We start from the raw sequence: 177,106 nt of genomic DNA on the forward strand, positions 1-177,106 counted from the left end.
CGTCGCAGGCCACCAGCAGCACGACCCGCCGCGCGTCGGGTGGCAGGGCGCGGTAGCGCCGGCGGTGGGAGGCGCGCAGGCGGCTGTGGACGGGCAGCGCCGCCGGCGGCGGCGCCACGCCGGCCAGCTGGTCCGGCGTCAGGGCGGCGGCGAGCTCGGACAGGGCCAGGGGGTTGCCGGCGGCCAGGTCGGCGAGGTCCGCCGTCAGGTCCGCGCCCGGCCCGGTGCCGAGGAGGTCCTCCAGCACGGCCCGGGCCGCCCGGTCACCCAGCGGACCGAGCCGCAGCGACGGGACGCCGGCCAAGGGGGCCGGCGCGGCGGGCGCCTCCGGGACCGCGGTGAGCAGCATGGCGAGCGGGTGGTCACCGGGCCGGCGCGCGGCGAAGGCCAGGGCGTTCAGGGAGACGCGGTCCAGGAGGTGGGCGTCGTCCACCCAGCACAGCACCGGGCCGTCGCCCGCGGCGTCCGTCAGCAGCCGGTGCACCGCCGTGCCCAGGACGAACGGCTCGGCCGCCGGAGCCGCGTCCTCCCCGGTGACCGGGGCCAGCGCGGCCGCCTGGGCCGGTGGCAGCCCGCCGATCCGGCCGGAGATCGGCCACAGCAGCTTGTGCAGACCCGCGTACGGTAACGCCGTCTCCTGCTCGAAACCGGACGTACCCAGGGTCCGGAACGACGCCGAGGCCCGGCCGAGCACGTGCTCGAGCAGGGCCGTCCGCCCCGTCCCGGCCTCCCCGACGATCACCAGCGCCGCGCTCTTCCCATCGCGTACGCGGCTCAGGGTCTCCTCCACGACCGCGAGCTCACGTTCCCGCCCATGCAACACGAGGGTTCCTCCCGGAAAAGGGACGTTCGCGCCTTAACGGCAGCAGGCTTCCGGCGATACGTCCAGTGCGGCTTCCGTAACGAGGGCGACGGCACAACGCGCGGGCGGCCCGCCTGTGCCCGGCCACAGAGCAGACCGCCGGGGCGGCGGGACGCTGGCGGCCGTGCGCCCGCGGTGGGACCATGAGCGATCACCGGCCCCGGAGGTGACGTGTGGACGCCCGTGCCGTCACGACCGGCCGTACGGCGGGCGCGCCGGCGCGCAGAGCGGCGTCGCGGCTCGTCGAGCGGCTGCCCGACCTCGCCGACCGGCTGACCGCCGAGATCCTCAGCGGCGACGGCGCGCTGCGGCCCGCCGGCCTGACCGACGACCTGTGGGACGCCTGCCACACCGGCCTGCGGCACGGCATCGAGGCGATCCTCGACCCGGGCCGGCGGCCCGACCTGCACTGGGCCCGCGAACTCGGCCGGCGCCGGGCCGAGCAGGGACTGCCCCTCGACCAGCTCCTGCGCTCCTACCGGCTGGCGGGCCGGGTCTTCTGGGAGTCGCTCGTCGAGGTCGCCGCGCAGCACGACCCCGACCAGCTACCCGCCCTGGCCCACCACGCCGTACGGGTCTGGCAGACGATCGACCAGCAGTCGAGCGTCGCCGCGGAGGCGTACCGCCGCACCGAGTTCGAACTGCTGCGGCGCGACGAGGAGCAGGTGCAGGCGGTCGTCGACGCGCTGCTGGAGGGCCGTGGCGCGGACGGACGGCTGCTCGCGGCCGCCACGACCGTCCTCGGCCTGCCGGCGCGCGGCCGGTTCGCCGTGGCGGTGCTCCGGCAGGACGACGCGCTGAGCCGCCCCGTCGCCGGCCGCCCCGAGACGGCCGGCGGGATCCGGTTCCTGTGGCGCCTGCGCGCCGATGCCCGGATCGCCGTGGCCGACCTCGGCGACGCGGACCTGGACGACCTGGCCGAGGTGCTGCGCGCGCACGCCTGCCACCACGTCGGCCTGAGCCCGGTCGTCGACTCGCCCGCCGACCTGGGCCACGCCCGCTGGCTCGCCGAGCTCGCGCTGCGCACCTGCCGGTCACCGCGCCAGGAGGTGGCCCGCCTCGATCGGCGGCTGCCGGCGGCGCTCGTGGTCTCCCAGCCGGAGCTGGCCGAGCACCTCCGGCGTTCGGTCCTCGACGGCCTGACCGCGCTCGACCCGGCCAAGCGCGGGCTGTTGCTGGAGACGCTGGACGCCTGGCTGGAGTGCGGCGGGTCGGCCACCGAGGCGGCACGGCGCCTGTACTGCCACCCCAACACGGTGCTCAACCGGCTGCGCCACCTCGAACGGATCTCCGGCCGTTCGACCTCCCGGCCCCTCGACCTCGTCGAGATCGTCCTCGCCCGCCACGCCCTGCACGAGGACGGCGGGAACCCGGCCTGACGCGCACCCTGTCTGCGTACTCTGGAACTGTCAAGATTCCAGGAGGACATGGCCATCTCGCCGCCCAGGCTTTCCTGGCTCGGCCACCGTATCCGCGGTCAGTACCTCGCTTCGCCGGACGGTCAGCCTGATTCGAGTGGAATGAGCATATGAGTAAGCTGCATCCAGTAGAACTTACCGTCACAGAGTGCAACACTCTAGTCGGTCATTTGGACAATGCGGGGCAATCTCTACGCGAAAACGGTCACCAATCGGAGGCCGACGAGTGCGACGCCATGATGGACGAGCTCTGGAGAGCGATCAGCGTCCCCGGCGTCGACGTCCCGGGCGAAACCCTGACCACGGTGTCCATGACGCCGGAGCGCTGGTCCCTGCTCTTCGGCTCGCTGGACGTTTGGGCTTTCCAGTTCGAAGATCGACACCCGAAGGATTCCCGCCGTACGCGGCGGCTTCGCGATCACATCAGCGCGAATGTCGGCGACGCCTTCCCCGCGCCTGCGCAGCCATCGGCTCCGGAACGCCGCGACGTCAGGGTCGAAGTCGGCGCGCTGGGGTGTTACTGGCTGTTCGGCGCGATGAACACGAAAATCCCGGACTCGACCCCGGTTCTGGGAAACCGGCTCGACTACGACGCCTGGATCGACGAAGGCAACGGGCTCGCCGTGCGCTCGCTCATCCTCACCGGCACCCGTGAGGGCACCATCAGCCTGACCGCTGAACTGCTGCGCGGATGTCCGCCGCTGGACACCGGCCCGTGGGACGACGTCGCCGAATACTCATGGGTCTTCTGGACCACCGACCCCGTTGGGGAAGATCCGCCCCTTGGCCGCACGCTCCGCGCCGCAGCGCCCGAACGCGAGGCCGTCATCCTGTTCGAGTTCGACCCGGTGCAACCGTCCACGTGCATGTACCGAGTCCGGGTGAGCGTCCGAGGCAGGGACGCCGGTACCGGAGAGGAGCACCTGATCCAGGTGTGGCGGGCACCATCGGCTCCGGCAAGCCTGATCAAGGCGACCGACAGGACCGGTCACCGCCGCCGCACAGGACCCTAGTGTCATGCGCCTGAAATTCGTCAGCTAAGTCTGGACTTCGGCTCGGTCACGGGGCCTCGAGATTGGTCACGGTCAGCGCCTTGTCCCACCGAGCGGCGGCGAGGTCGTCGCGGCGGATGCCCAGGTCAAGCGCTACCCGACGAAATTCTCCCTGATGATCAATGTCCGAGAAGGTAGACCCTCGATTCCAGTGGTGGTCGGAACGCGGCAGCCCGCGCTTGGATCGAGAGCCCGGCCTGACGGGCGGTCCGCGCGGGTCCGCCACACTGGTGGGGTGCGTTCGCCCGACCTGCCCGTCGCCACCGCCCTGCCGGAATTGCGCGCCGCCCTCGACTCCGCCGGGACGGCGGTGCTGGCCGCGCCGCCGGGGACCGGGAAGACCACCTTCATCCCGCTCGCGCTGGCGGAGACGGGTCGCCGGGTCATCGTGGCCGAGCCCCGCCGGCTCGCCGCGCGCGCCGCCGCCCGCCGCATGGCCTGGATGCTCGGCGAGCCGGTCGGCGAACGGGTCGGGTACGCCATCCGCGGCGAGCGCAGGCCGGGCAGTGCGGTCGAGGTCGTCACGACCGGTGTGCTGCTGCGCCGCCTGCAGCACGACCCCGACGTGCGCGCCGACGTCGTCATCCTCGACGAGTGTCACGAGCGGCACCTCGACGCCGACACCGCGTTCGCGTTCCTCCTCGACGTCCGCGCGACGCTGCGCCCCGACCTCGGGCTCGTCGCGGCGTCCGCGACCGCCGACACCGGGCCGTGGGCGGAGCTCATGGGCGGCGCCCCGGTGGTCGCCGCGGACGGCGCCGCGCACCCGGTCGAGGTGGTCTGGGCGCCGCCGCCCCGCCCCGTACGCCCGCCGCACGGCCTGTCCGTCGACCCCGCGCTGCTCGACCACGTCGCGGCCACGGTCCGCCGGGCGCTGGCCGAGCGGGACGGCGACGTCCTGTGCTTCCTGCCCGGCGCCGCCGAGATCGACCGGGTCGCACGCGCACTCGGCGACCAGCGCGTGCTGCGGCTGCACGGCCGCGCCCCCGCCGACGTGCAGGACGAGGTCCTGCGCGGCCCGGACGGCGGGCGGCGCGTCGTCCTGGCCACGTCGATCGCCGAGTCGAGCCTGACCGTGCCGGGCGTCCGCGTCGTCGTGGACGCCGGCCTCTCCCGGGAGCCCCGCACCGACCACGCGCGCGGGCTCGGCGCGCTGACCACCGTACGGGCGTCGCGGGCCGCCGCCGACCAGCGCGCCGGGCGCGCCGGGCGGGAGGCGCCGGGAACGGTGTACCGCTGCTGGTCGCAGGCCGAGCACCACCGGCTGCCCGAGCGCCCGCGGCCGGAGATCGCGCTCGCCGACCTGACCGGGTTCGCGCTGGAGGCGGCCTGCTGGGGCGACCCGGGCGCGACCGGCCTGGCGCTGCTGGACGCCCCGCCGCCCGCCGCGATGCGCGCCGCCCGCGAGACGCTGCGCGCGATCGGCGCCGTCGGCGACGACGGCCGGGTCACCGGACGGGGCCGGAGGATGGCCCGCGCCGGCGTCCACCCCCGCCTGGCCCGCGCCCTCCTCGACGGGGCCGAGCACGTCGGCGCGCGGGCCGCCGAGGTGGTCGCGGTGCTGTCCGACCAGCAGCGCGCGGACGAGGACCTCGTCCGGCAGTGGCGCGGCCTGCGGGGTGACCCGCGGTGGCGGGACGAGGCGCGCCGGCTGCGGCGCGCCGTCCCCGGCGCCGCCGACTCCGGGCCGGACGACGAGACGACCGCGGGCGTCGTGGTCGCCCTCGCCTTCCCCGAGCGGGTCGCCCGCGCCCGTACGGGCGGCGGGTACCTGATGGCGTCCGGGACCGCCGCCGAACCCGCCCGGGGCTCCGCGCTCGGCGGCGCCGAGTGGCTGGCCATCGCCGTCGCCGACCGGCCCGCGGGCGCCCCGGCCGCGCGGATCCGCCAGGCGGTGCCCATCGACGAGGAGACGGCCCGCCTGGCGGTCGGCGCGGTGGTGGAAGAGGAGGTCGCCTGGCGCGGCGACGTCGTCGCGCGCCGCGTCGAACGGCTCGGCGCGATCGAACTGTCGGCCGTACCCCTGCCGGATCCGGACCCCGGCCTCGTACGTGCGGCGCTGCGCGAGGGCCTCCGCCGCGAGGGACTCGGCCTGCTGACGTGGACCCGCGAGGCGGAGGACCTGCGCGCCCGGCTGGCGTTCTGCCACCGCGTGCTCGGCCCGCCGTGGCCGGCCGTGGACGACGACGCGCTGCGCGGCTCCCTCGACCTCGCCGCGAGCGGCGCTCGAAGCCGCGCCGACCTGGCGCGCGTCGACGTGACCGCGCTCCTGCGCGGCCTGCTGCCGTGGGAGTGCGCCGCCCGGCTCGACGAGGTCGCCCCCGAGCGCGTCACCGTGCCGAGCGGATCGCGGATCCGGATCGACTACTCCGGCGAGCGGCCGGTGCTGGCCGCGAAGCTGCAGGAGCTGTTCGGATGGACCGAGACGCCGCGCGTCGCCGGGGTGCCGCTGCTCGTCCACCTGCTGTCGCCCGCAGGCCGTCCCGCAGCCGTCACCGCCGACCTGGCCTCCTTCTGGCGTGAGGGCTACCGCGCCGTCCGCGCCGAACTGCGCGGCCGCTACCCCCGCCACCCCTGGCCCGAGGATCCGTCAACGGCGGAGCCGACGAGGAAGGCCAACCCCCGCCGCCGCTGACGCATCAGGCGGCCGCCGCCGAGGATCCTCGTTGCCGGGGCGACGGAGACCCTCGGCGCGGAACTGCGAGCGGCGGCCGCCGCCACGGGGCGCTAAAGTGGCGGCATGATCGTTCCCCGTGTCTAGACACCGCTCTCGGCCGCGCGTCGTCGCGCGGTCCTCCGGTGTCTCTGACGCTCCCGGCGCCGACTCCCACGCGCGCCGGTCTTCTCGAGGAACGTTCCCGTGTCTTCTCCCTCCCTCTCGTACGCCGCCGTCCTGCGCGCCCCGCACGCTCGGCGCACCTTCGGCGCCGCGCTGCTGGGCCGCCTCTCGTACGGCATGGTCTCGCTGTCCCTGACGCTGGCGGTGGCCGGCGCGACCGGTTCGTACGCCATGGCCGGCGCGGCGGTCGCGCTGTTCGGGCTCGCCGTCTCGGTGCTGTCCCCGGTGCGTGCCCGGCTGATCGACCGGTACGGGCCCCGGCGTGCCCTGCCGCCGATGGCGGTCGCCTACGCGTTGCTGCTGGCGGCCCTCGCCCTCGTCACCGCGCGGCATGACGTGCCCGCCGCCGCGGTCGCCGTCCTGGCCTTCGCGGCGGGCGGGTTCCCGCCGCCGCTCGGCCCGGTCATGCGCACGCTGTGGAGCGACCTGCTGCCCGACCGGCGGCTGCTGCAGCGCGCGTACAGCCTGGACACCGTCGCGGAGGAGCTGCTGTTCGTGACGGGGCCGCTGCTGGCGGGCCTGTTCGCCGCGCTCCTCGACCCGGCCGTGGGCGTCGCCGTCAGCGCGGGGCTCGTCCTCACCGGGACCCTCGCCCTCGTCTCCTCTCCGGTGGCCCGGTCCCGGACCCGCGAAGCCGCGGCGGCCGGGGACGATCCCGTGCCGCGGCCCCGGGCGGGCTCCTTCGGCGGGCTCGGGCGGCCCGTCGTCCTGGCGGCGGGGATCGGCATGTGCCTGGGCGCGCTCGGCCTGCTCGTGGTCGCCTTCGCCGCCCGTCGCCACGAGGCCGCCGGCGCCGCGTGGGCCGAGGCGGCGCTCTCCGTCGGCAGCGCGGCCGGCGGCCTGGCCTACGGGTCGCTGTCCTGGCGGGTGCCGGCGCGGGTGCGGCTTCCGCTGCTGACCGCCGCCGTCGCGGCGCCGCTCGCGGTCGCCGGCGCGGCGCCGGACCTGTACGTCCTGTCGGCGGTCGCCGGGGTGGCGGGGCTGTTCGTCGCGCCCGCGCTGACGACGGCGTACCTGCTCGCGGAGGAGTCCGCGGCACCCGGCGGCCGTACGCGGGCGGGCACCTGGGTCAACACCGCGTTCAACACGGGCTCCTCGGCCGGTGCGGCGGCGGTCGGCCAGCTGGTCGGCCGGTTGCCGCTCGGGTGGTGCTTCGCCGCGGCGGCGGCTCCGGCGCTGCTCCTCGCGCTGACCGCGCTGGCGCGCCGTGGCCGGCCGGCCCGCTCCTGAATGCGGGGCTCCCCGGTGGTCCTCGCCGGGGAGCCCGATTTTTCCCCGGACGAATATCTGCGAAGTGGTGAATGTGACGTGGGCTGGTCTGATCTCATAGCGCAGTGGGAGGACCGCGTACGGTCACGGTCGAGTAGAGAGGGGCGCCTGGTGGTCACCGGGTCACGGCCATCGCCGCGTCGCAGCACGAATCCGCGAGATCGCGCCCGATTTGTGGCGATAAGGCATGATGAAAGGTTCGCCATTCTGAAAGGGAGATTCCGCAGGTTAGCGCTCATTGTGCTCTTGACGTTCCTCGGGTGGTACCTGCTCTACGTCCTCGCCGCGGCCTTCGCCCGTGACGTCATGGCGTACCGGCTGTTCGGGAACATCAACGTCGCGCTCGTGGCCGGAGTGCTGCAGTTCGTCGCGGCGTTCGTGCTCGCCTGGCGCTACACCCGCTACGCCCGCGCGGCCCTCGACCCGCTGGCCGCGCAGATCCTCGCCGACGCCGAGGAGCGCGTCGACGAGGCGCTCCGCCGTGCGGCGGGCTCGGCCATCCCGCCGTACGGCACCGGGTCCGGCGACGAGCGGCCTTACCTGGGCCCCACGCCGCCGGACGGGACGGTGTCGTACGCGGCGGCGGAACCCCGGGGCGGGACCACGCCGTACCTCGGGCCGACACCTCCGGACGGGATGCCGCTGCCCGCCGATCCGGGCCCGCCGCCCTCGTGGCATCGGTCGGCGGGAGGGACGCGATGACGCTCGCCGGCGCGGCCTCTCTCGCCGGGAACGGCCGGACCATCACGTTCGGCCTGTTCCTCGCGCTCGTCTGCGTGACCCTGGCCATCACGGTCTGGGCCCGGATGCACACCGACGGGGCGGACGACTTCTACGCGGGCGGCCGGGTGTTCTCCGGCCCGCAGAACGGCCTGGCGCTCGCGGGCGACTACATGTCCGCGGCGTCCTTCCTCGGCATCGCCGGGATCATCTCGCTGTCCGGCTACGACGGCTTCCTGTACTCCATCGGGTTCCTCGTCGCCTGGCTGCCGGCGCTGCTGATCGTGGAGTTGATGCGCAACACCGGCCGCTTCACGATGGCCGACGTGCTCGCCCAGCGGGTCCGCCGGCAGTCCTCCGTGCGGATCGCCGCGGCCGTGTCCACGGTCACGGTGTCGGTCTTCTACCTCATCGCGCAGATGGTCGGGGCAGGCGCGCTCATCGCCCTCCTCCTCGGCGTGCGGCCGGGGGCCACGTTCCTCGGCATGTCCGCGAACACCGCCGAGGTCATGACGATCGTCGTGGTCGGCGCGCTGATGATCTGCTACGTCACCTTCGGGGGGATGAAGGGCACGACCTGGGTGCAGATCGTCAAGGCGGCGCTGCTGATGTTCGGCGCGACGCTGATGACGGTGCTCGTCCTCGGCCGGTTCGGCTTCGACCTCAGCCGGCTGCTCGGCGCGGCCGCCGGGGCGAGCGGCAAGGGGCACGCCTTCCTCGAACCCGGCCTGAAGTACGGCAGGGAGGTCACCGGGCACTCGTCGCGGACGCTGTTCAACAAGCTCGACTTCGTGAGCCTGGCACTCGCCCTCGTCCTTGGCACGGCCGGTCTGCCGCACGTCGTCACGCGCTTCTACACCGTCAAGGACGCCCGGGCCGCGCGCACCTCCGTGAACTGGGCGATCGGCCTGGTCGGCGCGTTCTACCTGATGACGATCGCGCTGGGCTTCGGCGCCACCGCGCTGGTCGGGCGGCGGGAGATCCTCGCCCACGATCCGGCGGGCAACACGGCCGCGCCACTGCTGGCCCGCGAGCTCGGCCGGCACGTCGCGGGGCGGATCGGCGGGGACGTCATGCTCGCGTTCGTCGCCTCGGTGGCGTTCGCGACGATCCTGGCGGTGGTCGCCGGACTGGTCATGGCCTCGGCCACGTCCCTGGCGCACGACTACTTCGGCAACGTGCTGATGCTGGGGCGGCCGCGCGAGCGGCAGGAGGTGGCGGTGGCGCGGTTCGCCGCGTTCCTCATCGGCTCGGTCGCCATCGTGCTGGCCGTCTTCGCCAAGCACCTGAACGTCGCGTTCCTGGTCGCGCTCGCCTTCGCGATGGCCGCGTCGGCGAACCTCCCGGCGATCGTCTTCGCCCTCTTCTGGCGCCGGTTCAACGCCGCGGGGACGGTGGCCGGGATCTACGGCGGGCTGGCGGCCTCGATCGTGCTCGTCGCCTTCTCTCCGGTGGTGTCGGGGAAGGTCGACCCGGTCACCGGGCAGAGCCTGTCGCTGTTCCCGAGAGGCGTCGACTTCCACTGGTTCCCGCTCGACAACCCCGGCCTGGTCTCCATCCCGTTCGGGTTCCTGTGCGCGGTTGCCGGCACATTCCTCGGCCGGGACGGAACGGATCCGGAGCGCTACACCGAGCTGTCCGTACGCTCACTGACCGGGGCGGGCGCGCGGTAGGTCACGGACCGCCGCCGTCTCGCCCGGCTCGCGTCACGGGAGGAGACCGCGTTCGTAGGCCTTGGCGACGGCGGCGGCGCGGTCCCTGACGCCGAGCTTGTCGTAGATGTGCAGCAGGTGGGTCTTGATGGTCGCCTCGCTGACGAAGAGCCGGCGCGCCACTTCCCGGTTGGTGGTGCCGTCGGCGACGAGGGCGAGCACCTCGCGTTCCCGCTTGCTGAGCGCGCCGGGGGAGGGGCCTCGCACCCGTCCCATCAGGCGGCCCGCGACGGACGGGGACAGCACCGATTCGCCGCGGTGCGCCGCGCGGACGGCTCGGATCAGGTCCTCGCGCGGGGCGTCCTTCAGCAGGTAGCCGGTGGCCCCCGCCTCGATGGCGGGCAGCACGTCGCTGTCGGTGTCGAAGGTGGTGAGGACGAGGACCCGCACGCCGGGATGGGTCTCGCGGAGCCGGGTGATCGCCTCGACGCCACTCATCTCCGGCATGCGCAGGTCCATGAGGACGACGTCGGCGCCGTCGGCCAGCGCGAGCGCCTCGGCTCCGTTGGCCGCCTCGCCGGTCACCGTGAAGTCCGGGTCGCCGGCGAACACCCCGCGCAGGCCGTCCCGGACGATCGGGTGGTCATCGACGATCAGCAGGCGGATCACAGGTGCGCTCCCGCGGCCAGGGCGGGGACGGTCGCGTTGATCGCGGTGCCCTCGCCGGGACTGCTCTCGACCTCCAGCCGGCCGGCCACCCGGAGCAGCCGCTGCCGCATCGAGGTCAGCCCGAAGCCCGGCCCGCCGGCCGCCGGGTCGAAGCCGACGCCGTCGTCGCGGACGTCCAGCAGCACGACGTCGTCGAGGTAGGACAGGGTCAGGCCGACCCGCGACGCGCCGGCGTGCTTGGCGACGTTGGTGAGCGCCTCCTGCGCGACGCGGAACAGCGCGACCTCCACATCGGGGAGCATGGGCCGGGCCTCCCCGGTGACCTCGACGCCGACGGGGACACCGGAGGTGGTCGCCCAGCGTTCGCTCAGCCCCGTGATGGCCTCCGGCAGCCGGGCGTTCTCCAGGTGCGGCGAGCGGAGGGCCTGGACCGAGCGGCGCGCCTCCGCGAGGTTCTCCCGGGCCAGCGCCTGCGCCTGGTCCGCGTACCGCCGCCACTCGGTGGGGTTCTGCCGGGCGGCCTCCAGCTGAGCGACGATCCCGGTGAGGCCCTGGGCGAGGGTGTCGTGGATCTCGCGGGCCATGCGCTGGCGCTCGTCCAGCACGCCGGCCTCGCGCGCCTGGATCAGCAGCTGGGCGTGCAGCCCGGCGTTCTCCTCCAGCGCCACCTTGAGCGAGGCGTTGGCCTCGGCCAGCCGATCGAGGATCGCCCGGCGTCTCATCTCGAGGACCGTGAACAGCATGCCGACGGCACCCGTGGCCACGGCGAGGATCAGGTAGACCGGGACGGTCGCGGCGCGGAATGACTGGAAGCCGCCGATGTAGGTGACGGAGACGATCAGCGCCGTCGCCACCACACCGGCCTGCTTCCAGCGCCCCCGCAGGTAGACCACCTGCACGTAGCCCGTCCAGCCGAACAGGCCGAACAGCGGACTTCGCAGGATCAGCAGCGCGAACAGCACGAGCTGGCCGGCGTAGTAGAAGCCGCCCAGCCGCGGCCCCGGACCGGACGTGCCGGGCAGGGCGACGATCAGCATCCACGCGGCGGCGGCCGCCGCCAGGCCCAGCGTCGCCCAGACCTGGGCGGGCGTCTTCGCGTCGGCGAGCAGCACGAGGACCGTGGAGACGGCGAGTGCCCCGTACGGGATGACCCGGAGCAGGATCGCCTCGCGTCGGTCGAGGCCGCCCGAGGGCCGGTCGAGGCCGTCCGAGAGCACTGCCATCGTCTACTCCCAGCGGAAGGTCTTGGCGGCCACGAGCCCGGCGGCGGGCGCGTACGCGGCCATTATGGCGAGTTGGACGAGGCGGGGCTCACTGCCCATCCAGGCGTCCCGCATCGTCTTGAGCGTCGCGCCCAGCGGCGTGTAGTCACCGACGGCGCGAAGGGCGCCGGGCATCTGCTCGCGGGGGATGTACACGCCGCCCAGGAAGAGGCTCGGGAAGAACAGCAGCATGCCGATTCCGGTGCCCGCCTTGGAACTCGGCGCGACGGCGGCGATGACCAGCCCGATCCCGAACAGCGCGCCCATCCCGAGGACGAACGCCGCGAGGAACGCGGGGAACCGCTCGGGCACGGGAGTGCCGAACAGGATTCGGGCGGTGACGATCAGTATGGTGACGGCGGCGATCGCCATGGCGACGTAGATGAGGAGCTGGACCATCAGCAGGTACGCGGGACGAACCGGGGTCGTCGCCATCCGGCGCAGCACCCCCTTCTCCCGGTATCCGGCGAGCGTGGTGGGCAGGATGGACAGGCCGAGGATCGTCACCGCGATCCCCACGCCCAGCGCGGCCATGTACTCGGGGGCCGTCTGGCCGCCGAGGTCGTGCTGGGCCTTGTTCGCGCCGGGCTGGAACCCGAATCCGAGCAGCAGCGCGAGCGGCAGCAGCAGGACCACCGCGGGCACGATGATCTCGCGGGCGAGGAGCTTCAGCTCCAGGTAGGTGAGCTTGGCGAGCATGGGGGTCTCCCAGGTGAGCCGGTCGGTCGAGGGTGTGGCGGGTCGGTCGAGGGTGTGGCGGGTCGGTCGAGGGTGCGGCCGGTCAGTCGAGGGTGCGGCCGGTCAGCGCGACGAACGCGTCGTCGAGGCTGCTCTGCTCGACGCGCAGGTCGGCGGCGATGATGTGGTTGCGGGCCAGGACCGAGGTGAGCGCCTGCAGGAGGCCGTCAGTGCCGGTGACCACCACTTGCCCGCCCGTCCTGGTCACGGTCCGTACCTCGGGCAGGTCCCGCAGCAGGTGGTCGTCCAGCGGCGCGGAGGGCCGGAACCGTACCCGCTGCTCGGGGCTGACCCGTGCCACCAGGCCCGAGGGCGTGTCGATGGCGACCACCCGGCCGGCGTCGATGATGGCGAGCCGGTCGCAGAGGCGCTCGGCCTCCTCCATGAAGTGGGTGACGAGCACGATCGTGACGCCCCGGTCGCGTACGTCCTCGATCAGCCGCCAGGTGTCGCGGCGCGCCTGCGGGTCCAGGCCGGTGGTCAGCTCGTCCAGGACCGCGATCCGCGGGTCGCCGACCAGCGCGAGCGCGATCGACACCCGCTGCTGCTGGCCGCCCGACAGCCGGCCGAAGCGCGTGTCCCGCTGGTCGGCGAGGCCGAGCTCCTCGATCAGCCGTCCGGGGGCGGCGGGCCGGTCGTAGAAGGAGGCGTACAGCTCCACGGCCTCGCGGACCTTCATCTTGTCCGGCAGCCGGCTCGCCTGGAGCTGGACGCCGAGCCGGCGGGTCAGCTCGGCGCGGTCCCGGCGGGGGTCGAGCCCGAGCACCGAGACGGTGCCCCGGTCGGCGGCGCGCAGCCCCGCGAGGCACTCGACCGTGGTGGTCTTGCCCGCGCCGTTGGGCCCGAGGACGCCGAAGATCTCCCCTTCCTCCACGGCGAAGGACACGTCCTCGACCGCGACCTTCGCTCCGTACCGCTTGTGCAGATTCCTGACGTCGATGACCGGCATGGCCTCTCATTCCTCGTTTCCGTGGTGACGGACTCCGAGGATGGCCCGCGGCGGGGTGCCCGCGGATCGACCGGTCGGGTACGGCTCCGGTGGATCCCGGACATCAACCGATCGGTCGATGTCCCCGGGTGAGGGTCACGTAGGAGAGGAACGCGGCGGCGGTCAGGGCCGCGATGACCGCGCCCATCGGGACGGCGGTGCCGGAGCCGGCGACGCCGACGAGCGGCGCCGCGACCCCGCCGATCACGAACTGCCCGAGACCGACCAGCGCGGAGGCGCTGCCCGCTACGGCGGGCGGGCGGCCGGTCAGGGCGAGGGCGGTGGCGTTCGGCGTGATGAGCCCGATCGCGGACACGACGAGGAACAGCGCGGGCAGCACGCCCGGCAGGCCGAGGCCGGCCTCGATCGCCACGACGAGGGCCAGGCCGCCCGCCAGGGACATGACCAGTCCCGCGGTGAGCAGGGTTCGCAGCCGCACCCGGCCGACCAGCCGCCCGCTGACCTGGCCGGCCGCCACGATGCCCAGGGCGTTCACCGCGAAGATCAGGCTGAACGCCTGGGGGGACAGGCCGTAGATGTCCTGGACGACGAACGGCGACCCGGAGATGTAGGCGAACATCGCGGCGAAGGCCAGGCCGCCCGACAGGGCGTAGCCGACGAAGACGCGATCCCCGAACAGCCCCGCGAACGTCCGGAGCGTCGAACCCGGCCCGCCGGTGTGGCGCGCGCCCGGCGGGAGGGTCTCGCGCAGCCCGCCCCACGTGGCGGCGACCATGAGCGCGCCGATGACCGCGATGAGCACGAACACCCCGCGCCACGACGTCAGGCGCAGCAGTTGCCCGCCGATGACGGGCGCCGCGATCGGCGCGACACCGTTGACCAGCATCAGCAGGGAGAAGAACCGGGCGGCCTCCGCCCCGTCGTACAGGTCGCGGACGATGGCGCGGGCGATCACGATGGCCGCGGCGCCCGCCGCGCCCTGGACCAGGCGCAGCGCGATCAGCATCGGCACGCTGGGGGCGACCGCGCAGAGCAGCGAGGCGAGCGTGTACAGGACCACGCCGGCGAGGAGCGGCCGGCGCCGCCCCCAGGCGTCGCTGAGCGGCCCGGCGACGACCTGACCGACGGCGAGGCCCACCAGGCAGGCGGTCAGGGTGAGCTGGACGAGCGACGGCCCGGCCGACAGGTCGTGGGTCAGCTTCGGCAGGGCCGGCAGGTACATGTCGATCGACAGGGGGCCGATGGCGCTGAGCGCCCCGAGGATGAGGGCCAGCCGGAGCCGGCCGGCCTGAGCCGGCGCGGCCTCGATGGTCTCGCTCGCCGTCGCGGGCATGGCACCTCTCTCCGTCGGCGCGCCGCGGCGGGCGCGGATCCGATTGGAGGCAACCGGCTCGCAAGCCGGGGGAATTCCCACAGGGAGCCCGATATGCCGTGGATCACTCCGTGTCGGGCCCCGGCAGCGGCACGGACGGTGAGACGGGTCAGGGGCGGGGGCGCAGGCCGTCCATGATGAAGGAGAGCAGCAGCTCGGTGTCCTCCGGAGCCCGTTCGCTCGCCACGGAGAGGGCATGGGCCAGGCGCAGTACGTCGCGTGGGCGGAGGTCTGGCCGGGCGGTGCCCGCCTCCTGGGCGCGGGTCAGGACCGTCCCGGCGGCCCGCTCGATGTCCTCGTGACAGCGGATGAACGTCTCCGAGTGCAGGTCGATGACGGCCTTCAGGGTCTGGGTGAGCCCGCGCTTCCGGCAGGCGTACTCCGAGATGGTCAGGATCCAGGCCGCCAGCCCCTCCTCGGGGGGAGCGGTCTCGGCGAGCTCGTACGCCTTGGCCGCGAGCTGGTCCATCTCGTCGCGGTAGACGGCCTCCTGGAGGGCCAGCCGGGTGGGGAAGTGGCGGTAGAGCGTGCCGATCCCGACGCCCGCGCGCCGGGCGATCTCCTCCAGTGACGCGTCCGCGCCGTGCTCGCGGAAGGAGACCTTGGCCTCGGCGAGCAGCCGCTCGTAGTTGCGGCGCGCGTCGGCCCGCATCGGACGCTGCCCGGTGGTCGTCGACATCGCCCCTCCAAAAGCGCGGTTGCCAACCGGAGGCTACCTCCGTATTGTTGCGGAGGCACCCTCCGGTTAGACGCGGCCGATCCCGACAGCCACTTCGGGGGACGGCCGTAACCCTTCCTGCACGAGGAGTCTACGACCCATGTCCCAGCAGACCGTCCAGATGGGTGACCCGCCGCTCGACCCCGAGCGGCGGCGAACACACCACCCCGGACTGTCGCTCGCCGTCATCGTGGCCTGCCAGTTGATGGTGGTCCTCGACGCGAGCGTCATGTTCGTCGCCCTTCCGAAGATCCAGCACAGCCTCCACTTCTCCGCGACCGGCCTGTCGTGGGTGACCAACGCCTACTCGCTCGCGTTCGGCGGGCTGCTCCTCCTCGGAGGCCGGGCCGGTGACATCCTCGGGCGACGGCGGACGTTCATCGCCGGCATCGCGCTGTTCACCCTCGCATCCCTGCTCGGCGGGTTCTCCGGATCCGCCGCGTGGCTGCTCGCCACCCGTACCGCCCAGGGCGTCGGCGCCGCCCTGGCCGCGCCCAGCGCGCTCGCGCTCATCGCCACGAACTTCCAGGAGGGACCGGAGCGCAACCGGGCGCTCGGGGTGTTCTCGGCGACCTCATCGGCCGGCGCCTCCATCGGCCTCGTCCTGGGCGGCCTGCTCACCGACTGGGCGTCGTGGCGCTGGGTGCTGTTCATCAACGTCCCGGTCGGCGCCGTCGTCCTGTTCCTCGCCCCGCGGATCCTCCGGGAGACCGAGCGGCACCGCGGACGCCTCGACGTCGCGGGCGCCGTGACGGTCGTCACCGGCATGGTCGCGCTGGTGTACGGCTTCATCCGCGCGGCCGACGCGGGCTGGGGCGACGGCGTGACCCTGGCGGCCTTCACCGGCGGCGTCCTGCTCCTCGGCGCGTTCGTCGTCGTGGAGACGCGGGCGGAGCAGCCGGTCATCCCCCTGCGGCTGTTCGCCGACGGGCCGCGCGCCGGTTCCTACCTGATCATGCTCCTGCTGGCCGCGGCGATGTTCGGGATGTTCTTCTTCATCGTCCAGTTCCTGCAGAACGTCCTGGGCTTCAGTCCGCTGAAGGCGGGCGTGGCGTTCCTGCCGATGTCGGGGCTGCTGTTCGTCATGGCGCGGACCACGCCGCGGTTGATGCCACGGGTCGGCCCGCGGCGGCTCCTGTTCGCCGGCCTGCCACTCATCGCGGTGGGGCTGGTGTGGCTCACCCGGCTGTCCGCGCACAGCGGGTACGCGCCGGGGGTGCTCGGGCCGATGCTCCTCTTCGGGCTGGGCGCCGGCCTGGTCTTCCTGCCGATCACCGCGACCGTCCTGGCGGGAGTGCGGCGCGAGGACTCCGGCGCGGCGTCCGGCACGCTGCAGACCGCGCAGCAGGTCGGCGGCGCGCTGGGGATGGCCGTGCTGGTCGCGGTGTACGGGCCGGCGCTCCGGCACGGCGGCCTGACCCACGGCGTGAACGTCGCGTTCACGGTCGGCACGGTCTTCGTGCTGGTCGCCCTGGCGGTCACCGTGGTCCTCCTCCGGCCGCGCGCCGCCTGACCCGGCCGTGCCCGGCCCGGCCGACGCGACGTCCGCCCGGCCCGGCGGGCGTGGCGTCCGTCTGGCCCGGCCGGCGCCCGTCCGCCGGGCCTGGGGCCCCGGCCGTCCGGCCGGGGCGGCACCGTGACATCCCGCCGGACCCCGGGCGACCGGGGCCCGGCGGGTCGGTCCGGCTACAGCCGGACGATCATCTTGCCGGTGTTCCGGCCACGGAGCATGGCCAGGAACGCATCGACGGCGTGGTCGAGGCCCTCGAACACCGTCTCGTCGAACTCGATCCGCCCCTCCGCCAGCCAGCCGCCGACCTCGCGGACGAAGTCCCCGAACCTGGCGGAGTGGTCGCTGACGATGAAGCCCCGCAGGGTGAGACGCTTGCCGATCACAAGGGCCAGGTTGCGCGGTGTGGCCTGTGGCTCGGTGGCGTTGTACTGCGAGATCGCGCCGCAGATGGCCGCCCGCCCGTGGTCGTTGAACGCCTCGATCGCCGCCTCGAGGTGGTCGCCTCCGACATTGTCGAAGTAGACGTCGATGCCGTCGGGCGCGGCCTCGGCCAGCAACCGGCGCACCGGGCCGGACCGGTAGTTGACGGCGTCGAAGCCGAGCCGGTCGGTGAGGTAGGCGACCTTCTCGTCCGATCCGGCGCTGCCGATGACGCGGGCGGCCCCGCGGAGCCGGGCGATCTGGCCGACGAGGGAGCCGACGGCCCCGGCCGCGCCGGACACGAAGACGGTGTCGCCCTCCTTGAGGCCGGCGATGTCGAGCAGCCCGACGTACGCCGTCAGTCCCGGCATGCCGAGGACGCCGAGGTAGGCCGACGGTGGCACGCCGTCGATCGGCCGCACCGCGCGGAACCGTTTCGCGGGTGCCACCGCGTGCTCCCGCCAGCCCAGGTCGTGCAGGACGAGGTCGCCCGGCTCCAGGCCGGGGGAGCGGGACTCGACGACCTCGCCGATCGCGCCGCCGGTCATGGCCTCGTTCAGGCCGAACGGCGGGACGTAGGACTTCACGTCGTTCATCCGCCCGCGCATGTACGGGTCGACGGACATGAAGCGGTTGCGTACCAGCACCTCGCCGTCGCCGGGAGCCGGCAGCTCCCGCTCCACCAGCGCGAAGTCCGCCGGCTCCGGCCAGCCGCGGGGGCGGGACACGAGGTGCACCTCACGCGTCTTCATGGCTTACGTCTCCTCTGCGGGTGAAGGAAGGGCTCGCCCCGCCTACGTTACTCACGGGTAGCCGTGGGTGGTCGGAGCGGGTCGGCCGCAGCGGGAACGACGTCGACTTTCGGATCGGTCTAAATCGGGCGTTAATGGCACATCGTCGCGGGTAAGCAGGGCGCACCGAGGCACTGACCGGTCGTCGAGACAGGAGGCTCGAACCATGACCGCCACCCGATGGGCGAGCGAACGAAGGCCGCACCGATGCGTTCCGGCGCGGGAAGGGTGAGGATCATGGCCGCGCTGCTCGTCATGCCCGCGGTGGCCTTCGCCGTGCTGGTGACCATTCTGTACGAGGACCGTCTCCTGCCCCAGTCCGGCTCCGCTCCGGAGCCGCTCGCCGACGGCGAACCGGCGGTGGGAACGGCATCCGCGGTCGCCGCCGTCGCCGCGACGGAGGAGACGGCCACCATCCCGCCGCCTGCCACCTCCGGCGTTCGTCTCAAGGGCGCCGTCTCGCTCCCACGGCGCTGACCCGCCGCCGTTCGGCGGCGGCCTCCGGAACCGGGCGCGTTCCCGTTCCGCCGCAGCACGACTCGTCAGGCGAGTCGTGCCGCGGCGTGTGTGCCGCCGGCCCGCGCCGGGAGAGGTGACCTCCGCTTCGGCCGCGGCCGCTCTCCCTCTTCAGCCCCGCAGTCTTCCCGGCTCAACCGTCGTCCTCCTGGTTCGGCCGCCGTCCCGTTCAGCCACATCCCTCGAACTGCGGGACCGTCGTCGTGACGTTCAGCCCCGTCGAGCCGAACCACCGTTTGAGCAGCCGCGCGGCCGTGCCGTCCTGGTACATCTCGGTGATCGCCTTGTTGACGTCCTCGCAGCCGCGGACGTCCCCGGGACGGAGCCCGATGCCGTACCGCTCGTCCGAGAACGGCGCGTTGACGAACCGCACCTGGTTCCCGCGCTGCGCGGCGAAGCCCGCGAGGATCAGGTCGTCGGTGGAGATGGCGTCGACCGTGCCGGAGACGAGGTCGTCCAGGCACTGGCCGTACGTCGAGGCCGGCACGAGCCGGGCGTCGATCTTGCGCTCTTCGGTCACGCGGCGCCAGGAGACCGACCCGGCGACCTGGCACAGCCGCTTGCCGCGCAGGTCACGGACGTTCCGCACCGCGGTCTCCCCGCCGCGTACGAGGATGTCCTGATGGGCGACGTAGTACGGCCCGGCGAAGGCCACCTGCGTCTTGCGCTGCTGCGTGATCGAGTAGCTCGACACGACCATGTCGACGTCCCCGCCGCGCAGCGCCGCCTCCCGCTCGCCGCTGGTCAGCGGCTTGAACGTCAGGTGCGTGGCGCCGATCCGGCGCGCGACGTCGCGGGCCACGTCGACGTCGAAGCCCTTGTAGGCGCCGTTCGAGTCGCGGAAGCCGAGGCCCGGCTGGTCCTTGCCGACGCCGACGACCAGGCGGTCCCGGCCGCTGACCGACGCGGTCGCTCCGCCCGCCACCCCACATCCGGCGGACGCCAGCAACAGCGTGACCGCGATGCCGATTCGACGTAGTCGCATCTGCGTGCTCCCTTACCGGTACTCGGACAGCCGCGGCCGGACCCCGGCGAGGATGAGGATGATGAGGACGATCGCGGCGCCGGGCAGGATGACGTTCCACCCGCGGAGCCCGTGGTCGCCGGAGGCGATCGCCTGGTCGAAGGCGCGGCCGTGCAGGTCCTTCAGGGCGACCAGCGCCTTGTCGTAGGCGTCGAAGTCCTCCGTCCCGCCGCCGAGCTTGGCGGTGAGCGCCCTGCGGCGGTCGCCGGCGGTGGCGACCAGCCGGATCGTCCGGTCGTCGTTCTGAAATTTCTGGTATCCGGACAGCACCTTCCGCAGCGCCGCCTGCTGCCCGGGCAGCGTGATGTGGTGCGCCTCGGTTCCGTAGAAGCCGAGGAAGTCGCTGCCGCCGATCTTCTCGTCGACCAGCGAGTAGTAGGTGTCGAGGTTGCCCGCGGGGACGTAGAGGATCGTCTGGGACTTGTCCAGGTAGACCTGCTCGTACGTGTCGGCGCGCCCGGGGTCGAGCAGGTAGCGGCTCTCGTCCGCGTGGGCGCTGTTGCTGATCGCCCGGGCCCGCGACAGCGCCAGCACCGAGTCGAACCCGTCCTCCTTCGCGGTCCGCAGGCGCCCGGCCTCGGTGCTCAGGAGTGCCACGCTCACCACGGCGAGCACGAGGGCGCCCACCGTCGCCAGGGCGAGCGCCGGGTTGAGCATCCGGCGGAAGCGCGTGGCGAAGTAGATCTGCATGCCGACGAGGACGACGACGAGCAGCAGACCCGTGAGCGCCACCCAGACGCGGCCGTGCAGCACCGCCGACCGCTTCGCCTCGTACGTGCGGCGCACCTTCGTGCCGTTGTCCAGCGTCAGGTTGTACGCCTTCGGCAGGATGTCCAGCTTCATCAGGTCGGTCGCCTGCCGGTACAGCGCGGTGACGGCGGCCGGCGGCGGTCCCGCGGCGTGTCTCGACTGCTCGTCGGCGAGCAGCGCCTGGCCCGCCAGGCGTTCGTACCGGCCGAGCGCGTCCAGCATCGCCTGCGCGTCGCGCTGCTCGGTCGGGTCGGTGCCCGCCAGTCGCGAACCCTGCAGCAGCGCGCCGTTCGCCTCGGACCGGCGCTGCTCGTACAGTTTCAGCGCCGCGGCACGCCGGCCGGCCAGCCCGGCGTCGCCGCCGATCAGCAGCGCGTCGGCGAGCTGGGCGTCCATGTCGCTCAGCGCGAAGTACAGGTCGCCGGTGGCGACCACCTGCGGGCCGGCGTCGTGACCGATGACCCGCAGGCCGTCACGGGCGTTCCGTACGGTCAGCGTGGTGACGAGGAGCACGACGAGCACCGCGAGGGCCGCGAGCGCGGCCAGCGCGCGGATCCGGCCGGGCATCGTGCGGATCCGCAGCCGCCCGGTCACCCGTCCTCCCCGCCGAGCCGGGGTGGACGGGGGAGTCGTCGTGATCGTCACCGCAGCCTCCGCAGCGTGATGGTGGTCCAGACGCCCACGTGCACGCGGTCGCCGTCGCGCAGCGGCACCTCCACGTTGACGGGGATGGGCGTATCGCCCTCGTTGACGGTCGTGCCGTTCGTGGAGCCGGGGTCGACCAGCGTCCAGCTGCCGTCGGGCTTGGCCAGCAGGACGGCGTGGGTGTGCGAGACGCCGGGGTCGGCGGGCGGCTCGCTCAGGTCGATCTCCGGGGTGATGCCGCGCGACGCGCTCCGCCGCCCGATCAGCACCTGTTCGCCGGAGAGCGGGATGCGCCGGGACGGGGAGTACGGCGGGAACGTGAAGTCCTCGTCCTCGGTCACGACGCGGTCGTAGTACTCCCGGTCCGCGATGACGACGGCCGCCCAGTCGGTCGCCGGCGGTTCGGGCGGGGGCGCCTTCGGCGGCGCCCAGTCGCGCGTGACCGGATCCTCCTCGTCCGGGTCCCCGGCCGCCGGGGGCGGAGGTGGCGCGGGCGCGGAAGGCGGGGGCGCGGCCTCCGGGGGGCGCGGGGTGGGCCGGCCGCCGCCGACCGCGTAGTCGTACCCGCAGTCCTCGCAGAAGCGCCCGGTGCGGGGCGCGCCGCAGTCAGGGCAGGCCTCGCCGGCCGCGCGCACGCCGGAGGCGGGCGTCCCGGGCGCGGGCGTCCCGAGGTGCGAGGTGACCGGGGCGGATCCGGAGGGGACGGACGCGGAAGGGGCGGACGCCGCGCCGTCGATGCGGGCGCCGCACACATCGCAGTAGTCGGTGGCCGTCGAGCTGTGCCCGGCCGGACAGATCGCCATGCTCAGCCCTCGCCCCGCCGCGTGCGCACGGTCTTGGTGGAACGGGTGTCGAGGGACATCTCGTCGGCCTTGTCGACGTCCTTCCTGAGGCGTACCCGGCCGGTCGCCGGGTCGTCGACGTCGACGACCTTGCCGAGGAGCGAGGCGATCGCCTCGTTGCCCGACTGGTGGGCCAGCGCGACGGCCCGCCCCAGCCGCGCCGTCGCGGTGTCCAGGTCGCCGTCCTTGCGGGCCTGCAGGCCGACCTGGATGTTCTCGGCGAGCTCGGCCTGGCCGGTGTAGTGGGCGACCTTCGGGTTGATCCGGGTCGACTGCGCCTCGTCGTCGGTCCACTCGGCCAGCACGTTGCCGCTGGCCACCACCTGGTCGCCGAGCATCAGCTTGACCCACGCCGCCCGCATCTCCCGGCCCACCTCGCCGGCCGGCACCTCGACGCAGATGTGGTAGTCGCGGCTCTCGCTGCCCCACGCGCCGAGCGGGTAGTCGCCGGACCGCTCGTCGACGTCGGCCCGCCGCCCGGTGAGGTCCTCCACGCTCGGCAGCACCTGCTTGACGAACCGCAGCTTGGCGTACTGCGGCGTCCACACCCGCAGCGCCACGTCCGCGACGGCCTTGCCCATCGCGGCCTCGGTCATCGCGCGGAAATCGGCCTCCAGGGCCTCCGGGCTCGCCACCATGTCCAGGCTGCCGAGCAGCGCGGAGGCGACCTTCCGCAGCTCGGCGACCTCCCAGTCGGTGCCGACGCCGCGGCAGTCGCAGACGAAACGGCCGACCGCCTGGGCCACCGCCGCGTCGAGCTGCTCCGGCGACTCGTGCTGGTTCTTCCCGTCGGTGAGCAGGATCGCGTGCCGGATGCCGTCCGGGTGCCGGGCGAACAGCCGCCCGGCGAGGGTCAGCCACGCGCCCATCGCGGTGCCGCCCGTCGCCGTGAGCCGGCTCAGGGCGGCCTTGGCCTCCGCGCGGGTGTGCGCGTCGGCGGGGATGAGCTCCTCGGCGCGCGGGTACACCATCGTGGCGCGGCTCGACCCGGACACGATGGCGAAGTTCACCCCGTCGCGCAGCGTGTCCACCGCCGCCTGCGCCGCCTTGATCGCCGAGGTCATCTTGTTCCGCGGGTAGTCCATCGACCCGGAGGTATCGATGATGATGACCTCGGCCGCGGACGTCCCCGTGCCCGTGGCGGCGACCGGCGCCCCGGCCGACTCCACCGTGACGATCGCGTGGACCTCATGGCCGCCCTGCGGCAGGAACTTGTTCTGGTCGATCCGGATGCTGAAGTCCGGCTGTTCACTCATGTTGCGCGTGCTCCTGTGTCGTCAAGGGGATCACCACGACGGTGATGTTGTCGCGACCTCCGGCGTCCAGCGCGAGGCGTACGAGATGGCGGGCCGCGGTGAGCGGGTCCGCGTCCGGCAGGACGGCGGCCAGGTCCGCCGCCTCCGGGTAGTAGTTCCACAGCCCGTCGCTGCACAGCAGCAGCGTGCCGGGCCCCTCCGGGACGAACGTCGTGACGTGCGGCTCGACCTCGCCCGCGTCCGCGCCGAGCCAGGCGACGATGGCGTGGGCGTTCGGGTGGACCCGCGCCTCCGCCTCGGTCAGCGCGCCGTGCGCCACCATCTCGGCGGCCCAGGAGTCGTCGGTGGTGAGCCGCCGCCGCGCCTCCCGGCCGAGCCAGTACGCGCGGCTGTCCCCGACCCAGCCCAGGGTGACGCCGGCCGGCCCGGCGTACGCCGAGACGTAGGTGCAGGCGGGCGCGTCGTGCGGTGACCCGGCGAGCGCCGTGACCGCCTCGATGGCGCCCGCCAGCGCGGCGCGCGTGGCCTTCTCGGGGTCGTCGCCCGCACCGAGGCGCTCGGTGAGCACCGCCAGGCCCGCGTCGGCGGCGGTCTGGGAGGCGACCTGCGGCAGGGGAGAGCTCGACACACCGTCGCAGACGACCGCCGCGACGCCCCCGCCGACCGCCGCCAGCGCCATCGCGTCCTCGTTGCGGCTGTGCCGCAGGCCCCGGTCGGTCACCCCGGCGGCGCCGCCCGCCTCCGTCTCGACGTGGTCCCGGTCACCGGGCCGCAACAGGCCGCACCGCTCGCAGTACCCGTCCTCGCTGAACGCCGTCGAACCGCACTCCGCGCAGGCCCCGGCGGCGGGCGCCGCCTCCGGGGACGGGCCGTGCCCGGCGGCGGGGACCTCGGTCAGGGACCGGCCGCACGCCTCGCAGAACGCCTCACCGGCGAACACCTCGCTGCCGCACCACGGGCAGCTCTCCTGGACGCTCATGCTCAGATCACCGTCATCGGGCGTACGGCGTTGGCCTGGTCGATCAGCCGGTGCCGCTCGGCACGGGTGGTGGCCAGCCGGGCGAGGGACCGGTAGGTCTCCTCCAGCTTGCGGCGCAGACCCGACTCGGTCAGGGGCGTGCCGAGCACCGACCCGGTGCCGTCGCCGGCGCGGCGCACGCGTTCGAGCGCCGCCTCCAGCACGCCGAGGGCGAGCAGCCCGTGGCGGCCGGGGTCGAGGCCGAGGGCGGACAGCCGGGCGCCGGCGCCGACGAGGTCGGCCTCGGTGATCTCGGCGGGGTCCCGGTCGCGTACGGCCGTGTTCACCGCGGAGATCTGCGCCGCGATGTGGTGACTGGAGATCCTCGGCACCGAGTCCAGCGCCTGCAGCGCGCCCGCGCGGTCGCCCACGGCGAGCCGCGACCGGGCCAGCCCGTAGCACGCCGTGACGAACGCCCGGTCGGTGCGCCATACGGCCTCGTGCAGGCCCGCCGCGCCGGCGGGGTCGCCGAGCAGCTCACGGCAGTACGCCAGGCCCAGCTTCGGCGCCGCCTCGCCCGGCATCAGCGTGTACAGCTCGTCGAACAGGCCGGCCGCCTCCGTGACGTTCCCGGCCGCCAGCACCGCGACCGCGCGGTACCAGCCGACCCGCCAGTCCTCCTGCGGCAGGGCGTCGAGCACCGCCTGCGCACCCGCCGTGTCGCCCAGCTCGACGCGCACCCGGGCCAGCGTCAGGTCGACCTCGGGCGTCCGCGTGGGGGCGCTCGTCAGGGCGTCGGCGAGTCGCTCGGGCTCGAGCGCGGTCAGCCCGGCGAGGAATCCGGCGGCCGGGTCGGCCGCGTCCACCAGCGGCGCCGGAAGCGTCGCGGCGGCGTCCGCCGGCAGCAGGAGGTCGAACACGTCCCCCGCCGTGAACCGCTCCGGCCCGAACCGCGTCGAGGCGGCCGGGCGGGCCTTGCCGTCCCCGGCGGACAACACCTCGCGCAGCACGCCGGTGAGCTGGTCCGCCATGTCGGAGGCGTCCTGGAACCGGAAGTCCGGGTCGGGGTGGGTGGCGCGGCGCAGCAGCCGGTCGTAGGACTCGTGCCGCGCGAGGACGGGCACCTCCTCGCGCGGCGGCAGGCTCGCCGCCCACTTACCGGTGTAGCCCTTGAACGGGAAGCTGAGCACCGCCAGTGTCCGGCCCACCGTGTACAGGTCGGAGCTCACCGACGGGCCGACGTCGGCGATCTCGGGCGCCTGGTAGCCGACCGTGCCGTAGATCGCGCCGTCCACGTCGTCCACGCGGCGGACGCCGCCGAGGTCGATCAGCTTGAGCTGCTCCTCGGACTGGATGGCGTTGTCCGGTTTGAAATCGCAGTACAGCACGCCGAGACCGTGCAGGTAGTCGAAGGCGCGCAGCACCTCGATGCCGTACGCGATCACCTGGGGGAGCGGCAGCGCGGCGTCCGGGCCCTCCTGCGCGCGGCGGTCCTTGAGGATGTCCTTGAGCGGCCGGCCGCCGACGTACTCCATGACGATGTACCCGGAGCCGCCGTGCTGCACGAAGTTGTAGATCTTGACGATGTTGGGGTGCTCGACCTCCGCGAGGAACGCGCGTTCGGCCGTCGCGGCGGCCAGCGCGTCGGCGTCGCCGGTGTCGAGCAGGCCCTTGAGCACGACCCACCGGTCGCTGACGTTCCGGTCGCGGGCGAGGTAGATCCAGCCCAGGCCGCCGTGCGCGAGACAGCCGAGGACCTCGTACTGCCCGCCGACCAGGTCGCCCGCCTTCAGCTTCGGCGTGAAGGAGAACCCGGTGCCGCACTTGGGGCAGAACCCCTCCGCGCGGCCCGGCCGGTCGCCGCGCGACCGTCCCACCGGCTCGCCGCAGTTGCTGCAGAAGCGCTTGTTCTCCGCGACGACGGGGTCGGACATGATCGCCGAGGCGGGGTCGCGGTACGGCACGCGCGGCACCTCGACCAGGCCCGCCCCGAGCATTCCGCGCCGGCGGGAGGAGGACCGTGACGAGCCGGTGCGGACGCTGCGGCTCGACGTGCTGCCCGTGATCCCGGTCGGCCCGGTGACGCCGGTCCCGCGGCCGGTGGACCCGGTGACGCCCGTCCCGCGGCCGGCGGTGCCGGCCGACGCGGATCGCGCCGCCGCGGACCCGCCCGCCGTCTGGGCCGGCGTCGCCCCGGCGGCCGGAGCCAGCCCGCAGACGTCGCAGTACCCGTCCACGATCGTGCCGCCGCATCCCGGCCGCGCGCAGCGGTCGTCGGGCGCCGCGGCGGGAGGCGGCACGGCCGCCGCCCGCGACGCGGCCGGGGCGGCCGCCGGGGCCGGCGCGGCGGCGGCCATGCCGCAGACGTCGCAGTAGCCGTCCTGAATCGTCCCGGAGCAGCCGGGCTGGGCGCACCGGTCGTTCCCCGGCGCGGCGGCGGTGGGTGCCATACCGCATACGACGCAGTAGCCGTCCTCGACGGTTCCGGCGCAGCCGGGCTGAGTGCAGTTCACTTTCTGTCTCCGATCGCGCGCTGGTACTCGGCCAGCGCCGCCGTGGATGCCCGCAGGTCGCAGGGGGAGGTCCAGAGCAGGTCGTGGGCCCGCTGGTAGAGCGCCGTCAGCTCGGGGTCCTCCAGGCCGCCGAGCCGCCCGGCCTTCGCCCGGTACGCGTCGAGCCGGCCGCGCAGTTCGTCCCGCCGTTCGAGGAGCCCGGCGATCGTCGCCACGGTCGTCCGCGTCTGGTCGAGGGCGCTCGCGGCGGCCTCCTCCAGCTGCGCGACCCGGCCCGCGATCTCGGTCCACCGGCCGCGTACGGCGCCCAGCGCGGCCAGCCGGTCGGCCAGGGCCGCCGACGAGTCCGGCAGGTCCGGCAGCATCGGTGCGGCGATCTTCGCGAGGACCCGGTCGCGTACGACCGCCGCCTCGTCCTCGGCCGCGCGGATCAGGCCGATCGTCTCCTCGACGCGCCGCAGCCGCCCGTCGTACTCGGCCCGGACGCGGGCGGCCTCCTCCAGCCGGGAGCGCAGCGCGGCGAGGGCGGCGTCGACGCCGTCGAAGGCGGCCGGGCCGATCGACAGCGGATCCGTCCGGACGGTCTCGCGGAGGCCGTCGAGCTCGCCCTTCACGCGGTCGTAGTCCGGGTCGGGGCCGAGCGTGTCCAGCATCCCCTCCACGGCCCGCGCCGTCTCGGCCGCCCGGTCCAGCCGGGTCAGCAGCGCCGACCAGGCGGTGTCCACCTCGGCGATGTCCCGCGCCGCCTCCTCGTACAGCGCGGTCATCCGGGTCACCACGTCGTCCAGGGAGAGGCGTTCGGCGGACGGGCCGAGCAGCGTCCGCTTCTCGAGGGGGATCGGGGTGGCCAGCTCGATCGACGGACCGCGCAGCAGGTGTTCCAGCTCGGCGAGTTCGCCCTGGTCCAGCCGGCCGCGCCGGGCCCGGATCTCCTCGGCCCGGCCGAGCACGCCGCCGTACGCCTCGAACAGCCGCCAGAGCGACGCCATCCGGTCGCCGATCCCGGCCCAGCGGCCCGCGGTGACCCCGGTCAGCGGCGCGCCCTTGAGGAGCTTGTAGCCCTGCTGCGCCTCGAGATCGAGCAGCCCGGTGGTGATGCGGTCCCGCTCGTCGCGCAGGCGGCCGAGGACGCGGTCGACCTCATCCCGGTTCACCGGCCCCCGCCCCATTTCCAGCCCGCATACGTCGACCCCCCGGAAAGGACGCCATGCGGACGAGTTTGTGCTGTTATCGCCTTTTGTCGGCTGCCTAGTTTTCCCCAAAGCCGGGACCGTCACAACCGGTCCCGCGCCACCACCGGCCGCGGTCGCGCGGGCCCGCCGCACCCGAGGCGATGTCACACTCCCGCGCCGGTGTCGCTCTCAGGTGGTGACCCGAGACGCACGGCAGGAGGAATCCACGATGTCCCATGGCCCACCCGATCCCACCCCGGTCACGCGGGTCTTCGTCGAGCACCGCGAGCTGCTGTTCTCCGTCGTCTACACGATGCTCGGCAGCGTCGCCGACACCGATGACGTCCTGCAGGAGACCTGGCTGGCGTGGGACGCCCGCTGCCGCGCGTCCGGCGGTGAGCCGATCGCGAACCCGCGCGCCTACCTCGTCCGGATCGCGGTCAACCGGGCGCTGGCCCGGCAGGCCCGATCGGCATGCTGAAGGTCGCGGGCGCCGCGGGCCTCCTGCTGGGCCTCGCCGGCGTCCCCCTCGTCGGAACCGCCGCCGCGATCGGGCTGATCCTCTACTTCGTCTGCGCCCTCTACACCCACATCCGCGCGCACGACTACTCGGTCCAGTTCGGCCTGGCCGGCGGCTTCCTGGCGCTGGCGGTCACCGCTCTGGCCCTGGACCTCGCGACCTGACGAACGCGTGACCGAGGCCGCGGGGACGCTCACAGCTCGATCACCGTCCTGTCGGGGGCGACCTCGATACCCAGGGCCGCCAGTGAGGCGTGCGCCGGTGCGGTCGGGTCGACCAGCGGGTTGGTGTTGTTCAGGTGGGTGTACAGGCGGCGCCGGGCCCGCAGCCGCGACAGCGGGCCGGCGGTCCACGTGATCGGCAGATGCCCCATCTGGGTCGCGGTCCGCTCCGAGATCCCCATGCGGCGGGGCTCGTCGTCGTCCCAGAAGGTCCCGTCGACGATCACGCAGTCCGCCGACCCGAGGGCCTCGTCGAGGGCGGGCGACCAGTCGGCCACGCAGGGCGCGTAGACCGCGGTCCGGTCGCCGTCGGCGAGGACGAGGGCCACTGACCAGGCGCCGTCGGCGGAGGCGTCGGCGGCGTAGCGCGGCCGTTTGCCCGACACGCGCACGGCCCGCACCGTGACGTTGCCGCCGAGCCGTACCGGGCGGTCCTCGGGGAGATCGTGCCAGGACAGGCGGGTGTACGGGGTCAGGACGTCGTTCAGGCGGAGCCGGTCGCACAGCGCGCCGGTGACCGCGGGCGTCGCGATGACATCGACGGAATCGGCCTCGCGCAGCCGCGCGAGGCCGAGGGTGTGGTCCAGTTCGGCGTCGGTCAGGATCACCCCCGCGATCGGGGTGGCCCGGGAACCGGGGACCGGCGTGCCGCAGAACTCGACCTGGTCGGCGATGTCCGGCGTGGCGTTGATGACGAACCATCGGTCGCCGGCGCGGACCGCCGCCGAAGCGTGCCGGCGCCGCCGCTCCGGGTGGGAGCGGGCACCGGCGCACCCCGGGCACGCGCAGTTCCACTGGGGCAGGCCACCGCCGGCGGCCGTGCCGAGGATCTGCAGCAGCAACGGTGTTACCGGGTGGAGAGGAAGTACGCGGTCGCCTCCATCGACGTCTCGACGATCTCGTAGTCCGGCTTCCTCCATGTGGTCTGCTCGCCACCCCTGCGCTTCCCCTTGCCGTGGATGTCTGCCATCGTCACCATCCCTTTCGCTCGCTCGGCGCCCCCGGCGGAGATCGTTACCTGCCCTTGTAGGCCCGGTAATCCGACAAGTCAAGACATTCCCGATCGCGTTGTGGCCGAGCACGCCCGGGTCTATCGTTGATCGTTCCCGACCGTCCGGAGAACCCCCCACCATGGCCTTTCCCGGAACGCGCGGCAGGACGAACGCACGGACCTGGTCGCGGGCGCTGCGCCCGGTGACCGATGCCGACGAAGAGGAGATCATCGCTCGGCTGTACGAGGAGTACCGCGAGCCGCTGCTCGGGTTCGTGATCCGGCTGACCGGCGGTGACCGGCAGTGGGCGGAGGACATCGTGCAGGAGACGATGATCCGCGCCTGGCGCAGCCTCGACCAGCTGGACACGGAGGCGGACAGCCTGATGCCTTGGCTGGCGACGGTCGCCCGCCGTATCGTCATCGACGAGAGGCGCCGCCGGGGAGCACGGCCCCAAGAGGCGGGCGAGGGCCCTCTGGAGAGGCTCCAGACCCCGGACGGGATGGAGGATCTGCTGCGCGGCGTGGTCGTATCCGAGGCGTTGAAGGCACTCAGCCCCGCGCACCGCGAGGTGCTCACCGAGACGGTGCTGCGTGATCGTACGGTCAATGAGGCGGCGGAGGCGCTGGGCATCCCCGTCGGCACGGTCAAGTCCCGCGTCTACTACGCGCTGCGGGCGCTGCGTGTCGTGCTCGAGGAGAGGGGGGTGACGCCGTGAGCGAGGATGGGCCCGTTCAGCACACCGATGTCGGAGCGTACGCCCTCGGGCTGCTCGAGGAGGACGACCGGCGGGCCTTCGAAGTCCACCTGGCAGACTGCCCCGCGTGCTCGGCCGAGATGGCCGACCTGTCCGGCCTGCGGGACCTGCTGGTCGGCGCCCGGCCGGCAGCCGGCATGACCGGTTCCGGAACGACCGCGCCCGGCACGGCCGCCGGGTGCGGCTCGGCCGGGGCGGTCGACGGTGAGGGCGGCGGCGAGGGCGGCGGCGAGGGTACGGCCGACCTCGCGAGCCTGCTCCGCCGGCGCAGAGTGGCGGCGCGACGCCGGCGCCGGGGCACGGTGATCCTGGGCGCGGCGGCCGGGCTGGCGCTGCTGGCGGGCGGGGCCACCCTCGGCGCCGCCCTGTCCGGGCACGGCGACGGAAGGGTCATGGCGCACGGCCACGCGAACATGCCCGCGGACCTCCTCGGCTGGGGCGAGACGCACCGGGCGGTGAATCCGCGTACGGGGGCGAGCGGGATCGTGGCGATGGAGCCCAAGGCCTGGGGCACGCACGTCGCCCTCGACCTCGGCGGCATCAGGGGTCCGCTGACGTGCCGGCTCGTCGCGGTCACCCGGTCCGGGCAGCGGCACGTTGTGACGGAGTGGGCCGTGCCGCCCAGGGGCTACGGCGTCGCGGACTCGCCCGACCACCTGCAGGTCCACGGCGGGACCGCCGTCCAGCGCCGGGACCTGGAGAGGTTCGACGTGGAGGTGGAGGGCGGCGGCGTCCTCCTCAGCGTCCCCGTGTGACCGCGCGCCGCGCACCGGACCGGACCGGACCGGACCGGGGCGGACCGGTGCGGGGCGTTTCACGCCGAGGCGGGCCCGCGCCACCGCCCCGATGCCGACGGCGCGGGCCTATACCTCGACGGGACGCTTCTCCCGCCGCGTCTTCCTGGCGTGCTGGACGAGCGTCACCAGGACGTTCTTGCAGGACTCCTTGTCCCGTGCGTCGCACAGCACGATCGGCACGTGCTCGCCGAGGTTGAGTGCCATCTCCACCTCGTCCAGCTCGAACCGCCGGGATCCTTCGAAGCAGTTCACCGCGACGATGAACGGCGTGCCGCGCCGTTCGAAGTAGTCGACCGCGGGGAAGCAGTCGGCCAGCCGCCGGGTGTCGGCGAGGACGACCGCGCCGAGCGCCCCGAGCGTGATCTCGTCCCACATGAACCAGAATCTCTCCTGGCCGGGAGTGCCGAAGAGGTAGAGCACGAACTCGTCCTTGAGCGTGATACGCCCGAAGTCCATGGCCACCGTGGTGGTCGACTTGGCCTCCACGCCCTCGACGTCGTCGACGCCCACGCTCTTGTCGGTGAGGAGCTCCTCCGTCCGGAGGGGCTTGGTCTCGGAGACGGTTCCGACCAGGGTCGTCTTCCCCACCCCGAAGCCGCCGGCGACCACTATCTTGGTCGCCTTCGGGAGCCTCCGGCCCCGTCGGTCAAAGCGCCTTGAGTCCATCGATCACCGCCAGGTACAGGTCGTCGTCGTCCGCCAGTTCGTCCTCCGTCTGCGGGTCCTCGACCGTGATGAGGCCCTTGGAGAGCAGGTCGCCGAGCAGGACGCGGACGGTGACGGTCGGAAGGTTCAGTTGTCCGGCGATCTCGGCCACCGACATCGGCTCCTCGCAGAGCCGGACGACGGCCTGATGCTCGGGGTCCATGCCGAGTTCCGGGGCCGCGGGCAGCCCCGTCGCCACGACCATCGTGATCAGGTCGAACGTGCCGCGGACCGGTTCCGTACGGCCACGGGTCATGACGTACGGGCGGACGAGCGGACCGGCCTGCTCGTCGAGCCACCGTTCGTGTGACTCGTCCCCGTCCACGATCGCTCCCTCCGGCTCGGCGTCGGGCAGACCCTTCGACGCCTCCTCCTGCTCCGGATCGCTCATGGTCACGGCACCGAGTCCGCGGTGCGGGAGGCGGCCGTCAGGTGATGGCCGAGTCCGGTGACGAGCATCTCCATCTCGTAGGCGATCAGGCCGATGTCGGCCTGCTCACTGCTGAGGACGGCGAGACAGGCGCCCTGGCCGGCGACGGTCACGAGGAGGTACGCCGATCGCATCTCCACGATGGTCTGCAGCACGGGGCCGCCGTCGAAGCGCTCTCCCACCCCCTTGGCCAGGGACTGAATGCCTGCCGCGACCGCGGACAGGTGCTCGGCGTCATCCTGGTCGAAGTCCTTCGACGCGGCCATCAGCAGGCCGTCGGCGGACAGGACGATCGCGTGCCTGGCCTCCTTGACACGCCCCACGAGGTCGTCGAGCAACCAGGCCAGCTCGGCGGGAGGTTCTGTCTTCTGCGCCACTACCAGTCCTTCTACGCTTCTTCGTCTACGGTCGGGTCGGTCTCGAGGCCGGTTTCCCCGGGGGACCTGGCCGCCTCGGCTCTGCCGCGCCGGGTGCCGGCCTGCAGGCCGCTGATGGACCTGCGGACGTTGTCGGGCGACCGGCCGCCGCCGACGGTCCTGTCCCTGTCTTCCTCCGGTGCGACGGCGGGCCGCTTGCCCGTCCGCAGGGGAGCGGCGATGCTCGCCTGGGGCACGCGGATCGGCAGTCCCGACGGTGTGGTCGACGCCTCGGCGGCGTGCGTCGCCTCCTCGTTCTCCTCTCCCGCCACCGTCTCGGGGCTGTTCCGCGGTGGCGGCGTGAGCGCCGTCACGGGCGCCACCGCGCGTCCCGGCGACCTGTCGGCCGGCCGGCGGATCGGGCTCTTACGGCGTCTTCTCGGGAATCCCTCGGGAGTGCGTTCCCGGGGTTCGTCTCCGGACGTGGCACTGGACTCGTCATCGGCATCGGGAAATTCGTCAGGGGATCGGGACGAGGAGACGACGGCCGCCACGGCGGTGGCGGTGGTCGTGGGCGCGGCGGCGATCGCGACGGGCCGGCTCTCGGCGAGCGTCCTGGTGCTCTTTCTCGGCGCGGCGTCCTCGGGCGAGGTCTCGCTGATCAGCTCCCGGGGGATCAGGACGACCGCGGTCGTCCCGCCGTAGGACGAATGCTTCAGTGAGACCCCGACGTCGTAGCGCTCGGCCAGCCGGCCGACGACGTAGAGCCCGAGGTGGACCGAGCTGGACAGGTTGAACTCGGGAGGGTCGCTGATCCGCTCGTTGAGGGACGCGAGCAGCTCGTCGGTCATGCCGAGGCCGTGGTCCTCGATCTCGATGACGTATCCCTTGGCGACCTTGCGGCCGCTGACCTCGACCTGGGTGTAGGGCGGGGAGAACGAAAGGGCGTTCTCGATCAGCTCGGCGAGCAGGTGGACGATGTCGCCGACGGACCGGCCGGCCAGTGAGACGTCGCCGATGGTCGAGGCGACGGTCACCCGGGTGTAGTCCTCGACCTCGGCCACGGCGGACCGTACGACGTCGATCATGGGGACCGGACGCCGCCAGCCACGGGCCGGTGTGGAGCCGGACAGGACGATGAGGTTCTCCGCGTTGCGCCGCATCCGGGTCGCGAGGTGATCGACGCGGAAGATCTCCTCCAGGTCTTTCGGGTCGTCGTTCCGGCGCTCGATATCGTCGAGGAGGGTGAGCTGCCGGTGGACGAGGGTCTGGGACCGGCGGGCGAGGCTGAGCAGGATGTCGCGGAACCCGCGCCGCAGCTCGGCCTGTTCGACCGCGGTACGGATCGCGGTCTCTTGTACCGAGTTGAACGCGTGGCCGACCTGGCCGATCTCGTCGTTACCGAAGGCCAGGGGTGGGGCCTCCGCGGCGACGTCCACGTTCTCGCCGTGGCCGAGCCGTTCCACGACGCTGGGAAGACGCCGGTCGGCCAGTTCGAGCGCGGCGTTGCGCAGCTTCTCCAGCTGCCGGAGGAGGGCACGGGTCGTGGTGATGGACACGACGACGGACGCGATGACCGCGATGAGGCCGAGGCCGCCCGCCAGGACGAGCCGTACGATGACGCCGATGGCGACAGGGGCGGCGCGGTCCACCAGCTCGTCGCCGGCGTCCAGCGTCAGTTTCTCCAGCTGGGTCATGATCGGCTGCACGGTCGTCTGCCACTGCGCGGCGGAGACGGGCGGGCGCGCGCCTGTCCGTCCCTTCTCCACCAGACGGTCCTCCATCTGGCGGAATCGCACGAATTCGGCGCCCTTGGTCAGTCGGTCGTACCGGGCGCGGTCGGCCGCCGGCAGTTCCGCCGCGGCCTGCTCGTGGAGCAGCCGCTGTGCGCCGACCAGCTCGGCGAACTGCGCGTGCTCGGTGCCGGTGAAATGGCCCGCCGCGAGGGATCCGGCGAGGAGCGCGTCCTCCCGGGCGAGGACTTCCTTCGCCCACGTCATCGAGACCAGCGTGCGGCTGTCGGCGGCGACTCGCTGGTCGCTGAGGCCGCCCGCCGCGCGGTAGATCCGGAAGGTGGCGTCGATGATGTCGTCGAACGCCGCGGTCGCCCGGTCGCGCTTCACCAGCCGTGTGTCGATGGCCTGCCGGCCCGTCCGGAGGTCATCGAGCCTGGTGAAGGACTCCTTGATCCGCGCCTTGAGCTCGGCGCTGGCGAAGCGGGAGACGTCCCCGCCGGCGGCCAGGGACCGGAATCGCCCGACGGCGGCGTCGGTTCGGGGCCGCTGGGCGTCTAGTGCCTGCCGCTCTGAAGCCCTGGGACGCCCGAGGTACACCATGGACAGCCGACGCTCCTGCTGGAGCGCGGTGACCAAGGTCACGCCGGGCCGGCTGACCTTCTGGTCGATGGTGTTGACGCCCAGGAGGTTCAGACCGTCCCGGAGCGTGACCCAGGCGGCGAAGGCCCAGAGCGCGGCGAGCGACACGAGAAGTGCGGTGATCTTCGTGCGAAGACGCGAGTTACGAAAGCGCATCCACCAGTTCCAAACCAGATCCTCAGGGATCCGCAGCCCGTCACGAAGGTATGGACGGTGCCGCCACCCGATGTCGAAACGCCTCAGGGCGCCATCGCGCCGATCAACGCTCGTCGCACTTTAGCAATGAACAACTCACAGGCTGCAATTATGGAGACTGTTCAACGTTTGACCGTTTAAGTGGAGTTTGTCCACTGATGTCGGAACTATTTGCCGTGAGACGGGGATGCCGTCATCTGCCGATTGGCGCGTCATCCCCGGCCCGCACCATCACTCCAGACTCGAGCCGTGCCAGCCGCACCGCGGCCAGGACGGCCGCCCGCACGATCGCCGCCGGCCGGTAGAGGTCCTTGTCGTGCCAGAGGGCCGGACCGTCCTCTCCCGAACTCGCGGACCGGGCCAGGTAGGCGTATCCGCGCGCCCCCGCGGCCTGGCAGGCACCGTCGCCCGGTCCGACCAGGAGCAGGACCTGCATCGCGTAGGCGGTCTCCTCCGGAGTGCCCTCCCATCGGCCCCACGAACCGTCCGCGCGCTGGGTCGTGAGCAGCCACCGCACGGCGCGCCGGACCGCCGGCCGCCCACGGCCGCCGCCGAACCGGCCGAGGGCGAGCGCGCAGCACGCGGTGGCGTAGTACGGCGAGGCGTGCCACCGGTCGTGCCAGCTCCCGTCGTCCCGCTGATGGTCGAGCAGCAGTGCCGCGAGCCCGGGGACGACCTCCGTGATCCGCGGCGGAGAGTCCGGGTGCCGGACGAGGTACTGCCCGAACGCCTCCAGGACGTGGGCGTTGGTGCTGACGGAGAAGCCGTCCTCACCTTGCCACGTGCAGAAATGCTCTTCCCTCCGGTACGGCTCCAGACCGTCCAGGCGGAACGGAAGGCCGAGCAGGCCGAGCGCGTACAACGCTCCCGCCGTCGTGTCCGCGTCGGCCGGCAGTCCTTCTCCGGCGGGCGTTCCGGCAGGGTTCAGGGCCTGCCGCAGGCTCGAGAGGACGGTGGGCGGCACGGTAACGTCGATTCCGGCCCGGACGAGGGTGGAGATCACCCAGGCACGCTCGAACACCGTGATCGGCAGCCCGCAGGGCACCGGACCGCCGTACTGCTCGACCACCGTCTCCAGGAACCGCCGGGCGGGGTCCTCGGGATCGGGCGCCTTCTCGCCGAGCCAGGCCGCGGTCGCGGCCGGCGAGGCGCCGACGATTCCCGTCGGGCCCGGGCGCGCCGCCGGGACGCCGCGCGCGTCCCCGCCCACCGCCTCCAGGGCGTGGAGGAGCTTCTCCGGCGGTGCGGTTCCCGCGCCGAGCATCGCGCGCACGGCGGCGAGTCGTCCGGCGCCGTCCAGCCCGCGCGGCGTGCGCGGGCGACCGCCGCCCGCGACGCCCGGGACGGGAGCCGCAAGGGACCGGTCGATGGACTCGACGAGTGCGGCCGCGATGAGGTCGGCTGCGGGCATGTCCGGAATCGCCCGATCGTCCAGTTCGTCGGCCAGCAGGGACAGCGCCGCCAGCCCTCGGTCGGCGGCCCGGGCCAGGTCCGTACGGGCGTGGCCGCCGCCGGACCGGCGGAGTTCGGCCAGCAACGCGTCGGTCGCGCTCAGCGTGGGGACGACGGCGTAGCCGTCCGGCCCGCCCCAGCCCCCGTCCGGCCGTTGCGCCGCCACGAGGAAGTCGAGCCGCCGGGCATGACCGGCGAGCCAGGGCGCCAGGGCCACGAGCCGTCCCGTCTCGTACACCGACGGGGAGACCTGGCCCCAGGGCGTCGTCGCCAGCCCGGCCATCAGGTCGGCGGCCGCCGCCGTGACGTCCGGCTCCGCCGGGCCGATCCGCTCGACCGCGCGTGCGGTCGGGTCCCCGCCGACCGTCACAGGGTCCCCCAGTAGTCGGTGAGCTCCTGGAATCCCTCGCAGAAGTCGACCTGGCGTTCCATGTAGGCGGCCAGGCGCGGGTGAGCGGCGCGCAGCGGTTCGAGGAGCGTCCGGAACCGCGTGCCGATCACGGCGAGGTGTTCGCGTACATCTCTCTCCGTGACCCCGAGCATGAGCGCGTTCAGGTCGCCCCAGGACAGGTCCCGTTCGTACGTGCCCAGATCGTTGATCAGGCGCATGGTTCGCTGGGCCTCCCGGCTCGCCGCCAGGATGGCGGGGACGTCCTCGGCCGGGGGCGGTTCGGCGGTGGCCGCCCAGTGCGAGACGAAGGCGAACGAGAAGCCGAGGTTGTCGGTGTTGTTCAGGTAGTCCGCGAACGCGGGCGCGGGGCCGTCCCCGCGGGCCGCGTTCCAGTCCCACTCCACCGCCATCGCGGTGAGGAAGCGGTGTAGCTCCTCGCGCCAGACGTCCCGCAGCGCGGGGAACGCGGCAGACGACGCCAGGTCGTCGCGGATGCCGGCGAGAGCACGTGCCAGGTCGTCACCGTCCGGGGCCGGCGCGCCGTCGGCGACCGCCAGGCACCGCGCCACCACGTCCCGTACCTCGGCCCGTGAGGTCGCGACATAGTCGATGAGCCAGTCGGCGCCGAAGCTCCAGACCGCGACGCGGTTCGTCATCCGCAGTTCGGCCGCGTCCAGCCACGGCGCGCTGAACGCCGTACAGAGGCAGACGGTGTTGAACAGAGTGGCGTCGAACGGCTTGGCGCCGAACAGGCCCTCGTAGCGCGCGGCCCACTCGCGTGCCTCACGCTGGGCGCGGCCGGCCACGGCGCAGACCCGCCCGATCGCGACGGCGGGCAGGGTCGTGCCACTGGTGTCGGGAAGGGACATGGGCGTTCCTCAGGCGTTCGAGGCGACGCGGTCGCGAGGACGCAGCAGGAACCGGATCCGCTCACTCGGCTTCAGCGTCAGGCCGAGCCGGGGCTCCATCGACGGTGAGCCGTGGATAACCGGTTCGAACCGGCTCAGCAGCGCCGCAATGATGAGCTGTGCCTCGATGGTGAAGAAGAAGCTGCCGACACACTGGTGCGGTCCGCCGCCGAAGGTGAGGAACGCGAACCGGTGCCGTGACCGTCCGGGCGCGAACCGCTCGGGGTCGAAGACCCGCGGATCGGGCCATACGTCGTCCAGCCGGTGTGTGAGGTAGGGACTGATGACGACGATCGATCCCTTCCGGATGCGGACGCCGTCGATGACATCGTCCGCGACGACGGTTCGGGGGATGATCCACCCCGGGCTGTAGAGCCGCAGCACCTCTTGGGCGACCATCTTGGCGTACGACAGTTCGGGCAGGTGGGCGCGCGTCGGATGGTCCGTCCCGACCACCCGGTCGACCTCCGCGTAGAGCTTGGCGGCGATGTCCGGCCGGGAGTGGAGCACCATCCATAGGAAGGTCAGGATGCTCACCGAGGTCTCCGTCGCGGCAACGAAGATGGCGACGACCCCGTCGCGGATGTTCTGCTCGTCGAGGCCCTGACCGTTCTCGTCGCGCGCCCGGATGAGCCGGGAGACGATGTCACCGCCGTCCGCCCCCCGCCGCCGGGAGTCGCGGACGATCGGGAAGATGAGGTCGTCGACCGCCTGGACGGCGCGCTGGAAGGCCCGGTCGCCAGGGAGCGGCACCCAGAACGGCATGAAGGGCAGCAGCATCCGCGAGCGGAACGAGGACGTCGTCGCGGCCGCCAGCACCCGGCCGAGCTCGTCGGCCTGGTCGAGGGTTATCTTGTCGCCGACGATGACGCGCGTGATCGCTCGATAGACCAGCCGGGTCATCTCGTCGGCGGCGTCGACCGGGCGGCCGACCGCTCGCCCCGCGAGCTCGTCGACGGCCTCGACGATGGCCCTGGCCACGTCGTCGGTGAAGGACGCGATGTTCGGACCGGAGAACAGGGCCTGGAAGGCTCCTTTTTTGAGCGGCCAGGCGGGGTCCGCGCCCGAGGGCTCGCCGACCAGCCGGCTCAGTGGCTTCCACAGCAGACCCTCGCGACGGTAGTTGTCGGCGTGGTCGCGGAGGACGTGCTGGACGTGGTCGGGACGGGTCACGAGGTACGGGCGGAACGGTCCGACGACGCCCAGGCGCACGATGTCGCCGCCGGAGATCCTGCCGACCTCGTCGGTCGCCTGAACGGGATCGCGCAGCAGTGCGGGGAGAAAACGGAACGAGGAAATGGTCTTCGGGTCCCGTGGTCCGGGCATGCCAACGTCGGTCGACGTCACGGTCGTCCCAATCTGGAAAGTCGGTGGCGGCGTCCGCGAACGGCGGACCGGCGCCGGGGATTTTCTTCCTCGTGATCGACGGAAGGAGTGTGGCGGACGAGTTTCGTCTGGTCAGATGGCGGTCAACCCGGGTGAGGAGATGAGAACCGGGCCGCCTGTGCGGCCGATAACTCGTTTAGCACGCCAATCCTTTCCCCTTTGTGGTCGGCGATCCGAAATGTCACATGAGTCGTACATCTAATGCTACTTACGGAAAGGTAAGGTTACGCTTCCCCCCTGTCCGGCCGGCGGCCTGGCGAGGAGGCGGACATCGACCGGGGTGCCCGGTCTCCGTGGCGCTCGGAGCACCTGGGGGGACCGGCCGGCTCCGCGAAACAGGACCTGGCGGCGTCGCGGAACCGGTGCGGCGCAGCCCCCTTTGAGCGGCGCGAACGCGTCTCCGAGAGGAGTGGGTCGCCAGGTGCGGCCGGAGGCGGGATGGCGGCGCCGGCGGGAGCGCGCGGGGCGCCGCAGGACCGCCGTGCGACACTGCCCGCGCTCGCCGCAGCGCGGAGTGTGATCTTCTTCTCAATGGAACCGGGGTTTGGAACGGGCCATATGTCGGGAATGCGTCGTTCGGCGCTCTTCCACCTGGCCGCGGAACGGACACCCGTATGCCCCTCGATGTCTCCCCGTACGCGGGAACCGGCGATGCCGCGACCGCGATCCTGTCCCGTTGGAACTCATTGACCGCTCCGGCGCTGCGGGCGGCGGTGGAGACGTTGCATCCCTGGCCGGCCCGGATGGCGGCGTACGCCTTCGGCTGGGCCGACCGCGACGGACGGCCCTCGGGCCGGGGCATGGCGGCCGGCGGCAAGGGACTCCGGCCCGCCCTCGTGCTGCTGTGCGCCGGGGCGGCCGGGGCGCCCGCCGAGTCGGCGCTGGCGGGTGCGGTCGCGGTCGAGCTCGTGCACGCCTTTTCTCTCGTGCACGACGACATCATGGACGGCGACGAACGCCGTCGGCACCGCGCGTCGGTGTGGCACGCCTTCGGTGTCGGCCCGGCCGTCCTGACCGGTGACGCGCTCCTCGCCCTGGCGATGGCGACGCTGGCCCGGGTGCCCCGACCCGGCGCGGCGGTCGCCATGGAGCGGTTGTCGGCCACGCTCATCGAGCTGGTGCACGGTCAGGCCGAGGACCTCGCGTTCGAGGATCGGCCCTGGGCCGGGCGGGACGCGGTCACGGTCGAGGAGTACGTCGCGATGGCGGAGGCCAAGACGGGTGCGCTGCTCGGTTGCGCCGCGGCCTTGGGGTGCCTGCTCGGTGGAGGCTCGCCGGAGAGGGCCGACAGGATCGCGGTCATGGGGCGGCAACTCGGTCTGGCCTTCCAGATGACCGACGACCTTCTCGGCATCTGGGGTGATCCCTCCGTCACCGGCAAGCTGGCGTCGAGTGACCTGCGGCGCGGCAAGAAGACCCTGCCGGTCCTCGCCGCTCTAGAGGCCGGTACGCCGGCCGCGCGGCGGCTGGGCGAGCTCCTCACGGCGCCGCTCACCGCTGAGGGGGATCTCGAACTGGTCCGCGACCTGATCGAGGACGCCGGGGGACGGCAGCGGACCCGGGAGCGGGCCACCGCATGCCTGCGCCGGGCGCTGGACGTCCTCGACGCCGAAGGCGCGAGCGGCCCGGCCGCCGAGGACCTCGCGGTGCTCTCCCGCTTCCTCGTCGAGCGGGCCTCCTGACGGCCACCCCCATGATCTACAACGTAAAGGTGGCGATCTCGGTCGGACGACCGGACGTCACCGCAGGCCACCGTCGGAGATCAGTCACCGGCGCGCCGGGCGGAGAACTCGAGGCGGACGTAGTCGACCACCGGCTCGGGCAGTTCGGCCGCGACCGCGCGCACGAAGTCCCGGTGCTCGGCGGCCGGCAGCCGGTCGAGCTGCGCCCCGAGGACCACGGTGGCCAGGTAGCTCTCGAACTGCTCGCCGGTCTCGAGCCGGGCGGGGTCCGGCACCAGGGCGACTTCGACCGCGGTGAAGCCGGCCGCTTCCAGGCGCCGCCGCGTCTCCTCCGCGCCGGCGAAGTGCCACGGCTCGGGCTCCTCCCCGGTGACCTTCGCCAGGGCGGCGCGCACCCGCGCGATGTTGCCCTGTCCGCCGCAGTCGGCGACGAACGGCGCTCCCGGCCGCAGCGCCCGCGCGATGTTCGCGAACAGTGCGTGGTGGTCGTGGATCCAGTGGAAGGTCGCCACGCTGAACGCAGCGTCGGCGTCCGTGACCGGCAACGGTCCGGTGAGGTCGGCCTGGATCGCGTCGACCCGGTCGAGGCGATCCGCGAGCTTGGCGCGAAGCCGATCGAGCATCCGGGCGGAGCCGTCCACCGCGATGACGCGCCCCTGTGGCAGCCGGTCGAGCAGCTCCGCGGTGTCGCGCCCGGTGCCACAGCCGGCCTCCAGCACCGTCTCGGCGCCGGAGAGCGGCAGCCGCTCGAGAGTGCGCCGGCCCCAGCGCAGATGCGGTAGCGGCAGGGCGTCGTACGTGGTGGCGTCCCATTCTCTGATCACGGTGATCACCTCTCCTCGTTGGTCACCCTAGCGGCCATCTCACATTACAAGAAGAATCGTCTCGCATATTGAACTCCGGGGAGTTCAAGGCTTGCCTGCACTTGGAGTAACGAGTTGACTACGAAACGTGCATTATTGGTATTCCTCGCGCTCCCGGGCTCGGCGCGCATGAACGACGACCTCGCCCGCGCGCTGCAGGAGTTCCGCAAGGTCCTGGCGTTGCCTACCGTCGGGCGGGCCAACCGTGGCGTGGACCTGGCGGAGCTGCGGCGGCTGATCGAGACCTACCCCGACGAGGCGCGAGCGATCCTGTGGGAGGTCGCCGGGGACTCGCCGGCCCGGTGACCCCGGCGGTCAGGACCCGGCGGGCCCGCGGAACTCCACGCGCCGGCGGCGTACGGGCGGGTCCTCGTCGTCGAAGAGATCCTCGATCCGTACGGCGGGCAGGGGGAACGACTCGATCTCGGCGCGGGTCAGCGGCCAGGGCATCCGGCCCGGGTCGTCGCCCGCGGCGATCGACTCGGCCGCCAGCCGCCGCGCGTACGCCCGCTGCTCCTCAACGTTCATCTCGGTGACCTCGTCAGGACCCGGTGCAGGCGGGGAATAGTCCGCGCGTGCCGGAGGGATAGGCGGTCGCGTCGGTGAACCGGCAGCCGAAACCGGGGCGCGCGACCTTCGCCGGGTCGGTCACCGGGTCGCCGGCCGGGCGGGGGCCGCCGTGCACCCAGCGGGCCAGGTCGTCCCAGGCCTGCCCGGCCTCGGCCGCCGAGAACTCACAGTGCTGCGCGGTACGGATGGCGCGCTGCACGACCAGGCCGGACCGGTGGGCGCGGGCGGCCTCCGACCCGTAGATCTCCTCCATCGAGAACGGCACGAACATGTCGCCCAGTCCGTGCAGGGTCACGACCTTGGCGGTGGGCAGCCCGAAGATCCGGGGGATCTGGGACAGCCGCGCGGAGTGCCGGTCGGCCGGGTCGGCGGGACGGACCCGCTGCACGGTGGCGTTCACGTCGACCGGAGTGTTCGGCGTGTACGGCGTGGCGGCGTTGCCAGCGAGCCGCGCGGGGTCCTGCGCCAGGCTCGTACCGGCCGCCGGAGCGCCCAGGCTGAACAGGAAGTCCTTCCAGAGGGGGAAGGCGGCCTCGGCACCGGGCCGGGGGCCGCCGGAACGGTTGATCGTGATGGCCCGCAGCTGCTTGCCGAGGTCGTTGGCGGTGTCCGGGCCGCCCGGCTTCAGCCCGCCGAGCCCGAGCGCCTGCTCGATCCGGGGCACGGCGTCGGTCAGGTAGTCGGCCGGTGGGGGATAGGCGCGCACGCCGGCCAGGTCCTGGGCCACCAGGTTGTAGTCCAGGAAGAAGTCGAACAGCCGGTTGTCGCCGAGTACCCCGCACATCGGCAGCGCGCCGGAGTAGAGGCCCGGGTACTGCTCGATCGACCGGCCGATCACGTGGCCGCCCATGGACACGCCCGCGAGGTAGGTGCGGCGCGGGCGGCGCTGCAGCCGGGTGAACAGGCCGGCGAGGTCACGGGTCTCCACCACTCCGGATCGCACGTCGTAGTCGTTGTCGGCGTATGAAGACGCGGCCCAGGCGTACCCCTCGCCGATCAGCTTCTGCCGCAGTCCGAAGGCGGGCGGATCGACGGTCAGCGTCGTCGACGCGCCACGGTAACCGTGCGCCCACATCACCAGCTCGCCGTTCCAGTTCGGCGGGACCTCGATGTCGTACGCGGCGTGGTGGAACACGCCCTGGCGCACGGTCGTGGTCCGGCCGCCCACCGTCAGCGGCGGCAGCGCCGGGTTGCTGATCGTGTACGGCGGCAGGGGCCGGTCGTCGGGGACCGTCGCCGCGCCCGCGGGCGGCGCGGTGCCGAGCGACACGGCGACGGCGGCGACGGAGATGAGGGAGGCGAGCCGGCGGAGGCGCAAGGACGATCTCCTTGAAGGAAGCCGTCGTGACCCGGGGTCACCGGGTCACCGGGAACGGCCGGCGCGCCGTTGTCGGCGGTCGTTCACCGGTCGATCTTCCGCACCCTAGAGCCGCGGCCGGGGCCACGGCAAGATCATCGTTCCCTCTCGCGCGCTTCGCGGCCTCGGGCGCCTCGTACCGGGGGTCAGCGCATGCCGCTCATCATCATGACGATGAGGATGGCGACGTGGGTGACGATGACGAACCCGATGATGAACATGAATACGAACTTGGCCGGGCCGTGCTCGAAGACCTTGCCCTCTTTGAGGGGCTTGCGCCCGGCCTGGCGCTTGGCGAGACGCTCCGCGAACTTCTCCTCATAGGACTTCTTACGCGCAGGGGGCTGGTCGCCGGTGGTGAGCTGGTCGCCCGTCATCAATGGAACCCCAATCGTCTGCTGCCCAAGAGGTTAACAACCACAGGTAGTGGAGGATTCCGTCACGTGCCCCGTCCGCCCTGCTCAGACGCCGGGGGACCGCACGGACGCGGCCGGGAGCCGGGCGGCCGGGTGGCGGCGGCCGGGTCATGGGCCGGGCCGCCGCCCGGGCGGACCGTCGATCGGTGCGGAAGCACCCGGACGAGACTGGATAATCGGCGGCACAAGATCGTGATTCCGGTTCGGTGAGAAGGGAATCCATGAGCAGCCACGTCGTCATCGCACCCGACAAGTTCAAGGGGTCGCTGACCGCTCCCGAGGTGGCCGCGCACGTCGCAGCCGGGCTGCGTCGCGTCCATCCGGAGATTCTGCTGATGACCATGCCGGTCGCGGACGGCGGTGACGGGACGGTGGACGCCGCGGTCGCCGCCGGATTCGGCCGGCGCCGGGTGGTCGTCAGCGGGCCGACCGGTGAGCCCGTCACGGCGTCGTACGCGGTCCGTGGTGAGACCGCGGTCGTCGAACTGGCCGAGGCGTCCGGGTTGCGCGTGCTCCCCGGTGGTGTGCCTGCGCCGCTGACGGCCTCCAGCCACGGCACCGGCGAGTTGATCGCCGCGGCGGTGGCGGACGGCGCGCGTCAGATCGTCCTCGGCCTGGGCGGCAGCGCCTGCACCGACGGCGGCGCGGGCATGGCCGCCGCGCTGGGCGCCCGTCTCCTCGACTCCCAGGGCCGGGACCTCCCGCCGGGTGGAGCCGCGCTGCGGGACCTCGACGCCGTCGACACCTCCGCGCTGACCGATCGGCTGAGCGGGGTCACGGTCGTGGTGGCGGGCGACGTCGACAGCCCGTTGCTCGGGCCGGACGGCGCTGCCCGCGTGTACGCGCCGCAGAAGGGGGCGGGCCCGGACCAGGTCGAGATCCTCGAGGCGGGACTGGCCCGCCTCGACGCGGTCGTCCGCCGCGACCTCGGCCTGGTGATGGCCGGCCTCCCCGGGGCCGGCGCGGCCGGTGGGGTGGGGTTCGGCGCGCTGACGTTCTTGTCCGCCCGGATGGAGCCGGGCATCGCCTACCTGCTCGACCTGCTGGGATTCGCCGCGCGGCTCGATGGCGCGCGGCTCGTGGTGACGGGGGAGGGCTCCCTGGACGCTCAGAGCCTGCGCGGCAAGGCGCCGGTGGGCGTGGCGCAGGCGGCCCGGCGGGCGGGGGTGCCGGTCGTCGCCGTGTCCGGGCGGCGGGCACTGAGCGAGGAGCAACTCCGCGGCGCGGGGTTCGCCGGCGCCTACGCGCTCACCGACCTCGAACCCGACCCGGTGCGCTGCATGGAGGACGCGGGCCCCCTCCTCGAACGGCTCGCCGAGGAGATCGCCCGGTCCGTACTGGACGAGCCGTTGAGCAGCAGGGAACCGGCCCCCTGAGCGCGCCCGCCCGGCCGGCCGCGGAGAGGCACTCGGCCGCGCCGCGGGGAACGCCCAGCCGACCGGGACCGCAGGTGAGCGCGCTCAGCACAGGTCACGATGCTTCAGCCCGCCGCGGGTGACGTCGTGAGCCGGCCGACGCCGGCCAGCAGCCGGCCTTTGGTCTCCGGGCCGTCGGCCCGCCACTTGGCGACGTGTACGAGACCGGGGTCGACGAGGTCGAAGCCGGTGAACAGGCGCTCGATCTCCGCCCGGGAACGGATCACGGCGGGGGCGCTGGCCTTGGCGTAGGCGTTCTCTATGCGTTCGCGCTGCTCCGGGGTGAGCCCTTCGGACGTGCCGGTGGACAGGGCCAGGAAGCTGCCGGGCGCCATGACCTCCTTCAACGTCGTGATCACCTCTTCGCCCTCCGGGACGAAGTGGAGGACGGCGACGGCGAGCAGGGCGACCGGCCGGTCGAAGTCGATCAGCCGCTTGAGGGCCGGGTCGCCCAGGACCTCGTGGGGGCGGCGGATGTCGGCCTGCACGGTGGCGACGCGGTCGTCGGTGACGCGGAAGGCCTGGTTGTGCGCGAAGACGATCGGGTCGTTGTCGACGTAGACGACGCGGGCGGCCGGGCGGATCTCACGGGCGACCTCGTGCACGTTCGGCGAGGTCGGGATACCCGTGCCGAGGTCGAGGAACTGGTCGATCCCCTGCTCGGCGAGGTGGCGCACGGCGCGGACGAGGAAGGCACGGTTGGCGCGGACGAGCTCCCGCTGCTCGGGGTGGGCGGCGATGACCTTCTCGGCCGCCTCCCGGTCGGCGGCGAAGTTGTCCTTGCCGCCCAGCCAGTAGTCGTACATGCGAGCGGGGGACGGTGTGTGGACGTCGATGACGTCGGGCATCCGTTCCTCCATGATCGCCAAGCCTAGAGGGTGACCCGACAAGCTGTAATGATCACGGTAAATCATGGCCACCTTAGGCCACCTCAAGAATCCTCAAGACCGTGTGTGGCGCCGGCCTCTAGGCGATCAGCCCGTCGCGGGCCGCGCGGCGACCTCGCGCGGGGTCATGAGGCATCCCCGGACAGGGCCGCGGTGAGGGCCGGGAGGCCGCCGGTGGCGCGGGCGATGGTGAGGTGGTCGTGGTAGTCGCGCGTCTCGACGATCAGGCCGTCGCGGACGCGCAGCACCTGGACGTTGGCCGCGGTCAGGACCTCGTCGGCGGCGGGGATGTCGTAGTCGAACTCCGCGATGACCACCTCGGGGTCCGCCGTCTCGTGGACGACGACGTTGCGGACGCCGAACCGCAGGCCCATCCGGGCCGCGCCGGCGAATCGCGCCCGGATCGCCTCCCTGCCCTCCAGGCGGCGGGGCGCGTCCTGTCCCGAGGGGGCGAACGGCTGGTGGGCCACGGCGTCCTCGGCGTACAGGTCGGCGAGGTCGTTCCAGCGTCCCTCCGCGATGCCGCGGCTGAGGCGCTCGAACACGGCGCGCGGACCGGTGGATTCGGGCATGCGAGACTCCTGACGAGATCGTCGAACGATTCGGAGTGATCACTCCGAATCGGATTATCCGGAGTGGCGACTCCGTACGTCAATGAGGAAGGTGTACATGACGGCACCGCGGCGTGCGTCCGCCACGGGCGGAGGACGGCCGGTCCGCGCCGACGCGTTGCGCAACCGCGCGCGGGTCCTGGAGGCAGCCGAGGCGGTCTTCGCCGAGCACGGAACCACCGCCTCCACCGAGCAGGTGGCCCGGCGGGCCGGCGTCGGCGTCGGCACCGTCTTCCGCCACTTCCCGACGAAGGAGGCACTGCTCGAGGCGGTGTTCGTCGCCCGCCTGGACCGGCTCGCCACCGAGGCCGACGCGCTGATGAGCGCGGAGGACCCGGGCGCGGCCTTCTTCGGCTTCTTCGCCCGCGTCGTCGATCATGCCGCGACCAAGAACGCCCTGTCCGCCGCGCTGGCCGAGGCGGGGGTCGACGTACGGGCGAGCACGGCCGGGACGGGCCGGGAGCTCAGGCGCGCGCTCGGCGCGCTCCTGGGACGCGCGCAGGAGGCGGGGGCGGTGCGGTCGGACGTCGGCCTGCCCGAGATCCTGACCCTGCTGGTCGGCGCGTCCCAGGCGGCCGAGCACGTCGGCGGCGACGCCGGGGTACGGGCGCGCGCCCTCGCCGTCGTCTTCGACGGGCTGCGCGCCGCCCCGGATCCGTCTCCCTGAGGCCGAGCCGCCGCCGGCTCGGTCCGGCCGGGCGCCGGGCCGCCTCCCGCTTGACCGGCCGGGTGCCGGGCCGCCTCCGGCTCGGCCGTCTGGCCGAGGCCGGGCCGCCCCGCCCGGGCCGCCTGAGGAGCCGACGCCGGCGGCCGGCGGGAGGTCAGGACGTGAGGGCCAGCCCGGCGAGGTGACGGGCGATGCCGTTGACGTCGGTGTTCTGCACGTTGCTGAGCACGGCGACGGCGATGTCGTCGTCGGGCAGGTAGACGTTGCTGGCGTGGAACCCCTCGAGCAGGCCCGGATGGTAGAGGTACCGGTGCCCGTTCAGCCGGTCGACGAGCCAGCCGAAGGCGTAACCGGTGGAGGGGGAGTCGAGGCAGCCGCCGGACGGGCAGTCGGCCTGGGAGGTGAAGGCCAGCTTCACGGTGGCCGCCGGTGCGACGAGGTGCGCGCCGAACGACCGGTCCCAGCGTGTCAGGTCGTCGGCGGTGGTGTAGACGCCGCCGGCGGCGTACGCCTCCGACCCGATGATGTGGCCCGCCGGCTTGCCGACGGACAGGTAGCCCCTGGCCCAGCCGTCCGGCGGGTCGCCGTCGGTGTAGCCGGTGTGCCGCAGGTCCAGCGGCGCGGTGATCTGCTCGCTGAGTACGTCGCCGAGCTTCTTGCCGGTGACCTTCTCGATGATCGCGCCGGCGAGGATGTAGCCCGAGTTGCTGTACTTCCAGCCCGTCCCCGGCTTGAAATCAAGGGGCTTGTTGACGAACCGGCTGATGATCTCCTTGGGCGTGGTCGGCTTGTCCAGCTTCGGGAAGAAATCCGGCATCTCTGAGATGTCGGGGATGCCGGAGGTGTGGACGAGGATCTGGCGGATCGTGATCCGCTTCCACGCGCTCGGGCAGCCCTTGATGTAGGTCGGGACGAGGTACGGGCACACCGGGTCGTCCAGCTTCAGCTTGCCCTGGTCGCGCAGCTTGAGCACGAGCATGGCGGTGAACTGCTTGCTCACCGAGGCGATCCGGAAGATGGTGTCCGGACGGTTGGGGATGTTCTTGGCCTCATCGGCCTTGCCGGCGGCGAAACGGGCCAGCACCTGGCCGCGCCGCACGACCGTCACCGCGCCCGTGAGCTTCCCCTTCCGGGCCAGCCCCCGGAGGTAGGAGTCGATGGCGGCCGCGCTCGGGTCGCCGGGTGGCGCCGGTGACGTGGCCAGCGGGCTCGGCGCGGGACTGGCGGCCCGGGACGCGGAGGTCGCGGCCGCGCGCGGCGGATGCGCCTCCCCTCCGCCGGGATCGCTGCTGCACCCCGTGACCGTCGCGGCGAGCAGCGCCAGCGCGGCGCCGGTACGGGCCGGATGAAGACGTGCCATGGTCGCTCCACGGCGTGTCGGTCGCACTTGTCGAACCTGCCAATGATCCCCAGGGGCACGGACCCCTGCAGGCTATCCGCCGTGGGCGGCAAGATCGCCCATCTCGCGTCACGACGAATGAGCCTTGACTACTCAGGGTAGTGCTCGTGGCGGACGGTGAATTCCGGGGGGACCAATGCGAGCCATTACGGTGTCCGAATTCGGGGCCGAGCCGGAGCTGACCGAGCAGCCGGTACCCGAGCCGGGCCCCGGCGAGGTTCTCGTCCGGATGAACGCCGCCGGGCTCAACCCGTTCGACTGGAAGGTCATCGACGGAGCGATCCCGGACGCGGTGTTCCCCCTGATCGTGGGCACCGACGGGGCGGGCACCGTCGAGCGGGCCGGACCTGACGTCACCGGCGTACGCCCCGGTGATCCGGTCTTCGGCCAGTTCGGCGATCCACGGCGCGGACGCGGGTCGTACGCCGAGTGGGCCATCGCCCCGGAAGGTGCCGTCGCGCCGCCCCCGCAGACGATCGCGCTGAGTGAGGCCGCGGCTGTTCCGACCGCCGGGACGACGGCGCTCAACCTCGTCGACCGGATCGGTGACGCACACCGCCTGCTCATCGTCGGCGCGACGGGAGGCGTCGGCACCTTCGCCACGCAGCTGGCCGCCGCCCGCGGGATCACGGTCGTCGCCACCGCGACCGCCGACAAGGCCGACCTGATGCTGGCGCTGGGCGCGGCCGAGATCGTCGACCACACCGCCGGGCCCCTCGCGGGGCAGCCGGCCGCCCCCGTCGACGCCGTGATCGACCTGGTCAGCGACACCGAGGGCCTCCGTGGGCTGCTGCCGGTCGTCCGTCCCGGCGGCACGGTGCTCAGCCCGGTCTTCGCAGTGCCGGAGGAGGGCCTCCCCGGCGTCGACGCCGCCAACCTCCTGAACGAGGCGGGCGCCGAACGGCTCGAGCGCATCGCCCGGGAGATCGACGCGGGCCGGGTCCGCGTCCTCATCGGCGACACCGTCACCCTGCCCCAGGCACCGGTGGCGCTCGCCCGCAGCAGGGCCGGGCGGGCCCGGGGAAAGACCGTCATCGTCATCTGACCGGGGGCGTGAGCTCGCGGACGCCCGCCCGCCGCCCGCGGTGCACGGCGGGCGGCGGCGGTGCGCGGCAAGCGGCGGTGCGCGGCCGGCCGCGGTGCCCGCTCGGCCGTGGTGCCCGGTCGTCCCCCCGCTCGGCTGCGGCGCCCGGCCGGCAGCCGGCGCACGGCAGACTGGGCGCATGCGCGCGAGCCGCCTGGTGTCCCTCCTGCTCCTCCTGCAGTCACGGGGCCGCATGACCGCACAGGAACTGGCGGACGAGCTCGAAGTGTCCCTGCGCACCATCTACCGCGACGTGGAGTCCCTGTCGGCGGCGGGCGTTCCGGTGTACGCCGACCGCGGCCCGGCCGGCGGGTACCGGCTCCTCGACGGCTACCGGACGCGCCTGACCGGGCTCACCGCCGAGGAGGCCGAGTCGCTGTTCCTCACCGGCCTGCCCGGGCCTGCGGCCCAGCTCGGCCTCGGCACGGTCCTCGCCGCGGCCGAGCTGAAACTCATGGCGGCGCTGCCCCGGCAGTTGGCCGAGCGCGCCGCCCGCATCCGCGAGCGCTTCCACCTCGACGCTCCGGGCTGGTTCCACGACGGCGAGCCCACGCCGTACCTGAACACCGTCGCCGACGCCGTCTGGCGGCAGCAGCGCCTGCACATGCGCTACCGCCGGTGGAAGACGCCCACGCCTGTCACCCGCACCGTCGACCCCCTCGGCCTGGTGCTGAAGGCGGGCAGCTGGTACCTCGTCGGCCGCTCGGAGGGAGGGGAGCGCACCTACCGCGTCGACCGGATCCTCGCGCTGCAGCCGCTGGAGGAGGAGTTCGAGCGGCCGGCGGACTTCGATCTCGGCGAGTTCTGGCGGTCCTACCTCGCCCGGTTCCGTGACGCGATGTTCAACGGTGAGGCGGTCGTCCGGTTCTCCCCGGCAGGGCTGCGGATCCTCCGCCACCTGGTCACGCCGGAGGTGATCCGCGCGGCGCAGCGCAACGCCGGCCCCCCGGACGAGGAGGGCTGGGTGCGCACCGTCATCCCCATCGAGTCGGTCCGTCACGCCCACACCGAGCTGCTGAAGTTCGGCGCCGAGGCGGAGGTCCTCGAACCCCCGGAGCTGCGCGAGCTCGTCATCGCGTCCGCGCGCGCCATGCTCGACCGCTACGACGCCGCCCGGACGTGACACGTCCCGCCGGGGAGGGTTCGCGCCCTGCCCGGCGGGACGGTTCGCGGATCAGGCGTTCTCGCCCGGTCGCCCGAACGGGCCGGTGTCCTCCGCCTGGTCACCGGCGACCCGGCGGTCGTTCGGCTCGGGTGCCCGCGGCGCGGTCCGCCCGGCCGGAGCGGTCCGCCCGGCCGGCGGGGTCGCGATCGGCTGGGGCGTGGCCTGCCTGGGTTCGGCGTGCTCCGGCGGGGTCACCGGGGGACGCCCGGTGCGGCGCGGCAGCGGCTGCGTCGCCTGGATGGGGCCGGGCCGGTCCTCGCGCACCGGCCGGGGCTCCTCCACCGTCGGAGCCTCCTCGGTGTACGCCGCCTCACGCTCGGCGAGGCGGGCGTCCTTGACGCCGACCACGGCGAGACGGCCGAGCGCCACCGCGGCGAAGAACAAGGCCACGGCGCCCAGGCCGGACAGCAGCGCGACCTGCTCCACCACCTGGCGCGTCGTCCCGCCGACGGGGACGCCGAGCCGGTCGGAGGCGGACCACAGCGTGCTGAGCGGGCCGCCGACGATGAACCAGGCACCGCCGAGCGCGGCGATCCACGCGCCGGCGGCGGCCGTGGCCCGGTTGGCGCTCACCAGCAGGATCAGGCCGCCCACCAGCAGGGCGCAGGCCGGCAGGATCTCCAGCCAGACCCGCCCGGCCGTGAACGACCACGCCTTGTCCGGAGCGAACGCGAAGTGGAAGTACGGGCCGACGAGCGCGGCCAGCCCGCCCCACAGGCCGAGCAGCACGAGGATGACGCCGCTGAGCGCACCCCTGCTGCGAGGTACTCGTAGCATCCCGGTCATTGGAAATCAGCTCCCTGAAGTCTCGGGCGCCTACGGATTACCCGGAGATGACCCTTTCAAGCGCGTCCTTGCCCTGTGCTTCGCGGGCATCTGGGCCGGTATAACGGGCGGAGTCGTCGTCATGAGAGGGGACCGGTGACAGAGGAAGGCGTGGTGATCCCACGCGACCGTGACCTCGCGCTGCTGCGGCGGTACGAGCCGATCCTTACCTACACGAGGGGTGAGCGGTTCTTCCCCGTCGACGCCGAGGACTACATCCGCTGCTGCAGTCTGTGGCAGGGCGACCAACGGCTCGTGGAGGCGGGTGAGCTCACCGCGGACCGCCTCGTCGCCGCGGCCGCCGACCGCGCCGGCGCCGAGCTGTCGCTGCTGCTCGTCCAGCGGCCGTTCGACCGGCGGGAGGTCCGCGCCCACCGCGCCCACGCCAAGCCGCCCATCGCCCGCTCCGGCCGCCTGGCCGCCGTCGGCCTCATCGGGCGGGTCTTCGACGTGCTGCTGCGCGCCTCGCTGTTCCTGCGTGGCTCGGTGCCCGGCGGGGTCGCGGCGGCGGCCGCCGACCTCGGCGAGCGGCATCTGAGCCGTGACCAGGCCACCTACTACGGCCGGGTGGTCCGCGAGGGCGGCTACATCGTGCTGCAGTACTGGTACCTGTACGCCATGAACGACTGGCGGACGACGTTCGCCGGGGTCAACGACCACGAGGCCGACTGGGAGTCGGTGACCGTCTACCTCACCGACACCGAGGACGGCCCGCGCCCGGCCTGGGTGGCGGTCTCCGCGCACGACGAGCGCGGCGACGACCTGCGCCGCCGGTGGGACGACCCCGATCTGCGCAAGGAGGGCGACCACCCCGTCGTGTTCGTCGGGGCCGGCTCGCACTCCGGCGCGTTCCTGCCCGGCCAGTACCTCGTCACCGTCAACCCCGCGCGGCTGCGGCGCTACGTCCGCTGGGCGCAGCGCCTGATGGGCCTGGCCTTCCCCTGGTCGCGGGAGGAACGGCGGCACGGCGTCGGCATCCCCTTCATCGACTACGCGCTCGGCGACGGGGAGCGCATCGGCCCCGGCCGGGACCGTACGTGGCGGGCGGTGCTCATCTCCGACGAGACGCCATGGGTCCGGGGGTTCCGCGGGCTGTGGGGCCGGGACACCCGCGACTGGGTCGGCGGCGAGCGCGCCCCCGCCGGTCCGCGCTACGAACGGGACGGCCGCGTACGGACCCTGTGGGCCGACCCCCTCGGCTGGGCCGGCCTGCAGAAGATCCCGCCGAGCCCCGAGGAGGAACGACGGGACCTGCGAGCCCGGATCGCGGCCCTCGACGAGGAGATCAAGGCCGCCGATGCCGCCATCGAGCGCGACCGCGAGGAGTTGCGCCGGCTCCGCGCGACGGCGACCTCCCTCGCGGGGCACCGGAACACCAGGAACCTCGCCCGCCGGCGGGCCGCCGAGGTCGCCAGGGCCGAGGCCGCCCTGGCCGTGCTCGTCCGCGACCGCACCGAACTGGCCGAGGAGCGCGCCGCGCACGAGGCGACACTGACCCGCCCGTTCGCTCCGGAGACCCCGAACGCGCACCTGCGCGAGCCGCACCTGCCGTACACGCCGTTCCGGGGGCCGCGCACGCGGTTCCTGCACACGTGGGCGGCGCTGAGCACGCCGCTGTTCCTCCTGGCGGTGGTCGGCGTCTTCGTCGTCCCGCACGAGCCGGTCGCGATCCTCCTCGCCGCCGTCGTGCTGCTGTTCGTCACGATGGAGGCGTGGGTCCGGCGCAAACTGCTGTCCTTCGCCACCGGGCTGCTGACGCTCGCCGGCGGCCTGGCCGTCGCGGTGGGGCTCGGGCTGGCGGTGAAGTACGGCGGCCGGTACGTCCTGCTGGCGCCCCTCGTGGTCGTCGCCGGGGTGCTCCTGGTCGTCAACCTCCGTGAACTGTTCCATCGCTGAAGAACGCCGCGTCGACCTGGTCGGCGAGCGGCCGTGCCCCGGACCGGTTGTCCACCACGGTGTGGGGGACGACCGGAGGCTCGTCGAACCGTACGCCCGCGAGGAACCGCTCGAAGCCCTCCAGCTTCCCTGCGTCCCGCTCCAGCCCGCGGCCGAGCAGCCGGGCACGCAGCGTCTCGGCGTCGGAGCGGACCCAGAGGAGGTGGACCGGCGGGCCGCCCAGCTCCTCTACCCAGGCCTGCCAGCGCCCCGCGTCATGGACCTGGCCGGTGAACGGGCCGCTCAGCAGCACCGGGCAGCCGTACGACCGGATCTCCCGCGCCGTCGCGGTCATCCCCGCGTACTCGTGGGCCTTCACGTGCTCGTCGTACCAGGGGCCCTCACGTTCGCCGTCCGGCCGTCCCGCCGCCCGCAGCGTGGCGGCGACGAACGGCCCGTACATCGTGTCCTTGTCCAGCAGGGCGGGCACCGGCCGCAGCCGGGACAGCAGGAGCCGCGCCACGGTCGACTTACCGGCGGCGGGCGGCCCGGAGACGATCCAGAGGTCGGCGGGATTCAGATCGCGCATGGCCTGATCCTGCCCGGCCGCGTTCTCCGGCCCGCGCCCAGGTCCCATCGCGAGCACTTCCGCGCGTGCTCCCGCTCGACGTCCTCAGGGGGCGAAGTACAACCGTGACGGCGATACCGTCGTAGCCGGGAGATGGGATCATGGGGTCTCACCACCCGGCCCTGCGGACCTCGAGGAGACGTGGCGAATGGCGCCCAGCGATGCCGGTGACGACCCGCTGACCTGCACGTTCTGTGGAAAGAGCCAACAGCGCGTGCGGAGGCTGATCGCGGGTCCGGCCGGGGTCTGCATCTGCGACGAGTGCGTCGCGATCTGCAACGAGCTCATCGATGACGACGAGGACGACCGGGCCGCCGTCGGCGCGCCGCCGAAGCCCCGCGAGATCCACGCGTTCCTCGACCAGTACGTCGTCGGCCAGGACGAGGCCAAGAAGACCCTCGCGGTGGCCGTCTACAACCACTACAAGCGCCTTCGGGCCCGCCGCCGGGCGGACCACCGGGACGCCGTCGAGCCGGGCAAGTCCAACATCCTGATGATCGGGCCGACCGGCTCCGGCAAGACGCACCTGGCCCAGACCCTGGCCCGGATCCTCGACGTGCCGTTCGCGATCGCCGACGCGACCTCGCTCACCGAGGCCGGCTACGTCGGGGAGGACGTCGAGAACATCCTGGTGGCGCTGCTGCGCGCCGCCGACCACGACGTCCGCCGGGCCGAGACCGGGATCGTCTACATCGACGAGATCGACAAGCTCGCCCGCAAGGCCGACAACCCCTCCCTGACGCGGGACGTCTCGGGGGAGGGAGTGCAGCAGGCCCTGCTGAAGATCCTCGAAGGCACGGTCGCGAGCGTTCCGCCGGAGGGTGGCCGCAAGCATCCTCAGCAGGAGTTCGTCCAGATCGACACCACCGATGTGCTGTTCATCTGCGGCGGCGCGTTCGCCGGCCTGGAGCGGTTCGTCGAGCGGCGGTCCGGGCGCCGGGAGGTCGGCTTCGGCGCCGTCGCCGGCGCGGAGACCGGCCGGGAGGAGCCCGCCGCCCGGGTGATGCCCGAGGATCTGCGGGAGTTCGGGCTGATCCCGGAGTTCGTCGGCCGGCTCCCCGTGCTGTCGGTCGTCGAGCCCCTGGACCGCGCGGCGCTCGTCCGCATCCTGACCGAACCGCGCAACGCGCTGCTCAAGCAGTACCGCGAGCTGTTCGCGATGGACGGCGTCGAGCTGGAGTTCACCGGCGACGCCGTCGACGCGATCGCCGACCAGGCGCTCCTGCGCCGCACCGGGGCCCGGGCGCTGCGCGCCATCTGCGAGGAGGTCCTGCTCAACGTGATGTACGAGGTGCCGGGGCGGGACGACATCGCCAAGGTCGTGGTCACCCGGGAGACGGTGCTGCGGAACGTCAACCCGACCCTGGTGCCGCGCGAGCGCCCGTACGACGGACAGGAGCGCCCCGAGAAGTCGGCTTAGCGGGCCCCCGCCCAGCGCCAGGACGGGTCCCGCGTAGCGGCCGCGACGCCTGCCGGCGCGGTGGCCGCCCGGCCGATCAGAGTGACATAGGTCGCGCCCGGGGACCCCGGAAACGGTGTTCTCGCAGGTCAGTGGATCAATGTGGCGGGGTATCGTCGATTTGACGCTATCCCGGGCGAATGTGCAGGATTAACGGTATGAACAGCTACCTCGTGACGCGCAGGCACATCGACCTGCTCCGCGTCACGTCGATGAGCTGTCGGCCGAGCTCCGGCCGCCCCGTCACACACTGACCGGGCGCCTTCCTCGAGTCTGCACCGATCCTGAGCCGACCCCTCGGCCGGTCCCCGCAGACGCCTTCTCGCCGCTTCCGCGTCGCGGCATCCCATCGACGCGGGCACATACGCGCATACTGCCCGGAGGAGAACCCCCATGCGTCCGTTGCGAGCCCTCGCAACCACCGCCGTCGCCATCGCCGCCGCCGGCGCCCTGTCGGCGTGCGGCGGAGGCGATTCGAAGGCGTCCGCCGACAACCCGTACAAGCTGCTCCAGCCCGGCGTCCTGCGCACGGCCACGCTGACCGACGCCCCGCCGAACGTCTACCTGAAGAACGGCAAGTTCACCGGCTTCGACAACGACCTGCTGACCGCGGTCGCAGCCAAGATCGGGCTGAAGGTGCAGTTCGCCGGCACCGACTTCTCGGCCCTCCTGTCGCAGGTGGCCACCCACAAGTACGACGTCGGCAGCTCCTCGATCACCATCACCGAGGCCCGCAAGAAGACGGTGGCGTTCACCAACGGCTACGACTTCGGCTACTTCGGCCTCGACGTGCCGGCCGGTTCGCCCCTCACGGGCTTCGACCAGCTCAAGGGCAAGCGCGTCGTCGTCGTCCAGGGAACGGTCCAGGACGACTACGCGACCAAGCAGGGCCTCAACCCGGTCCGGGTCCCCGACTACAACGGCGCGCTCAACCAGCTGAAGTCCAAGACCGCCGACGCCTGGATCGCCCCGGCCGAGATCGGCGAGAAGACCGCCAAGGACAGCGGCGGCAAGGTCGTCGCCGCCGCGAAGATGCTCGGCTCGACGCCGATGGCGTTCGCGGTCGCCAAGGACAACCCCAAGCTGCGCGAGGCGCTCGACAAGGGACTCGACGAGGTCATCAAGGACGGCACCTGGACCAAGCTGCAGGAGGAGTACTACCCCGGGCGTCAGGTGCCCAAGGAGTTCAAGCCGGGCAGCGGCACGGTGACCTTCCCGCCGGTCCAGGCCTCGGGCGCGCCCGCCGCGTCCCCGTCGTCCTGACCGGCCGACCGAACACTGACGCGCGCGGGCCGATGGGAGAAGTCCGATGGACCAGCTGAGCACGTTGTGGGACACCTTCTTCAACTGGCAATCCATGCGGCAGGCCCTGCCCGACATGCTCAAGACGGGCCTGCCGAACACGCTGATCCTCTCGGCCATCTCGGCGCTGATCGGCACGGTGCTCGGGATGCTGCTGGCCATGGCCGGCATCTCCCGGCACCGCTGGCTCCGCTGGCCCGCGCGCGTCTACACCGACATCTTCCGCGGCCTGCCCGCCGTGGTCACCATCCTGCTGATCGGCGTCGGCCTGTCGCAGATCGGGATGAAGATGTGGGGACCTAACCCGTACCCCCTTGGCATCCTGGCCCTCTCGCTGATCGCCACCGCCTACATCGGCGAGATCTTCCGGTCCGGGATCCAGAGCGTCGACCCCGGCCAGTTCGAGGGGGCGCGGGCCCTGGGCTTCTCCCACTCGGCGGCCCTCCTGCTAGTGATCATCCCGCAGGGCATCCGCCGGGTGCTGCCCGCCTGGGTCAACCAGCTGATCGCGTTGATCAAGGACTCCAGCCTCGTCTACTTCCTCGGCCTGGCCGCCGGCCAGCGCGAGCTGTTCCGCATCGGGCAGGACGCCGCCGCGAACACCGGCAACGAGTCGGCGCTGCTGCTGGCCGGCCTCGTCTACCTGGTGCTCACGGTGCCGCTGACCCACTTCGTGAACTACGTCGACCACCGGCTGCGCCAGGGACGCCGTACGAGGACCGGCCCGCCGGACGCCGACGAGACGCTCCTGACGGCCGGCGAGACGCCGCTTCCCGTGACGAGTGAGGGCCTGAAGTGACCGAAGAACAGCAGGAGACGTTCTCCTCCGTCAGCCTGGCCACCCGCGACATCCACCTGGCCTTCGGGACGAACCGGGTGCTGCGCGGCGTCGACCTCGACGTCGGCAAGGGCGAGACCGCGTGCGTGATCGGCCCGTCCGGCTCGGGCAAGTCGACGTTCCTGCGGACCATCAACCGGCTCATCGAGCCGGACAAGGGCGACGTCCTCCTCGACGGCGTCAGCGTCCTGGACCGCGACCCCGACCGGCTGCGGCAGCAGATCGGCATGGTGTTCCAGCAGTTCAACCTGTTCCCGCACATGAACGTCCTGCGCAACCTCATGCTGCCGCTGCGCCGCATCCGCAAGCTGTCCGCCGACGAGGCCGAACAGGTCGCCCGCCACCAGCTGGAGCTCGTCGGGCTCGCCGACAAGGCCGGCTCCCGGCCGGGCCACCTGTCCGGCGGGCAGCAGCAGCGGGTGGCGATCGCCCGCGCGCTCGCGATGCGGCCCGAGGTGATGCTCTTCGACGAGGCGACCTCGGCCCTCGACCCCGAGCTGGTCAAGGGCGTACTGAGCCTGATGGCCGACCTGTCGCGGCAGGGCATGACGATGGTCGTCGTCACCCACGAGATGGGTTTCGCCCGCGAGGCCTCCGACGTCGTCGTCTTCCTCGACCAGGGCGTCGCCGTCGAGACGGGCCCGCCCGAGAAGATCTTCGACTCCCCGGACAGCCCGAGACTCCGCCAGTTCCTCAGCGACGTCCTCTGAGCCCCACCCGGCTCATCCGGGCCGCGCGGCGGCGTGGGGGGCCGGATCGATCAGCCACTTCGACATCGGTACGGACGTGGCAGGCCGGGCGAACCGGTCATCCCTCCGTCATCGCCGACGGCAATGAGTCTGCGGCGGCGGCGATGTGACCACGGCGGCGGCGAAGGGGCGCAGGCGGGCGGGCCGCTGGTCGGTCAGGCGGGGATGCGGAGGGTGTTACGGGACAGGCGGGTGACCAGGGCGGAGTCGATGTCGTGGCCGAGGCCCGGCTGGGTGAGGGGGACGGCGACGACACCGCCGTTGGCGCGGACCGGCGGGGAGACCACGGCGGTTTGGGACGGGGTCTCGCTGACGTCGCTGGGCAGGTCGCAGCCGGGCAGCGCGGCCAGCGCGACGGCCGCCGCCTGGCCGATGCCGAAGCCCGCCGCGCCCCCGCACCAGGCGTCCCAGCCGGACGCGAGGGCGCGGTCGTGGGCGCCGCGCGCGGCCGTGAGGCCACCGAGGCGTGAGATCCGCAGGCCGAGCATCCGGCCCGCGCCGATCGCGATCGCCGCGTCGACCGTGTCCAGGTCCGCGGGGTCCAGGCACACGGGCGTCTCGATCGCGCGCTGCAGCCGGGCGTGGGCGGCGAGGTCGGCGCCGGTGAACGGCCGCTCGATCGCGAGGAGCCCGTACGCGTCCAGGGCCTCCAGAGCGGACAGGTGCGCCGCCTCCTCGGTGTACGCCTCGCCGGCGTCGGCCTGCAGGGCCAGCGCGGGGAACGCCTGGCGCACGGCCCGTACGGGCTCGATGTCCCAGCCGGGCTGCACGGCCAGCGTGACACGGGCATAACCGGCGCTGACCAGACGGTTCACGCGGGTGAGCAGCACGTCGAGCATGGGCTCGGCGGTGAGGCGGGCGCCGGCCACGATCGAGGTGCGGGTGCCGCCGAGGGCGTGCGCGAGCGGGGTGCCCTGACGGCGGCACCACAGGTCCCAGCAGGCGATGTCGATGGCCGAGGCGGCCGGGTGGCCGCCGAGTCCGCCGACGTCCACGACCTCCTCCGGCAGCTCCCAGTCGAGGTCGAGGAGCGCCGGGCCGACGCGCTCCTCGATGTCGGCCCAGCAGGCGTCGGACGCCGCGACCTCGCCCCAGCCGACGGCGCCGTCCTGGTCGCAGACCCGCACCACGATGCTCTCCGGCCGCCGGCCGTGGGGCATCGTCATGCGGTAGGCCTCGAACCCCTCGATGCGGGGCATGTCACCGTCCTCGCCTAGACATCACCTCTATGATCCACCCATCACGGACGTGCCCTGACGGCGGAGGCCGATGCGGGGCCCGGCCCGCGGATCGGGGATCTACCAGCTGGCGTGCAGTGGCTTGCCCTCCGCGTAGCCCGACGGGCTCTGCACGCCGACCAGGGCGTACTCGTGCAGCTCCTCCAGCGTCCGCGCGCCCGCGTACGTGCAGGCGCTGCGCAGCCCGGCGATGATCGTGTCGAGCAGATCCTCGACGCCGGGGGACTGCGGGTCGATGTACATCCGCGACGTCGAGATGCCCTCTTCGAACAGCGCCTTGCGGGCGCGGTCGAACGGGGAGTCCTCGGACGTGCGGAGCCGGACGGCGCGGGCGGAGGCCATGCCGAAACTCTCCTTGTACAGCCGGCCGTCGGCGGCGCGCTGAACGTCGCCGGGGGACTCGTACGTCCCGGCGAACCACGAGCCGATCATGACGTTGGCGGCTCCGGCAGCGAGCGCGAGGGCCACGTCGCGCGGGTGACGGACACCGCCGTCGGCCCAGATGTGCCGGCCCAGCCGGCGGGCCTCGGCCGCGCACTCCACGATCGCGGAGAACTGCGGGCGGCCGACACCCGTCATCATCCGCGTCGTGCACATCGCCCCGGGACCGACGCCGACCTTGACGATGTCGGCGCCCGCCTCGACCAGGTCGCGTACGCCCTCGGCGGTCACCACGTTGCCCGCTACGATCGGGACGCGCGGATCGAGCGCGCGGACCCGCCGCAGCGCGCTGAGCATCTTCTCCTGGTGCCCGTGCGCGGTGTCGATGACCAGTACGTCCGCGCCGGCGTCGAGCAGCGCGCCGGCCTTCTCCTCCACGTCGCCGTTGACGCCGAGGGCGGCGGCGACGCGCAGGCGGCCGTCCGCGTCGACGGCGGGCTGGTAGAGCGTGGCGCGCAGCGCGCCGGTACGGGTCAGCACGCCGACGAGCCGGCCCTGCCCGTCGATCACCGGGGCGAGCCGGTGGCCGCGGCCGTGCAGGATTTCGAACGCCTTCTGCGGGTCGATGTCGTCGGGGAGCGTGAGGACGTCCCGCGACATCACCTCGCGGAGCTGGGTGAACCGGTCGACGCCCATGCAGTCGCCCTCGGTGACGACCCCGGCGGGGCGGTCGTCCTCGACGACCACGACCGCGCCGTGTGCCCGCTTGTGCAGCAGGCCGAGCGCGGCGCCGATCGTGTCGCCGGGACCGAGCTTGATGGCCGTGTCGACGATGAGGTGCCGGGTCTTCACCCAGCGGATGACGTCGGAGACCACGTCGAGGGGGATGTCCTGGGGGATGACCGCCAGGCCGCCGCGCCGGGCGATCGTCTCGGCCATGCGCCGGCCGGAGACCGCCGTCATGTTCGCGACGACGATGGGGATGGTGGTACCGCTGCCGTCCGCGGTCGACAGGTCGACGTCGAGACGGGACCCGACGTCCGAACGCCGGGGAACCATGAAAACGTCGTTGTAGGTCAGGTCATGGGCCGGTCGCTCACCGTTCAGCAGGCGCACGTTGTTCTACACCATCCGGAACTCGGGGATCATCGGCACGAGGAAGGCCGCCGTCCATTGTCGGGGATACCCCAGAGTGCCCGGTTCAATGGGATGGCCGGAAGGTCCGGCGGCCCTGGATCGGTCCGCCGGCCGGCGGGTGGGCGACCGGCGGCCGGCCGGTCAGTGGGTGGCCGGTCGGTGGGCGGAGCGGGTGGCCGCCCGGATGATCGGGGGGTGGGCGGCGCCGGCGGGCCACGGTCGGCGACCATGAGTGGAAGCGGTGCGTCAAGAGCTCCCCATCCCGTCGGATCGGAGTGGTCCGGCCGCCGGGCTCCGGCCCGTTCCTGGGCAGGAAACTTTCCTGCCAGGGGCATTGACCCCCCGTCATTTCCCCATGGAACACTTGACCTCTGAGCTGTCCCACCGCACTTTGCGGATCCGGCGCCGCCTCCGGCCCGGTTGGCCGGGTGCGGGGGGCGCATTCCCTCGCTGAGAGGCATTCATGCAGTTCAGAGTCCTGCGTGTCACGCCGCCCCGGGCCCTGGCCGATGAGCGGACGCTCCCATCACCCCGCGCACGGGATGACGCCGTCGCTTGCCGAGCGCGACCGCCCGGCGCGCATGTGACGAGCGTCGCGCGAATACGGCGGGAACTGGTTCGCGACTACCGACGAGATGATCGTGGACGTTGCCATGCCGACGGATCGTGCCACGCGCCGATTTCGGCACCCACGTCCCCCCTCGCCGACACATTCGTGGTCCTTCAGCGAACAAACACGAACAACGCTTCGTTTTCGCGACGAACACGTCACTAATGAAATGATCATGCAAACAACTGCAGGACCATACATCCCCAGGAGGAACCCCGTGCTCGATGCGGTCGACGCCGTGCTCGTACGCGAGCTGCAGCGGGATGGGAGGGCCACCTTCCAGGCGCTCGCCGACCGTGTAGGGCTGTCCCGCACGGCCGTGCGCACGCGCGTACAGCACCTCCTCGATTCGGGGATCGTGCGCGTGGTGGGAATCGTGCACGCGTCGGTGGTCGGGACCGGAGCGATCGGTCACCTGGCGGTCGACGTCGACGGTCCGGCGCGCCAGGTCGCCGAGGCGGTCTCCCGCCGGGCCGCGACGTGGTTCGCCGCCCTGGCGGCGGGAGCGCACCCCGTGGTCGCGGAGCTGCGCGTACGCGATGACGCGGCGCTCGTCGAGGAGGTCGACGCGGTGCGCGCGCTGCCCGGAGTCCGCGGTATCGAGGTGTTCCGCGTGACGACGGTCGTCAAGGACGCGCACTCGGTCGTGACCGAGCTGCCCGACGTGTCGCTGGACGAGATCGACTGGCGGCTGCTGCGCGAGCTGACCCGGGACGGCCGCACCCCGTACACGAGGCTGGCCGAGGTCGTGGGTCTCTCGCAGGCGGCGACGCGGGCCCGCGCCGTACGCCTGATGCGCTCCGGGATCATCCACGTGACGGGCATCGTCGACTCCCAGGCGCTCGGCTCCGGTGAGCTGGCCGGGCTGGGGGTCCGGGTGTCCTCCGACATCGGCGCGGCCGCGTCGCGGATCGCCGCGCTGCCCGGCGTCAACTATGTGGTGACCGGATTCGGCCGTCATGATCTGCTCTGCGGGATCGACGCGACCTCCCGGGACGTGCTGCTGAGCACGCTCGAGGCGGTCCGCGCGGTCCCCGGCGTATGGGTCGGGGAGACGTGGCAGCACCTCGACGTCGTCAAGCGCGTCTACGGGGCGGAGCTGCCGTAGCGGCCGGAGTGAAATCCGCCGGTCATTGAAATGATCATCTGACCGGCTCGAGAAAACTTCGGCAACACCGGAAGTCCAGGCCAATTCCGGCTATGTCAACGACCAATCCGGCGCCTTGTCATACCGTCGTGGCATGAATCTGCGGCAGCTGCGCTATGTCGTCGCGACCGCCGACCACGGGACGATGACCGCGGCGGCGCAGGCCCTGTTCGTCGCGCAGCCCGCACTGTCGCGGGCGATCCGCGACCTGGAGCGTGAGCTCGGCGTCGAGCTGTTCGCGCGCGCCGGCCGTGGCGTCGCGCTGACGGACACCGGCGAGGAGATCGTCCGCTACGCCCGCGACGCCCTGCGTGCCGTGGACGCGATCACCGCGGTCTGCTCCGCGCCGGCCGGCGGCCGCCCGGGCGGCCGGACGGGGGAGCTGCGGGTCGCCTCGACCCTGACCCTCGAGCCGGAGCTGACCGCCCGCCTCCTGCCGGAGTTCGCGCGCGACCAGCAGGCCGTACGGGTCCGGGTCATCCGCTGTGACGGCCGCGACGCGGTCGGCGCGGTGATCCGGGACGGCCGGGCGGATCTGGCCCTGACCGACCTGCCGGTCCCCGGTGACCTCGCCGCCCATCCGCTCGAACAGCGGGAGATCGTCCTGATCTGCCCGTCCACCCTGCGGATCCGCGATCCCGCCCCGGTGGCCGTGCTCGACGGCATGCGGCTGATCATGCCCGCCCCGGGCGGTGCGCGGCGAGCCGAGCTGGACGCGCTGCTGACCCGCCTCGGCGTCGCGCCGGTCGCCGCGGTCGAGTCCGACGACCGCGGCTCGTGGCTGCCGTCGGTACGCGCGGGCCGGGGCTCCCTTCTCTGGTACCGCAACCAGGTCGAGGCCGCCGACGGTGTCACGGTGCGTTCCTTCGCCCCGCCCATCATGGCGACCATCGGCCTGGTCCACGCCCGCCGCCCGCTCACCCCCGTCGCGCGGGACTTCCTCGTCTTCGCCAAGTCCCGCGGCTGACGGGCGCCTTCCGCGCCGCCGCCGTTCCCGGTCCGCGCTCAGGCGGGCTCGGCGGTGGCGGTGCCGGGTTCGAGGGGCGGCGCGCCGACCGCGCAGTTGACGTCGCACTCGGGTTGCGCGGTGGCCCGGCCGGGGCGGAGGGCGTCGTCGCGAACGGTGAGGAACGTCAGCGCCGCGCCGGCGAGTAGGAGCGCGGCGGCGAAGGTCATGGCGGTGTGGAACCCGTGGTCGAAGATGCGCGGGTTCGCGTAGGCGTTCCCGGTGAGGCCGACCGCGGACGGGACGCCCGCGACGGCGAGGAGGCCGGCCGCGCGGGCGACCGCGTTGTTGACGCCGCTGGCGACGCCGGCGTGCCGTACGTCGGCGCTGGCCAGCACGGTCGCGGTCAGCGGAGCCACCGAGGCCGACAGGCCGAGCCCGAAGACCACGGCCGCGGGGAGCACGTCCGCGACGTACGAGGCGTGCGGGCCGATGCGCAGAGTGAGCAGCATCCCGGCGGCGGCCAGGACCAGCCCGGCCGTCATCGGGACGCGCGGCCCGACGCGCTGGGCGAGCGCGCCCGCCCGGGAGGACAGCAGCAGCATCAGCACGGTCACCGGCAGCAGCGCCGTCCCGGCGACGATCGGGGAGTAGTGGGCGACGACCTGCAGTTCGACGACGAGGAGGAAGAACTGGACGCCCATCCCGCCGTACATGATGAAGGTGACCACGTTGACGGCGGTGAACTGGCGGGACCGGAAGATCCCGAGCGGCAGCATGGCGCTCGGACCGTGCCCGGCCGACCTGCGCCGCTCGACCACGGCGAACGCCGCTCCCGCCGCGACGCCGACCACGGCCGCGGCGGCGACGACGGCCGGGGAGACCCCCTTCTCCGGCGCCTCGGTCAGGGCGTACGTCACGCCGGCGAGGGCCAGGGCCGCGAGCGCGGCGCCGAGGACGTCGAAGCCGCGGTGCTCGGTCTCGTCGCGGCTCTCGGGGACGTGCCGGGCGGCGACGAGGATGACGACGGCGGCGAGCGGGAGGTTCAGCAGGAACGCCCAGCGCCAGCCGGCCGCGGCGATGAGCCAGCCGCCGAGGAACGGGCCGATCGCCCCCGCGACGCCGCCGAGGCCGGACCAGGCGCCGACCGCCCGCGGCCGGTCCTCCGGCGCGAACGACGCCTGGATGATCGCGAGCGAGCCGGGGGCCAGCAGCGCCCCGCCGACGCCCTGCAGGGCACGGGCCGCGACGAGGACGCCGGTGTTCGGGGCGAGGCCGCACAGGGCCGAGGCGACGGCGAACCACGCGACGCCGATCGTGAAGACCCGGCGGCGGCCGTACCGGTCGCCGAGCGACCCGCCGAGGAGGATCAGCCCGGCGAGCGTGAGCGTGTAGGCGTTGACCGTCCACTGCAGTCCGGCCACGGAGGCGTGGAACTCCGCGCCGATGCGCGGCAGCGCGACGTTGACGATCGTCGAGTCGAGCATCGCGAGGCTGGAGCCGAGGACCGTGGCGGACAGCACCCAGCGACCACGGGCCTCCGACAGCCTGAGGTTCAAAGGATCACTTCGTCGTCGTAGCACCAGCGCCAGTCCTCACCCGGCTCGAAGGAGCGCACGATCGGGTGGGAGGTCTCATGGTGGTGCGCGGTGGCGTGCTTGTTCGGGGAGGAGTCGCAACAGCCGACGTGCCCGCAGGTCAGGCAGAGGCGCAGGTGGACCCAGCGGCCACCGGAGCGCAGGCAGTCCTCGCATCCCTCCGGGGTCCGCGCCTGAGGGGCCGGGTCCGGCAGCGTGGAGACGTGGGCACAGGTCGCATTCGTCATACCGCGCATACTCGCACGCTCCGGCCGGAAGCCCTGAGTCGGCCGGTCACCAGTGGTCGAAGCTGAGGGGCTCGTCCTCGGGGCGGTCCGAACGCGCCAGCAGGGCCAGGTCCGACTCGACCATCATCGCGACGAGTTCCTCGAAGGACACGCTCGGCTCCCAGCCGAGCGTGTCGCGCGCCTTCTTCGGGTCACCGCAGAGCAGGTCGACCTCGGCGGGACGGGTGAGGCCGGGATCGGCGACCACGTGCTCCCGCCAGTCGAGGCCGGCGGTGCTGAACGCCAGCTCGACGAGCTCGCGCACCGACTGGGTGCGGCCGGTGCCGATGACGTAGTCCTCCGGCGTGTCCTGGGCGAGCATCAGCCGCATCGCCTGGACGTAGTCCCCGGCGTAGCCCCAGTCGCGCCGGGCCTCCAGGTTGCCCAGCCGGAGCTCGCGGGCCAGGCCGAGCTTGATGCGCGCGACGCCGAGGGAGATCTTGCGGGTGACGAACTCCGCGCCCCGGCGCGGCGACTCATGGTTGAACAGGATGCCGCTGACCGCGAACATGCCGTACGACTCGCGGTAGTTCTGGGTGATGAAGTGGCCGTAGGTCTTGGCGACGCCGTAGGGGCTGCGCGGGTGGAACGGCGTCCGCTCGTTCTGCGGCGTCTCGCGCACCTGACCGAACATCTCCGACGACGACGCCTGGTAGAAGCGGATCTGGCCGCCGCCGGGCGTACGGGAGCCGCTGATGCCGCTCACCACCCGGATCGCCTCCAGCATGCGGAGCACGCCCATCCCGGTGACCTCGGCGGTGATCTCCGCCTGCTGCCAGGACATCGGCACGAAGGAGATGGCGCCGAGGTTGTAGACCTCGTCGGGCCGGACCTTCTCCACGGCGGAGATCAGGCTGCCCTGGTCCAGGAGGTCGCCGTGCACCAGCCGCACGTCACCGATGTGCTTGCGCAGCCTGGACACGTGCGGGTTCGCCTGTCCTCGGACCAGGCCCCACACCTCGTACCCCTGCTCGAGCAGATGCTCGGCGAGGTACGAGCCGTCCTGCCCGGTGATCCCGGTGATGAGCGCCGTTGTCAGCGGAACCTCCAAGCTCACGGGGCTTTGCCCGTTTCGTGTGAATCCAGAGGTTAGCCGCACCACCGGGTGATGGCGATAGCGGCCCGACGTGACAGCCGCGTCCCCCGTACCGGCGCGCGCGGCGGCCGGATCACGCCGGCGGACCGCCCGCGTAGGATGTCGTGGTGCGTGATGAGGGAGGGGCGCGTCTCCGGGAGACGGAGGCACCGGAGCCCGCGTCCGCGGAGGCCGGCGCGGCGGCGACGGGCCGGGACCTCGTTCCGCTGCGGCTCGGCGGGCGGACGCTCGGCCGCTTCGCGGTGATGGCCGTGGTCAACCGGACCCCCGACTCCTTCTTCGACCGGGGGGCGACGTACGCCTTCGACGCCGCCCTGACGGCGGTCGGCGCGGCGGCCGAGGCCGGCGCGGACATCATCGACATCGGCGGCGTCAAGGCCGGTCCCGGCGAGGAGGTCGGCGTCGCCGAGGAGCTCCGCCGGGTCGTCGACCTGGTCGCGGCGGTGCGCGAGCGGCACCCGGGCGTCATCGTCAGCGTCGACACGTGGCGGGCCGAGGTCGGCGAGGCGGTGGCGGAGGCGGGAGCCCACCTGCTGAACGACACCTGGGGCGGACCGGACCCGCGGCTGGCCGAGGTGGCGGCCGCGTACGGCATCGGGCTGGTCTGCGCGCACGCCGGGGGGCTGCGCCCGCGCACCCGGCCGCACCGTGTCGCCTACGACGACGTGGTCGCGGACGTGATCCGGCACGTGACGGCCGAGGCCGAGCGGGCCGTCGCCCTGGGGGTGCGTCGCGACGCGGTCCTCATCGACCCCGCCCACGACTTCGGGAAGAACACCCGCCACTCCCTCGAGATCACCCGCCGGCTGGGTGAGCTGACCGCCACCGGCTGGCCGGTCCTGGTGGCCGTGTCGAACAAGGACTTCATCGGGGAGACGCTCGGCCGGCCGGTCGGCAAGCGCGGCGTCGGGACCATGGCGGTGCTGGGGGTCTCGGCGTGGCTGGGCGCCCGGGTCTTCCGCGTACACGACGCCGCCGGCGCCCGGCGGGCCCTCGACGCGGTGGCCGCGCTGCGCCGCGGCCCCGGAGAGCCGGGCCGGACCGGTCCCGCGACGGGCGGCGCGGACGCTTCCGCGGCCCACCGCCGCCCGCTCTGACCCGCGCGGCCCCCGGCGGGCCGGTGCTCCGGTCAGGTCCGGCGGACGTGACGCGGCTCCCCGGCGGAGCGGACCCGGCGCGGCCCCCGTGGGGGATCAGCGGGCCGCGGACTCCCGCCGGTGATCAGCGGGCCGCGGACTCACGCTGGCGCGCCCGGTAGGCGGCGACATGCATGCGGTTGCCGCAGGTGCGGCTGTCGCAGTAGCGCCGGCAGCGGTTGCGGGACAGGTCGACGAGCACCCGGGAGCAGTCCGGGGCCTCGCACACGCGCAGGCGGTCGAGCTCGTCGGCGGCGATCACGTACGCGAGGGCGATGCCGCCCTCGGCCGCGAGATGCTCGGCCAGGCGTGCGCCCGGCGCGAAGTAGTGCACGTGCCAGTCCCACTCGTCGTGGTCGGTCAGACGCGGCGAGATGCGCGCCTCCGCGATGATCGCGTTGATCAGCCGCACGGCCGACTCCTTGTCGTCCGCCGTGCGGAAGACCTCGTGCAGCCGGTCGCGGAGGCCGTGCGTGGCGCTGAGGTCGTCGGCGTCCAGGTCTCGGGCGTCGCTCAGCCGGTTGACCTCGACGAACCGCTGAAGGCTCGGCAGGTCGGGCAGGTGCTCGGCCGTGGTGGCCGGCGGCCCGGTGTTGACCAGATCGACGACGATCTGGAGGGCGTGTTCGGTGTCATGGCTGAAGAGCACTTCGACTCCCGTTCGGGCGTCACGGTCCTGGAGTAATTAGCGTACGACGATACGCTAATTACATCGGCCTGCGGTCCCGTGTTCTCACATTGTGACGTCCCGCACGGCCCCTGCGGGGGCGTCCTCGGAGATTTGGGGAAGAGTGGGCGACATGGGTCCGATGTCGCTTTTCCTGGGTGGGCTGGCCTTCGCCGTCGTGGTGCTGCTCGCCCGCAACCTGGCCGGCCGGCTGGGGCTACCGGAGGCGACCCTGCTCGTCGTGCTGGCCGCCGTGATGGGATTCGTCCCCGGCATCCCGCAGGTCCACGTCCCCCCGGAGGTCGTGCTGATCGGCTTCCTGCCCCCGATCGTGTACCACGCGGCGTTCTTCACCGCGCCGCGGGAGGCCAAGGCGGACGCGGTCCCGATCATCACGCTGGCGGTCGTGCTGACCGCTGTGACGACGTTCGCCGCGGCGGGCGCGGCGCACGCGGTCGTGACCGGCCTGAGCTGGGCCGCGGCCATCGCCTTCGGCGCCGCGGTCGCCCCTACCGACGCCGTCTCGGCGACCTCGATCCTGCAACGCGTCGGCGCGCCGCGCCGCATCGTGACCATCCTCGAGGGCGAGAGCCTCATCAACGACGGCGTGGCGCTCACGGTGTTCGTCCTCGCCGTCGAGGGGCTGACGCACTCCTACACGTTCGGGCACGGCGCGGCGCGGCTCGCCGAGGTGGTCGTGGGCGGAGTCGCGTACGGCCTGTTCGTCGGCTTCATCGTCGCCCGTCTGCGGCGGCGGATCCGCGACCCGAGCAGCCAGATCGTCGTGTCCCTGCTGACGCCCTACCTCGCGTTCGTGCCGGCCGACGAACTCGGCTTCTCGGGGATCCTCGCGACCGTCACGGCCGGGTTCTTCCTCGGCACGCGCGGCGAGGGCATGCTGCAGCCGGCGTCGCGCCTGGTGGGGCAGATGTTCTGGCGGGTGCTCGTCTACCTCCTCGAGTCGGCGCTGTTCGTGCTCCTCGGCCTGCAGATCCGGCCGGTGATGCGCGAGATCACCGGCCACTCGCCGTCACAGCTGATCATCGCCGTCCTCGTCGTGTCGACCATCATCGTCGCCGTACGCCTCGCCTGGTCGCTGTGGGTGTTCCCCCTCGGGCGGTACCTGCCGGGCCGTCATCTCGAGGTCGGCCACCTCCACGCGAGGGAGCGCTTCGCGATCGGCTGGAGCGGCATGCGCGGCGCCATCTCGCTGGCGATCGTGCTGTCCATGCCGGGGACCGTCCGCGGCTCGCCGCTGCCCGGCCGGCAGGAGATGGTCTTCCTCACCGCCGCGATCGTCTTCGTCACCCTCGTCGGCCAGGCGATGACGCTGCCGGTGATCCTGCGCAGGTTCGGGCTGGCCGAGTCCGACCGGCAGCGCCTCGAGCAGATGGCCGCCCGCCGGGCGGTGCTCGAGGCGGCGCTCGACCGGCTGGACACGCTCGTCGAGAGGGACGAGGTCGACGAACGCGCCGCGCAGACGTACCGGCAGTTGTACGAGGACCGTCTCCGGCGCGTCCGGGCCGAGCTGGACGGTGACGTGGAGGAAGAGGGGCCGGCCGACCTGATCGCGCTGCGGCGCGACCTGATCCGGGCGCAGCGGGAGAGACTGGACCGGCTCTACCGCAAGGGGAAGATCAACGCGGACGCGGTGCGCGCGGTCCGCCGGCGCCTCGACCTGGACGATCCGGACCTGCGGCGCGACGTCGGCTTATCCTCCGCTCAGGTCACTCTCCGTGGTTCCGGTGGAGTCCGGGTCGGTGATGACGCTGATGAGGGCGGCACCGGGGCGGCGATCCCGCTGGAAACGCGTGACTGTCCGTAAACTCGAACCGGCGGATCAGGTGCGAGTCGAAGGAGTCATATGGCCGAGCAAGCGGAGTTGCCGCAGGAACGGCCGGCGACGCCGGATCAATCGCAGAACATCGGGCGGGCCGATCCGGCCGGGCGATCGGCGGCGTCCGGTCCGGTGCCGGGACGGCCGCAGGGGCCGGGCGGCACGGTCCGCATCGTCGACCTGCCGGAGTCGGACCAGAAGTCCCTCCGGACGGCGCTGCGGCATGACACGCCGTTGCACGACCTGCTCGGCCTGGAGATGGTCGAGCTCGGCGAGGATCACGCAGTGCTGTCCATGCCGATCCGGCCGCAGGCGTTCAACAGCACCGGCAACCTGCACGGCGGCGCCATCGCCACGCTGATCGATGTGGCGGCGGGCACGGCGGCGGCGCGGGGAAGCGGGTTCGAACCCGGCCGGCAGAGCCTCGTGACCGCCGACCTGCACGTCAGGTACCTCGGTCGCCCGCACGGTGACCAGGTCTACGCGCGCGCCCAGGTCCTCAAGGCGGGCCGCCAGCTCATCGTCGTGGAGTGCCGGGTCACCGACATCGAGCATCGCGTCATCGCGGCGGCGGACTTCAGCATGATGATCGTTCCGTTGCGCAAGCCGCTGCGGCCCGTCGCGAGCGCCAAGGACACCGACCCGGACCTGTGACGGTGGCGGCCCGGCGCGCGGTCTCGCGTGCCGGGCCGCCACCGTCACGGCTCCACCGTCAGGCCGCGCCGGGAGCGCCGCGGCTCGGGTCAGCCCGGGTTGGCCATCAGCGTGTTGAAGAGGGCCGGCAGGTTGGGGCTGCCCATTCCCGTCGACAGGTCGAAGCCCGCCGTCGCCGGGTAGTAGAGATTGTTGCCCGCGACGACGTCGGTGTACGGCTTGTTGCCGCCGGCCACGTTCAGCGCGTGGTAGAGGGTGTCCGGGCCGAAGCAGAAGATGTGGGCGCGCGTGAGCAGTCCCTGATTCACCAGGGCCATGCCGGCCGCCCAGATCGGCGCCGCCGCGCTCGTGCCGCCGGACGACACCCACCGGCCCCGGTAGTAGATCGGCAGGTCGATCGCGACCGCGGAGACGTCCGGCACCTCACGGCCACCGGTGGTGGAATACCGGTTGTCCGCGCCGGGCGCCTGCTGGAACTGCGCCCGCTGGTAGAACTTGCTCACACCGCCGCCGCTGCCCCACTGGTTCTCGCACCGGGACAGGTTCGACCGGTCGGACCAGACGGTCTCCTGCGTGCGGGCCCCGTTCGGCGCGAAGCCCAGGCGGGTGCCGCCGACCGCGACCGCGTAGGGCGAGGTCGAGGGGAAGGACACGTCGAGCGAGCCGTAGACCCGGTCGCCGAACGCCCCGCAGTCACCACTCGAGATGAAGACCGTCATCCTCTCGGCGACGGTGAGGATGCGCAGGCTCTGGTCGATCGACTGCATGATCCCGGGGGACAGGTAGCCCTCCGGGCCGCCCATGCTGATGCTGACGATGCTGCCCGGGGGGCTCTTGGACTTGTCGTAGTTCTCGTCGATGATGCGCTGCAGCGCGTTGTTCAGCGCCGTCCAGGAGTCCGCGCCGTTGCCGGTGTTCAGCAGCGCGGGATCCTCCTGGTAGTCCACGATGGTGAGGTTGGGGGCCAGGCCCGCCAGCATCTGGATGTCCAGGGTGGCCTCCGCGCCGACCGCCGGCTCGGTGGCGCCCAGGTTCACGCTGCTCAGCTGGATGTGCGATCCGGTGCACGCGACGTAGTTGGCGATGTCATTCCGGTCGTACCCGTCCATCTCGACGAGGTTGACCCGCATGTTCTCCCCGTGCCAGCCCTGGTTCCACAGCTGGTTGTAGCCGTACGCGGCGGCGACCCGGTCGTGGGAGGCGAACCGCTGCGGGAACCGCTGGATGCACCGGGCCGCGCGCGCCGGCAGGGCGCGCCCGGGCGCCGCGGCGCCCAGTGCTCCGCGGGCCCTGGGCGCCATGCTGTAGCTCTCCAGGCCGGTGACGGCCAGGATGTAGGGCTTGAGCGCCTCGGGGATCTGCGGCGGGTGGTTCGGGTCGGGGGTGAAGTAGGTGCGGCCGTTCAGCCGGTGCGTGACGAAAGAGGTCCGCAGCAGCTGTGCGGCCTGCCCGGCCTTCACGTCGAAGGTCACGCTCGTCCGCGTCCTGCTGGTCTTGGCCTGGATGTGGGCGCTGTTCAGGTAGGCCTGGACCTTCTGCATCGTCGCATCGCTGACGCCGAGCTCCTTGCCGACGTCACCAGCGGTCTGCGACGGGCTCTTGCCGTGCCCGTACTTCTTCCACACGTCGTCGCTGACCTTCAGCGTGACGCCGACGTGGAGCGTTTGACCGTCCGGGACCCGGCCGGTCACGGGTGCCTTGAGCACCTTGTCCGGGATCCCGAGGTCGAGCGTCGTGTATTTCCAGGTGGCGGCGGCGGTCGGCGACGCCGACGGTTTGCTGGAGGTCCCCGAACTCCCGCATCCGCTCGACACGGTCAGTGCGAGCAGCACTGTGAGACATGCGGCCCGGCGCTTGCGCACGGATGTACCCCGTTTCCTCGTCTGAGATCGTCCACATACGCGGTTGAATGCACACGTGAGCGCTCAGACGAGCGCGACATACCGTCGGTTCCACTCGTCGCGGCGGATTTCGACCCCGCGTCTCCGGCGCGGGGTGGCGGTCGGCGCCGAGGATCCGCGTCGCCGGAACGACGAGAACCCTCGGCACAGGACCGCCCCGGCTCCGCCGGATCAGCCGCGGGAGGCGGGCGGGTGGAGCGCCGCGTGGGCCTGCCGGATCTGGGACCAGGACTTCGGCCGCGCCGCAGTCGCGGTCGGCTGCGGCGGCGCGGCCGGCCGTCCCGGCGTGTACAGCCAGGTCTGGAACAGCGCGCCGAGCCGCTGCCCGGAGACGTGCTCGGCGTGCGCGATGAACTCCGGGATCGTCCCGTTGCCGTACCTCTTGTGCGCGGCCCAGGTGCGCAGGATCGTGAAGAACGCGTGGTCGCCGACTCTCGCCCGCAGCGCCTGCAGGGCCATCGCGCCACGGTCGTAGACGGCGTCGGCGAACTGGTTCTCGCCCGGCCCGGGGTCGCCCGGCTTGACCTGCCAGAACGGGTCATCGGCCGGATAGGAGTCATAGGTCGTGCGGGCGAGCTCGGCGGCCGTGCCCTCACCGTGCTGCTCCGACCAGAGCCACTCGGCGTACGTCGCGAACCCCTCGTTCAGCCAGATGTCGCTCCAGCGGGCGAGTGAGACGCTGTCCCCGAACCACTGGTGGGCGTTCTCGTGCACGATGAGGTACGGCCGGGGCCCGTTGCGGAAGCCGTACGGGCTGTAGAAGACCCGGGTCTGGGTCTCCAGGGCGAAGTGGGAGGTCACGTTCGGCACGTATCCGCCGAGCGCGGTGAACGGGTAAGGGCCGAAGATCCCGCTCGCCCAGTCGACGACCTCGGCGGTGCGCTCGACGCTCGTCCGGGCCGCCGCCGCCCGGTCGGCCGGCAGGTCCGGGCTGTAGGCGGTGATGACCGGCAGGCCGTTCTTCGTACGGGAGTGGTGGACGTCGAATCTCCCGACGGCGAGCGTGGTCAGGTACGTCGCCTGCGGCCGGGTCTCACGCCAGCCGTATCGCGTCCAGCCGTTCGCGGTACGGGAGCCGGTCGGTACGCCGTTGCTGATCGTCTGCAGGCCCTGCGGCACGGTGATCCCGATGTCGTACGTGGCCTTGTCGAGTGGATGGTCGTTGCTCGGGAACCACCACCACGCGCTCTCCGGCTCCTGCGCGGCCACCGCGCCGTCCGGGGTGCGTGCCCAGCCGACGTAGTCGTTGTACTTCTTCGTCGACGGGACGCCCGCGTAGCGGACGACGACGGTGAGCGGGCGTCCCCGCCGGAGGACGTGCGCCGGGGTGATGACCAGCTCGTGGGCGCCGGACGTCGTGAACCGGGCGGGCCGCCCGTCGACCGTGACGGACGAGACGTCGAGCAGAAAGTCCAGGTCGAAGCGGGTGAGGTCCCGCGTCGCCCGGGCGGTGATCGTGGCGGTGCCCTCGAGACGGTCGTCGGAGGGCCGGTACTTCAGCTCCAGGCCGTAGTGGGCGACGTCGTAGCCGCCGTTGCCGTAGTCCGGATAGTAGGGGTCGCCGATGCCCGCCGATCCCGGCCCCGCGTCGGCGTGGGCGGCCGTGCCCGTGAGGAGGACGCCGACGGCGGTGGCCAGGACGGCGGTCAGTCTTCTCCTACGCATTCACTCTCCCGGTTTCTCCGAGTCAACCCACTCGGATGATAGAGATCTTTCGGGCGAGTGAAAGCGTGATCGTGATCGAATTCTGATCAGCGGCTGAGCCGGACGTGCTCGTGCGTCACCGCCTCGATGTCGGTCGCCGCCAGATCGAGCAGCCGATGGGCGAGGTCGGACAGCGCCCGTGACGCCGCGAGTTCCGCGCCGATCTCGGGAACGTCCCAGTCGGCGGGGTTGCAGCGTGCCCGTCCGTGCCCGCGCACCCTCTCGGCGTCCCTGGCGATCAGCCGCGCCTCCGCGCGCGTCTGGCCGTCCTCCTCGTCGAGGAACAGCTCCACGGACCAGTGCTCTTCCGTTCGCATCTCTGCCTCCCCTTTACAGGTGTGCCTCCTACCCATGAGGCTCCCGCGGGTACGACCGCGAGGGCAGGGGCGAAGGTCCCTCGCTGCCGTCCGGAGTGCCGGTGCCGACGGCCTGGACCGGGGACGGCGCCGTCTCGGAACCGGCCGAACCGGTGGGGATCTTGACGTAGCGTGGGCGGGGTCTTCGTGAAGTCGAACGTTCGGGAGTCGCCCGGCACCATGGAGTCGCCCGGCACTATGGGAACACCGCACCGGTTCGAGATCCCCCGCCTGACCGCTCTCCTCCGGCACGCGCTGCCCAGGGTCGTCGAGGGCATGATCGCCCCTGTCGTCCTGTTCTACGCGGGGCTCGTCGTCCTCGGCCTGAACGGCGCGCTGGTGACCGCGGTGGCCTGGGTGTACGGCGGAATCCTCGTCCGTGTCCTGCGCCGCAGGCCGGTGCCCGGCACGCTGCTGCTCGCGGCGCTCGGTGTCACCGCCCGCGCCGCACTCGCGGCCGTCACGGGCAGCGCCGTGGTCTACTTCCTGCAGCCGACCCTGGGCACGATGCTCGTCGCGGTCTCCTTCCTCGCCTCGGTGCCGCTCGGCCGTCCCCTCGCCGCCAAGGTCGCCACCGACCTGGTGCCGTTGCCCGAGGCGTTCCTCGCGCACGCCCGCGTCCGCCGCTTCTTCCTGCGGATCTCGCTGCTGTGGTCCCTGACCTTCACGCTGAACACCGCGGTCAGCCTGTGGCTGCTGTTCAGCCAGTCGATCGGCACGTACCTGTGGGTGCGGACCGCGGCGGTGGCCCTCCTCGGCGCGACCGCGGTGCTGATCTCGGTGTGGGGTTTCCAGCGCTGCGTCAGCCGCGTCACCGCCGTCCCCGCCTGACCGTCTCCGCTTGACCGTTCCCGCTTGACCGTTCCCGGCGCGACGGATCGTCGACGATCCACCATCGCGGCGAACCATCCTGGCGCGCGTGACATCTCCCCGTATGGGGGCATCTGGCTCCGGACAAACGATCGTCCGTAGAGGGAGAGGTTCACGGTGAAGCCCCGAGTGATGCTCGCGGTGACCGGAGCGACGCTGCTGCTGTCCGCGGGATGCGGGCTGGGCGGCTCGTCCTCGCCGGCCACGGTCACGATCACGCCGGCGAACGGCGCGGCCGGCAGCCGGCCCGACCAGCCCGTCGTCGTCAAGGCCGCCCACGGCACGCTGCGCGACGTGACCGTACGGTCCGCCGGCGGGCGGGTCGCCGGGACGTACGACAAGCGTCACGCCCAGTGGACGTCGGCCGGAACCCTCACGCCGGCGACGAAGTACACCGTCACCGCGACCGCGAGGAACTCCGGCGGCAAGACCACCACGGCGACCAGCGCCTTCCAGACGCTCACCCCGGAGCGGACGTTCGGCATCGCCGACATCACGCCGATGCCCGGGGAGACGGTCGGCGTCGGCATGCCGCTCATCGTCAAGTTCAGCGACCCGGTCTACAACAAGGCGAACGTCGAGCGGGCGCTGCGCGTCACCTCGACCAGGCCCGCCGAGGGCGCCTGGCACTGGTTCGGGAACCAGGAGGCCGTCTACCGGACCAAGGACTACTGGCAGCCCCACCAGACCGTGACGCTCACCGCGCGCCTCGCCGGTGTCCGCGGCGCCCAGGACACCTACGGCACCAAGGACTACAGCCGCTCCTTCACGATCGGCGACTCTCACGTCAGCACCGTCGACGTGAAGACCCACCGGATGACCGTCACGGTCGACGGGCGGACGGTCAAGACCGTCCCGATCAGCGCAGGCAAGGGCGGTGAGCGCAAGTACACCACCACGAACGGCGTCCACGCCGTCATGGGCAAGCAGAGCCCGGTCACGATGACGTCCGGCTGGATGGGCGTCACGGACCAGAGCGACCCGAACTACTACAGTCTGACCGTCTACCAGGCCGTGCAGATCTCCTCCAGCGGCGAGTACGTCCACTCCGCACCCTGGTCGGTCGGCTCGCAGGGGCGGGAGAACGTCAGCCATGGCTGCGTGAACGCCCCGCCCTCCTTCGCCAAGTGGTTCTACGACCTGTCGAACCGCGGGGACATCGTCAAGGTCACCGGCACCGATCGCGAGCTCGAATCGGACAATGGCTACGGCTACTGGCAGCTGTCCTGGGCCGACTGGGTCAAGGGCAGCGCCCTGCGCTGACCCCCGGCGGGCGACGTGCCCTGACCTCCGGCGGGCGCCCGGCCCTGACCTCCGGCTGCGGGCGCCCTGCCCTGACTCCGGGCGAGACGGACGGTGACGAGCGGGTTCGGGCGAGTCCTGGCAGGATGAGCGGGTGCTCGATGTCGTGGGATGGGTCCATATGTCGCAGGGGCGGCTCCTCGCCGTCCGCGCCCGCGCCCGGGACCGGCTCTACCTGCCCGGCGGCAAGCGCGAGCCAGGGGAGGACGACTGGACCGCGCTGTCCCGCGAGGTACGCGAGGAGCTCGGCGTCCGCCTCGACCGGCGCACCTTCCGGTCGCTCGGAGTGGTCGAGGCGCCCGCGCACGACCAGCCGCCGGGCACCCGCGTCCGGATGGCCTGTTACACCGCGGACTACGAGGGCGAGCTGGCCGCCACCGGAGAGGTCGACGAGTGGCTCTACGTCGGCCCCGGCGACGAGCACCTGCTCGCCCCGGCGGTGCGCGCCGCGCTGGAGCTGACGCGGTGAAGGTGAGCGTGGTCGTGCCGGTGTACAACACCGGCGACGACCTGTCCCGGTGCGTCGAGTCCGTCCTCGGCCAGACCCTCGACGACTACGAGGTGATCTTCGCGGACGACGGGTCCGACGACGGCACCGAGAAGCGCCTCGACGAGCTGGCCGCCGAGCACGACCGCGTCCGGGTCGTCCACCTCCCGCCCAGCGGTGGTCCCGGCGGCCCGCGCAACGCCGGCATCGACACGGCCCGCGGCGACTACGTCTACTTCCTCGATGACGACGACTGGCTGGGGCCCGAGGCGCTCGAGCGCATGCACGCGATGGCGGTTCGCAACGACTCCGACATCGTGATCGGCAAGATGGTCGGCCACGGCCGTACGGTGCCCCGCGCGATGTTCCGGCGCTCGCGCGACCGCGCCGATGTGCTCGGCGACGCGCTGTACGGCATCCTCACGCCGCACAAGCTGTTCCGCCGGTCGTTCCTCGACGCCCACCGGCTCCGGTTCCCGGAGGGACCGGTGCGGCTGGAGGATCACCGGTTCGTCCTCAAGGCGTACTTCCGGGCCGGCGTCATCTCGGTGCTCGCCGACTATCCGTGCTGCCACTGGGTCCGGCGCCCTGGCAGCTACTCCCGTACCCTGCCCGACCCCGTGCACTACTACGGCGCGTTGCGGGAGGTCCTCGACATCGTCGACGAGCACGTCGTGCCCGGTCCCGACCGCGCGCGCTACTACGCGCACTGGTACCGCGGGAAGATCCTCAAGCGGCTCGGGGAGAAGAGCCTCCTGGACGCTCCGCCGGACTACCGCCGCGCCGTCTATGACGAGGCCCGGCGGCTGGTGACCGAGCGCTTCGGTGAGGGCGTCGACCGGTCGCTGCCGCTCCGGATGCGCGTCCGCGCCGCGCTCTTGCGCGCCGACGCGTACGACGACCTGTGCGCCCTCCTCGAAACGGAACGCGGCGTCACCCTCGCCACGGCCGTGGACGGCCTGCGCTGGGACGGCACCCGGCTCGTCGTGCGGTTCACCGCCCGTCTCGTCCACGCCGACGGCACGCCGTTCGCCGTACGCGACGGCCGGTGGCGGCCGCACGTGCCGCTGCCCGTTCCCGCCGAGGTGCTCGACGCCGCCGCCGAGGGGCGCCGTCTCGACCTCTACGTCCGGCGCCGGGCGGACTCGGCCGACCATCTCCTGCCGGTGACGGTCACGTCGTCCGAGCCGTTCGCGATGTCCGGCGAGGCCGTGGTCGACCCTGACGCGGGCCCGGAGCTGACGCCCGGTGTCTGGGACTTCGTCGCGCGGCTGGACACCGGCGGATGGACCGTCGAGCGGCGTCTGGAGGGCGGCGAGAAGACGGACCGCCGCGGCCGCCTGGCACCGTACCGCACGGAGAAGGGCAGGCTGAGCGTTCGCGTCCGCGCGGCCGGGGACGAAGCCGCCGAGCCACGGGGGAGGAAAGGCGCCGGTTCTCAGGGCACGCTGCTGCGGCGTGCGATCAAGAGGATCCCCGGCGCCCGGCAGGCCGTCCGCCGCCTGCGCGCCTGATCGTGAGCGATTCCACCGCTCGGCGGGCACGGCACCGGCCGCTGTTGTATCGTCTCGTGATCATGACGAGATCGGTGCGAGTGTTCGCGGCGGCCGGCGCGGTGGCCGCCCTGCTGCTGAGCGGGGCGTGCTCGGGCGCCAAGCCCAAGGCCGCGGCGGCGGACTCCGGGAAGGTCGTGACGACGCCGGTCGTCCTGATCAAGAAGTACGACGCCGCCTCGGGCGCCCTGGAGTACCAGGGCACGAAGAAGGTCCAGGAGCCCGACGAGGCCATCGAGCCGTCCGGTCCCGTGCAGACCGCCACCGTCGCCAAGGACGCCACCGTGCTCGGCGCGGTGAACATCTGCTCCGGCGAGGACGCGACGGTGGACGACAAGACCGGTGTCGGCGTCAAGCCCTGCACGCTGCGGCAACTCGAAGCCGCCGTCAAGGACGGCGCGCAGGTCGACGCCTACCTGACGATGAAGGGCCGCACCGTCACGAAGGTCGCCGAGGTCTACCACCCCTGATTCCGGAGGCCGCCGCGGCGTGACCCGCGACGGCCGCCGCGGGCGCTCAGACGGCGACGGCCTCCAGCTTGAGACCGAGGGACGCGAACTGCTCGGCCGGGCGGTGATAGCCCCGCTCGATGTGGTGCACGCCGCGCAGGGTGGACGTGCCGTCGGCCACGGACGCCGCCAGGACGGCCGAGAACCCGGCGCGTACGTCGGGCATGGTGACGTCGGCGCCGGTCAGCTTCGACACCCCGCGCACGACCGCCGAGTGCACCGAGTTGCTGTCGTGGAACCGGCAGGCGGGGCCGCCGAGGCAGGCGTTGAAGACCTCGATCTCGCACCCCATCTTCTTCAGCGCGGGAACGTAAACCAGGCGGTTCTCGAACACCGTCTCGTGGAGCACCGACATGCCCTCGGCCTGCGTGAACAGCACCATGAGCGGCTGCTGCCAGTCGGTCATGTAGCCCGGGTGGGTGTCGGTGTGCACGGCGGCCGGGCGCAGCCCGTCCGGAGCGGACGCGGTGATCCACTCGTCGGTGATCTCGAAGCGGGCGCCCATCCGGGCCAGCGTGGTGATCGCGGTGACGAGGCGGTCCTGCGAGCAGCCGTGCACGCGGACCTCACCGCGGGTGATGAGGCCGGCGACGAGGTAGGAGAACGCCTCCAGGCGGTCGCCGGCGAGCCGCGTCGACGCGCCCTTCAGCCGGTCGACGCCCTCGATCACGATGCGGCGGTCGGGGCTCAGCTCGATGTGCGCGCCCATGCGCTGCAGGAACAACGCGAGCTCGACGACCTCGGGCTCCATCGCCGCGCCCCGCAGCACGGTCTTGCCCTCCGCCAGCACCGCGGTCATCAGGACGGTCTCGGTGGCGCCGACGCTGGGGTAGGGCAGGTCGATCCGCGCGCCGTACAGGCGGCTCGCGCGGGCGGCGATGCCGGTGTCGCCGACCTCCACCTCCGCGCCCATCGCGCGCAGGGCGTCGACGTGGAAGTCGACGGGCCGGCGGCCGATCGGGTCACCGCCCACCAGGGGCACGAACGCCTCGCCGGTGAGGTGCAGCAGCGGGCCGACCATGAGGATGGGGATGCGGTTGAGCCCGGTGAACGCCCGGGGCACGCGCGGCTCGGTCACCGCTCCCGGCGAGATCGTGATGTCGGGGCCGTCGCGTTCGACGGTGTGTCCCAGGGCCTCCAGCATCGCGCCGGTGATCTCCACGTCGCCCACCTCGGGGGCGTTGCGGATCGTGCTCTCTCCCTCGGCTAGCATCGCCGCCACCATGTGCTTGGTGACGGCGTTCTTCGACCCGCGCACGTGGATGTCGCCGCGCAGCGGTCCCGAGGGTTCTACCTTCCATGCCTCTTCAGCCACGGCGACCACTGTACGGGGCGTTCGTACCGCGTCCACGCCGCCCACCCGTGGTGCGGCCCCGTGTCGCCGGGCCCTCTGGTTCGATGAACGTCATGGACACGAGCGTCGTTATCGGAAACTGGCCCGACCGCCCGCCGGAAGAGGCCCTGCACACGGCGGCGATCGCCGACCGGTTGCGGTTCGGGGAACTCTGGATCGGCGAGACGGACACGTGGGACGCGTTCGCCCTGGCGTCGGCGATCGGCCTGGCCACGGACCGGATCGAGATGACCGTCGGCCCGCTCTCCGTGACCGTCCGCGACCCGATGATGATCGCGATGGGGGCCGCGTCGGTCGCCGCCCTCACCCGCAGGCGGATCGGGGTGGCGCTCGGCACGTCGAGTCCGCGGGTGGCGGAGCGGTGGCACGGCCGCTCCCCGGAGGGCTCGGCGACCGCCCTGGAGGAGAGCGCGCGTGCCGTCCGCGGCCTGCTGGCGGGCAAGCGGGTCGACCTGGACGGTGAGGTCGTGCGGACCCACGGGTTCCGGCTCAGGCTGGCACCGCCCGGCGGCCCGCTCAGCGTGGCGGCCCTCGGCGACGGCGCGGTGCGCACGGCGGCCCGGCACGCGGACCGGATGGTGGCCGACATGGTGTCCCCGCCGGTCGCCGCAGGCCTGCGGGCGAAGCTGGACGAGGCGGCGGGCGAGGCCGGGCGCCGCGCGCCCCGGCTCGTCGCGCGGCTGCCCGCGGCCGTCGACCCGACGCCCGAGTCGTACGCCCAGTTGATGTGGAGCATCGTCCCGTACCTCGGGCTCGCCGAGTACGCCGAGACGTTCGGCGGCGTCGGGCTGGGCGACGCGGTGGAGATGGCCCGCGCCGGAGCCGAGCCGAAGGAACTGCTGACCGCGCTGCCCTTCGACGTCGCGGCCAGGGTGGGGCTGGTGGGCGCCGCCGGCGAGGTGCGGGCGCGCCTGCGGGAGTACGCCGACGCCGGCGTGGACGAGGTCGCGGTCGTTCCGGCGACGGGCGGCGACCCGGGAGGCGAGCGCACGCTCACCGCGATCCGGGAGCTCGTACGGTAACCGGCCGCGGACGTGGGCCCTGCCTGGCCGATGCGTGCGCGTCTCCGGAGGAGACGGCCGCATCGGCGGCCGGCGTACCGAAGCGGGCGTGGAGGTGGCCGGCGCGCCGGCGCGCACCCGGAGAGGACCTGAAGGGGGCCGGCGCGGCGGAGCGCGCCCGGAGCGGGTGACCGATATGCCCATTGCCGCGGGCCGCATCCCGTGGGATATTCCGAAAAAGGCGTTGCCCGCGGTGCCACCGTTGAATCATGCTATTCCCGTTTTCGGGGAAGAAAGGGGGGAGAGGATGCACGACCACATCGAGTCGGCGGACGAGACGCCGAGCGACGCACCGGCCGCGCACACCCCGCCGGAGCGGCGCTCACGCATGTCCACCGAGGTTCTGGCCTGTGGTGACCCGGTCGAGTACGGCCCGGACCGGCACCGCAGACACGATCGAATAGCCGACGGAGACCACCGTCAGGGCGAATGACGCCCTGACACGACGTCGGCCGCCTCCGGAGCTCCGGGAGCGGCCTTTTCATTCGATAGGGGATTTTCGGTGTACGTACTCGTGCTGAACGCGTCGTACGAGCCGCTGCACAAGGTCGACGTGCGGCACGCCGTACGGATGCTCGTACGCGGCGTCGCGGTGGTCGAGGAGGCGGTCGAGGGCCGGCGGATCGGTCACTTCCCGTTACCGCGGGTGCTGCGGCTCGTCCGCTATGTCACGATGCGGTGGCGGCACGGCCATCGCCCGGCGTGGGGCAAGCGGGGGCTCCGGCGTCGGGACCGCGGGCTGTGCGCCTACTGCGGCGGGCGCGGGAACACGGTGGACCACATCTTCCCGCAGTCGCGCGGCGGCGGGTCGACCTGGGAGAACACCGTCCTGGCGTGCGGCCCGTGCAACAATCGCAAGCGCGACCGCACGCCGGAGGAGGCGGGGATGCGGCTGCTGATCGAGCCGCGCGTCCCCCTGTGGAGCGAGCTCCTGCCGTGAGACCGGACGCGTCAGACGCGTTCGAGCACCACGACGGGGATATCCCGTGAGGTCTTCTGCTGGTACTCGTCGTACGCAGGCCAGGTGGCGGTCATCTTCCGCCACAGGCCGGGCTTCTCCTCCGGGGTGGCCGTGCGGGCGCGCGCGGTGAACCTGTCACCGCGCACCTGCACGGTCACCTCCGGGTCGGCCTGGAGGTTGAGGTACCACAGCGGAGGCTCGTCCGCGCCGCCCTTGGACGCGACGACGAGATAGTCGTCGCCGTTCTTCTGGTAGATCAGCGGGGTCGTACGCCGCCGGCCGGTCTTGCGGCCGGTGGTCGTCAGGAGCAGCGTGACCGTGCCCTGCCAGTCATGGCCCTCCGCCCCGTCGGTCTCGACGTAGCGGCGTACGTGCTCTTCACCGAACAGCATCGGGGTCACCCTTCCAGTCGTATGCCTACGGAACTGGAAATGGCCGCCCCCTGCGGATATTCCGGCGGCGCGGGCCGCGCCGCCGGGCCGGCCGATCGTCACTCGAACAGGTCGGGCTGTTCGCGGACGATCTGGTCGTACAGCGGCTGGTAGTTGATCCACGCCACGAGGTCGTTGCCGAGCTGGTCGTGGGTGAGCTTGGCGTTCTCCTGGGAGATGTGCACCACCCGGCCGGCGGCCTTGGCGAGCAGCTGGACCTGGCAGGAGCGCTCCATCGTGATGAACCACCAGGCGGCGGCGTCGACCGTGTCCCCGACCGTGACCAGGCCGTGGTTGCGCAGGATCACGGCCTTCCGGTCGCCGAGGGTCGTGGCGATGCGCCGGCCCTCCTCCAGGTCGGTCACCACGCCGGTGTAGTCGTCGAACAGGGCGTGGTCCTCGTAGAACGCGCACACGTCCTGCGTGATCGGCTCCAGCAACTCGCCGAGGGCCGACAGCGCCCGGCCGTGCACGGAGTGGCTGTGCGCGGCGGCCACGACGTCGGGCCGCGCCTGGTGGATCTGGGAGTGGATGGCGAACGCCGCCTCGTTGACGGGGTAGCGGCCCTGGACGACCTTGCCCTCGTGGTTCACGAGGATGAGGTCGCTCACCCGGATGTGCTTGAACGACATCCCGAACGGGTTCACCCAGAAGTGGTCGGTCAGCTCGGGGTCGCGCGCGGTGATGTGCCCGGCGACACCCTCCTCGAAGCCGAACTTGCCGAACAGCCGCAGCGCCGCCGCGAGCCGCTCCTTGCGATGCCGCCGCTCCTCCTCGACCGTCTCGAACGTCGGCGGCAGGTTGAAGATCAGCTCTTGCGGGGGCAGTTTGTCCAGGAACTCGTCTGCCATGGGGTTGACTCCTTCGCCGGTTGTCTCCTAATACCAAACCTGATCCGATGACGCCTCGCATAGCCGTGCCGGCGCCAAGGAAGCTTGCGGTGATTATCCGAAGGGGCCAATGGACCGGTTCAGCGAGCTGTTGAGAGACGACGACGGAGCGATCGCGGACGCCGCCGTGCGGGCCGCCCGGGTGCACTCCGCCCCGGTCGCGGCCCTCCCGGAGGACGAGGTCCGCCGGCACGTACGGGCGGTGGTGCGGGCCGCGATCGGCGCGATCACGGCGGGGGGAGAGCTGGCCGAGACGGACCTGCGGGCCGCCGGGCGGCTCGGCGCCGACCGCGCGCGCCAGGGTGTGCCGGTCGCCGCGCTCCTCGACGGGTTCCAGGCCGGGCGGGCACTGATCGTGCGCACGGTCGTCGAACGCGGCCGCGCCGCGGGGCTGCCCGCCGACGACCTCCTCGAGGGGATGATCCGGATCGACGCGGTCACCACGGCGCTGGAGCACCGCATGGTCCACGCGCACCGGATCGCCGAGATGGAGATGGCGCGGACGACGCGCGACGCGCACGCGCAGGTGCTGCGGCGCGTGCTGCACGGCGAGGGCGGTGACCTCGCGCCGCTCGACGCCGCGCGCGCCTACCACTGCCTGGCCGGCGACGTCGCCGACCCGCGCACGGCCGTGTCCCTGGAGCGGCGGCTCACCGGTGGCCTGTGCGGGCTGGTCGACGGCCGCCTCGCCGCGCTCGTGCCGCGGCTGCCGGACCTGCCACCCGGCACGCCGCTGCTGGTCGCGTCCCCGGCGGTGCCCCTGGCCGACATCCCCGCGATGTACGCGCTCTGCCGGGCGGCGCTGGGCGCGGTCGACGGGGAACACGGCCTGCACCGGCTGCCCGACCTCGCTCTCGCGGTGGCGACCTCGGGCGCGCCGGACCTCGGGCGGCTGCTGGCCGACACCCTCCTCGACCGGCTGGATCCGCGCGATGACTTCCACCGGCAACTCGCCGAGACCGCCCTGGCCTACCTCGACAACGACAAGCGGATCGAGCCGACGGCCGGGGCCCTGCACGTCCACCCGAACACCGTGAAGTACCGCGTGCGGCGATTCGGCGACATCACCGGCCGGTGCCTGGTGCCGCCGACCGGCGGGGCGGTCGCCCACTCCGCGCACTGGTGGTGGGCACTGCGCACCTGGCTGGGCCCGGCTAGCGATCGCCCTCCAGGGCCACCGCGGCGCTGATGGCGATCAGCGCGGCGCCGGCCAGGCCGTCGAGGACCCGCCGGGCCGTGCCTCCGCGCAGCACCCGGGAGATCGGCCCGATCGCGAAGGAGAAGGTCCGCCACCACACCACCGCGACCGCGAGGAAGATGACGGCGAGGGTCGCGGTCGTGCGCAGCCGGGGTTCGTCGTGCGCCACGAACTGCGGCAGCAGGGTCAGGAAGAGCAGCGCGATCTTCGGGTTGAGCAGGTTGGTGATCAGGCCCTGCCGGAAGACGGCGCCGCCGGTGGGGGACGCGGACCGCGGGCCGTCCGCCGTGCCCGGCGCCGCTCTGCGGACACGCCCGGCCGGGTCACGCCTCCCCGGGGCCGCCGTCGTCGCGACCGGGTGCGCCGGAACCGCCGCCTCGGCGACCGCCGCACCGGGCATCGCCTCCAGAGCGGCGCCGGTCTCGGCCTCTCCGGCGCCGTCGACGGACATGATCGCCGAGATCAGCATCCGGACGCCCAGATAGGCGAGATAGGCGGCGCCCGCCAGTTTGACCACCGTGTACGCGGTGGCGGAGGCGGCGAGGATCGCGGACAGCCCGAGCACCGCCGCCGTGGCGTGGACCGAGATGCCCAGGCAGCAGCCCAGCCCGGTCAGCCAGGCGGCACGGCTGCCGGCGCTCAGGCCGTTGCGTACGACGAGGAGCATGTCGGGGCCGGGGGTCACGGTGAGGAGCGCGACGACGCCCAGGAAGGGGAACAACAGTTCGGGCACGCGCTCATCGTAGGCGGTCGGGTCCCGGCAGATTCGGCAGAAGTACCGTCTTCGCGGCGAACTTGACGAACCTGAGATGACCCGGCGCCTTCCGGCGCCGGTGCCCGGGCGCGTGTCCCGCCCCGGAGTGGCGGTCAGCGCTTGGCGCGGTGCACGACCTGAATCTCGGTGAAGCCGGCGAGGCCCCACGTTCCGTTCTCGACGCCGATACCGCTCCACTTGAAACCGCCGAACGGCTGGTGCGGCGCGAGGGCCAGGTGCGTGTTCACCCAGGCGGTCCCGCACTCCAGGCGCTCGGCGACCTCGGCGGCCCGGTCCGCGTCGGTGCCCCAGACGGAGCCGGACAGGCCGAAGTGGGTGGCGTTCGCGCGGGCGACCGCGTCCTCGACGTCGGTGTACCGCAGCACGGGCAGGGCCGGCCCGAACTGCTCCTCGTCGACGATCCGGATCCCCTCGGCGACGTCGGTCAGGATGGTCGGCGCGAAGAAGTAGCCGGGGCCGTCGATCGGCGCGCCGCCGGCCGCGGCCCGCGCCCCGTGCGCGAGCGCGTCGGCCACCAGTTCCCGGACCCGCTCGTACTGCGGCCGGTTGTTGACCGGACCGTACTGGACGCCCTCGTCGAGGCCGTTCCCCACCTTCACCGACCGCGCCTTCGCGGCGAGCGCCTCGACGACGTCGTCGTACAGCCGGTCCGGGACGTACACCCGCTTGATGGCCGAGCACACCTGGCCGTTGTTGGCGAAGGCCTGGTCGAAGACCCGACCGGCGACCAGCGCCGGGTCGGCGTCGTCGAGCACGATCGCCGGGTCGTTGCCGCCGAGCTCCAGGGTGGTCCGCTTGAGGTCCGGGGCCGCCGCCGCGGCGACCCTCTTACCCGTCTCGATCGACCCGGTGAAGCTGATCTTGCGCGGCACCGGGTGCGAGGTCATCCACGCGCCGAGGTCGTCGCCGCCGCTGACGACGTTCAGTACGCCGGGCGGGAGCACCTCACGCAGCAGTTCGCCGACCTTCAGTGTCGTCAGCGGGGTGTACGGGGAGGGCTTGAGAACGACGGTGTTGCCGGCCAGCAGCGCCGGGGCGATCTTCCACGCGGCGAGGATGAGCGGGAAGTTCCACGGCGTGATCGCCGCGACGACCCCGAGCGGGCGGCGTACGACCTCCACCCTGGCGCGGTCGTCGTCCTGGATGACCTCGCGGGGGATCTCCAGATCGGCGAAGTGCTGGAGCCAGATGGCGGCACCCATGATCTCGACCCGGGCGTCCTGGAGGGGTTTGCCCTGCTCTGCCGTCAAAGTCGCGGCGAGGTCACCGCCGGCCGCGGCCATGAGCACGTCCGCCGCGGCCTTCAGCGCCGTGCGCCGGGTGGCCTCGCCGCTCCGCCATGCCGGGTACGCCGTCGCCGCCGCGTCGAACGCCGCGTCGAGCTGGGCTCGCGAGCAGTCCGGCGCGGCGGCGTGCGGCGACCCGGTCGCCGGATTGATCACCTCGAACGCCGCCGTGGTCTCCACGGCCGCGCCGCCGATCGTCATGGTGAACTCGGGCACCGGTACCTCCTGGAAGCAGAACCGAATTCCGTTCAGTTTGGCCCCAGGAGGTCCGTCTTGGCCAGGATCTATCGACGTTCCCTCACCATGACGCGGATCGAGGTCTGCGGGCCCGGAATGGTCAGCACTCCCACCATCCCCCGCGACCAGGCGGTCAGCCGCACGGCACCGGGCCGGCCCTGAACGACCATCGGGACGAGGACGGCCGCGCTGTGCCCCGGCGCGAGCGCACCCAGGTCACAGCCCAGGTACTCGCCGCGGCGCAGGCAGCCCCGCCCTTCGCGGGCGGACCAGCCGGCCGGGATGGCGGCGACCAGCTGCGCGTGTTCGAGCGGCCGGTTGCCGGTGTTGGTGAGCGTCCAGCGCACCGTCTGCAGCTCGCCGGGCGAGACCTCCCAGTGCGCGGCCTGTCCGGTGAGGTGCATCGCGTAGGCCGACCGGCCCGGCTGCGGCTGCGGCTGCGGGTCGCCGGGCCGGATCCGCACCGGACGCCCGGGCATCGGCCGGCCCTGCTGCGCGTCTCCCGGCCGGACGCCGGCGTTCTGCTCGCCGGGGCGGTCGGGACGCGGCTCGGCGCGCCTCGCCTGGACGGCGGTGTGCGCGAGAGGCCGGGTCTGCCCACCCCGCACGTGGGCGGCGGGCACCGCCGCCTGCCGCGCGTGCTCGGGCTGCGCGTGGGCGGCGTTCTGCGCGCCGGGCCGTGCCGCCTCGTGCTGTGCGTCGGCGGGCCGGGCGTGCGCGGCGTTCTGCGCGCCGGGCCGTTCCGGCTGCGGGTGCGCCGGCCGGGCGTGCGCCGCCTGAGCCTGCGGGGCCAGACCGAGCAGGCCGGTGCCGATGAGTGCGGTGATCGCGTATGAGCGCATGACGTCCCCCCTGGTGGTGATCAGCGCAGACGCTAGCCGCGCGCTCCCCGGGCGATCCGGCGAGCGCGCGGGACTTGGCCCAGTTCTGGCGCGGTCACGGTGATCGATTGACGTCCGCAGCGCCCCGCCCTCCTCCGCGTCCACACCGCCACCGCCGCGTCCGGCCCGGCTTCACCCGCGCCCGGCCCTGGCTCACGTTCACTCCGCCACCGCCGGGTCCGGGGACGCACAAGGCGGCCGTACGGCGTACCGAATGGCCGGCAGAGGTCAGAGAAGCGCCAACCCGTGCGCCGGGGATGGTCCCCGGCGCGGCCGGTCGTCAGAATCCGCACATGCGATCACGACTTCTCGTCACCGCGGTCGTCGCCACCACCGTGGCCGCGATCGGCGGCCCGGCCGCCGCGGACGGCACCCCGTCACCGGCGGCCCGCGGCACCGCGCACCCCGCCGGGGCTCCGGCCGCACCGGGCCGCCCCCGGCTGGCCGACCCGCACCCCTGCCCGGACCAGCCCGGCTTCACCTGCTCCACACTGCGCGTCCCGCTCGACCATCGCGGCAAGGTGCCCGGGACGCTCGACCTGCAGGTCGCCACCGCGGACAACACGGGCGCGCCGAAGGGCGTCCTGCTGTTCCTCACCGGCGGGCCCGGCCAGCCCGGCGTGCCGTACATCTCCCGGATCGCCACACAGCGGCTGCCGGAGCTCGCCAAGGACTACCGGTTCGTCATGCTGGACCAGCGCGGCACCGGTGAGTTCGGCGCGATCGACTGCCCGCGGCTGCAGGCCGAGGTCGGCAGCTCCGACATCGCCGCGCCCACCTCCGCCGCCATCGAGGAGTGCGCCGGCGTCCTCGGCGGCCGGCGCGGCCTCTACAGCACCGAACAGACCGTCGCCGACTATGAGGCGCTCCGCCGGGCGCTCGGCGTGGACACGATGGTCGTCGACGGCGTCTCGTACGGCAGCTTCACCGCGGCCCGGTACGCCGTCGCCCATCCGGCCCGCGTCCGTAAGGTCGTCCTCGACTCGGTGCTGCCGCACGTCGACCCGCAGGCCGACGACGGCCTGTACTTCGTCGGCCTGCACGCCCAGGCGCGGGTGCTGCGCGACGCCTGCGCGACCGCGCCCGCCTGCGCCTCCGACCCCGCCGAGGACCTGGCCTGGGTGGTCCGCCACCGCACCGCCGCGGACGGGGTGAAGATCTTCGACACGATCGTGTCCTACGAGTTCCTGGACCCGACCTACCGCGACCCGAACCCGCCCGGCCTGCCCTCCGGGCACGGCGACCTCGTCGGCGCGCTGCACGCCGCCCGGCACGGCGATCCGGCCCGCCTCGACACGATCATCGCCGACCTGGCGCCGGGCGGGGACCCCGTCACCTCGTACAGCTCCGGGCTGCACATCGACGCGTTCTGCTCCGACGGAGTCTTTCCGTGGGGCCGGTCCGACGCGCCCCTGGGCAGCCGGCAGGCGAGGCTGGACCGGACGCTCCGGCGCACCGACCCGCGCCGCGTATGGCCTTACACGCTCGCGACGTCGGCGGGCAACGGTTTCACCCAGGAGTGCCTGCGCTGGTCCTCACGCCCGGCCGCCGAGCCGCCGGCCCGCCTGCCCGGCGTCCCGGTGCTGCTGCTGAACGGCGACCACGACCTGTCCACGCCGCTCGAGTGGGCGTACGAGGAGGCGGCGCACGCGCCGAACGGCAAGGTCGTCGTCGTCAAGGGCGCCTCGCACTCGATCCAGAACCGCGAGCACGGTCACGCGGGCCGGGACGCGGTGATCGCCTTCCTCGCCCGCTGACGGCACGGCGACGAGCGACCGGGGCCGGGTGGCGCGTCCACCCGGCCCCTCGTGCGCACGGACGGGACCGCCGGCCGCCGGACGCGCGCCGCGGGCGGGCCACGGGCGAGCCGCGAACGGGCCGCGGGCGGATTCCGGGGGTGAACAACGCCCGAAATGAGGATGAACCGGGAGGCGAGGCCGCTGTCCGCCGCTTAGCCTCGGCCTGCTCGCGTCAACGGTTCTCCGGGGGACTTCATGGGACTGATGGGCTGGCCGCTACTCGTCGCGGTCATCGTCCTCGCCGTCGCGGGCCCGGTGGCCTGCCTCTACCTGTGGAACCGCGTGACGGGGCGGCTCGCCGTCGCGGGCCGCCTGTTCATGATCGTCATATGCCAGGTGTTCGCGGTCCTCGTCGGCGGAGTCGGCCTGAACCACTACTTCGAGTTCTACGCCTCATGGAGCGACCTGTTCGGCGGCGGCAAGGGCGGGGGGACCCCCATCGAGCAGGTCGGCGCGGGAGGCACGGGCGCGCGGGTGCGCTTCGAACGGACCGCGAAGGTGGATCCGGACGTCTACACCGCGACGGTCACCGGCGAGCGCTCCGGCGTGCGCTCCCGCATCCTGGTCTGGGTGCCGCCCGGCTACGGTTCGCCGGCCAACGCCCACCAGACCTATCCCGTCGTGGAACTGCTGCCCGGCTACCCCGGGACCCCCTCGACGTGGTTCCACGCCGTCCACGGCGCCATCGCCCTCAAGGAGGCCATGGCGTCCGGCCACGCGCATCCGTTCATCCTGGTCGCCCCCGTGACGACGGTCGTGCACGGCCGCGACACCGAGTGCGTCGACTTCCCCGGCGGGCCCCGCGTCGAGACCTGGCTCACCGACGACGTACGCCAGGCGGTGACACGGGCGTTCCGCGTCCAGCCGGATCGGAGCGCCTGGGGGCTCATGGGCTTCTCCACCGGCGGCTACTGCGCGGCGAAGATGGCGATCCGCCGGCCCGACCTGTTCAGCGCGGCCGTCACGATGCAGGGAGACGCCGTGCCCCAGACGCCGGAGGTCCGCCGCGACCACGCCCTGTTCACCCAGAACTCGGTGCTCGACCTGCTGCGCACGCACCGCCCGCCGATCGCCCTGCTGCTGGCGGGCACCCGGCAGGACCGTGGGTCCGATCGGGCGATCAACCAGATCATGCCGCTGGTACGGCCGCCGACGACGGCCTTCCTGTACGTCCTGCCCAAGGGCGGCCACAACGCCTCCGTCTGGAATTCGATGCTGCCGCAGGCGTACGCCTGGCTGAGCGCCCGCCTGTCCGCCCCGCACCCTTCGTGAATCCCAGGGCGGCGAGGCCCGCGAGGTTCTCCCGGGGGCCGTTGCCTGACGTCAACGCGAAGCGGCGGGCGCCCGAGGCGCCCGCCGCTCCCACGGCCTGGCCGGTGGCGTCAGAGTGAGGTGAGGCGGTCGAGCAGATCGCCGTAGGCGCGCAGCGCCGTGCGCAGGCGCTCGGTGTCCGCGTCGCCGTTCCACCGGTCCCGCAGGCCCCGCTGCTGATCCGCCAGGGCACCGGTCAGCGCGGTCACGGCCTCCTCGCACAGGGCACCGGCCTGCTTCACGGCGTCGCGCGGGTCGTCGACGAAGCCGGCCTTGACCTCGCGCCACCGCGATGAGAACCGGTCCGCGTCGTCCCGGCGGATCAGCCGTTCGGCTGCCGTATCCGGCGTCGCGCCCGGGCCGGACCCGTCCGCCGTGGCGCCGGGGTCCGGTGTGGCCACCGGGGCCGTCGACGCCGGCGATCCGCCAGGAGCGTACGGCCGGGCGGTGGCCGTGGGCCCGGCCGTACGCTCGCCCAGCGGGTCGGCCGGTCCGCCCGGCACGACCTGGGACGCGCGGGAGTCGTCGCGGCCGGAGCCGGTCGTGCTCCGCTGCTCGTCCTCGGTGCGGCTCGACAGGATGATCTTGTCCGGTTCCGTGTCGCGGTCCTCGGCGGCCGTCCGCCCGCGTCCCTCGTCGGCGCCGGTCACCGGCACGCCCGCGACGGGGCGGTCACCGGGCAGGGGACGGGCACGTTCATCGGTCCGGTCCTGGCGATCCCTCATCGTCTCCGTCCCTTCGTTGCCTCGGCGTCCTCCCGTGACTCGCCGGACTTGACCGGCTCGCCGGACTCGTCGACCCGCTGGAACCGGACCGGACCCTCGGCCGACCCGGATCGGTCCGCTTCATCGGCGCGCCCGGACCGGTCCGGCTCGTCGGCGCGCCGGGTGCCGGCGGGCTCGCGGGGGCCGGACGCCCCATCGTCGCCGAGCAGGTCGGCGAACAGGGCGCGGTAGTGGACCATCGCCTGGCGCAGGTCCTCGGTGCTCGCCCGCCCCGCGTCGGCTCGGCCGCGGATGTCGTGGGCCGTCCGGTACCGGCCGATCGTGCCGGCGTGCTCCACGGACAGGTCCGCGACCTGCTGCTCGTAGTCCTCGGTGGGGTAGCCGCGGTCCTTCATCACGCGGACGAGAAGGTTGTCCGCCTCGGCCACGGCGCTCTGGGGGGAGTCGACGAAGTGTTCCTGTACCCGCTGCCAGTCGGCGCGGTACCGGTCGCGCGCCGCCGGGTCGAGGGGACGGATCGGCAGTTCCCGGTGCCGCTGCTCGCGGGCGCGCAGTTCCTGCTCGGCCTCTCGGGTGTTGTTATGACGTTCCACGGTGCGGTCGTACTCGGGCCCGAACCTCTCGCGCAGCCGGCGGCGCTGCTGCTGCCGATGGGCGAGGAGGCCCAAGGCCACGACGACCAGCACCGCGACGATCACGATGACGGCCACTGTGGCGGTCGACATGATTGCCTCCGATGGTGGGCTGTGATGAACGCCACGTGCCCGCAAAAATCTGGTCAAAACAAATGCCCGGGCCGGGGCCGCCGAAGAGCGGTTCCGGCCCGGGCGTCGTACCGGGCTCTAGGGAAGGGGTGGACGAACCGGTCACGAGACCCGTGCGGGCTCGGGGCTCCCCTTCTTGATCTCCGCGAGGGCGCGAGTGAAGTCGCGGGAGGACAGCCACAGCTTGTACATGATGGCGAACTCGAACACGAGCAACAGGGCGGCCGCGCCGATGGTGACGGGGATGATCTGGTTCACCAGCGGGGCGATGATGAACACCGCCATCTGGAACTCGATGCCGCTCACCAGGTGGGTACGGACGCGGTGGTCACGCAGCCAGTCGCGGACGCGGATGTACCAGGAGAAGCGGGAGCGGAACTCCTGCTGCAGGTCGATGACCTCGACGGCACGCGTCTTGATCTCGTCCGGGTCGAGCTCGGGGTCCTCACGCAGCAGGTCCTCGGCGAACACGGGCGTCTGGCCGGCGGTCGACTCCTCGACCGCCTTCTTGAGCTCCGCGCGCATCTGGCGCCGGACCTTCGCCACCTGGAGGGCGTCGACGTAGCGGAGCATGTCGAGGAACACGACCGCGATGCCGAGGAGGAGGTAGATGTCCTTGCCGGTGTGGTGGTACTCCCCCCACATCAGCGCGAGGGTGCAGGTGAGGACCCGGATGCGGTCGAAGACGTAGTCGAGCCAGCCGCCGAGCACCGTACCGGTGCCCTTGAGCCGCGCGATCTTGCCGTCCATGCAGTCCAGCACGAAGCTGAAGTGGTAGAGAACGGCGCCCAGGACCAGCCACTTCCAGTCCGCCGTGAGGAAACAGCCGGCCGAGCCGAGGCCGAGGAAGAGCGCGCCCCAGGTGATCTGGTTCGGCGTGATGGAGGTGCGGTTGGCGGTTCCGACGACGAGCCGGCCGGCCAGGGGATCCACGAGGAACACCGTCCACCAGGCGTCCCGGGCCTTGAAGGTCTGGGACTTCACCTCTTCCAGCGTGAACTTCATACGGTTGGCCCCTTGGTCATATTGAGGGTGGCCCGGAACGCGCCGAGCCGGAGGATTTTGGTTGGTACTCCGTGAGACGCTCTGGCAGATTGCCAGGTTTACGGGATGTTTACCGGAACTTCGGGGTCTTTGTGGTTTAGGTATGCCGAGGGGGCGCCGACTTAGGTATGCCTAGGGCGTCGGTTCAGGTATGCCTAGGGACGCCAGAGCGTCCGCCGTGCCGGTGCCGACCTGCGGAGGATGGCCCCCGTCTCGGTGGGTAACGTGCGGAGCGAGAGGCTCTGGGAGGCGATCAGCATGGAGAACAGGCTCTTCATCGGCGGCACCTGGACGGCGGCGGAGACGTCCTTCGACGTCACCGATCCGTCGACCGGCGAGGTGTTCGCCTCGGTCGCGGACGCCGGCGCCGACGCGGCGGTGCGCGCGCTCGACGCCGCCGCGGCTGCCCAGGCGTCCTGGGCGGCGACCGCGCCGCGCGAGCGTTCGGAGATCCTGCGCCGCGCGTACGAGCTGATGCACGAGCGCGCCGAGGAACTGGCCCGGCTCACGACCCGGGAGATGGGACGCCCGCTGGCCGAGTCGCTGGGCGAGGTCGCCTATGCCGCCGAGTTCCTGCGCTGGTACGCCGAGGAGGCGGTCCGCGTCGGCGGCGAGTACCGGGTCGCCCCGGGCGGCGACTACCGGATCCTGACGACCCGGCAGCCGACCGGCCCGGCCTATCTGGTCACGCCGTGGAACTTCCCGCTGTCGATGGTCACCCGCAAGGTCGGCCCGGCGATCGCCGCGGGCTGCACGATGATCATCAAGCCGGCCGAGGCGACGCCGCTGTCCGCGTTGGCGCTGGGCGGCCTGTTGGCCGACGCCGGCGTGCCGGAGGGCGTTCTCAGCGTGCTGCCGACGAACCGCGCGCCCGAGGTGACCGACGCGCTCGTCGCCGACGGCCGGCTGCGGCTGCTGTCCTTCACCGGCTCGACGCCCGTGGGCAGGAAGCTCATGGAGCAGGCCGCGGGCAAGGTGCTGCGGACGACGATGGAACTCGGCGGGAACGCCCCGTTCCTCGTGTTCGACGACGCGGACCTGGACGCCGCGCTGAACGGCGCCGTGCTGGCCAAGATGCGCAACACCGGGGAGTCGTGCGTCGCGGCGAACCGGTTCATCGTCCACGAGGCCGTCGCCGAGGACTTCGCGGCCGGCCTCGCCGAGCGGCTCGGCGCCCTCCGGCTCGGTCCCGGTCTCGACCCGGAGACGGAGGTCGGCCCGCTGATCGACCAGCGGGCGCGCGACCGGGTCGCCGGCCTGGTGACCGACGCCCTCGAACGCGGCGCGACCCTGCGTACGGGAGGCAAGCCCGATGACGGACCCGGGTGGTTCTACCCGCCGACCGTGCTGAGCGGCGTGCCGGTGGACGCCCGCGTGATGCGCGAGGAGATCTTCGCCCCGGTCGCGCCGATCGCCGCCTTCCCCGACGAGGCGTCCATGATCGCGGCGGCCAACGACACCGAGGCGGGCCTGGTGGCCTACGCCTACACCCGTGACCTGAGCCGTGCGCTGCGGGTCGGGGAGGTGCTGGAGACCGGGATGGTCGGGATCAACCGCGGGCTCGTGTCCAACCCGGCGGCGCCGTTCGGCGGGGTCAAGGAGTCCGGGATCGGGCGCGAGGGCGGTTTCGAGGGCATCGACGACTACGTCGAGCTGAAGTACCTCGCCGTCGGCCTGTGAGAACGGTGCGCGGGCCCCGGGTACGCCACGCCGTCCCGGGACCCGCGTCCGGTCACTGCTTCGGCGCCTTGGAGACGTACTCGGTCGTGTACGTCTTGGACAGGTCGACGCTGTCCTGCCGGCCCTTGACGTTCGGGGAGAACTGGGCGAGGACGTTCAGGACGTTCTTGGCCCCGTCGGCGGGCATGACGCCGTCCGCGGTGAACATTCCGATGCTGTCGGTGACCGCCTTCTCGTACAGCTTGGGGTCCCCGCCGGCGTAGTCCGCCGGCATCTTCGCGGCGATCTCCGCCGGTTTGTGCGCCTTAATCCAGCCGAGCGTCTTGACGAAGGCGTTGGCCAGCTTCTGGACGGTCGCCGTGTTGTTCTTGACGTAGTCGCAGTTCATGTAGAGGGAGCTGGACGGGTACAGGCCGCCGAGCGCCGCCCTGGTGCCCGCCTCGGTGCGCATGTCGAGCAGGACCTTGCCCTGGCCGGTGGCGAGCAGCTTGGCGACCGTCGGGTCGGTGGTCATGCCCGCGTCGATGCCGCCGTTGTTCAGCGTCGCGATGAACGTCTGGCCCGCGCCCGCCTTCACGGTCGTGTACCCGGAGGTCGGCACGCCGTTCTTGGTCGCCAGGTACTGCGTCAGGAAGTCGGTGGAGGAGCCGGGACTGGTGACGCCGAGCCTCTTGCCCTTGAAGTCCGCCGGGGAGGTGATCCGTCCGGCCTTGCCGGCCGCCACGACCTCCACCTCGCCGGGGACCGCGGCGAGCTGGACGACGCTCTCGATGCACTTGCCCTTGGTCTGCAGGTCGATCGTGTGGTCGTAGAACCCGACGACGCCCTGGACGTCGCCCGAGATCAGGACGTTCTCGGCCTGTGCGCCCGCCGGTTCGGTGAGCAGCTGGACGTCGAGGCCCTGCTCCTTGAAGTAGCCGAGCTGCTCGGTCAGCTTGGCGGGCAGGTAGATGACCTTGTCGATGCCGCCGACCATGATCTTGACGGTTCCGTTCTGCCTCCCCCCGCTCCCGCCGGACGCGGTGCGCGAGTCACGGCAGGCGGCGAGGGACAGGGTGGTCGTGGCGGCGAGCGCCGCCGCGGCGACGCGGGTGAGGGTACGCATGTGAGCTCTCCTTGAGGCGGGTGGGGACGCCCGCCCGGGGCGGGGCGGACGGTCGGCGGGGGAGGGACGGGCCGGCTGCGGGGTCAGATCCGCGCCTCGTTGCCGGCCACGGGCGGGCGCCAGCGCAGCAGGCGGCGTTCGAGGAGGGTGAGCAGCCACTCGGCGAGCAGCGCGATCACCGTGATTACGATCATTCCGGCGTAGATGCCGGCCGAGTCGAACGTGCCCTGGGCGTGGTTGATCAGCAGGCCGAGGCCCTTGTCCGCACCGCTGTACTCGCCGACGATCGCGCCGATGATGGCGAAGCCGAAGGCCGAGTGCAGCGACGCGAGGATCCAGGAGGTCGCGCTGGGCACGACGATCGTGCGCAGCACCGCCGTACGGCTCGCGCCGAGGATCCGCGCGTTGTTCACCAGGTTGCGGTCGACCTCGCGGGCGCCCTGGAAGGCGTTGAAGAACACCGCGAAGAACACCAGGACGAACGCGGTCGCGACCTTCGATGACATGCCGAGGCCGAACCAGATGACGAACAGGGACGCCAGGATGATGCGGGGGATCGCGTTGGCGGCCTTGATGAACGGCGCGCAGACGTCGGACAGGAACCGGCTGCGGCCCAGGACGATGCCCAGCACCACGCCGCCGGCGCTGCCCAGCACGAACCCGATCAAGGCCTCTTCCAGCGTGTAGGCGATCTGCGTCCAGATCGAACCCTGCGACGTGCCGGTCGTGAACCAGTCGGTGAGCCGGTGCCAGATCGCGCTCGGCTTCGAGTAGTAGAACGGGTCGATCCAGTAGGTCGCCGCCAGCTCCCACGAGCCGAGCACGGCGACGACCAGCAGGACCCGTACGGCGTTCACGGTGACGGCCCGGCGGCGGCCCGCGGCGCGGGCCTGGGCGACGGCGGTCGCCTGGTCGTCCAGCTCAAGCAGCATTGCCGGCACCCCTCTCGCGGGCGATCTGAACCTCTTCCCGCAGCGACTCCCACACCTCGCGGTAGATCTCGAGGAACTCCGGGGTGAGCCGGATCTCCTCGGCGTCGCGCGGCCGTTCCAGCGGCACGTCGAAGACCGCCTTGACGGTGGCGGGACTCGCAGTCATCACCACGACCCGGTCACCGAGCACGACGGCCTCCTCCAGGTCGTGCGTGACGAAGACGACGGCCGCACCGCCGCCCTCCCCGAGCGGGTCGTCGCCGGCCCACAGGCGGAGCAGCTCGTCCTGCATGAGCCCGCGGGTCTGTACGTCCAGGGCGGAGAACGGCTCGTCCATGAGCAGGATGGACGGCTCGTTGACGAGCGTCTGGGCGAGGGCGACGCGCTTGCGCATGCCGCCCGAGAGCTGGTGCGGGTAGTAGGACTCGAAGTCGCCCAGGCCCACCCGGCGGACCCAGTCGCGCGCCTGCTCCCGTGCCTGGCGCTTGGCGGCGCCGCGGTACCGGGGGCCGGCGGCGACGTTGTCGAGGACCGTGCGCCAGGGCAGCACGGCGTCGTTCTGGAACATGTACCCGACTCCGGCGGGGATGCCCTCGACCGGCCGCCCGTGGACGAGGACCTCACCGGCCGAGGGGGGCTCCAGGCCCGAGACGAGGGACAGGGTCGTCGACTTGCCGCACCCCGTCGGGCCGACCACGGCGACGAACTCACCGGCGCGCACGGTCAGGTCGAGGTTCCGGACGGCGGTGTGCACTCCTCCCGAGGAGGAGCGGAACCGCTTGGTCGCGTCGCGGAGCTCGATCGCGGGGCCGTCAGGCTCTGCTTGCGTTGGCATGCCCGGAGGTTACGAGTGCGTTTCCAGGTCGTTAAGCCTTGCTCGCGATGTAATCGCAAGCCGTGTTTCCGGTAGTTGATGATCTTTTCGGCGTTTATCGCATTGTGCTCACTTGATTCGGCGGCATCAGGGCCGCGCCCGGCTAATGTGCACGGTGATGTCCCCCCGCGTCCGGATCCGTTTCGCGCACCAGGTGCTGATCCTGCAGATCAGCGTCGTGGTGCTCGTCGCCCTGACCGGATACGCCCTGGCCGCCTGGATGCAGCGCGGCGAACTGCGCAACCAGTACGCCTGGCGGGCCCTCACCGTGGCCCGCTCGGTGGCGGCCGACCCCGTCATCGGCGACACGGTGGCGGTGGGCGGCGACCCGGCGGGCACGGTGGAGAACCGGGCCGAGCGGGTACGGCGGGCCACCGGTGCGCTGTTCGTCGTCGTCACCGACCGGGACGGCATCCGCCTCTCCCACCCGAACCGCGCGCTCATCGGCAAGCGGGTCAGCACCGACCCCTCGGCGCCGCTGTCCGGCCGGGAGGTGAAGGTGATCGAGCGCGGCACCCTCGGTCTGTCCGCGCGCGGGAAGGTCCCGCTGTACGACCGGCGGGGCACGCTCGTCGGCGAGGTCAGCGTCGGCTTCGACGCCAGGGAGATCGACCGGGGCGTGCACCGCACGATGGCCGTCGCCGCCCTGTTCGCCGCGGCCGCCGTCGCGCTGGGCGTGGCCGCGTCCTTCGCGATCGGGCGCCGTCTCAAACGCCAGACGCTGGGCCTCGAACCGTACGAGCTGGCCGAGCTCGTGCAGGAACGCGCGGCGGTCCTGCACGGAATCAACGAGGGCGTGCTCGCGGTCGACGCCGCGAACCGCGTCACCGCCTGCAACGCCGAGGCGGCGCGGCTGCTGGGCGTCACCCCGGACCGCGGCGAACCGGTCGCCGGGCTGCCCGTACGCGGCCGGCTGAGGTCGGTGCTCGACGGCGACGAGGAGGCGCGCAACCTGTTCGTCGCCGCCGGAGAGCGCGTCCTGGTCGTCAACCGGCGGGAGGTCCGCCACGACGGGCGCCTGCTCGGCACGGTCATCACCCTGCGGGACCGTACGGACGTCGAGTCCCTGGCCCGGGAGCTCGACGCGGTCCGCGCGCTGTTCGACGCACTGCGCGCGCAGCGGCACGAGTACGCCAACCGCATGCACACGCTGTCCGGGCTCCTCCGCCTGGGGCACTACGAGGAGGCGGCCGGCTACATCCAGACCCTCGCCGGGGTCCCGGCGGCCCGCGAGGCGCCGCCGGACGACGTCCCCGACCCGTACCTGCGGGCGTTCCTCGCCGCCAAGGCCGCCGTCGCGACGGAGCGGGGCGTCGCCCTGGAGGTCGCCGGGACGAGCTGGGTGCCCGGCCGGGTCGTCGACCCCCTGGACGTGACCACGGTGCTCGGCAACCTCGTCGAGAACGCCATCGAGGCCGCGCGGCTCGGCGCGTGCCGTCCCGCGCGGGTGGAGGTCGAACTGCTCGGCGACGGCGCCGACCTCCACATCACCGTCGCGGACTCGGGCGAGGGCGTGCCGGAGGACCTCAGGGAGGCCGTCTTCCGCGACGGGGTGTCCACCCGCCGGTCCGAGGACGGCCGGCCGCGCGGGCTCGGCCTCGCCCTCGCCCGGCAGGCGGCCCGCGCACGCGGCGGTGACATCACCATCGCCGAACCCGATCCCGACGGCGGCGCCGTGTTCGTGGCGCGTCTCCCGGAGGTGTTGCAGTGATCGAGGTGCTGGTCGTCGACGACGACTTCCGGGTGGCGCAGATCCACGCCGGATTCGTCGAGTTGGTCCCCGGCTTCCGCGTGGCCGGACGGGCGCACACCGCCGCGGACGCCAGGGCAGGCGCGGCAGGCGTCGACCTGGTGCTCCTCGACGTCTACCTGCCGGACGAGTCCGGGCTGTCCCTGCTGCCGGACCTCGACGCCGACGTCATCATGGCCACCGCGGCGACCGACCCGCGGTCCGTGCGCACGGCGTTCGCCCGCGGCGCGCTGCACTACCTCATCAAACCCTTCACCGCGGAGGAACTGGGGGAGCGGCTCCAGGCGTACGCCCGCTACCGGGAACACCTGGCCGCGTCCGCTGAACTCGGTCAGGCCGACGTGGACCGCGCCGTCCGCGCCCTGCACACCGTGCCGCGCGCCGAGCGGCGCGCGGTGAAGGGACAGTCGTCGGTCACCGCCCGGCTCGTCGCCGAGGCGCTGCGGCGCGCCGGCGCGCCGCGGTCGGCCGCCGAGATCTCCGACGAGGTGGGCATCTCCCGCGCCACCGCCCAGCGCTACCTCGCGTCGCTCGCCCAGTCCGGGCGGGTGCGCGTCACGCTGCGCTACGGCAGTACCGGCCGTCCCGAGCACCAGTACACCTGGCGAACCCGCTGACCCTCGGCACGGCAGAGGACGCGCACTCCGGAAAGTCGCTCTCGACCCGATACAAGGCGGGCTTTCGGAAATGCCGTCCATCCTGCGAGAAGTGAATGGGTATTGCTCGATCATTAACCCGGCATATGTCCCGGTGGACGGTGAGACGGGTATCGCTATCTCGTCCGCTGTAATGCCGCACGAAAAGCCAGATACTCGACAGGATGAAGGTGTCGAAATTGACCTACTGCAGAAAAGAACGGCCGGCCGAAGCCACGATCAGGCTGCGCCCGCTGGCTCTGGTCGCCGCCCTGACGTTCAGCGGTCTCGCGGTCGCGGCGGCCTCGGCGGTGCCGGCGGGGGCGGCGCAGGCGGCGCCCGCGGTGAACACGGAACTCACCGGGGTCGACTCCTACTGCGAGGGCGTTCCGTCCGCGTACGCGAGCGACTGTACGGACAGCGTCGAGCGGTTCCTTCCTCCCGGCACGAGCGGGGCCGATGAGGACGAAGCCGGCCCGGACGACATCAATATCTCGAACAACCCGCACGTCGTACGCAGCGGGAATTCGGGCGTCGCCAAGGGCCCGCGCCGCCACCACCGCCTGCGGAGAGGAACGGGCCTGAGGGTCATGCCGGGGCGGCAGGCCCACCAGCGCCCGAACAGGGCCGAGCAGGCGCAACCCGCCGAACGGCCGCAGCGCGCCGACATGGCGCGATCGCCGCAGGACGCGCAGCAGGTCGGCGCCCCGGCGTCCGCCCAGGAGACGCCGGGGGCTCCGGTGCAGGATTCGCAGGGGGCGCCCGCTCAGGATCCGCAGCAGAGCACCGGCATGGTGCCGGTGCAGGACCGGCAGGCCAATGGCGCGGCGCCCGTTCAGGAGACGCAGCAGCCCGCCGCGCAGAACGCCAAGCCTCCGATCGTCCGCGTCCAGATCCGCCGGGTGGGCGGCCGGCACGCGCACCACCACGCGCGCCATCACTTCTCGCCGCGTTACGCCTGACGACGGCCGCTCCCGCGGCGACCTCCTCACCGGCGGGTGCCGGCGCCACGGCGCGGCACCCGCCGGCCTTTCGCGACGCGGTGACCGCCCGGCGGCCGGCCGGGGCCTGCCCTAGAGTCGCTCGACGTTGCCCGTGGCCGGCAGCACGCCGCGCGTGTCCAGCAGGAGGCGGGCGCGGGCGCCGAGCAGGTCAAGGTCGAACGCGCGATGCGGTTGCAGGAGGATCGCCAGGTCGGCCGCTCGCACCGCCGCGCCGAGATCCTCGGCGCGGGTGACGTCGGCGCCCTCGACCGTCCAGTCGTCCACCAGCGGGTCGACGTAGCGGACCTTCGCGCCGGAGGCGTGCAGCCGCCGGGCGAGCGGCCGGGCCGGTGACTCCCGGTCGTCGGCGACGTCGGGCTTGTAGGTGACCCCGAGCAGCACGATCGTCGCCCCGTTGACGCAGCGTCCGTAGCGGTGCAGCAACCGGGCGGCGCGTTCGGCGACGTACGCGGGCATCCGATCGTTGATCTGCTGCGCGAGCTCGGCGAACTGGAACCGGTAGCCGAGCCGCCGCACCCGGTGGGAGAGGTAGCTCGGGTCGATCGGGATGCAGTGGCCGCCGACGCCGGGCCCCGGCCGGAACGCCTCGTAGCCGAACGGCTTGGTGGCCGCCGCCGCGATGGCCTCCCAGACGTCGATGCCGAGCTCGTCGCAGAACATCGCGATCTCGTTGACCAGGCCGATGTTGACCTGCCGGTAGGTGTTCTCCAGCAGCTTGGCCATCTCGGCCTCGCGCGTGCCGCGGACCGGCACGACCCGCTCGACGAACGTGCCGTAGAACGCCACGGCCCGGTCCAGGCAGGCGGGCGTGAGCCCGCCGACCACCTTGGGCGTGTTGCGCAGGCCGAAGACCGGATTGCCGGGGTCGATGCGCTCCGGCGAGTAGGCCAGGTGGAAGTCGAGTCCGGCGCTCAGCCCGCTCTTCTCCAGCAGCGGCCGGACGACCTCCTCCGTCGTCCCCGGCCACGTGGTCGACTCCAAAACGACCAGGGTGCCGGGCCGCAGCCGTCCGGCGACCATCTCGGCCGCGCCGGTGACGGCGCGCAGATCGGGCAGCCGGTCGCGGTCGAGGGGCGTGGGAACGGAGATGATCACCGTGTCGGCGCCGGCCAGCACACCGGGGTCGATGGTCGCGTGGAACCCCTGGGCGACCAGGCCGGCGACCTCCGCGTCGGAGAGGTCGTCGACGTGGGAGACGCCCGCGTTCAAGCCGTCGACGCGACGGCGGTCGACGTCCACTCCCACGACCCGTGTCCCGGTGCGCGCCACCTCACGGACGAGCGACATCCCGACGTAGCCGAGCCCGATCACCGCGAGCCCGCCTTCGCAGACCCGGTCGTCTCGTGTCCCGCCCATCCCGCCTCCTCATGGTCATCACCGGCGGTCAATGGACGCATGCTAAGCGTCACATGCCGTCCAGGCCGCTGACCGACACGCTCCGCGTCCCCGCCCGCCGGGCGAGACGCGCTCCCGGCCGGGAGCATGATGAGACCATGTCGACGCGTGATCTCGTCATCCTCGGCACGGCCAGCGCCGTGCCGACCCGGGTCCGGAACCACAACGGCTACCTGCTGCGGTGGGACGGGCACGGGATCCTCTTCGACCCGGGAGAGGGCACCCAGCGGCAGATGCTGCACGCCGGCGTGAGCGCGAACGACATCACCTGTCTCTGCCTCACCCACTTCCACGGCGACCACTGCCTCGGCGTGCCCGGCGTGGTGCAGCGCATCGCGCGGGACGGTGTCGCGCACCCCGTCCGGGCGGTCTTCCCCGCGAGCGGCTCGGAATACTGGCGCCGGCTCCGGCACGCGGCGGTCTTCGCCGACACCGACGTCATCGACGAGGAGCCGATCGCCGGCGCCGAGGTCCGGATCGGCCTTCCGGGGGCGCCGTTCACGCTCACCGCGCGCCGCCTGTCGCATCCGGTCGAGTCGTACGGCTACCGGCTCGAGGAGCCGGACGGTCTCACCATGCTGCCCGATCGGCTGGCCGCCCACGGCGTGGCCGGACCGCTCGTCGGCACGCTGCAGCGCGAGGGATCGGTCGTCGCGCCGAACGGCCGTACGGTCACTCTTGAGGAGTGCTCGGTGCCACGGCCCGGGCAGAAGGCGGCGTTCGTGATGGACAGCCGTCTCTGTGACGCGGTCGCGCCGCTCGCCGCGGGCGCCGACCTTCTCGTCATCGAGTCGACGTTCCTCGGCGCGGACGCCCGCCTGGCGGAGGAGTACGGCCACCTGACCGCCGCGCAGGCGGGCGGGGTCGCCGCCGAGGCGGGGGTCCGCCGCCTCGTCCTGACGCACTTCTCCGAGCGGTACCCCGCCGCGGACCAGCGGAGGTTCGCCGAGGAGGCGGCCACCGTGTTCGGCGGCGACATCGTCGTCGCGCGCGACCTGGACCGGGTCCCCGTGCCGCCCCGCCGCCGGGTCGTTCCGGCGTCCACGGCGGGAGCCGGTCCCGCCTGATCGTCTGCGCCGGCACGAGCGACGCCGGCGACCGTACCGGGCCCTCTCGCCGCCCGGCCTCGGCGACCGTACCGGGCCCTCTCGCGCCCGGCGCCGGCGACCGTACCGGACCATCCTGCCGCTGGGTGCCGGCGGCGTGGGCGCCGGTGACCGGCCGGCTCAGTGCGCGGCGGGCCCCTGAGCGGGGGCCGGCCGGCTACGGAACCACGCGACCGTCCGTTCGAGGCCGGCGTCCAGCGGCACCGCCTCGACACCGGGGAAGAGACGGCGCAACCGGCCGTCGGCGGCCTGGGAGTCGCGGACGTCCCCCGGCCGCGGCGGAACGTGCGCGAGACGCACCGGCCGGTCCAGTACCGCGGACAGCCGCCGCGTGAGTTCGAGGATCGACACGCGCGTCCCGAACGCCAGGTTGACCGGCCGGCGGCTCGTCACCTTCCGGAGGACCGCGTCGGCGAGGACCGCCACGACCGTGCCGACGAACGTGAAGTCGCGCGTCTGCAGCCCGTCGCCGTGCACGGTGAGCGGCTCGTCACGTAGTGCGGCGTCGATGAAGACCGGCACCACGGCCGCGTACGCGTGGTCCGCCGCCTGCAGCGGGCCGTACACGTTGAAGAAACGCAGCGCCAGGACGGGAAGCCCGAAGCTGGCGCCGTACGCCAGGGTGTACGCCTCGGCGGCGAGCTTGCTGGCGCCGTAGGGGCTGAGAGGGCGGGTGGGCAGGTCCTCGTGCTTGGGCAGATCCGGGGTTCCGCCGTAGACCGAGGAGGACGACGCGGCGACCACGTGGACGGATCGCCGGCGGCACGCCTCCAGGAGAAGGAGCGTGCCGGTGGCGTTGGCGGCGTGGCTCGCCACCGGGGCCGCCAGCGACCGCGGGATCGACGGGCGCGCGGCGAGGTGCACGACCGCGTCCGCGCAGGCCAGGACATCCGCCAGCAGCCCCTGGTCCAGGATGCTGCCCTCGACCAGCTCGGCCCCGGAGCCCTCGAGGTTCTCGGCACGGCCGGTGCTGAGGTCGTCCAGGGCGACGACCTGGTCGACGCCCGTTCGCGCGCTGAGCTCCCGGCACAGGTTGCCGCCGATGAAACCGGCACCGCCGGTGACCACGACCCTCACCGGACGGACCCTCCGGCCGTCCCCGGCCACCGGCCCCACGTCTCGGTGAACGGCGCGTAGATCTCTTCGATGTCGGATACCAGCCGTTCCGGCCCGAACCGCGTCGTCGTCCACGCCCGCGCCTCGTCGCCCATCTTGCGGCGCAGCGGCTCGTCCTCGACCAGCCGCACGACGTGCCGGGTGAGCTCATGGGTATCGCATCGGGCGAGCAGCCCGGTCTCGCCGTGGCGCACCACCTCGGCGACACTGCCCACGCGCGTCGCGACGCAGGGCAGCCCGGCCAGCCCGGCCTCGATGAGCGAGACCGGCATGCCCTCGTTGTCGGACGTGAGGAGCACCAGGTCGGCCGCCGCGTACACCGTCTCGACGTCGGCGCGCCAGCCCAGCAGCGTGAACATGCCGCCGAAGGTCCTGGCGGCGGCCTCCGTCGCCGGTGTCGCGTCACCGCCGCCGGCGACGGCGAACCGTACCTCGGGGTGGAGACGGCGCACCTGGCGTGCCACCGCCACCAGCCGGTCGGGCCGCTTGACCCTCGTGAGCCGGCCGACGTACGCCACGAGCGGGCCGTCGGCGGGGATCCCCAGCGCGCACCGGGCGTCGGCGCGGCCGGGGAGCGGGCCGAGCGTGGTGCCGGGCGGCACCACGGCGTACTGCCCGGGACGGCCGACCCCGGCGGCGATGAGCTCGTCACGGACCTGGCCTCCGACGGCGATGAGCCGGTCCGTCATCGTGGCGGCGGCTCTCTCGGCCGTCACCACCAGCCGGGTCTTGGCGGGCGAGAAATAGCCGTGCAGCAGGTGCCCGTGGTAGGTGTGCACCCGCGCGGGCACCCGTGTCACCGCGGCGGCGGTGCGGCCCAGCAGGCCGGCCTTGGCGGTGTGGGTGTGCACGATGTGCGGCCGGAACCGGCGCATCTCGCCGACCAGCGCCGCGACGGCACGGGCGTCGTCGCCCGGCCGGACCGTACGCCCGAGGGCCGGGATCCGATGCGGGACGACTCCGGCGCCGCGGAGGTCGAGGTGATCCGCCTCACCCGGTTCGACGGTCCCCGTGTACAGACGCTGGTCGAAGAGCCCGGGGTCGAGGCCGCGCATCAGCTCCACGGCCTGCAGGGCCGGGCCGCCGACGTTCATGCGGGTGATCACCCGCATCACTCTGATCCGATCGCCAGCCACCATGCGCCCCCTCGTACCGAATCGGTCACGGAGAGTACATGGCCGCAACTCGCCGTGTGAACAACCCGCCGCCGTCAAAGACCGGGGAAAGATCGCGCGGACTCCCGGGAAGTGCCACGCGGTGGGACGGCGGCCGTCCTGTCACCGCGGCGGTGGCGGTTCGGACAGGATGCGCCGGAGCGGCAGGTCCAGACCCTCCTCGATCGCCGCGGCGCACGCGTGATAGCCCTCGGCCGGACCCCGGTAGGGGTCGGCGATGTCCTCGTCGGGTGGCCCGGGCGGGCACGTGCCGCGCATGCGGGCCGCCTCCCGGACGAGTGACCGGGCCCGTGCCGCGACGCTCTCGCCGGAGAGCCGGTCCGGGGGCACCTGACGGGTGAGCCGCGCGAACTCCAGGATCGTGAACACCCTGGCGTGCGACCGGGGGTGCAGTGCCGCCGCGGCCGCGCGGTGCCGGCGCTCCGCGGTGAGGACGAGATCGGCCGCGGCCAGGAGTGACTCGGTGAGGGTACGGGCGGAGAAGCCGGTCGTCCGCCCGCCCCGGAGCCGGAGGACGGCGGCGGCGCCCGGATCGATGCCGGCCCCGTCGTGGCCGTGCGTCCCGGCGCTGCCGACGATGACGTCCCCGGACCGCGCGGCGGCCTCGCACCTCAGCCGGGTGAGCTCCGCGGCCATGGGAGACCTGCAGATGTTGGCCGTGCAGACGAACAGCAGCTGGAACCGCTCGGGTCCCGTGGGGGAGTCTCCGCCGGTCACGGCAGCCGCAGTTCCGCGAGCACGGCACGATGGTCGCTGCCCGGCAGGTCGTACACCCGCGTCCGCCGCACCGCGCACCGCGCGTCGGCCAGCACGTGGTCGAGGGTGATCGGCGGCACCCACCACTGCCGGAAGGTCGGGACGAGGCCGTTCCCGGTCCGGTACGCGGCGTCGACGTAGCCCTCGCCGACGAGCCGCCGCAGCGACGTGTGATCGAGCGTGGCGTTGAAGTCACCGGCCAGGATGCGCACGGGGCCCCGATGCCGTCCGGCGGGGAGGAGGACGAAGGCGCGGTTCCACTGCCCGACCCCGGAGGGGTTCATCGGGCGCGCGAGGTGCACGGCCATCATCTCCACGCGGCGTCCCCCGGGGACGTCCATCTCCGCGTGCGGTATCGCGAGGCCGATGAGGTGCACCTGGAACATCGGAAGGGCGTGCAGCGGCCAGCGGGCGTAGAGGGCGGAGCCCAGCGCGCTGCCGAGCGGCGTGGTGATCCTGTGGGGCAGGAGACGTCCCAGCCCCGCGCGGTCGAGGGCGGCCCCCGCCTGCGGGGTGAACTCCTGCATGCTCAGCACGTCCGCGTGGGTCCGGCGTACGAGCCCGGCGAGCACGCGAGGGTCGGCCCGCCCGAGACGAAGGTTGGCGGTGAGCACCCGCAGCACCGGGCCGCCGGTCACGGGCGTGGTGTCGCCGATGGCCCGGGGGAGCACGGCGACGGCGAACGCGCTCACCACCCCGAGGGTGACACCGAACGCCTTCCAGCGGCGGAGGACCAGCGCCACGACGGCGAGGATGACCGAGACGACGGCGGCGTACGGCGTGAAGGTCATGATCGGAACCAGCAGCCCGGTCAGGAGCGGCAGCCTGTCGGCGCCGGTGAGCCGTGCGAGCGCCCACAGCGCGCCGACGGCGATCAGCCAGGTCAGCGACCGGTGGAGAAGGTGGCGCGTGCGTGAGCGCGCCGCCGTTTCGGGCGGACTCACTGCCGTCGTGTTCATGGGAGACCCCGTCTCTCCTCTGGGCGGACGCGTCGCTACGTGACTCCAAGTCACGAGTAGTCGCTCAGAGTAACAGTCGTGGGCCGTCGCGAGATTCAGCCCGGGATCAGCGTCGTCGGTTCCGGGCGGTCGATGACGACCGCGGGGATGAGCTGGGCCATCGCCGTGGGATCCCACCTGACGACCCGGCCGACGCCGGGAATCCGATCGCCCTCCACGGTCGGCACCGTCTGGGCGGTGACGGAGCCATCGCACAGGGCCAGCGACAGCCGGACGAGGTCGTGCAGGTGGTCGCCCGCGCCGACCGTCACGACGGCCAGGACCGTCCTGGCGAAGGCGGCGACCCGTGCCGGATGGAGCGCCGTCTCCGGGGACACGGCCTTCTCGAGCACCGCGGCGATGATCCGGCGCCGGCGTTCGGCCCGGCCCGGATGATCGGGAGGGAGGCCGCCCGCGCGCAGATAGGTCAGCGCCCGGCCGCCGGAGACGTTCGGGCAGTTCCCGGCCGCCGCAGGCACGGAGGCCCGGACCGGGTGGTCCGCGCAGACGCGTACCCCGCCGAGGGCGTCCACCAGCGCGGCCAGCCCGCCGAGGCCCACCTCGACGTAGTGGTCGACGCTGGCGTGGAGGATGCCCTCGACCGTGCGGATCAGCAGTCGCGGCCCGCCCCGGCGGTACGCCGTGCCGAGGTCGGCGGGGCCGTATCCGGCGACCGTCGCGGAGGTGCGCAACGGCAGGCTCACCAGCAGCGGTCTGCCTCCGTCGTGGCGGAGGTGCAGCTCCATGACCGTGTCGATCCGGTGCTCCGTGGCGCCCGGTGACGCGTGTCCTCCCCGCGGTCCCCTTCCCGGCTCAGGTGGGTCGTCATGGGTCACCAGGAGCCAGTCCTCCCCGAGCCCCCACGTCGGTTTGCCGGGGTAGGGGGCGGTCGCGGCGGTCCGGCCGAACCCCGTCTCGAGGAACAGGCCCGACGCCAGCAGGCCCACCAGGAGGATGTCGAGTACGGCGTACGGCCACCGCCGGCCGCCGTACCTCGGCAGGAAGGCCGCCGGCCTCCACGCGGGTCCGTCAGGGTTCATGGTGCGGCGGCTCCTCCGCTCGTCGCCGGACGCGGTCCCGCCGGCCCGGTCTCCTGCGCCGTCCGGCGGACGAATGTTGATACTCTCCGTAGTTATACAGGTGCTCACAGTGTGGGGATCCGTTGCGGGATCCCCGGGAACGTCGTGGGGGAGACGAGGGTGCGAGCGTGCCGGCGCCGGGATGACGTGCCGCGAGACGCGGTCGCGTCCGCGACCGGGCACGGCACCGACCGCCCGGCGTCCGCCGCCGAGATCTCGGCCGGGCCGATGGATCACCCACCGGCCGCGGGCCTCCGGGACCTGTGCCGGCCGGCGACGGTCGTCCTCGTCCTGATCCCGCTGGGCATGCTCGGGGCGGGCGCGTCCACGGGCGGCCGGCTCGTCGTCGTCACCGCGATCGCCGCGTCGGCGCTGATCGCCGCCGCGGCGGTGCTCCTCGGCCTCGTGCCGATCCGGCACACGTACTCCTGGATCGCGGTCTTCGCCGGCCTGCTGACCGTGAGCTTCACCTTCCCCTCGGTGGCGCCGCCACCGGCGCCAGGGGAGCGGCACGGGGCCGTCGACCTCGTGGGGCCGCTGAGGGGGATGGCCGCCACCGACCTCGGCCGGTTCTTCGACCTCGCCGGCATCCTGGCGGGCCTGGCGCTACTGGGCGTCAGCCTCGTCACCTCGCCGCATCCCCGGCGGGTCGCCCGCGTCATCGCGCTGTCCGGCACGACCGCGGCGGCGTACGTCCTCGTCCGCGGCGGCTTCGACAACGTGCGTCTCGAAGGGCTCGGCTGCAACCCGAACTACCTCGGCTTCCTCCTCGCGCTCCCGGCCGTCACCGCCCTCGGGCTGGTGCGCTACGCACGTAACCCGCGATGGCTGGTGCCCGCGTCCGTGTGCGGCCTCGCGCTGTCCGAGACGCATTCACGGAGCGCCTTCCTGGCGGCCGCCGTCGGCAGCGCGATCGTCCTCCTCCAGGGCCACTCCCGGCTGTTCCAGGGCGCGCTCGTCTCCGCGGGCGCCGCGACCGCGATCGCGGTGGCCGCCGGCGGGATGCTCCGGCCGATGGGACGGCGGATCGAGAATCTCGGTGCGGGCGGCCGGACGGTCACCGACCTGAGCCTCAGCAACGGCCTGCGCCGGCGCGTGGCGGAGTTCGCGCTCCAGGTGATCACCGATCATCCGCTCCGGGGGATCGGACTCTCGACGTTCCCCGGCTATGCCCAGCGCTCCCCGCGCTTCGGCGCCTACCTCGCCACGCACGACGAGTACCTGCGGCTGGCGGCCGAGGCCGGGGTCATCACCCTGATCCTGTTCCTCGTCCTCCTCTGGCTCGGCCTGGGGCGGCGGCAGGCCGGTGACCTGGCGTTGCTGCGGGCCGTGGTGCTGACCTACACGGTGATCCTCCTGTTCGCCAATCCGCTGGCGAACCTGGTGGTCAGCGTGCCCTTCTGGGTGTCGATGGGGTGCCTCCTGGCGTCCCGGCCGAACCGGGGCGTCACCACGGCGGCCCTCGTGGCCGGTGCCGTCCGGGCGGTTCGAGAGAGGCGAGGAAGGACCTCCTTTGTCAGATCAGTGGGAGAAGGAGCGGAGCCACGTGCCTGACGCCCGGGCCGGCCTCCGGCGGGACGACCGGTTCCGCTTCGGCGAGAACTGGCGGTCCTTCAACGCACTCGTCGACGAGACCAGGATCTCGGCCGCCGTCGAGGCCGTCCGCCGCCCACTCGGAGTCACCGACCTGAGGGGCCGTACGTTCCTCGACGTCGGGTGCGGCAGCGGACTGTTCTCCCTGGCCGCCCAGCGGCTCGGGGCCCGGGTCCGCTCGTTCGACCTCGATCCCGAGTCGGTGGCGGCGGCCGCCGGACTACGCGAACGGTTCGCTCCGGACGGTGACTGGGCGATCGAGGACGGGTCCATCCTCGACGAGCATTTCATCCGGCGTCTGGGTACCTTCGACGTCGTCTACGCATGGGGCGTCCTGCACCACACCGGCGACCTGTGGGCGGCGATCGAGGCCACCTCCCGGCTGGTCGCGCCGGGTGGCCTGATCTACCTCTCGGTGTACAACGACCAGGGGCCGCGGAGCCGGCTGTGGTGGCGGGTGAAACGGCGCTACAACAGGTCCGGTCCGCTGGTCCGGCGGCTCCTCATCGTGGCGGCCGCCGCCTACCTCGGCCGCCATGTGCCCCTGCGCCGGATGATCAGTGTCGCCTCCACGGGCCTCGTCTCCCCGGGCCGGCGGGTGCGGCCGCGGGGAATGTCCACCCGGCACGACCTGGTCGACTGGGTCGGCGGCTTCCCGTTCGAGGTGGCCACGCCCGAGCAGGTGTTCCGGTTCCTGCGCTCCCGGGGCTTCGAGCTCCGCCACCTGACGACCTGCGGAGGCGGCCTGGGATGCAACGAGTTCGTCTTCCAGCGCCCGCCCGTCGAGTGACCGGCGGGCGGCGGCCGTCAGCCCCTGGCGCCTGCGGTGCCCGGTGGCCGTACGGCATCGGGCCGCCGCCGCTCGAGCAGGTCGCGGTAGATACGGACGTGCCGCTCCACCATGACGTCCGCGCTCAGGTGCGCCGCACTCCACGCACGCGCCCTGCGGCCCAGTTCGGCGGCCGAGGCCGGATCCGTGACCAGCCGTTCGATCCCCTCGGCCAGGGCCGCGGGATCGGCCGGCGGCACGAGTACACCGCGGCCCCGTAGCAGTTCGCCGGTGCCGCCCACCTCGGTGGCGACGATGGGGCGTCCGGCCGCCATGGCCTCCATGACGGCGTTGCTCATGCCCTCCTGCAGCGAGGGGAGGGCCACGACGTCGGCCCGCGCCAGCAGCCGTCCGACATCGGTACGGGCGCCGAGGAAGCGGACGTCGACGCCGAGCCGTGTCGCCCGTGCCCGCAGCGCCGCCCGCTCGGGCCCGTCACCGGCCAGCGCGAGCGTGCAGGGGAGCCCTCGTCTCCCCAGCCGAGCCATGGCCTCGAGAAGGTGACGGTGCCCTTTGTAGGAGATGAGATTGGCCACGCACAGGACGACCGGGAGCCGGGTCGTCAGGACGGCCGGCGGCATCGGCTCGAAGGCGGAGGCGGGCAGGCCGTTGGGTACGACCGTGAGCCTGTCCTCCTCGACGTACCTGTCGCGCAGCGCGTCCTCGGCGACGGCCCGCGCGTTCGCGATGAGGTGGTCGGTCATGCGGGTCGCCACGGCGTCCAGGGCCGACACCAGCGGGCGACCCCTCTTGTAGTCGCCGAGGCTCCGGCGCCCCGCGACGAGCACCGGGACGCCCGCCAGCCGGGCGGCGGGAGCGGCCGTCACCTGGCTGTGGAAGAGGAAGGCGTGCAGCACGTCCGGCCGGGTCCGGCGCAGGTGACCGACCAGCCGGAGGAACGCTGCGGCGTTCGCCGGGGGCATCCGCCGGTCCGCGAGGCCGCGCCGGAACCCGAGGTGCACGACCGGGACCCTGGCGGCGCGGAGGGGGCCCTCATGGGGACCCCCCTCGAACATCACGAGGACGTCCGTGCCGACGCCTCGTGCTCGCAGGCCCTCGGCGAGCAGGGCGACCTGCTTCTCGGTCCCGCCGAGACCCAACTGGCCGATCAGCAGGGACACGCGGTGCGGCGGGATCGACGCCCCGCCGGCCTCGGTCCGCGGCGAGACCGCGGCCTCACCGTCCGGCATCACTCGGCGCCGTCATCACTGGGCTCCAATGCCGCGAAGACATTTCACCGTCATCCTCCTGATCGTAGGACCGTGACCTCAACGTCTGCGGGCGAAGCCCTTTATCGACTGCTTGTCCGTGTCGCCCGGCGACGTCGATTACCCGCCCATTCGATCGGCCGCCTAATGGAGATTTTAAAGAGTCGAGGCTCATCGCCAACGGAAAGTCCGAATGCGCCGATCCAGTCTTGATACCGTTTCGAGTCGAAAGAAACGACCGGTGGATTCAACGCTTCACCGGACACCCGCGGTGCGATGGCGATACGGCGGAGGCATCATGAGCTGGCACGACGTCGCCCTGGCGCCGGACGTGGTGGCCGCGCCGTCGCCACGGGAAACGGCACGATTCGGTGTCACCGTCGATCGGATCTCCGTGTCCGCGGCGTCGGCCGCGAAACTCACCGACGTGCTCGAAGCCGTCCGCTCGTCGACGGCGGACGTCGTGATCCTGCGCTATCCGGCCGACCGTATGAGGTGGTTCGCGGCCCTCACCGAACTCGACCGGACCGCGATCGTCGCGGACAATCTCGTCGGCTGGAAACTGGCCACCGGCAAGGGAAGACGCCCGCCTCCGCTGCCGCGCGGCCTCGAACTCGTCGACTTCGTCGGCGCGGCGGAACTGGACGCCATGGTCGCGGACGCCTTCCGCGACTACGGCAACCACTACCTCGCCGATCCGCTGTTCGACCCGGCACTGGCATTGGCGGGATACCAGGAATGGGCCGGCCGGGAGATCGAGAGCGGGGTCGTCGCCCTCCGCGACGTCGGCGGACGCGGCGAACCCGTGATGCTCGGGTTCCTCACCTACGGGGAGGCCGGCGGCGTCGCCGAGTTCGCGCTCGGCGGCGTGGTGCCGGGTGCCCAGGGCACCGGGCTCTACGCGCACCTGCTCGCGGGGATGGAGGACCGCGCGGCGTCGCGTGGGATCGGGAGCGTCGTCTGCACCACCCAGAGCCGGAACACCCGGGTGCAGCGCCGCTGGGCCGACTACGGCTTCAAGCCCGTGCTGAGCGTTTTCACCGTCCACCTTCTCCGGCGGGGCCTGCTGGGGGAGGGGGCCGAGGCGAGAGGCGGTGGACCGTGACCGAGACCGCGGTGATCCCGTTCAACCGCGCCTTCGTCACCGGAGCGGAGCAGGCATACCTGGCGCAGGCCATGACCTGCGGTGCTCTGGAGGGCGACGGGCCGTTCACGAGGCGGGCGAACGCGCTCGTCGCCGAGCTCGTCGGGGCGTCCGCCGCGCTGCTGACGACCTCGTGCACGCACGCGCTCGAGATGAGCGCCCTGCTCCTCGACCTCGCCCCCGGGGACGAGGTCATCATGCCGTCGTTCACCTTCGTCTCGACCGCCACCGCCTTCGCGCTGCGCGGCGCGGTCCCGGTCTTCGCCGACTGCCGTCCGGACACGCTCAATCTGGACGAGCGGCGGGTGGAGGCGGCGATCACGGCGCGCACCCGGGCGATCGTCGTCATGCACTACGCCGGCGTGGCCTGCGAGATGGACGTCATCGCGGCGATCGCCGACCGGTACGGCCTGGTCGTCGTGGAGGACAACGCGCACGGGCTCTGCGCCCGGTACCACGGTCGTCCGCTGGGGTCCTTCGGCGCGATGGCGACCCAGAGCTTCCACGCCACGAAGAACGTGCAGTGCGGAGAGGGCGGCGCGCTCGTCCTGAACACTCCCGCGCTCGTCGAACGCGCCGAGATCGTACGGGAGAAGGGCACCAACCGCTCCCAGTTCTTCCGCGGGATGGTGGACAAGTACCGGTGGGTCGAGCTCGGTTCGAGCTATCTGCCGTCCGATCTGCTGGCCGCGTTCCTCGTCGCGCAGCTCGAGGCGATCGACGACATCCAGGTCCGGCGCCACCGGATCTGGGCGGCGTACGACGAGCGGCTGGCCGGCTGGGCGGCGCGGAGGGGGGTGCGCCGGCCGGTCGTGCCCGCCGGCCGGGACCATCCGGCGCATCTCTACTACCTGCTGCTGCCCGGGCTGGCCGACCGTCAGGCGTTCCTCCGCCATCTCGGTGAACGGGGCGTGCAGGCGGCCTTCCACTATCAGCCCTTGCACGCGGCGCCGGGAGGGCTGCGGTACGGGCGGGTCGCCCCAGGAGGATGTCCCGTCACCGAGGACGTCGCGGACCGGCTCGTCAGGCTGCCCCTGTTCGCCTCGATGACCGAGGAGGAACTGCACCGCATCGTCGAGGCGGTCGTGTCGTACTGACGGAGTCGGGACGGTCTCCTGCCGGGTGTCACTGGGACAGGACGTCGGGCCGGAGACCGGCGGACTCGTCGGACGCGGCGGGTCCGACCTCGGTACGGATGACGTACGTCGGCCGGCCCATGCCGCCGGCGTGCACGCGGCCCAGATACTCACCGAGAACACCGATGCCGAGCAACTGGGCGCTCGAGAACAGCGCGATCATGGAGGCGAGGCTGGTGAAACCCGCGACGGTCGTCCGGCCGGTGAAATAGCAGCCCAGCACCAGGCCGCAGAGGACCAGCCCCAGCACACCGACCCCGACGCCGAGGTAGCTGACGAATCGCAGCGGCGCGGTGCTGTAACCGACCAGCATGTTGACGGCATGCCGTAGCAGCGTCCGCAGGGTGTACCCGGACCGGCCGGACCTCCGGTGATCCATCCGCACGTCGACGCACGCGATCCGGGTGGTCGCCCAGGACAGGGCCACGTCGATCGAGACGTGCGGGCCGGTGAGCCCGTCGAAGCCGTTGCGGAGGAAGGCGCGGAACACCCGGAAGGCGCCGATGTGCCGGGCACCGTGGACGCCGAACGGTCCGGCGAGGGAGAGCTTCACCAGGCGCGACGCGAAGCTGCGCGCCGGCCCGTGTTCCTCCTCCCGCGGGCGCGCGTAGACGAGATCGACATCGTCGGTGAGCGCGGCGAGCAGCCCCGGCAGTTCCTCGGGCGGATGCTGCAGATCGTCGTCCATCGTCACGATGACCCCGTGACGGGCCGCCCGTATGCCGGCGATCAGGGCATTGTGCTGGCCGTAGTTGCGTGCCAGCTGGATGGCCCGCACCTCCCGGTGGCGGCGCGCCAGACCGGCGGCGACGTTCCACGTGTCGTCCGGGCTGCCGTCGACGACCAGCAGGATCTCGTGCTCGATGGCCGCGCCGGGGAGGACGGCGGTGAGCCGGGCGACCAGTTCCGGCAGGGTCTGTGCCGACCGGTAACACGGGACGACGACGGACACGAACATGGGCGGGCACCTCACGGACTGGACGCGGCGGCTCGGGAATCTGGATGCAGCATTTCCAGTCGAGGCCGATATCTACTGTCGGCGGCCGTGAATTGACCGAACCGATGGCGTGAATAGACCTCATTCCTTACCGCCGTTGAACCCGATGGTAGGAACACTGCGTTATGGCGCGATGCGGGGAAACCGCTCTAAAACGCCATGGCATCGGTTTGAAGCAAAAAGGTGATCGCGCTGGCCGGCGGTTTGACAAGATCATGGCAGGCTTCCTGGTGCATGCCTTCGAGGGTGGGCAGAGCGTATGGAGGCAATGTCCAAGATGCTAATCAATGGGCCTGTGCTCGCTCTTCTGCGCCGTCAACAGACGAAGTACCTCATCGCTGGGGCGATGACCGCGATATTGCATTCGGGGATCTTCTCCGGTGGCTGGCTGCTGCTCCGTGACGCCGTTCCCTACCCGTTGGTTGCGGTGGGGGCGCAGGCCCTGACGGTGCTCGCCGTCTACCCGGCGTACCGCACGGTGGTCTTCCGCGCGACCGGGCCGTGGGTCCCGGGCCTCGTCCGCTTCTACGTCGCGTGTGCCGCCGTCCTTCTCCTGTCCATCGCCTGCCTCACGTCGCTCGTCGAGATCGCGGGAATGCCGGTGCCGGCGGCGCAGATCGTGACCGCCCTGTGGAGCCCGGTCGTGGCCTACCCGGTGCAGCACCTGTGGACCTTCCGGAAGGCGGTCGCCGGATCGCCTCCGCCCCTCGGCGGCCCGGACCGGAGCCTTGGCGGGCGACTCCCGCCGGCAACGCTCAGCCCTGCCGGAACCTCAGGAAGGAGGCCCTCATCGTGAAGGCGCTCGTGCTGACGGGAGGGCGGGGCACGCGGCTGCGTCCGCTCACGCACACCTCGGCGAAACAACTCGTCCCGGTGGCCAACCGGCCAGTGCTCTTCTACGGGCTCGAGGCCATTCGCGACGCCGGGATCACCGAGGTCGGGATCGTCACCGGGGATACGGGTGCCGAGGTCCGCGCCGCCGTCGGTGACGGTTCGCGCTTCGGGTTCCATGCCACCTACATCCCGCAGGAGGCCCCTCTCGGTCTCGCGCACTGCGTACTCATCGCACGGGACTTCCTGGGCGATGAGGACTTCGTCCTGTATCTGGGCGACAACCTCCTCATCGGCGGGATCAAGGACCTGCTCACGGGCTTCCAGGACAGCGGCCATGCCGCGCGCCTGCTGCTGAGCAAGGTCGCCGAACCGCAGTTCTACGGCGTCGCGGAACTCGACCGCGACGGAGCGATCGCCAGCCTGCAGGAGAAGCCGCAGGTGCCACGGAGCGATCTCGCCATCGTGGGCGTCTACGCGTTCTCACCTGTGGTGCACGAAGCGGTGCGAGCGATCAGGCCCTCCGCGCGCGGTGAGCTGGAGATCACCGACGCGATCCAGTGGCTGATCGACCGTGGCCACCGAGTCGACCCGCACATCGTCAGCGGCTACTGGAAGGACACGGGTCGTCTCCAGGACATCCTGGAGTGCAACCGTATCCTGCTGGAAGAGATCGAGACGGACGTTCGCGGTGTGGTCGCGGGTTACTCCGAGATCGGTGGCAGGGTCGTCGTCCATCCGGACGCGGTGATCGAGGACTCCGTCCTCCGAGGGCCGGTCATCATCGGTGCCGGCACCAAGATCGTCCGTTCTTATGTCGGGCCGTTCACGTCCGTCGCCGAAAGCTGCGTCATCGAGGACGCCGAGATCGAGTACTCGATCGTCCTCGGCGGCTCCACCATCGAAGGCGTGCCGCGCATCGAGTACTCCCTGATCGGCAGGGATGTCGAGGTCACGCGCGCCGTCCATCTCCCGAATGCCCACCGCCTGATGGTCGGCGATCACAGTAAGGTGCAGCTGCGCATATGAGGATTCTCGTCACCGGTGGTGCCGGATTCATCGGATCGCACTATGTCCGGGCGCTTCTCCGCGGTTCCTACACCGGGTGGGAGGACGTCGAGGTCACCGTCCTGGACAAGCTCACCTACGCCGGCAACCTCGCCAATCTCGCCCCGGTCGCCGGCCTTCCGGCCTTCACCTTCGTGCGCGGTGACATCGTCGACGACCGGATCCTGGAGGACGTGGTCCCGGGGCACGACGTGATCATCAACTTCGCCGCGGAATCCCACGTGGACCGGTCGATCGAAGATGCCGCCGATTTTGTGACGACGAACGTCATGGGAGTTCAGCGACTGCTTCAGGCGGCGCTGCGGCACGAGATTCGAACGTTCCTGCAGGTCTCCACGGATGAGGTCTACGGTTCGATCGACGAGGGATCGTGGCGGGAGACCGAGCCGTTGCTGCCGAATTCGCCGTACTCCGCTTCCAAGGCGGGGGCGGATCTGCTCTGCCGCGCCTATCACCGCACTCATGGGCTGGACGTCCGCATCACCCGCTCCTCGAACAACTACGGGCCGTGGCAGTTCCCGGAGAAGATGATTCCCCTCTTCATCACCAACCTGATCGACGACCGCGAGATCCCGTTGTACGGCGACGGCGGCAACGTTCGGGAGTGGCTGCACGTGGACGACCACTGCCGGGGCATCCAACTGGTGCTGGCCAAGGGCGCTCCAGGAGAGACGTACAACGTCGGTGGAGGCATCGAACTCACCAACGTCGAACTCGTGAGGCGACTGCTCGACGCGCTGGGGAAGGGCTGGGACCGGGTGCGGCAGGTCCGTGACCGGCCAGGACACGATCGCCGCTACTCGGTCGACACGACGAAGATCCAGGGACTCGGCTACCGGCCGGAGATCGACTTCGAGGACGGCCTGGCCGCGGTCGTGCGCTGGTACGCGGAGAACGAGAACTGGTGGCGGCCGCTCATCGCGGCCGCCCACGCCGGTGATGCGGTCCGGCCTCCCCATGACGAATGGCGATCGCCGACGCGAGAATGATTCGGATGCCCGGCTGAATTTTCTTCAAGCCGGTCATTCGGTGCTCAATTCTTGTATCCGGTCGGCGTGGCGTCGCAGAGCCGGATGACGCGATCGTGATCCTATGATGGCCCGAGTATCGATGAGAGGACTGACATGCGCCCTCGTGTCATTTATATCGGTGGCTTCTCCCGGAGTGGCACGACGCTCCTTCAGCGGCTTCTCGAGCAATTGCCCGGTGTCGTCTCACTGGGGGAGGTGTGCAACCTCTGGGATAGCGCCCTCAAGTACGACGATCTTTGCACATGCGGGGAATCCATCTCTCGTTGCCGGTTCTGGGGAGAGGTGGCGGAGCGGGCGTTCGGCGGGTGGGACGCCATCGATCTTCATGAGGTGCGGCGCCTTCGCCTGTTGACGGACCGGGCTCGTCATCTGCCGGAGCTGCTCGGTAACACGCGGTCGGGCCGGCTCCAGGCCACGGCGACCGCCTACTCCTCGTACTACGCCAGGATCTACGCCGCGGCGCTGGAGGTCAGCGGGGCCGAGGTCGTCGTCGATTCGAGTAAGCGTGCCTCCCTGGCCTGCTGTCTCAGCAGGTCCGCTGCGATCGACCTCAGATTGGTCCATATCATTCGTGACAGCCGTGGTGTCGCCTACTCCTGCACGAAGAAGATCTCCCGGGTGGACTCCGTCCATGGAGCCGATCTCGGAACGGCCCTTCCGGTGGTCACCTCGCTGAACTGGGTGGTGCACAACGTCGCGTTGGAGATCCTCGGCAGGAGAGGACTGCCGACGCACCGGCTCACCTATGAGGGATTCGTCGACGAACCGGTGAGATCGTTCCGGGAACTGGTGTCCTTCGCGGGGCTGTCGGCCGACGTCGACACGACGGCGTTCCTGTCCGACGATCATGTCGTGCTGGGCACCGGGCACAGCATCGGGGGGAATCCCATGCGCGCTCAGACGGGCCGTGTCTCGCTTCGCCTCGACGATGCCTGGCGGGCCCGGCTCCCCCGGGCCGACCGCCTGGCGGTGTCCGCGCTCACGTATCCACTGCTGCGCCGCTACTCCCGCCTGCCGGGCTGACCGTCAGCCTGTCCCGCCGGGGACGCGACGCCCAACACCCCCGCCACGGCCCGCCCGTGCCACGGCCGCCCCGCTCACTCCCGCCGGGGCCTCGCCGCTCACTCCCTCGGTCCGGACAGGACCCGGCCCGTGATCCCCTCAATGCGGCCGATGGCCCGTTGGAGGTACCACAGGGCGAGGGCCCGGCGTCCGCGGGCCAGACTGAGCGCCGCCGCCGCGAGAGGACGGACGACGACCCGGACCTGGGAACCGATCCCGTGGTGGCGCCGGAACACTCTGCCGGTGCCGCGTGCGTACCGCCTGGCCTTGACGTGGTACGCGCGCTCACCCAGTGACGGAAGCTCGGGGTTGTACTCGACGATCACGATCCGTGGATCGAAGAGGATCGGCCAACCGGCCTTCATGCCGCGCAGGAGCAGGTCCGTTCCCTCGCCCGACTGCCAGGGCGACGCGGCGCCGACCCCGAGGTCTTCGTCGAATCCGCCGACGGCACGGAGGAAAGCACGCCTGAAGAAGCAGCAGTTCTCGATGGCGCTCGTCCAAACGGTCCGATGGTCGAGCCGCATACGCCGGTCGGCGAACGAAGTGAATTGAGCCGGTCTTCCCGGTGTGCCCACGAGCCGCCCGGAGATCGCGCCGACCGCTGGGGCACTCGCGAAGGCCGCCGCCGCCTGGGCCAGCGTGTCGGGCAGATAACTGGTGTCGTCGTCCGGGAATGCGACGAAGTCGTAATCCCCCAGTGCGGCGATTCCTACGTTACGTCCGATCGACAGACCCCGTGCGGAGGTCGAACGACGGACCGGGAGCCGATCCATCCATGAGTCGACGACCTTTCGCGTGTCCCCGTCATCGCTCTGGTCGACGACGACCACGTCACTGGGGCGGAGCGTCTGTTCGTGGAGGGAGGCGAGGAGGCGGTCGAGCAACTGCGGCCGGCCGATGGTGCTCACGACCACTGCGGCGTTCATCCACGAGGGCGGACCCGTGTCGTCCGATCTGACCGGGCCGCTGGTGAACGCAGGGATTCTGATTTCTTCTTCATCCACGCATTCATCCTAGGGGTGCGGTATCGGGTGGCGTTTCATGTGCGGCGATCTGTCATTGTGTGAGTGTCGTGGCGAGTATGGTGATTCATTCTTTGTGTCGAACGATGATCGTCACCTTGAATCAAAGTGATTTTTAATAGCCGCTACTTTCGCGGGACTATTGTCTGGATAGTGTTGCCCGGAGGGGCGCCGCGATCGCCGGCCGGAGTCCGACCAAAGGGAGCTGTTCATGACGTCGACGCCGCTGGCCGCACGGGTCTCGACTCCCGCCACGGCGGATCGGCGGCGATGGACGACCAGGGCCCTGCGATCGGGGTGGCCGCCCGTGGCGCTCCTGGCCGCGGTCGCTGCGATGTTCCTGCGGCACTATGGCGTGTCCCCACGGGAGACCGCGGTCTTCGCGACCTTCGTCATCCTGGGGTGCACGGTCCCGGGTGTGCTGCTCTGGCGAGCGTGTCGAGGCGGATCCCGCTTCGCCGCCGAAGAGATGGCCGCCGGCACCGCGCTCGGCCATGTGATCACGGTGCTCACCTATGTCCCCGCACGATGGACGGGGCATCCCCTGTTCGTGCTCGCCTCGCCGGTGATGGTGATCACGGTGTTCCTCGTCGTGCCCCGGTTGCGCCGCTACTGGCGGAGAACGGGAGACATCACGCGCGTTCCTCTCGCCTGCTCCTGGGGAGGCGCGGCTCTGGTCGGGTTCGTCGTGCTGTCGACCGCGTCCGGGTTCTTCCGGCAGCACGGCCTGACGTCACCCGGATATCTGAGGCCGTACGTAGACCTGCCGTTCCATCTGGGCCTCGTCGGGGAGCTCAAGCACCACATGCCGCCGACACAACCGTTCGTGTCCGGCGAGCCGCTCTACTATCACTGGTTCGCCTACGCCGACATGGCGGCCATCAGCTGGGTGACCGGCATCGAACCGCAGACCCTGCTGTATCGCCTGTTCATCCTGGCGGCCTCGGCGACATCCCTGATGCTGTTCTTCGCGATCGCCCGCCGGTTGACCGAGCGGTGGTGGGCCGGACCGGCGGCCCTGGCCATCGGCTGCCTGGCGTGGGGACCCGGGATGTACTCCTGGGAGCCCTCCCTGTGGGCGGGCCTCCTCCTGCGCGACGACATCGCCTGGCGCAGTCCCACGCACGGGTTCGGGATGATGCTGTTCGCCGCCGTCGTGCTGCTCCTCGTCGATCTCCTCCGCCGGCAGAGACCGGGCGTGGCCCCCTGGGCGCTCCTGGTCCTTCTGCTGCTCGGGGTGATGGGGGCGAAGGCCACGATCCTCCCGCTGCTGCTGGCGGGTCTCCTCGTCGTCGTGGCCGGTGGTCTCATCGCCGGCCGACGACCGCACCGCACGGCCGTCATGGCGGCCCTCGCCACTCTGCCGTGCCTGCTGTTCGCGCAGCTCGTGCTGTTCGGCGGCACCTCTGACGGCATGGTCGTCCACCCCTGGTCGCTGTTCGGCACCGTGGGCGCGGAAGCGGCTTCGACACCCAGGCCCACCGCGGTCCTGGTGATCGCCGTGGCACTGGTGACCATGTTCGGCCGGGGCTGTGCCTGGGTGGGGGCGCTGAGCCTCGCCTTCCGCCGGCAGACGTTGTGCGACCCGCCCGTTCTCCTGCTCGCCGGGATCGGCGGGGCCGGGATCGCCGTCGCGATCACCCTGCGCTTCGCCGGTGATTCTCAGATCTACTTCCTGCACGGCGCGGCGCCCTACCTGTCCGTGGTCGCCGTCTGCGGCCTGCGGGCGATGCTTCCCGAGCGGGTGGATCGCCGTTCGCTCATCGCGCTCATGGTGGCGGCGGCCGTCGGCGTCGCGGTGATCACGATGGTCGGCGAAGCAGGTGGCGCATCCAGGCCGACACCTGAGGACGCGGTACGACGCGTCATCGGGCCGTTCATGCTGCTGATCGCGAGCGGTGGGGTCTGCGCGGTGGGCTTGGTCCTGGCAGGGCGGAGACGGCCCGGACTGCGGTCGCTGTCCCCGGCCCTCGCGCTCGCCTTCGTCTGCGGCCTCGTCCTTCCCGCGACCCTGCTGCACGCCCGTCAGATGGTGCGCGGTCTTCCCCTCGACCCCTCGACAGCCGTGATCGGCGCGGGAACTCTGGAGGCGGGGCGCTGGCTGCGCGACCATTCGCGGCCCGATGACCTGGTCGCCACCAATTCCCTATGCGGGTCGGGCGACGGCTGCGACGAGCGCCACTTCGCCGTAGCGGCCTACACCGAACGGCGTGTGCTGGTGGAGAGCTGGCGCTTCACCGCGAGGAACCACTCGATCGCGGCACGACGCGGCCTCCCGGACGGATCCGTGCCCTTCTGGGACCGGCCACGCCTGGCGGCCAACGACGCGGCCTTTCACCATCCCTCCGCCGAGGCGCTACGGCGGCTCCACGACACGTACGGAGTCCGCTGGCTCTTCGCCGACGCGAGTCGGGACCGGCCGGCTGCCGGTCTCGAGCGATTCGCGCGGCTGCGTTACACGGCCGGTGACTGCCGCGTCTACGAGCTCACGAACTGACGGAGTGACGGACGACGGCCCGCGGCGTCACCGGAGATCCGCCGGCCGGCCTGGTGAGAGCCTCCTCAACCGCGGTTCGAACGCGCGTTGTCGGCCGCCTTGATGATTCTCCGATGGCCGTCGTCGTTCGTCGCCAGGAGGTTCGCGCCGAGGCCCTCCCGGGTGCCGAGGCGTTCGACCTCCTGCCTCGTGCAGGAGCGAACCCTGAGCTGATGCGCGAGGAAGACGTGCTCATAGTGGGTGAAGAGGATGTCGAGGAACTCGTCAGGTTGGAAACCGCAGTTCATCAGCGCATGCGGGTTGTACTCGACCAACAGGGTAGGGGAAAGGCGCAGTGTCTCCTGGGCGCCCCGGAGCACGAATCCGTCGTATCCCTCGGCGTCGATCTTGATGAGGTCGGGACGGCCGATCGTATGATGCGACAGGTAGGAGTCCAGAGACGTCATGGGGATCGACGTCGAGGTGGACCATCCCACCGCGTTCTCGGCTGCAGCGGAATGGTGGCCGATGCCCTCGGCGAGGTACATCGTCACGGTTCCGGGGTGCTCGCCGACGGCCATGGCTTCGACGGACACCTTCTCGAGGTGTCCGTTCCGGAGGAGATTCCTCCGCAGGTAGGCGACGTTCTCGGGGATCGGCTCGAACGCTATCAGGCGCCCGTTCTCGGGTAGCTCTTTCGCTCCGACGCAAGAATAGAGTCCGATGTTCGCGCCGATATCGATGATGGTCTCGCTGTCGGCGGCCAGGCGCTCGAACAGTGCGACCTCGACCTCTTCGTAGTAACCGGCGAACAGCTGGTGAACGATGGAGAAGTCGCGCGCCGGGCCGGTCAGGCTCAGTCCGCGATACATGGTCGCGACGTCGGCCTGGTTCGCGGCACAGCCGAACTCGTACACCTTCTTCTGGATACTTTTTATCATTGACAGATGTTGGACTTGTGTCCGTCTGAACAGTTTCCGGGAGACCTTGAGGGTCTGCCGGGCGATTTGCCTACGCACGGTTGTTCTCAACTCCTTGATGGTCGAGAGTGCCGAGGTGCCGGGTGCAGATCACGGATACGGGGCGCCGACCGGGCGCCCGTGCGGTCATCCGGGGGCGATACTTCGCGTACAGGGCAGCCGCGTAGAGGCAGAGCAGGGTCATCATGCCCGCGAGGCCCATCGCGGCGCCCTCCGCGCCGGCGAATGCGGCGCCCGCCGCGCCCGCGAAGAGCAGGGCGACCGCGGTGGTCAGCCGGAACACGAACAACGCGCGTACCGCCTGCACGGCGCGCAGCGCTCCCGCCGGCCCGAGTACGGCGCCCTGGGCCATCCGGTAGACGGTCTGTGCCGGCAGCAGCGGGGCCAAGAGGGTCCATGACCCGCCGAACAACCACGTGCCGGTGCTCGTCGGCAACGACATCGCCGCGAGTCCTGCGGCGGCGCCGACTCCTCCGAAGGCGAGGGTGACCAGGACGGTTCCGCGGTCGATCCGGTGCGGCCGGTCGGCGAGCACTCTCGACAGTTCGGTGATGGCGATCACCCGGCCTGCGCCGATCATCACCGTCGCCGGGCCGAAGAGGGTGTCCGCGGCGCGGAGCGCGCCGACGGCCGCCAGCCCCGCGATCTTGCCGACCAGGAGCAGCGTCACGTACCCGCAGATGGTGAGGACCACTCCCTCGACCAGGTAGGGCCGGGCGAGGTCACCGTACTCCCGGAGCCAGCCGGAGGCCGAGGCCACGCGTGGCAGTACTCCTGCCTGGGCGACCGCGATGCCCGTGGCGATGAGCCCGCCCACGCCCCATCCGAGGAAGACCCAGGTGACCTTCGTCGTCACCGTGAGGATGCCGAACGTCGCGACGGACTGCCCGATCCCCCAGACCGCGTCGCTCACCAGTGCCTTGTACGGCTGGCCGGCGGCGATGAACCCCATCCGGAGAGTGCTCTGAACGAGCAGTACCGGCAGCAGGGCGGCCAGGATCAGTACCGGTCCCGTGATGCCCCCCAGGAGCGGCCCGGACACGAGGAGCAGTACGACGGAACCCAGCAGGCCGAAGACCGCCGCCGCCCCCGAGCCGTCGCGGAGGGCCCGGCGCGCCGTCTGGGGATCGCGGGGGAAACGGACCATGAGCGGTTCGGCGAAGGTGGTCTGAGCCAGTTGGAGGCAGACCACGTAGTAGCCGTACAGCAGCGCGAACGCGCCGAAGCCCGCAGCGGGCATCCGCCGCGCCAGCAGGATCATCAGCATGAAGTTGGTGCCGCTGGAGATGACCTGGTCGGCCAGGGTCCAGCCGCCGCGACGGACCGCGTGGGCGAACACGGTCAGTTCTCCCTGAGACGTGTCCGGTGAAGTAGCGCCCACGTGACGAGGCCGCCCGCGAGAACGGGGAAGGCGCGGCCGAGACCCCAGTAGAAGAGCAATCCCATCTCGAGGACGCCGATGTAGGTCACGGAGTAGAAGATCAGACCACTGGGCTGGCCGGAACGCATGGCGCGGTAACAGATCCCGATGAGGAGTCCGACGGCGCTCCACCAGATGAGGGCGCCGGCGAGGCCGAAGTCGGCGATCGCCGGGAGGATCCCGCCGTCATTGGTGAACTCCGGATTCCCGTATCTCATCAAGAGTGATGACCAGGTGTCCAGTCCGGAGACGAATCCGCTGTCCGCCCGGAGGAACGATCTGACGATCGGGAATCCCCAGAGAAAGGGCAGGGTGAACTGGGGGAGTAGCGAAGATGAAGGATAGTGATCGAGGAGTATGATCGAGTTATTGCTCGCGGTGGCATAGTATCCGCCCAGCCGGCGCATGATGAAACCGCCGAAGCCGGTGTCGCTGTGTTGCGCATAGAAGTCGTTCCAGCTGCGCGTGTATTCGAAGGCGCCGAAGAACAGGCCCAATGCGACGGGTGCGAGCAGCGGCATCATGGCCCAGATCCAGGTTCGCCTCGGCCGCCTGGTGCTGGGCAGTGTCGCCGCGGTGAGAACGATGAGAGGGACCGCCATCTCCATGAGGGCGATGCGCTCGGCGTTGAAGAAGACACGTGTCAGGCTGGCGCCGATGAGTGCCGAGAGCTCCCACGTATGGCGTTGGCAGCCGATCCGGCGATTCAGGAGTAGGCAGATGAGGGCGAGCGGCCCGAACTGTGTGAGGGTCGTGACGCCGGGAACCGTGGCGAAATAGATCAGCTTGGCGGTCACCAGGGCTCGTGGTTCGAGGCTGAGCGTGCTGTGCAGGGCTGCGAGGCCGTAACCGCGTGACACGGCCGCCATCGCCCAGGCCACGTAACCGATCAGAGTCAGTGCCAGGAACGTGCGCCCGGCCCGCACGAGTACCTGCTGCTGGCCGGGTGTTACGAGGACCTTGGATTTCCGAATTCGACGGTGGGTGAGGTTCGGTACGAGAGTGCCGACGATGAAGGCGCTGAGGAGCAGAAGGGTGAGGACCGCGTCGGTCCCGTCGAAGTATTTGGATGTCCGCCACCATTCAACGAAGTCGTCGGCGGGGATGAGGCATGTGACGGCCAAACAGGGCAGCACGCTCAAGACGCCGCTCCAGCCGGGGTGCAGCCACCACGTACCCCGGCGTTGTGACAGCGGCCGGGGTGTGAAAGAACGGTGTCCCGTGGGGGCCGGGCGACCATCGGTCGCGTCTTCCGTTCGAGATGACACGGGCCTCTCCAAACTCAATCGTTCCTTCCGGCGAGAGCGCCGGGGGTGGCACGCCGGGCACTTGTCCTTTCGACGGCCTTGGTGCCACCCCGCTCGCGGAGCCGGTGTTCGCCGGCCGGACGTCTCCTTCAGCCGCGGAGGGGCTTGAGACGCGAGTCAGCGCTCATCCGACGGGCGCCGTGGGCGTGTTCTCGATGGAGGGCGCGGTTCCGAGGTCCTCGAGACGCGGCTTGTTCTCGTTGCGGCGGTAACCGCCGTAGTAGCGGTAACGATCGTGCTTCGGCTTCGTCATGTTCACGATCACGCCCAGCGTGCTCCCGTTGACCGCGTCGACGCTCTTGGCCGCGGTGCGTAGTTCCTCACGCTTGGTACGCCCCGAGCGGACGACGAGCACCACACCGTCGCTGCTCGGAGCGATGACGGCGGCATCCGTTACCGGGATCAGGGGCGGCGAATCGATGATCACGTAGTCCGCGTCGGCGCGCAGTTCCTGGATCAGCGACTGCATCCGCTTCGTACCCAGCAGTTCGCTGGGGTTCGGAGGGACCGGGCCGCTGGTCAGCACCTTGATCGTGGAGCCTCTCTCGGCGCGCTGGATGACGTCCGCGACGGAGGCTTGACCGGACAGCACGCTCGTCAGGCCGGCCTCTTCCACGAGGCCCAGGGACGACGCGACGGTCGGGCGACGCAGGTCCGCGTCGACGATGACGACCCGGGCGCCGTCCTGGGCGAGGCAGAACGCGAGGTTGAGGGCGACGCTCGACTTGCCGTCACCCTCCAGGGGACTGGACACGACGATCGTCCGTGGGGGGCGGTCGACGTTGATGAACCGGAGATTGGTCCGGAGTTTCCGGAAACCCTCGGCTCTCATCCCCAGCGGGTCGGTGTCGTAGACCAGCGACCGCTTGCGCGCCGCGCGTTCGTAGGCGATCTCGCCGACGATGGGAAGCCCGCTCGCCGCCGCCGCGTCAGAGGCGACGTCGATCCGAGTGTCCAGGGCCTCTTTGAGCATTCCCGCCAGTACGCCGGCGATCGCGCCGAGCACGAGGCCGAGTGAGACGTTGAGAACCGGCTTGGGACTGCTCGGCTCCTTCGGCACCGCGCCCGGCCGTACGACCTGGACCCGCACGGTCGGCGACCGGCCTGGCTGAGGCCCCTCCACATCCGCGACCGCGGTGATCAGGTAGTGCGTCACGCTGTTCACTATGCGGGCCGCCATGGCCGGATCGGTGTCGCGTGCGGTGATGTTGAGGAGCACGGTATCGACCGGTACATCCACTTTGAGGCGCTTCGCCAGCTTCTCCGGTCGTAGGTGGAGACGAAGGTCGCGGATCACCGGTGCCGTGACCTTCGGCGTCGTCACGAGGTCGGCGTAGGACCGCACCTGCTGCTGGCTGAAGAGCGTTCCCTGGTATGCCTGGTCGAGGCCCCGCGCCTGCTGTGACACGGACACGAAGACCGACGCCTTCGACTCGTAGGTCGTCGGCTGCAAGGACGTGACCAGCTGGGCGACCCCGGCGCCCAGCAGGAGAAAGCCCACCAGCAGCACCAGGTGCCGCCGGATCGCCGTGATCAGTTCTCGTACACTCATGCAGTCCCCCGTCTTGGACCTCTCTGAATGGTGGCCTTGCCGGGCCTGAGCGGCGCGGTTCCGGCACGCGGCAGTACCCCCGAGGTTTTTCCGCGGGCGGCCGAGGAATGGGAGCGGCCTCTTCCCGGCCGCAGGTGCGTGAAGAGCTCCAGATGCCGCCGCGCCGACTCGTCCCAGGTGAACCGCCGTGCGTTGGCCGTCCCGCGGACCCGCAGGTCCGTGGCGAGCGCATCGTCGGTGAGGACGTCTCGTACGGCCGCGGCGATGGACGCCGGGTCAAGGTCACGCAACAGGATCGCGGCGTCCCCCGCCACCTCCGGCAGGGCTCCGCGGTCGGAGGTGATCACCGGTGTTCCGCACGCCATCGCCTCCACGATCGGCAACCCGAAGCCCTCGTGACTCGAGGGGAGGACGAAGACGGCCGCGGCGCGGAGGAGCGGCGCGACCAGCTCGGCGGGGACCTGGCCCAGATACCGCACGTACGGAGTGGTCGCCAGCAGACGCTCGATCGGTTCGGACCCCAAGAAGGATCCGCCGGCGACGACGAGCCGGACGCCGGAGCTGGCGATCTGCAGCCGGCCGATGGCGTCGACGAGCGCGGGCACGTTCTTGCGTGGATCCAGATTGCCGAGATGGAGGACGAAGCGTTCCGGCAGACGGAGGGGGGCGAGCAGTGGGGCGTCCCGGGAGGCGTCCGGATGGAAGCGCTCGGTGTCGACGCCGTGCGGGATGACGTGAAGACGTTGGTGCGGCACCCCGAAGATGCGCTGGATCTCACCCGCGGAACTCCTGGAGACGGTCACGACGGCGTCGGCGGCACGGGTCAGCCGCCCGACGCGTGCCAGCCAGGTCCGTTCCCACAACGCGCGCCTGATCCCGGGAACACGGTGTCCCGAGACCCCGTGCACGGTGACCACGGTCGGCAGCCTGCCCGGGATCAGCGCGCCCGTGTCGGCGGGGAAGTGCAGCAGGTCGGCCTGCTTCTCGCCGACGGTACGAGGCCAGTACAGTCCCTCGACCGCGGCGTAGGAGAGCGCGCGGGCGAGGCCGCCCAGCCGATCCCCAGGAGGAGTGAGGACGCTCGCCGTGACGCCGTATCCGGCGAGATGGCGGTAGAGCATCTCGGCGTAGGTCGTGTTGCCGCCGACGTTGCGCTGGAGGACCTTTCCCGTCACCGCGACCCGGAGGTGGTCAGCCACTGTGCCCGCCTTTCCGTGGATTCGCCCCTGAGCCCGGCGTAGGCATAGGTGAGCCGGTCCGCGAGGTTCTCGACGGTGTTGTCGCGTAGTGCGGCGCGTATCTGAGACGCCGCCTTCTGCCAGGACGCCGGGTCGGCCAGCTCGGCGACCGCCGTGGCGAGGTCGGTGGGCGTCCGTGCGAGGTTCGGGATCCCGAGGACCCGCAACGCGGGAATGTCCCGCGCCACGACGGGCAGGCCCGCCGCGACTGCTTCCAGCAGTGACATCGGGGCGCTCTCCCACAGGGCCGAGTGGATGTAGACGTCCGCGGCACGCAGCTGCTCGATCACTTCGCGATGGGGCAGCCAGCCGGTGACGTGCACTCCGGCGGACTCCAGGACGTGCCGCAGCCGGGCATCCCCGTCACCGATCCAGGCCCAGGAGATGGAATCGTCGCGGATGCGGGCCGCCCGGGCGAGGAAATGGGGATCCTTCTGTGCGCAGATCCGCCCGACGGTCACCGCCCGCATGGGGCGGTCCGTCACGCGCACGCGGAAAGGCGCGAGAGACGACGACGCGGCGTTGGGCACGTACACGACCCGCTGAGCCCGGTGCAACGCGGTGGCCAGCGAAGCCTCGCGCGGGCTCACGGCCGCGACGGTGCCGGTCCGTCGCGCCAGCACGGCCTCGGTCGTGCGGAACACCGTCCGGAGCGCCCTGGGTACGTCGGCCCGTTCGAACGCGTAGCAGTGCGGGGTGTAGACGATGCGGCTGGCCGGGATGGACCGGCATGTACGCACATAGAGGCCCGCGAACGAGGAGTGCGCGTGGACGACGTCGGGCTTGAGCCGTGCGTAGGCGCGGCCGATCGCGTTGATCCGCGCCAGGTGCCCCGCGGGAAGCGCCAGCCGGCCGCGGAGCGCGGCCATCGGCTCCGCCTTGACGACCTCACCGCGCCGGGGCGCTGTGATCAGCCAGTGTGCCAGGTGCGGGGTGGCCCGGATGTAGGACATCACCGCGGTGCTGACACCGCCGCCCCAGCACTCGATGACGTGCAGGATCGTGGTCGGGGTGGGCCACGCCGTGTGCTCAGACCGCGCCGCGTCCACTGATCACCGCCTTGAGCGTGCGAGCGAGGATGCGGATGTCCAGGAGCAGGGACCACCTCTCCACGTAGCGCAGGTCCATCCGGACCGCCTCTTTCCACGGCACCTGGGACCTGCCGCTGACCTGCCACAGTCCGGTCAGCCCGGGTTTCACGGTGAGCCGCCGCCGTTCCTGCTCGTCGCAGAGGAGCACCTCGGCGAGCACTTGGGGGCGCGGTCCGACGAGCGACATGTGGCCGAGCACGACGTTCCACAACTGGGGGAGCTCGTCCAGAGACCAGCGGCGCAGCACCCGGCCGACCGACGTGATGCGGGGATCCTCGGGGATCTTGAAGAGTGGTTCGTTCTCTCGCCCGTGTTCGCGCAGGAAGGTCGCGAGCTCCTCGTCGGCCCCGGTCCTCATCGAGCGGAATTTCCACATCCTGAACGGCCGCCCGTTCAGGCCGATCCTCTCGTGGGCGAAGAGCGCCGGACCTGGACTGCTCAACAGGACGGTGACGGCTATCGCCAGCAGGACGGGAGACAGTACGACGAGTGAGAGCAGAGCGATCATCCGGTCGGCGGTGTGCTTCACACGCCGTGCTCCGTCTCCGCTCAGCCGGCTCTTCCTGGGGCGCTCCGAACTCGGCCGATGATGCCTACGGACATATCCGACGACGTCTTCGTCGCAACTTCGTCGCGATTTCCTATTCGACTGCGTTTTCGGGGAGGAAATCGACATTATGGTCTCCTGACATCGGGCAAGATCTCCATTCCGCTGCCCAGATATATCTCCTCCCGGCCGCCGGTTCCCTCCACCGCGAAGATCAACAGTTGGTCATTGGCCAGAAAACTATCCGGTCTCCTGATCGTCATCTGAGAGGTGTGTTCGGAGTCGCGGAGTGATCGGGGGGAAGCGGTTTCTTCGGGATGCCTTCGAGGGCAGTGCACCAGGGAGTCTGTGTCGAGGAGTGTGTCGCTTTTGTATCGGCGGCGGGGGATTGTGGTGTCCTTGTGTGTGCATCGGCGGGTGGCGCCGCATCGGTGTTCGGTGGTTGAGGGAGTCGCGCCGTCGCGGATATGCTCCCTTCGATTGGGGCGACGTTCATATCCGGTCGGTCATGACCTGTCGCCCGGCGAGTCCGCGGCAATGGAGACAACTGGGACGCGCATGTGCGGAATAGCGGGCATGGTGTCGAAGAAGGCCGTAGAGCTCGACGTCGTGCGAGATATGTGCGCTGTACTCGCCCATCGAGGGCCCGACGGTCAGGGATTCCACGAGGACGCCCACGCCGCTCTCGGTACGCGGCGGCTCGCCATCGTCGATGTGCCCGATGGGGGCCAACCCGTCTACAACGAGGACAAGACCGTCGTGGCGGTGTTCAACGGGGAGATCTATAACTTTCCCGAGCTACGCCGAATGCTCCGCGACCGTGGTCATTGCTTCGTCGCGAACGGGGACACCGAGTGTCTTGTGCACCTCTATGAGGAATTCGGTGATCGTCTTGTCGACCGGCTTCGTGGGATGTTCGCGTTCGCCATCTGGGACGAGAGGCGGCAGCGGCTTCTCCTCGCCCGTGATCGCGTGGGGAAGAAGCCGCTCTTCTGGCGGTCCGACGGTCAGACACTGTGGTTCGGGTCGGGGCTGAAGGCGCTCGTGCAGCACCCCGCCGCACCTCGGGAACTCGATCCGGTCGCGCTTCATCACTATCTGACCTATCAGTACGTACCGGCTCCTTGGTCGATCCTGCGCGGAGTCCGCAAACTGCCGCCCGGCCATCTGCTCGTCTGGCAGGCCGGCGTCCCCGTGACGAGCCGTTACTGGCGCCTCGACTGCACGCCCCGCGCGATCGAGTCCGAGGAGGCGGCGGCCGAGGAGCTCCGCAGCCGGCTGCTCGACGCGACGCGCGTGCGCATGATCGGCGAGCGGCCACTGGGAGCCCTCCTGTCCGGCGGGATCGATTCCTCCGCGGTCGTCGCCGCGATGGCCAGGCAGACCGGCGAGCGCATCAGAACGTTCAGCGTCGGTTTCGACGAGGAGCGGTTCGACGAGCGGCGTTACGCGCGTGCCCTGGCCCGGCACTACGCCACCGACCATCACGAGATGGTCGTCACCGCCTCGGCACTCGACGTCCTGCCCCTGCTGTCCTGGCACTATGACGAGCCGTTCGCCGACTCCTCGGCGATCCCCACCTTCTACGTCGCACGGATGAGCAGTGAGCAGGTGACGGTCGTCCTCAACGGGGACGGCGGCGACGAGCTGTTCGGCGGCTACCTGCGCTATCTCGCCCTGGCCCGGGCCGGTCGGATCCCCGCGCTCCCGCTGCTTCGCGATCGGCTCGACCGGATCGGTTCTTCGCTCGCGTCCCGCGCCGCCCCGGGCTCGGCGCTGCAGAGGACGGGCCGGGTGCTGGAACTCCTGGGACACCCGACCTCGCGGCGCCACGCACGATTGATGTCCTCCTTCACCCATGGGCAGAAGATGGAGCTGTACACGGACGCGCTGCGCGCGCATCTGGCGGACGTCGACAGTCATGGCCTCCTGGACGACGCCTTCGCCGCCTCCCGCGCCGACTCGGACGTGGGCCGCGTCATGGACGTCGACGTCAACACCTACCTCCCCGGCGACCTCCTGGTGAAGATGGACACCGCCACCATGGCCAATTCGTTGGAGGCGCGCTCCCCGTTCCTCGACCATCACCTCATGGAGTGGGCCGCCGGGCTCCCCGTGAGGTTGAAGGTCCGTTCGGGAACGACGAAGTACCTGCTGAAGCGCGCGGTCGGCCCGTGGCTGCCGCCCGAGCTGGTGACCCGGCCGAAGATGGGGTTCGGCGTTCCGCTCGCGAGGTGGCTCCGTACCGAACTGGCCGACCTCTCGTGGGACGTCCTGACGGATCACACGGCCAGGTCGCGAGGGCTGTTCCGGCCGGAGGCGGTACGGGAACTCCTGCGGCGGCACGCGAGCGGGCACGACCACGGCAACCGGATCTGGACGCTGCTCCAGTTCGAGCTCTGGTGCCGGGTCTTCCTCGACCCGCCCGTGCCGGGCATCGACCGCGACCTCGCGTCCCGGCGGTGAACCGCCGCCGCGGCGGTCGCCCGGATCTCCGGCCGGTGAGGTGAGCGAGGCGTCCGGGCCCCCGGCCGGTGAGGTGAGCGAGGCGCCCGGGCCCCCGGCCGGTGAGGTGAGCGAGGCGCCCGGCCCCCTGCCCGGCGCGGTGAGCAGGGCGGCGGTCGGCCAGGCCGCCCGTACCCTGGGCGCCTACGCCGCCAGGTTCGTTCTGGGTGCGCTGATGAGCGTGGTCGTGAACCGGTCACTCGGACCCGAGGGACGCGGCACCTACGCGGTGCTGATCGCCGTCGCGACGGTCGCGTTGCACCTCGGCCAGCTGTCGGTCGAGGAGTCGCACGTCGCGCTCTGGTCCCGCGTTCGCGACCCCGCCGTCGTCACCGCCAACAGCGTGCTGTTCGGCGCGGCGCTCGGCGGTGCCTGCGCGGTCGCCGCCGCGATGGTCGTGGCCGGGCTGGGGCCCGGCGTCGTCCCGGTGACCGACCTGGGCCTGCTGGCCGTGGCGCTGGCCTGGATCCCCTGCGCCATGACCGAGAGACTGCTCGCCCGCCTCATGGTCCTGAGAGCACGCATCGACGTGAACGACCTGAGTGGGCTGCTCAGCGTGGGCGTGCACTGCGCTTCCCTGCTCCTGCTGGCCGCGCTGGGCAGGGTGACGCTGTGGTGGGTGGTCGCGCTGTGGACGATGTCCGCCGCGATGCCGCTGGCCGTCCTCCTGCCCGCCGCCCACCCGAGGCTGCGGGACTGCGACCTCGGGGTGGCACGCCGGACCCTCCGCCTGGGGTTGCGCTACCACACGGGCCTCGTCTCGATGTTCCTGCTCCTGCGGGCGGACGTACTGATCATGGGCGCCATGACCACGGCGGCCGAAACGGGGCTGTACGCCGTCGCGGTGACGCTGATGGAACTGGGCCGTGTTCCATCCGACGTCCTCGCGAACCTCGCCATGCCCCGGCAACTCGAGGACGACGAGCGGCCGGCGGCCCTGTTCACCGTGCGGTCCACGAGGATCGCCGCGCTGGCCGCCGCCGGATCCGTGGGACTCCTCTGCGTCACCGCGCCCTTCCTCGTTCCGGCGGTGTACGGCCCGGCGTTCACGGGGGCCGCCGGTCCGCTCCTCGCGCTCGCACCGGGCCTGTGGTCGATCGCGGCGAGCAGACCGGTCGGCGCCTTCCTCCTCCGGCTCGACCGGCCGCTGCGGAGCTCGATGACGGCGGTCGCGGCCCTCACGGTCAACGTCACCGTGAACCTCGCGCTGATCCCGTCGTACGGCGCCGTGGGCGCGGCGCTCGCCTCCAGTGTCGGCTACGCCGTGTTCGCGGTGCTCCAGGTCCTGTGGTTCCTCCGGGTCACGCGGTGCCGGTGGAGCGACCTGCTTCCCCGGGGCTCCGACCTCCGTTACCTGTGGTGTACGGTCCGCCGCGCCCCGTCCGGGTGAACCGGCTGACGCGGTGACGCGGGCCTTCCCCGCTCACCCCCGCATCGCGCTCACGTCCGCATGGCCCTCACGTCCGCATGGCGCTCGCGTGCGGCGAGGACGGTCGGGCGCGTGCCGCCAGTTCACGCCGCGCGTGGCCGATGGCGTCGGTGAGGATGTCGTCCAGAGAACGCCGGGGCAGCCAGCCGGTGAGCACCCGCAACTTCGAGGTGTCGGGGACCTTCCGCTGCATGTCCTCGAATCCCGATTCGTACGCCTGGTCGTAGGGGACGAACCGGATCGCCGACGCGCTCCCGGTGCGCGCGATGATCATCTCGGCGAGTTCGCGGATACTGATCTCGCGAGAGGCTCCGACGTTGTAGGTCTGTCCGATGGCGGCGGGTTCGTCCAGGAGCCGGAGCAGCGCGTCGACGATGTCGCTGACATGGGTGAAGCAGCGTGTCTGCCGTCCGTCCCCGTACACCGTGAGCGGCTCGCCCCGCACCGCCTGCCGGACCAGCCGCGGGACGACCATGCCGTACGCGGCGCTCTGCCGCGGGCCGACCGTGTTGAACAGCCGGACCACGACCGTCGCCAGGTCGTGCTCCCGGTGATAACAGTTGGCGAGGATCTCGTCCACGGCCTTCGCCGTGCTGTACGCCCACCGCACGATGGACGGGGGCCCGAGGATCCGGTCCGCGGTCTCCTGCAGGGGACCCAGGGAGTTCTTCCCGTAGATGTCCGACGTGCTGGTCATCAGCACTTTGCGGCGGTAACGGTGCGCCGCCTCGATCACGATCTGTGAGCCCCGGATGTTAGTGATCAACGACCGCAGGGGCTCCTCGACCACCAGCCGTACGCCGACGGCCGCCGCCATGTGGATCACGGCGTCGCACCGGTGCACGAGTTCGTCGACGATCAGTTCGTCGAGCACCGACCCGTGCACGAAGCGGAAGGACGCGTTCTTCGCCGCCTCGCTCAGGTTCGCGGGACTGCCCGTCGCCAGGTTGTCGAGGGCGACGACGGAGTCGCCGCGGGCCAGCAGCGCGTCGACGAGGTGCGACCCGATGAAGCCCGCCCCGCCCGTCACCAGGTATGTCATCCTGCCGCCTTCCGGCATACCGCGCCTCCCCGGGCTCGTGAGCGTCGCCGCGGATCGGATGGCCGAACCGCGAACGGCATGGGGTGGCGGGAAGTCCGTTCCCGCCACCCCAGGCCGGCCGATCGCCGTGTGCTGTCACCGCTGCGGGAGACGGCCGGGCACTCGCGTCAGGAGCAGCCCGGCACGCTGCCGGCGGGCCTGCAGTTGTTGGGAGTGTTCCCGGTGACCACGCTGGCGTCGAGCGTCACGGGTCCGCCGCCGGGGAGGCGGTAGATGCCGCCACCGTCGTTCGCGCTGTTGGCCGTGACGAGGGTCCGCACCAGAGTGGACCGCCCGCCCACGCCGTTCAGCAGCCCGCCTCCACGGAGCTTGGCGGTGTTCCTCTCGAGCGTCGTCCGGAAGAAGGACGCGGTCCCGCCCAGCTCGGTGTAGACGCCGCCGCCGCTGCTGTTCGCGCTGTTGAAGCTGATCCGGCTGAAGTCCACGGTGAGCCGGCCGTCGCTGTAGATGCCGGCGCCGCCGCCACCGGATCCATTCGGATGAATGGTGGTGTTACCGGTGATCAGGGTCCACGACACCCGCATCGTGCCGCTGTCGTTGCTGAGGCCGGCGCCGTTGTCCGCGGTGTTGTTCTGTACGGTGACGTGGTCCAGGTCCACGGTGCCCCGTGCGCTGAGGATCGCTCCGCCGGTATTGCGCCCGGAGTTGCCGCCCTCGATGAAGATTCCCTCGACCCTCAGCCGGGCGCCGGTGAACACCTCGAAGAGGCGGAATCTCCGGCCTCCGGTGCGCCGGATATGCGTGGACGGCCCGCCGAAGATGGTGATGTCGCCCCTGATGATCGGCAGCGCGTTCCAGCCGCGAGTCCCCCTCTCCGCCGGGGTGGTGAAGTCATAATTGCAGTTCGCGGCCAGCCGGATCGTGCCGTGGCCGGCCGCATTGGCATTGGTGACCGCTGTCACCAGGCCGGACGCCCCGCCCGTAGGTCCGCCGCACGGCACCGTCACGACGGGCTGTGCGTAGGCCGAGGGCGGCGATGCCGCCGCTACGCCCGCCCCCATCAGCGTGGCAGCCGCTATGCTGCCGGCCGTTCTAGCGAATGAACCCATGAGGCTCCCCCCGAACAGAATGGACATTCCTCTTGTCGGTGATGAAGTGTCCTCGCGGCACCGCCGACATCGGATAGGGAAACATCGCGCGGGGCGTCACACCGCGTCCGGGCGTCGCTGAATTCCGATTCTTTATCGCCGTTGACGACTTTTTGAGCGGCCCGCTATTCGGCGGCCGGGGGAAAGCGTCCTGAATACGGAAAATGGGGGGACGGTCGGGGATGCTCGAAAAAGATCCGCCGGGGACCCCGAAGGATCCCCGGCGGAGTGAAGCGGCTCTGCGGGAGAGATCAGCCCTGCGGGAGGGCCGGCTTGCCGGGAGACCAGAGCCAGGTCGTGAAGAACCCGCTCAGGTCCTGTCCGGAGACCTTCTGCGCGAGCGCGGTGAACTGGTCGGTGGTGGCGTTGCCGTGGCGGTGCTGGGCCGCCCAGGTGCGCAGCAGGGTGAAGAAGGCGTCGTCACCGATCTTCTCCCGGAGGAACTCCAGCACCATGCCGCCGCCGCTGTAGACCCGGTCGTGGAACATGGTGTCCCGCTTCGGGTCGGCGATCACGACGTTCCACCAGTTGTCGGTCGCCGCGTGGTTGTTGTAGGTGACGCGGGCCTGGTCGTGCACGGTCCGGCCGCCGTGCTTCTCGGCCCAGTACCACTGGGAGAACGTCGCAAAGCTCTCGTTCAGCCAGATGTTGTTCCAGGTCTTCACCGAGACGCTGTCGCCGAACCACTGGTGCGCCAGCTCGTGCGCGATCGTGTTCGTGCTGCGCACGTCGGAGTACAGCGGCCGGGTCTGGGTCTCCAGCGAGAAGCCGATCGCCTGCCCGTTGTACGTCGCCAGGTCGCCGATCGCGCCCGTCGAGTCGAACGGGAACTTCCCGTACAGCTGGTCCCACAGGTCGGTGGCCTCGGCGGAGGTGTCCCAGAAGAACGCCATCGGGTCCGGGTGGTTCGGGTCGCGGCCCTTGAGCTTCGGGTCGATGGCGACCGTCTCGGGGATGCCGCCCGGCGTCCTGCCGTTCTTGAACTCCCACTGGCCGATGTCGGCGGTGGCCAGGTAGGTCGCCATCGGGATCTTCTCGTCCCAGACGAAGGTGCTCTGCGCGCCCTTCGTGTGCCGGGACAGGAGCCGCCCGTTCGCGATCACGCTGAGGTCCTTGGGCACCGTCACCGTGAAGGTGAAGGCGGCCTTGTCGCCCGGGTGGTCGTTGCTCGGGAACCACGTCGACGCGGCGTTCGGCTCGTCGCCCATGAACGCGCCATCGTCGGTGTGGACGAAGCCGTACGGCGAGCCGAACACGATCGGCGAGCCGACGATCGTCTGCGGCACGCCGCCGTACGTCACGCTGACGGTGAAGACGCGGTTCTTCCGCAGGCCGCTCTTCGGCGTGATGACGAGTTCCTGGCCGTCACGGGTGAACTTGGCCGCGTGCCTGTTCACCGTGACCTTGGAGACCGTGAGCTGCTGCAGGTCCAGGTCGAAGCGGGACAGGTCCTGCGTGGCCCGAGCCGTCATGGTGACGACGCCGTCGAGGCGCTTGGTCGAGGGGTCGTACTTCAGGTCGAGCCCGTAGTGCAGGGCGTCGTACCCGCCGTTGCCCTCCAGCGGGAAGTACGGGTCGCCGATGCCCGGGGCGCCGGGGGTGAAGTGAGGCCGCGCCGCGGCCGACGCGGCTGGGGCGAGGGCCAGCGCGGAGGCGAGGACCGCGCCGACGGCCACCAGACGGGATGTTCTGCGCATGTGGGGGGTTCTCCGTGCAGAAGATCAAGTGGACCTTGCGACTCTCGCGTACGAAAGGGGACGTTGTCCAGACCTTCCAGGAGCGAAAGCGGCTTACGGTCGTGATTCTGGTGAGGCGGAGAGACCATGCGACCGGAGAGACGGCGCACGCGGAGAGACGGCGCACGCGGAGGAAGGGCGGGCCGGAGAAGGGTGGGCCGAGACGAACACGCGGTGGCCCCCCGGGATGCCGGGGGCCACCGCGCCGACCTGGAGGGCGGTTCTCAGCGAGCGCCGGCGAACTGCTCCTCTTCGGTGGACCCCTTCAGCGCCACCGTGGAGGAGTCCGGCGAGATCGCCGTGCTGACCAGGTCGAAGTAACCGGTGCCGACCTCACGCTGGTGCTTGGTGGCGGTGTAGCCGTCCTTCTCGGCGGCGAACTCCGCCTCCTGCAGCTCCACGTAGGACGTCATGCCGTCGTGCGCGTAGCCCTTGGCGAGGTGGAACATCGAGTAGTTGAGCGAGTGGAACCCGGCCAGCGTGATGAACTGGAACTTGTACCCCATGTGCCCGAGCTCGCGCTGGAACTTGGCGATCGTGGAGTCGTCCAGGTGCTTCTTCCAGTTGAACGACGGCGAGCAGTTGTAGGCCAGCATCTGGTCGGGGTGCTCCGCCTTGATCGCCTCGGCGAAGCGCCGCGCCACGTCCAGGTCCGGCGTGCCGGTCTCCATCCACAGCAGGTCGGAGTGCGGGGCGTAGGCCAGGCCGCGGGCGATGCACGCCTCGATGCCGTTGCGCACGCGGTAGAAGCCCTCTCCGGTGCGCTCCCCGGTCGTGAACCGCCGGTCACGCTCGTCCACGTCGCTCGTCAGCAGCGTCGCGGCCTGGGCGTCGGTCCGCGCGATGATCAGGGACGGGACGCCGGCGACGTCCGCCGCGAGGCGGGCGGCGTTCAGGGTCTTGATGTGCTGGCCGGTCGGGATGAGCACCTTCCCGCCGAGGTGTCCGCACTTCTTCTCCGACGCGAGCTGGTCCTCCCAGTGCACCCCGGCGGCGCCGGCGGCGATCATGGCCTTCATCAGCTCGTAGGCGTTCAGCACCCCGCCGAAGCCCGCCTCGGCGTCGGCGACGATCGGCGCCAGCCAGTGCGGGGCGGACTCGTCGCCCTCGGCCCAGGTGATCTGGTCCGCGCGCAGGAGCGCGTTGTTGATGCGCCGCACGACGGAGGGGACCGAGTTGGCGGGGTAGAGGCTCTGGTCGGGGTACGTGTGCCCGCTGAGGTTCGCGTCCGCCGCCACCTGCCAGCCGGACAGGTAGATCGCCTTGAGGCCCGCCCGCACCTGCTGGACGGCCTGGTTCCCGGTCAGCGCGCCCAGCGCGTTGACGTAGTCCTCGTGGTGGAGCAGCCCCCACAGGCGCTCGGCGCCGAGGCGGGCGAGCGTGTGCTCCTCCTGCACCGAGCCGCGCAGCCGGATGACGTCCTCGGCGGTGTAGGTCCGCTCGACGCCGGCCCACCGCGGGTCGGTCTTCCACTCACGCTGCAGCTCTTCGGCTGCTCCCTTGAGGCGACGGTCGCTCATGGATACTGCCCTCCTTTGTCGTCCCCTGGGTGCTTGTGTCCTACTCTCAGGCTTCAGCGGCCCGTAGTGAACCGGTCAGTAACAAGAAGAACCGCACAAATTTCGCTACGATAAAGCTGTGACGGGCTTTCAAAAAGAAGAAGCGCTGAACTTGACGAATGGTCTAGACCTCGTGACGTTCGGCCAGCGGCTTCGGCACCTGCGGCGGGCACGCGGCTACACCCTCTCTGAGCTGGGAGAACGCGTCGGACGCGCGCCCTCGCAGCTCTCCCTCCTGGAGAACGGCCGGCGCGAACCGAAGCTGTCACTCCTCCAGGCGCTCGCCTCGGCGCTCGAGGTCCCCATCGAGGAACTCCTCCGCAAGCAGCCGCCGAACCGGCGCGCCCAGCTGGAGATCGCCCTGGAGGAGGCCCAGCGCGACCCCGTCTACCGCGCGCTCGGCCTGCCGCACCTGAAGGTCGGCAAACGGGTGCCCAACGACGTCATCGAGCACGTGCTGGCGCTGTACGACGAGGTCAAACGGAGCCGTACGAAACCGACCGCCAGTCCGGAGGACGCCCGCAAGGCCAACGCCGAGCTGCGCCGCCAGATGCACGAGCGCGGCAACTACTTCGGCGAGATCGAGCGGGTCGCGGCCAAGTCCCTGGAGGCCGCCGGCTACCGCGGCGGCGCGCTCTCCCAGGGCATGCTGCTGTCGCTCGTCACCCACTTCGGCTTCACCCTGAGGTACGTCCAGGACCTGCCGCGCTCGGTCCGGTCCGTCACCGACCTGCGCAACCGCCGCATCTACCTCGAACGCGAGCAGCTCGGCATGCACACGCCGCGCACGATCCTGCTGCAGACGCTCGGCCACATCGCGCTCGAGCACGCCGTGCCCCGGGACTTCGCGGACTTCCTCCGCCAGCGCGTCGAGGCCAACTACTACGCCGCCGCCACCCTCCTGCCCGAGCGGACCGTCGTGCCGTACCTCCAGGAGGCCAAGGCCGACCGCGAGCTGTCGATCGAGGACCTGTGCGACGTGTTCTCCGTCTCGTACGAGATGGCCGCGCACCGGTTCACCAACCTGGCGACCCACCACCTCGACCTGCCGGTGCACTTCACGAAGAACGACGAGAGCGGCACCATCTACAAGGCGTACGCCAACGACGGGCTGATCTTCCCCGCCGACGAGCACGGCGCGATCGAGGGCCAGCGGATGTGCCGGCAGTGGGCCGGGCGGCGGGTCTTCGGCGCCGACGACCGGTTCTCCGTCTACTACCAGTACACCGACACGCCCACCGGCACGTACTGGTGCCTGTCGCACATCGACCCCAGCCACGAGCGGGACTTCGCGATCACCCTCGGCGTCCCGTTCGAGCACTCCCGGTGGTTCCGCGGCAGGGACACCAACCGCCGGGTCCGGTCGGCCTGCCCTGACGGCGACTGCTGCCAGCGGCCCCCGGCCGAGCTGGCCCGCCGCTGGCAGGGGCACGCCTGGCCGTCGGCGCGCGCCCACTCGCACGTCCTCGCCGTCCTGCCGCCCGGCGCGTTCCCCGGAGTGGACGAGGCGGACGTGTACGCGTTCCTGGAGCAGCACGCCGAGAGCTGACACGCGTGCCCGGGAAGGAGCGGGCCGCCCGCCAGGTTTCCCCTCACTGTGATGCCGCCGAAACGAGGGTGAAACGCTGGCGGGCGTCAATGGGCCCGGAGTGCTGACGCAGGAGAGGGGACGATCAGTTGCTGCCCCAGGTACAGGCGTGGCTGCGCAACCGCATGAGCTCCGCGGCGGACTGGCCGGTGGACCGGCTCCTGGCCGCCAAGGGCGACACGACGGTGAGCGTCGTCCTGCCCGCCCGGAACGAACGCGCGACGGTCGGCGAGATCGTCGCGACGATACGGCGGGACCTCGTCGAGCGCGCCCCGCTCGTCGACGAGATCCTCGTGATCGACTCCCGGTCCGTCGACGACACCGCCGAGGTCGCGGCGGCCGCGGGCGCGCGCGTCGTGGCCCAGGACGCCGTGCTGGCCGAGCTGCCGCCGCTGTCCGGGAAGGGCGAGGCGCTGTGGAAGTCGCTGCACGCCGCGCGCGGTGACGTCCTGGTCTTCGTCGACGCCGATCTGCGCAACTTCTCATCCTCCTTCGTCAGCGGCCTGCTCGGCCCGCTGCTCACCGATCCGTCCGCGGAGTACGTCAAGGCCTGCTACGACCGCCCGCTGAACACCGGCGGGGTCTCCGTCGCCGGCGGCGGCGGCCGGGTCACCGAACTGGTCGCCCGCCCGCTGATCAACATGCACTGGCCGCTGCTCGCCGGGTTCGTCCAGCCGCTGGGCGGCGAGTACGCCGGACGGCGGGCCCTCCTCGAACGCGTCCCGTTCGTCACCGGGTACGGCGTCGAGCTCGGCCTGCTCATCGACGTGCTGGAGACCGCCGGCCTCGACGCGATGGCCCAGGTCGACCTCGGCACCCGCGAGCACAGCCACCAGTCGTCCGAGGCGCTCGGCGGCATGGCGGGCCAGATCATGCAGACCGCGTGGTCCCGGCTCGACCGGCAGGGCCGCATCGTGCCGCTCGAACCACCGTCGACCGTGCTGACTCAGTTCCGCCGCGACGGCGACGGCCACCAGGTGCGCATCCGCGACGTCTCCGTCGGCGAACGCCCGCCGATGGCCGAGGTCCGCGCCTACAGCGACTCGGCCGCCTGAGGCCCGCGTACGCCCGGCCGGCTCAGCGGGGAGACGGAGGGGCCAGGATGCCGCCGAAGGTCGGGTCCGGGTTCGCGCTCGCCGGCGTGCCGGTCTTCGCGGTCTTCGCGTTGCCGGCCGAGGTGCGCGCGGTGCCGCTGCCGTACGCGTCCGCCGGCGGCGGCACCACGTCGAAGTGCGTCGTCGCGGTGGTCAGCCCGGACAGGTCCAGCCCGATCTTGCTGAGCGGAGCACCCAGCGCGTTCAGCGGCTTGAGCAGCGTCTCGCACTGCTTGGGCGGCGCGCCGAGGGAGTAGGCCAGCGAGCACAGCCACATCGCGATGTTCTGCGACTGCATGAGGTTCAGCCGCGAGTGCAGCGTGCCGTCCTGGTAGTCATAGACGCCCATGGCGTTGGTGGCCGCCACCGGGGCCTTGTCCAGGAAGTTCTGCAGGGCCTGCTTCTCCTTGACGAGGATCCCGGTCACCTGGGCGAGCCCCTGGACGTTCGCGGCGATCTGCGACTTGTTCTCCTTGACGAACGCCGAGACCTCCTGCAGCGCGACCGTCAGGCTCTTCAGCGCCGCCCGCAGCTCGGCCCGCTCGCCGTTCAGGGTGCCGGAGACGGTCGCGAGGTTCTCGGAGAACGCCCGGATCTGCCGGTCGCTCGCGGCCATCGCCTGCGTGATCTTGGCGAGGTTGCGGACCGTCTCGCTGGCGTTGCCCCGGTTGTCGGCGAGGATCCGGCTGACCTCGGACAGGTCCTGCAGGGTCTGCTTGAAGTTCTCGCCCTGCCCGTCGAGGGTCTGCGCACTCGACTTCAGCAGCCGCGACAGCGCGCCGTTGGCGTTGGCGCCCTGAGGCCCGAGCGCCTTGGCCAGATCGTTGACCGACTGGTTCGCGTCGTCCAGCTCGACCGGCACGGCCGTGCTGGACAGCGGCAGCGTGGCACCGTTCTTGAGGGCCGCCCCACCGCGGTACACCGGCGTGAACTGGATGTAGCGGTCGGCGACGAGGGACGGGACGATGATGACCGCCTGGGCGCCGGCCGGGATCTTGCGCTTGGCGTCGTACGCCATCGCGACCTCGACCATGTTGCCCTTGGGGGTCACGCGGGTGACCTTGCCGACCTTTACGCCGAGCACGCGGACCTCGGTGCCGCGGTAGACGCCGGTGGCGCGCTCGAAGTACGCGGTGACGTTGGTCTGCTCGCCCCTGGGCCAGAAGACGGAGACCAGGGCGGCGACGAGGACGACGGCCAGGACGGCCGCTCCGTACGCCAGCACGCGGGTGGGGCGGGAATCCCGACGGCGGGGGGAACCGGGCGAACCCACTCAGACTCCCGTTCTTCCGGGCGACCAGGACACGAGGTGCGGATGGCGAAATAAGTTATCTCTTACCTCGCTGGGAGCGTACCGCTCGTTACAGCCTCGTGACTCTCATCGCATGAAGTCAATCCTCTCCAGGCCGTATTGTGACACTCGCCACCCTGTTACCGGCGGTAGCACCTCGGCCGCTAGGGTGAAAGCAGACAACGGGTCCAATAGCCGTGCCCGCCGCCCCTGGCCGGCCGTGAACGGAGGAAACATGTCGGACGACGGCACCCCGGCCTTCTCGCTCGAGTTGGGCGAGGACGTTCGGGCGGTCCAGGAGTGGGTCCACGAGTTCGCCAAGGACGTCATCCGCCCTGCGGGCCACGAGTGGGACGAGCGCGAGGAGACGCCCTGGCCGATCCTCCAGGAGGCCGCCAAGATCGGGCTCTACTCCCTCGACTTCTTCGCCGGCCAGTGGTTCGAGCCATCCGGCCTCGGCATCCCCGTGGCGTTCGAGGAGCTGTTCTGGGGTGACGGCGGCATCGGCCTGTCCATCGTCGGCTCCGGCCTGGCGGCGGTCTCCGTCGCCGCGACCGGAACGAATGAGCAGATCGGCGAGTGGGTGCCGCAGATGTTCGGGACCGCCGACGACATCAAACTCGGCGCGTTCTGCGCCTCCGAGCCCGACGCCGGCTCCGACGTCGGCGCAATCCGCACCCGCGCGGAGTACGACGAGGCCAAGGACGAGTGGGTGATCAACGGCACCAAGACCTGGGCGACGAACGGCGGCATCGCCAACGTCCACGTGGTCGTGGCCTCCGTCGACCCCGAGCTCGGCACCCGCGGCCAGGCCAGCTTCATCGTGCCGCCCGGCACCCCCGGCCTCTCCCAGGGCCAGAAGTTCAAGAAGCACGGCATCCGCGCCTCCCACACCGCCGAGGTCATCCTCGACAACGTCCGCGTCCCCGGCTCCTGCCTCGTCGGAGGCAAGGAGAAACTCGACGAGCGGCTCGCCCGCGTCCGCGAGGGCAAGCGCGCCGCCGGCCAGGCCGCCCTGCGCACCTTCGAGGCGTCCCGCCCGACCGTCGGCGCCATGGCCGTCGGCATCGCCCGCGCCGCGTACGAGTACGCCCTCGACTACGCCCGCGAGCGCGAGCAGTTCGGCAAGAAGATCGGCGACTTCCAGGCCGTCGCCTTCAAGCTCGCCGACATGAAGACCCAGATCGACGCGTCCCGCCTCCTCGTCTGGCGCGCCGCGTGGATGGCCCGCAACGGCAAGGACTTCTCCAGCGCCGAGGGTTCGATGGCCAAGCTCCACGCCGGCGAGACCGCCGTACGGGTCACCGAGGACGCCATCCAGATCCTCGGCGGCAACGGCTACACCCGCGACTACCCCGTCGAACGCTGGCACCGCGACAGCAAGATCTTCACCATCTTCGAGGGCACCTCGGAGATCCAGCGCCTCGTCATCGGCCGCACGATCACAGGATTGCCGGTCCGCTAGCGGGACCGTCATCGAGAACCGGCCGCACCGCTGAGGTTCCTGTGGGACGTCGCGCAAGTACCGCCGGGCCGTCTCCACGGAGGCGTGGCCGAGGAACGCCTGCAGTTTCAGCAGGTCAGCCCCGCGCCGGTAGGCTGCCGTGGCGGCTGTTACCCGCAGCGAGTGCGGGCGCAAGCGGTTGGCGCCGGGGAGGTTCGCCGCGGCGGCTAGACGCCGGATCACCCGGTGCGCGGACGGTTCGGTCCAGCGGGCCCCCGCCGACGTCGCCAGCGTGGTTGGGTCAGACCCGGGCGGGAGGCGCTCATCTACATCATCACTGTCAGTTGTCCCTACCGACGCCTTGATCATCGCTGGCCAAGCCCGGATGCGCCGGGATTTGACCGTGCTGCGGGGCGATGACGAACTGGTAGTGGAGTTGCGGCTGCTGGTGGCCCGCCACCGCGACCTGGCCGCTGACCGGACGCGAGCCATCAACCGGCTCCACGATCAGATGCCGGCCATTTGCCCCGCGCTCGAACGTGGCCTCGAACTGACCGACCAGGGCCCGCTGATCCTGCTGACAGGCTTCCAGACCCCTGCCGCACTCCGCGAGATCGGCGTCGATGCTCTGCCCGGACTCCCGGCGCTTCTACGACCACGAACGAGCCGAAGGCGAACGCCACACCCAAGCAGTGCTCGCCCTCGCCCGCCGACGCGTCAACGTCCTGTGGGCCCTGCTCCGCGACGGCCGCACCTACCAGCCGACACCTCCCCTGACCCTCGCCGCTTGACGAACCCGATCAAGAGTCGAGCTCCTTGCCGCGCAAGTTGCGAAGCACTTCGGCCTGCTCGGCCGTGACGCCCTTATCACGTTGCGCGACCGCCTCCTCGGGGCTGAGTCCCGAGCCGATCCAGGACGCGGCCTCGTCGAACGGAATGCCCGCCCGCCACCACTTCCTGGCCACCGTCATCGGTGTCTCGCCATGACGGGTGAGTCGGCCCGCCTCGATGGGCTGAAGCCCGAGCTCCTTCCAGTCGACCGCCTCAGTGGCCCCGACGTTGTGCGTCGCCCAGGCGACGGCCTCGTCGTCGACCCACTGCCGGGTGATGTAGCTGTACATCACCTCGGTCTTGGCGGCGCGTACCTTGCTGATGAACTTCTGTGCGTCGTCCTGGTCGCCGGTGCCCATGTCGAAGCCGGCGAAGCCGCCGTGCGACTCGCCCGGCGTCGCGACGCCGCCCTCCATCGCCTGCGAGCCGCCGCGCAGCTCGGCGAAGGCCTCGTCCGCGGTGAGACCGCCGGCCTTGAGCTTGATCGCGTCTTCGAGGGTGAAGCCGAACTCGTGCCAGTGCACGACCTCGTCGGCCTCGACCCCGGCGCCCTGCCACTGGCCGACGGTCGCCGGTGTCACCCCGGCCGACGCCCAGCGCGCCGCCTTGAGCGGCTCGTTGACGCCGGCAGACCGCCACAGGGCGGCGTCCTCGGCCCCGATGCCCCAGCGGAACCATTCGCGCGCCTGGTCACCGGGGACGCCGTTGACCCGGTACGCCGTCGGGTCGAACTCGCGGTCGCCCCCCGAGGAGCCTTCTCCACGCCCGTCGTCGATCGTGTTGGCCATTACGCTGCTCCTTAGTCGTCGTGCTGGTCTCCGATGAGTACGCTGTCCGCCCAGTCAGGTGCCTCGCCCGTCGGGTCCATCAGGCCGATGACGACGCGGGTCTTGCGCGGCGGCGTGTTCGGCCACGGGCTGTGCCCGTCAGTGAGGGCCACGATCAGGTCCGGCCGCGGACGCAGGTTGACCGCGGCGGCCAGCCCGGTGCGCATGTCCGTCCCGCCGCCTCCGGCCAGCCGCAGGTCGGCGACCTGGTGCACGGCCTGCGGTGCGTACGCCTCCACATCACAGGTGATCACCTTCAGCTGGCCGCGGCCGATGCCGAGCCCGTGCAGCACCCCGTTGACCTCGCCGAGGGCCTGCCCGAGCATCGCGTCGCTCATCGAGCCAGAGGTGTCGATCACCACTGCGACCACCGGCAGCGGCTGGTGCATGCTGGGCATGATCACGCCGGGCAGGGCGGCGGCGCGCCGGGACGGCTTGCGGTAGGTGAAGTCGACCCGTCCGGCGACGTTGGCCACGCCGCGGCGGACCTGCGCGGCCAGCACCCGGCGCCAGTTCACCGATGGTTCGAGCAGGTCGGTGGCCCAGCGCAGCCAGCCCGCCGGGATGTCGTCGCGCGACTTGATGTGGTCACGGATCCGCCGCGCGGTCTCCAGCGAGGTCAGCTGGGCGCCGAACTTCGACAGCCCGGGCCAGCCGCAGTTCCACGGCCGCGGCCGGCCGTCGCAGCCGGTGCCGCAGTCGACGTCGGCCAGCGCCTGCGGGACGGGCTCGGCGCGTTCGCCGAGCGCGGTCCAGTAGTGCTCGGACGTCTGGCCCGCCTCTAGGCCCAGGCGCTCCGGCGCCACGCTGTCGTCGGGCGGCGGCCGGCCCGCCACGGCCGCCGCGTCGGCGATCTCGGCGTCGGCGGACAGATTCCAGCGCCGCTGGTCGGGGTTGCGTGTGCTGGTGGGCTCCGGCGCGTCGTCGTCACCGAAGCTCAGCGCGCCGGGGTAGCGGGCGGCGTGCTCGCGCAGCAGGTGCGTCACCTGGTGGATCAGCCAGAAGCCGATCTGCGGCACCTCCAGCGCGCGCAGCGTCGCCGGGCCGATGTACACGTGCCATTCGGTGTCGGTGGGAAAGCGGCTCACGTCGATCGGGGCCCCGGCAGGTGCGTCCCGCAGGTCCCGGTCCAGGACGTCGACGTCGTCACCCACGGCTTGGGCGTCGGTGGCCGTGGCGTCGACCACCACTGGGTCGAGGGTGAGCAGCGCCGTGGACAGGTAAGGCGCCTGGTGCGCCGCCCACACCCGGGCGGCGGCCCACTTCTGGCGCTCTTCCAATGGCAGTTCGTCGGTTCGATGGCAGCGCATCCGCGGATCACCCCGTCACATCAGGCCGGCCGTCCGCAGCACCGGCGCGAGCTCGACGAGCGTGGCCGGGATCTGCATGTTGGGCGGCCGATTCGAGGCGAGGGTGCGGGCGACGAGCGTGGCGACGTCGGGCGCGGACTTGGCCGCCTTGGCCACCACGACCCAGGCCCGGTCCCAGGCGGCCGGGTCGTTCTCGGCGACGGCGACCGCGGCGACCGCGGTGAGCACCGCGAAGATCCGGTCGCTGCGCGTCGGCAGCTCGTAGCGGTCGGGGGCGGCGAGCACCGCCATCGGGTCGGGCAGGTCGAGGTTCTCCAGCCAGGACAGGAACTCCAGCGCCGCGGCCTGGCCGACCGCGCCGGCCACCAGGATCGCCTGGGCGTCATGCGAAGCACCCGCCGCCTCGCACGCCGCGAGCAACTGCGCCACGGCCTCCCAGGACCGCGGGCTCGGCCAGCCCTGGCCGACCGCGGTGCCCTTCGGCATCTGCAGCGCCAGCCCCGGCCGTACCTCCAGAAAGCTCGCCACGGACGCGCGGGCGGTCAGTTTCTGTGCCATGGTGGCCGGACGCTCGAAACCGAACAATGGTGGCTTGGGAAAGCCGACCGCCAATCCGCGGGCGATATGCTTGGCGTTTATCGGCCAGTCCAGGTGCACCAGCCGGTTGGCGAGCGGAGCGGCCAGTTCCCAGCCGTCGGCGGCCTCGTCCGGATGATTGGCTGCGGCGACGATGCGCACCTCTTCGGGCAATTGCAGATCGCCCACGACGCGCTCCAGGACGATACGCAGCATCGCCGCCTGCACCGCCGGGGGAGCGGTGGTCAGCTCGTCCAGGAACAGCAGCCCGTGTCCCTCCTTGGCGAGCCGCTGCGCCCAGCTCGGCGGGGCCAGATCGACGGCGCCGTTGGAGACGACGGGGAGGCCGGCGAAGTCGCTGGGCTCGCGGATCGAGCCGATCACCACCTCCACGGGCCAGTCGAGAACGTCGGCGAGCGCGGTGACCGCCGACGTCTTGCCCGTACCGGGATGACCCCACAGCAGCACCGGAACACCCGCCGACACCGCGATGGACATGGCCTCGATCACCACAAGACTGCCCACGTGCCTACCCATCCTCCGCTGGTCGTTCCTACGTCGCCACCTACGGGATGACCCCACCCCTTGGGGTGCTATATAACCCCATGCGATTCCGACGATAGCGAACCGCGCCTTGGTCTGCCAGCGTGCCCGGGGCTTGCTGGGTGTGGAGGGCGTGGGGGCCTTTGACGATTTCTTCGAGTTGGTTGCACCTCCTGGACGACGACGGCGTCATCGAGGAACTGCGTGATCTCGCCGGCACCGACGCCAGCCTCCTCGGCGACGAGGAGCTCCTTCCGGCCACTTCTAGCGCATGAGGCTGTCCGGCTCCCCGGTGACCCCGTTGGGGTAGGTTAGGGTTATAACCACAGGGTGCCCATGGGTCGGGAGCGTGTCATGCCGAAGATCAACGTCTACCTTCCCAAGGAGCTGGCGCAGGCCGTCAAAGAGGCCGGCATTCCCGTGTCGGCGGTCTGTCAGCGGGCCCTGAGGCAGGCGGTGGAACGGGCGACCGCGGCCCATGAGGCGGCATCCGCCCACTTGGCCGCCACCGAGCTCTCCACCCACCTGGACAGCGACCTGCTGGTCTCCGCCATAGGCGCGGCAACCGCGCTGGCCCGTTCGGGGCGAGCGCGCACGGTAGGCACCGGGCATCTGCTCAGTGTCCTGCTCGCTGACGGCGACAGCCGCGTGACCGCGGTGCTCGACGCGATCGGCGTCTACCCGGACGAGGTCGTACGAGAGGTCGCCCGCCAGTCGGCCGATGAGCCGGGCCTGCCCGGTGTCGAACCCGGGGAGCGGCTCAGCGTCCCGGCATCGGAGGCCGTGGCGTTCGCGGTCGCTGAGGCGCAGGCGTCGGACGGCGACGACATCGGCCCGGAGCATCTACTCCTCGGCCTGATCGCCGAGCAGGACGGCGTCGCGAGCAAGGTGCTGCGCGCGCAAGGCGCCAAGCTGTCCGCGGCTCGTCAAGTGGTAACAGGCCTGGCCCGGGCGACCGATGCACGCCGCCCCTCCGGCGGTTCTCTCGACGCAGTTGTGAACGAGTTCGCCGAAGCGCTCGTGGCCGCCGTCAACGAGAAGGTCGAGCCACTGATCGACCGCGTCGACCGGCTGGAATGGCGCATGGCCGCCAACTTTCTGGACGCAAGTCCCCGTCCGCGCCGATAACGCCATAGCCGGGCTGATCCTCAAGGCTCTCCCGGCAGTTCCACCGCGTCCCTCTGATCACCGGATCCGAGCGCTGGCACACATATTCGCCGGCGCCGTGCTCGCTCCCGAAACCGCCCTGGTGGATTGGTCTGCGCTCCAGCTCCCGGACCATTTCCGTGCGCTTACCGTGCACAAGGACGAGGTCGGGCTGTTCGAGGATCTCGACTCCACCGACCGCGACCCGCGCCGGTCTTTGCACGTCGAGGACGTCGCGGTACCCGAGCTGGGGCCCGGCGAGGTGATCGTCGCCGTCATGGCGAGCTCGATCAACTACAACACGGTCTGGTCGTCGATTTTCGAGCCGCTGCACTCGACGGCCTACCGCCGGCTCGTGTCCCGCAATGGCGCCGATCTCAAACAAGGCGATGTCGTGGTGGTCTGGGGAGCCTGCGGCGGCCTCGGCTCGTACGCGGTCCAGCTCGCCCTCAACGGCGGCGCGACTCCGGTCCACGCCCAACCGCAAGGAATGGCGAAGGCTCGGCGGCTACATCCGCGACCTGACCGGTGGCGAAGACCCCGACCCTCACCGTCATTAGGCCGCCCCTCTCACCGTCGCCTGGGCACGAACGCGAGGCGTGTGTTGACAGGGGTCGTGCTTCGGTGACGGTGGTGGCTGCGGCGAGGTTGGGGGTTTACCTCGCCAAGGGACGACCTCGCTGGAGCCGCCGACCGGAGCCGGCCGCGCTCACCGCCGGCTCGCCGCCAAGCCCGGTGTCGGCGGCGCTCCCAAGGGGAGCACGGATGAGGAGCACTTCAGAAGCACGTCAGGTCATGCTCGGGCGCCGGAGGAGCCGACGGCGTTCAGATCGCGCGCCGAGCTGAGGGTGCCGCCCTGCCCCCGCCGCCGGAAGGTCATGTGTTCCGGGCTCTCCCCGCTTCAGCCCAAGGGGTGGGGGAGAAGGGGAAGCCGGGGACTGTAAGGCCGATCGCGGTCGAGCGGTCGAGCGGTCGGGGTCCGGCGGGTGCGGTGAGTGAAGCTGACCTGCTCTGTTTGTCTAGCGTTAAAACATCAGGTTCTGGGACAACCCCTTGACGGCGCAGGGCGGACTCAGTAGCTTGTGCCAATCTTTTTAACGTTAAATCCCAGGAGATGGCGATGGTTTCGCAGCACACGTCTCGGGGGCCCGCGCCGCATGGGCATGTGACCTTGGCGCAGGTGGCGCAGCGGGCGGGGGTGTCGGCGCAGTCGGTGTCGAACGCGTTGAACAACCCGGACCGGGTGGCGCCGGAGACGCGGAAGCGGATCCTGGCGGCGGTGGCGGAGCTGGGGTACGAGCCCAACCTGTCGGCGCGGGCGTTGCGGAACCGGAGCTCGTCGCTGATCGCGTTCAAGATGCGTCCGTCGCGGCCGGACAAGGCGTCGTTGCTGATGGACGACTTCCTCTACGCACTGAACGCCGCCGCGGTCGAGGCCGGGTACCACCTGATCCTGTGTCACGCCGAGGACGGCCAGGCCGGCGAGATCAAGGCGTACCGGGACCTGTTGAAGAAGACGTCCATCGACGCGTTCATCCTGGCCGAGACGCACCGCAACGACGACCGGGTCGCCGCACTGCGGTCCTGGGGTGTGCCGTTCGCGTCGTTCGGCCGGTCCTGGGACGGCGACGACAGCCTGGCGTGGGTCGATGTCGACGGCCGCGCCGGTACCCGTGCCGCCACCGAACACGTGGCCGCGCAGGGGCATCGGCGGATCGGCCACATCGGCTGGCCGGCCGAGTCCGAGCTCGGCCAGGAACGTCGCGAGGGCTGGCTCGAAGCGTGCCGGCAGCGCGACCTCGAGACCGACCTGCAGGCCGCGGTGGTGGACTCGCTGGAGGCCGGCCGCCAGGCCGCGCACCGCATGCTCGACTCGTCGCGCCCCGCCACCGCACTGGTCTGCGCGTCCGACACGCTCGCGCTCGGCGTGATGCGCGCCCTGCACGAGCGCGGCCTGCGGCCCGGGGTCGACGTCGCGATCACCGGGTACGACGACTCGCCGACCGCCGCCCTGGTGAGTCCGGGCCTGACCACGCTCCGCCAGCCGATCGACGAGGTCGGCCGGCACCTGATCCAGGCCGTCGACCGCTTGATGGCCGGCGATACCCGCGACCCACAGCACGTACTGCTGGAACCGGAGCTGATCGTCCGCGGCTCCAGCCTCCCCGGACCGCGCACCCGCGAGCCGTAGTACCGACCGAACTCCCGGCACGCGCCCGAGTCGCCGCTCCGGCGCGCGTCACTGTGCCAACCGCCTGAAGGGACACCAGATGAGAGCCGGATCGAGAGTGCTCGCGGCCGTCGCCGCAGGGGCGCTCGTGGTGACCGCAATGGTCTCCACCTCCACAGCCCGGGCGGCCGCGCCGCCGGCCGACCCGTTCGTGGTGAACGTCGAGAACCTCCCGAGCGGCCGCGCGGTCGCCGGCGCCATGGACCTGACCACGTACGGCGACCTGGACTGGGTGCATGTCACCGGGTCCGGCGTCGACCGCAAGGCCGGGACACCGTCGATCACCGTCGACGACCTGAACCCCGCCGGTGGCCGGACCCAGCTGGACGACAGCCCGGTCGCGTTCGGCTGGTCCGACGGCGCCGCACCGACCTCGGCGTCGGGCGTCACCACCGGCGGTGTCTTCAACTACGACACCACGACCGTCGGTGACACGACCGCCCACGACGCCGGCTACCGGATCAAGGTGCCCGCCGCGGACTCGCCACGGCGCCTGGTGTTCGTGGGTGGGATCTGGCAGGCCACCGGCGCCGTCACCGTCGCGGCGGCCGACGGCAGCGGCACGGCGTACACCACGCCGATCACCGCCGGCGGGACAGCGGCCGTGAAGCGCTACAGCGTGACCATCCGCCCGGGTGAAGGCGTCGTGGTCACGGCCAAGTTCGCCGCCAAGCTCCAGGCGGCCGGGAACCTGTCGCTGTCCGCCGCCGCACTCTCGCTGGTCAAGCCCGCCGCCGACCGGAGCCTGACCGCAACCGCGACACCGGTCTCGATGAACCTGACCGCCGAGGGCCCGGACGACTGGCTGCACCTCGACGGCTCGACGGTGAACCGCCGTACGGGCGTCCCGGACTCGACGCCCCGGCCGGCGGTCACGAACCGGCAGGCCGGCGGCGCGATCGGCGCCCAGAACGACAACCCGGTCAGCTACTCGTGGACGAACGGTACGCCGACCGCGGCCGAGCCGGGCACACGTCACGGCGGCATCTTCTTCGCCGACGGCGCGGGCGAGAACGTCGACCTGACCGCGCCGTACGGTTACGACCTCACCGTCCCGGCCGCGGCCGGAGGCCGTACGGTGCGCTTCGTCTCCGGCGCCTGGCGCGCCACGGCGAAGATCTCGGTCTACCTCAACGGTGCGACCACGCCGACGTTCGTGAGTACGGATCTGGTCAGCACCGACGCCTCGGTCACCAGGATGTTCGACCTCACCCTCGGCGCCGGCGACTCCGCCAAGATCAGTGCGCAGTTGCTCCGCAAGACGAACGGCTCCGGCAACGTCACCCTCGCGGGCGTGGCCGAGGCGAGTACGTCGGCCGACGGCTACCGCCGCCTGACCCAGGACCTGCTCACCCAGGCCGGTGCCGCCGACGTGTACGCCGCGACCGCGTCCGCGCAGAAGCAGCTGGACAGCGAGATCGCCTCGGCCAAGTCGACCCTCGCGAACAACTCGGCCCAGCGCGACGAGCTGCGGCTGTCGTACCTGTTGCTGAAGGCGGCCTTCGACGAGGCCGTGTCGTCCGCGGCCAACGCCGAGTACACCAGCGTGACGAACCCGGGGCTCACCTCGTCGTTCGGCTGGGAGGGCGACCTGAACGCGCCGATCGCGTTCATCGACGGCAGCTACCGGCTGCGCAGCCGGGGCAACGCGATGATCACCTTCGGGGTCCCGAACATCCCGGGCAAGATCAAGTGGTACAACAGCGAGGGCTACCTGCCGGCGTTCGTCAGTGAGTACGCCAAGGACGGCCTCGACATCAAGGTGCAGAACTTCGCCGACCTGGGGGTTGTCGGCGGCAACCGCTTCGAGGTCGCGTACTCGCGGATGACGGTCACCAACACGACCGCGAAGCAGGCACGGCTGCCCCGCGTCTCGAGCCGGCTGACCCCGCTGAACGCGGCGGCCGACCCGGCCGTGACGACGATCGACGCCGGCCAGACCGTGGTCCGCGACTACGCGGTCGCCGCCGACCGGTTCGACGGCACGTACGACTGGCCGACCGCGACACAGCTGCAGCAGCTCGGTGGCCTCGACCAGCACTACGCCCACATGCGCCAGTACTGGAACACCCGGCTGTCCGCGATCGCGGACATCACCGACCTGCCCGACAAGCGGCTGATCAACGCGTACAAGGCCGGCTACATCTACACGCTGATCATCCGCGACGACGTCAACGGTGAGAAGCAGCTGCACGTCGGCGAGAACGGGTACGACGAGATGTTCGACCACGACACGATCGGCATCGTGTCGACGCTCCTGACGATCGGCGACTTCACGTACGCGAAGGACTACCTGTCCACGCTGCCGGCACAGCTGCAGTACGACGACGCGAAGTGGAAGTACAGCTGGCCGTACGCCCTATACCTGCAGCGCACCGGTGACAAGGACTTCATCCGCAGCCGGTTCGCGACGATCAAGAAGAACACGCACACGATCGAGACCGACCGGATCGACGGCGGCAAGGGGATCATCAAGCAGACCGACGCGATCGACTCGCACGGGTACTGGACGATCGACAACTGGGCGGCGCTCACCGGTCTGACCACCTACCGTTACCTGGCCACGGCGCTCGGCGAGACCGACGAGGCGGCGTGGGCGAAGGCGGAGTACGACGACCTGCTGAAGGTCGCGACCAACCGGATCGACCAGACCATGCAGCAGTACGGGCTGGACTACATCCCGATCTCGATGGTCGAGCCGAACGAGACCGGTCCGCGCAAGGACCCGCGGGACGCGAACTGGGCCTCGATGTTCCTGTTCGGCCGGTGGGCCTGGGATGGCTACCTGTTCGGCGCCGAGCAGACCGGAACAATGATCAACAAGATCGACGCCACCTACACGCACGGTTTCGACCGGCGTAAGGGCATCTCGGACTCGATCTACAACTTCGGCGGCTACCCGCACGGGTACTTCTCCAGCGCATACAACGCCGGGTACGGCAGTTCCGCGCTGCGCGGTGAGCAGTACCGGGACCTGGGGATCAAGGCCTACCAGTACATGATCGACAAGGCGATGAGCGGTCCGTTCGGCTGGTGGGAGGGCGTCGACTACCCGAGCGCGAGCTCGCCGTGGGACATCGACCACGCCCGGGGCGGCGGCGGTTCGAACCAGCACATGTGGGGTCAGTCGACCGCCACCAAGGTGCTGTTCGACTCGCTGATCGCCGAGAAGTCGGACGGGTCGCTGATCATCGGCCGCGGCGTACCGAACGAGTGGCTCCGGACCGGCAAGAAGATCGGGCTCGACCGGTACCCGGTGCAGAGCGGAGGCCGGGTCGGCTACCAGCTGAAGACGGCCGGCACGACGGTGCACATTCAGTTCAGCGGTGACGTGTCGGACGTCGCGGCGTACAGCGTCGAGCTGCCGGCGTTGCGGGACAACATCGTGAACGTGTCGGTCAACGGTGCGGTCGTCGACCAGAAGGCCGGTACGGTCCGGGTTCCGGGCGGCACCAAGAACCTGACGATCGTCCTGCGGCACACCGTCTAGTAGAGCCCGACGACGGCCCCGGACCCGACGGTCCGGGGTCGTCCGCCGTTACCGGGAGGCCTCGGTGAACCGACCCGGCGCCGCCACGTTCAGCACGGCGATCACGGGAGGGCGCGGAAACTCAGAGCAGCTCCTCCGCCGCGTCTTTCAATGAGCTCAGGACGCGACGGGTCTGCGGCGCGTCGGGGAGGACCGCGAGGAGGAGCGGGGCGGTGGAGAAAGCCGATTGGTGCACCATGAGGCGGCGAACCCATTCCATGCCCGCCTCCAACGCGGCGACGGCGTCGGTCGCACCGCCACTGCGTGCCCAGTCTCCGAGAGCTGATCGGTGGATCGCGTCGACGAGGGCCGCGAGGGCGATCGGCTGGAAGGACGGGGTGTCCGGTGGGAGACGATCACGCAGGAACGAACGTGTAAGTGTCACGTATCGTTCATGTTCAATGACCTCTCGCTTCCGTAGCTCGGGAACGACACGCGCCAGTTTGTACCGCCGGAGGACGAGCTCCGGCCGACTGAGAAAGTCGCGCAGTGACTCTTCCGTGGCCGCGATGACGGCCTCGACCGGATCCGTATCAGGATCGGCATCGAGGAGGCAGCGCTGGACCAGCCCGATGCGTTCGGTGTGGTCCGGGAACGCGAGTTCGTCCTTGCTTTCGAAGTGCCGAAAAACAGTGCGCCGAGACACTCGCGATGCCTCCGCAACGGCTTCGACGGTGACATTTTCGTATCCCTCTTCGAGGAACAACGCCATCGCCGTTTCCGAGATCCGGTACTTGGTCTCAAGTATTCGCCGCGAAGTCACCGACAGGCCCCCCATCCTGACGTGGTGTGGTGCGGAGTCTAGTCTGCGCATTCGAGGTCCGCCGAACTCCGGGATCCCGCGCTGCGCCTGCTGCGGCTCACGGCCTGGGGCCCGCCGGGTCAGCGTCGGCCTGAGTGCGTCGCGGCGACGTTCGGCGTTGCAGCCAGGTCAGCCACTGGTGATGAACGGTGCCCCAGATTCCGCGGCGGAAGAGCAGCACGACGAGCACGAAGACCGTGCCGGTGACCAGGTCGATGCCGTCGAAGCCGGAGGAGGCGAGGTAGTCGGCGAGCATCACGACCAGGAACGCGCCCAGGATCCCTCCCCACAGCGTGCCGATGCCGCCCAGCAGTGTGATCAGCACGACCTCGCCCGAGGTGGTCCAGTGGAGCGTGGTCAGCGCGACGAAGCCGTGGCTGATGGCGAAGACCCCGCCGGCCAGGCCGGTAAGCCCGGCGGAGAGTACAAAGGCGATGACCTTGTACTTCTCCACGTCGTAGCCCAGTGCCCGTGCTCGCGGGGTGTTGTCGCGGATCGCCACCAGGACTCGCCCGAACGGCGAGTGCACGATTCGCCAGGCGGCCCACATGCCGAGCAGGAGTATCGGCAGGGCGGCGTAGTAGAAGTAGAACGACTCGGTCTCCACCAGCTCGATGCCGAAGAACCTCCGGGGCACGCCTTGCAAGCCGTTCTCGCCACCGGTCAGGCCGCTCCACTGGTAGCCGACGAAGTAGACCATCTGCCCGAAGGCGAGGGTCACCATCGCGAAGTAGATTCCCGACCGGCGCACCGACAGATAGGCAATGGGAAGTGCGAGGACCATCGCGAACACCGCGCCGCCGACGACGGCCACGGGGAACGGCACGCCGTAGTGCGTCGCGATCAGGCCCGTCATGTACGCCGAGCTGCCCCAGAACGCCGAGTGCCCGAAGGACAGCAGCCCCGTGTAGCCGATCAGGATGTCCAGGGCGATCGCGAACAGCGCCATCGCCGCGATGTCCATCGCCACCGGCGGGTAGACGAGCCATGGCAGCGCCAGGGCCGCCACCAGGCCGGTGGCCAGCAGAATCCATCGCCGCCGCGAGCCGCTCCCGACGATGGCGGCGTGCGCCTCGGTGACCGACGTCTGGCGAACCACGGACTGGGTCATCGCGTCGCCTCCTCGCGTCCGAACAGCCCGGCCGGGCGGACCAGGATGATCAGGGCCATCAGGACAAAGATCAGAATCTGCGCGAACGTCGGAGCGTAGGCCTGGCCGAACGCCTCCACCAGGCCCACCAGGAAGCCGGCGACCACGGCGCCGACGATCGAGCCGAGGCCCCCGATGACCACCACCGCGAACAGGATGATCGCGAAATTGTTCCCCATATCAGCCGTAATCGCGCGAAACGGTGCGGCAAGCACACCGGCCAGGCCGGCGAGCGCGACGCCGAAGCCGAAGACCGGGGTCACCCAGCGGCCCACGTTGACTCCCAGCGCTCGGGTGAGCTCGGGCTTCTCGGTCGACGCTCGGACGATCATGCCGACCCTGGTCCGCGTCATCAGCAGCCAGACGAGCACGCAGATCGCCACGGAGAACAGGAAGACGAACAGCTGGTAACGCGGCAGCACGACGCCGGCCAGTTCGGCGCGTCCCTGGAGTATCCCGGGAGGCTTGTACGGCAGCCCGGAGACGCCGTACTTCTGCTTGACCAGCTCAACGAGGACGAGTGTGAGGCCGAAGGTGAGCAGGAAGTTGTAGAGGGGGTCGAGCCGGAGCAGCCACTGCACGAACAACCGCTCCACCACGACGCCGAAGACGAACATCAGCACGGGCACCGCCAGCAGCGACCACCACAGCGTGAGGCCCAGGGTGTCGAGCAGGACGGCCGCGGTGACCGCGCCGAGCATGTAGAACGCGCCGTGGGCGAAGTTCACTACGCCCAGGACGCCGAAGATGATCGCCAGTCCAAGTGCGGCCAGCGCGTAGAAACTGCCGGCCGCCAGGCCCTGGACGGCGTACTGCAGCACTGCGTTCATAGGTTCCTTTCCCGCTGCCGACCCCGGGCATCGAAGGACGCCCGGGGGCTCGCGAACCGGACCACCCGCTCACATCGAGCAGCCGGATTCCTCAGCGGTAGGGAAGGCCTTCGCCGCGGGGATCGTGGTCACGATGTCCTCGTAATCCCAGTCCTCCTTCACCTGCGACGGCTTCTTGACTCGGGCCAGGTATGTGTCGTGGATGACGAGGTGGTCCTTGGCGCGAATCTCGCCGTTGTGCAGGAACACGTCATTGGTCTTCTTGCCCGCGAGCTCGCCGACCACCGCGTCGGCCTTGTCGGTCTTGGCGCGCTGGACCGCCTCCAGGTACTGGAGCGCCGCGGAATAGTTGCCGGCGTGCTCGAAGCTCGGGCGGGTTCCGGTCTCATGCTGGAACCGGTCGGCCCATGCGCGCGTTTCCTTGTCCATGTTCCAGTACCAGGGGTCGGTGAACATCGTGCCGGCGAACTGGTCGACCCCCAGCGAGTGGATGTCCGTGATGAGCATCAGCCCGACGGCCAGGTCGATGCCCTTCTCCTTCAACCCTGACGCGTTGAACTGCTTGACCATGTTGATCAGGTCGCCGCCCGCCTGCATCGTGCCGATCACGTCGGGCTTGGTGCTGCCGGCCTTGGTGAGGAAGGTCGCGAAGTTGTCGTTCGGGAACGGCGTCGGGATGGCGCCCTGCACCGTGCCTCCGGCCCCCTTGATCGCCTTGGTGAAGGACTTGGTCATGTCCTGGCCGAACTCGTAGTCGGGGTAGATGAGCTGCCAGTTCTTGTCGCCGTTCTCGGTGACGGTGGTGCCGGTGCCGTTGGCGAGCATGTAGGTGTCGTAGGCCCACTGGAAGGTGTACTTGTTGCACCGGGCGCCGGTCAGTTGGGTGGTCGCCGCGCTGACGTCGATGAACAGCTTGTGATGGTTCTTCGCCTGGGTGGCGACGGCCAGGGCCGCGGACGAGGTCGGCACGTCGAGGATGATGTCCGCCCCCTTGCGCTCGTACAGCTCCTGGGCTTTGGTGTTTGCGATGTCCGGCTTGTTCTGGTGGTCGGCCGACGTGACCTCGATGTCGTCGACGACCGCGGCGTCGCCGTACTTCTTCTTGTAGTCGGCCACCGCCATCTTGACCGCCTTGACGCTGCCCGGTCCCGACGCGTCCTTGTAGACGCCGGACTGGTCGTTGAGCACCGCGAGGACCAGCTTGCCGCCCGTGAAATCACCACCCGACGCCCCCGGTCCGCCACCGCAGGCGCCGAGGAGCAGTGCCCCCGTCATGGCCGCGGCGCCGGCCCGGATGTGCATGCTCTTCATGGTCCTTCTCCTCGTGTCATGTGGGGATGTGTCCTCGTGTGGTCGACCGGTCAGATGCCGAGGTGCTCGAGGAGCTGAACTTCGCGCCGCCGGAACTCGGAGTTGTCGAGGGCCTCGACGATGCGGCCCTGGCTGAGGAGGTAGTGCCGGTCGGCCACGGTGGCCGCGAACTTGACGTTCTGCTCGATCAGCAGCACGCTGACGCCGGTCTCCTTGATCTCGCGGATGATCGCCCCGATCCGGGCCACCACCACCGGAGCCAGGCCCTCGGAGGGCTCGTCCATCAGCAGCAGACGAGCACCGGTCCGGAGCACCCTGGCGATGGCCAGCATCTGCTGCTCCCCGCCCGACAACGTGGTGCCCGGCGCCTTGCGGCGGTCGGCGAGCACCGGAAACGCCTCGTAGACCCGGTCCAGCGTCCATGCCCGGTCGGAGACCTTGGGCGGGAGCAGCAGGTTCTCCTCCACGGTCAGGCCGGCGTAGATGCCGCGATCGTCCTGGACCCAGCCCATGCCGGCGCGGGCTCGCCGGTGGGCCGGCATGCCGGTGATGTCGCGGCCGAGGAAGGACACGGTGCCGCCGACCTGCCGGTGCAGACCGATCAGGCATCGCACCAGGGTGGTCTTGCCGGCGCCGTTGCGCCCGACCAGCGTGACGACCTCGCCCTCTCCCACGCTGAGGTTCACGCCGTGCAGCGCCTGCGCCTCGCCGTACCACGCCCGCAGACCGGTGACCTCAAGCATGATCGGCCTCGCCAAGGTAGGCGGTGATCACCCGTTCGTCGTTGCGGACCTCGTCGTAGGCGCCTTCCGCCAGAACCTTTCCCTGCTGGAGCACCGTCACCCGGTCGGCCAGGCTGCCGACCACGTGCATGTTGTGGTCGACGAACACCACGGTGCGCCCGGCCGCGATGCGACGGACCAGCTCGATGGTGCGGTCGACGTCCTCGATCCCCATCCCGGCCGTCGGCTCATCGAGAAGCATCACCTGTGGGTCCAGCGCCAGCACCAGTGCCAGCTCCAGGGCGCGCTTCTGCCCGTAGGCGAGCAGCCCGACCGGCTTGTCCGCCAGCGGCGTCAGCCCGACCTGTGCGAGCAGTTCGTCCACGCGGGCGCGATGCCTGCCGAGCAACTTCTGCGACCGCCAGAACCGGAACCCCTGGCGGGTGAGCCCCTGAAGAGCGAGTTCGACCTGCTCGCGGCTCGTCAGGTTCTCAAAGAGGCTGGTGATCTGGAACGACCTGGCCACACCGCGGCGCGCTACCTGCTCGGGCTGCTTGCCGGTGATGTCCTCGCCGAACACCGTGATCGTCCCAGACGTCGGGGCCACGAAGCCGGTCAAGAGGTTGAACAGCGTGGTCTTTCCCGCACCGTTGGGACCCACCAGCGCGTGCACGCCGCCCTTGTGAACCGTCAGGTCCACCGAGTCGACCGCGCGGAAGCCACGGAACACCTTCGTCAGGGCCTGTGTGCGCAACGCCATCCGACCGCTCGTCGTCACGCGACTTCCTTCCAGGTGACGTGCGGGCGGACACCCGCGACCGGGTACGTCACGGACAGCACCGCTAGGGGGCGAGGCATGTCAGTCCCTTCTCAGTCGCACGGTTCGCGCGGCTCTGAGCCGCGGCTGGTGGCGGTAAGGCGGCGTCCGAGTCCGCGCCGATGTCCTTCGTGGCCGCGGGGCGTGGTCGATGACGTCAACGCGAACACACGAAGCTTCGGGCGCTGTCGGGGTCACCTGAGCGGTATTTCGGCCACCGCGGATATTCGCAAAGCGGGCGTGCTCGGCCGCTGCGGCCGTCCGTGACCACCGGATCGATGGGCGGCCGTCCCTTTTCGACCCACCGTTCGAGGGCGGAGAGCGAATCCCAGTTCGCGGCGAATGCGGGCGTGCCGAAGTTCGCGTGATTCGAACCGGGAATGAGGTAGTACCGCAAGAACTCTCGTGTCTGCTCGGGGCCTACTGTGTTCCGCACGCGCCGGTAGTAGTCGTTCGTCGAGCGATGGGAGACCAGCTCATCCGCGGCACCATGGAGAAGGAGTAGCTTTCCGCCAGAGCGCGCGAACGGGCGAAGGTCCGAGTTATTGCGATCCTGGATGGTGGACAGGTAGCTGATCCGGGGAAGCCGGCTTCCTGGCCGCCGAGGGTCGACGGAAAGAGGGCTGTAGTCGGGATCTCTCGTCAGGAAGTATTTCACCCACTGGTCCCAGTACCGCGGACCATACCCACTCGTCGCCGGCATCGGGTCGGCGGGCGCGGATGTGCCGAAGCCGAGAATCGGCGTTCTCATATCGGCACCTGAAAGGAAAGGAAAGCCGGGGTACGAACGCTCGCCACTGGCGATCCTGTACGGCCAGCTGAACGGATTGGACGCGGCGATCACCGATGCGATCTGCAGGTCGGACAGACACGTCGGACCGGCATCGACGCCATTGGTGCAGCGAAGCGTCCGAGGGTCGAAGTTACAGCCGTCGACGTTCGATATGACCTTGTCCTTGAGGCCGTCTCGCCCGTCACACGCCTTCATGACGCTGTCGTAGAGAAGCGTCTGCTCGTCTGGCCCAGGAAATGCGCCAGGGCGGGACATCACTTGCGTGAGGTATCCGAGATAGAGAACCTCGGCCATGTTGTTCCAGGCGGGGTAGGCGGCGATGACGCCGTCGAAGGCGTCGGGCCACCGTTGTGCGACGACAAGGGCTTCGCGACCGCCGGTCGAACCGCCTGCGAAGTACACTCGGCCGGGCCCTGTGCCGTAAGCATGACGGATGAGGAAGACGGCGGCATCGCGGGTCTTCTTCAGTGCATCGCCGGCGGCGAAGTTCCGCAGTGCCTCGTCGTTCATGCCGAAGGATCCGTCCAAGGACCCTGCGGGACCGGCTTGGTGTCCGGAGTCACTCGCGAACGTCACATATCCCCGAGCCAAGGGCGTCGGTTGATCGGACCGGCCGAATGGCACGTTCAGCGTGATGTCGGGGATCGTGCCGTTGTATCCGCCGCCGCCGAACATCATCGCTTTGCGATTCCAGGTGACAGGCATACCGATCCGCAGCTTGATCCGCGGTGCGGAGGGATCCATCGGGAAGAGGGCGGCAGCGATCCTGCAGTATTCGATGGCCGCGCCACTCACAACCTGGGTTACGAAGGTCGCCGACTCGACGCGGCCGCCTTTGGTCGGCAGGCTGATGGCCGACGCCGGGATGTCTCTCCCCGCCGACTCCGAGCATCTCGGCGCCGTGCCCGCTGCGGCGCTGGAAGGCGCACGCCCGAGGAGCACTGCCGCGCTCACCAGTCCGACGGCGAGCGCAAGTCCGGCACGGATCGAGCCCGATCTTCCATCAGCGTGTGGGGCTCGGCTCATCACGGACCTCTTTCGTGCAGGCACCCTGTGCCGTCAAATCGTCTATTTGCGGCACGCAGTGCCACTGTTACATAGGTCACAAGCACACGCAAGGGTCCGCGTGCCGGCGACATGCCCGCCGGCCGACTACGAGGTCCTGGCACTCGCGGCGGGACCGCGCCCGGCGTCCGGCGAAGGGTGTCGGCTCTTGCACGACGTGAGTGACGCGTGCCACAGTGCATGGCACGCGGTGGCAACGATTACGCATTCGATGACACCGCGTGCCACGAAGGAGTTGCTGCTCAATGCCCGCTCTCCCGTCCAGGGCCGCCATCGCCCGCCAACCGGCCGGGCGTCACCGCACAGTGTCGTCTCTGCTCAGTTCGATCGTCGGCATCACTCTTACGACCGCGATCCTGACCGCCACGCCGCTCGCCCATGCCTCCGCCGACGCCATCCATCCCGGGCATGGAGCGCAGGCTTCGACCCTGGTCCGCACAACGCTGGGTCCGATCATCGGACGCGACGAGGGCCGGTCGAGCGGGACGTACTCCTGGCTGGGGATCCCCTACGCCGAGCCGCCGGTGGGCCATCTGCGATGGCGGCCGCCGGAGCCTCACCGGTCCTGGAAGGAGGTCCGCCGCGCTCAGCGGTACGGATCGGGCTGCACACAGCCGGGACGCTTCTTCAGCCCGTCCCCGAACGGGCCGTTCTACGACCTGTCAGTGCGTGATGGGCTGCAACAACCCGTCGGCGAGGAGGACTGCCTGACGCTGAACGTCTTTCGTCCGGCGACCTCGAAGCGCAACCTGCCCGTCGTGTTCTTCATCCACGGCGGAAGCAACGTCGTCGGCTATTCGGCGGATCCGATGTACGACGGGCGAGAGCTGGCCAAGCGCGCCCAGGCCGTGGTCGTCACCGTGAACTACCGAGTGGGAATCTTCGGCTGGCTGAACGCCGAAGGCCTGGGAGACGGCGACCCGCTCTCGACGTCCGGTAACTTCGGCACCCTTGACCTCATCGAAGCGCTCCGGTTCGTCGACCGAAATGCCCGGCGGTTCGGTGGCGACTCCCACAACATCAGCGTCATGGGCCAGTCGGCGGGTGCGGTCGACGTCTGGTCCCTGCTCGTCTCCCCCCTGGCCCGCGGAATGGTCGATAAGGCGATCCCGCTCAGCGGCGGTCTGAGCACCGCAAAGGTGGCCAACGCCAGGGCTTACGCCGACCGTGTCATTCAGGCTGCGGAGAGCGACTATCCCTCTTCGGGCATGCGCGGCGTCGATCTGCTTCGTTCGCTGTCCGCCGACGACCTGGTGCGAGTGCTCGTCAAGCACAAGCTCGACGCAACGCCGGCGGTCATCGCGGACGGCACGGTGATCCCGTCGGACCCGTACGCCGTACTCGAGTCCGGAGCCGATCGTGATGTGCCCGTGCTCGCCGGGAACACCCTTGAGGAGGGGAAGCTGTTCGGCAGTTCGATCGGGGCGCACAAGCCGAGTGACTACGACCGGTTCACACTGCAGTACTCGTTCGATCCCGACGAACCCGGCGCCCTGACCGTCTCCGATCTTCTCAAGGACCAATATCTCCCGGTCGACAAGCCCGGTGGCTGGAACGACGCTGCCGCGGCACTGACCGAGTCGATCTTCACGGGGATCAACCGCGATTCACTGGACGCATTGGCTCGCAGCGGGAACCGATCGCTCTACCATTACAGGTTCGACTGGAACCAGGAGCCAGCGCCCTTCGATCAGGTGTACGGCGCCGTGCATGCGATCGATCTGCCGTTCGTGTTCCACAATTTCGGGCGCAACGTGTTCTCGTACGCCTTCAGCCGGCAGAACCGGCCCGGACGACTCGAGTTGTCGGACCTGATGATCGCCGGCGTCCGGAGCTTCCTCACCACCGGATCACCGCAGCACCGCGGACTCGGTCGTACCTGGGACCGGTGGCCGGCGAGCCTGGTGGTCGACGCGGACGATCAGCACGTCCATCTCGGGTCGGTGACCGATGGGTGAGGACACTGTCCGCCTGACGACGGCCCGGGTCCGCCTCGCGGTGAAGACCTGATCGAGAGCGGGATCGACGGGGACGGCCTCACCGGAACGGAGAATCGTGCGCGGGTTGATGCAGGACGGGTCGCTGGACATCGGCGTGTTGCTACGGCGCGCAGATCTGGGCTTCCGCCACAAGCGCGTCGTGACGGCGACCGCGTCGGGCGAGGTCATCTCGACCTGGGGCGAAGTGATGGACCGCGCGCGGCGGCTCTCCGCCGTGCTCGACGTCCTGGAGGTTCCACGCTCGGCGCGTGTCGCCACCTTCGGCTGGAACAGCCAGCGCCATGTCGAGTTGTACCTGGGTGTTCCGTCGGCCGGCCGCATCCTCCACACGATCAATCACCGGCTCTTCACTCGCGACGTGGCGCACATCATGTCCGACGCGGCCGACGACGTCGTCTTCGTCGATCGGTCGCTGCTGGGCACGGTGTGGGACGTCGTCCGTTCCACCGCGACGGTTCGCTGGATCGTTGTGATGGACGATGGCGGCGAGGAGGAGATCCCTGCCGATCCGCGCGTGGTCGACTACGAGGCGCTCCTCGCGCGGTGCCCGGAGCCGGCACCGGCGGTGCGCGTCGATGAGAACGACGCCGCGAGCCTGTGCTACACCTCCGGCACGACCGGGCGGCCGAGAGGTGTCCTGTACAGCCATCGGTCCATCGTTCTGCACGCGCTGCTGTTGCTGGGGGCCGACAGCTTCGCCATCTCCGAGCGGGATGTCGTCATGCCTGTGGTGCCGATGTTCCATGTGAACGCCTGGGGGCTGCCTTACGCGGCGATGCTCGCCGGCGCCGACCTCGTACTCCCGGGCCCGGCGATGGCCCCAGAGAACCTCATCCGGCAGCTCTCCCGGCATCGCGTGACGTTCTCGGCCGGCGTCCCGGCGATCTGGCGCGCTCTGGAGCCACTTCTGGGCACCGCGGATCTTTCGTCGCTGCGGATGGTGGTCAGCGGCGGGAGCGCCCTGCCGGACGCGCTGTCGGAGGCGTGGGCGCGAGCGACCGGCGTGCCGATCACGAGTTCATGGGGGATGACCGAGACGAGCCCGCTCGTCGCATGCGGCCGCGTGTCATCCGCGCACGACGCGCTCCCGGCCGATGATCGCCGGCGGTTGCGCGGACAGCCGGGGCCGACGGTGCCGTTGGTCGACGTACGGATCGTGGACGCCGACGGGCGGCCCGTCGAGCGGGACGGCGTTTCGTCGGGCGAGCTCCAGGTGGCCGGGCCTACGATCGCGGCCCGCTACTTCGGCGCCGATCCGGGAACGTCGTCCTTCACCGACGACGGCTGGCTGCGTACGGGTGACGTCGCGACGCTCGACGCGTTCGGCTACCTGCGCATCGTCGACCGTACCAAGGACATGATCAAGTCCGGTGGGGAGTGGATCTCGTCGGTCACGGTCGAGAACGAACTCATGGCGCATCCCGCCGTGCGGGAGGCAGCGGTGGTGGGCGTCACCGACGACCGCTGGGGCGAGCGACCGTGGGCGTATGTCGTACTCGCGGCGGGGGAGGAGATCGACGAGACGGGCCTGCGCCGGCACCTGCGCGAGCGGGTCGCCTCGTGGTGGGTCCCGGATCGCTTCCTGATCATCGATGAGATCCCCAGGACGGCGACGGGCAAGTTCTCGAAGGTGGCGTTGCGCGATCTCGCCGAGTCCACCGCCGCCTCGCAGCCGCTGTGACGGCTGGTGTGGCCGTCGGTGATGCCCGGCGACGATTCCGTACGGTCGCGAGTGCTCGGCTTGCCGTCGGCACTGGCTGCATGACAGCGGCCCTAGGACGTCGGGGTGCCGTAGACGCTGACTTCGGTGAGGTGGAAGGTGGCGTTGGCGGTGTTGCCGAGGCCGGTCACCCGGACGTATCGGGCCTTGGCCTCGGTGTTCATCGTGTCGCCCGCGTCGGTGGCGGGGTTCGGCCCGTTCCGGCCGCCGAGGGTGAACCAGTGGGTGCCGTCGGTGCTGCCCTCCAGCCGGTAGGTGTAGTAACGGGTGCGGTCGACGTAGTTGCGGACGTTGATGCGGGAGACGTCGTCGACCGCTCCGAGGTCGACCTGCCACCAGGTCTGGCCGTACGTCATCGGCCCGCCCCAGTACGGGGAGTTGGCGCGGCTGCCGTCGTTGGCGGCCTCGGCCGGGTGGCCGGACTCCGACGACAGTGCGGTCACCGGCTTGTGGAGGCTTTGCAGGACGTCGCCGGACCCGTCGCGGGAGGTGTCGGGCGCGTCGGCGATGCCGCCGGCGAAGAGGGCGATCGCCTCCTGCGCGGTGTGGGCGTTGACCGCGCTGACGAACATCCCGACGTCCTGCGTGCCCGACGCGCCGGCGACCGTGCCGGATCCGATCACGGTCCAGTTCTTGTCGTCGGAGCTGCAGGAGCCGGTCACGCGGCCGCCGTCCGTGCGCAGCCGCACGTGGACCTCGCCGGCGGTGAACCCGCCGACCTCGGTCATGTGATCGAGGCCGCCGTCGCCGTCGGCGTCATAGGAGAAGACGCAGCCGTGCTCGGGTGTGACGGCGATGTCGGCGTACCCGGCGGACCCGGTCTTGGACAGGTCGTTGCTGACGACGAGGCCGGCGCGGGTCCACGGGGACGCCCCGTCCAGCCTGGTCACCTTCGTGGACACCGCGTGACCCGAGGTGAGCCCGCCGCCCTTGTAGACGGTCGCGAGTTCGTTGGTGGCGTCCCACATGTCCTTGCCACCGGCGGCGATGCCCGTCGTATCGCCCGTTCGCGCGAACGCGGCCGGTGCGGAGGCGGCCGTCCTGTACGGCGCCGTGACCGTACTTCCGCCGACCATGAGGAGGGAGTGCGCGGTCGCCCGTCCGGACGCGCCCGCGGCGGTACGCCAGGAGGCCGTGGCGTTCAGGTCGGGCAGGGAACCGGCCGCGGCGTCGGCCGGGGCGGTCACCGTCCAGGTCGCGGTCGCGGTCTTGCCGGGATCGACGTCGTTCCCGGGGCCGGTGGCGCGGGTCGCGGGGCGGACGGCGTAGCCGGGTGGCGCGGTCAACGCGAAGCCCACCTTGTGGGCGGTGCTCAGCGCCGAGTCGCTCGTGAAGGTCGCGGTGACGTGGACGGTACCGCCCGGGGTGACGCCCTTCCGGTCGGAGGTGAGGGTCAGCACCCCGGACGCCTCGTAAGCCGCCTTCGTGGCCAGCCGGTAGGCGTCGCCGTGCGGTACGGCCGCGTAGCGGGTGCCCGCGTGCGCCCAGTTCTCGGCGACCGCGCGCCAGTCGATCGGCTGCGGCTCGGCACCGGTCTTCAACGCGTCCTTCAGCACGCCGAAGAACATCCTCCAGCGCGCGGCGTAGTAGCCGCCGACCAGGCCGTTGAAGTCCCGGCGCGCATAGTCCTGAATCCCGGGGCTCTCGGTCTGCCACAGTGTCACCAGCGACTTCAGGTCGTAGTCGAGGGTCGCGGCCTCCTCCGGGTTCGCGGCCTGGCGGGCCGCCTCCCGCTGCCACGTGCCGAGCAGGAAGTGCGGATCGGCGCCGAGCACCTCGTCCATCAGCTTCATCTCGGCCATCCACCGGTCGGTGAGTCGCCCGAAGGCGGCGCCGTCGCGGTCGCGATAGGCGGCGAGAATCCGCGGCAGGAGTGCTCTGCTGCGGTTGGCGAGCACCTGACGAGTGACATCGACGAGGTCGTAGCGGTACGCGTCGGAGTGGCGCAGCCGCGGATCGACCTGAAGCAGCTCGTGCAGCGCCTTCTCGAACTCGGCGGGGTCGTACTGCAGCGCCGCCTGCCCGGTGTCGGTGAGGCTCGGCTGGTCGTCGAACAGGGCGGTCACGTGCCGGGTGTCCTTGCCCGCAGGCCAGGAGTACGCCGTGTGCTCGATGATCCGCCAGGCCGCCACGGCGTGCGGGTCGGCGGCACCGTAGCGGGCGGTGGCGTACTCGGCGAACCAGGCGTCCATGTCGACCGGGCCGTTCTCCCACGGCAGGTCGGCGAAGAACTCCACCGCGGCCGGGTTGTTGTCGATGGCCTCGGGCATCAGTGCGATGCCGTTCATGGCGTTTCCCGGTTTGGCGCGCCAGGCGTTGAACTTGTCGTTCCACACGGTGAGGCCGGCACCGAAGTTCTGGTGGCCGCCGAAGTTCCAGATCGTGCCGAAGGCGTACTGAGTGCCGAGGAAGTCCTTGTCGCGGTCGGTGATGCCGGGCTGTTCGCTGAGGCCGTCGACGATGAACATCTTCGATCGGTCGACCGCCTGGAGCGTCGCCGGAAGGGGGTTGCTCTGCCAGCCGAGGATCACCCAGATCGCACCCGGGTGGGCAGCCTCGAGCGCGTCCTGGACGGCCTTCGACGCCGGGCCCACCGGTACCGACCCGGCGGTGCCACCCTCGTGCAGCAGGTCCATCTTGTACATCGTGGAGGTGCCGAAAAGCTCGGTCTGTGCCTGGTAAAACGCCGCCGCTACCTTGCCGAACTGCGGGCCGGTCGGGTCGAGCCAGTCGGGACGCCGCAGGCCGTTCCAGGTGCCCTGCGGGACGGTGTTCGCCCCGGGGTTCCGCGTGGCGAAGTCGGTCGGGACCGTGCCGTAGTAGCCGGGCAGCACCGGCGTCATGCCCAGTTCGCGCAGCCGGTCGATGATGCGCCGGGCGAGCGCGACGCGACGGTCGATCAGTTGCTGGGAGATCGGTGAGCCGGTGCAGCACATGTTCTGCAACAGCCACCACGCCTGGTGGGCCGGCTCGGGGATCCACTTGCGCATGTCCGCCGCGCTGTAGCCGAACTGCTGGAAGGCCTGCTCGTAGACGGCCTCCTGCCCCCCGTAGACCAGCATCTGGTCGATGCCGAGAAGTGCGAGCACGTCGATGCGATGTTCCCACTCCGGCCAGCTCAGGTACGCGCCGGCGTATCCCTCATTCGTGTCGTTGAGCGCGAACCGGTTGGCGACCGACGCGTCCTGCGCGATCGGTGCGGACGGCAGCGGCAACCGCGCGGGAAGGTCGAGTTGCGAACCGCCGATGGAGACGTTGGCGTGCGCGACCTTGCGCAGGTACCAGCCGAACCCGGTGAGCTGTACGGCGGGGGAGGTGCCCGCGACCACCAGGTGCCCGCCCTCGGCGGAGACCTGGAAACGGTCGGCGCCCGTGCCCTTGTCGATCGTCCGGAGCGTGACCTGGCCGGCCCGGCTCTTCCCGAGGATTCGCTCCAGTGCCTGGGCGGCCGGTCCGTCGTCACGCGCGGCGGCCGTCGCGCGGGCGGGTTCCGCCGTCGCCGGTGGCGCCACGGCCAGGGGGGCGACCAGCGTCGCCGCCAGTGCGGCGATGAGTGTACGGGATCGGCGCCTGCTGCCCGATCGTCTTTCCAGCCGTCGGCCTGACACGATGGTGGCACCTCCACCGAAGGGTGTTTATTAAGGTCTTTACAAAACCTCGCATTCATAATGTGCAAGCGGGTCTCCGCGGTCAAGAGGGCCAGTGGATCTTTCGGAGGGACCAATGGGAGACGAGCGTGCGGCCGGCACTCCCGTTCTGCGCCGCCTCAACACCGCTTCCGTGCTGCGCGCGGTGCGCGACTGCGCACCCGACCCCGTACGGCTGGCCGAACTGGTCAAGCTGACCGGCCTCACCCGTCCTACCGTCGGCCAGGCGGTGGAGGACCTGGTCGAGGCGGGCTGGGTCCAGCACCACCACCCGGCCGCCGCCTCCCGGAAGGGCGGCCGTCCGGCCGTCCGCGTCTCCCTCCGGGGCCGCGCCGCGCCCGTGCTGGGCCTCGACGTCGGCCCGCACACGGTCAGCGCGGGGATCGACGACCTGGCCGGCCGCCGCCTGGCCGCGGTGCGCCGATCAGTCGACCACAACAAGGCCAGCCGCGTCCTGACCGTGGTCGACGCGGTCATCGCGCGCACCCTCGAGGAGGCCGGCCTCGAAGCGGACGAGATCGCCGCGGTGGTCGTCGCCACCCCCGGGATCGTCGACTCCGGCTCTGGCCGGATCCTCCTGGCGCCCAGCGTCTCGGGATGGACCTCGGTGAACCTCTCCGATCATCTCCGCGACCGGTTCCGCTGCCCGGTGCGGGTGGAGAACGACGCCAACCTCGCCGCCCTGGCCGTCGCGAGGGAACGGTCCGGGCCCGGCACTCTGCTGGCCGTCCAATGGGGAGAGCGGCTCGGCGCCGGCGTCGTGATCGACGGACGTCTCCACCGGGGTACCGGAGCGGCGGGCGAGATCGGCTTCATCCGGCCACCCGGTCGTGTCCCCGACACCGACGACGGCAGGGGCCCCCTCGAACGCGCCATCGGCGCCGAGGCCATCACCGAACAGGCCCGTCGGGCCGCCCGCGCGCACCCCGAATCGGTCCTGTGCGACGGCCCGATCGACGCCGCCGCCGTCTTCGCCGCGGCCACCGCCGGGGACGCGGTGGCCGAGCACGTCGTGGACGACGTCGCCAGGACCTTCGCCCAGGCCATCGCGCCGGCCGTCCTGGTCCTGGCCCCCGACGCGGTCGTGATCGGCGGCGGGGTGGCCCGCGCCGGAACCGTCCTGCTCGCGGCCATCACCCGGCACCTGGCCGATCTGACCCTCACCCCACCCGACGTGGGGATCTCCGGTCTGGCCGAGGACACGATCCTGACCGGCGCCCTGCGCATGGCCCTGGACGACGTCTGGCGCCGGCTCCCCGCCTGACGACCGCTGAACCGAGCCCGGAGTACGACTCGGGGTAACCGCGGGCAGGCAGGCCGGCCCGAGATCGCCGGACGGCCGAGCCGCTGCTGGAATATCTCAGTGGTACACGGGACCACGCCGTCGAGGCGCCAGAATGGCGGGCGCGCCGGCCTTCGCCGTGGGCCCGGGCGACGGCTCCGCCAGTTCTGCGCGCAGCGCGTTCAGGAGCAGGTCCGCGGTGTCGCGGCTGAAGCCGTTGCGGATCACCATGCGCATCACGGCTACGTCGCCGAGGGCGTCGGGTAGGTGGTAGGCGGGTAGCTGCCACCCGTGTTTGCGCATCCGCTCGTGTATGTCGAATACGGTCGTGGCCGCGTCGGGCCGCGTCCGCAACGCCACGACCGGCAGATGGGTTCCGTCGGAGATGACCTCCAGCGCGGGCATCTTCGCGAGCTGTTCGGCCAGATAGGACGCGACATCACGGGAGGCCTGCTGCACCGCGCGGTAGCCGTCGAACCCGAGGCGCAGGAAGGTGTAGTACTGCGCCACCACCGGGGCGCCTGATCGGGAGAAGTTGAGCGTGAAGGTGGGCACGCTGCCGCCGAGCAGCTCGCAATCGAAGATCAGCTCCTTTGGCAGCGCCTTCTTGTCGCGCCAGATGATCCACCCGATGCCCGGGTAGACCAGCCCGAATTTGTGGCCCGAGGTGTTGATGGACAGCACCCGGGGCACCCGGAAGTCCCACACCAGGTCGGGCTCGAGGAACGGAGCGATGAAACCGCCCACCGCGGCATCGACGTGCAGCGGCACGTCCACTCCCCGCTCGGCCTGGAGCCGATCCAGCGCGGACGCCATCTCGGCCACCGGGTCGTAGATCCCCAGCGCGCTGGACCCGAGAATGGCCACCGCGCCGATGGTGTTCTCGTCGCAGGCGCTCGCCACCTCGGACGGATCGACGGTGAAGCCGGGTTCCCGGATCGGCACGTAGCGCGGCTCGACGTCCCAGTAGCGGCAGAATTTCGGCCAACAGGTGTGCACCACGCTGGGCATCACCAGATTGGGCCTGTCCGTCGGCAGGCCCTGAGCTCGCCGCCGCGCACGCCAGTTGAACTTCATCGCCAGCCCGGCCAGCATCGTGGCCTCGCTGGAGCCGCTGGTCGAGCACCCGACACCGTCGGTGCCCGGGTCGTTCCAGAGGTCGGCCAGCATGTTCACGCACCGTGTCTCCAGTTCCGCCGTCTGGGCGTACTGGTCGTGGTCCACCAGGTTGCGGTCCAGAGAGTCGGCGATCAGGTCTTTGGCCTGGGGCTCCATCCAGGTGGTGCAGTAGGTGGCGAGGTTGAGACGGGCGTTGGAGTCCAGCATGATCTCGTCCCGGACCAGCGCGGCGGCCGCATCCGGTGCCATCGGACCGGGCGCCAGCCGGTAGCGCGGCACCCCGCTCGCCGGCACGAGCCCGCTGTACAGCGGATTCACGGCCAGATCCATGTGCCGACGCTCGCGATGCACCTGCTTGACCATGTCGATGTCTCCCTGGTGTTCCCGTGGTATGTCCGTGGCGTCTGCCTGTCGGCACCAGCATGGACTACTCAAGGTAGTCACATGACTACCGAACGGGTCACATCTTCGTGCGGGTGCGGAGTGAGCTGCCCAGAACCGGCGCCCCTCCCGCGGGGGAGCCTGGTCGGCTCGACTCGCGTGGGAGGGGCGCTCGGTTCGCCTGCGTGCC

Annotated in this window: 153 protein-coding genes and 2 pseudogenes; 67 read left to right on the forward strand and 88 right to left on the reverse strand. The window is 71.4% G+C overall.

The genetic code is table 11. The features are described 5' to 3' along the window. Positions 1 to 823: AAA family ATPase (locus NE235_RS23130; protein WP_252806385.1), on the reverse strand; the 823-nt coding region annotated here is incomplete at its 3' end. 212 nt (positions 824 to 1,035) lie between these two features. Here NE235_RS23130 and NE235_RS38305 point away from each other — a divergent pair. The 6 genes from NE235_RS38305 to NE235_RS23160 all read left to right on the forward strand — a co-directional run bounded on the left by NE235_RS38305 (position 1,036) and on the right by NE235_RS23160 (position 9,833). Next, positions 1,036 to 2,241 carry a PucR family transcriptional regulator gene (locus NE235_RS38305; protein WP_252806387.1) on the forward strand — a complete coding sequence of 402 codons (1,206 nt, stop codon included), beginning with the start codon at positions 1,036 to 1,038 and terminating at the stop codon, positions 2,239 to 2,241. Between the two features lie 275 nt (positions 2,242 to 2,516). Next, entirely contained in the window at positions 2,517 to 3,293 is a 777-nt protein-coding gene (locus NE235_RS23140) for a hypothetical protein (protein WP_252806389.1), read from the forward strand. 274 nt (positions 3,294 to 3,567) lie between these two features. After that, entirely contained in the window at positions 3,568 to 5,967 is a 2,400-nt protein-coding gene (gene hrpB, locus NE235_RS23145) for an ATP-dependent helicase HrpB (protein ID WP_252806391.1), read from the forward strand. A gap of 225 nt (positions 5,968 to 6,192) precedes the next feature. Then, positions 6,193 to 7,401: an MFS transporter gene (locus tag NE235_RS23150; protein ID WP_252806393.1), complete on the forward strand. Its 1,209-nt coding sequence runs from the start codon at positions 6,193 to 6,195 to the stop codon at positions 7,399 to 7,401. After that, positions 7,402 to 8,142 carry a DUF485 domain-containing protein gene (locus NE235_RS37615; protein WP_289849080.1) on the forward strand — a complete coding sequence of 247 codons (741 nt, stop codon included), beginning with the start codon at positions 7,402 to 7,404 and terminating at the stop codon, positions 8,140 to 8,142. After that, the gene (locus NE235_RS23160; RefSeq protein WP_252806397.1) at positions 8,139 to 9,833 is read left to right on the forward strand and encodes a solute symporter family protein; all 1,695 of its coding nucleotides are present in this window, start codon (positions 8,139 to 8,141) and stop codon (positions 9,831 to 9,833) included. The genes NE235_RS37615 and NE235_RS23160 overlap by 4 nt, the downstream gene beginning before the upstream one ends. 33 nt (positions 9,834 to 9,866) lie before the next feature. Here the strand turns inward: NE235_RS23160 and NE235_RS23165 are convergent, their stop codons facing one another. The 6 genes from NE235_RS23165 to NE235_RS23190 all read right to left on the reverse strand — a co-directional run bounded on the left by NE235_RS23165 (position 9,867) and on the right by NE235_RS23190 (position 15,481). Next, entirely contained in the window at positions 9,867 to 10,481 is a 615-nt protein-coding gene (locus NE235_RS23165) for a response regulator (protein ID WP_252806399.1), read from the reverse strand. After that, entirely contained in the window at positions 10,478 to 11,704 is a 1,227-nt protein-coding gene (locus tag NE235_RS23170; protein WP_252806401.1) for a sensor histidine kinase, read from the reverse strand. The genes NE235_RS23165 and NE235_RS23170 overlap by 4 nt, the downstream gene beginning before the upstream one ends. Before the next feature lie 3 nt (positions 11,705 to 11,707). After that, positions 11,708 to 12,442, reverse strand: a complete 735-nt coding sequence (locus tag NE235_RS23175) for an ABC transporter permease (RefSeq protein WP_252806403.1) — start codon at positions 12,440 to 12,442, stop codon at positions 11,708 to 11,710. Between the two features lie 82 nt (positions 12,443 to 12,524). Then, on the reverse strand, positions 12,525 to 13,430 hold the full coding sequence (locus NE235_RS23180) for an ABC transporter ATP-binding protein (RefSeq protein ID WP_252806405.1): 906 nt from the start codon (positions 13,428 to 13,430) through the stop codon (positions 12,525 to 12,527). Positions 13,431 to 13,533: 103 nt separating this feature from the next. Then, entirely contained in the window at positions 13,534 to 14,763 is a 1,230-nt protein-coding gene (locus NE235_RS23185; protein WP_252806407.1) for a Bcr/CflA family multidrug efflux MFS transporter, read from the reverse strand. Positions 14,764 to 14,911: 148 nt separating this feature from the next. Continuing rightward, complete coding sequence (locus NE235_RS23190) at positions 14,912 to 15,481, reverse strand: TetR/AcrR family transcriptional regulator (RefSeq protein ID WP_252806409.1); 570 nt, start codon at positions 15,479 to 15,481, stop codon at positions 14,912 to 14,914. Between the two features lie 139 nt (positions 15,482 to 15,620). Here NE235_RS23190 and NE235_RS23195 point away from each other — a divergent pair, with 139 nt between their 5' ends. After that, positions 15,621 to 17,033, forward strand: coding sequence for an MFS transporter (locus NE235_RS23195; protein WP_252806412.1), 1,413 nt, complete (start codon positions 15,621 to 15,623; stop codon positions 17,031 to 17,033). 173 nt (positions 17,034 to 17,206) lie between these two features. Here the strand turns inward: NE235_RS23195 and NE235_RS23200 are convergent, their stop codons facing one another. Then, on the reverse strand, positions 17,207 to 18,205 hold the full coding sequence (locus tag NE235_RS23200; protein ID WP_252806413.1) for an NADP-dependent oxidoreductase: 999 nt from the start codon (positions 18,203 to 18,205) through the stop codon (positions 17,207 to 17,209). Positions 18,206 to 18,481: 276 nt separating this feature from the next. Here NE235_RS23200 and NE235_RS23205 point away from each other — a divergent pair, with 276 nt between their 5' ends. After that, entirely contained in the window at positions 18,482 to 18,721 is a 240-nt protein-coding gene (locus NE235_RS23205; RefSeq protein WP_252806415.1) for a hypothetical protein, read from the forward strand. Positions 18,722 to 18,929: 208 nt separating this feature from the next. Here NE235_RS23205 and NE235_RS23210 read toward each other — a convergent pair whose 3' ends face one another. The 7 genes from NE235_RS23210 to NE235_RS23240 form a co-directional block, all read right to left on the reverse strand. Then, the gene (locus NE235_RS23210) at positions 18,930 to 19,745 is read right to left on the reverse strand and encodes a glutamate ABC transporter substrate-binding protein (RefSeq protein ID WP_252806417.1); all 816 of its coding nucleotides are present in this window, start codon (positions 19,743 to 19,745) and stop codon (positions 18,930 to 18,932) included. A gap of 12 nt (positions 19,746 to 19,757) precedes the next feature. Continuing rightward, positions 19,758 to 21,179 carry a hypothetical protein gene (locus NE235_RS23215; protein WP_252806419.1) on the reverse strand — a complete coding sequence of 474 codons (1,422 nt, stop codon included), beginning with the start codon at positions 21,177 to 21,179 and terminating at the stop codon, positions 19,758 to 19,760. Then, on the reverse strand, positions 21,176 to 21,982 hold the full coding sequence (locus tag NE235_RS23220) for an FHA domain-containing protein (RefSeq protein ID WP_252806421.1): 807 nt from the start codon (positions 21,980 to 21,982) through the stop codon (positions 21,176 to 21,178). The genes NE235_RS23215 and NE235_RS23220 overlap by 4 nt, the downstream gene beginning before the upstream one ends. Before the next feature lie 2 nt (positions 21,983 to 21,984). Further along, positions 21,985 to 23,277 (reverse strand): vWA domain-containing protein, encoded by a 1,293-nt coding sequence (locus NE235_RS23225; protein ID WP_252806422.1) that lies wholly within the window; start codon positions 23,275 to 23,277, stop codon positions 21,985 to 21,987. Further along, entirely contained in the window at positions 23,270 to 24,256 is a 987-nt protein-coding gene (locus NE235_RS23230) for a PP2C family protein-serine/threonine phosphatase (protein ID WP_252806424.1), read from the reverse strand. Before NE235_RS23230 ends, NE235_RS23225 begins: the two co-directional genes overlap by 8 nt. A gap of 2 nt (positions 24,257 to 24,258) precedes the next feature. After that, a complete protein-coding gene (locus NE235_RS23235) occupies positions 24,259 to 26,232 on the reverse strand; it encodes a serine/threonine-protein kinase (protein ID WP_425542431.1) in 1,974 nt (657 codons plus the stop codon). A gap of 512 nt (positions 26,233 to 26,744) precedes the next feature. Continuing rightward, positions 26,745 to 27,902 carry a coiled-coil domain-containing protein gene (locus NE235_RS23240; protein ID WP_252806426.1) on the reverse strand — a complete coding sequence of 386 codons (1,158 nt, stop codon included), beginning with the start codon at positions 27,900 to 27,902 and terminating at the stop codon, positions 26,745 to 26,747. 247 nt (positions 27,903 to 28,149) lie between these two features. On the opposite strand from NE235_RS23240, the gene NE235_RS23245 reads away from it, so the two are divergent. Beyond that, positions 28,150 to 28,401 (forward strand): sigma factor, encoded by a 252-nt coding sequence (locus NE235_RS23245; RefSeq protein ID WP_252806428.1) that lies wholly within the window; start codon positions 28,150 to 28,152, stop codon positions 28,399 to 28,401. Then, a complete protein-coding gene (locus NE235_RS23250; protein ID WP_252806430.1) occupies positions 28,395 to 28,604 on the forward strand; it encodes a DoxX family protein in 210 nt (69 codons plus the stop codon). Before NE235_RS23245 ends, NE235_RS23250 begins: the two co-directional genes overlap by 7 nt. Positions 28,605 to 28,633: 29 nt before the next feature. Here the strand turns inward: NE235_RS23250 and pqqB are convergent, their stop codons facing one another. Both pqqB and pqqA read right to left on the reverse strand, forming a co-directional pair. Next, a complete protein-coding gene (gene pqqB / locus NE235_RS23255) occupies positions 28,634 to 29,503 on the reverse strand; it encodes a pyrroloquinoline quinone biosynthesis protein PqqB (protein WP_252806432.1) in 870 nt (289 codons plus the stop codon). A gap of 5 nt (positions 29,504 to 29,508) precedes the next feature. Continuing rightward, on the reverse strand, positions 29,509 to 29,631 hold the full coding sequence (pqqA, locus tag NE235_RS23260; RefSeq protein WP_252806433.1) for a pyrroloquinoline quinone precursor peptide PqqA: 123 nt from the start codon (positions 29,629 to 29,631) through the stop codon (positions 29,509 to 29,511). Between the two features lie 161 nt (positions 29,632 to 29,792). On the opposite strand from pqqA, the gene NE235_RS23265 reads away from it, so the two are divergent. Then, complete coding sequence (locus NE235_RS23265) at positions 29,793 to 30,371, forward strand: sigma-70 family RNA polymerase sigma factor (RefSeq protein ID WP_252806435.1); 579 nt, start codon at positions 29,793 to 29,795, stop codon at positions 30,369 to 30,371. After that, positions 30,368 to 31,165, forward strand: a complete 798-nt coding sequence (locus tag NE235_RS23270) for an anti-sigma factor family protein (protein WP_252806437.1) — start codon at positions 30,368 to 30,370, stop codon at positions 31,163 to 31,165. The genes NE235_RS23265 and NE235_RS23270 overlap by 4 nt, the downstream gene beginning before the upstream one ends. Before the next feature lie 108 nt (positions 31,166 to 31,273). Here the strand turns inward: NE235_RS23270 and NE235_RS23275 are convergent, their stop codons facing one another. The 7 genes from NE235_RS23275 to NE235_RS23305 all read right to left on the reverse strand — a co-directional run bounded on the left by NE235_RS23275 (position 31,274) and on the right by NE235_RS23305 (position 39,345). After that, the gene (locus NE235_RS23275) at positions 31,274 to 31,873 is read right to left on the reverse strand and encodes a GTP-binding protein (RefSeq protein ID WP_252806439.1); all 600 of its coding nucleotides are present in this window, start codon (positions 31,871 to 31,873) and stop codon (positions 31,274 to 31,276) included. Further along, the gene (locus NE235_RS23280; protein ID WP_252806440.1) at positions 31,854 to 32,303 is read right to left on the reverse strand and encodes a DUF742 domain-containing protein; all 450 of its coding nucleotides are present in this window, start codon (positions 32,301 to 32,303) and stop codon (positions 31,854 to 31,856) included. Before NE235_RS23280 ends, NE235_RS23275 begins: the two co-directional genes overlap by 20 nt. A gap of 2 nt (positions 32,304 to 32,305) precedes the next feature. Further along, positions 32,306 to 32,719, reverse strand: a complete 414-nt coding sequence (locus NE235_RS23285) for a roadblock/LC7 domain-containing protein (protein ID WP_252806442.1) — start codon at positions 32,717 to 32,719, stop codon at positions 32,306 to 32,308. Between the two features lie 11 nt (positions 32,720 to 32,730). After that, entirely contained in the window at positions 32,731 to 35,229 is a 2,499-nt protein-coding gene (locus NE235_RS23290) for a sensor histidine kinase (RefSeq protein WP_252806444.1), read from the reverse strand. Positions 35,230 to 35,461: 232 nt separating this feature from the next. Beyond that, a complete protein-coding gene (locus NE235_RS23295) occupies positions 35,462 to 37,090 on the reverse strand; it encodes a prenyltransferase/squalene oxidase repeat-containing protein (protein WP_252806446.1) in 1,629 nt (542 codons plus the stop codon). After that, on the reverse strand, positions 37,087 to 37,980 hold the full coding sequence (locus NE235_RS23300) for a terpene synthase family protein (RefSeq protein WP_252806448.1): 894 nt from the start codon (positions 37,978 to 37,980) through the stop codon (positions 37,087 to 37,089). The genes NE235_RS23295 and NE235_RS23300 overlap by 4 nt, the downstream gene beginning before the upstream one ends. A 9-nt stretch (positions 37,981 to 37,989) precedes the next feature. Further along, a complete protein-coding gene (locus tag NE235_RS23305) occupies positions 37,990 to 39,345 on the reverse strand; it encodes a cytochrome P450 (RefSeq protein WP_252806450.1) in 1,356 nt (451 codons plus the stop codon). 674 nt (positions 39,346 to 40,019) lie between these two features. Between NE235_RS23305 and NE235_RS23310 the strand changes: the two genes are divergently transcribed. Next, complete coding sequence (locus NE235_RS23310) at positions 40,020 to 41,087, forward strand: polyprenyl synthetase family protein (RefSeq protein WP_252806452.1); 1,068 nt, start codon at positions 40,020 to 40,022, stop codon at positions 41,085 to 41,087. A gap of 80 nt (positions 41,088 to 41,167) precedes the next feature. Here NE235_RS23310 and NE235_RS23315 read toward each other — a convergent pair whose 3' ends face one another. Next, complete coding sequence (locus tag NE235_RS23315; RefSeq protein WP_252806454.1) at positions 41,168 to 41,911, reverse strand: class I SAM-dependent methyltransferase; 744 nt, start codon at positions 41,909 to 41,911, stop codon at positions 41,168 to 41,170. Positions 41,912 to 42,046: 135 nt separating this feature from the next. Here NE235_RS23315 and NE235_RS23320 point away from each other — a divergent pair, with 135 nt between their 5' ends. After that, entirely contained in the window at positions 42,047 to 42,256 is a 210-nt protein-coding gene (locus tag NE235_RS23320; protein WP_252806456.1) for a hypothetical protein, read from the forward strand. Positions 42,257 to 42,265: 9 nt separating this feature from the next. On the opposite strand, the gene NE235_RS23325 is transcribed toward NE235_RS23320, so the two are convergent. The 3 genes from NE235_RS23325 to NE235_RS23335 form a co-directional block, all read right to left on the reverse strand. Continuing rightward, complete coding sequence (locus tag NE235_RS23325; RefSeq protein ID WP_252806458.1) at positions 42,266 to 42,478, reverse strand: hypothetical protein; 213 nt, start codon at positions 42,476 to 42,478, stop codon at positions 42,266 to 42,268. A 13-nt stretch (positions 42,479 to 42,491) separates the two neighbouring features. After that, entirely contained in the window at positions 42,492 to 43,838 is a 1,347-nt protein-coding gene (locus NE235_RS23330) for an alpha/beta hydrolase family protein (protein ID WP_252806459.1), read from the reverse strand. A gap of 185 nt (positions 43,839 to 44,023) precedes the next feature. Next, a complete protein-coding gene (locus tag NE235_RS23335) occupies positions 44,024 to 44,254 on the reverse strand; it encodes a hypothetical protein (RefSeq protein WP_252806461.1) in 231 nt (76 codons plus the stop codon). A gap of 260 nt (positions 44,255 to 44,514) precedes the next feature. On the opposite strand from NE235_RS23335, the gene NE235_RS23340 reads away from it, so the two are divergent. Beyond that, on the forward strand, positions 44,515 to 45,669 hold the full coding sequence (locus NE235_RS23340; protein WP_252806463.1) for a glycerate kinase: 1,155 nt from the start codon (positions 44,515 to 44,517) through the stop codon (positions 45,667 to 45,669). A 104-nt stretch (positions 45,670 to 45,773) separates the two neighbouring features. On the opposite strand, the gene NE235_RS23345 is transcribed toward NE235_RS23340, so the two are convergent. Continuing rightward, a complete protein-coding gene (locus NE235_RS23345) occupies positions 45,774 to 46,568 on the reverse strand; it encodes an SAM-dependent methyltransferase (protein WP_252806465.1) in 795 nt (264 codons plus the stop codon). A 152-nt stretch (positions 46,569 to 46,720) separates the two neighbouring features. Continuing rightward, complete coding sequence (locus tag NE235_RS23350; protein ID WP_252806467.1) at positions 46,721 to 47,167, reverse strand: nuclear transport factor 2 family protein; 447 nt, start codon at positions 47,165 to 47,167, stop codon at positions 46,721 to 46,723. A gap of 97 nt (positions 47,168 to 47,264) precedes the next feature. Between NE235_RS23350 and NE235_RS23355 the strand changes: the two genes are divergently transcribed. Further along, entirely contained in the window at positions 47,265 to 47,873 is a 609-nt protein-coding gene (locus NE235_RS23355) for a TetR/AcrR family transcriptional regulator (protein ID WP_252806469.1), read from the forward strand. A 154-nt stretch (positions 47,874 to 48,027) separates the two neighbouring features. Here the strand turns inward: NE235_RS23355 and NE235_RS23360 are convergent, their stop codons facing one another. Further along, the gene (locus NE235_RS23360; RefSeq protein WP_252806471.1) at positions 48,028 to 49,233 is read right to left on the reverse strand and encodes a serine hydrolase domain-containing protein; all 1,206 of its coding nucleotides are present in this window, start codon (positions 49,231 to 49,233) and stop codon (positions 48,028 to 48,030) included. Positions 49,234 to 49,423: 190 nt separating this feature from the next. Here NE235_RS23360 and NE235_RS23365 point away from each other — a divergent pair, with 190 nt between their 5' ends. Beyond that, positions 49,424 to 50,317 (forward strand): NADP-dependent oxidoreductase, encoded by an 894-nt coding sequence (locus NE235_RS23365; protein ID WP_252806473.1) that lies wholly within the window; start codon positions 49,424 to 49,426, stop codon positions 50,315 to 50,317. Positions 50,318 to 50,495: 178 nt separating this feature from the next. Next, positions 50,496 to 51,479 (forward strand): helix-turn-helix transcriptional regulator, encoded by a 984-nt coding sequence (locus tag NE235_RS23370; RefSeq protein ID WP_252806475.1) that lies wholly within the window; start codon positions 50,496 to 50,498, stop codon positions 51,477 to 51,479. Between the two features lie 51 nt (positions 51,480 to 51,530). Here the strand turns inward: NE235_RS23370 and NE235_RS23375 are convergent, their stop codons facing one another. Next, positions 51,531 to 52,298, reverse strand: a complete 768-nt coding sequence (locus NE235_RS23375) for a hypothetical protein (RefSeq protein ID WP_252806477.1) — start codon at positions 52,296 to 52,298, stop codon at positions 51,531 to 51,533. 162 nt (positions 52,299 to 52,460) lie between these two features. Here NE235_RS23375 and NE235_RS23380 point away from each other — a divergent pair, with 162 nt between their 5' ends. Continuing rightward, positions 52,461 to 54,242: a hypothetical protein gene (locus NE235_RS23380; protein ID WP_252806479.1), complete on the forward strand. Its 1,782-nt coding sequence runs from the start codon at positions 52,461 to 52,463 to the stop codon at positions 54,240 to 54,242. Here the strand turns inward: NE235_RS23380 and NE235_RS23385 are convergent. Then, positions 54,214 to 54,810, reverse strand: a complete 597-nt coding sequence (locus NE235_RS23385) for an AAA family ATPase (RefSeq protein ID WP_252806481.1) — start codon at positions 54,808 to 54,810, stop codon at positions 54,214 to 54,216. The genes NE235_RS23380 and NE235_RS23385 overlap by 29 nt on opposite strands. 187 nt (positions 54,811 to 54,997) lie before the next feature. Between NE235_RS23385 and clpX the strand changes: the two genes are divergently transcribed. The 4 genes from clpX (at position 54,998) to NE235_RS23405 (ending at position 59,158) form a co-directional block, all read left to right on the forward strand. Then, positions 54,998 to 56,269 (forward strand): ATP-dependent Clp protease ATP-binding subunit ClpX, encoded by a 1,272-nt coding sequence (clpX, locus tag NE235_RS23390; RefSeq protein WP_252806483.1) that lies wholly within the window; start codon positions 54,998 to 55,000, stop codon positions 56,267 to 56,269. A 432-nt stretch (positions 56,270 to 56,701) separates the two neighbouring features. Next, entirely contained in the window at positions 56,702 to 57,571 is an 870-nt protein-coding gene (locus NE235_RS23395; RefSeq protein ID WP_252806485.1) for an ABC transporter substrate-binding protein, read from the forward strand. Positions 57,572 to 57,617: 46 nt separating this feature from the next. After that, complete coding sequence (locus tag NE235_RS23400; protein ID WP_252806487.1) at positions 57,618 to 58,409, forward strand: amino acid ABC transporter permease; 792 nt, start codon at positions 57,618 to 57,620, stop codon at positions 58,407 to 58,409. Continuing rightward, complete coding sequence (locus NE235_RS23405; RefSeq protein WP_308206138.1) at positions 58,406 to 59,158, forward strand: amino acid ABC transporter ATP-binding protein; 753 nt, start codon at positions 58,406 to 58,408, stop codon at positions 59,156 to 59,158. The genes NE235_RS23400 and NE235_RS23405 overlap by 4 nt, the downstream gene beginning before the upstream one ends. 194 nt (positions 59,159 to 59,352) lie before the next feature. On the opposite strand, the gene NE235_RS23410 is transcribed toward NE235_RS23405, so the two are convergent. Both NE235_RS23410 and NE235_RS23415 read right to left on the reverse strand, forming a co-directional pair. After that, complete coding sequence (locus NE235_RS23410) at positions 59,353 to 60,396, reverse strand: enolase C-terminal domain-like protein (RefSeq protein WP_252806490.1); 1,044 nt, start codon at positions 60,394 to 60,396, stop codon at positions 59,353 to 59,355. A gap of 99 nt (positions 60,397 to 60,495) precedes the next feature. After that, a complete protein-coding gene (locus NE235_RS23415) occupies positions 60,496 to 61,932 on the reverse strand; it encodes a GuaB1 family IMP dehydrogenase-related protein (protein ID WP_252806492.1) in 1,437 nt (478 codons plus the stop codon). An 848-nt stretch (positions 61,933 to 62,780) separates the two neighbouring features. On the opposite strand from NE235_RS23415, the gene NE235_RS23420 reads away from it, so the two are divergent. Both NE235_RS23420 and NE235_RS23430 read left to right on the forward strand, forming a co-directional pair. After that, positions 62,781 to 63,671 (forward strand): Lrp/AsnC family transcriptional regulator, encoded by an 891-nt coding sequence (locus NE235_RS23420; protein WP_252806494.1) that lies wholly within the window; start codon positions 62,781 to 62,783, stop codon positions 63,669 to 63,671. 133 nt (positions 63,672 to 63,804) lie between these two features. Continuing rightward, positions 63,805 to 64,677 (forward strand): LysR family transcriptional regulator, encoded by an 873-nt coding sequence (locus NE235_RS23430; RefSeq protein ID WP_289849082.1) that lies wholly within the window; start codon positions 63,805 to 63,807, stop codon positions 64,675 to 64,677. Positions 64,678 to 64,715: 38 nt separating this feature from the next. Here NE235_RS23430 and NE235_RS23435 read toward each other — a convergent pair whose 3' ends face one another. Genes NE235_RS23435 through NE235_RS23445 form a run of 3 tightly spaced genes read right to left on the reverse strand, consistent with a single transcriptional unit; the run spans position 64,716 to position 67,577 of the window. Next, positions 64,716 to 66,215, reverse strand: coding sequence for an MFS transporter (locus tag NE235_RS23435; RefSeq protein ID WP_252806496.1), 1,500 nt, complete (start codon positions 66,213 to 66,215; stop codon positions 64,716 to 64,718). Further along, positions 66,212 to 66,481 carry a ubiquitin carboxyl-terminal hydrolase 14 gene (locus NE235_RS23440; protein ID WP_252806498.1) on the reverse strand — a complete coding sequence of 90 codons (270 nt, stop codon included), beginning with the start codon at positions 66,479 to 66,481 and terminating at the stop codon, positions 66,212 to 66,214. The genes NE235_RS23435 and NE235_RS23440 overlap by 4 nt, the downstream gene beginning before the upstream one ends. 46 nt (positions 66,482 to 66,527) lie before the next feature. After that, on the reverse strand, positions 66,528 to 67,577 hold the full coding sequence (locus NE235_RS23445; protein WP_252806500.1) for a GDP-mannose 4,6-dehydratase: 1,050 nt from the start codon (positions 67,575 to 67,577) through the stop codon (positions 66,528 to 66,530). A 284-nt stretch (positions 67,578 to 67,861) separates the two neighbouring features. On the opposite strand from NE235_RS23445, the gene folP reads away from it, so the two are divergent. Next, positions 67,862 to 68,713 (forward strand): dihydropteroate synthase, encoded by an 852-nt coding sequence (folP, locus tag NE235_RS23450; protein ID WP_252806677.1) that lies wholly within the window; start codon positions 67,862 to 67,864, stop codon positions 68,711 to 68,713. A gap of 124 nt (positions 68,714 to 68,837) precedes the next feature. On the opposite strand, the gene NE235_RS23455 is transcribed toward folP, so the two are convergent. After that, positions 68,838 to 69,401: a CGNR zinc finger domain-containing protein gene (locus tag NE235_RS23455; RefSeq protein ID WP_252806501.1), complete on the reverse strand. Its 564-nt coding sequence runs from the start codon at positions 69,399 to 69,401 to the stop codon at positions 68,838 to 68,840. Between the two features lie 160 nt (positions 69,402 to 69,561). On the opposite strand from NE235_RS23455, the gene NE235_RS23460 reads away from it, so the two are divergent. Beyond that, positions 69,562 to 71,244 carry a Na+/H+ antiporter gene (locus tag NE235_RS23460; RefSeq protein ID WP_252806503.1) on the forward strand — a complete coding sequence of 561 codons (1,683 nt, stop codon included), beginning with the start codon at positions 69,562 to 69,564 and terminating at the stop codon, positions 71,242 to 71,244. Positions 71,245 to 71,283: 39 nt separating this feature from the next. After that, on the forward strand, positions 71,284 to 71,910 hold the full coding sequence (locus tag NE235_RS23465; protein ID WP_252806505.1) for a PaaI family thioesterase: 627 nt from the start codon (positions 71,284 to 71,286) through the stop codon (positions 71,908 to 71,910). 89 nt (positions 71,911 to 71,999) lie between these two features. Here the strand turns inward: NE235_RS23465 and NE235_RS23470 are convergent, their stop codons facing one another. From NE235_RS23470 to NE235_RS23480, 3 genes are all read right to left on the reverse strand, one after another. Then, a complete protein-coding gene (locus tag NE235_RS23470) occupies positions 72,000 to 73,742 on the reverse strand; it encodes a S53 family peptidase (RefSeq protein ID WP_252806507.1) in 1,743 nt (580 codons plus the stop codon). A 240-nt stretch (positions 73,743 to 73,982) separates the two neighbouring features. Next, entirely contained in the window at positions 73,983 to 75,476 is a 1,494-nt protein-coding gene (locus NE235_RS23475; RefSeq protein WP_252806509.1) for a M1 family metallopeptidase, read from the reverse strand. A gap of 86 nt (positions 75,477 to 75,562) precedes the next feature. Then, a complete protein-coding gene (locus NE235_RS23480; protein WP_252806511.1) occupies positions 75,563 to 75,832 on the reverse strand; it encodes a DUF1876 domain-containing protein in 270 nt (89 codons plus the stop codon). 186 nt (positions 75,833 to 76,018) lie between these two features. On the opposite strand from NE235_RS23480, the gene NE235_RS23485 reads away from it, so the two are divergent. The 5 genes from NE235_RS23485 (at position 76,019) to NE235_RS23505 (ending at position 80,553) form a co-directional block, all read left to right on the forward strand. Next, positions 76,019 to 76,702: a VC0807 family protein gene (locus NE235_RS23485; RefSeq protein WP_252806513.1), complete on the forward strand. Its 684-nt coding sequence runs from the start codon at positions 76,019 to 76,021 to the stop codon at positions 76,700 to 76,702. Positions 76,703 to 76,858: 156 nt separating this feature from the next. Beyond that, positions 76,859 to 78,004: a L,D-transpeptidase gene (locus NE235_RS23490; protein WP_252806514.1), complete on the forward strand. Its 1,146-nt coding sequence runs from the start codon at positions 76,859 to 76,861 to the stop codon at positions 78,002 to 78,004. A gap of 133 nt (positions 78,005 to 78,137) precedes the next feature. Continuing rightward, positions 78,138 to 78,512, forward strand: coding sequence for an NUDIX hydrolase (locus NE235_RS23495; RefSeq protein ID WP_252806516.1), 375 nt, complete (start codon positions 78,138 to 78,140; stop codon positions 78,510 to 78,512). Further along, entirely contained in the window at positions 78,509 to 80,044 is a 1,536-nt protein-coding gene (locus NE235_RS23500; RefSeq protein ID WP_252806519.1) for a glycosyltransferase family 2 protein, read from the forward strand. The genes NE235_RS23495 and NE235_RS23500 overlap by 4 nt, the downstream gene beginning before the upstream one ends. Before the next feature lie 62 nt (positions 80,045 to 80,106). After that, on the forward strand, positions 80,107 to 80,553 hold the full coding sequence (locus tag NE235_RS23505) for a hypothetical protein (protein WP_252806521.1): 447 nt from the start codon (positions 80,107 to 80,109) through the stop codon (positions 80,551 to 80,553). A 46-nt stretch (positions 80,554 to 80,599) separates the two neighbouring features. Here NE235_RS23505 and murA read toward each other — a convergent pair whose 3' ends face one another. Beyond that, a complete protein-coding gene (gene murA / locus NE235_RS23510; protein WP_252806523.1) occupies positions 80,600 to 81,907 on the reverse strand; it encodes a UDP-N-acetylglucosamine 1-carboxyvinyltransferase in 1,308 nt (435 codons plus the stop codon). Between the two features lie 92 nt (positions 81,908 to 81,999). Here murA and NE235_RS23515 point away from each other — a divergent pair, with 92 nt between their 5' ends. From NE235_RS23515 to NE235_RS23525, 3 genes are all read left to right on the forward strand, one after another. After that, positions 82,000 to 82,968 (forward strand): LLM class F420-dependent oxidoreductase, encoded by a 969-nt coding sequence (locus tag NE235_RS23515; RefSeq protein WP_252806525.1) that lies wholly within the window; start codon positions 82,000 to 82,002, stop codon positions 82,966 to 82,968. A gap of 286 nt (positions 82,969 to 83,254) precedes the next feature. Beyond that, complete coding sequence (locus NE235_RS23520) at positions 83,255 to 83,440, forward strand: hypothetical protein (RefSeq protein WP_252806527.1); 186 nt, start codon at positions 83,255 to 83,257, stop codon at positions 83,438 to 83,440. 69 nt (positions 83,441 to 83,509) lie between these two features. After that, positions 83,510 to 83,947 (forward strand): HNH endonuclease, encoded by a 438-nt coding sequence (locus NE235_RS23525; RefSeq protein ID WP_252806528.1) that lies wholly within the window; start codon positions 83,510 to 83,512, stop codon positions 83,945 to 83,947. A gap of 11 nt (positions 83,948 to 83,958) precedes the next feature. Here NE235_RS23525 and NE235_RS23530 read toward each other — a convergent pair whose 3' ends face one another. Both NE235_RS23530 and NE235_RS23535 read right to left on the reverse strand, forming a co-directional pair. Further along, complete coding sequence (locus NE235_RS23530) at positions 83,959 to 84,360, reverse strand: nitroreductase family deazaflavin-dependent oxidoreductase (protein WP_252806531.1); 402 nt, start codon at positions 84,358 to 84,360, stop codon at positions 83,959 to 83,961. 98 nt (positions 84,361 to 84,458) lie between these two features. After that, complete coding sequence (locus NE235_RS23535; RefSeq protein ID WP_252806533.1) at positions 84,459 to 85,250, reverse strand: class II aldolase/adducin family protein; 792 nt, start codon at positions 85,248 to 85,250, stop codon at positions 84,459 to 84,461. Between the two features lie 109 nt (positions 85,251 to 85,359). On the opposite strand from NE235_RS23535, the gene NE235_RS23540 reads away from it, so the two are divergent. Then, positions 85,360 to 86,478, forward strand: a complete 1,119-nt coding sequence (locus tag NE235_RS23540) for a helix-turn-helix domain-containing protein (protein WP_252806535.1) — start codon at positions 85,360 to 85,362, stop codon at positions 86,476 to 86,478. Here the strand turns inward: NE235_RS23540 and NE235_RS23545 are convergent. The 3 genes from NE235_RS23545 to NE235_RS23555 all read right to left on the reverse strand — a co-directional run bounded on the left by NE235_RS23545 (position 86,444) and on the right by NE235_RS23555 (position 89,627). After that, complete coding sequence (locus NE235_RS23545; RefSeq protein ID WP_252806537.1) at positions 86,444 to 87,220, reverse strand: LysE family translocator; 777 nt, start codon at positions 87,218 to 87,220, stop codon at positions 86,444 to 86,446. The two genes, NE235_RS23540 and NE235_RS23545, sit on opposite strands and share 35 nt — an antisense overlap. A 134-nt stretch (positions 87,221 to 87,354) precedes the next feature. Next, complete coding sequence (locus NE235_RS23550) at positions 87,355 to 88,764, reverse strand: aldehyde dehydrogenase family protein (protein ID WP_252806539.1); 1,410 nt, start codon at positions 88,762 to 88,764, stop codon at positions 87,355 to 87,357. A 68-nt stretch (positions 88,765 to 88,832) separates the two neighbouring features. After that, positions 88,833 to 89,627 (reverse strand): NEW3 domain-containing protein, encoded by a 795-nt coding sequence (locus tag NE235_RS23555; RefSeq protein WP_252806541.1) that lies wholly within the window; start codon positions 89,625 to 89,627, stop codon positions 88,833 to 88,835. Positions 89,628 to 89,959: 332 nt separating this feature from the next. Here NE235_RS23555 and NE235_RS23560 point away from each other — a divergent pair, with 332 nt between their 5' ends. Both NE235_RS23560 and NE235_RS23565 read left to right on the forward strand, forming a co-directional pair. Beyond that, positions 89,960 to 91,423: an alpha/beta hydrolase gene (locus NE235_RS23560; RefSeq protein ID WP_252806543.1), complete on the forward strand. Its 1,464-nt coding sequence runs from the start codon at positions 89,960 to 89,962 to the stop codon at positions 91,421 to 91,423. Between the two features lie 246 nt (positions 91,424 to 91,669). Beyond that, positions 91,670 to 92,737, forward strand: coding sequence for an alpha/beta hydrolase (locus NE235_RS23565; RefSeq protein ID WP_252806545.1), 1,068 nt, complete (start codon positions 91,670 to 91,672; stop codon positions 92,735 to 92,737). A gap of 110 nt (positions 92,738 to 92,847) precedes the next feature. On the opposite strand, the gene NE235_RS23570 is transcribed toward NE235_RS23565, so the two are convergent. The 3 genes from NE235_RS23570 to NE235_RS23580 form a co-directional block, all read right to left on the reverse strand. After that, complete coding sequence (locus tag NE235_RS23570; protein ID WP_252806547.1) at positions 92,848 to 93,501, reverse strand: hypothetical protein; 654 nt, start codon at positions 93,499 to 93,501, stop codon at positions 92,848 to 92,850. Continuing rightward, positions 93,498 to 94,226: a hypothetical protein gene (locus NE235_RS23575; protein WP_252806549.1), complete on the reverse strand. Its 729-nt coding sequence runs from the start codon at positions 94,224 to 94,226 to the stop codon at positions 93,498 to 93,500. Before NE235_RS23575 ends, NE235_RS23570 begins: the two co-directional genes overlap by 4 nt. A 141-nt stretch (positions 94,227 to 94,367) precedes the next feature. Beyond that, positions 94,368 to 95,270, reverse strand: coding sequence for a CDP-alcohol phosphatidyltransferase family protein (locus NE235_RS23580; protein ID WP_252806551.1), 903 nt, complete (start codon positions 95,268 to 95,270; stop codon positions 94,368 to 94,370). 297 nt (positions 95,271 to 95,567) lie between these two features. Between NE235_RS23580 and NE235_RS23585 the strand changes: the two genes are divergently transcribed. After that, complete coding sequence (locus tag NE235_RS23585) at positions 95,568 to 96,989, forward strand: NAD-dependent succinate-semialdehyde dehydrogenase (RefSeq protein ID WP_252806553.1); 1,422 nt, start codon at positions 95,568 to 95,570, stop codon at positions 96,987 to 96,989. A 52-nt stretch (positions 96,990 to 97,041) separates the two neighbouring features. Here NE235_RS23585 and NE235_RS23590 read toward each other — a convergent pair whose 3' ends face one another. The 3 genes from NE235_RS23590 to NE235_RS23600 all read right to left on the reverse strand — a co-directional run bounded on the left by NE235_RS23590 (position 97,042) and on the right by NE235_RS23600 (position 99,861). Next, positions 97,042 to 98,094, reverse strand: coding sequence for an ABC transporter substrate-binding protein (locus NE235_RS23590; protein WP_252806554.1), 1,053 nt, complete (start codon positions 98,092 to 98,094; stop codon positions 97,042 to 97,044). Positions 98,095 to 98,177: 83 nt separating this feature from the next. Further along, positions 98,178 to 99,026, reverse strand: a complete 849-nt coding sequence (locus NE235_RS23595; RefSeq protein WP_252806556.1) for an ABC transporter permease — start codon at positions 99,024 to 99,026, stop codon at positions 98,178 to 98,180. After that, the gene (locus NE235_RS23600) at positions 99,016 to 99,861 is read right to left on the reverse strand and encodes an ABC transporter ATP-binding protein (protein ID WP_252806558.1); all 846 of its coding nucleotides are present in this window, start codon (positions 99,859 to 99,861) and stop codon (positions 99,016 to 99,018) included. Before NE235_RS23600 ends, NE235_RS23595 begins: the two co-directional genes overlap by 11 nt. 157 nt (positions 99,862 to 100,018) lie before the next feature. On the opposite strand from NE235_RS23600, the gene NE235_RS23605 reads away from it, so the two are divergent. The 3 genes from NE235_RS23605 to NE235_RS23615 all read left to right on the forward strand — a co-directional run bounded on the left by NE235_RS23605 (position 100,019) and on the right by NE235_RS23615 (position 103,247). Continuing rightward, complete coding sequence (locus tag NE235_RS23605) at positions 100,019 to 101,611, forward strand: ATP-binding protein (RefSeq protein ID WP_252806560.1); 1,593 nt, start codon at positions 100,019 to 100,021, stop codon at positions 101,609 to 101,611. After that, a complete protein-coding gene (locus tag NE235_RS23610; RefSeq protein WP_252806562.1) occupies positions 101,608 to 102,267 on the forward strand; it encodes a response regulator in 660 nt (219 codons plus the stop codon). The genes NE235_RS23605 and NE235_RS23610 overlap by 4 nt, the downstream gene beginning before the upstream one ends. A 218-nt stretch (positions 102,268 to 102,485) precedes the next feature. Further along, positions 102,486 to 103,247: a hypothetical protein gene (locus NE235_RS23615; RefSeq protein WP_252806564.1), complete on the forward strand. Its 762-nt coding sequence runs from the start codon at positions 102,486 to 102,488 to the stop codon at positions 103,245 to 103,247. 111 nt (positions 103,248 to 103,358) lie between these two features. Here the strand turns inward: NE235_RS23615 and NE235_RS23620 are convergent, their stop codons facing one another. After that, on the reverse strand, positions 103,359 to 104,645 hold the full coding sequence (locus NE235_RS23620; RefSeq protein WP_252806566.1) for a nucleotide sugar dehydrogenase: 1,287 nt from the start codon (positions 104,643 to 104,645) through the stop codon (positions 103,359 to 103,361). Between the two features lie 137 nt (positions 104,646 to 104,782). Between NE235_RS23620 and NE235_RS23625 the strand changes: the two genes are divergently transcribed. Then, positions 104,783 to 105,751, forward strand: a complete 969-nt coding sequence (locus NE235_RS23625) for a ribonuclease Z (RefSeq protein ID WP_252806568.1) — start codon at positions 104,783 to 104,785, stop codon at positions 105,749 to 105,751. Between the two features lie 159 nt (positions 105,752 to 105,910). On the opposite strand, the gene NE235_RS23630 is transcribed toward NE235_RS23625, so the two are convergent. The 5 genes from NE235_RS23630 to NE235_RS23650 all read right to left on the reverse strand — a co-directional run bounded on the left by NE235_RS23630 (position 105,911) and on the right by NE235_RS23650 (position 110,875). After that, the gene (locus NE235_RS23630; protein ID WP_252806570.1) at positions 105,911 to 106,867 is read right to left on the reverse strand and encodes an NAD-dependent epimerase/dehydratase family protein; all 957 of its coding nucleotides are present in this window, start codon (positions 106,865 to 106,867) and stop codon (positions 105,911 to 105,913) included. After that, positions 106,864 to 108,045 carry a glycosyltransferase gene (locus tag NE235_RS23635; protein WP_252806572.1) on the reverse strand — a complete coding sequence of 394 codons (1,182 nt, stop codon included), beginning with the start codon at positions 108,043 to 108,045 and terminating at the stop codon, positions 106,864 to 106,866. Before NE235_RS23635 ends, NE235_RS23630 begins: the two co-directional genes overlap by 4 nt. Positions 108,046 to 108,183: 138 nt before the next feature. Then, positions 108,184 to 108,798, reverse strand: a complete 615-nt coding sequence (locus tag NE235_RS23640) for an arsenate reductase/protein-tyrosine-phosphatase family protein (protein ID WP_252806575.1) — start codon at positions 108,796 to 108,798, stop codon at positions 108,184 to 108,186. Further along, positions 108,795 to 109,796 (reverse strand): endonuclease/exonuclease/phosphatase family protein, encoded by a 1,002-nt coding sequence (locus NE235_RS23645; RefSeq protein WP_252806577.1) that lies wholly within the window; start codon positions 109,794 to 109,796, stop codon positions 108,795 to 108,797. The genes NE235_RS23640 and NE235_RS23645 overlap by 4 nt, the downstream gene beginning before the upstream one ends. A 95-nt stretch (positions 109,797 to 109,891) precedes the next feature. Beyond that, on the reverse strand, positions 109,892 to 110,875 hold the full coding sequence (locus NE235_RS23650; RefSeq protein WP_252806579.1) for an LCP family protein: 984 nt from the start codon (positions 110,873 to 110,875) through the stop codon (positions 109,892 to 109,894). Positions 110,876 to 111,061: 186 nt separating this feature from the next. Here NE235_RS23650 and NE235_RS23655 point away from each other — a divergent pair, with 186 nt between their 5' ends. Continuing rightward, positions 111,062 to 112,468 carry an O-antigen ligase family protein gene (locus NE235_RS23655; protein ID WP_252806581.1) on the forward strand — a complete coding sequence of 469 codons (1,407 nt, stop codon included), beginning with the start codon at positions 111,062 to 111,064 and terminating at the stop codon, positions 112,466 to 112,468. Continuing rightward, positions 112,461 to 113,297 (forward strand): class I SAM-dependent methyltransferase, encoded by an 837-nt coding sequence (locus NE235_RS23660; protein WP_252806583.1) that lies wholly within the window; start codon positions 112,461 to 112,463, stop codon positions 113,295 to 113,297. The genes NE235_RS23655 and NE235_RS23660 overlap by 8 nt, the downstream gene beginning before the upstream one ends. A gap of 17 nt (positions 113,298 to 113,314) precedes the next feature. On the opposite strand, the gene NE235_RS23665 is transcribed toward NE235_RS23660, so the two are convergent. Beyond that, a complete protein-coding gene (locus NE235_RS23665; RefSeq protein ID WP_252806584.1) occupies positions 113,315 to 114,526 on the reverse strand; it encodes a glycosyltransferase in 1,212 nt (403 codons plus the stop codon). Between the two features lie 316 nt (positions 114,527 to 114,842). On the opposite strand from NE235_RS23665, the gene NE235_RS23670 reads away from it, so the two are divergent. Then, positions 114,843 to 115,649, forward strand: a complete 807-nt coding sequence (locus NE235_RS23670; protein ID WP_252806586.1) for an N-acetyltransferase — start codon at positions 114,843 to 114,845, stop codon at positions 115,647 to 115,649. Next, on the forward strand, positions 115,646 to 116,785 hold the full coding sequence (rffA, locus tag NE235_RS23675; RefSeq protein ID WP_252806588.1) for a dTDP-4-amino-4,6-dideoxygalactose transaminase: 1,140 nt from the start codon (positions 115,646 to 115,648) through the stop codon (positions 116,783 to 116,785). Before NE235_RS23670 ends, rffA begins: the two co-directional genes overlap by 4 nt. 28 nt (positions 116,786 to 116,813) lie before the next feature. Here the strand turns inward: rffA and NE235_RS23680 are convergent, their stop codons facing one another. After that, positions 116,814 to 117,782, reverse strand: a complete 969-nt coding sequence (locus tag NE235_RS23680) for a glycosyltransferase family 2 protein (RefSeq protein WP_252806590.1) — start codon at positions 117,780 to 117,782, stop codon at positions 116,814 to 116,816. A 316-nt stretch (positions 117,783 to 118,098) separates the two neighbouring features. Between NE235_RS23680 and NE235_RS23685 the strand changes: the two genes are divergently transcribed. From NE235_RS23685 to NE235_RS23700, 4 genes are all read left to right on the forward strand, one after another. Next, positions 118,099 to 118,617: a GtrA family protein gene (locus tag NE235_RS23685; RefSeq protein ID WP_289849114.1), complete on the forward strand. Its 519-nt coding sequence runs from the start codon at positions 118,099 to 118,101 to the stop codon at positions 118,615 to 118,617. Continuing rightward, entirely contained in the window at positions 118,614 to 119,681 is a 1,068-nt protein-coding gene (locus NE235_RS23690) for a glucose-1-phosphate thymidylyltransferase (RefSeq protein WP_252806593.1), read from the forward strand. The genes NE235_RS23685 and NE235_RS23690 overlap by 4 nt, the downstream gene beginning before the upstream one ends. Further along, positions 119,678 to 120,709, forward strand: coding sequence for a dTDP-glucose 4,6-dehydratase (gene rfbB, locus NE235_RS23695; protein ID WP_252806595.1), 1,032 nt, complete (start codon positions 119,678 to 119,680; stop codon positions 120,707 to 120,709). The genes NE235_RS23690 and rfbB overlap by 4 nt, the downstream gene beginning before the upstream one ends. Positions 120,710 to 120,844: 135 nt before the next feature. Continuing rightward, positions 120,845 to 121,774 carry a sulfotransferase gene (locus NE235_RS23700; protein ID WP_252806597.1) on the forward strand — a complete coding sequence of 310 codons (930 nt, stop codon included), beginning with the start codon at positions 120,845 to 120,847 and terminating at the stop codon, positions 121,772 to 121,774. Between the two features lie 98 nt (positions 121,775 to 121,872). Here NE235_RS23700 and NE235_RS23705 read toward each other — a convergent pair whose 3' ends face one another. Continuing rightward, the gene (locus NE235_RS23705) at positions 121,873 to 122,742 is read right to left on the reverse strand and encodes a glycosyltransferase family 2 protein (RefSeq protein WP_252806599.1); all 870 of its coding nucleotides are present in this window, start codon (positions 122,740 to 122,742) and stop codon (positions 121,873 to 121,875) included. Between the two features lie 307 nt (positions 122,743 to 123,049). Between NE235_RS23705 and NE235_RS23710 the strand changes: the two genes are divergently transcribed. Next, a complete protein-coding gene (locus NE235_RS23710) occupies positions 123,050 to 125,335 on the forward strand; it encodes a DUF2298 domain-containing protein (RefSeq protein ID WP_252806601.1) in 2,286 nt (761 codons plus the stop codon). A gap of 65 nt (positions 125,336 to 125,400) precedes the next feature. Here NE235_RS23710 and NE235_RS23715 read toward each other — a convergent pair whose 3' ends face one another. The 7 genes from NE235_RS23715 to NE235_RS23745 form a co-directional block, all read right to left on the reverse strand. Beyond that, positions 125,401 to 126,231 (reverse strand): FkbM family methyltransferase, encoded by an 831-nt coding sequence (locus NE235_RS23715; RefSeq protein WP_252806603.1) that lies wholly within the window; start codon positions 126,229 to 126,231, stop codon positions 125,401 to 125,403. Positions 126,232 to 126,325: 94 nt separating this feature from the next. Then, entirely contained in the window at positions 126,326 to 127,633 is a 1,308-nt protein-coding gene (locus NE235_RS23720; protein ID WP_252806605.1) for an MATE family efflux transporter, read from the reverse strand. A gap of 2 nt (positions 127,634 to 127,635) precedes the next feature. Next, on the reverse strand, positions 127,636 to 128,856 hold the full coding sequence (locus NE235_RS23725) for a hypothetical protein (protein ID WP_252806606.1): 1,221 nt from the start codon (positions 128,854 to 128,856) through the stop codon (positions 127,636 to 127,638). A 289-nt stretch (positions 128,857 to 129,145) separates the two neighbouring features. Continuing rightward, positions 129,146 to 130,573 carry a polysaccharide biosynthesis tyrosine autokinase gene (locus tag NE235_RS23730; protein WP_252806608.1) on the reverse strand — a complete coding sequence of 476 codons (1,428 nt, stop codon included), beginning with the start codon at positions 130,571 to 130,573 and terminating at the stop codon, positions 129,146 to 129,148. After that, complete coding sequence (locus NE235_RS38310; RefSeq protein ID WP_252806610.1) at positions 130,570 to 131,772, reverse strand: glycosyltransferase family 4 protein; 1,203 nt, start codon at positions 131,770 to 131,772, stop codon at positions 130,570 to 130,572. The genes NE235_RS23730 and NE235_RS38310 overlap by 4 nt, the downstream gene beginning before the upstream one ends. Beyond that, a complete protein-coding gene (locus tag NE235_RS23740; protein WP_252806613.1) occupies positions 131,745 to 132,860 on the reverse strand; it encodes a glycosyltransferase in 1,116 nt (371 codons plus the stop codon). The genes NE235_RS38310 and NE235_RS23740 overlap by 28 nt, the downstream gene beginning before the upstream one ends. Continuing rightward, positions 132,841 to 133,431, reverse strand: coding sequence for a sugar transferase (locus tag NE235_RS23745; protein ID WP_252806615.1), 591 nt, complete (start codon positions 133,429 to 133,431; stop codon positions 132,841 to 132,843). Before NE235_RS23745 ends, NE235_RS23740 begins: the two co-directional genes overlap by 20 nt. A 576-nt stretch (positions 133,432 to 134,007) precedes the next feature. Here NE235_RS23745 and asnB point away from each other — a divergent pair. Both asnB and NE235_RS23755 read left to right on the forward strand, forming a co-directional pair. Beyond that, positions 134,008 to 135,915: an asparagine synthase (glutamine-hydrolyzing) gene (gene asnB, locus NE235_RS23750; protein WP_289849085.1), complete on the forward strand. Its 1,908-nt coding sequence runs from the start codon at positions 134,008 to 134,010 to the stop codon at positions 135,913 to 135,915. 40 nt (positions 135,916 to 135,955) lie between these two features. After that, complete coding sequence (locus NE235_RS23755; RefSeq protein WP_252806618.1) at positions 135,956 to 137,344, forward strand: lipopolysaccharide biosynthesis protein; 1,389 nt, start codon at positions 135,956 to 135,958, stop codon at positions 137,342 to 137,344. 67 nt (positions 137,345 to 137,411) lie between these two features. Here the strand turns inward: NE235_RS23755 and NE235_RS23760 are convergent, their stop codons facing one another. The 4 genes from NE235_RS23760 to aceA all read right to left on the reverse strand — a co-directional run bounded on the left by NE235_RS23760 (position 137,412) and on the right by aceA (position 142,829). Then, complete coding sequence (locus tag NE235_RS23760) at positions 137,412 to 138,425, reverse strand: NAD-dependent epimerase/dehydratase family protein (RefSeq protein WP_252806620.1); 1,014 nt, start codon at positions 138,423 to 138,425, stop codon at positions 137,412 to 137,414. Positions 138,426 to 138,592: 167 nt separating this feature from the next. After that, entirely contained in the window at positions 138,593 to 139,387 is a 795-nt protein-coding gene (locus NE235_RS23765; RefSeq protein WP_252806621.1) for a hypothetical protein, read from the reverse strand. 437 nt (positions 139,388 to 139,824) lie between these two features. Further along, positions 139,825 to 141,270, reverse strand: coding sequence for a M1 family metallopeptidase (locus NE235_RS23770; protein WP_252806623.1), 1,446 nt, complete (start codon positions 141,268 to 141,270; stop codon positions 139,825 to 139,827). Positions 141,271 to 141,533: 263 nt separating this feature from the next. Next, complete coding sequence (gene aceA / locus NE235_RS23775; protein ID WP_252806625.1) at positions 141,534 to 142,829, reverse strand: isocitrate lyase; 1,296 nt, start codon at positions 142,827 to 142,829, stop codon at positions 141,534 to 141,536. A gap of 151 nt (positions 142,830 to 142,980) precedes the next feature. Between aceA and NE235_RS23780 the strand changes: the two genes are divergently transcribed. Both NE235_RS23780 and NE235_RS23785 read left to right on the forward strand, forming a co-directional pair. Continuing rightward, positions 142,981 to 144,417 carry a helix-turn-helix transcriptional regulator gene (locus NE235_RS23780; RefSeq protein ID WP_252806629.1) on the forward strand — a complete coding sequence of 479 codons (1,437 nt, stop codon included), beginning with the start codon at positions 142,981 to 142,983 and terminating at the stop codon, positions 144,415 to 144,417. A 128-nt stretch (positions 144,418 to 144,545) separates the two neighbouring features. Next, a complete protein-coding gene (locus tag NE235_RS23785; RefSeq protein ID WP_252806631.1) occupies positions 144,546 to 145,511 on the forward strand; it encodes a glucosyl-3-phosphoglycerate synthase in 966 nt (321 codons plus the stop codon). 22 nt (positions 145,512 to 145,533) lie between these two features. Here NE235_RS23785 and NE235_RS23790 read toward each other — a convergent pair whose 3' ends face one another. Beyond that, positions 145,534 to 146,823 carry an MCE family protein gene (locus NE235_RS23790; protein WP_252806634.1) on the reverse strand — a complete coding sequence of 430 codons (1,290 nt, stop codon included), beginning with the start codon at positions 146,821 to 146,823 and terminating at the stop codon, positions 145,534 to 145,536. Positions 146,824 to 147,076: 253 nt separating this feature from the next. Between NE235_RS23790 and NE235_RS23795 the strand changes: the two genes are divergently transcribed. Beyond that, positions 147,077 to 148,306, forward strand: a complete 1,230-nt coding sequence (locus tag NE235_RS23795; RefSeq protein WP_252806636.1) for an acyl-CoA dehydrogenase family protein — start codon at positions 147,077 to 147,079, stop codon at positions 148,304 to 148,306. A gap of 60 nt (positions 148,307 to 148,366) precedes the next feature. Here the strand turns inward: NE235_RS23795 and NE235_RS38745 are convergent. Further along, positions 148,367 to 148,654, reverse strand: a pseudogene (locus tag NE235_RS38745) (site-specific integrase); the annotation flags it as partial. Between NE235_RS38745 and NE235_RS38750 the strand changes: the two are divergent. Together NE235_RS38750 and NE235_RS38755 are read left to right on the forward strand one after the other, a co-directional pair. Continuing rightward, positions 148,578 to 148,802: pseudogene (locus NE235_RS38750) on the forward strand (IS110 family transposase); the annotation flags it as partial. The pseudogenes NE235_RS38745 and NE235_RS38750 sit on opposite strands and share 77 nt — an antisense overlap. A 106-nt stretch (positions 148,803 to 148,908) precedes the next feature. Beyond that, positions 148,909 to 149,076: a hypothetical protein gene (locus NE235_RS38755; protein ID WP_425542432.1), complete on the forward strand. Its 168-nt coding sequence runs from the start codon at positions 148,909 to 148,911 to the stop codon at positions 149,074 to 149,076. Positions 149,077 to 149,085: 9 nt separating this feature from the next. Here the strand turns inward: NE235_RS38755 and NE235_RS23805 are convergent, their stop codons facing one another. The 3 genes from NE235_RS23805 to NE235_RS23815 are packed head-to-tail and all read right to left on the reverse strand — an operon-like array spanning position 149,086 to position 152,354. Then, a complete protein-coding gene (locus NE235_RS23805; protein WP_252806637.1) occupies positions 149,086 to 149,904 on the reverse strand; it encodes a hypothetical protein in 819 nt (272 codons plus the stop codon). Between the two features lie 11 nt (positions 149,905 to 149,915). Further along, positions 149,916 to 151,253, reverse strand: coding sequence for a vWA domain-containing protein (locus tag NE235_RS23810; RefSeq protein WP_252806640.1), 1,338 nt, complete (start codon positions 151,251 to 151,253; stop codon positions 149,916 to 149,918). A 15-nt stretch (positions 151,254 to 151,268) separates the two neighbouring features. Then, on the reverse strand, positions 151,269 to 152,354 hold the full coding sequence (locus NE235_RS23815; RefSeq protein WP_252806642.1) for an AAA family ATPase: 1,086 nt from the start codon (positions 152,352 to 152,354) through the stop codon (positions 151,269 to 151,271). A 372-nt stretch (positions 152,355 to 152,726) separates the two neighbouring features. Here NE235_RS23815 and NE235_RS23820 point away from each other — a divergent pair, with 372 nt between their 5' ends. From NE235_RS23820 to NE235_RS23840, 4 genes are all read left to right on the forward strand, one after another. Beyond that, the gene (locus NE235_RS23820; RefSeq protein WP_252806644.1) at positions 152,727 to 153,500 is read left to right on the forward strand and encodes a Clp protease N-terminal domain-containing protein; all 774 of its coding nucleotides are present in this window, start codon (positions 152,727 to 152,729) and stop codon (positions 153,498 to 153,500) included. A gap of 97 nt (positions 153,501 to 153,597) precedes the next feature. After that, the gene (locus tag NE235_RS23825; protein ID WP_308206140.1) at positions 153,598 to 154,146 is read left to right on the forward strand and encodes an MDR/zinc-dependent alcohol dehydrogenase-like family protein; all 549 of its coding nucleotides are present in this window, start codon (positions 153,598 to 153,600) and stop codon (positions 154,144 to 154,146) included. Between the two features lie 537 nt (positions 154,147 to 154,683). Next, positions 154,684 to 155,709 carry a LacI family DNA-binding transcriptional regulator gene (locus NE235_RS23835; protein WP_308206142.1) on the forward strand — a complete coding sequence of 342 codons (1,026 nt, stop codon included), beginning with the start codon at positions 154,684 to 154,686 and terminating at the stop codon, positions 155,707 to 155,709. 79 nt (positions 155,710 to 155,788) lie between these two features. Next, positions 155,789 to 159,238: a hypothetical protein gene (locus NE235_RS23840; RefSeq protein ID WP_252806646.1), complete on the forward strand. Its 3,450-nt coding sequence runs from the start codon at positions 155,789 to 155,791 to the stop codon at positions 159,236 to 159,238. A gap of 121 nt (positions 159,239 to 159,359) precedes the next feature. On the opposite strand, the gene NE235_RS23845 is transcribed toward NE235_RS23840, so the two are convergent. From NE235_RS23845 to NE235_RS23875, 7 genes are all read right to left on the reverse strand, one after another. Then, positions 159,360 to 160,055, reverse strand: coding sequence for a TetR/AcrR family transcriptional regulator (locus NE235_RS23845; RefSeq protein ID WP_252806647.1), 696 nt, complete (start codon positions 160,053 to 160,055; stop codon positions 159,360 to 159,362). A gap of 82 nt (positions 160,056 to 160,137) precedes the next feature. After that, positions 160,138 to 161,190 carry a branched-chain amino acid ABC transporter permease gene (locus NE235_RS23850; protein WP_252806649.1) on the reverse strand — a complete coding sequence of 351 codons (1,053 nt, stop codon included), beginning with the start codon at positions 161,188 to 161,190 and terminating at the stop codon, positions 160,138 to 160,140. Continuing rightward, positions 161,187 to 162,059, reverse strand: a complete 873-nt coding sequence (locus NE235_RS23855; RefSeq protein ID WP_252806651.1) for a branched-chain amino acid ABC transporter permease — start codon at positions 162,057 to 162,059, stop codon at positions 161,187 to 161,189. The genes NE235_RS23850 and NE235_RS23855 overlap by 4 nt, the downstream gene beginning before the upstream one ends. Positions 162,060 to 162,128: 69 nt before the next feature. After that, on the reverse strand, positions 162,129 to 163,370 hold the full coding sequence (locus tag NE235_RS23860; protein WP_252806653.1) for an ABC transporter substrate-binding protein: 1,242 nt from the start codon (positions 163,368 to 163,370) through the stop codon (positions 162,129 to 162,131). 50 nt (positions 163,371 to 163,420) lie between these two features. Further along, a complete protein-coding gene (locus tag NE235_RS23865; RefSeq protein WP_252806655.1) occupies positions 163,421 to 164,113 on the reverse strand; it encodes an ABC transporter ATP-binding protein in 693 nt (230 codons plus the stop codon). Then, positions 164,106 to 164,870, reverse strand: coding sequence for an ABC transporter ATP-binding protein (locus NE235_RS23870; RefSeq protein ID WP_252806657.1), 765 nt, complete (start codon positions 164,868 to 164,870; stop codon positions 164,106 to 164,108). The genes NE235_RS23865 and NE235_RS23870 overlap by 8 nt, the downstream gene beginning before the upstream one ends. A 196-nt stretch (positions 164,871 to 165,066) precedes the next feature. Beyond that, positions 165,067 to 166,656, reverse strand: a complete 1,590-nt coding sequence (locus NE235_RS23875; protein WP_252806659.1) for a tannase/feruloyl esterase family alpha/beta hydrolase — start codon at positions 166,654 to 166,656, stop codon at positions 165,067 to 165,069. Positions 166,657 to 167,012: 356 nt separating this feature from the next. Between NE235_RS23875 and NE235_RS23880 the strand changes: the two genes are divergently transcribed. Then, positions 167,013 to 168,725, forward strand: a complete 1,713-nt coding sequence (locus NE235_RS23880; protein ID WP_252806661.1) for a carboxylesterase/lipase family protein — start codon at positions 167,013 to 167,015, stop codon at positions 168,723 to 168,725. A gap of 97 nt (positions 168,726 to 168,822) precedes the next feature. Then, positions 168,823 to 170,448 carry a long-chain fatty acid--CoA ligase gene (locus NE235_RS23885; RefSeq protein ID WP_252806663.1) on the forward strand — a complete coding sequence of 542 codons (1,626 nt, stop codon included), beginning with the start codon at positions 168,823 to 168,825 and terminating at the stop codon, positions 170,446 to 170,448. Positions 170,449 to 170,540: 92 nt separating this feature from the next. On the opposite strand, the gene NE235_RS23890 is transcribed toward NE235_RS23885, so the two are convergent. After that, positions 170,541 to 174,095: an alpha-N-acetylglucosaminidase TIM-barrel domain-containing protein gene (locus tag NE235_RS23890; RefSeq protein ID WP_252806665.1), complete on the reverse strand. Its 3,555-nt coding sequence runs from the start codon at positions 174,093 to 174,095 to the stop codon at positions 170,541 to 170,543. 115 nt (positions 174,096 to 174,210) lie between these two features. Between NE235_RS23890 and NE235_RS23895 the strand changes: the two genes are divergently transcribed. Then, positions 174,211 to 175,398 carry an ROK family transcriptional regulator gene (locus NE235_RS23895; RefSeq protein WP_252806666.1) on the forward strand — a complete coding sequence of 396 codons (1,188 nt, stop codon included), beginning with the start codon at positions 174,211 to 174,213 and terminating at the stop codon, positions 175,396 to 175,398. Between the two features lie 96 nt (positions 175,399 to 175,494). Here the strand turns inward: NE235_RS23895 and NE235_RS23900 are convergent, their stop codons facing one another. Further along, positions 175,495 to 176,898, reverse strand: coding sequence for a glutamate decarboxylase (locus NE235_RS23900; RefSeq protein ID WP_252806667.1), 1,404 nt, complete (start codon positions 176,896 to 176,898; stop codon positions 175,495 to 175,497). Positions 176,899 to 177,106: the final 208 nt, after the last annotated feature.

Origin of the sequence: Actinoallomurus spadix (genome assembly GCF_024055725.1) — a bacterium.
Taxonomy (GTDB): domain Bacteria; phylum Actinomycetota; class Actinomycetes; order Streptosporangiales; family Streptosporangiaceae; genus Actinoallomurus; species Actinoallomurus spadix.

Excerpts from the sequence above, each read along its gene's own strand:
- NE235_RS23685 (WP_289849114.1), top strand. The coding sequence starts at position 118,099 with ATGCTAATCAATGGGCCTGTGCTCGCTCTTCTGCGCCGTCAACAGACG.
- NE235_RS23175 (WP_252806403.1), bottom strand. The coding sequence starts at position 12,442 with ATGCTCGCCAAGCTCACCTACCTGGAGCTGAAGCTCCTCGCCCGCGAG.
- NE235_RS23475 (WP_252806509.1), bottom strand. The coding sequence starts at position 75,476 with ATGCGTAGGAGAAGACTGACCGCCGTCCTGGCCACCGCCGTCGGCGTC.
- NE235_RS23370 (WP_252806475.1), top strand. The coding sequence starts at position 50,496 with ATGCGCGCGAGCCGCCTGGTGTCCCTCCTGCTCCTCCTGCAGTCACGG.
- NE235_RS23325 (WP_252806458.1), bottom strand. The coding sequence starts at position 42,478 with ATGAACGTTGAGGAGCAGCGGGCGTACGCGCGGCGGCTGGCGGCCGAG.
- NE235_RS23465 (WP_252806505.1), top strand. The coding sequence starts at position 71,284 with ATGGCCGAGCAAGCGGAGTTGCCGCAGGAACGGCCGGCGACGCCGGAT.
- NE235_RS23600 (WP_252806558.1), bottom strand. The coding sequence starts at position 99,861 with ATGCCAACGCAAGCAGAGCCTGACGGCCCCGCGATCGAGCTCCGCGAC.
- NE235_RS23570 (WP_252806547.1), bottom strand. The coding sequence starts at position 93,501 with ATGAGGGATCGCCAGGACCGGACCGATGAACGTGCCCGTCCCCTGCCC.
- NE235_RS23900 (WP_252806667.1), bottom strand. The coding sequence starts at position 176,898 with ATGGTCAAGCAGGTGCATCGCGAGCGTCGGCACATGGATCTGGCCGTG.
- NE235_RS23410 (WP_252806490.1), bottom strand. The coding sequence starts at position 60,396 with ATGCCCCGCATCGAGGGGTTCGAGGCCTACCGCATGACGATGCCCCAC.
- NE235_RS23590 (WP_252806554.1), bottom strand. The coding sequence starts at position 98,094 with ATGCGTACCCTCACCCGCGTCGCCGCGGCGGCGCTCGCCGCCACGACC.
- NE235_RS23235 (WP_425542431.1), bottom strand. The coding sequence starts at position 26,232 with ATGCTCGGGGCGGGCCTGGTCGAGGTGCCGCGCGTGCCGTACCGCGAC.
- NE235_RS23845 (WP_252806647.1), bottom strand. The coding sequence starts at position 160,055 with ATGGGGGGCCTGTCGGTGACTTCGCGGCGAATACTTGAGACCAAGTAC.
- NE235_RS23700 (WP_252806597.1), top strand. The coding sequence starts at position 120,845 with ATGCGCCCTCGTGTCATTTATATCGGTGGCTTCTCCCGGAGTGGCACG.
- NE235_RS23265 (WP_252806435.1), top strand. The coding sequence starts at position 29,793 with ATGGCCTTTCCCGGAACGCGCGGCAGGACGAACGCACGGACCTGGTCG.
- NE235_RS23515 (WP_252806525.1), top strand. The coding sequence starts at position 82,000 with ATGGACACGAGCGTCGTTATCGGAAACTGGCCCGACCGCCCGCCGGAA.
- NE235_RS23250 (WP_252806430.1), top strand. The coding sequence starts at position 28,395 with ATGCTGAAGGTCGCGGGCGCCGCGGGCCTCCTGCTGGGCCTCGCCGGC.
- NE235_RS23865 (WP_252806655.1), bottom strand. The coding sequence starts at position 164,113 with ATGCTTGAGGTCACCGGTCTGCGGGCGTGGTACGGCGAGGCGCAGGCG.
- NE235_RS23680 (WP_252806590.1), bottom strand. The coding sequence starts at position 117,782 with ATGTTCGTGTCCGTCGTCGTCCCGTGTTACCGGTCGGCACAGACCCTG.
- NE235_RS23460 (WP_252806503.1), top strand. The coding sequence starts at position 69,562 with ATGTCGCTTTTCCTGGGTGGGCTGGCCTTCGCCGTCGTGGTGCTGCTC.
- NE235_RS23625 (WP_252806568.1), top strand. The coding sequence starts at position 104,783 with ATGTCGACGCGTGATCTCGTCATCCTCGGCACGGCCAGCGCCGTGCCG.
- NE235_RS23170 (WP_252806401.1), bottom strand. The coding sequence starts at position 11,704 with ATGGCAGTGCTCTCGGACGGCCTCGACCGGCCCTCGGGCGGCCTCGAC.
- NE235_RS23585 (WP_252806553.1), top strand. The coding sequence starts at position 95,568 with ATGGAGAACAGGCTCTTCATCGGCGGCACCTGGACGGCGGCGGAGACG.
- NE235_RS23595 (WP_252806556.1), bottom strand. The coding sequence starts at position 99,026 with ATGCTGCTTGAGCTGGACGACCAGGCGACCGCCGTCGCCCAGGCCCGC.
- NE235_RS23540 (WP_252806535.1), top strand. The coding sequence starts at position 85,360 with ATGGACCGGTTCAGCGAGCTGTTGAGAGACGACGACGGAGCGATCGCG.
- NE235_RS23275 (WP_252806439.1), bottom strand. The coding sequence starts at position 31,873 with ATGGACTCAAGGCGCTTTGACCGACGGGGCCGGAGGCTCCCGAAGGCG.
- NE235_RS23820 (WP_252806644.1), top strand. The coding sequence starts at position 152,727 with ATGCCGAAGATCAACGTCTACCTTCCCAAGGAGCTGGCGCAGGCCGTC.
- NE235_RS23580 (WP_252806551.1), bottom strand. The coding sequence starts at position 95,270 with ATGAAGTTCACGCTGGAAGAGGTGAAGTCCCAGACCTTCAAGGCCCGG.
- NE235_RS37615 (WP_289849080.1), top strand. The coding sequence starts at position 7,402 with ATGCGGGGCTCCCCGGTGGTCCTCGCCGGGGAGCCCGATTTTTCCCCG.
- NE235_RS23850 (WP_252806649.1), bottom strand. The coding sequence starts at position 161,190 with ATGACCCAGTCCGTGGTTCGCCAGACGTCGGTCACCGAGGCGCACGCC.
- NE235_RS23350 (WP_252806467.1), bottom strand. The coding sequence starts at position 47,167 with ATGCCCGAATCCACCGGTCCGCGCGCCGTGTTCGAGCGCCTCAGCCGC.
- NE235_RS38755 (WP_425542432.1), top strand. The coding sequence starts at position 148,909 with ATGCTCTGCCCGGACTCCCGGCGCTTCTACGACCACGAACGAGCCGAA.
- NE235_RS23180 (WP_252806405.1), bottom strand. The coding sequence starts at position 13,430 with ATGCCGGTCATCGACGTCAGGAATCTGCACAAGCGGTACGGAGCGAAG.
- NE235_RS23855 (WP_252806651.1), bottom strand. The coding sequence starts at position 162,059 with ATGAACGCAGTGCTGCAGTACGCCGTCCAGGGCCTGGCGGCCGGCAGT.
- NE235_RS23200 (WP_252806413.1), bottom strand. The coding sequence starts at position 18,205 with ATGAAGACGCGTGAGGTGCACCTCGTGTCCCGCCCCCGCGGCTGGCCG.
- NE235_RS23730 (WP_252806608.1), bottom strand. The coding sequence starts at position 130,573 with ATGAGTGTACGAGAACTGATCACGGCGATCCGGCGGCACCTGGTGCTG.
- NE235_RS23225 (WP_252806422.1), bottom strand. The coding sequence starts at position 23,277 with ATGAGTGAACAGCCGGACTTCAGCATCCGGATCGACCAGAACAAGTTC.
- NE235_RS23840 (WP_252806646.1), top strand. The coding sequence starts at position 155,789 with ATGAGAGCCGGATCGAGAGTGCTCGCGGCCGTCGCCGCAGGGGCGCTC.
- NE235_RS23520 (WP_252806527.1), top strand. The coding sequence starts at position 83,255 with ATGCACGACCACATCGAGTCGGCGGACGAGACGCCGAGCGACGCACCG.
- NE235_RS23245 (WP_252806428.1), top strand. The coding sequence starts at position 28,150 with ATGTCCCATGGCCCACCCGATCCCACCCCGGTCACGCGGGTCTTCGTC.
- NE235_RS23530 (WP_252806531.1), bottom strand. The coding sequence starts at position 84,360 with ATGCTGTTCGGTGAAGAGCACGTACGCCGCTACGTCGAGACCGACGGG.
- NE235_RS23345 (WP_252806465.1), bottom strand. The coding sequence starts at position 46,568 with ATGGAGGAACGGATGCCCGACGTCATCGACGTCCACACACCGTCCCCC.
- NE235_RS23160 (WP_252806397.1), top strand. The coding sequence starts at position 8,139 with ATGACGCTCGCCGGCGCGGCCTCTCTCGCCGGGAACGGCCGGACCATC.
- NE235_RS23305 (WP_252806450.1), bottom strand. The coding sequence starts at position 39,345 with ATGCCCGGACCACGGGACCCGAAGACCATTTCCTCGTTCCGTTTTCTC.
- NE235_RS23400 (WP_252806487.1), top strand. The coding sequence starts at position 57,618 with ATGGACCAGCTGAGCACGTTGTGGGACACCTTCTTCAACTGGCAATCC.
- NE235_RS23645 (WP_252806577.1), bottom strand. The coding sequence starts at position 109,796 with ATGAACACGACGGCAGTGAGTCCGCCCGAAACGGCGGCGCGCTCACGC.
- NE235_RS23355 (WP_252806469.1), top strand. The coding sequence starts at position 47,265 with ATGACGGCACCGCGGCGTGCGTCCGCCACGGGCGGAGGACGGCCGGTC.
- NE235_RS23880 (WP_252806661.1), top strand. The coding sequence starts at position 167,013 with ATGCCCGCTCTCCCGTCCAGGGCCGCCATCGCCCGCCAACCGGCCGGG.
- NE235_RS23300 (WP_252806448.1), bottom strand. The coding sequence starts at position 37,980 with ATGTCCCTTCCCGACACCAGTGGCACGACCCTGCCCGCCGTCGCGATC.
- NE235_RS23620 (WP_252806566.1), bottom strand. The coding sequence starts at position 104,645 with ATGGGCGGGACACGAGACGACCGGGTCTGCGAAGGCGGGCTCGCGGTG.
- NE235_RS23795 (WP_252806636.1), top strand. The coding sequence starts at position 147,077 with ATGTCGGACGACGGCACCCCGGCCTTCTCGCTCGAGTTGGGCGAGGAC.
- NE235_RS23280 (WP_252806440.1), bottom strand. The coding sequence starts at position 32,303 with ATGAGCGATCCGGAGCAGGAGGAGGCGTCGAAGGGTCTGCCCGACGCC.
- NE235_RS23555 (WP_252806541.1), bottom strand. The coding sequence starts at position 89,627 with ATGCGCTCATACGCGATCACCGCACTCATCGGCACCGGCCTGCTCGGT.
- NE235_RS23430 (WP_289849082.1), top strand. The coding sequence starts at position 63,805 with ATGAATCTGCGGCAGCTGCGCTATGTCGTCGCGACCGCCGACCACGGG.
- NE235_RS23860 (WP_252806653.1), bottom strand. The coding sequence starts at position 163,370 with ATGAAGAGCATGCACATCCGGGCCGGCGCCGCGGCCATGACGGGGGCA.
- clpX (WP_252806483.1), top strand. The coding sequence starts at position 54,998 with ATGGCGCCCAGCGATGCCGGTGACGACCCGCTGACCTGCACGTTCTGT.
- NE235_RS23335 (WP_252806461.1), bottom strand. The coding sequence starts at position 44,254 with ATGACGGGCGACCAGCTCACCACCGGCGACCAGCCCCCTGCGCGTAAG.
- NE235_RS23340 (WP_252806463.1), top strand. The coding sequence starts at position 44,515 with ATGAGCAGCCACGTCGTCATCGCACCCGACAAGTTCAAGGGGTCGCTG.
- rfbB (WP_252806595.1), top strand. The coding sequence starts at position 119,678 with ATGAGGATTCTCGTCACCGGTGGTGCCGGATTCATCGGATCGCACTAT.
- NE235_RS23650 (WP_252806579.1), bottom strand. The coding sequence starts at position 110,875 with ATGAACCCTGACGGACCCGCGTGGAGGCCGGCGGCCTTCCTGCCGAGG.
- NE235_RS23360 (WP_252806471.1), bottom strand. The coding sequence starts at position 49,233 with ATGGCACGTCTTCATCCGGCCCGTACCGGCGCCGCGCTGGCGCTGCTC.
- asnB (WP_289849085.1), top strand. The coding sequence starts at position 134,008 with ATGTGCGGAATAGCGGGCATGGTGTCGAAGAAGGCCGTAGAGCTCGAC.
- NE235_RS23195 (WP_252806412.1), top strand. The coding sequence starts at position 15,621 with ATGTCCCAGCAGACCGTCCAGATGGGTGACCCGCCGCTCGACCCCGAG.
- NE235_RS23805 (WP_252806637.1), bottom strand. The coding sequence starts at position 149,904 with ATGGCCAACACGATCGACGACGGGCGTGGAGAAGGCTCCTCGGGGGGC.
- NE235_RS23185 (WP_252806407.1), bottom strand. The coding sequence starts at position 14,763 with ATGCCCGCGACGGCGAGCGAGACCATCGAGGCCGCGCCGGCTCAGGCC.
- NE235_RS23770 (WP_252806623.1), bottom strand. The coding sequence starts at position 141,270 with ATGCGCAGAACATCCCGTCTGGTGGCCGTCGGCGCGGTCCTCGCCTCC.
- NE235_RS23395 (WP_252806485.1), top strand. The coding sequence starts at position 56,702 with ATGCGTCCGTTGCGAGCCCTCGCAACCACCGCCGTCGCCATCGCCGCC.
- NE235_RS23605 (WP_252806560.1), top strand. The coding sequence starts at position 100,019 with ATGTCCCCCCGCGTCCGGATCCGTTTCGCGCACCAGGTGCTGATCCTG.
- folP (WP_252806677.1), top strand. The coding sequence starts at position 67,862 with ATGGCCGTGGTCAACCGGACCCCCGACTCCTTCTTCGACCGGGGGGCG.
- pqqA (WP_252806433.1), bottom strand. The coding sequence starts at position 29,631 with ATGGCAGACATCCACGGCAAGGGGAAGCGCAGGGGTGGCGAGCAGACC.
- NE235_RS23895 (WP_252806666.1), top strand. The coding sequence starts at position 174,211 with ATGGGAGACGAGCGTGCGGCCGGCACTCCCGTTCTGCGCCGCCTCAAC.
- NE235_RS23705 (WP_252806599.1), bottom strand. The coding sequence starts at position 122,742 with ATGAACGCCGCAGTGGTCGTGAGCACCATCGGCCGGCCGCAGTTGCTC.
- NE235_RS23230 (WP_252806424.1), bottom strand. The coding sequence starts at position 24,256 with ATGAGCGTCCAGGAGAGCTGCCCGTGGTGCGGCAGCGAGGTGTTCGCC.
- NE235_RS23665 (WP_252806584.1), bottom strand. The coding sequence starts at position 114,526 with ATGCCGGACGGTGAGGCCGCGGTCTCGCCGCGGACCGAGGCCGGCGGG.
- NE235_RS23220 (WP_252806421.1), bottom strand. The coding sequence starts at position 21,982 with ATGGCGATCTGTCCGGCCGGGCACAGCTCGACGGCCACCGACTACTGC.
- NE235_RS23480 (WP_252806511.1), bottom strand. The coding sequence starts at position 75,832 with ATGCGAACGGAAGAGCACTGGTCCGTGGAGCTGTTCCTCGACGAGGAG.
- aceA (WP_252806625.1), bottom strand. The coding sequence starts at position 142,829 with ATGAGCGACCGTCGCCTCAAGGGAGCAGCCGAAGAGCTGCAGCGTGAG.
- NE235_RS23635 (WP_252806572.1), bottom strand. The coding sequence starts at position 108,045 with ATGGTGGCTGGCGATCGGATCAGAGTGATGCGGGTGATCACCCGCATG.
- NE235_RS23810 (WP_252806640.1), bottom strand. The coding sequence starts at position 151,253 with ATGCGCTGCCATCGAACCGACGAACTGCCATTGGAAGAGCGCCAGAAG.
- NE235_RS23535 (WP_252806533.1), bottom strand. The coding sequence starts at position 85,250 with ATGGCAGACGAGTTCCTGGACAAACTGCCCCCGCAAGAGCTGATCTTC.
- NE235_RS23760 (WP_252806620.1), bottom strand. The coding sequence starts at position 138,425 with ATGACATACCTGGTGACGGGCGGGGCGGGCTTCATCGGGTCGCACCTC.
- NE235_RS23385 (WP_252806481.1), bottom strand. The coding sequence starts at position 54,810 with ATGCGCGATCTGAATCCCGCCGACCTCTGGATCGTCTCCGGGCCGCCC.
- NE235_RS23440 (WP_252806498.1), bottom strand. The coding sequence starts at position 66,481 with ATGACGAATGCGACCTGTGCCCACGTCTCCACGCTGCCGGACCCGGCC.
- NE235_RS23190 (WP_252806409.1), bottom strand. The coding sequence starts at position 15,481 with ATGTCGACGACCACCGGGCAGCGTCCGATGCGGGCCGACGCGCGCCGC.
- NE235_RS23565 (WP_252806545.1), top strand. The coding sequence starts at position 91,670 with ATGGGCTGGCCGCTACTCGTCGCGGTCATCGTCCTCGCCGTCGCGGGC.
- NE235_RS23205 (WP_252806415.1), top strand. The coding sequence starts at position 18,482 with ATGGCCGCGCTGCTCGTCATGCCCGCGGTGGCCTTCGCCGTGCTGGTG.
- NE235_RS23710 (WP_252806601.1), top strand. The coding sequence starts at position 123,050 with ATGACGTCGACGCCGCTGGCCGCACGGGTCTCGACTCCCGCCACGGCG.
- NE235_RS23375 (WP_252806477.1), bottom strand. The coding sequence starts at position 52,298 with ATGCTACGAGTACCTCGCAGCAGGGGTGCGCTCAGCGGCGTCATCCTC.
- NE235_RS23670 (WP_252806586.1), top strand. The coding sequence starts at position 114,843 with ATGAGCTGGCACGACGTCGCCCTGGCGCCGGACGTGGTGGCCGCGCCG.
- NE235_RS23140 (WP_252806389.1), top strand. The coding sequence starts at position 2,517 with ATGATGGACGAGCTCTGGAGAGCGATCAGCGTCCCCGGCGTCGACGTC.
- NE235_RS23575 (WP_252806549.1), bottom strand. The coding sequence starts at position 94,226 with ATGTCGACCGCCACAGTGGCCGTCATCGTGATCGTCGCGGTGCTGGTC.
- NE235_RS23290 (WP_252806444.1), bottom strand. The coding sequence starts at position 35,229 with ATGCGCTTTCGTAACTCGCGTCTTCGCACGAAGATCACCGCACTTCTC.
- NE235_RS23560 (WP_252806543.1), top strand. The coding sequence starts at position 89,960 with ATGCGATCACGACTTCTCGTCACCGCGGTCGTCGCCACCACCGTGGCC.
- NE235_RS23505 (WP_252806521.1), top strand. The coding sequence starts at position 80,107 with ATGACGAGATCGGTGCGAGTGTTCGCGGCGGCCGGCGCGGTGGCCGCC.
- NE235_RS23310 (WP_252806452.1), top strand. The coding sequence starts at position 40,020 with ATGCCCCTCGATGTCTCCCCGTACGCGGGAACCGGCGATGCCGCGACC.
- NE235_RS23210 (WP_252806417.1), bottom strand. The coding sequence starts at position 19,745 with ATGCGACTACGTCGAATCGGCATCGCGGTCACGCTGTTGCTGGCGTCC.